199 protein-coding genes (1 of these 199 only partly in view) are annotated in these 199,811 nt (G+C 61.7%); 104 read left to right on the plus strand and 95 right to left on the minus strand.

Annotated elements, in window-relative coordinates:
- The 6 genes in view from ugpA to AMK00_RS21735 are tightly spaced (at most 59 nt apart) and all read left to right on the plus strand, a layout consistent with a single transcriptional unit that may run on beyond the window.
- Positions 1 to 747: the 3' portion of a sn-glycerol-3-phosphate ABC transporter permease UgpA gene (gene ugpA, locus AMK00_RS21710; protein ID WP_064811850.1), read on the plus strand. Its footprint begins 138 nt before the window's first position; 747 of the gene's 885 nt are visible here — the last part of the coding sequence; its start codon lies off the left edge, out of view; it ends in the stop codon at positions 745 to 747.
- Positions 748 to 759: 12 nt separating this feature from the next.
- On the plus strand, positions 760 to 1,608 hold the full coding sequence (ugpE, locus tag AMK00_RS21715; RefSeq protein ID WP_064811851.1) for a sn-glycerol-3-phosphate ABC transporter permease UgpE: 849 nt from the start codon (positions 760 to 762) through the stop codon (positions 1,606 to 1,608).
- A gap of 1 nt (position 1,609) precedes the next feature.
- The gene (locus tag AMK00_RS21720) at positions 1,610 to 2,656 is read left to right on the plus strand and encodes a sn-glycerol-3-phosphate import ATP-binding protein UgpC (RefSeq protein ID WP_064811852.1); all 1,047 of its coding nucleotides are present in this window, start codon (positions 1,610 to 1,612) and stop codon (positions 2,654 to 2,656) included.
- 59 nt (positions 2,657 to 2,715) lie between these two features.
- On the plus strand, positions 2,716 to 3,465 hold the full coding sequence (locus AMK00_RS21725) for a glycerophosphoryl diester phosphodiesterase (protein ID WP_064811853.1): 750 nt from the start codon (positions 2,716 to 2,718) through the stop codon (positions 3,463 to 3,465).
- A 9-nt stretch (positions 3,466 to 3,474) separates the two neighbouring features.
- The gene (locus AMK00_RS21730; protein WP_064811854.1) at positions 3,475 to 4,257 is read left to right on the plus strand and encodes a DeoR/GlpR family DNA-binding transcription regulator; all 783 of its coding nucleotides are present in this window, start codon (positions 3,475 to 3,477) and stop codon (positions 4,255 to 4,257) included.
- Entirely contained in the window at positions 4,254 to 5,054 is an 801-nt protein-coding gene (locus AMK00_RS21735; protein WP_064811855.1) for an HAD family hydrolase, read from the plus strand. Before AMK00_RS21730 ends, AMK00_RS21735 begins: the two co-directional genes overlap by 4 nt.
- Before the next feature lie 194 nt (positions 5,055 to 5,248).
- Here the strand turns inward: AMK00_RS21735 and AMK00_RS21740 are convergent, their stop codons facing one another.
- Both AMK00_RS21740 and AMK00_RS21745 read right to left on the minus strand, forming a co-directional pair.
- Complete coding sequence (locus AMK00_RS21740; RefSeq protein WP_064810414.1) at positions 5,249 to 6,622, minus strand: ISNCY-like element ISRel26 family transposase; 1,374 nt, start codon at positions 6,620 to 6,622, stop codon at positions 5,249 to 5,251.
- Positions 6,623 to 6,809: 187 nt separating this feature from the next.
- Positions 6,810 to 7,373 (minus strand): hypothetical protein, encoded by a 564-nt coding sequence (locus AMK00_RS21745; protein WP_064811945.1) that lies wholly within the window; start codon positions 7,371 to 7,373, stop codon positions 6,810 to 6,812.
- A 129-nt stretch (positions 7,374 to 7,502) separates the two neighbouring features.
- On the opposite strand from AMK00_RS21745, the gene AMK00_RS21750 reads away from it, so the two are divergent.
- A complete protein-coding gene (locus AMK00_RS21750) occupies positions 7,503 to 7,706 on the plus strand; it encodes a hypothetical protein (RefSeq protein WP_064807181.1) in 204 nt (67 codons plus the stop codon).
- A gap of 45 nt (positions 7,707 to 7,751) precedes the next feature.
- Here AMK00_RS21750 and AMK00_RS21755 read toward each other — a convergent pair whose 3' ends face one another.
- The 16 genes from AMK00_RS21755 to ccoN all read right to left on the minus strand — a co-directional run bounded on the left by AMK00_RS21755 (position 7,752) and on the right by ccoN (position 24,405).
- Positions 7,752 to 9,614, minus strand: coding sequence for an ABC transporter transmembrane domain-containing protein (locus tag AMK00_RS21755; RefSeq protein ID WP_064811856.1), 1,863 nt, complete (start codon positions 9,612 to 9,614; stop codon positions 7,752 to 7,754).
- A gap of 96 nt (positions 9,615 to 9,710) precedes the next feature.
- Positions 9,711 to 10,925 carry a 5-aminolevulinate synthase gene (hemA, locus tag AMK00_RS21760; protein WP_064811857.1) on the minus strand — a complete coding sequence of 405 codons (1,215 nt, stop codon included), beginning with the start codon at positions 10,923 to 10,925 and terminating at the stop codon, positions 9,711 to 9,713.
- 275 nt (positions 10,926 to 11,200) lie between these two features.
- Positions 11,201 to 11,878, minus strand: a complete 678-nt coding sequence (locus AMK00_RS21765; RefSeq protein ID WP_064806868.1) for a CBS domain-containing protein — start codon at positions 11,876 to 11,878, stop codon at positions 11,201 to 11,203.
- 132 nt (positions 11,879 to 12,010) lie between these two features.
- Positions 12,011 to 14,005, minus strand: coding sequence for a heme lyase CcmF/NrfE family subunit (locus tag AMK00_RS21770; protein ID WP_064811858.1), 1,995 nt, complete (start codon positions 14,003 to 14,005; stop codon positions 12,011 to 12,013).
- Positions 14,002 to 14,502 (minus strand): cytochrome c maturation protein CcmE, encoded by a 501-nt coding sequence (gene ccmE, locus AMK00_RS21775; RefSeq protein ID WP_064811859.1) that lies wholly within the window; start codon positions 14,500 to 14,502, stop codon positions 14,002 to 14,004. Before ccmE ends, AMK00_RS21770 begins: the two co-directional genes overlap by 4 nt.
- Positions 14,499 to 15,371, minus strand: a complete 873-nt coding sequence (gene ccmI / locus AMK00_RS21780) for a c-type cytochrome biogenesis protein CcmI (protein WP_064811860.1) — start codon at positions 15,369 to 15,371, stop codon at positions 14,499 to 14,501. The genes ccmE and ccmI overlap by 4 nt, the downstream gene beginning before the upstream one ends.
- Positions 15,372 to 15,468: 97 nt before the next feature.
- Positions 15,469 to 16,134 (minus strand): Crp/Fnr family transcriptional regulator, encoded by a 666-nt coding sequence (locus tag AMK00_RS21785; protein ID WP_064806874.1) that lies wholly within the window; start codon positions 16,132 to 16,134, stop codon positions 15,469 to 15,471.
- A 32-nt stretch (positions 16,135 to 16,166) separates the two neighbouring features.
- Positions 16,167 to 16,325 carry a cbb3-type cytochrome oxidase assembly protein CcoS gene (ccoS, locus tag AMK00_RS21790; RefSeq protein WP_064806876.1) on the minus strand — a complete coding sequence of 53 codons (159 nt, stop codon included), beginning with the start codon at positions 16,323 to 16,325 and terminating at the stop codon, positions 16,167 to 16,169.
- Positions 16,322 to 18,604: a cation-translocating P-type ATPase gene (locus AMK00_RS21795; protein ID WP_064811861.1), complete on the minus strand. Its 2,283-nt coding sequence runs from the start codon at positions 18,602 to 18,604 to the stop codon at positions 16,322 to 16,324. The genes ccoS and AMK00_RS21795 overlap by 4 nt, the downstream gene beginning before the upstream one ends.
- Complete coding sequence (locus tag AMK00_RS21800) at positions 18,601 to 19,083, minus strand: FixH family protein (RefSeq protein ID WP_064811862.1); 483 nt, start codon at positions 19,081 to 19,083, stop codon at positions 18,601 to 18,603. The genes AMK00_RS21795 and AMK00_RS21800 overlap by 4 nt, the downstream gene beginning before the upstream one ends.
- Positions 19,080 to 20,648 carry a cytochrome c oxidase accessory protein CcoG gene (gene ccoG, locus AMK00_RS21805; protein WP_064811863.1) on the minus strand — a complete coding sequence of 523 codons (1,569 nt, stop codon included), beginning with the start codon at positions 20,646 to 20,648 and terminating at the stop codon, positions 19,080 to 19,082. The genes AMK00_RS21800 and ccoG overlap by 4 nt, the downstream gene beginning before the upstream one ends.
- Before the next feature lie 170 nt (positions 20,649 to 20,818).
- Complete coding sequence (locus AMK00_RS21810; RefSeq protein WP_016737114.1) at positions 20,819 to 21,004, minus strand: hypothetical protein; 186 nt, start codon at positions 21,002 to 21,004, stop codon at positions 20,819 to 20,821.
- A gap of 10 nt (positions 21,005 to 21,014) precedes the next feature.
- The gene (gene ccoP, locus AMK00_RS21815; protein WP_064811864.1) at positions 21,015 to 21,878 is read right to left on the minus strand and encodes a cytochrome-c oxidase, cbb3-type subunit III; all 864 of its coding nucleotides are present in this window, start codon (positions 21,876 to 21,878) and stop codon (positions 21,015 to 21,017) included.
- A gap of 1 nt (position 21,879) precedes the next feature.
- Entirely contained in the window at positions 21,880 to 22,032 is a 153-nt protein-coding gene (locus AMK00_RS21820) for a CcoQ/FixQ family Cbb3-type cytochrome c oxidase assembly chaperone (protein ID WP_003568501.1), read from the minus strand.
- Positions 22,033 to 22,039: 7 nt separating this feature from the next.
- Positions 22,040 to 22,774, minus strand: a complete 735-nt coding sequence (ccoO, locus tag AMK00_RS21825) for a cytochrome-c oxidase, cbb3-type subunit II (protein ID WP_064811865.1) — start codon at positions 22,772 to 22,774, stop codon at positions 22,040 to 22,042.
- Between the two features lie 8 nt (positions 22,775 to 22,782).
- Positions 22,783 to 24,405 (minus strand): cytochrome-c oxidase, cbb3-type subunit I, encoded by a 1,623-nt coding sequence (ccoN, locus tag AMK00_RS21830; RefSeq protein WP_064811866.1) that lies wholly within the window; start codon positions 24,403 to 24,405, stop codon positions 22,783 to 22,785.
- Positions 24,406 to 24,641: 236 nt separating this feature from the next.
- On the opposite strand from ccoN, the gene AMK00_RS21835 reads away from it, so the two are divergent.
- From AMK00_RS21835 to AMK00_RS21860, 6 genes are all read left to right on the plus strand, one after another.
- Positions 24,642 to 25,367, plus strand: a complete 726-nt coding sequence (locus AMK00_RS21835; RefSeq protein ID WP_064811946.1) for a Crp/Fnr family transcriptional regulator — start codon at positions 24,642 to 24,644, stop codon at positions 25,365 to 25,367.
- A gap of 26 nt (positions 25,368 to 25,393) precedes the next feature.
- Entirely contained in the window at positions 25,394 to 27,319 is a 1,926-nt protein-coding gene (locus tag AMK00_RS21840) for a hybrid sensor histidine kinase/response regulator (protein WP_064811867.1), read from the plus strand.
- Between the two features lie 330 nt (positions 27,320 to 27,649).
- Complete coding sequence (locus tag AMK00_RS21845; RefSeq protein ID WP_064806892.1) at positions 27,650 to 28,093, plus strand: pseudoazurin; 444 nt, start codon at positions 27,650 to 27,652, stop codon at positions 28,091 to 28,093.
- A 58-nt stretch (positions 28,094 to 28,151) separates the two neighbouring features.
- Complete coding sequence (locus AMK00_RS21850; protein WP_064811868.1) at positions 28,152 to 28,679, plus strand: YcnI family protein; 528 nt, start codon at positions 28,152 to 28,154, stop codon at positions 28,677 to 28,679.
- Between the two features lie 218 nt (positions 28,680 to 28,897).
- Positions 28,898 to 30,427 carry a copper resistance CopC/CopD family protein gene (locus AMK00_RS21855; protein ID WP_237350491.1) on the plus strand — a complete coding sequence of 510 codons (1,530 nt, stop codon included), beginning with the start codon at positions 28,898 to 28,900 and terminating at the stop codon, positions 30,425 to 30,427.
- Between the two features lie 66 nt (positions 30,428 to 30,493).
- Positions 30,494 to 30,976, plus strand: coding sequence for an NUDIX hydrolase (locus AMK00_RS21860; protein WP_064811869.1), 483 nt, complete (start codon positions 30,494 to 30,496; stop codon positions 30,974 to 30,976).
- A 29-nt stretch (positions 30,977 to 31,005) separates the two neighbouring features.
- On the opposite strand, the gene AMK00_RS21865 is transcribed toward AMK00_RS21860, so the two are convergent.
- Positions 31,006 to 31,494 carry a hypothetical protein gene (locus AMK00_RS21865; protein ID WP_064811870.1) on the minus strand — a complete coding sequence of 163 codons (489 nt, stop codon included), beginning with the start codon at positions 31,492 to 31,494 and terminating at the stop codon, positions 31,006 to 31,008.
- Position 31,495: 1 nt separating this feature from the next.
- Entirely contained in the window at positions 31,496 to 31,651 is a 156-nt protein-coding gene (locus tag AMK00_RS32675) for a hypothetical protein (RefSeq protein WP_167377210.1), read from the minus strand.
- 96 nt (positions 31,652 to 31,747) lie between these two features.
- Between AMK00_RS32675 and AMK00_RS21870 the strand changes: the two genes are divergently transcribed.
- The 6 genes from AMK00_RS21870 (at position 31,748) to AMK00_RS21895 (ending at position 37,241) form a co-directional block, all read left to right on the plus strand.
- The gene (locus tag AMK00_RS21870; protein WP_064811871.1) at positions 31,748 to 32,296 is read left to right on the plus strand and encodes a cytochrome c oxidase subunit 3; all 549 of its coding nucleotides are present in this window, start codon (positions 31,748 to 31,750) and stop codon (positions 32,294 to 32,296) included.
- Positions 32,293 to 32,586 (plus strand): hypothetical protein, encoded by a 294-nt coding sequence (locus AMK00_RS21875; RefSeq protein ID WP_064811872.1) that lies wholly within the window; start codon positions 32,293 to 32,295, stop codon positions 32,584 to 32,586. Before AMK00_RS21870 ends, AMK00_RS21875 begins: the two co-directional genes overlap by 4 nt.
- Positions 32,587 to 32,687: 101 nt before the next feature.
- Positions 32,688 to 33,140, plus strand: a complete 453-nt coding sequence (locus AMK00_RS21880) for a c-type cytochrome (protein WP_064806903.1) — start codon at positions 32,688 to 32,690, stop codon at positions 33,138 to 33,140.
- A gap of 19 nt (positions 33,141 to 33,159) precedes the next feature.
- Positions 33,160 to 34,500, plus strand: a complete 1,341-nt coding sequence (locus AMK00_RS21885; RefSeq protein ID WP_064811873.1) for a cbb3-type cytochrome c oxidase subunit I — start codon at positions 33,160 to 33,162, stop codon at positions 34,498 to 34,500.
- Positions 34,501 to 34,535: 35 nt separating this feature from the next.
- The gene (locus AMK00_RS21890) at positions 34,536 to 35,351 is read left to right on the plus strand and encodes a CbbQ/NirQ/NorQ/GpvN family protein (RefSeq protein ID WP_064811874.1); all 816 of its coding nucleotides are present in this window, start codon (positions 34,536 to 34,538) and stop codon (positions 35,349 to 35,351) included.
- Positions 35,352 to 35,354: 3 nt separating this feature from the next.
- Positions 35,355 to 37,241 carry a nitric oxide reductase activation protein NorD gene (locus tag AMK00_RS21895; RefSeq protein ID WP_064811875.1) on the plus strand — a complete coding sequence of 629 codons (1,887 nt, stop codon included), beginning with the start codon at positions 35,355 to 35,357 and terminating at the stop codon, positions 37,239 to 37,241.
- A gap of 59 nt (positions 37,242 to 37,300) precedes the next feature.
- On the opposite strand, the gene hemN is transcribed toward AMK00_RS21895, so the two are convergent.
- Positions 37,301 to 38,653 carry an oxygen-independent coproporphyrinogen III oxidase gene (hemN, locus tag AMK00_RS21900; RefSeq protein ID WP_064811876.1) on the minus strand — a complete coding sequence of 451 codons (1,353 nt, stop codon included), beginning with the start codon at positions 38,651 to 38,653 and terminating at the stop codon, positions 37,301 to 37,303.
- Between the two features lie 217 nt (positions 38,654 to 38,870).
- On the opposite strand from hemN, the gene AMK00_RS21905 reads away from it, so the two are divergent.
- The 4 genes from AMK00_RS21905 to AMK00_RS21920 are packed head-to-tail and all read left to right on the plus strand — an operon-like array spanning position 38,871 to position 41,345.
- A complete protein-coding gene (locus AMK00_RS21905; protein ID WP_064806912.1) occupies positions 38,871 to 39,155 on the plus strand; it encodes a DUF2249 domain-containing protein in 285 nt (94 codons plus the stop codon).
- 15 nt (positions 39,156 to 39,170) lie between these two features.
- On the plus strand, positions 39,171 to 40,523 hold the full coding sequence (locus AMK00_RS21910) for a hypothetical protein (protein WP_064811877.1): 1,353 nt from the start codon (positions 39,171 to 39,173) through the stop codon (positions 40,521 to 40,523).
- 5 nt (positions 40,524 to 40,528) lie between these two features.
- Entirely contained in the window at positions 40,529 to 41,059 is a 531-nt protein-coding gene (locus AMK00_RS21915; RefSeq protein WP_064806917.1) for a DUF2249 domain-containing protein, read from the plus strand.
- The gene (locus AMK00_RS21920; protein ID WP_167377211.1) at positions 41,046 to 41,345 is read left to right on the plus strand and encodes a metal-sulfur cluster assembly factor; all 300 of its coding nucleotides are present in this window, start codon (positions 41,046 to 41,048) and stop codon (positions 41,343 to 41,345) included. Before AMK00_RS21915 ends, AMK00_RS21920 begins: the two co-directional genes overlap by 14 nt.
- A 37-nt stretch (positions 41,346 to 41,382) precedes the next feature.
- On the opposite strand, the gene AMK00_RS21925 is transcribed toward AMK00_RS21920, so the two are convergent.
- Positions 41,383 to 42,597 (minus strand): NnrS family protein, encoded by a 1,215-nt coding sequence (locus AMK00_RS21925; RefSeq protein WP_082240372.1) that lies wholly within the window; start codon positions 42,595 to 42,597, stop codon positions 41,383 to 41,385.
- Between the two features lie 200 nt (positions 42,598 to 42,797).
- On the opposite strand from AMK00_RS21925, the gene nirK reads away from it, so the two are divergent.
- The 6 genes from nirK to AMK00_RS21955 all read left to right on the plus strand — a co-directional run bounded on the left by nirK (position 42,798) and on the right by AMK00_RS21955 (position 47,751).
- On the plus strand, positions 42,798 to 43,952 hold the full coding sequence (gene nirK, locus AMK00_RS21930; RefSeq protein ID WP_064811878.1) for a copper-containing nitrite reductase: 1,155 nt from the start codon (positions 42,798 to 42,800) through the stop codon (positions 43,950 to 43,952).
- Between the two features lie 132 nt (positions 43,953 to 44,084).
- Complete coding sequence (locus AMK00_RS21935) at positions 44,085 to 45,035, plus strand: SUMF1/EgtB/PvdO family nonheme iron enzyme (protein WP_064811879.1); 951 nt, start codon at positions 44,085 to 44,087, stop codon at positions 45,033 to 45,035.
- Positions 45,036 to 45,040: 5 nt separating this feature from the next.
- Entirely contained in the window at positions 45,041 to 45,736 is a 696-nt protein-coding gene (locus tag AMK00_RS21940; protein ID WP_064807186.1) for a Crp/Fnr family transcriptional regulator, read from the plus strand.
- Positions 45,737 to 45,792: 56 nt separating this feature from the next.
- Complete coding sequence (locus AMK00_RS21945; RefSeq protein WP_064811880.1) at positions 45,793 to 46,473, plus strand: NnrU family protein; 681 nt, start codon at positions 45,793 to 45,795, stop codon at positions 46,471 to 46,473.
- Positions 46,474 to 46,560: 87 nt separating this feature from the next.
- Positions 46,561 to 46,893 (plus strand): hypothetical protein, encoded by a 333-nt coding sequence (locus AMK00_RS21950; RefSeq protein ID WP_064807189.1) that lies wholly within the window; start codon positions 46,561 to 46,563, stop codon positions 46,891 to 46,893.
- Between the two features lie 132 nt (positions 46,894 to 47,025).
- The gene (locus tag AMK00_RS21955) at positions 47,026 to 47,751 is read left to right on the plus strand and encodes a response regulator (RefSeq protein ID WP_064806926.1); all 726 of its coding nucleotides are present in this window, start codon (positions 47,026 to 47,028) and stop codon (positions 47,749 to 47,751) included.
- Between the two features lie 54 nt (positions 47,752 to 47,805).
- On the opposite strand, the gene AMK00_RS21960 is transcribed toward AMK00_RS21955, so the two are convergent.
- The 6 genes from AMK00_RS21960 to AMK00_RS21985 form a co-directional block, all read right to left on the minus strand.
- Positions 47,806 to 48,732, minus strand: coding sequence for a ribokinase (locus AMK00_RS21960; RefSeq protein WP_064806931.1), 927 nt, complete (start codon positions 48,730 to 48,732; stop codon positions 47,806 to 47,808).
- On the minus strand, positions 48,729 to 49,190 hold the full coding sequence (locus AMK00_RS21965; RefSeq protein WP_011427726.1) for an RbsD/FucU family protein: 462 nt from the start codon (positions 49,188 to 49,190) through the stop codon (positions 48,729 to 48,731). Before AMK00_RS21965 ends, AMK00_RS21960 begins: the two co-directional genes overlap by 4 nt.
- 124 nt (positions 49,191 to 49,314) lie before the next feature.
- On the minus strand, positions 49,315 to 50,364 hold the full coding sequence (locus AMK00_RS21970) for a LacI family DNA-binding transcriptional regulator (protein ID WP_064806937.1): 1,050 nt from the start codon (positions 50,362 to 50,364) through the stop codon (positions 49,315 to 49,317).
- 17 nt (positions 50,365 to 50,381) lie between these two features.
- Positions 50,382 to 51,293 carry a carbohydrate ABC transporter permease gene (locus AMK00_RS21975; RefSeq protein WP_064806938.1) on the minus strand — a complete coding sequence of 304 codons (912 nt, stop codon included), beginning with the start codon at positions 51,291 to 51,293 and terminating at the stop codon, positions 50,382 to 50,384.
- Entirely contained in the window at positions 51,293 to 52,411 is a 1,119-nt protein-coding gene (locus AMK00_RS21980) for a carbohydrate ABC transporter permease (RefSeq protein ID WP_064811881.1), read from the minus strand. Before AMK00_RS21980 ends, AMK00_RS21975 begins: the two co-directional genes overlap by 1 nt.
- A gap of 72 nt (positions 52,412 to 52,483) precedes the next feature.
- Positions 52,484 to 54,124 (minus strand): extracellular solute-binding protein, encoded by a 1,641-nt coding sequence (locus AMK00_RS21985; protein WP_064806944.1) that lies wholly within the window; start codon positions 54,122 to 54,124, stop codon positions 52,484 to 52,486.
- Between the two features lie 339 nt (positions 54,125 to 54,463).
- Between AMK00_RS21985 and AMK00_RS21990 the strand changes: the two genes are divergently transcribed.
- On the plus strand, positions 54,464 to 55,531 hold the full coding sequence (locus tag AMK00_RS21990; protein WP_064806946.1) for an ABC transporter ATP-binding protein: 1,068 nt from the start codon (positions 54,464 to 54,466) through the stop codon (positions 55,529 to 55,531).
- 101 nt (positions 55,532 to 55,632) lie between these two features.
- On the opposite strand, the gene AMK00_RS21995 is transcribed toward AMK00_RS21990, so the two are convergent.
- On the minus strand, positions 55,633 to 55,890 hold the full coding sequence (locus AMK00_RS21995) for a universal stress protein (protein WP_237350486.1): 258 nt from the start codon (positions 55,888 to 55,890) through the stop codon (positions 55,633 to 55,635).
- Positions 55,891 to 56,071: 181 nt separating this feature from the next.
- Here AMK00_RS21995 and AMK00_RS22000 point away from each other — a divergent pair, with 181 nt between their 5' ends.
- Together AMK00_RS22000 and AMK00_RS22005 are read left to right on the plus strand one after the other, a co-directional pair.
- Positions 56,072 to 56,410, plus strand: coding sequence for a TraR/DksA family transcriptional regulator (locus tag AMK00_RS22000; protein WP_064806949.1), 339 nt, complete (start codon positions 56,072 to 56,074; stop codon positions 56,408 to 56,410).
- Positions 56,411 to 56,664: 254 nt separating this feature from the next.
- Positions 56,665 to 57,120, plus strand: a complete 456-nt coding sequence (locus AMK00_RS22005; protein ID WP_064806951.1) for a pyridoxamine 5'-phosphate oxidase family protein — start codon at positions 56,665 to 56,667, stop codon at positions 57,118 to 57,120.
- Positions 57,121 to 57,204: 84 nt separating this feature from the next.
- Here AMK00_RS22005 and AMK00_RS22010 read toward each other — a convergent pair whose 3' ends face one another.
- Entirely contained in the window at positions 57,205 to 58,038 is an 834-nt protein-coding gene (locus tag AMK00_RS22010) for a universal stress protein (RefSeq protein ID WP_064806953.1), read from the minus strand.
- A 186-nt stretch (positions 58,039 to 58,224) separates the two neighbouring features.
- Here AMK00_RS22010 and AMK00_RS22015 point away from each other — a divergent pair, with 186 nt between their 5' ends.
- Complete coding sequence (locus AMK00_RS22015; protein ID WP_064807191.1) at positions 58,225 to 58,524, plus strand: hypothetical protein; 300 nt, start codon at positions 58,225 to 58,227, stop codon at positions 58,522 to 58,524.
- 12 nt (positions 58,525 to 58,536) lie between these two features.
- Here AMK00_RS22015 and AMK00_RS22020 read toward each other — a convergent pair whose 3' ends face one another.
- Positions 58,537 to 58,908, minus strand: a complete 372-nt coding sequence (locus AMK00_RS22020; RefSeq protein ID WP_064806955.1) for a hypothetical protein — start codon at positions 58,906 to 58,908, stop codon at positions 58,537 to 58,539.
- Between the two features lie 240 nt (positions 58,909 to 59,148).
- Here AMK00_RS22020 and AMK00_RS22025 point away from each other — a divergent pair, with 240 nt between their 5' ends.
- Entirely contained in the window at positions 59,149 to 60,405 is a 1,257-nt protein-coding gene (locus tag AMK00_RS22025) for an MgtC/SapB family protein (protein WP_064811882.1), read from the plus strand.
- Positions 60,406 to 60,509: 104 nt separating this feature from the next.
- On the opposite strand, the gene AMK00_RS22030 is transcribed toward AMK00_RS22025, so the two are convergent.
- The 3 genes from AMK00_RS22030 to AMK00_RS22040 all read right to left on the minus strand — a co-directional run bounded on the left by AMK00_RS22030 (position 60,510) and on the right by AMK00_RS22040 (position 63,988).
- On the minus strand, positions 60,510 to 60,770 hold the full coding sequence (locus AMK00_RS22030) for a hypothetical protein (protein ID WP_064806959.1): 261 nt from the start codon (positions 60,768 to 60,770) through the stop codon (positions 60,510 to 60,512).
- 143 nt (positions 60,771 to 60,913) lie between these two features.
- Complete coding sequence (locus AMK00_RS22035) at positions 60,914 to 61,498, minus strand: cysteine hydrolase family protein (protein WP_064806961.1); 585 nt, start codon at positions 61,496 to 61,498, stop codon at positions 60,914 to 60,916.
- Between the two features lie 123 nt (positions 61,499 to 61,621).
- On the minus strand, positions 61,622 to 63,988 hold the full coding sequence (locus AMK00_RS22040; RefSeq protein WP_064806963.1) for a putative bifunctional diguanylate cyclase/phosphodiesterase: 2,367 nt from the start codon (positions 63,986 to 63,988) through the stop codon (positions 61,622 to 61,624).
- A 117-nt stretch (positions 63,989 to 64,105) separates the two neighbouring features.
- Here AMK00_RS22040 and AMK00_RS22045 point away from each other — a divergent pair, with 117 nt between their 5' ends.
- Positions 64,106 to 64,912: a transporter substrate-binding domain-containing protein gene (locus tag AMK00_RS22045; protein WP_064806964.1), complete on the plus strand. Its 807-nt coding sequence runs from the start codon at positions 64,106 to 64,108 to the stop codon at positions 64,910 to 64,912.
- A gap of 101 nt (positions 64,913 to 65,013) precedes the next feature.
- On the opposite strand, the gene fdhA is transcribed toward AMK00_RS22045, so the two are convergent.
- The gene (gene fdhA / locus AMK00_RS22050) at positions 65,014 to 66,204 is read right to left on the minus strand and encodes a formaldehyde dehydrogenase, glutathione-independent (protein ID WP_064807192.1); all 1,191 of its coding nucleotides are present in this window, start codon (positions 66,202 to 66,204) and stop codon (positions 65,014 to 65,016) included.
- A gap of 724 nt (positions 66,205 to 66,928) precedes the next feature.
- On the opposite strand from fdhA, the gene AMK00_RS22055 reads away from it, so the two are divergent.
- The gene (locus AMK00_RS22055) at positions 66,929 to 67,363 is read left to right on the plus strand and encodes a hypothetical protein (RefSeq protein ID WP_064806965.1); all 435 of its coding nucleotides are present in this window, start codon (positions 66,929 to 66,931) and stop codon (positions 67,361 to 67,363) included.
- 151 nt (positions 67,364 to 67,514) lie between these two features.
- Here AMK00_RS22055 and AMK00_RS22060 read toward each other — a convergent pair whose 3' ends face one another.
- The gene (locus tag AMK00_RS22060) at positions 67,515 to 68,411 is read right to left on the minus strand and encodes a DMT family transporter (RefSeq protein ID WP_064806967.1); all 897 of its coding nucleotides are present in this window, start codon (positions 68,409 to 68,411) and stop codon (positions 67,515 to 67,517) included.
- A 110-nt stretch (positions 68,412 to 68,521) separates the two neighbouring features.
- On the opposite strand from AMK00_RS22060, the gene AMK00_RS22065 reads away from it, so the two are divergent.
- Entirely contained in the window at positions 68,522 to 69,394 is an 873-nt protein-coding gene (locus tag AMK00_RS22065; RefSeq protein ID WP_064807194.1) for a LysR substrate-binding domain-containing protein, read from the plus strand.
- Here the strand turns inward: AMK00_RS22065 and AMK00_RS22070 are convergent.
- Positions 69,372 to 70,361, minus strand: a complete 990-nt coding sequence (locus AMK00_RS22070; RefSeq protein ID WP_064806970.1) for a GlxA family transcriptional regulator — start codon at positions 70,359 to 70,361, stop codon at positions 69,372 to 69,374. The two genes, AMK00_RS22065 and AMK00_RS22070, sit on opposite strands and share 23 nt — an antisense overlap.
- A gap of 106 nt (positions 70,362 to 70,467) precedes the next feature.
- Between AMK00_RS22070 and AMK00_RS22075 the strand changes: the two genes are divergently transcribed.
- The 9 genes from AMK00_RS22075 to AMK00_RS22115 all read left to right on the plus strand — a co-directional run bounded on the left by AMK00_RS22075 (position 70,468) and on the right by AMK00_RS22115 (position 82,147).
- Positions 70,468 to 71,370: a 3-keto-5-aminohexanoate cleavage protein gene (locus tag AMK00_RS22075; protein WP_064806972.1), complete on the plus strand. Its 903-nt coding sequence runs from the start codon at positions 70,468 to 70,470 to the stop codon at positions 71,368 to 71,370.
- A gap of 7 nt (positions 71,371 to 71,377) precedes the next feature.
- Positions 71,378 to 72,868, plus strand: a complete 1,491-nt coding sequence (locus AMK00_RS22080; protein WP_064811883.1) for a carnitine 3-dehydrogenase — start codon at positions 71,378 to 71,380, stop codon at positions 72,866 to 72,868.
- 10 nt (positions 72,869 to 72,878) lie between these two features.
- Positions 72,879 to 74,039, plus strand: coding sequence for an acyl-CoA dehydrogenase family protein (locus AMK00_RS22085; protein ID WP_064806975.1), 1,161 nt, complete (start codon positions 72,879 to 72,881; stop codon positions 74,037 to 74,039).
- 4 nt (positions 74,040 to 74,043) lie between these two features.
- Positions 74,044 to 76,098 (plus strand): acetate--CoA ligase family protein, encoded by a 2,055-nt coding sequence (locus AMK00_RS22090; RefSeq protein ID WP_064806977.1) that lies wholly within the window; start codon positions 74,044 to 74,046, stop codon positions 76,096 to 76,098.
- Between the two features lie 7 nt (positions 76,099 to 76,105).
- Positions 76,106 to 76,888: a carnitinyl-CoA dehydratase gene (locus AMK00_RS22095; RefSeq protein ID WP_064806978.1), complete on the plus strand. Its 783-nt coding sequence runs from the start codon at positions 76,106 to 76,108 to the stop codon at positions 76,886 to 76,888.
- Between the two features lie 116 nt (positions 76,889 to 77,004).
- Positions 77,005 to 78,594 (plus strand): ABC transporter substrate-binding protein, encoded by a 1,590-nt coding sequence (locus AMK00_RS22100; protein ID WP_064806979.1) that lies wholly within the window; start codon positions 77,005 to 77,007, stop codon positions 78,592 to 78,594.
- A 97-nt stretch (positions 78,595 to 78,691) separates the two neighbouring features.
- Positions 78,692 to 79,699 carry an ABC transporter permease gene (locus AMK00_RS22105; protein WP_064806986.1) on the plus strand — a complete coding sequence of 336 codons (1,008 nt, stop codon included), beginning with the start codon at positions 78,692 to 78,694 and terminating at the stop codon, positions 79,697 to 79,699.
- The gene (locus tag AMK00_RS22110) at positions 79,696 to 80,523 is read left to right on the plus strand and encodes an ABC transporter permease (protein WP_064806988.1); all 828 of its coding nucleotides are present in this window, start codon (positions 79,696 to 79,698) and stop codon (positions 80,521 to 80,523) included. The genes AMK00_RS22105 and AMK00_RS22110 overlap by 4 nt, the downstream gene beginning before the upstream one ends.
- Entirely contained in the window at positions 80,516 to 82,147 is a 1,632-nt protein-coding gene (locus AMK00_RS22115) for an ABC transporter ATP-binding protein (RefSeq protein ID WP_064811884.1), read from the plus strand. The genes AMK00_RS22110 and AMK00_RS22115 overlap by 8 nt, the downstream gene beginning before the upstream one ends.
- 60 nt (positions 82,148 to 82,207) lie before the next feature.
- Here the strand turns inward: AMK00_RS22115 and AMK00_RS22120 are convergent, their stop codons facing one another.
- Positions 82,208 to 82,993, minus strand: coding sequence for a helix-turn-helix domain-containing protein (locus AMK00_RS22120; RefSeq protein WP_064806992.1), 786 nt, complete (start codon positions 82,991 to 82,993; stop codon positions 82,208 to 82,210).
- Between the two features lie 121 nt (positions 82,994 to 83,114).
- On the opposite strand from AMK00_RS22120, the gene AMK00_RS22125 reads away from it, so the two are divergent.
- Positions 83,115 to 84,695, plus strand: a complete 1,581-nt coding sequence (locus AMK00_RS22125) for an ABC transporter substrate-binding protein (protein ID WP_064811885.1) — start codon at positions 83,115 to 83,117, stop codon at positions 84,693 to 84,695.
- Between the two features lie 21 nt (positions 84,696 to 84,716).
- Positions 84,717 to 86,720, plus strand: a complete 2,004-nt coding sequence (locus AMK00_RS22130) for a CocE/NonD family hydrolase (RefSeq protein ID WP_064806996.1) — start codon at positions 84,717 to 84,719, stop codon at positions 86,718 to 86,720.
- Positions 86,721 to 86,723: 3 nt separating this feature from the next.
- Here AMK00_RS22130 and AMK00_RS22135 read toward each other — a convergent pair whose 3' ends face one another.
- Positions 86,724 to 87,635 carry an alpha/beta hydrolase gene (locus AMK00_RS22135; RefSeq protein ID WP_064806997.1) on the minus strand — a complete coding sequence of 304 codons (912 nt, stop codon included), beginning with the start codon at positions 87,633 to 87,635 and terminating at the stop codon, positions 86,724 to 86,726.
- A gap of 265 nt (positions 87,636 to 87,900) precedes the next feature.
- Between AMK00_RS22135 and AMK00_RS22140 the strand changes: the two genes are divergently transcribed.
- Positions 87,901 to 88,425 carry an RNA polymerase sigma factor gene (locus tag AMK00_RS22140; RefSeq protein WP_064806999.1) on the plus strand — a complete coding sequence of 175 codons (525 nt, stop codon included), beginning with the start codon at positions 87,901 to 87,903 and terminating at the stop codon, positions 88,423 to 88,425.
- On the plus strand, positions 88,422 to 90,518 hold the full coding sequence (locus AMK00_RS22145; protein ID WP_064807000.1) for a vWA domain-containing protein: 2,097 nt from the start codon (positions 88,422 to 88,424) through the stop codon (positions 90,516 to 90,518). The genes AMK00_RS22140 and AMK00_RS22145 overlap by 4 nt, the downstream gene beginning before the upstream one ends.
- Before the next feature lie 384 nt (positions 90,519 to 90,902).
- Here the strand turns inward: AMK00_RS22145 and AMK00_RS22150 are convergent, their stop codons facing one another.
- Positions 90,903 to 91,829, minus strand: coding sequence for an SMP-30/gluconolactonase/LRE family protein (locus tag AMK00_RS22150; protein ID WP_064811886.1), 927 nt, complete (start codon positions 91,827 to 91,829; stop codon positions 90,903 to 90,905).
- Between the two features lie 180 nt (positions 91,830 to 92,009).
- Between AMK00_RS22150 and AMK00_RS22155 the strand changes: the two genes are divergently transcribed.
- On the plus strand, positions 92,010 to 93,080 hold the full coding sequence (locus tag AMK00_RS22155; protein WP_064811887.1) for a LacI family DNA-binding transcriptional regulator: 1,071 nt from the start codon (positions 92,010 to 92,012) through the stop codon (positions 93,078 to 93,080).
- An 11-nt stretch (positions 93,081 to 93,091) separates the two neighbouring features.
- Here AMK00_RS22155 and AMK00_RS22160 read toward each other — a convergent pair whose 3' ends face one another.
- Both AMK00_RS22160 and AMK00_RS22165 read right to left on the minus strand, forming a co-directional pair.
- Positions 93,092 to 94,123, minus strand: coding sequence for an L-idonate 5-dehydrogenase (locus tag AMK00_RS22160; protein ID WP_064811888.1), 1,032 nt, complete (start codon positions 94,121 to 94,123; stop codon positions 93,092 to 93,094).
- Positions 94,124 to 94,133: 10 nt separating this feature from the next.
- Positions 94,134 to 95,075 (minus strand): 2-hydroxyacid dehydrogenase, encoded by a 942-nt coding sequence (locus AMK00_RS22165; protein WP_064811889.1) that lies wholly within the window; start codon positions 95,073 to 95,075, stop codon positions 94,134 to 94,136.
- A gap of 135 nt (positions 95,076 to 95,210) precedes the next feature.
- Here AMK00_RS22165 and AMK00_RS22170 point away from each other — a divergent pair, with 135 nt between their 5' ends.
- The 9 genes from AMK00_RS22170 to AMK00_RS22210 all read left to right on the plus strand — a co-directional run bounded on the left by AMK00_RS22170 (position 95,211) and on the right by AMK00_RS22210 (position 105,396).
- A complete protein-coding gene (locus AMK00_RS22170) occupies positions 95,211 to 95,975 on the plus strand; it encodes an SDR family oxidoreductase (RefSeq protein WP_064811890.1) in 765 nt (254 codons plus the stop codon).
- Positions 95,976 to 95,988: 13 nt separating this feature from the next.
- Positions 95,989 to 96,543: a gluconokinase gene (locus tag AMK00_RS22175; RefSeq protein ID WP_064807010.1), complete on the plus strand. Its 555-nt coding sequence runs from the start codon at positions 95,989 to 95,991 to the stop codon at positions 96,541 to 96,543.
- Complete coding sequence (locus AMK00_RS22180) at positions 96,533 to 97,426, plus strand: NAD(P)-dependent oxidoreductase (protein ID WP_064811891.1); 894 nt, start codon at positions 96,533 to 96,535, stop codon at positions 97,424 to 97,426. Before AMK00_RS22175 ends, AMK00_RS22180 begins: the two co-directional genes overlap by 11 nt.
- Positions 97,427 to 97,532: 106 nt before the next feature.
- Entirely contained in the window at positions 97,533 to 99,029 is a 1,497-nt protein-coding gene (locus AMK00_RS22185; protein ID WP_064811892.1) for a sugar ABC transporter ATP-binding protein, read from the plus strand.
- 18 nt (positions 99,030 to 99,047) lie between these two features.
- Positions 99,048 to 100,088, plus strand: a complete 1,041-nt coding sequence (locus AMK00_RS22190; protein WP_064807015.1) for an ABC transporter permease — start codon at positions 99,048 to 99,050, stop codon at positions 100,086 to 100,088.
- 49 nt (positions 100,089 to 100,137) lie between these two features.
- Positions 100,138 to 101,235, plus strand: coding sequence for an ABC transporter substrate-binding protein (locus tag AMK00_RS22195; RefSeq protein ID WP_064807016.1), 1,098 nt, complete (start codon positions 100,138 to 100,140; stop codon positions 101,233 to 101,235).
- Positions 101,236 to 101,327: 92 nt separating this feature from the next.
- Positions 101,328 to 101,666: a hypothetical protein gene (locus tag AMK00_RS22200; protein ID WP_064811893.1), complete on the plus strand. Its 339-nt coding sequence runs from the start codon at positions 101,328 to 101,330 to the stop codon at positions 101,664 to 101,666.
- Positions 101,667 to 101,911: 245 nt separating this feature from the next.
- Positions 101,912 to 102,982 (plus strand): LLM class flavin-dependent oxidoreductase, encoded by a 1,071-nt coding sequence (locus tag AMK00_RS22205; RefSeq protein WP_064811894.1) that lies wholly within the window; start codon positions 101,912 to 101,914, stop codon positions 102,980 to 102,982.
- Between the two features lie 443 nt (positions 102,983 to 103,425).
- Positions 103,426 to 105,396 carry a HAMP domain-containing methyl-accepting chemotaxis protein gene (locus tag AMK00_RS22210; protein WP_064811895.1) on the plus strand — a complete coding sequence of 657 codons (1,971 nt, stop codon included), beginning with the start codon at positions 103,426 to 103,428 and terminating at the stop codon, positions 105,394 to 105,396.
- 68 nt (positions 105,397 to 105,464) lie between these two features.
- On the opposite strand, the gene mctP is transcribed toward AMK00_RS22210, so the two are convergent.
- The 5 genes from mctP to AMK00_RS22235 form a co-directional block, all read right to left on the minus strand.
- Positions 105,465 to 106,940 carry a sodium:solute symporter family monocarboxylate transporter gene (mctP, locus tag AMK00_RS22215; RefSeq protein WP_064811896.1) on the minus strand — a complete coding sequence of 492 codons (1,476 nt, stop codon included), beginning with the start codon at positions 106,938 to 106,940 and terminating at the stop codon, positions 105,465 to 105,467.
- Positions 106,930 to 107,127 (minus strand): DUF3311 domain-containing protein, encoded by a 198-nt coding sequence (locus AMK00_RS22220; RefSeq protein ID WP_007539443.1) that lies wholly within the window; start codon positions 107,125 to 107,127, stop codon positions 106,930 to 106,932. Before AMK00_RS22220 ends, mctP begins: the two co-directional genes overlap by 11 nt.
- Before the next feature lie 247 nt (positions 107,128 to 107,374).
- On the minus strand, positions 107,375 to 108,046 hold the full coding sequence (locus tag AMK00_RS22225) for a response regulator transcription factor (RefSeq protein ID WP_064807022.1): 672 nt from the start codon (positions 108,044 to 108,046) through the stop codon (positions 107,375 to 107,377).
- Entirely contained in the window at positions 108,043 to 109,428 is a 1,386-nt protein-coding gene (locus AMK00_RS22230) for a cache domain-containing protein (RefSeq protein ID WP_064811897.1), read from the minus strand. The genes AMK00_RS22225 and AMK00_RS22230 overlap by 4 nt, the downstream gene beginning before the upstream one ends.
- An 85-nt stretch (positions 109,429 to 109,513) precedes the next feature.
- Positions 109,514 to 109,978, minus strand: a complete 465-nt coding sequence (locus AMK00_RS22235; RefSeq protein WP_064811948.1) for an Lrp/AsnC family transcriptional regulator — start codon at positions 109,976 to 109,978, stop codon at positions 109,514 to 109,516.
- Between the two features lie 162 nt (positions 109,979 to 110,140).
- Between AMK00_RS22235 and AMK00_RS22240 the strand changes: the two genes are divergently transcribed.
- The 5 genes from AMK00_RS22240 to AMK00_RS22260 all read left to right on the plus strand — a co-directional run bounded on the left by AMK00_RS22240 (position 110,141) and on the right by AMK00_RS22260 (position 114,169).
- Positions 110,141 to 110,920 carry an ABC transporter ATP-binding protein gene (locus AMK00_RS22240; protein WP_064807025.1) on the plus strand — a complete coding sequence of 260 codons (780 nt, stop codon included), beginning with the start codon at positions 110,141 to 110,143 and terminating at the stop codon, positions 110,918 to 110,920.
- Positions 110,921 to 110,968: 48 nt separating this feature from the next.
- On the plus strand, positions 110,969 to 111,742 hold the full coding sequence (locus AMK00_RS22245; protein ID WP_064811898.1) for a transporter substrate-binding domain-containing protein: 774 nt from the start codon (positions 110,969 to 110,971) through the stop codon (positions 111,740 to 111,742).
- Positions 111,743 to 111,754: 12 nt separating this feature from the next.
- Positions 111,755 to 112,480, plus strand: a complete 726-nt coding sequence (locus tag AMK00_RS22250) for an ABC transporter permease (protein ID WP_064807027.1) — start codon at positions 111,755 to 111,757, stop codon at positions 112,478 to 112,480.
- 13 nt (positions 112,481 to 112,493) lie between these two features.
- Positions 112,494 to 113,183 carry an ABC transporter permease gene (locus AMK00_RS22255; RefSeq protein WP_064811899.1) on the plus strand — a complete coding sequence of 230 codons (690 nt, stop codon included), beginning with the start codon at positions 112,494 to 112,496 and terminating at the stop codon, positions 113,181 to 113,183.
- A 77-nt stretch (positions 113,184 to 113,260) separates the two neighbouring features.
- On the plus strand, positions 113,261 to 114,169 hold the full coding sequence (locus tag AMK00_RS22260) for a homocysteine S-methyltransferase family protein (protein WP_064811900.1): 909 nt from the start codon (positions 113,261 to 113,263) through the stop codon (positions 114,167 to 114,169).
- A gap of 57 nt (positions 114,170 to 114,226) precedes the next feature.
- Here AMK00_RS22260 and AMK00_RS22265 read toward each other — a convergent pair whose 3' ends face one another.
- Positions 114,227 to 114,661, minus strand: a complete 435-nt coding sequence (locus AMK00_RS22265; RefSeq protein ID WP_064811901.1) for a MarR family winged helix-turn-helix transcriptional regulator — start codon at positions 114,659 to 114,661, stop codon at positions 114,227 to 114,229.
- A gap of 206 nt (positions 114,662 to 114,867) precedes the next feature.
- Between AMK00_RS22265 and AMK00_RS22270 the strand changes: the two genes are divergently transcribed.
- From AMK00_RS22270 to AMK00_RS22280, 3 genes are all read left to right on the plus strand, one after another.
- Positions 114,868 to 116,682: a chloride channel protein gene (locus AMK00_RS22270; protein ID WP_064807033.1), complete on the plus strand. Its 1,815-nt coding sequence runs from the start codon at positions 114,868 to 114,870 to the stop codon at positions 116,680 to 116,682.
- 136 nt (positions 116,683 to 116,818) lie between these two features.
- The gene (locus tag AMK00_RS22275; protein ID WP_064811902.1) at positions 116,819 to 117,085 is read left to right on the plus strand and encodes a type II toxin-antitoxin system Phd/YefM family antitoxin; all 267 of its coding nucleotides are present in this window, start codon (positions 116,819 to 116,821) and stop codon (positions 117,083 to 117,085) included.
- Positions 117,082 to 117,504 carry a type II toxin-antitoxin system VapC family toxin gene (locus AMK00_RS22280; protein ID WP_064807035.1) on the plus strand — a complete coding sequence of 141 codons (423 nt, stop codon included), beginning with the start codon at positions 117,082 to 117,084 and terminating at the stop codon, positions 117,502 to 117,504. The genes AMK00_RS22275 and AMK00_RS22280 overlap by 4 nt, the downstream gene beginning before the upstream one ends.
- Positions 117,505 to 117,543: 39 nt before the next feature.
- Here AMK00_RS22280 and AMK00_RS22285 read toward each other — a convergent pair whose 3' ends face one another.
- The 5 genes from AMK00_RS22285 to AMK00_RS22305 all read right to left on the minus strand — a co-directional run bounded on the left by AMK00_RS22285 (position 117,544) and on the right by AMK00_RS22305 (position 122,644).
- Entirely contained in the window at positions 117,544 to 118,314 is a 771-nt protein-coding gene (locus AMK00_RS22285) for an ABC transporter ATP-binding protein (protein WP_064807036.1), read from the minus strand.
- A 9-nt stretch (positions 118,315 to 118,323) separates the two neighbouring features.
- The gene (locus AMK00_RS22290) at positions 118,324 to 119,304 is read right to left on the minus strand and encodes an ABC transporter substrate-binding protein (RefSeq protein WP_064807038.1); all 981 of its coding nucleotides are present in this window, start codon (positions 119,302 to 119,304) and stop codon (positions 118,324 to 118,326) included.
- Between the two features lie 38 nt (positions 119,305 to 119,342).
- A complete protein-coding gene (locus AMK00_RS22295) occupies positions 119,343 to 120,194 on the minus strand; it encodes an ABC transporter permease (RefSeq protein ID WP_064807039.1) in 852 nt (283 codons plus the stop codon).
- A 10-nt stretch (positions 120,195 to 120,204) separates the two neighbouring features.
- Positions 120,205 to 121,557, minus strand: a complete 1,353-nt coding sequence (locus AMK00_RS22300; protein WP_064807041.1) for an LLM class flavin-dependent oxidoreductase — start codon at positions 121,555 to 121,557, stop codon at positions 120,205 to 120,207.
- A gap of 301 nt (positions 121,558 to 121,858) precedes the next feature.
- A complete protein-coding gene (locus AMK00_RS22305; RefSeq protein WP_064807043.1) occupies positions 121,859 to 122,644 on the minus strand; it encodes an IclR family transcriptional regulator in 786 nt (261 codons plus the stop codon).
- Positions 122,645 to 122,865: 221 nt separating this feature from the next.
- Here AMK00_RS22305 and AMK00_RS22310 point away from each other — a divergent pair, with 221 nt between their 5' ends.
- Genes AMK00_RS22310 through AMK00_RS22345 form a run of 8 tightly spaced genes read left to right on the plus strand, consistent with a single transcriptional unit; the run spans position 122,866 to position 131,053 of the window.
- On the plus strand, positions 122,866 to 123,936 hold the full coding sequence (locus AMK00_RS22310) for an ABC transporter substrate-binding protein (protein ID WP_064811903.1): 1,071 nt from the start codon (positions 122,866 to 122,868) through the stop codon (positions 123,934 to 123,936).
- Positions 123,937 to 123,958: 22 nt separating this feature from the next.
- Positions 123,959 to 125,473 (plus strand): sugar ABC transporter ATP-binding protein, encoded by a 1,515-nt coding sequence (locus AMK00_RS22315; protein WP_064807047.1) that lies wholly within the window; start codon positions 123,959 to 123,961, stop codon positions 125,471 to 125,473.
- Positions 125,470 to 126,432: an ABC transporter permease gene (locus AMK00_RS22320; protein ID WP_064807048.1), complete on the plus strand. Its 963-nt coding sequence runs from the start codon at positions 125,470 to 125,472 to the stop codon at positions 126,430 to 126,432. The genes AMK00_RS22315 and AMK00_RS22320 overlap by 4 nt, the downstream gene beginning before the upstream one ends.
- Positions 126,429 to 127,370 (plus strand): ABC transporter permease, encoded by a 942-nt coding sequence (locus AMK00_RS22325; protein ID WP_064811904.1) that lies wholly within the window; start codon positions 126,429 to 126,431, stop codon positions 127,368 to 127,370. Before AMK00_RS22320 ends, AMK00_RS22325 begins: the two co-directional genes overlap by 4 nt.
- Complete coding sequence (locus AMK00_RS22330; RefSeq protein ID WP_064811905.1) at positions 127,367 to 128,323, plus strand: amidohydrolase family protein; 957 nt, start codon at positions 127,367 to 127,369, stop codon at positions 128,321 to 128,323. The genes AMK00_RS22325 and AMK00_RS22330 overlap by 4 nt, the downstream gene beginning before the upstream one ends.
- The gene (locus tag AMK00_RS22335) at positions 128,316 to 129,626 is read left to right on the plus strand and encodes an alanine racemase (RefSeq protein ID WP_064807054.1); all 1,311 of its coding nucleotides are present in this window, start codon (positions 128,316 to 128,318) and stop codon (positions 129,624 to 129,626) included. The genes AMK00_RS22330 and AMK00_RS22335 overlap by 8 nt, the downstream gene beginning before the upstream one ends.
- Before the next feature lie 37 nt (positions 129,627 to 129,663).
- On the plus strand, positions 129,664 to 130,008 hold the full coding sequence (locus tag AMK00_RS22340) for a RidA family protein (protein ID WP_064807056.1): 345 nt from the start codon (positions 129,664 to 129,666) through the stop codon (positions 130,006 to 130,008).
- Positions 130,009 to 130,039: 31 nt separating this feature from the next.
- A complete protein-coding gene (locus AMK00_RS22345) occupies positions 130,040 to 131,053 on the plus strand; it encodes a succinylglutamate desuccinylase/aspartoacylase family protein (protein WP_064807057.1) in 1,014 nt (337 codons plus the stop codon).
- Between the two features lie 24 nt (positions 131,054 to 131,077).
- Here AMK00_RS22345 and AMK00_RS22350 read toward each other — a convergent pair whose 3' ends face one another.
- The 9 genes from AMK00_RS22350 to AMK00_RS22390 form a co-directional block, all read right to left on the minus strand.
- Entirely contained in the window at positions 131,078 to 132,262 is a 1,185-nt protein-coding gene (locus tag AMK00_RS22350) for a hypothetical protein (RefSeq protein WP_064807059.1), read from the minus strand.
- 110 nt (positions 132,263 to 132,372) lie between these two features.
- Positions 132,373 to 133,314 carry a sugar phosphate isomerase/epimerase family protein gene (locus AMK00_RS22355; RefSeq protein ID WP_064807061.1) on the minus strand — a complete coding sequence of 314 codons (942 nt, stop codon included), beginning with the start codon at positions 133,312 to 133,314 and terminating at the stop codon, positions 132,373 to 132,375.
- Positions 133,315 to 133,395: 81 nt separating this feature from the next.
- Entirely contained in the window at positions 133,396 to 134,568 is a 1,173-nt protein-coding gene (locus tag AMK00_RS22360; protein ID WP_064807063.1) for a Gfo/Idh/MocA family protein, read from the minus strand.
- A 31-nt stretch (positions 134,569 to 134,599) separates the two neighbouring features.
- Positions 134,600 to 135,625, minus strand: a complete 1,026-nt coding sequence (locus tag AMK00_RS22365; protein WP_064811906.1) for a Gfo/Idh/MocA family oxidoreductase — start codon at positions 135,623 to 135,625, stop codon at positions 134,600 to 134,602.
- On the minus strand, positions 135,622 to 136,527 hold the full coding sequence (locus AMK00_RS22370; protein WP_064807066.1) for a sugar phosphate isomerase/epimerase family protein: 906 nt from the start codon (positions 136,525 to 136,527) through the stop codon (positions 135,622 to 135,624). Before AMK00_RS22370 ends, AMK00_RS22365 begins: the two co-directional genes overlap by 4 nt.
- Before the next feature lie 107 nt (positions 136,528 to 136,634).
- On the minus strand, positions 136,635 to 137,456 hold the full coding sequence (locus AMK00_RS22375; protein WP_064807197.1) for an ATP-binding cassette domain-containing protein: 822 nt from the start codon (positions 137,454 to 137,456) through the stop codon (positions 136,635 to 136,637).
- A gap of 8 nt (positions 137,457 to 137,464) precedes the next feature.
- Positions 137,465 to 138,463 carry an ABC transporter permease gene (locus AMK00_RS22380; RefSeq protein WP_064811907.1) on the minus strand — a complete coding sequence of 333 codons (999 nt, stop codon included), beginning with the start codon at positions 138,461 to 138,463 and terminating at the stop codon, positions 137,465 to 137,467.
- Positions 138,464 to 138,473: 10 nt separating this feature from the next.
- A complete protein-coding gene (locus AMK00_RS22385; protein ID WP_064807069.1) occupies positions 138,474 to 139,520 on the minus strand; it encodes an ABC transporter permease in 1,047 nt (348 codons plus the stop codon).
- A gap of 101 nt (positions 139,521 to 139,621) precedes the next feature.
- Positions 139,622 to 140,596, minus strand: a complete 975-nt coding sequence (locus AMK00_RS22390) for a sugar ABC transporter substrate-binding protein (protein WP_064807071.1) — start codon at positions 140,594 to 140,596, stop codon at positions 139,622 to 139,624.
- 159 nt (positions 140,597 to 140,755) lie between these two features.
- On the opposite strand from AMK00_RS22390, the gene AMK00_RS22395 reads away from it, so the two are divergent.
- The gene (locus AMK00_RS22395; protein ID WP_064807072.1) at positions 140,756 to 141,790 is read left to right on the plus strand and encodes a LacI family DNA-binding transcriptional regulator; all 1,035 of its coding nucleotides are present in this window, start codon (positions 140,756 to 140,758) and stop codon (positions 141,788 to 141,790) included.
- Positions 141,791 to 141,836: 46 nt separating this feature from the next.
- On the opposite strand, the gene AMK00_RS22400 is transcribed toward AMK00_RS22395, so the two are convergent.
- The 6 genes from AMK00_RS22400 to AMK00_RS22425 all read right to left on the minus strand — a co-directional run bounded on the left by AMK00_RS22400 (position 141,837) and on the right by AMK00_RS22425 (position 146,460).
- The gene (locus AMK00_RS22400; protein WP_064807074.1) at positions 141,837 to 142,511 is read right to left on the minus strand and encodes a 4-carboxy-4-hydroxy-2-oxoadipate aldolase/oxaloacetate decarboxylase; all 675 of its coding nucleotides are present in this window, start codon (positions 142,509 to 142,511) and stop codon (positions 141,837 to 141,839) included.
- Between the two features lie 87 nt (positions 142,512 to 142,598).
- Positions 142,599 to 143,435 carry an ABC transporter substrate-binding protein gene (locus tag AMK00_RS22405; RefSeq protein ID WP_064807076.1) on the minus strand — a complete coding sequence of 279 codons (837 nt, stop codon included), beginning with the start codon at positions 143,433 to 143,435 and terminating at the stop codon, positions 142,599 to 142,601.
- Between the two features lie 31 nt (positions 143,436 to 143,466).
- Positions 143,467 to 144,231 (minus strand): amino acid ABC transporter ATP-binding protein, encoded by a 765-nt coding sequence (locus tag AMK00_RS22410; RefSeq protein WP_064807077.1) that lies wholly within the window; start codon positions 144,229 to 144,231, stop codon positions 143,467 to 143,469.
- Positions 144,228 to 144,986 carry an amino acid ABC transporter permease gene (locus AMK00_RS22415; protein WP_064807079.1) on the minus strand — a complete coding sequence of 253 codons (759 nt, stop codon included), beginning with the start codon at positions 144,984 to 144,986 and terminating at the stop codon, positions 144,228 to 144,230. The genes AMK00_RS22410 and AMK00_RS22415 overlap by 4 nt, the downstream gene beginning before the upstream one ends.
- Entirely contained in the window at positions 144,983 to 145,690 is a 708-nt protein-coding gene (locus tag AMK00_RS22420; RefSeq protein WP_064811908.1) for an amino acid ABC transporter permease, read from the minus strand. Before AMK00_RS22420 ends, AMK00_RS22415 begins: the two co-directional genes overlap by 4 nt.
- Positions 145,687 to 146,460 (minus strand): SDR family oxidoreductase, encoded by a 774-nt coding sequence (locus tag AMK00_RS22425; RefSeq protein ID WP_064807082.1) that lies wholly within the window; start codon positions 146,458 to 146,460, stop codon positions 145,687 to 145,689. Before AMK00_RS22425 ends, AMK00_RS22420 begins: the two co-directional genes overlap by 4 nt.
- A gap of 256 nt (positions 146,461 to 146,716) precedes the next feature.
- On the opposite strand from AMK00_RS22425, the gene nac reads away from it, so the two are divergent.
- Complete coding sequence (gene nac / locus AMK00_RS22430; protein WP_064807084.1) at positions 146,717 to 147,622, plus strand: nitrogen assimilation transcriptional regulator NAC; 906 nt, start codon at positions 146,717 to 146,719, stop codon at positions 147,620 to 147,622.
- Positions 147,623 to 147,632: 10 nt separating this feature from the next.
- Here nac and AMK00_RS22435 read toward each other — a convergent pair whose 3' ends face one another.
- From AMK00_RS22435 to AMK00_RS22480, 10 genes are all read right to left on the minus strand, one after another.
- The gene (locus AMK00_RS22435) at positions 147,633 to 148,835 is read right to left on the minus strand and encodes a pyridoxal phosphate-dependent aminotransferase (RefSeq protein ID WP_064811909.1); all 1,203 of its coding nucleotides are present in this window, start codon (positions 148,833 to 148,835) and stop codon (positions 147,633 to 147,635) included.
- 61 nt (positions 148,836 to 148,896) lie between these two features.
- Entirely contained in the window at positions 148,897 to 149,664 is a 768-nt protein-coding gene (locus tag AMK00_RS22440; protein ID WP_064807087.1) for a 5-oxoprolinase subunit PxpA, read from the minus strand.
- A gap of 21 nt (positions 149,665 to 149,685) precedes the next feature.
- Positions 149,686 to 150,681, minus strand: a complete 996-nt coding sequence (locus AMK00_RS22445; protein ID WP_064807089.1) for a biotin-dependent carboxyltransferase family protein — start codon at positions 150,679 to 150,681, stop codon at positions 149,686 to 149,688.
- A complete protein-coding gene (pxpB, locus tag AMK00_RS22450) occupies positions 150,678 to 151,385 on the minus strand; it encodes a 5-oxoprolinase subunit PxpB (protein WP_064807091.1) in 708 nt (235 codons plus the stop codon). The genes AMK00_RS22445 and pxpB overlap by 4 nt, the downstream gene beginning before the upstream one ends.
- Positions 151,382 to 151,807, minus strand: a complete 426-nt coding sequence (locus AMK00_RS22455; RefSeq protein ID WP_064807198.1) for a hypothetical protein — start codon at positions 151,805 to 151,807, stop codon at positions 151,382 to 151,384. The genes pxpB and AMK00_RS22455 overlap by 4 nt, the downstream gene beginning before the upstream one ends.
- Positions 151,804 to 153,198, minus strand: coding sequence for an acetyl-CoA carboxylase biotin carboxylase subunit (locus AMK00_RS22460; protein ID WP_064807093.1), 1,395 nt, complete (start codon positions 153,196 to 153,198; stop codon positions 151,804 to 151,806). Before AMK00_RS22460 ends, AMK00_RS22455 begins: the two co-directional genes overlap by 4 nt.
- Positions 153,198 to 153,617, minus strand: coding sequence for an acetyl-CoA carboxylase biotin carboxyl carrier protein (locus tag AMK00_RS22465; protein ID WP_064807094.1), 420 nt, complete (start codon positions 153,615 to 153,617; stop codon positions 153,198 to 153,200). The genes AMK00_RS22460 and AMK00_RS22465 overlap by 1 nt, the downstream gene beginning before the upstream one ends.
- A gap of 198 nt (positions 153,618 to 153,815) precedes the next feature.
- Positions 153,816 to 154,106 carry a type II toxin-antitoxin system RelE/ParE family toxin gene (locus AMK00_RS22470; RefSeq protein ID WP_064807096.1) on the minus strand — a complete coding sequence of 97 codons (291 nt, stop codon included), beginning with the start codon at positions 154,104 to 154,106 and terminating at the stop codon, positions 153,816 to 153,818.
- The gene (locus AMK00_RS22475; protein WP_064807097.1) at positions 154,094 to 154,372 is read right to left on the minus strand and encodes a CopG family ribbon-helix-helix protein; all 279 of its coding nucleotides are present in this window, start codon (positions 154,370 to 154,372) and stop codon (positions 154,094 to 154,096) included. The genes AMK00_RS22470 and AMK00_RS22475 overlap by 13 nt, the downstream gene beginning before the upstream one ends.
- 122 nt (positions 154,373 to 154,494) lie before the next feature.
- Positions 154,495 to 155,565 (minus strand): LacI family DNA-binding transcriptional regulator, encoded by a 1,071-nt coding sequence (locus tag AMK00_RS22480; RefSeq protein WP_064811910.1) that lies wholly within the window; start codon positions 155,563 to 155,565, stop codon positions 154,495 to 154,497.
- Positions 155,566 to 155,785: 220 nt separating this feature from the next.
- Between AMK00_RS22480 and AMK00_RS22485 the strand changes: the two genes are divergently transcribed.
- The 8 genes from AMK00_RS22485 to AMK00_RS22520 all read left to right on the plus strand — a co-directional run bounded on the left by AMK00_RS22485 (position 155,786) and on the right by AMK00_RS22520 (position 164,147).
- Positions 155,786 to 156,736, plus strand: a complete 951-nt coding sequence (locus AMK00_RS22485; RefSeq protein WP_064811911.1) for a sugar phosphate isomerase/epimerase family protein — start codon at positions 155,786 to 155,788, stop codon at positions 156,734 to 156,736.
- Between the two features lie 58 nt (positions 156,737 to 156,794).
- Entirely contained in the window at positions 156,795 to 158,027 is a 1,233-nt protein-coding gene (locus tag AMK00_RS22490) for an ABC transporter substrate-binding protein (protein ID WP_064811912.1), read from the plus strand.
- Positions 158,028 to 158,129: 102 nt separating this feature from the next.
- A complete protein-coding gene (locus tag AMK00_RS22495) occupies positions 158,130 to 159,017 on the plus strand; it encodes a carbohydrate ABC transporter permease (protein ID WP_064811913.1) in 888 nt (295 codons plus the stop codon).
- Positions 159,017 to 159,901 (plus strand): carbohydrate ABC transporter permease, encoded by an 885-nt coding sequence (locus AMK00_RS22500; RefSeq protein ID WP_064811914.1) that lies wholly within the window; start codon positions 159,017 to 159,019, stop codon positions 159,899 to 159,901. Before AMK00_RS22495 ends, AMK00_RS22500 begins: the two co-directional genes overlap by 1 nt.
- Positions 159,902 to 159,908: 7 nt before the next feature.
- Positions 159,909 to 160,991, plus strand: coding sequence for an ABC transporter ATP-binding protein (locus tag AMK00_RS22505; protein WP_064811915.1), 1,083 nt, complete (start codon positions 159,909 to 159,911; stop codon positions 160,989 to 160,991).
- A gap of 84 nt (positions 160,992 to 161,075) precedes the next feature.
- Complete coding sequence (locus tag AMK00_RS22510; protein WP_064811916.1) at positions 161,076 to 162,728, plus strand: GMC oxidoreductase; 1,653 nt, start codon at positions 161,076 to 161,078, stop codon at positions 162,726 to 162,728.
- A 154-nt stretch (positions 162,729 to 162,882) separates the two neighbouring features.
- Positions 162,883 to 163,797, plus strand: coding sequence for a polyphosphate kinase 2 (gene ppk2 / locus AMK00_RS22515; RefSeq protein WP_064811917.1), 915 nt, complete (start codon positions 162,883 to 162,885; stop codon positions 163,795 to 163,797).
- 152 nt (positions 163,798 to 163,949) lie between these two features.
- Positions 163,950 to 164,147, plus strand: a complete 198-nt coding sequence (locus AMK00_RS22520) for a hypothetical protein (RefSeq protein WP_064811918.1) — start codon at positions 163,950 to 163,952, stop codon at positions 164,145 to 164,147.
- Positions 164,148 to 164,275: 128 nt separating this feature from the next.
- Here the strand turns inward: AMK00_RS22520 and AMK00_RS22525 are convergent, their stop codons facing one another.
- Positions 164,276 to 165,151: an aldo/keto reductase family oxidoreductase gene (locus AMK00_RS22525; RefSeq protein WP_064807112.1), complete on the minus strand. Its 876-nt coding sequence runs from the start codon at positions 165,149 to 165,151 to the stop codon at positions 164,276 to 164,278.
- A 97-nt stretch (positions 165,152 to 165,248) separates the two neighbouring features.
- On the opposite strand from AMK00_RS22525, the gene AMK00_RS22530 reads away from it, so the two are divergent.
- Complete coding sequence (locus AMK00_RS22530) at positions 165,249 to 166,160, plus strand: LysR family transcriptional regulator (protein WP_064811919.1); 912 nt, start codon at positions 165,249 to 165,251, stop codon at positions 166,158 to 166,160.
- Between the two features lie 44 nt (positions 166,161 to 166,204).
- Here AMK00_RS22530 and AMK00_RS22535 read toward each other — a convergent pair whose 3' ends face one another.
- The 4 genes from AMK00_RS22535 to rpsU are packed head-to-tail and all read right to left on the minus strand — an operon-like array spanning position 166,205 to position 167,808.
- Positions 166,205 to 166,684 carry a pyridoxamine 5'-phosphate oxidase family protein gene (locus AMK00_RS22535; protein WP_064811920.1) on the minus strand — a complete coding sequence of 160 codons (480 nt, stop codon included), beginning with the start codon at positions 166,682 to 166,684 and terminating at the stop codon, positions 166,205 to 166,207.
- 60 nt (positions 166,685 to 166,744) lie between these two features.
- A complete protein-coding gene (locus AMK00_RS22540) occupies positions 166,745 to 167,314 on the minus strand; it encodes an alpha-ketoglutarate-dependent dioxygenase AlkB (RefSeq protein ID WP_189637644.1) in 570 nt (189 codons plus the stop codon).
- Positions 167,315 to 167,333: 19 nt separating this feature from the next.
- A complete protein-coding gene (locus AMK00_RS22545; protein ID WP_064807118.1) occupies positions 167,334 to 167,528 on the minus strand; it encodes a hypothetical protein in 195 nt (64 codons plus the stop codon).
- A 46-nt stretch (positions 167,529 to 167,574) separates the two neighbouring features.
- Positions 167,575 to 167,808 carry a 30S ribosomal protein S21 gene (gene rpsU, locus AMK00_RS22550; RefSeq protein ID WP_064807120.1) on the minus strand — a complete coding sequence of 78 codons (234 nt, stop codon included), beginning with the start codon at positions 167,806 to 167,808 and terminating at the stop codon, positions 167,575 to 167,577.
- Between the two features lie 643 nt (positions 167,809 to 168,451).
- On the opposite strand from rpsU, the gene AMK00_RS22555 reads away from it, so the two are divergent.
- From AMK00_RS22555 to AMK00_RS22575, 6 genes are all read left to right on the plus strand, one after another.
- Positions 168,452 to 169,168: an Ig-like domain-containing protein gene (locus tag AMK00_RS22555; RefSeq protein WP_064807121.1), complete on the plus strand. Its 717-nt coding sequence runs from the start codon at positions 168,452 to 168,454 to the stop codon at positions 169,166 to 169,168.
- A gap of 161 nt (positions 169,169 to 169,329) precedes the next feature.
- Positions 169,330 to 169,518, plus strand: a complete 189-nt coding sequence (locus AMK00_RS22560; RefSeq protein WP_064811922.1) for a hypothetical protein — start codon at positions 169,330 to 169,332, stop codon at positions 169,516 to 169,518.
- 255 nt (positions 169,519 to 169,773) lie between these two features.
- Positions 169,774 to 169,950: a hypothetical protein gene (locus AMK00_RS32680; protein ID WP_167377212.1), complete on the plus strand. Its 177-nt coding sequence runs from the start codon at positions 169,774 to 169,776 to the stop codon at positions 169,948 to 169,950.
- The gene (locus tag AMK00_RS22565) at positions 169,929 to 171,470 is read left to right on the plus strand and encodes a DUF4153 domain-containing protein (RefSeq protein WP_064811923.1); all 1,542 of its coding nucleotides are present in this window, start codon (positions 169,929 to 169,931) and stop codon (positions 171,468 to 171,470) included. Before AMK00_RS32680 ends, AMK00_RS22565 begins: the two co-directional genes overlap by 22 nt.
- 2 nt (positions 171,471 to 171,472) lie before the next feature.
- Entirely contained in the window at positions 171,473 to 172,177 is a 705-nt protein-coding gene (locus tag AMK00_RS22570) for a response regulator transcription factor (RefSeq protein WP_064811924.1), read from the plus strand.
- Positions 172,177 to 173,199 (plus strand): sensor histidine kinase, encoded by a 1,023-nt coding sequence (locus AMK00_RS22575; protein WP_064811925.1) that lies wholly within the window; start codon positions 172,177 to 172,179, stop codon positions 173,197 to 173,199. Before AMK00_RS22570 ends, AMK00_RS22575 begins: the two co-directional genes overlap by 1 nt.
- A 13-nt stretch (positions 173,200 to 173,212) precedes the next feature.
- On the opposite strand, the gene AMK00_RS22580 is transcribed toward AMK00_RS22575, so the two are convergent.
- Positions 173,213 to 173,851: a TetR/AcrR family transcriptional regulator gene (locus AMK00_RS22580; RefSeq protein ID WP_064807132.1), complete on the minus strand. Its 639-nt coding sequence runs from the start codon at positions 173,849 to 173,851 to the stop codon at positions 173,213 to 173,215.
- 280 nt (positions 173,852 to 174,131) lie between these two features.
- Here AMK00_RS22580 and AMK00_RS22585 point away from each other — a divergent pair, with 280 nt between their 5' ends.
- The 5 genes from AMK00_RS22585 (at position 174,132) to AMK00_RS22605 (ending at position 179,908) form a co-directional block, all read left to right on the plus strand.
- Positions 174,132 to 174,695: a TRAP transporter small permease gene (locus AMK00_RS22585; protein WP_064807134.1), complete on the plus strand. Its 564-nt coding sequence runs from the start codon at positions 174,132 to 174,134 to the stop codon at positions 174,693 to 174,695.
- A 10-nt stretch (positions 174,696 to 174,705) separates the two neighbouring features.
- Positions 174,706 to 175,986, plus strand: coding sequence for a TRAP transporter large permease subunit (locus AMK00_RS22590; RefSeq protein ID WP_064811926.1), 1,281 nt, complete (start codon positions 174,706 to 174,708; stop codon positions 175,984 to 175,986).
- A gap of 68 nt (positions 175,987 to 176,054) precedes the next feature.
- Positions 176,055 to 177,071 carry a TRAP transporter substrate-binding protein gene (locus AMK00_RS22595; protein ID WP_064811949.1) on the plus strand — a complete coding sequence of 339 codons (1,017 nt, stop codon included), beginning with the start codon at positions 176,055 to 176,057 and terminating at the stop codon, positions 177,069 to 177,071.
- A gap of 64 nt (positions 177,072 to 177,135) precedes the next feature.
- Positions 177,136 to 177,996 carry a shikimate dehydrogenase gene (locus AMK00_RS22600; protein WP_064811927.1) on the plus strand — a complete coding sequence of 287 codons (861 nt, stop codon included), beginning with the start codon at positions 177,136 to 177,138 and terminating at the stop codon, positions 177,994 to 177,996.
- A 22-nt stretch (positions 177,997 to 178,018) separates the two neighbouring features.
- A complete protein-coding gene (locus tag AMK00_RS22605; RefSeq protein ID WP_064811928.1) occupies positions 178,019 to 179,908 on the plus strand; it encodes a bifunctional sugar phosphate isomerase/epimerase/4-hydroxyphenylpyruvate dioxygenase family protein in 1,890 nt (629 codons plus the stop codon).
- Between the two features lie 9 nt (positions 179,909 to 179,917).
- On the opposite strand, the gene AMK00_RS22610 is transcribed toward AMK00_RS22605, so the two are convergent.
- The 4 genes from AMK00_RS22610 to AMK00_RS22625 all read right to left on the minus strand — a co-directional run bounded on the left by AMK00_RS22610 (position 179,918) and on the right by AMK00_RS22625 (position 184,297).
- Positions 179,918 to 180,931, minus strand: coding sequence for a LacI family DNA-binding transcriptional regulator (locus AMK00_RS22610; protein WP_064811950.1), 1,014 nt, complete (start codon positions 180,929 to 180,931; stop codon positions 179,918 to 179,920).
- A gap of 105 nt (positions 180,932 to 181,036) precedes the next feature.
- On the minus strand, positions 181,037 to 182,044 hold the full coding sequence (locus AMK00_RS22615; RefSeq protein ID WP_064811929.1) for a zinc-dependent alcohol dehydrogenase family protein: 1,008 nt from the start codon (positions 182,042 to 182,044) through the stop codon (positions 181,037 to 181,039).
- A gap of 33 nt (positions 182,045 to 182,077) precedes the next feature.
- Positions 182,078 to 182,848 carry an L-iditol 2-dehydrogenase gene (locus tag AMK00_RS22620; protein ID WP_064811930.1) on the minus strand — a complete coding sequence of 257 codons (771 nt, stop codon included), beginning with the start codon at positions 182,846 to 182,848 and terminating at the stop codon, positions 182,078 to 182,080.
- A gap of 135 nt (positions 182,849 to 182,983) precedes the next feature.
- Positions 182,984 to 184,297: an ABC transporter substrate-binding protein gene (locus AMK00_RS22625; RefSeq protein ID WP_064811931.1), complete on the minus strand. Its 1,314-nt coding sequence runs from the start codon at positions 184,295 to 184,297 to the stop codon at positions 182,984 to 182,986.
- Positions 184,298 to 184,620: 323 nt separating this feature from the next.
- Between AMK00_RS22625 and AMK00_RS22630 the strand changes: the two genes are divergently transcribed.
- Positions 184,621 to 185,601, plus strand: a complete 981-nt coding sequence (locus AMK00_RS22630; protein ID WP_064811932.1) for a tagatose kinase — start codon at positions 184,621 to 184,623, stop codon at positions 185,599 to 185,601.
- Positions 185,602 to 185,604: 3 nt separating this feature from the next.
- Complete coding sequence (locus tag AMK00_RS22635; RefSeq protein ID WP_064811933.1) at positions 185,605 to 186,873, plus strand: D-tagatose-bisphosphate aldolase, class II, non-catalytic subunit; 1,269 nt, start codon at positions 185,605 to 185,607, stop codon at positions 186,871 to 186,873.
- A gap of 66 nt (positions 186,874 to 186,939) precedes the next feature.
- Here AMK00_RS22635 and AMK00_RS22640 read toward each other — a convergent pair whose 3' ends face one another.
- The 7 genes from AMK00_RS22640 to otsB form a co-directional block, all read right to left on the minus strand.
- Complete coding sequence (locus AMK00_RS22640; RefSeq protein WP_064811934.1) at positions 186,940 to 187,704, minus strand: SDR family NAD(P)-dependent oxidoreductase; 765 nt, start codon at positions 187,702 to 187,704, stop codon at positions 186,940 to 186,942.
- Between the two features lie 40 nt (positions 187,705 to 187,744).
- A complete protein-coding gene (locus AMK00_RS22645) occupies positions 187,745 to 188,473 on the minus strand; it encodes an SDR family oxidoreductase (protein WP_064811935.1) in 729 nt (242 codons plus the stop codon).
- Between the two features lie 25 nt (positions 188,474 to 188,498).
- Positions 188,499 to 189,758: a sugar ABC transporter permease gene (locus AMK00_RS22650; protein ID WP_064811936.1), complete on the minus strand. Its 1,260-nt coding sequence runs from the start codon at positions 189,756 to 189,758 to the stop codon at positions 188,499 to 188,501.
- Positions 189,755 to 190,573, minus strand: a complete 819-nt coding sequence (locus AMK00_RS22655) for an ATP-binding cassette domain-containing protein (protein ID WP_064811937.1) — start codon at positions 190,571 to 190,573, stop codon at positions 189,755 to 189,757. The genes AMK00_RS22650 and AMK00_RS22655 overlap by 4 nt, the downstream gene beginning before the upstream one ends.
- 64 nt (positions 190,574 to 190,637) lie before the next feature.
- Positions 190,638 to 191,711 carry an ABC transporter substrate-binding protein gene (locus AMK00_RS22660; RefSeq protein ID WP_189637641.1) on the minus strand — a complete coding sequence of 358 codons (1,074 nt, stop codon included), beginning with the start codon at positions 191,709 to 191,711 and terminating at the stop codon, positions 190,638 to 190,640.
- 211 nt (positions 191,712 to 191,922) lie between these two features.
- Positions 191,923 to 192,807 carry an AraC family transcriptional regulator gene (locus AMK00_RS22665; protein WP_064807153.1) on the minus strand — a complete coding sequence of 295 codons (885 nt, stop codon included), beginning with the start codon at positions 192,805 to 192,807 and terminating at the stop codon, positions 191,923 to 191,925.
- 182 nt (positions 192,808 to 192,989) lie between these two features.
- The gene (otsB, locus tag AMK00_RS22670) at positions 192,990 to 193,769 is read right to left on the minus strand and encodes a trehalose-phosphatase (RefSeq protein WP_170965873.1); all 780 of its coding nucleotides are present in this window, start codon (positions 193,767 to 193,769) and stop codon (positions 192,990 to 192,992) included.
- Positions 193,770 to 193,893: 124 nt separating this feature from the next.
- On the opposite strand from otsB, the gene AMK00_RS22675 reads away from it, so the two are divergent.
- From AMK00_RS22675 to repC, 4 genes are all read left to right on the plus strand, one after another.
- Positions 193,894 to 194,979: an ROK family protein gene (locus AMK00_RS22675; protein ID WP_064811939.1), complete on the plus strand. Its 1,086-nt coding sequence runs from the start codon at positions 193,894 to 193,896 to the stop codon at positions 194,977 to 194,979.
- A 1,025-nt stretch (positions 194,980 to 196,004) separates the two neighbouring features.
- Positions 196,005 to 197,222, plus strand: coding sequence for a plasmid partitioning protein RepA (gene repA / locus AMK00_RS22680; protein ID WP_064811940.1), 1,218 nt, complete (start codon positions 196,005 to 196,007; stop codon positions 197,220 to 197,222).
- Positions 197,219 to 198,208: a plasmid partitioning protein RepB gene (gene repB, locus AMK00_RS22685; protein ID WP_064807159.1), complete on the plus strand. Its 990-nt coding sequence runs from the start codon at positions 197,219 to 197,221 to the stop codon at positions 198,206 to 198,208. The genes repA and repB overlap by 4 nt, the downstream gene beginning before the upstream one ends.
- A gap of 199 nt (positions 198,209 to 198,407) precedes the next feature.
- Complete coding sequence (gene repC / locus AMK00_RS22690; protein ID WP_064811941.1) at positions 198,408 to 199,712, plus strand: plasmid replication protein RepC; 1,305 nt, start codon at positions 198,408 to 198,410, stop codon at positions 199,710 to 199,712.
- The last annotated feature ends 99 nt before the right edge of the window (positions 199,713 to 199,811 follow it).

The following is a 199,811-nucleotide window of genomic DNA, read 5'->3' on the forward strand; positions in this document are numbered from 1 at the left end:
TTCGGTTTCAAAACGAACTTCGTCTGGTTTCAGAATTATCGCCGGCTGTTTGCCGACCCGCTCTATATGGACGCCTTTGGTCACACGCTGGTCTTCGCCGTCTCGGTGACGATCTTGTCGACGACGATTGCACTCACTCTGGCCGCCGCGGCCATGCGTGTGCTGCGGACGTCCCGCATCTATTCGACCTTGCTGATCTGGCCTTACGCCGTCGCGCCTGCGATCGCCGGCATACTCTGGTGGTTCATGTTCAATCCCTCGATCGGCATCGTTGCCTATATGCTTCGCAGCATGGGGATCAGCTGGAACCATCTGATCAACCCGGATAATGCGATGGTCCTGATCGTGATCGCCGCCACCTGGAAACAAATTTCCTATAACTTTCTGTTTTTCCTGGCCGCGCTGCAATCCGTGCCGCGCTCGCTCCAGGAAGCCGGCGCCATCGATGGCGCCGGGCCGGTGAAGCGCTTCTGGACGATCGTCTTCCCGTTGATCTCGCCGACAACCTTCTATCTGGTCGTCATCAACATCGTTTACGCCATGTTCGATACTTTCGGCATCGTTCATGCGACGACGCAAGGCGGACCGGCGCGCGCCACGGAAATCCTCGTCTACAAGGTTTATTTCGACGGTTTCATCGGCCTCAACCTGGGCTCCTCGGCGGCGCAGTCGGTCATACTCATGATCATCGTTGTTGCCCTGACCGCGATCCAGTTCCGCTTCATCGAACGCCGCGTGCAATATTGAGGAGCGTCAAAGGTGGTCGAAAATCGTCCTTTCCTGAATTTCCTGGCTCACATCGTCCTTATCCTCGGCGTCACGATCGTGATCTTCCCGGTCTATATCGCCTTTATCGCCTCGAGCCATGGCCCCAACGACTTTCTGTCCGGTGTCGTGCCGCTGGTGCCGGGACCGCACATCCTCGAGAATTATTCGACCATGCTATCATCGGGGATGACGAGTTCCGGCGCGCCGCCGATCGGGCCGATGCTCATCAATTCATTGATCATGGCCGTTGGTGTTGCGGTTGGAAAGATTGCCATTTCCATCGTTTCTGCCTTCGCCATCGTCTATTTCCGATTTCCCTTTCGCACGCTCGCCTTCTGGATGATCTTCATCACCCTGATGCTGCCGGTCGAGGTGCGCATCGTGCCGACCTACAAGGTGGTCGCAGACCTCGGAATGCTGAACAATTATGGCGGGCTCATCATTCCGCTGATCGCATCGGCGACGGCCACCTTCCTGTTTCGACAGTTTTTCCTCACCGTGCCCGACGAGCTGATGGAGGCTGCGCGCGTCGACGGGGCGGGGCCGATGAAATTCTTCCGCGATATCCTGCTGCCGTTGTCGGTGACCAATATCGCAGCCTTGTTCATCATCCTGTTCGTGCTCGGCTGGAATCAGTACCTGTGGCCGCTCATCGTCACAACCGACCAGAGCCTCTACACTGTCGTCATGGGTATCCAGCGCATGGCCGCGGTCGCGGATGCCGAGCCGCGCTGGAATCTCGTCATGGCAGCGGTCATCCTTGCCGCCTTGCCGCCCGTCCTTGTCATCGTCGCCATGCAACGCCTTTTCGTCAAAGGCCTGGTCGAAACGGAGAAATGAAATGGCACCGATCAATATTGTCGACGTCAAGAAAAACTATGGTTCGGTTCCTGCTGTCAAAGGCATCAACCTGGCTGTCGAAGACGGCGAATTCATTGTGCTCGTCGGCCCTTCCGGTTGCGGCAAGTCAACCTTGCTGCGCATGATCGCCGGATTGGAGTCGATCACCGACGGCCGGGTCGAGATTGGTGGCCGCAACGTCAACAAGGCGGAGCCGGCCGAACGCGATATCGCCATGGTCTTCCAGAATTATGCGCTTTATCCGCATATGACGGTGCGCGGAAACCTTGAATATGGATTGAAGAATCGGGGTACGGCGCGAGCGGAAATCGATCGCCGCGTCAAAGAAGCGGCCGACATCCTCGAAATCGGGCCAATGCTGGCGCGCAAGCCGCGTGAATTGTCGGGAGGACAGCGCCAGCGCGTCGCGATGGGACGGGCCATCGTGCGCGAACCGGCGGCGTTTCTTTTCGACGAGCCCCTGTCCAATCTCGATGCCAAGCTGCGCGTGCAGATGCGGGTGGAAATACGCCGGCTGCAACGCCGGCTGAAGACCACCAGCATCTACGTCACCCATGACCAGCTCGAAGCGATGACGCTTGCCGACAGGCTCGTCGTCATGAATGGCGGACTGGTCGAACAAGTGGGAACGCCGGTCGAAGTCTACGACCGCCCGGCAAGTTTGTTCGTTGCCGGCTTCATCGGCTCTCCCCCGATGAACCTCGTGCCGATCGAGGTTCTGGCTGCTGCCGATGCCAGGAACGTCCTGGCCTTGCCTGACGGGACGGACATTGTCGGTCTCAGGCCGGATGCTCTTCTCATAACAAAGCCCGCCGAGCCTTCCGTTCATCTGAACGCTATCGTCGAATTGCTCGAGCCGATCGGCGGCGAAAGCCACCTGCATGTCAGACTGGGGGAGGGCCAGCAGACGGTCGTCCTGACGGTTCAGGGCCGGCCGGATTTCGCCGAGACTGCCACGATCGAGATCTTCGCGCGGATTGATCAGATGCATCCCTTCAACAGCAAGACTGGACGACGCACGGACTGAAACGGCCGGATAGAGCTGTCCGACATCTGCAGCGTCGAAAAGTGAGGAAAGAGAAAGACATGCCACAGTCAGAGCCGCGATCCGGACCCGGCCGCAGTGAGGTTCAAGCACATCGAGGCGCATCCGCTGTCGCGCCCGAAAACACGATCGCCGCGTTTCGGGCGGCTGCCGACCAGGGCGCCCAATGGGTCGAACTGGACGTCGCGCTCCTTGGCGATGGGACCGCAGTCGTCATCCACGACGTATCCGTCGACCGTTGCTCCTCGTCGACCGGCAGGCTCAGCGATCTCACCGTAACCGACCTGCAGAAGATCGACGCCGGCGCGTGGTTCGATCCCCGCTTCAAGGGGGAACCCTTGCCGACTCTTGCCGAGGTCCTGTCCGCATTGGGTGAGCTGGGATTGAACGCCAATGTCGAGATCAAGCAGCATTCGCATCACAAATCTCTCGACCAGTTGGTGAAGACCGTTGACGAACATCTGAGGGCGCGCGCGCCGCAGACCAAGATCATGATATCGAGCTTCGACGCGGCGGCGCTCAGGCGCATGCACGAAATCGATCCGGATTACGAGCTTGCCATGTTGTGGAGTCAACTGCCGGATGACTGGAGCGATGTTCTTAAATCAATTCCCGCGGGAACGGTCCATCTTGGTTACAAGTCTCTCAGCATCGGTTTCCTTGAGGAGGCGGCGCACCAGGGGATCAAGGTGCGGGCATGGACCTGCAACGACCCGACGCTGCTCGCATCTTTTTGGCCTGTCGGCTTGACCGGTGTGATAACAGACGACCCGAGTGTCTATCTCTCATAGGAAATAGCGATGGGGCAGCGGGTCATATCGAGCCGACAACGCGAAATACTTGCGCTGATCGAAACCGAGGGCGTCCAGTATATCGATGATCTGGCGCGCCGGTACGATCTGACGACCCAGACGATTCGCCGTGATATCAATGCCCTGTGTGATCTCGGGCACGCCCGCCGCTTTCACGGCGGTGTCGATGTGCCCGTCGAAGGCAGCAATATTTCGCTGAACGCCCGTGCCCAACTGAACCGTCGGGCCAAGCGGCTGATCGCAAAGCGGGTCGCCGCCGACATAGGGCCGGATGCGACGGTATTCCTGGGGATCGGCAGTACGGTTCAATTCGTGGCAGAGGCGTTGCGCGATCACCAGGGGCTGACCGTTATCACCAATAATATCCATGTCGCTCTCACTCTTTGCGAATCGCCGAGTGTCGAGGTCCATCTCACCGGCGGTCTGCTGCGCCATGACGACCGCGACGTGGTGGGTAGCGATGTGATCAAGTTCGTGGAAAAATTCTATGCGACCTATGCAGTCGTCGGTGCCGGTGCCCTGAGCCCGGTGAACGGCCTGATGGACTTCAGCTATAGCGAGGCGCAGATCACCAATGCGCTTCTGGAGAATTCGCAAACACGTCTCTTGGCCGCAGACGTCAGCAAATGGACCCGCCACGCGGCGGTGCGCGTAGCGCCTTTCAATAAAATCACCCGCTTTTACACGGACCGGCTGCCGCGTGATCCGTCGGTCGCTTCTGTGCTGGCCGAGAGCAGCATGGAGGTGGTCACCTGCGAGGACATGACGTGACGTTCGTAGATCTGGCACCCTCTGCGCAGGAACTGCGGCACGTGCGTTATCTCTTCACCGATATCGACGATACGCTGACGACGGAAGGCAAGCTTCTGCCGTCTACCTATGAGGCCCTTTGGGAGCTCAGCCGGGCCGGCATCGCCGTCGTGCCGGTCACGGGTGGTTCTGCCGGCTGGTGCGAACACATCGTCCGTGCCTGGCCGGTTGCCGCGGTCATCGGCGAAAGCGGCGCTTATGCCGTTATGCGCCGCAACGGTGAGGTTGTTTTCGAATACTGGGAGAACGGCGCACTGCAGGGCGAGCGTCAACGCCAGCATCTTGGTGCCATCGAAAAGCTGATCTCGGAAAAAGGCGGCACCTTCAAGATCGCTCACGACCAGGTGTTCCGCCTGGCTGACGTGGCAATCGACATTCAGGGTCATAATACCCGGGACGTCGAAGATCTGGCATCCGATATCAGGGCAATGGGCGGCACCGTCGCCATCAGCTCCATCCACATCAACACCTGGATAGGCGTTTATGACAAACGCGCCATGAGCGAACGCCTCCTGACCGGCATGTTCGAGGTCGACCCCGCTGAATTGCCCTCCGTCACGGCGTTCGTCGGCGATTCTCGAAACGATGCGCCAATGTTCGGTTTCATCCGAAATTCTTTCGGCGTGGGAAATATCCTTCCTGTTCTTCCGTATTTGCAGCATGTGCCGAGGTGGATTTCCTCCCAGCCTGCAGGGCTTGGTTTTGCCGATATTGCCTCGACCATTCTGAATGCCAGGACAGAATGTACCGATAGCTAGCTATTCAATCTCGAATTGTAAATGTGGCGGGGAAGTTGGAATGTCCGCCGTTGTGCAAAGTAGAAATGTCCGCGAGGTTGCTACGCGGCACACCGATCAGCCCCGATCTGAGCGGCTGATACCGGTTGCAAGAGCAGATCGGGGCGGGTGAGACACCCCTTCGGCTTTAGCTTTGAGACTATCCGATCGACGGTTCACTCGGCAGCCTGCTGCCTCAACAGCGCTTTCTCTCGCCGCGCAATCACCGCCGGATCATTCATGTAGTCCGTGCGCCTTCCGGGCTTGCGACCTCTCGGCTTATAGCCATTTTTGTCGCTGTTGCTCTTCACGACCGGCTTTTCCTGCTGGTCCTGACGCTCCTTGATATAGGCCAGAACATCACCGAGCCGCTTGTTCTCGGTAATTGCCGCATGCGTCACCCGCTGGTCCTTGTCGAACACCGTGTAGGGCAGGGAATGTCCCTTCCAGCGCACATCCAGGCGGCCGTCAGCATAGGCATAGGTCTCGACATAGCGGCCCACCAGACCGCGCGTCACCTCGGTCTCCTCCAGCATGATCCGCTTGCGTTCAAACGAAAACGTCAACTGCGCCCCGACGTAACGCTGCTCGCGCTTGCAAAGGATCTCAGTTAACCGACCCGGGGCCAGATTCAGCGGCCGGTGCAAATCCTCGGACCGGGCAGGGATGATCGCAAACCGCGCATTGTAGTGCTCCATGAAGCCAGGCAAAAACGCATTGCCAGTCTCCATGTCGCAGATCCCCGCCAGCCGTAATTCCTTGACCAGCCGATCCTGCAGCGTCCGGTTCATGCGCTCGACGCGACCTTTGGCCTGGCTCGAATTTGCGCAAAGAATCTCGATGTTTAGCTCGCAAAGCGCCCGCCCGAACTGGGTCATCCCCTGGCCACCCTTGGCGTCCTTCTTCGCCACCCGGAATACCGAATGCTTGTCGGAGTAGAAGGCCACAGGCGCGCCGTGACGCCTGAGGTATAGCGCCAGTGCCTCGAAATAGCTGAAGGCGCTTTCCGAGCGCACAAACCGCAACTGCATCAATCTGCCAGTCGCATCGTCGACAAACACCAGCAGCGAGCACGGCGGCCCGCGATCCTCGAACCAGCGGTGTTCCGACCCGTCGATCTGCACCAGCTCGCCATAGGCCTCGCGCCGCAGCCGCGGCTGATGAAACGTCCGCCGCTGCTTGGCAGATAGCCACAGGCCAGCCTCCACCATCCAGCTGCGCAACGTCTCGCGCGACACACGCAATCCATCGCGTTCGGCCAGCTTCTCGGCCGCCAGCGTCGGACCGAAATCCGCATAGCGTTCGCCAACCAACGTCATCGCATAATCGCGAACGCCGTCGCTGATCCGGTTGTTCGATGGCCGACCGATCGCCTTGTGCCTTATCGATGCCGCGCCGTCAGTGCGGATCCGATCCAGCAGCCGACGCACCTGGCGCTCGCTCAGATCAAGCACATGTGCCGCCGACACCAACGTCATGCGGCCGTCGACCACCTTCGACAAAATCTCGATCCGCTGCAGATCGCGCTCGCTCATCGCTATCAATCCCATCCGCAATCTCCACCGTCATCAAAAACGGGAAGAGAGTGACATTCTAACTTTGCAGAAACAGGACACTTTAACTTTGCGGCTACAGTAAAATGTGGCGTAAGACGCATTATGGAACAACAGTCTTTTCCAGCCGCACGACGGCTTGTGTAGGTGTTCGCTAGGCCGCGCGCAGCGCGTAGCCGGAGGTTCATCCGCCAAGGGCGCTGAGCGTCAGCACGGCGGAGAATGCCACGAGGGTTGCGGATCCGCACCGCCGGGCAAATGACGGTATCCGTTTTTCACGTCCGAGGATGAGCCTGCCGATCGACAGCCAGATCGAGGACACCGCTAGGACCACGGATGCGAGAATGGCGATGGAGGCCGTCACAGGCACCTCTCGCGCTGCAGGCATCATCGTCAATCCGATGATCAGCGCTTTGGGATTTAACAGCGTCGTCACGGCCAGCTGCCGCACGCGCACGGCCTCGACGGGACTCGATCCGATGCCCCAGAGCCGCAGCGCCAGGTACAAAACCCAGATCGCCGAGACAAGTTTGACGCCTTGCGAAACCAGAGGGTGGTCGCGGAGAAAAGAGCCGGCCAGACCGGACGCCGGAAGGACGATCGCAAGATAGGCGGACAGGACGGTGGCGAGCAGCACGATGGCGCGTCCGAAAGTCAGGCCCTGAGATGCCATCGCCAATATGGCGTTGGTCGGTCCGGGCAGGATGAGAAGCGTGAAAACGCCCGCTGCGAAAGGCAGAAGATGCACTGTTACGATCTCCGGTTTCTTCCGCTTCTTGCACCGCCGCGCCTGGCGGTCGTTGACAGAGATCATTTCCGGGGCGGAACATTCCGGGCACCCCGGACGTTTATTGCGGTTATGTCAGAGGTAAGCGCCATGCCCGGCATGATCAGGTTCATGCTCACTCGATTGGCCACGGGCTTTGCAATCGGATGCGCCGTGGGGTTCTTCATCTGGCAAAACGGTTTTGCTGCGGCGGGCGCGCCTCAGAATTATCTCGCTCAGGGCCTGTTCATCTACCTCTTTGCGAGCACAATCGGCATGGGTTATCTCGCGACGGCTCTCCTCCTGGAAGAATAGCGCCGGAAGATCAAAGTGCCGCTGCGCGGACGCCGGATGATATCATCACGCTGCGTCCTGTTCCGGTTCGAGACCGGCCGGAATCTTGAACTGCAGCTCCGCCAGGCGCGTGTAAAGGCCGCCCTGGCGCAAGAGCGAGGCGTGAGTCCCCTCCTCCACGATCCTGCCTTTGTTCATCACCAGAATCCTGTCCGCTTTGAGCACGGTGGCGAGCCTGTGCGCGATCACGATCGTGGTCCGCGCCTCCATCAATTCCTCCAGGCCGCGCTGGACGAGCGCCTCGTTTTCGGCGTCGAGCGATGCGGTGGCTTCATCCAGGAGCAGGATCGGAGCGTTCTTGAGCATGGCCCGTGCGATGGCCAGCCTCTGTCTCTGTCCGCCAGACAGCGTCAGCCCACGCTCGCCGAGAACCGAGTCGTAGCCGTTCGGCAGCTTCGCGACGAAACCGTGCGCCTGTGCCTTGATCGACGCGGCGATCACGTCTTCGCGCAGTGCATCCGGCCTTCCGAAGGCGATGTTGTCGTAAACGGAGGCCGCAAACATCGTCACCTCCTGCGGAACAATGGCGATTTCCTTGCGCAGGGTCTGCGGCGGGATCAGGCCGAGTTCCCTGCCATCGATGGAAATGCTGCCCGTCTGGTTTTTGTAGAAGCCGAGGAGCAGGGAGAAAACGGTGCTCTTTCCGGATCCGGAAGGGCCGACCAGGGCGACGGTTTCGCCTGGCGAAACGCGAAAGGAAAGGCCGTTCAGAACCTCCTTTTCCGGTGCGCCCGGATAGGAAAAGCGCACGTCATGCAGTTCCATGCCTCCCTGGATGGGGGTGGGGAGCGACATGCAGGCTTGCGGTTCGCGCTCGTCGGTCTGTTCGTTCAGAAGTTCGAACAGCCGTCCGGCGGCGCCGGCTGTCTGCGAAAGTTCCCCCCAGACTTCCGACAGTGAGCCGAGAGAACCGGCTGCGATCACCGCGTAGATGAGAAATTGGCTCAGGCTGCCAGCCGAGAGCGTTCCCGCCAGCACCTTATGGGCGCCCAGCCACAGCACGCCGACGACGCTGACGAAGACCAGCGTGATGGCAATGGCAGTCAGCAGGGCTCTTGCCCGGGAGGCCGCGACTGTCCGGTCGAAGGAAAGTTCGACATCGCGCCCATATCTCTGCCCTGCAGCATCTTCGCCGTTGAAGGCCTGCACGGTGCGGCTTGCCGCGATGATCTCGCTCGCATAGGCCGAAGCCTCGGCAAGTGCATCCTGTGCTATGCGGGACTTCTTTCGCACCGAGCGACCGAACAGGACCAGAGGGGCCACCACCAGGGGAATGGCCCCGAGAGCGATGGCCGATAGGCCGGCACTGGTCACGAACATCATGGCCAGGGCGCCGAGGCAGAGGATTGAATTTCTCAAAGCCACCGATGCCGTGAGACTGATGGCGGACTTGATCTGGGTCGCATCCGCTACGAGGCGCGACGCAATTTCGCCCGAGCGGTTTCGGTCGAAGAATGCCGCCGGAAGCCGGATGATATGGTGGAAGACCTCGAGGCGAAGATCGGTGACCAGCCGCTCTCCTAATGTCGTGACGAAGTAATAGCGCGCCGCACTTGCTATCGCCAGCGCGACGGCGAGAGCGATCAGCATGAGAAAATAGCGATTGATGAAGGCTCCGTCCGCCTGGTTGAAGCCGTGATCGACCATGCGCCGCACAGCCATCGGTAGGGCGAGCGAGATGAGCGCTGCCGATGTGAGCGCCAGAAGAGCGCAAACCGAGAGCGACCTATGTCGGCGAAGACGCGGAAGCAGGCTGAAGAGCGGAGTGAATGTGCGGTTCCGCGAAGGGGATTCTTTCTCGCCCTCCTCGCCGATAGCGGAGGCTGTTTCTGATGAGATGGCGGCTTGCCGGTCATGTGGGGCTATCATCAACGCGTTGTCTCCTCGGTGCTTGCTTCGCGCCTTGTCCCGCGAGCGGCGAGCTAAATCCTTGATCGCGGTCAATATTGGGCATCTTCCCGTGTGTCAGGCTACCATCCGGGCCAGCGCGCAACGCGACCAGAGCGAATGCAGGGCTTCGACGAGATGGGCGATATCGGCGTCGGAATGCAGCGGTGTCGGGGTGATGCGCAGTCGCTCGGTCTTCTTCGGCACGGTGGGATAGTTGATCGGCTGGACATAGACACCGCAATTGTCGAGCAAGAGGTCGGAGATCCACTTGCACTTGGCTGCATCGCCGACCATCACCGGCACGATATGGCTGGGATTGTGCATATGCGGAATGCCGCGCTGATCGAGCAGCGAGCGCAATTTGCGCACCCGGTCCTGATGGCGGGCGCGCTCGAACTGGCTGACCTTCAGATGCTGGATCGAGGCGACGGCGCCGGCTGCCAATGCGGGCGGCAGCGCCGTGGTGAAGATGAAGCCGGAGGCAAACGATCGGATGAAGTCGCACAGCGCCGTCGACGCGGCGATATAGCCGCCCATCACGCCGAAGGCCTTGCCGAGCGTGCCCTCGATGACCGTCAGCCGCTCCATCAGCCCCTCGCGCTCGGCAATGCCGCCGCCGCGCGGGCCGTACATGCCAACCGCATGCACCTCATCGAGATAGGTCATCGCGCCGTATTGGTCGGCCAGGTCGCAGATCTCCTTGATCGGGGCGATGTCGCCGTCCATCGAATAGACGCTCTCGAAGGCGATCAGCTTCGGCGCCTTCGGATCGGCGGCGGCAAGCTTGGCTTGGAGATCGGCGACGTCATTGTGTTTCCAGATCACCTTGTCGCATTTGGCATGTCGGATGCCCTCGATCATCGAGGCATGGTTGAGCGCATCGGAGAAGATGATCAGGCCCGGGATTTTGGCGCCGAGCGTGCCGAGTGCGGCCCAGTTGGAGACATAGCCTGAGGTGAAGATCAATGCCGATTCCTTGCCGTGCAGATCGGCAAGCTCACGCTCGAGCAGGACGTGGTAATGGTTGGTGCCAGAAATATTCCGGGTGCCTCCCGCACCCGCGCCACAGTGGTCGATGGCGGTCTTCATCGCCTCGATCACTTTCGGGTTCTGGCCCATGCCGAGATAGTCGTTGGAGCACCAGACCGTGACCTCCTTCTCGCCATCGGCCGTATGGCGCGTCGCCCGCGGGAAGTTGCCGCGGTGACGTTCGAGATCGGCAAAAACGCGGTAGCGGCCCTCGGCATGAAGCCCGTCCAGCTCGTTTTTGAAAAATGCTTCGAAATCCATCATATGCTCCCTTTTGCACGGTCAACCGATACATCGGGGCAGCCGGTCGGTATTTGATCTCCGTCAAGTTCGGCGCAAGTCGCGTGCTTTCGTCGATCTCGGCGCGATTGACTTTCATCAAAGAGGAAGTCCGGCGGTTGGGCTAAAATCCTAGGGCGAGTCGGGAGTTTCCGTGTCAAGCAGGGAAGTTGACAGATGGCTTGCTCGATCTTGACAGATCGAGCAAGCCTCCTCGTCATTTGGCGCGATGACGGCGCGCCAAAGCAAGCGAGCTTTCAATCCTGGGTTTGAACAGGCGATACGAGCAGGCAATCCTTATAGCCGGCGATCCCGCCAAGGCCCTCGATGAGAACCTTGATCGCCCTGCGCTTGAGTTCGGATTCCACCTGACCGTCGACCGTCACCTGCCCGTTCCGGACGGATACCTGGACCTTTTGCGGCGTGAGACCGAGGTCCGATCTCAGCCGGGTTCGCACCGCCAGCCTGATGGCCTCGTCTCCCCGCGGCAATACGGTCGTCGGCGCCTCGGCAATGACACGCAGGATATCCCGTCGGCTCACGATCCCGACCAGACGTTCATCTTCGACGATCGGTAGCCGTTTGATGCGGTGCACCTGCAAGCTTTCTGCGATATCGGAGATTTCGCTGTCCGGCCGGGCGACGATGACGTCCTGGGACATGATGTCCGCCACACACCATCCGTTGCTGCCGATGTAACGCTCGAGGTCGATCTCGGAAATCAGCTCCGGCGCCCGCGCCGGACGGGGAGAAAAGCGGACCTCCCGGCGTAAAAGCAGATCGCCTTCCGTGATCATGCCGCAGACGCGGCCGTGGTCGTCAACGACGGGAAGGCCGCTGACGTGATTTTGCAGCATCGTCGCGACCGCATGGCGCACGCTGACCACCGGGCTGATCGAAACCGCATTCGTGGTCATTATATCCCTTGCTTGCATGGTCTCTGCCTCACCGATCATTATTATTCTAGAGATATGCTAGAGAGCGGGCGGTCATACCGCTTTGATCTTCATCAAACTGTTCATGATCGCCGTCACATTCGCTCCGGGCGCGGGCGGGGATTTGCCGCATCATTCCGCCGCCTCCATCACAGGCGCGGCCGGTTTTGCCTTCGCCTTCCGGCGCGGGGCGCCGACGCGCAGGCGCCGGTCGGAGAGCGAGACGCAGCCGCCGGCGGCCATGATCAGGGCGCCGCCCCAGATGCAGAGGATGAACGGCTTCCACCAGATGCGCACGACGATGCCGCCGTCCTTGGTGGCGTCGCCGAGCGAGACATAGAGCTGGCTGAGGCCGAATATCAGGATGCCCGCCTCCGTCGTCGGCATCTGCCGGGCGGTATAGAGCCGCTTGGCCGACCAGGTGTCGGCAATGGTGACACCGGCGCGCCGGATGGTGAAGTGGCCGCGCTCCTCGGTGTAGTTCGGCCCCCTGCCCGCCCGCATGCCGTCGAACGCAAGGCTGTAGCCGCCGGCTTCGACCGTCTGACCCGGCTTCATCTCGACGACATGTTCGCTCTGGAAGGTGGTGACGGCGACGATGCCGAGCACACTGACGCCGAGCCCGGCATGGGCAAGCGCCGTGCCGAAAGCCGAGCGCGGCAGGCCCGACAGGCGGCGCCAGGCGACAGAGCCCGCCAGCTTGCCGATGCCGGCCCGATACCAGAGATCGGCAATGGCGCCGAGGATCAGGAACAGCCCGGCCGCCAGCCCGAGCACGGAGAGCACCGGCCCGCCATGTTGGAGATAGAAGAAGACCAGAGCGGTGGCGAAGGCGAGAGCCGCGACAAGGTAGAGCCGCTGCAGGGCGCCGAGCAGATCGCCGCGCTTCCAGGCCAGCAGCGGCCCGAACGGCACGATGACGAGCAGCGGCGCCATCAGCAGGCCGAAGGTCAGGTTGAAGAAGGGCGGCCCGACCGAGATCTTGTCACCGGTGATCGTCTCCAGAAGCAGCGGATAGAGCGTGCCGGTCAGCACCGTGCCGCAGGCGACCGTCAGGATCAGATTGTTGAGGACGAGCGCGCCCTCGCGCGAGATCGGCGCAAACAGCCCGCCGGCCGCAAGCTTCGGCGCCCGCAGGGCAAACAGCGACAGCGCCCCGCCGATGAAGATCAAGAGGATCGAGAGGATGAAGACGCCGCGGGTGGGATCGCTGGCAAAGGCATGCACCGAGGTCAGCACGCCGGAGCGCACCAGGAAGGTCCCCATCAGCGACAGCGAGAAGGTCAGGATGGCGAGCAGCACCGTCCAGATCTTCAGCGCCTCGCGCTTTTCCATGACGAGGGCCGAATGCAGCAGCGCGGTGCCGGCCAGCCACGGCATGAACGAGGCGTTCTCCACCGGATCCCAGAACCACCAGCCGCCCCAGCCGAGCTCGTAATAGGCCCAGTAGGAGCCCATGGCGATGCCGAGCGTCAGGCAGGTCCAGGCAGCCAGCGTCCAGGGTCTCACCCAGCGGGCCCAGGCGGCGTCGATCCTGCCTTCGAGGAGAGCCGCCACGGCAAAGGAGAAGCAGACGGAAAAGCCGACATAACCGAGATAGAGCAGCGGGGGGTGGATGGCGAGCCCGATATCCTGCAGCACCGGATTGAGGTCGCGGCCTTCGGCCGGGGCCGGATCGAGCCGCAGGAAGGGATTGGAGGTCAAGAGAATGAACAGGGTGAAGGCGAGCGAGATCCAGGCCTGGACGGCAAGCACATTGGCCTTCAGCGTCTCCGGCAGGTTGGCGCCGAAGATCGCGACCAGGGCGCTGAACAGCGCCAGGATCAGCAGCCAGAGCATCATCGAGCCCTCGTGATTGCCCCAGACGCCGGAATATTTGTAGATCAGCGGCACCAGCGAATGCGAATTCTCCCAGACGTTCTCGACCGAGAAGTCGGAGACGACATGGGCATAGGTCAAAACGGCGAAGGCGAAGGCGACGAGCGCAAACATGACAAGCGAACCGACGCTCGCCACATCCATCATCGCCCGGTCATGGCGGCGGGCGCCGATGACAGGCACGATCGAGACGATCAGCGCCGTCGCCAGCGCCAGCACCAAAGCGTAATGGCCGATCTCGATGATCATGGCGTCGCTTTCGCCTCCTGCCCTTGGCCCGGATTTTGTTGGCTCTGGCCCTGCCCTTGGCCATCCTGCCACAGGCCCTGCGCCTTCAGCTTGTCGGCCACCTCCTTCGGCATATAGGTCTCGTCATGCTTGGCCAGCACGGTGTCGGCAGTAAAGACGTTGCTGCCCGCGGCAAACATGCCTTCGGTGACGACGCCCTGCCCTTCGCGGAACAGATCGGGCAGGATGCCGGTATATTGAACCTTCACCGCATTGGCGCTGCCGTCGGTGACGGAAAACTCCACCGTCGAACCGGCGCCGCGCACGACGCTGCCGGCCCCGACCAGGCCGCCGAGCCGGATGCGGGTCTCCGGCGCCACCGGCGTCTTTGCCAGATCGGCCGGCATGTAGAAATAGGCCACCGACTGGCTGAAGGCGAACATCACCAACAACACCGCCGCAAGGATGAAACTCATCCCGCCAGCAATCACCGCAAGGCGCTTCTGCTTGCGCGTCATCTCGAACCTCCTGCAGCTGTCATGTCAGGCTTCTGCCCCGAAGCGGTCAGCGGAACGCCGCCATTGGCGGAAATATGTTGGTTGACGAGCGGCAACCACGCCGCGCCGGCAGGCGACAATTTCGCCAGCGCTTCGAAATCTGCCAGCGCCTCGGTGGTCCGCCCCGCCTGCTCCATGCCGACAGCGATGTAGAACAGCGCGCGCGGGTTTTTCGGTTCGAGCCGAAGTATCTGCCGCAGGATGTCGAGCGTGTCCGCGTTCACCGAACCTTCCGCTTCGATCATCAGGGCCTCGGCAAGGCCGCCCAGGCGATCGACGTCGGGGCCGAGGATCCGCAGCGCATTCCGATAAGCCAACTGTGCCTCGGCGATCCGGCCGGTCCTGAGATAGACCGGAGCGATGACGTTCCATCCCCGCCCGTCATCGGGCTGGCTTGCGAGATGGCGTTCCGTCCTGGCAATGAGCATTGCGATATTCCGGCCGGGATCTTCCAGCCGCGCCTGCAGCGGCTGCGACGGCACGTCGGGCGAACCCAGCCGGCCATAAAGGCCGATGCTTGCGAGCGGCAGAAAGAAGACGATGGCCGGCTTCAGCCATCGATGGGTATGCGGCGGTCTCCGGCGCTCTTCACGCTGCTGCTCGCTTGCCTTCAAAAGCCGCCGCGCGATTTCGGCACGGGCATATTCGTACTCGTTGCGAGGGAGTTGGTTCGTCTCCATGTCCCTGTCGAGCTCGACAAGCTGGCCCCGGTAGACCTGGCATGCATCAGCCGCGCCACTGTCGATCCGGGCAAGGCCCGAAGCAAGCGGATGAAGAAGGAAAGCGATGACGGCAGTCGCGATGACCGCGAAAACAATCCAGATAAGCATGACGTCGAGGTGCCTTTTGCCCTGACCTTAGTGGAACGAGTGCTGGCCACATTGACGCCGGTCAAATTACGGCGTGCTTTCCGGCTTGTTCCCGATGTCAGCACGCCTTCCGCAACAGGTCGACACTGTCGACCAGCACGATCTTGCCTCTGACTTCGACACCTGCGGGAACGAGCGCGGCGAACGCTCGGGACAGGGCTTCGGGGGCAAGCCCCAGTTTGCCGGCCAGAATTCTCTTCCGGTAAGGCAGGCGAAACGTGGCCTGCGAGGCCGAGGCCGGGCATCGGCTTACGAGGTAGTTCGCGACACGCTGCGCGGCCGTGTGCAGCCGGTCTCCTGCTATGCAATCCATCGCGCCGAGCAGATGCCGGGTCATGATCCGCATGACGTTGCGATGAATGATGGGGTACCGCTCGGCGAGCGCCCGCAAGTCCGGAAGTTCGAACAAGGCCACCTCCGCCCCGTCGGCGGACCACGCACTGTAGGCGTAGGCGCCGCCGCCCGACAGAAGATATTCGCCGAAGGTTTCGCCGGGCTCGCAGATGCAGATATCCGCCTCGCGTCCGGCGGATTCGGATTTGGAAAGTCGGACGAACCCGCTCATCACGCAATAGACGAATGACGCCGGCTGGCCTTCGGCGATGATCCGCTCATCCGGCGCGAAGGTTTGAAACTGAGCCGCAGCGGCGAGCTCCTCTACCGTCGCCTCGTCGAGGCCGTCGAACAGGTCAGACCGCAAAAGTACGGGATTTTTCGCAAGCATCGATCTTCCTCTCGTCTTGATCTGTATGCGGCTCAAGATTTTTCGCGGTCGGTTTCGTCGTCGACGAGAATTCGCCAGGCGGCGCCTTCAAGGTCGTCATACTGGCCGCTCTTCAGCGACCAGAGGAATGCCAGGAGGCCTATCCCCCCCATCAGCAGCGCGATCGGGATCAGATAGATCAGCATGTTCATGCGGTTTTCACCTCCCCGCCGGCTCGCGCTTTGGTCCGGATGGGGGAATGTTTGCCGAAGGCATTCAACCGCAGCGCATTGGTTACGACGATGATCGATGATGTCGACATGGCCACCGCTGCGATCAGCGGCGTCGCCAGGCCGGCAATCGCGATCGGGACCGCCAGCACGTTGTAACCGATGGCCAGAACAAAGTTCTGCCGGATGAGGCTTGCGGATCTTCGCGCGACGGCGATCGCTTGCGGGACGGCATCGAGCCGTTCGTTGAAAAAGACGAGGTCGGCGGCCTGCCTGCCGATGTCGGATGCCGTGGCGGGCGCCATCGAGACATGCGCGGCGGCAAGCGCCGGAGCGTCGTTGATCCCGTCGCCGACCATGAGCACGCGGCGGCCCTCGCCGCTCAGCCTCTGGCATTCCTCGACCTTCTGCTTCGGCGCCAGAACGCCCAGAGCCTTCTGAATGCGGAGAGCCTGCGCCGTGTTGTCGACGACAGTTTGCCTGTCGCCCGATACGATCAGCGTTTCAAGGCCGGCGGCAGTGAGATCGCGGACGGCCTCGGCAGCGCCCGGGCGAAGCGTGTCGTCAAAGAGGAAACATGCCAGATCGGCGCCGTTCTTCGACAGGACCACTTCCGAAAACGGACCGTCGCCCGCGCCGGGCGTAAGGCCGGTTCCGCAGGCAAAGGCCCGGTTGCCCAGCCGATAGACATCCGATCCGTTGCTGGCCTCCAGCCCGCCGCCGGGGATTTCCGTGACCCTGTCGAACGAGAATGACGAAGCCTGCTCCATGTCCCGCAGCAGCGCCTGAGAAAGAGGATGCCGTGAATGCGCGGCTAATGCGCAGGCGATGGCAGTGTTGCTTGCCTCGGTCGCTTCGACCCCGACGAGGCGGGGCCGCCCCATTGTCAGCGTTCCGGTCTTGTCGAAGGCGACGATATCCGCCTCGGCCAGTCTTTCGAGCGCCGAACCGTCCTTGACCATGATGCCTTTGCGGAAAAGCTCACCCGCCGCGACCACCTGGACCACGGGAACGGCAAGGCCGAGCGCGCACGGGCATGTAATGATCAGCACCGCGACCGCCACCAGCATCGCCTGTTTCCAGTCGCCGCCGAAAAATCCCCAGGCGAGAAAGGAGACCAGCGCCAACAGGTGCACGGCCGGGGAATAGAGCGCTGCGGCCCGATCGGCGATCCGGCGATAGCGGGCCCTGCCGCCTTCGGCGGCTTCCATAAGGCTGATGATTTCCGATAGGAGGGAATCCCTCGCCACTTTCGTCGCCCGCAGGATGAGCGAGCCGGTCAAGTTCATCGCACCCGAATTCACCGCGCTGCCTTTCGCGACGGCCACCGGACTGCTTTCACCGGTGACGATGGAGAGGTCCACGTCGCTCTCGCCGCTGACGATCGTGCCGTCGACGGGGATGCGCTCGCCCGCCGCGATCGCGATGTCATCACCCACCGTGATCTCTTCCACCGGAACGTAGCGGCGCGATCCGTCCGGCATCATCAGCAGCGCCCCGCGCGGGGCCAGTCTTGCCAGCCCGTTGATCGCCGCGCGTGCCTTTTCGCGCATCACGTGATCGAGGGTTCTGCCGATCAGCAGGAAGAACAGCAGCGAAACCGAGGCGTCGAACCATGCATGTTCGCCGTGATGCACGGTCTCCCACAGGGAGACGGCATAGGAGAGCGTCACCGCAAGCGAGATCGGAACATCCATGTTGGTGCGCCCGCGCTTCAGCGCGTTCCAGGCCGATTTGAAGAAGAAGCGCCCGGCATAGACCAGCGCAGGGGCTGCGATCATCGCCGAGATCCAGTGAAACATGTCACGCGTCGCCGCATCGGCGCCCGACCAGACCGACACCGAGAGCAGCATGATGTTGGCCGCTGCAAAACCCGAAACGCCGATCGCCAGCAGCAGCTGGTTCCTGGTCCTGTCGTTTTCAGGTGCCGTGGGCGTGAAGAGATGCGCGCGGTATCCGACCGCGTTGATGGCGGTGAGAATTGCCGACGGATCGGTCGGCCGCGTCTCGATTTCCTCCTGGTAGACGCAGCTCACCCTGCGGGCAGTGAGATTGACCCGGGCTCTCCTGACGAAAGGAAGCGCCGACAGCGCCTTTTCGATGGTGACTATGCAGCCGCCGCAGTGGATGTCGGGTACGCTGAGGTCGAGCTGGTGTAATCCGGCCCCGAGCGGGTGGCTGGCAAGCCGGACTTCTTCGGCGCTGGCGGATGTCGCGCTGAGGGCGAGCACGCTTTCCGTATCCATTGAGCAGCAGGTCATTGGCCGAACTCCGCGGTATCGAAGCGCTTGGCCTCATGCATGATGACCACGCCGTTCCGTCTCGATATGGCTTCGACGATCCAGTCGCCGCCGGCGACTTCGTGATCGGCTTCGAATCGCCCTTCGCCCGTCTTGCGAAGCGCCAGGCTGAAATCCTCATGATCGCCGACGGGCCGTTTGAAATTCAGCGTGACATCGTCGATGATCGCAGGCGCACCCCCCTGTTCGTGGATGTCGTAGCGGATCTCGCTGTCCTTGAGGGAGAGCGCGCCTTCGATGCCGGAGGCGGCCATCGCCTTCATCGCTGCCGCCTTGCCGTTGAATTCCTGGCTGGCCACATAGGTATTTTCCACGACCAGGCCGCTCCAGCTGGACGAGGCATAGACGGCCATGGTGACGTTGACGGCGATCACCACGGCGAAGAATGCGGAGGTGGCAAGCAGCATGTGCCAGCCGGTAAAACCTCTGGAAGCCTTCATTTCACGTCTCCCAGTGCATTGAACGCGGCGCGATAGGTCGCCCGGTCGGCATGGTCGGTATCCTCGATGACGAAGAGGAATTCATTGATGGCGGCTCCGTCGGGCTTGCGCGTGACGAAGACCTTAAGCGTCGTCGCCGCGTCGGGTTCGGCATGGACGGTAAAGCTGCGGCCATCCTGCCGGCCGAACTCGGGAATGCGCATCGTGCCTCCCTCCAGCCCGACCAGGGTGATGGTGACGTCCCGCGGCTTCGGCACCATGTTGAGGACGCGAAGCGTGTAGCCGTTGCGGATGGAACCGTCGCTTTCCAGAACATATTGGGGGTTGCGGTCGTGGACGACGTTGAGCTCGAGCCGTTCGCGGAAGGCCAGATGGACGACCATGGCGAGGCCGATCGATGCCCAGACGACGGCATAGAAGACGATCCTCGGACGGAAGATGATGCGCCAGTCGAAATGCCGGACCGCCGGGATGAAGCTGCCGTCGTCGTTTCGCACATTGGAGGGGCGGATGGCTGTTTGCCCTCCGTCCGTCGCAAGCGACATGTTGCTCGAATATTCGCTGAGCGTCGCATAGGCGATCAGGCCGCGCGGTTTTCCGAGCTTGTCCATGACGCCGTCACAGGCGTCGATGCAGAGCGCGCAGGTGATGCACTCCATCTGCTGGCCGTCTCGAATGTCGATCCCCATCGGGCAGACCGCGACGCAGGCATTGCAATCGACACAATCGCCGACCGGCAGACCCTGGGCCTGGGCCTTCTTGGCGTGGCGCGACCGCTGCTCGCCCCGCCAGTCGTTGTAGGTGACGACAAGCGAATTCTCGTCGAGCATGGCGCCCTGGATGCGCGGCCATGGACACATATAGGTGCACACCTGCTCGCGCATCAGGCCGCCGAGCACATAGGTCGTGGCGGTCAGGATGGCAATCGTGGCATAGGCGGCGGCAGGAGCGCTTCCGCCAAACAGCGACGCCGCCAGGCTCGGCGCGTCGGCAAAATAGAAGATCCATGCTCCGCCGGTGGCGACGCCGATCAGCAGCCAGATGGCATGCTTGGTCACCCGCTTCCTGATTTTGTCGAAGGTGAAGGGACCGGCGTCGAGTTTCATCCGCGCGTTGCGGTCGCCTTCGATGGCGCGTTCGACGACGAGAAAAAGATCGACCCAGACGGTCTGCGGACAGGCGTAGCCGCACCAGGCGCGGCCGACCGCGGCGGTGACGAGAAACAGACCGAACCCCGCCATGACCAGCAGGCCCGCCACATAATAAAATTCCTGCGGCCAGATCTCGATGAAGAAAAAGAAGAAACGCCGCGAGGAGAGGTCGACGAGGATGGCCTGGTCGGGCGCATAGGGACCACGATCCCAACGGATCCACGGCGCGAGGTAGTAGATGCCGAGCGTGATCAGCATCACGAACCATTTGAACCGGCGGAATCGCCCCTCGGCGCGCTTCGGAAAAATCTTCTTGCGCGGCGCATAGAGAGGCTGGCGGTTGCGCCGGGCATTGACCGGCTCGACGCTGACGCGCTCAATGTCATTTGGATCGGGGGCGGTATAGAGATTCATGGGACCTGTCCGGTTTTCACCCGCTCTTGTCCCATCCGCGGCGCATCCGTTCCTTGATGCAGATCAAGAATGACCTTTCCGGAAGCGAAAAGGCCACGCCCGGGGTAAGGGCGTGGCCGGAGGACAGCGGGGGAGAAACGCCGCTGGGACGTCCTCGACAGGCGCCGATACTATCGGCTCGTCTGCTTGTGATCTTTGAGGCTGGTCAAACTCACGATCGAATTGCCGATCTTTGCCGGGTCGTCCTGCTCCGAAGATGCAGGCATCGGTTGGGCGCGCGCCGAGACACGCGATCGGATAACAGCACGCGGCGTGCCGTAGAGACCGAGGATCGGATTGTGGTCGTGGGCTGTCATGGCTTTCTCCTTACGTGCCGCCGCCGAGCGAATGGACGAAGATGGTCAGCTCCTTGACTGTCGTATCGCCGAGACGTCCCGCCCAGGCCGGCATGACGCCATGCTTGGGAGAGGCCACCTGGCGAAGGATGGCGTCTTCGCCGCGCGCCTTGAGCCAGATCGCATCGGCGAGATCCGGCGCGCCCATTTCGGCCTTGCCCTTGGCGTCCTCGCCGTGACATGCGGCGCAATTGTCGAGGAAGACCTGTTTTCCCGCCTCCGCGAGCGCGGGATCGGGCGGCGTATTGGTCAGCCCCCAGACGTAGGCGGCGACCTGCTTCATCTGGATGGGTTGCAGAACGTCGGTAAAGGGCGGCATCTCGGAAGCATGGGTCTCCGTATCGCCGTCGAAGCGGATCCCATGAGCGATCGTGGTCTGAATCGCATCGAGGTCCCCGCCCCACAGCCAGTCATCGTCGTTGAGATTCGGGAACCCTGGGCCGCCACTCGCGCCCGAGCCGTGACAGGGCGCGCAGTTGACCTTGAAAGCGGACGCGCCGCCGGCAATGGCGAATTCACGCAAAGCCGGATCCGCGTCGATTTCCTGCACGGTCTTGGCGGCGATCAGATCATGGAACTTCGTCTGGGATGCCTTGGCGAGATCGAGGTCCTGCTGCAGCTCGGCGCGCGTCGAGTAGCCGAAATAGCCTTTCGTGGCGGATGTGATCATCGGGATGGCCGGATAGGCGATGGCATAGCCGATCGCCCACAGGATCGTCACGTAGAACGTCCAGACCCACCAGCGCGGCATCGGATTGTTGAGTTCGCGGATGCCGTCCCATTCATGTCCGGTCGTTTCGACGCCGCTCAATTCATCGATATGGTTTTCCGACATCTCAATCGTCCTTCAAGGGAATATCGGCGGCTTCTTTCGCCGTCTGCTTGCTGCCTGGGCGAAGGGTGAACACGACCGCGCCGACGAAGAATGCCGCCATCGCCAGGAGGCCCCAGCTGTCGGCGAAGTGTCTCATTGCAGTATAGGTTTCCATGGATCCCTCACCGGTAGCCGGTCGCGTCGTCATAGGTCGAGAAATCGACCAGTGTTCCGAGCATTTGCAGGTAGGACACCAGGGCGTCCATTTCGGTCAGCCTGGCCGGGTCGCCGTCGAAATCGCCGATCTTCGCCTTCGGATAGCGCTGAAGCAGCGCCGTCGTGTCGGCATTCGGATCGGCCTGAGCCCTCATGTCGGCCTCGGCATTCGCCAGCATGTCGTCGCTGTAAGGCACGCCCACGTCCTCGTTGGCCTTGAGGTCCATTCCGACATCCTTGACCGTCACCTCCTGCTCCTTGAGGAAGGCGTAGCTCGGCATGATGGATTCCGGCACGACGGCGCGCGGATTTGCGAGATGCTGGACGTGCCATTCGTTCGAGTAGCGTCCGCCGACGCGGGCCAGATCCGGCCCGGTTCGCTTGGAGCCCCACTGGAACGGATGGTCGTACATCGATTCCGCGGCCAGCGAGTAATGGCCGTAACGTTCGACTTCATCGCGGAACGGCCTGATCATCTGGCTGTGGCAGAGATAGCAGCCTTCACGGATGTAGATGTTCCGTCCGGCGAGCTCCAGCGGCGTGTAAGGCCGCATGCCTTCCACTTTCTCGATCGTGTTCTGCAAGTAGAACAGCGGTGCGATTTCGACGATGCCGCCGATGCTGACGACGAGCAGCGAGCCGACCAGAAGAAGCGTCGCGTTCTTCTCGAGGATCTTATGTTTATCAAGTATCGATGCCATGTCTCACCTCATTCGGCAGGCTGTGCCTGGGGCACGAAAGTGGTCGGGATTGCAGCTTCGTCGCGCAGGTGGCCGCGGATCGTCATGAACACGTTCCAGGCCATGACCAGGCCGCCCGCCAGGTAAAGCGCTCCGCCGACCGCGCGCAGCACGTAGTAGGGGATCATCGCCGCGACCGTTTCCGCGAAGGAATAGACGAGGAAACCCTGGGAATTGTATTCGCGCCACATCAGCCCCTGCTGGATGCCGGCAACCCAGAGGACCGCGGCGTAGATCACGATGCCGAGGGTCGCGAGCCAGAAGTGCCAGTTGACCATCCGCAGGCTATAGAGACGCTCGCGCCCCCACAGCTTCGGCGTCAGGTAATAGATCGCCCCGAAGGTGATCATCCCGACCCAGCCGAGCGCGCCGGAATGCACGTGGCCGATCGTCCATTCGGTATAGTGGCTGAGCGAATTGACTGTTTTGACCGACATCATCGGGCCTTCGAAGGTCGACATGCCGTAAAAGGCGATGGCGACGATCATCATGCGGATGATCGGGTCCGTGCGGATCTTGTCCCAGGCGCCCGACAGGGTCATCAGGCCGTTGATCATGCCGCCCCAGGAGGGCATCCAGAGCATGACCGAGAACACCATGCCGAGCGTCTGCGCCCAGTCGGGCAACGCCGTGTAATGCAGGTGGTGCGGACCTGCCCAGATATACATGAAGATCAGAGCCCAGAAGTGGATGATCGACAGCCGGTAGGAATAGACGGGTCGATTGGCCTGCTTCGGCACGAAATAGTACATCATGCCGAGGAAGCCGGCGGTGAGGAAGAAGCCGACGGCGTTATGGCCGTACCACCATTGCGTCAGCGCATCCTGAACGCCGGAGAAGAGCGAATAGCTCTTGGAACCCAGGAACGAGGCCGGAACCGCAAGATTGTTGACCACGTGCAGCATCGCAATGGTGACGATGAAGCCGAGATAGAACCAGTTCGCCACATAGATATGCGGTTCCTTGCGCTTCAGGATCGTTCCGAGATAGACGGCGAGATAGGCGACCCAGACGATGGTCAGCCAGAGGTCGACATACCATTCGGGCTCGGCATATTCACGGGCCTGGTTGATGCCGAGCACGTAACCGGTCGCCGCCATGACGATGAAAAGCTGGTAGCCCCAGAAGACGAACCAGGCGAGGCTGCCGCCGAAGAGGCGCGCGCGACAGGTCCGCTGCACCACGTAAAAGGACGTCATGATCAGCGCATTGCCGCCGAAAGCGAAGATGACCGCCGATGTGTGAACCGGCCGCAGCCTGCCGAAATTGAGATAGGGCGCAATATTGAGATCGGGAAAGGCCAGCTGCAGCGCAATTATGACGCCGACCAGGAAGCCGACCACGCCCCAGAATACGGTGGCGATCAGGCCGTAGCGGATCACGTCGTCGAAATAGCCGGACAGGTCGACCTTCCGCCGTTGGTCCGCCGGTGCGAAGTCGATCCTCCTGACAAGGAGCAGGGTTCCCGCAACCAGGCAGAAGCTGAGTATGCCCATATGGACCGCAAAGAGATGATCGTGCGCGAATGCGGCTCCCAGCAGTGCTAGAAATGCCGCGACCGCGAGCATCATTGTTTCCATCGTATAATTCATGATGTCGTCCCCGGTGCAAAGACGACCGCCCCGCGGCCGGCTTTTCTCGTAGTTCGGGGCAGGACTGTCACGAAGCCGGCGACGGCTCCTTGATCTACATCAACAAGGAGACTCCAAGCCGCAGTGGGCCGCCGCTGTTACACATTGTTACACTCTTTCACCCTTTGGCACCGTCCGCTCATTCGCGTGTGACGCAGCGGCTTTCTACTGCACCCACTGCCACGAGGGACATGACGATGCTGATGCAGAACAACCACGCGTTCGAAAATGCCGAGAAAACGGGCGAAGCCATTAATGCCGGCCAATCGCTTTCGTCGCTTTTCCTGAGCTCGGCGGCGGAACCCGTCGCCGCCGGCAAGGCGATTTGCTGGGAGGGCGACCAGGCGAAACATCTCTTTCAGGTGGAAGAAGGCGTCGTTCGCCTGCATCGCATCATCGGCGAAGGCCGCCGGGTGATCACCGCCTTTCATTTTGCCGGCGATCTCATCGGCGCCTCGTTGCAAAATGACTTCATTTTCACGGCGGAGGCCGTCACCGAATGCAAGATCCGGCGCATGTCGCGCAAGAGCTTTCATGACGAAGTCGCCCGCTCCGACGCACTCGGCCCGGCCTATATCTCCCTGCTTTGCCAGGAGGCGGCCGCCGCGCATGAGCAGATGGTGCTGTTGTCGAAAAAGAATGCCGAGGAGCGTCTCTGCAGCTTCATCGTCAAACTTGCATCCCGCCGCAACCCGCGCCAAGGTCTGGTGCGCATTCCCATGAACCGCCAGGACATTGCGGATCATCTCGGCCTCACCATCGAGACCGTGTCTCGCACGATCACGAAACTGGCGTCGCGCAACATCGTCATTCCCGAGGGCAGGCACGACCTGAGGATCGTCAATCTCGCCCGGCTGAAACAGTTGTCCGGCGACGCTGATGATTTTTCTGACGATTCCTGTCATAGGGTCAACCTGCACTGATGCAACAAGCCGCAGGATCGACCGTCATGCCTCACCGCCTCGTGTCACCGAGAACCGCATCGCCGCAGGAGCTGGACGCTATGGTGCACGTGCTCGACGGAGCGGATATCGTGGTCCATCGTTTCGACGGAACGATCACGCACTGGTCGATCGGCTGCGAGAACATGTATGGCTGGGCAAGAGAGGAGGCCGTCGGCGAGAAGGTCCACGAACTTCTGGCGACGAAGTTTTCCGAACCGGCGGAAAATATCCGCGATCAGCTGAAATCCCGCGGCTTCTGGCAGGGCGAAATCATTCATCGCCATAAGGGCGGGCACGACATTCATGTCGCATCCCGCTGCGTGCTGGTCAATCTGCCGGACGGGGAGCTTACCGTGATCCAGACAAACAGCGATGTCAGCGCCCTGAGGCAGGCTCAGGAGGCGGTCAAGTCGCGTGAGGCGCATCTCAGCTCGATCCTCGATACCGTCCCCGATGCAATGGTGGTGATCGACCATAAGGGAACGGTGCTGTCGTTCAGCAAGGCCGCCGAAAAGCTGTTCGGAATGCCCGCGGACCAGATTTGCGGCCGCAACGTCAGCAACCTGATGCCGACCCCCTACCGTGAGGCTCATGACGGCTATATCGACCACTATATCGAAACCGGCGAGAAGCGCATCATCGGCTACGGGCGCGTGGTAACCGGACAGCGGGCCGACGGCTCACAATTCCCCATGGAGCTGCATGTCGGCGAGGCGACCGCCAACGGCGAGCGGATTTTCACCGGTTTCGTCCGGGACCTGACAAGCCGCTTCAAGATCGAGGAGGATCTGCGCCAGGCGCAGAAGATGGAGGCGATCGGGCAGCTGACCGGCGGCCTCGCGCATGACTTCAACAATCTCCTGACCGTCATCAGCGGCAATCTCGAAATGATCGAGGACAAGCTGCCGCCCGGCAGCCTTCGTGACATTCTCAACGAGGCCCAGGCCGCCGCGCAGGACGGAGCGATCTTGACCGGCCAGCTGCTGGCCTTCGGCCGCCGGCAGCCGCTGAACCCCAAGCATGCCGATCTCGGTCAGCTCCTGAGCGGCTTTTCGGATCTGCTGCGGCGAACGCTCGGCGAAGATATCAGGCTGTCGACCGTCATTGACGGGTCGGGCCTCAACGTTCTCGTCGACAGTTCACAGCTTCAGAACGCCATTCTGAACATCGCCCTGAACGCAAGGGACGCCATGCCGAAGGGCGGCAGCCTGACGACAACGATTTCGCGCGTTCACCTCGATGCCGATTATGCGAAAATGTATCCGGAGGTGCGCAGCGGCAACTTCGTCCTCATTACCATGACGGATACCGGCACGGGCATGACCGAGGAGGTCAGGAAGCGCGCGATCGAACCTTTTTTCACGACGAAGGAAGTCGGCTCGGGCACGGGTCTCGGGCTCAGCATGGTCTATGGTTTCGTCAAACAGTCGGGCGGGCATCTCCAGCTTTACAGTGAGGTGGGACGCGGCACGACGGTTCGGATATATCTGCCGGCCGTCGCCGGCGCCAAGCCCCGCGAGCCGGCGCTGGACCAGGGCGCCGGCGAGAGCCAGCTGCCGTGCGGCGATGAAACGGTGCTGGTCGTCGAGGATGACGCCCGCGTCCGCCGCGTGGCCGTCGCCAGGCTCGCGTCAATGGGCTACACGGTGCGTGAAGCCGAAAACGGCCGCCGCGCACTCGAAGTCCTGCAGGAAAACGACGACATTGCGCTCCTGTTCACCGACATCGTCATGCCGGGCGGAATCACCGGTGACGAACTCGCCCGGGAGGTGCGCGTTTTGCGCCCCGACATCGCGGTTCTGTTCACGTCGGGATATTCCGAGCCGGGCCTTGCGGGCAAAGGCATCGTTCCCGGCGCACAGTGGCTGCGCAAGCCCTATACCGCCAAAGAGCTGGCGTTGAAGATCCGCGAGCTTCTCGACGCAAAGTGATCTCAGGCCTGCGCCATCTCGAATAGCCGTCTGGAACTGACGCTCGCCAAGCGAAGGTCCTGCCCGTCATCCGCGTCGCCCGACGGCTTCGTCGGAGCGTTCCGGCAAGTTGCGATCGCCATTGAAAAACTGGATCGCCGGCCCGGCAACTGGCGCAAGGCCGCATGGCCGCGCAAGGCAATGGCATTCTTGGCACGGCATCGGGCAAACAGCCAAAACCTGGTTCCCGGCTTTTTTCGCGAATTTGACGGGCGTCAAAGAACCCGGTTCCGGTATCTCTTAAAACATGTTCATGAGGCTGATCGAGCCTCGCAGAACAGGAGATTGCAAATGCGTTTGAAATTCGGTCTGATCGCTGCAGCGGCAGCCTTGATTGCCTCGGCAGCGCCATTGCTGGCCGCCGACCACCAGGTTCAGATGCTTAACAAGGGCGCCGACGGCGCAATGGTGTTCGAGCCCGGCTTCTTGAAGATCGCCCCCGGCGACACCATCACCTTCATTCCCACCGACAAGAGCCACAACGTCGAGACCTTCAAGGGCCTCATTCCGGACGGCGTCGCCGAATTCAAATCCAAGCCGAACGAACAGTATCAGGCGAAATTCGATGTCCCCGGTGCCTACGTCGTAAAATGCACGCCGCATGCCGGCATGGGCATGGTTGCCTTGATCCAGGTCGGCGACAGCCCCGCCAATCTCGACGCGATCAAGACGGCAAAGGTGCCGAACATGGTACGCAAGCGGCTCGATGCCGATCTTGTCCATATCACCCAGTGATCAGCGACCGGTGCGGATGGCAGCGCTCGCGCGCCATCCCGCACGATGGAGAACCATCATGTTCAAGCCCATGATGCTTGCTTTCGCGGCAGTTGTCTGCGCGGCCGGGGTGGCCGATGCTCACATTACCCTCGAGCAGAACCAGGCGCTGTCGGGCAAAGCGTACAAGGCAGTGCTTCGCGTCGGACATGGGTGCGAGGGCAAGGCAACGGTCAAGATCCGCGTGAAGATCCCGGAGGGTCTGCTATCGGCAAAGCCGATGCCGAAACCCGGCTGGACCGTCGAGAAGGCGAATGCGGCCTATCAGCAGAGCTACGATCTGTACGGCAAACCTGTGAAGGAAGGCGTCAGTGAGATCACATGGTCAGGCGGCAACCTCGCCGACGATGAATATGACGAGTTCGTTTTCCGTGCGACGGTCGCAAAGGAGATCCCGGCCAAAACCCGCATTTACGTTCCTGTCGTCCAGGAATGCACTGAAGGTGCGGTCGAACGCTGGATTGAAATTCCTGCGGCAGGCAAGTCTTCCGACGACTATGACGCCCCTGCTCCCTATTTCGACGTGATCGAACAACCGCGTTCGTGAACGGGTGAGAGCCGTCGATCATGTGGCCCTTGAGAATGGGAAACCTCGCGACACGGCTCCTTAGAGCGGTTCAGCTTTTCATGGAAGCGCGGAACCGCTCCAACCTTTTGGATTTACGCAATTCCCGGCAAAAGCGCTTCGCGCTTTGCCTGGGAAAACCCGCTTCGCACTTTTCCTGGAATTGCTCCAGGCCGGCTTGCGCTGCCGCTGTCATAGTTATGGGCACGTGTCTGCCGACAGGCGCGCTTGCCCACGCCACCTTGAAAAATTCGACGCCGGCCGCCAACGAGACACTGGACCGGCCGCCGACCGCAGTCGAACTGCATTTCAATGAACCGGTCCGGCTTATCCGGGCGACAGCAAACGACGGCAGCGGCCCGAGCCAGGAGCTGGCCGCCGAGACTTCGGGTGCCGACGTTCGATTGCGATTTGCAAATTCCAATGTCCGCGGCACCGTGATTGTGAGCTACCGCGTCGAGTCCGAGGACGGCCATCCCGTCGGCGGCGCCCTCGCGTTCAATATCGGCGCGCCCTCCACGGGATTGCCCGTTGCCCTTGGCGAACGGACGGACCCTTCTTTGCCGATCGCCATCTGGCTCGTGCATACCGCCACGGTTCTGTTCATGGCATTCATCGTCGGCGGCGCGCTCTTCGATCGCTGGCTGGGCGCGGGCCGCGGCCGGGCAGCAGGCGTCGCAGCGGTCCTGCTGCCGGGAGCCGCTTTGCTGGCGGCGGGCCTCTACCTGCAGGGGCTGGACGAAGCAGGACGTGGCCTTGTCTTGGCCGGCGGCGAACCGTTCGAGATCGCACTGCAAGGCAATGCGGCGATCTGCGCCGGCCTGTTCTTTCTGTCGCTCATGGTCACCACGCTTCCCTTTGGCGACCGCAAAATCGCCGGCCGCATCCTTGCCGCCGTTGCCCTGGCGCTGGCCGCGGGCGCCTTCGCATTCAGCGGGCATTGCAGTATCGTAGAGCCGCGCTGGATAGGAAGGACCGCCATTTTTCTCCACAGCGCAACGCTGCTGTTCTGGATAGGAAGCCTTCCACCGCTCTGGCGGCTCTGCCGAATGCCGCTGGAGCTGCGTCCGCTGGAGAGCTTCTCGCGCAGCATTCCCCTTGCGTTCGCCGCGACGATCGTTGCCGGAACCGTGCTGGCGGTCGCGGAGCTTCCGGCGCTCGCGCAAATCCTGTCGTCGCTCTACGGCCGGATTCTCGTCGTCAAGATCATGCTTGTCGCCGTTCTTTGTATGCTGGCCGCCTACAACCGCTTCTGGTTGACCGGCGCGACTTTGGCGGGAGACGCGGTTGCGAGAAGACGTCTGCGCCGAAGCATTGCCTTTGAAATTGTCCTGGCCGTCGCAATCATCGGCGCGGCCGGCCTCTGGCGGTTTGCCGGCCCCGGGCAAGCGGATGCCGCCGATGTTACGCCGATAGCATCCGTTCATCTGCATGCCGACAGCGCAATGGCTCAACTGGAGCTGGAAGCCGAGCCAAACGGAACCGGGAAGATCCACGTGGCGGTCATGGCTCCCGATTTCGGCGCGCTCGATCCCCGACAGGTCGTTCTTCGCCTGAAGAAGCCGGACTCCGAAATCGAGCCGATGAAATTCGAACTCGCCCGGGCGGCGCAGGGCGGGTGGGAGACGAGCGGCCTTCCGGTGCGCGATCCGAAGAGCTGGCTGGCGGATCTCGAGGTGCTGATCGACGATTTCCATTCGGTGCATCTCGAAGGCAGCCTGTCGGAATGACGGTCACTCCGGAATTCAACCATGGCGTCTACTTGCCAAGATAAACAGCCGACACATCCTTGATCGATGAACAAGGCGCCGACACTCCTGTCCCAGCTTGCCGGCCATGCCGAGACGATTCTCCTCGGCAAGGCCCTGGAGCAATTCGGCGCGCTTTGCCTGCGGGAGGAGCCTGGCGGCGGTTTTGAGGTCCTGCTCATCACGACGCGCGAAACCGGCAGGTGGACGATTCCCAAGGGCTGGCCGATCAAGGGTCTCGCGCCGCATGAGGTGGTCGAGCGCGAGGCCTGGGAAGAGGCGGGTGTGAAGGGGCGGGCGAAGAAACGTGCTTTCGGCTGCTTCTCCTATCTCAAGACGCTTCCGGACGGAAAACAGGTGCCGTCATTCGTGACGGTGCACGTCATGACGGTTCGCCGCACCAAGGCCCATTTCCCGGAACACAAGGAGCGCAAGCTCGCCTGGATGCCGCCTCTCGAAGCGGCCTCATTGGTGAACGAGCCGGAATTGAAAAGCCTGTTGCGGCGCGTGGAACGGCAAGCGCTTCCCTGAGGCGTGTCGGGACGGTGATCCGCCTTTGCTCAGGCCGCTTCGGTCTGATCGGTCGCCTCTTGTAACCGTGCGGCAGTTTCCATCGCCCGCTGCACTAACCTCATGATCTCGCGTTCGGACCTGATATGACCGCGCGTCGAGCAGAAGAACGAACGCAGCTGGTATCCGACGGCTTCCCAGGAGAGCCGGCAGCGCCCCTCGCCCAGCGTTTCCAGCGTGACGACGACGTCTCGCGCGGCACCACGATCGATCAGGCGGCCTGCCCGCCGCCGTTGTTCCGCGCCGGCCTTTTCTGCGGCGTCCATGATCAATCCGAGCCCGGAGGAGATCAGCCGCTCTTCGAGCTCGTGTGTCGTCTGCAGCAGCGGAAGCAGGCCGTCTGAGATACGGTCGCAAATGTCTTCGTCGATGTGGCAAGGCAGGAAATCGGCGATTGCCTGGAGCACGTCGCACCACGACATCAGTTGATCGTAGCAGCGTTCGAGTTCTGTGAAATCGGTCGGGATCGGCTTCATCATATTACCTCTGCAGGAACAGGCTGGCGGCGATCGCAACCGCCGCGAGAACCGCGGAGACCGTGCCCGTCCGCTGCAGGACGCCCATCCGATAGAGGGCGATCGCGAATATGATGATCACGGGCGTTGCTATCGACAGTCCTATCTGGGCATCGGTCATCGGGTTCTCCTTTCGGCAAAACCTAGGTCTTCTGATCTGCCCACTCTTTGCGATCGGTCAAAGAGCGCGCGCGAAATCATCTCTATCGTCACAGCCATGACAGCGATGATTTCCCCCGAGCTCCGCAGCCAGTCCACAGCCCAAAGCGACGACCTGATGGTGTGGATATTGGCGTGGAGCGAACTCGCGGCTTTTGCGGCAATGATGATGGGCTTCGTCATCGCGTCGTGGTTCCAGCCGGAATTATTTGCGGCCGGAAAGGCCAGGCTCCATCATGAAATTGCACTCGCAAATACAGTGGTCCTGCTGGTGAGCGGCTGGTGTGCGGCGCTCGCCGCGCGGTCCGTCAATTTGCGGCAGCAACGGCAAGCCCTGTTTGCTTCGGCCGCCAGCGGGATTCTGTTCGTCGCCCTCAAACTCTACGAATACCAGGTGGAAGGCGCATCGCTGCTTGCCGAGGACAGCTTCTGGCAGCTCTACGTCCTGATAACAGGATTTCACCTTGTTCATGTCCTGTTCGGATCTCTGGTCCTGGCGCTGATGGCCCGGTTTCCATCGCCTCAGAATATCCATCTCGTGACGACCCTCTGGCATGTCATCGACATCGTCTGGCTGGTCATGTTCCCGGTGGTCTATCTCTTATGACTGTACAAAACAGGGTGAATGCCCCCTCGCGGGCGCTGATCTTTCTGCTGATGCTGACAGCCTGCGTCTTCGCAACCTCGACGCTTCTGTCGGGCGCTGCGGCAAGGCCCGCACTGGCGCTGGCCGCCGGGCTGATTGCGCTGGCGAAAGTGCGTCTGGTCGTCTCCGGTTTCCTCGGCCTGCGCTTCAAGGGTTCGCCGCTCGGCCTCGCATTGATCCTGTGGGCGGCAGCCGTGCTGCTCCCGGCCTTGGCCAGTGCGCTCGCATTCTCGGCGGTCTTTGCGAATTAACAAAGACCCGCCGCCGCCCTTCCGTCATCCAGGAAGCGTGAGCCCTAGGCTCCGTTTTCGACGTCACGGCGGGCTCCGCCACGGACATGAAAGGATCATCGATGGCTGAGCGCCTGACAAAAACCGCGGCCCGAAACGTGTTCTACGGCGGATCGGCCTTTTTCTTCGCCATATTCATCGGGCTTACCGCCCACAGCCACTATTACATCCGGACCGTCTCGACCAACGAGGCGACACTTACCGAGAGCGTCGCCAGAGGCAAACACATCTGGGAAAAGAACGCCTGCATCAACTGCCACACGCTGGACGGCGAAGGCGCCTATTTCGCTCCCGAGCTCTCCAATGTCTGGATCCGCTGGGGCGGCGACAAGGACCCGGCTAGCGCGCGCGAGGCGCTCCACGCCTGGATGGCGGCACAACCCTCCGGCATCGAGGGCCGCAGGCAGATGCCGCAATTCAATCTAACGGAAGAAGAAGTGAACGATCTCGCGGACTTCCTCGAATGGGTCAGCAAGATGAACACGCAGGGGTGGCCGCCGAACCAGGCGGGCTGACGGGCGAGAGGATCAAGCAATGAAATACAAGACACAAAGCGTCGCCATGCTCTATTTCTACGGAGCTCTCGGCCTTTTCATGGCACAGCTGCTGTTCGGCGTCCTGGCGGGAACGATCTATGTCCTGCCGAACACGCTGTCGGTCGAGCTGCCGTTCAATATCGTCCGCATGATCCACACGAACGCGCTGATCGTGTGGCTGCTGATGGGCTTCATGGGCACCACCTATTTTCTTCTTCCGGAGGAATGCGAGACGGAGCTCTACAGCCCGAAACTCGCCATCGCGCAGTTCTGGATATTCCTGGTGGCCGCGGCGGTCGCCGTCATAGGCTACCTGTTCCACATTCACGAGGGCCGCGAGTTTCTCGAGCAGCCCTTCGCGATCAAGGTCGGCATCGTTATCGTCGCCCTGATGTTCCTGTTCAACGTCACCATGACAGCCTTGAAAGGACGCAAGACGACGATCACCAACATCCTGCTGTTCGGACTCTGGGGCGTGGCGATCTTTTTTCTCTTTGCCTTCTATAACCCGGTCAATCTCGCGCTGGACAAGATGTACTGGTGGTATGTCGTCCACCTGTGGGTCGAGGGCGTCTGGGAGCTGATCATGGCGTCGGTTCTGGCCTTCCTGATGATCAGGCTGAACGGCATCGACAGGGAAGTCATCGAAAAATGGCTCTATGTGATCATCGGCCTGGCGCTCTTCTCGGGCATTCTCGGCACCGGCCATCACTATTACTGGATCGGCGCGCCCGGATACTGGCAGTGGATCGGCTCGCTCTTTTCGACGCTGGAGGTTGCCCCGTTCTTCACCATGGTGGTTTTCACCTTCGTGATGACCTGGAAGGCCGGCCGCAAGCACGAGAACAAGGCGGCGCTGCTGTGGTCGATCGGCTGCTCGGTCATGGCCTTCTTCGGCGCCGGCGTCTGGGGTTTCCTCCATACGCTGTCTTCGGTGAACTATTATACGCATGGCACACAGGTTACCGCGGCGCACGGGCACCTGGCCTTCTTCGGCGCCTACGTCATGCTCAATCTCGCGGCAATGGCCTATGCCATTCCTCAGATCCGCGGCCGCGCGCCCTATAATCAGTGGCTCTCGATCACGAGCTTCTGGGTCATGTGCTCGGCGATGTCGGTCATGACCTTCGCCCTCACATTTGCAGGCATCATCCAGGTTCACCTGCAGAGGGTGCTCGGCGAGTCCTACATGGACGTGCAGGATCAGCTCAGCGTCTTCTACTGGGTCAGGCTCGGCTCCGGCATCTTCGTCTTCATCAGCGCGCTGATGTTCATCTGGTCGGTTCTCGTCCCCGGCCGCGCCCGCCTGCCCGACGCAATTGCACAGCCCGCCGAATAGGCGGGCTCCCCTCCCCTTTTTGGAGAACAGAAGAAATGACGATCGCGTTTAATCTGCCGCTCGATGCGAATGCGGGAATCCCGCACTACACTGCCCATGGAAACGAATGCGCGCTGTTCGAGAGCGCCTGGAGCCGGCAATTGCCGATTTTGCTCAAGGGGCCGACGGGCTGCGGCAAGACCCGGTTCGTGCATCACATGGCCGCGCGCCTGGGGCTGCCGGTCTCGACCGTCTCCTGCCATGACGATCTCACCGCTGCGGATCTGACCGGCCGGTATCTCTTGAAAGGCGGCGAAACCGTCTGGGTCGACGGTCCGCTGACGAAAGCCGTGCGCGAGGGCGGCATCTGCTACCTCGACGAGATCGTCGAAGCGCGCAAAGACGTCGCCGTCGTTCTTCATCCGCTGACCGACGACCGCCGGCTCCTGCCGCTCGAGCGCACCGGTGAACTCATCGAGGCGCAATCGTCTTTCATGGTGGTGGTATCCTACAATCCCGGCTACCAGAATCTGATGAAATCCCTGAAGCCCAGCACCCGCCAGCGCTTCGTCTCGATCGAGTTCGACTTCCTACCGCGAGACCGCGAGATTGCGACCGTATCGATCGAAAGCGGCCTGGCGGAGAGCCGGGTGGCGCCGCTGGTGGACCTTGCTCGCCGGCTTCGCGCTCTTAAGGGGAAGGATCTGGAGGAGGGCGTCTCAACGCGCCTCATCATCTATTGCGCCACCCTCGTCGATGCCGGAATCTCGGTTGCCGAAGCGGTCAGGGCCGCGATCATCGAACCGCTGACGGATGAAGCCGACGTGAAGGCCGCCCTTGTCGAGGTGGCCGCAGCGACGCTCGGCAGGTGAGAGATGCTCGAATTCCTGGAACTCGAGGAAACGGTCGGACGCGCCTGGCACCGCCTTGTCGGCGACACGCGCTCCTGGCCCAGCCATCCGCAGCACGCGGTCAGATTGGCCGACATCAAATCGCAGCTGGCCGTCTGCTTCCGGGCCTTTGGCGGCGAACCGACATTGCAGATCCAGAAATCACGCCAGCAGATCTCGTCACATCGGCTGCGTTTCCGGCAAGTTGTCGGCCTCGGCGAGGAAAGAAGCGATCATCCGAGCTGGGACGGCAGCGCCGTCCACCTGCCCGCCTCGATCGATATCTTCGATGACGAGCGGCTGAACCGGGATCTCTATTTCTGGCTCGCCGCCTATATCGCGGTGGCTGTCATTCCGAGCTGCCAAGCGGCCGACGCCATGCTTTCCGACATTGCCCGGATCGAAACAGGTCGTGAGAACGCCGCGCGAGTGGTCGAAATCTTTCCTGGCATGCATGCACGATACCTGCGCCTGAGCGAGGCCATTCTCGCATGCCGGACGCGCGGCAGGCTGCCCAAGGCCGAAAGGCAGGTCGAGGATTATCTGCGCTTTGCTCTGGCTTTTCCCTTGGGGGACCGGTTGCCCGATCTTGTCCGGCCGAGCGGCGCCAAGGCGCCGCCGGGATATCTGCCGATGCTGCCGGTCCCGATCTGGCCCGATTTCACCGGCCGCACGGAAGCCGAAAGATCCGAGCGAGAAGACCTGCCTTCCGAGGGTGGCGAGGCAGGCCCTGCCCGCTCTTCGCATCAAGCGGTCCGCAAGAGGGATGCCGACGACCGCAAGCGAGATCCCTTCATCCTCAACCGGTTCGAAAAGATCCTCGCAATGGCCGAGATGGTCAATGTCGACCGGCCGACGGACGATCGCGAGGAGGACGATGCCGGTGCGGCCGACGAACTCGACGAGATCACCTTGAGCGAAACACGGGAGCGGCCGAAGTCGAAATTCCGTTTCGATCTGGATCTCTCCCCGGAGGCCTCGGACGTTTCCCAGATCCATGGCGTATTGACCTATCCCGAATGGCATTTCCGCAGAGAGGAATATTTGGAGAATCACTGCCGCGTCCTGCTCGGCAGCGTCCCGGCCGCGCAACAGGCTCCCGTCGTTGCCGATCAGGCGATCGTGCGCAAGGTCAGACGGCAATTCGAGACGCTCAGGCCGAAGAGGGAGATCAGGAAGGCGCAGCTCGACGGTGACGACCTCGACCTCGAGGCCGTGATACGGTCGCGCGCAGACCTGCTCGCGACCGGACAGCCGGACGACCGGATCTACGAATGCGCCCGTCCTGCCTCACACGAGCTTGCAACATCGATCCTCGTCGACGTCTCGCTGTCGACTGACTCCTGGGTGGACAATCGCAGGGTTCTCGACGTCGAGAAACAGGCGCTCGATGTCTTCGCGCGCGGCCTGGATGCCTGCGGCGACAGTTTCGCCATTCACACCTTCACATCGAGACGCCGCAGCTGGGTGCGCATCGACAGCATCAAGGAGTTCGACGAAACGTTCTCGCAGACGACTGCGCAGCGGATCGCCGATCTCAAACCGGGTTACTACACGCGAATGGGGGCAGCCCTCAGACATGTTTCGGGACAGCTGCACAAACACGCCGCAAGGAAAAAGCTGCTCCTCATCCTGACGGACGGCAAACCGAACGACGTCGATCATTACGAAGGACGGTTTGCCCTGGAAGACAGCAGGAAGGCGGTCGCCGAAGCCCGCGCGCTCGGCCAGGCCGTGTTCGCCGTCACCGTGGACCAGAATGCCGGTGACTACTTGCCGGCAATTTTCGGAAGGGCGGGCTTTGCCGTAATTTCGGATATTGCAAGCCTACCTGGCGCGCTGCCGGCGATCTACAGAAACCTCACCGCCTGAACGGCATGAACAAAAGGCCGGAGGTCCCGAGTGGCACCTCCGGCCTGGGCTTGATGCTGTCAGGCGGCCTTGCTGTGCGTGCGGCCGAGCGAGCCGAAATAGGCGTCGAATGCCGCCGCGACGGCACGGACCATGAAGCGTGCATCCCGGGATACGACGATCCGCTCACCGCTGATCGTCACGACGCCGTCGGCGACCAGCTCGCCGAGACGGTCGTTGCGTTCGACAAGGAAGCCGGTGTCGAAACCTGACCCGCTGCTTAACCTACCGAGATCGACCTCGAAATCGCACATCAGCCTTTCGATGATCCTGGCCCGAAGCTTGTCCTCTTCGCTGAGAAGATATCCCTTGGCCGTCGGCAGCACGCCGGAGGCAACGCGCTCGGCATAAAGACCGAGAGGCACGTGGTTCTGCATATAGCCACTCGGCAGCCGCCCGATCGCGGAAGCGCCAAGACCGATGAGGCTATCGCAATCATCCGTGGTATAGCCCTGGAAGTTTCGTCTCATCGTGCCGTTGCGCGCGGCGAGCGCCAGCTGATCCTCCGGCAGTGCAAAATGATCGAGCCCGATGCGCACATATCCGGCTTGTTGAAGCTCCTCGGCGATGGCTTCCGCCTGCTCGTTCCGCTGTTTTGCGTCCGGCAGTGATGCTTCGTCGATAAGGCGTTGGTGTTTTTTGAAGGCAGGTATGTGGGCATAACCGAAAACGGCGAAACGTTCGGGACGCAGCTCTACGGCGAGGCGGACCGTTTCCACGCAGGATTGGATCGTCTGCTTCGGAAGGCCGTAGATCAGGTCGAAATTGATGCTCGTCACGCCTGTCGAGCGCAGCCCGGCGACCGCCGTTTCGGTCTGCTCGAAGGACTGCAGCCGGTTGATTGCCGCCTGCACGACCGGATCGAAGCTCTGGACGCCGAGGCTCGCGCGATCGACGCCGTTTTCGCCGAGCGCATCGATCATGGGAGCGGCCAATGTGCGCGGATCGATCTCGACCGCGACGCTGGCATCCGCCTCGAAAGCGAAGGCGCTTCTGAGCTTTGCCATCAGGGCGGAAAATTCCTGCGGCTTCATGATTGTCGGCGTGCCGCCGCCGAAATGCACGTTCCTGACGGGCACGTCGTTTCCAGCGGCAAAGGAGACGAGCTCGATCTCCTGGCTCATCACATCCAGATAGTCGACGACCGGAGCGTCCTGCCGGGTGATGGTCGTGTGGCAGCCGCAGTACCAGCACATCGAACGGCAGAACGGTACGTGGAGATAAATCGAGACAGGCCCGGCCTTTCCGATATTGGCGAGGCCGGCGGCATATTCATCCGGCCCGACGGTGGCCGAAAAAGCCGGCGCCGTCGGGTAACTCGTGTAACGCGGAAGCCGCGCATCGCCGTATTTGGCGACCAGATCGTCGGACATGTCACATCCCTTTTCAAAAGCAGGATGCTTTATGACCTCTAGCGGCACGCTCTTCCTTGTCCCAAATCAATGATGATGCCGTCGCCGCGGAAATCATCCGGATATTTGTCCGCTGTCAAAGTCAGCTCTTCCGAAGCCGCCTAGGGTCTCGTTCCGACAACGGGACGAGCCGCGGTCCCGTCCGTTCGAAGGACGCGGCACAAGGAAACAAGCAAGAATGACTGATGCGCAAAACCTCCAGGGTGAAACTCCTCATATCGATGTCCGCACACTGCCACCTGCCGAGCGGCATCCCCGGATCTTCGGCACGCTAAGCGCGCTGACCCCCGGCGGCAGTTTGCTGATCACGAGCGATCACGAACCTAGGCCGCTGCATTATCAGCTTGAAACCGGATTTCCCGGAAAGTTCTCCTGGGACTATCTGGAACAGGGCCCTGAAATCTGGCGCGTGCAGATCACCCGGCAGGATGCCGGTTGCGACTGCTGCTGCGGCAGCCACTGAGGTCGGATCGGCGCGATGATGCCTCTCGGCACAAGCCTGTCGCGTTGGACAATGTCCTATTTCGGCGCGGCGCTCTTCTTCCTGCTTCTGGCCGAAAGCCTGCTTTCGGCCGGGATTTGGGCACCCTCCTCGGCTGTCGCCGAACCCGATGCGCTCATCATCGTGCATTCGATGACGATCGGCTGGCTCGGCCTGCTGATGATTGGCGCGCTGCTGCAGTTCACGCCGGTGCTGACGGGTCTCGGCCTGCCGACCGGGCGGTTCGACCTGCCCTGCCTCGTGGGCTCGATGGCCGGGCTCGGACTTCTCCTCTGCGGCTTTCAGCTCATCGACGCGGGATCCGCTGCGGCAGGCCCGGTCATGATCGCGGCATCGGCGATACTGCTTGCCTCGCTCCTGTCGATCGCATGGGTGCTGTTATCAGGCCTGTGGCGCGGCAGGGCGGCGCATCCGGCTTCGCCGCTCGTCATGCTCGGCCTGACATGCCTTGCGGTGACGGTCGCGCTGGGATCGTTGTTTGCCGTCACGGTTTCGGGGCCGGCGGCCACCCCAAGCATCAGCGAATTCGTCGCCAATGCCGTCCCGTTCCATGCGAGCTTCGGTCTCGCCGGATGGATGACCTTTGCCGCGATCGGCGTCAGCTACAAACTGCTGCCGATGTTCCTGCTTTCCGACGAGATGAAGAAATCGCCGTTCATCCGCAACACGGGATCGTTTGCGGCAACGACGCTTGGCTTTGCCGCGGTCGCGACGATATTCGAGCCATCCTTGGGGCAACGGGTCTTTCTTGTGGGATCGCTGTTCTTCCAGCTGCCGATCGCGGCCTATCTGGCCGAGCTGTTCCTGGCCTATCGCGCAAGACGCCGAAAAGACCTCGAATTGAACATGTCGGGATCCCTGCCCGCCTTCGTTCTGCTCGGCCTTTCGGTTCCGATGTTTGCCGTTGCCCTGGCCAGCGATGCCGGCCCTCAGAGTTTTACCGCCATAGCCTATCTGTTCGTCTTCGGCTGGCTGACCGGCCTCGGCTTGTCACAGCTCTTGAAGATCATTCCTTTCCTGACCTGGATCGAGGCGTTCGGACCACTTCTTGGACGCAGGCCCACGCCCCGGCTGGCCGACCTGCTCAATGGACGACGGGCCGCAGCCTGGCTCTGCATCTTCTATCTCGCCGTCGTCGCATCAGCGGCGGCGATCGCGGCCGGATCGGATGCCGGTTTTCGTCTTGCCGTCACGGCTCAGACTTTCGCCACGGCTGCTCTTGTCACGGAGTTTGTCCTTGTACGTCGCCTGGCGAATATCGACTCCGCCGCCAAGGGAGCACCCTTTCAACAGCCGGCGCTTTTCGTCGCCGCCAAACCACAGAGGTAACGACAATGGTTCAGCTCCGTGAACTCGACGTAAGACAGATCCTGCGCGACGGCGGCATGCCGTTTCAGCTCATCATGGACACGTTCGCAAGTCTCGACCCCGATGAAGGCCTGCGGCTTCACGCCATATTCGAGCCAGTCCCTTTGATCCGCCAGCTGGAACGTCGCGGCTATTCGCACCTCAGCCGGCGCCTTGCCGAGGACGACTGGGAAATCGATTTCGTCCCTCATCAAAAAACCAACGGCGATCCCGTAACGGCAACCGCAACCGCGGAGGCGATCTGGCCGGAACCGAGCTGGAACCTCGATCTGACGGACCTCGCGCCGCCGGAGCCGATGGAGCGCATCCTCTCCCGCCTGGAATCGATGGAAAGCGGCGAAGTGCTGTTTGCGCTTCTGAACCGCGAGCCGCTGTTTCTGTTCAATGAGCTCAAGGCCCGCGGCCATGAATGGATCGGAGATTTCGACGCCAGCGGCAGGATTTACAGAATCATGATCAGGGCAACCCCGGCGAATGTTTCCGATGTCCGCGCATGAGATCTCCAGATCGGCAATTCTGGCAGCGTTACGTGCTATCGAGGATCCGGAGCTCGGAACTGATATCGTCGAGCTCGGGCTTGTTTACGCCGTCGGAATTTCAGATGACGGTACCGTCAGGATAGAGATGACGACGACGACCCGCTTCTGTCCGGCCTCCGCCTTCATCGCGGAGGCGGTGAAGGCGCGGACGGAAGAGATCGCCGGCGTTTCAGCCGCCACCGTCGACATGGTCTACGAACCGGCCTGGACGCCTGAGATGATGGGGCGGTTGCCGGGGGAGTGAATGCGAATGCCGCCTGAGAACCAGGCGGTATTCATGGTCACGGCCGCCGCGCCGCCAGCGGTTTCCGGTCACGGCACAGGAACGGAGCATGTTCGAGCGCAAACAGGCCGAAAGCGACCGACCAGCCGAGCGCCGATAGCGTCAACACCTGCATCGTGAAAGCGGGAACCAGTTCTGCCGCGGGCCTGAGGAGCGCGACCACGGCAAGCACGACATAGGATGCGTTCGTCATCGGGCTGGACTTCAATTTTCGCCCGGTATGGCCTCGGCTTGCCCGCGTCATGACGGCCAGCATCATCATCGACATGGCGCCGATCGCAAAAACATGCAGTACGGCGACCTGCGACAGACCGATCGAACCGAAGGCGACGGCGGCAAATCCCAGGGGGATGAAACCATAGGCGGCGTGCAGCACGAACAGGATCGGCTCCGGCCAGGTCGTCCAGCCGCGCCAGCGGATCAGCCTAATACCGTTCATGGCCGCGGCGGCGGCCGCAGACAGACCGGTTGCGATGGAGCCGGGCGAGATCGCCCACGCGGCGAGCGAGACGGCGCCGACGATGATCGTTGCCGCGTCGAAGCCGCTGTAGGGCACCGGAAAATCGGTGCGGCCGCGTTGATTGATCCAGTTCCGGGTAAAGCTCGGCAGGATCCGCCCTCCGACGATGGTGACGAGCAGGACGTAAGCGCCAAGGCCGAGACGCATGCCAAGTTCGGGACTGCCGCCCGCGAGCACCTCGAAATGGAAGAAGACGTTGGCGAAAGACAGGACGGCTAGCCCGCCAACGACCTTCAGATCCTTCCATTTCCTTCCCGCAATCACTTCGCGGCCGGACAAGACGAGCATGAGCGGAAGGAAAAGGCTGTCGACAAAGACGGCGGCCGTCACCCAGACGCCGCTGCTCGTCAGCATGGCGATACGGCCGATGCTCCATACCGCAAAGAGCCCGACGAGCGGAGGCCCTGCAATGGGAAGGCGGCCGGTCCAGTTCGGGATTGCGGTGAGGAGAAAACCGGCGAGAACAGCGGGCGCGAAACCGAAGAGCATCTCGTGCGCGTGCCAATACAGCGTCCCGTAATCGCCTGCCACCGCGACGCCGTAATTGAGGAATGCTGCCCAAAGGCCGATGCTCACGATCGCCCACAATGCCGCGGCCAGAAAGAAGGGACGAAAGCCGTAAGAGAAGAGGACCATTCCGGAGCGGCTCATTCCCCGGGGCGTTCTGGTCTCCGCGTCCTTGGTAATCTGCATGATCAATGTCTCCATTTTGATCATGCAGAAATGCCGGGACGCAAGACAGCAGTCGTTGAGATTACGCAAAGAACATCTGTCGAACTTTGTGCCGGCACAAACAGTGAGTTTGCGCCACGTCAAAGATTTCCATCCGGTTTCTTCTACTCTCCCCTTCGACAGGGCGGCGTCCGCTCGGTCTTCGACTACAGGAGATTAGAATGACAAATACTCTGCAAATGACCCGGCGCACGATGCTGACGGGTGCTGCTGTTGCCGGAGCGCTGACGCCAATCATCGTATCCAGCACGGTGCAGGCCAACGAAGAGGTTGCGGCGGCCGACGCCCTCAAGACCGCCAAACAGACGAAGGTCGACCTGGCGAAGCTTCCCCGCGAGAAGGTCGCGCTCGTCAAGCCGCCCTTCGTTCACACGCACCAGCAGAAGGCTGACGGCGGACCGAAGATCAAGGAGTTCACGCTGACCATCCAGGAAAAGAAGATGATCCTGGACAAGGACGGCACCGAAATCAACGCCATGACCTTTGACGGATCGGTTCCCGGGCCTCTTATGGTGGTGCATCAGGACGACTACGTCGAGCTGACGCTGGTCAATCCCGAAACCAATACACTTCAGCACAATATCGACTTCCATGCCGCGACGGGCGCTCTGGGCGGCGGGGCGCTGACGGTGGTCAACCCGGGCGAGAGCACGGTCTTTCGTTTCAAGGCGACCAAGGCGGGCGTATTCGTCTATCACTGCGCCCCTCCCGGCATGGTTCCGTGGCACGTCACATCAGGCATGAATGGCGCGATCATGGTCCTGCCGCGCGAGGGTCTCAAAGACGGCAAGGGTAGGCCGCTGGTCTACGACAAGATCTATTATGTCGGGGAGCAGGACTTCTACGTCCCGCGCGACGAGACCGGCAAGTTCAAGAAATATGACAGCCCCGGCGAAGCCTATGATGAGACGGTCGCAGTGATGAAAACCCTGACGCCGACCCACATCGTCTTCAACGGCGCGGTCGGCGCTCTGACCGGAGAAAATGCGATGACTGCCAAGGTCGGCGAAACCGTCCTGATCGTTCATTCGCAGGCCAACCGCGATACAAGGCCGCATCTGATCGGTGGGCACGGCGAATATGTCTGGGCGACCGGCAAATTCCTCAACCCGCCCGACACGGATCAGGAAACCTGGTTCATCCCCGGCGGCACGGCGGGTGCTGCCATCTACACTTTCGCTCAGCCAGGCATTTATGCCTACGTGAACCACAACCTTATCGAGGCCTTCGAGCTGGGGGCGGCGGCCCACTTTAAGGTGACCGGCGAATGGGACGACGATCTCATGACCTCGGTCAGGGCGCCGTCGGCAAGCTGACCTGGCGGAGGGGGCGGTGCGCGGGCCAGGGGCGGCCCGCGCACCATTCTCATTTCTGGAACAGGAGCATGATATCGCCGGACATACAGGTTTCGGCATCATGCTCCAGGGGACGCGACTTGCGAAAAAAACATGGCCCGGAACGCAACGATTGAGCCGGTTTCAGGCATATCCATCGCAATTCCTCTCGCGCTGCTCGTGGTCCTGTCGGCCGCGCTTGCGATGCAATCCGGCTTCGTGGTGACGAAAGGGCCCGAGGCGACCGTTGCGGCGCCGCAGACAATCACGGTTACGCCGCATCGTTTCGCCTATCGCGACGCCGCCGAGTATTTCCGTGACGGTCTGGCCATCGACGCACCCAAACGCGACGTGAGCGTGATTTCATCGCTCGAAATCATGAAATACCAGACCACGCTTCGCGATTATAATCGCTGCGTGGCCGAGGCCATTTGTGCGCCGGCCGAGACCGGAGACGATGCGCCGCCGCGGGAGGAGACGCCGGTGACCGGCGTAAGCTACGACGACGCGCTCCGATATGCGGCCTGGCTGTCGGAACGCACGGGGATCGAATGGCGGCTGCCGACCGATTTCGAGCTGGCCTATGCCGCCGCCGACCGTTTTCCCGACGATGCTCTCGGCATAGATCCCGACGACAGGAACCCTGCTAACCGCTGGCTCGCCGACTACGAGCGTGAAGCACGCAGGGCAAAGGCGATCGACCCCCGACCGCAGCCGCAGGGCTCGTTCGGAATCAGTCAAACCGGTCTGGTGGATTTCGCCGGAAACGTCTGGGAGTGGACATCGACCTGTAACAAGCGGGTCGATCTCGGCCAGAACCGCCGCGTCGAGGAGCCTGACCCCAGGAGCTGTGGGATCATGATAGCCGCCGGCAAGCATCGCGCTCCGATGAGCAGTTTCGTCCGGATTCCCAAGGGCGGCGGATGTTCCGTCGGAAGTCCGCCCGACAATCTCGGCTTTCGCCTCGTTCGCCAGCACGGGCTGCTCGAAGGCCTGAAAGACTGGGCGCGCAGAGCAATGACCGATGTGTTCGAACAGGCGGCGAGCGACAAGGCCAGAACATGATGACGATGAAAGTTGACCGCACGGTTTTGAAGGCGCTGCCGCTCTTCGAGCGAATGACGGATACGGATCTCGACGCGATGCTGCAGCATGCCGCGCCGCGCCGCGTCGCCCAGGGTGATGCGGTGTTCGAGCAAGGCGCCCAGGCGAAATCGTTTTTCCTGCTCCTGCACGGCCGTCTGAAGGTGACGCAGGTGACGCAGGACGGACAGCAGATCATCGTGCGGATGGTCCATCCGGGCGATTTGTTCGGCTTTGCGATGGCGCTGCGCCGGGAGGATTATCCCGGGACAGCCGTGGCGGCAGCCGAAAGCCTCGTCATCAGCTGGCCAACGGATATGTGGCCGCGCTTCGTCGAACAGAATCCCCGCCTGGCTGTGACGGCCATGCAGACGATCGGCCAGCGACTGGAAGAAGCGCATACGCGCATTCGCGAGATGTCGACCGAGGAAGTGGAAAAGAGGGTTGCGCACGCCGTCCTGCGGTTGTCCAAACAGGCCGGGCGGCCGGTGGCAAGCGGTATCCGCATCGATTTCCCGATATCTCGTCAGGACATTGCCGAAATGACGGGAACGACGCTGCATACCGTGTCGAGAATTCTGAGCGCCTGGGAGGCGAAGGGAATGGTCGAAGGCGGCCGGCAGAAGCTGACGGTGACCGATCCTCAAAAACTTCTCAATCTCGCAAATGGCGAGCGGGATTGACCTCTGTCCATCCCGGCGCGGTCCTTCGCAGTTGGCTGCGAAACAGGAGAATGAATTTGACCGAGTTCCTTGCCGCCTTCGCGCTGTTTGTCGCGCTCCATTCCATCCCGGCGGTTCCGACCATCCGGTCGGGAATAATCCGCCGCGTCGGCCATCCGGTCTATTTCGCCGGTTATTCCGCCATCTCCACCGCCGCCCTGATCTGGGTTTTTTCCTCCGCACTCGCATTGGACTATATACCCTTATGGGAACTCGGGCCGGCAAATGCCGCGGTCGCTTTCGTGCTTGCCCCTTTCGGCATATTTCTTGTCGTCGCCGGGCTTTTGAGCGCCAATCCTCTGTCCATTACCTTGAACCCGTCGCCGACGCTCGGCTCCGTCACGAAAATCACCAGACATCCGGTGCTTTGGGGTTTTGCCGCCTGGGCGAGCGGCCATATCGCCGCAAACGGCGACCTGCGTTCGCTTCTGCTGTTCGGAGGATTTGCCGCATTTGCTCTGGGCGCGATCCCGATGACCGAAAAGAGATCGAAACGACGTCTCGGCGGCTCTTGGGCGAAGCTCGCGGGGCATAGCTCGATCCTGCCGTTCGCCGCCTGTTTGAAAGGCGAGCAGTCCACCTTCGATATGCCGATGCTTGTCGCAGGCCTTGCGACTGCGGTCTTGACCCTGTGGCTACTGTTCGCGGGCGGTCACAGCGCGATGTTCGGCGCCGACCCCCTCGCCCTGTTCATTTGACCGAAGTCAAAGCGTCTTGCGACCGGCGCCGTAACTTGAAGAAAATTTTGAAGCCGCAGCGACGAACCAATGATCCGGAGCGATGGAATGCCATATGAAATCGTCACAGCAAGTCTCGATGCGAAAGACAAGTCGGGGCATATCGATGTGCGGTTCGGGCCCGACATGAAGACCGTCATTGTGTCGCGGCGGGCATTGCTGTCGGTGGCGTCGCCGCCGCGGGCAACCGAATTCCGCCTTCTTCAATATGTCGACACTTTCTGCCAAATAGCTGCGCGCCGCCTTGCCTCAACGAGCGGCAACACGGTTCTGATCACGGCGAACGATGTCCGCGGATGGCTCTGCGCGTGGCAATCCGCGCCGGCCCCCGTCCCGATGCAGACGAAACGCCATCGGCTGCACGACGCCAGACCCGCGTAATTCTGACCGGAGTGGATTTGCGCTTTGCGATGAGGACAACGACCGCTTGGTGGTGACACCAGCTTGACGGGCATGTTAAAGACGATGCCATTGAATACGATCTGTAACGAGCAACGGCTTGGCGGATGGACGATGGCAGCACTTCAACATGACGCGCATCTTCTCGTCGTCGACGATGACCCGCGCATTCGCCAGATGTTGACGCGATACTTCGAGGACGAGGGTTACACGGTCTCTTCCGCCGCCGACGGGATCGAGATGCGCGTGCGCCTGCGCCAGCAGAATTTCGACGCGGTCCTGCTCGACCTCGTTCTTCCCGGCGGCACGGATGGCCTTGACCTCGCCCGCGAAATCCGCGCCCAGTCCGACGTGCCGATCATGATGCTGACGGGCCGCGACGACGTCGTCGATCGAATCGTCGGTCTGGAGGTCGGCGCCGACGATTATATCGCCAAGCCCTTCCATCTCCGGGAGGTCCATGCGCGCCTGAAATCGATCCTGCGCCGCCGGCAAGCTCCTGCGCGCAGCGCCGAGGCGGCTGGCGAGGAGATTATCGGCTTCGAAGACTGGAGGCTCAATCTCAGCCGCAGGCAGCTTTTCGATCCGGAAGGCGCGGAAATCGAGTTGACGACCGGCGAGTTCGATATGTTGACGACCTTCGTCCGGCACGCCGGACGGGTTCTGACCCGCGACGTGCTGATGGACCTGACCCGGGGCCGAAGCCTCGAAGCTTTCGACCGGACGATCGACGCCCAGATCGTCCGGCTGCGGCGCAAGATCGAGACGGACCCGAAGAAGCCGCAATTCATCAAGGCCGTGCGCGGCGTCGGCTACGTCTTTACCGCAAGGCTGGATTGACCGGTTCTGGCGAGACTGACGCGTCTGGCCCAATTCCTCTGCGGTATTCAATCATCAGGAGCCCAGCAAGGCGCTGATCTCGGCGCGAGAAGGCATGGCGGGAGCCGTGCCCGGCCGTGTTACCGCGATCGCGGCGGTCGCGCAGCCGAAACGGACGGCCTCGATTGGCGCCCGGCCTTCCGAAATCGCCGTCGCGAACCCGCCGAGGAAGGCGTCGCCGGCCCCGGTTGTGTCAATGACATTTCCGGCCGAAAATGCGGGCACGAATTCGCTCTGCCCGGCTGTGTGATAGAACGCACCGCGGGCGCCGAGCGTGATGACCGCTGCTTTCGCGCCCCGATCGACCAGCGTGTGTGCCGCTGCACGTGCCTGCTCATCGGTTTCGATCGCATGGCCCACCAATTCCGCTGCTTCGACTTCGTTGGGAACGATGAAATCGCACAGGCCATAGATGCTGTCCGGGATGGCGCTGGCCGGCGCCGGATTGAAGATTGTCGTTGCCCCTGCCCTCTTGGCGATCGACAGGCCATGCAAGGCCGCTTCCAGCGGTTGTTCGAGTTGTGTCATGAAGATAGCGGCGCTTTCGATCGCCGCCCGATTTACTTCGACATCTTCGATGCCGATCAGCCCTGCGGCGCCCGGCACCACGATGATGGCATTGTCGCCGCTCGCTTCGTCGACGAAGATGAAGGCAGCGCCCGTCGAAACGCCTTCCATCTGCATCACATTGGCTTTGACGCCCGCCTCCGCATAGGCCGCAAGGGCCATCGCGCCGAACGCGTCGTTGCCGACCCGTGAAATGAAAGTCACCTTGCCGCCTGCCTTTGCCGCGGCGATCGCCTGGTTGGAGCCCTTGCCTCCCGGCCCGAGCGTGAAACCCGACCCCATCAGCGTCTCGGCAATATGGGGCAGGCGCTTTGCCTTATAGGCGGTGTCGGCGGCAAAAATGCCTAAAATGACGATCCCGCTTTTTTCGCTCATCTCACGGCCTCTTCCGCTGGAATGACGCCCTTGGTCAAAAGGAAGCATCCATAGAACCGCAGTTCCCCGGTTGCGATCACGCAATAGGCCTTTTTGGCGATGTCATAGAACGCCATGCGTTCGACGGGATACATCGGCGACGGCTTGCCTTCGGCCCGGTCGACAATCGCCTGCACTTCCTGTTGAATCGGCGGGATTTCATCCGGCTTGCCAATCACTTCCATGCGGCCAACCGAAGGCTGGATCGGCGTGTCCAGAGGCAGGACCGAAAGGACCGCGTCGATCGCCTGCGGCGCGGGAATGTTTTCCATGGTCAGCAGTCTACCCAGACGCGTCTGGCGGGCTATCGAATCCGACGGAAAATTCATGTCGGAGATGACGAGATAATCGCCATGTCCCATGTTGCAAAGCGCCTGAAGAATGTCGCCGTTGAGTTCGGCCCGAATTCCCTTGAGCATTGATCTTCCACCCTTTCTCTAGCCGGTACGCCCGGCCGTGCTTCAATTTTTGTGTCCGTCGACATCCGCCCTGGAGTGCCGCGCGTCCTTTCGGACGCAGAAAGGACGCTTTCACGCTTTGGATCTACGCATCGGGCTTTCCGAGAATCGATTCCGATTTTCGGGCCGGTGCGCCAGGTTGCGGGCACGGGCCGCTCGAACCACGCACGATCAGCGATCCGTCCACCATTTCGTCCCCCTTGCCCGGCGGTTCCTCCAGGAGAAGGCTGACCGCGCGCCGCGCCAGCATGTCGGCTGGCTGGCGGATGGTTGTCAGCCGCGGCACCACGAGATTGGCAAGCGAAATGTCGTCGAAACCTGTCACGGACAGTTTTCGCGGCACGTCGATCTTGAGGTCGCGGGCGGCACGTAATGCGCCGATCGCCTGCTGGTCGCTGGCGGCAGCGATCGCGGTCGGCCGGCTTTGTGGCGGGCGCGAAAGCAGCTCACGGGCAATTCTTTCGCCGGACTCGTAGTCGAATCTGCCATGGGCGATTTCCAGTTCGACAGGCTCGCCGGTCTTGCCGAAGCCGTCCATGCGGCTGACGAAGGCCTCTTTGCGGATGCGCCCTGCTTCGGTGTCGGTCGGCCCGGCAATATAGGCGATGCGCCGGTGCCCCAGCCCATAGAGATGATCGGCAATCAGTGTGGCCGCTTGCGCATGGTTGGTCGACACCAGGGGAAAGGCGCCGAAACGCCGGTCCAGCGATATGACCGGCACCGAGGCTGGCAGATCGAGACCAGAACCGTCGCTCGAAGCCACCACGATGATGCCGCGCACCGATCGGTCGAGAAAAGCCGAAACATGGCTCTGCTCCGCCTCGCTGTCGTTGTGCGAGCTTGCCAGCATCAGGCTGTGACCGCATTCGAGCGCCGCGCGCTCGATGCTTGCCGCAAGCTGCGCAAAAAAAGGGTTGGTGATGTCGGGAACGACGAGGCCGATGACGTCGGTTCTGCTGGTGCGCAAGGCTCGTGCAGTCACGTTCGGTCGGTAACCGAGCGCCGAAATGGCGTCGTTGACCCTTCCACGCAGCATGGGTTTGACCGCGGCTTCGCCCGACAGAACACGCGAAACGGTGCCCACGGAGACGCCCGCATATTCGGCGACATCCTTGACTGTGGGCATCTTTGCCATATTCAAACGTCCCGCGGCTATTTTACCGCTCCTGCGGTCATCCCGGCGATGATGTGCTTTTCCAACACGACGCCGACGATGACCAGCGGAAGAATACCGGCGGTGGAAAGGGCGGCCATCGACCACCAGTTGATGCCCTGACTGCCTGTCTGGCTGGCAATCATCACCGGCAGCGTGTTGGTATTGGTGGAAGTCAGCAATGCGGCGAAGAAATATTCATTCCAGCACAGGATCAGCGCCAAAAGAAAGGCGGCAACCATGCCCGGCAGAACGAGCGGCACGATGATGCGGGCAAACGCGCCCCAGATCGACAGGCCGTCGACCAGCGCGGCTTCCTCGAGCTCGACTGGTATGGTGGCGAACTGATCGCGCATGATCCAGACGACGATCGGCAGGACCATCAGCGTATAAACGGCGATCATGCCGGCATAGGTGTCGAGCAGCGCCAGTTCCTTGTAGAGAACCAGGAATGGCAGGGCGAGGACGACGGGCGGCATAATCAGCTGCGACAGGAAGAAGAAGGAAATATCGGAATTGCGCATATGGCCGAACTTGTATGAGAAGCGGCTGAGGCCGTAGGCGGCGAGCGATCCGAGCACAACCGCAAGAGCGGATGCGGTGACGGAGATGATGACGCTGTTCCAGAGCCTGCGCATGAACTCGTCACGCACCGTCGAGATCTGGGAAATCGTATCGGGAGAGATCCCGAGCGAACGCCAGCCGAGCCAGTTGGGTGCGAAATTGAACCACGGGATCAGATTGCCGCGCATGACATCTGCGGCTGTTTTGAACGAGGTCGAAACCGTCCAGAACAGCGGGAAGATGCAGACACAGGCCCAGATGACGAGTAGGCCGTAGATGGCCAAACGCATGGCCCACCAGCGAATGCGCTGGCCGCGTCCGTATTTTTCGAAATCGATCCGAACCATCAGAGCCTTCCTGTTATCCGCTTCACGATACGGTCGGAGATCTTCATCAGCACTGTCATGCCGAAGACGATCATCACCAAATAGACGAGCGCGAGCAGGGTCCCGTATCCGACGTTCGACCGGTCGCGGTATTCGCGATAGATGAAACTGGTGACGGAGTCGGTCGCCCCGCCGGGGCCCCCGGATGTCACCGTGATGATGATGTCGGCGAGCTTCAGCTTGAAGATGATGCGGATCATTACCGCCGTGACCGAGACCGGCAGCATGAGCGGAAAGATGACCTGCCAGAAGCGCTGCCATTTTGTGGCGCCGTCGACTTCGGCCGCCTCCAGCACCTCCCGAGACAAGGCCTGCAATCCGGCGAGCAGCATGATCATCATGAAGGGAATGAAGGTCCAGGCATCCATGATCATGATCCAAAGGCGCGCCGTCAGTGGATTTCCGAAAAAGGAGGGATTTTCCCAGCCGAGCCAGCGCGCCAGGCGCGCGATCGGACCGAAACGGGTCTCCAGCATTGACTTGCCGACCATCCAGCTCACCGCGACCGGCGACAGCATCAGGGGCATGAGGAACGTTACCCGCCAGAACTTTCGGGCAATAATTTCCTGGTTGAGGAGCAGCGCCAGGCCGAAGGCGATCGCATATTCCACGACGATCGCGAGGCAATATAGGATCATGTTGAGCAGGGCATTGGCATAAAACGGATCGGCGATCATCCGGCGTACATTGTCGAGCCCGTTGAAGCGACGCCCGGCGGAAGAGGCGAGGTTCCAGTCGGAAAAGCCGATCCAGAGCGCAAAAAGCAGTGGGAAGACCACCATCGATACGACGAAAAGCGCCGCCGGCAGAACAAAGAGCGCCTTCTTGCCGGCCTCGCCGTAGATGACGACGCGGGTGACGCAAAGAACAGCGGCCCAGATGAAATAGGCGTAGAGAACCGGCCGCCAGTTGGCAAAGCCCCAATCGGTCCAGCCAAGTTCATGGACAGCCTGCAATACAAAGGATGCCACGAACCATAGGGCGCTCAGCCACAGAGCCGCGCGGCCCCAGAAACGGCGGCTCGCGGAAATGGAGCCGGCTTCGACCGTGTGGAGCAGGTCGCCTTCGACTGTCGACATTGATATTCCTCGCCCGGACAGGATGGGCGCCGGCGGAGCCTTTCAGTCCGCCAGCGCGTTTATGTCAATCGATCAGAGCCCGAGGCTCGCCCGATAGAGTTTCAGCTGGCTATCGCGGCCAATCTGGTCTGTGATCTTTTCCCAGGCGGCGGCAATCGCATCCGCGGTTTCCTGTGCCGACTTGTATTGTCCGGCAAAGCCCTTCGCCAATTCGTCCTCCGCAACGGAGTAATATTGGAAGATGCCGGGGATGCGCGGCTCGATCGCTGCGTTCGGGTGATTATAGCTGTCGGCGTTCGAACCCAGATAGTCTTCAATGTAGGCGCGGTCGTAACCTGCCTTTTCCCATTCGTCGTAGTTGAAGTGCGACTGACGATAGGGCTGGAAACCGGACGGATAAGCCGACGTCCAAAGGGAAAGATCCTTGCCGCCGAGATGGGCTGCAGCAGACCAGGCCGCCTTGCGCTTCTTCTCGTCGCTGGAGACCCGCTTGGTGACGTAGATGCCCCAGCCGAGATAGGCCATGTTGGGCGCTTCGTTATACTTGTCTTCCCATTGCCCGGTCTTGCGGTTGTAGACACGATTGGAGCCGCGGTTGATGCCGAATCCGACGACATCGCCGACAACCGAAGAGTCTGAAGTGCGCGCGCTGGAGCCGACGTCGCCCCACCACATCAGCATTGCGCCGGTGCCTGCCAGGAACTGCGAAAAGGCCGTTGTGTTAGGATCCGCATTGATCTGATCGGCCGGATAGGCCTTGGCTGCGATCAGATCCAGCACGTCCTGGATCGCCTGGACCCAGGCAGGGTTGTTGACCAGCGGCTTCATGTTTTCGGGGTCGAACAGCCAAGCCGGATCGCCGGGGTATTTGGCATAGGCCGTCGCGCGGTTCTCGATGAAATAGAAGCCGAACCCGCCCCAGCCCTTGAGCGGGTCGAGATAGCCGTAGGCCGGCTGGCCGGTCAGCGGATCGGTTTTGCCGATCAGCGCCTTGGACGCTGCGTTGATGTCCTGCCAGGTCTTCGGCGGCTCGGCCATGCCGCTGATCGAGCCTTCGCCGAAGTAATCCTTGCGATAGGCGAAGGTATGGCAATCGCCATCGATCGTGACGCGGTAGGTCTTGCCATCCCAGGTGCCGACCGGTGGCTTCAGGTAGTTCACCAGGTCGTCGGCTTCGATCTGCTTTGCAGCCCAGTCGGGCATCTCGTCCAGAAGGCCGCGTCCGGCGGTGTCGCCTTCGAAGGGTGCGCCCATTTCCAGAATGTCGTAATCAACCGTGCCGGTTGCGATCGACTGCTGAAGGCGGGCGTTGTAATCGGCCTGAGCAAGGTCGATCCAGTTAATCTTGGCGCCGGTATAGGCTTCCCAAGGCTTCAGGAAGCCGCGAAACAGGAAGTTGTGGAGGTTCTGGTTGTTGAGCCCCATGAAGGTCAGCTCGACGCCGGCGAATTCGCCCTGCTTGACATTGGCCTTTGTCGGGCCGAGGCAGAGCTCGCCCACCTTCTGCCAGTCTGTGTCCGTCGGCGAACCCTTGCCGACGCCCGGGATCTGCAGGATCTGCGCACGCAGATCATCGGCGGCGAATGCGGTGCCGGCAATTCCGCCCATCGCGCCGGACAGGCCGAGCAGAGCCGCCGCACTTGCCGTTCCGCGCAAAACGTCGCGGCGACTTGCCTGACGGCGCATCAATGCATCGTAAATTTCGACTTTCATGTCTTCCTCCTCCACGTTTGGTGCGCTGCCGCCAGCCAGTATCCCGGATAGGCTCCGGCCCGAATTTGGGACTGGTCTCGTGCAGAACTATCTGGTAAACAAGAAAATGAAACGTTTCATAATTCTTGTTCGAAACCGCTCCTCTCGGTCTCATCATTGAGCATTAGACGGGAAGCGGAAAAAGTCAATAAAAAATGAAACGTTTCATGGAGGAGGTTTTGAAGGTATTTCGGGTCGTGGCAGAGCGCGCTTTCGCTGTGCCTCATACTCTGGATACTGTCGAGAGATTCATCCCCTGGAATGTGTGCCGGGGATGACCGGAAAGCGAGTGGGAGGCATATGGCTGAGGTCAATATTTCAGAGGCGCGGAAGGCATACGGCGCCTTAAATATCCTGCATGGGGTCGATATAGACATTCGCGACGGCGAGTTCGTGGTGCTCGTCGGTCCGTCCGGTTGCGGCAAGTCGACCTTGCTGCGCATGGTCGCAGGGCTCGAAAGCATTACCGGCGGCACCATCTCGATCGGCGGAAAGATCGTCAACAACCTGCCGCCGAAGGATCGCGATATCGCAATGGTCTTCCAGAGCTATGCGCTCTATCCCCACAAGACCGTTGCCGAGAACATGGTCTTCGCGCTGCGCCTGCAGAAGCAGCCGGCCGATGTCATCAAGCAACGCCTGCAGGCGGCGGCCGAAACACTCGACCTCGTGCCCTATCTTGACCGCTATCCGCGCCAGCTTTCGGGTGGCCAGCGGCAGCGCGTGGCGATGGGACGAGCCATTGTCCGATCGCCGCAAGTCTTCCTGTTCGACGAGCCCCTGTCGAACCTCGACGCCAAGCTGCGCGTGCAGATGCGCAAGGAGATCAAGGAACTCCACCAAAGACTGAGAACCACGACGATCTACGTCACCCATGACCAGGTCGAAGCGATGACCATGGCCGACAAGATCGTCGTCATGCAGGGCGGCAGGATCGAACAGACCGGAACGCCCCTGGAGCTATACGATCGTCCGCGCAATACGTTCGTGGCCACCTTCATCGGCTCGCCGTCGATGAATCTGCTGAAAGGTCACTACAAGGCCGAAGGTGCGGTCTTCGTCACGGAGACAGGCGATGAGATTGCGCTCGGCTTCACGCCTGAGGCATCCGACGGCCAGGCTGTGCGCCTGGGCGTGCGGCCCGAACATCTGTCACTCGCTCCGAGCGGCTTGAAGACGACCGTCAACGTCACCGAACCCACCGGCCACGAGACGATGGTATTTCTGCGCTACGGATCTGGCGAGCTTGTCGCGGTGCTGTCCGAACGTCACGATTTCGAGCCGAGGCAGGCCGTAACGATCGCTGCCCGGCCGGGCAAGCTTCATCTGTTCGATGCGGAGTCCGGTAAAACGCTGCGACGACATTGACGAGCCGCCTGTTGCCCGCCGACATACCGCGGCTGATGAGGCACGCGGCCTTCGTGGCGTTGACAATGAGTTCGAGAGCCGGTCCTTGATCGCATGCTCTCTCAATGCGACAGCAGGACAGGCAGAGTGACGCTGGTCAGCACCGCCTGCGTCGCACCGCCGAGCACGAATTCGCGCAAACGCGAATGGCCGAAGCCGCCCATGACGAGAAGGTCGGCCCGCAATTCGAACGCCTGGCTCTGCAGTACCTCGCCGACCGGATCGCCGTGTGCGCGCAGGTGCGTCGCCTCCGCCGTCACGCCGCTCTTCAGCAGGTTTTCGATGAGATAATCGCCAGTTTCGTGGCGGTCTGTGTTCACCACTCCGGCACTTGAGCGGGAATTGCGCGTTGACATGTCTCAAACTGTCCACCCTGCCCATTGATGCCGATCAATGCAGCCTTCCCAGGCAGTTGTAAGGTGATGAGCGTTGCATTCGGCCGGCCGAATGGGCGAATAGAGCGCGGCATGTGCCGCCGTTTCACGCAGCGGGAAAGCTTCGATGAAGAACGAAGAGATAGAAAACAAACTGAAGACCATGAAAGCGGACCTGCAGCGCCGGCGGTCGGCGATCGATGCCGATCTCGGTGCCGCACTGGATCCGGATAGCGAAGATCGTATCACCCAGGTCGAGAACGATCAGGTGCTGACCGAAATGCGAAGGGAAGCCGCTGCGCAAATCACAGCGATCGATGCCGCCCTTGAACGCCTGAAGCGCGGAAGCTTCGGTCACTGCGTCAGATGCCTCGCCCCGATCGAACCCAACCGGTTGGAGGCCATCCCCTACACGCCATATTGCATGAGCTGTGCCCGTCTGGCGGACGAGGGGCTCTCCCCGTAAGACCGAGCGTCTGTGGCGGCGAGAAAGGGAGGGGTTTCTGCCTTTCTCAGCGTCTGGATAATCGCTCCTCTGGTCATCCGGCATCGGCCTACGGCACTCTTGGCCGTTAGCCAACTGACCTCTTCTGTGATGAGCGATCTGTTGCCCGAGCGGTCAGTCGGCCCTGCCGCACCCAATACGACATTGCTCTTTATCAATGCGCGAAGCCGTGGTCGGCCTAGAATGACTCCTCGACCATTCGAGAGGAGCATCTCATGTCATTGGGTTTACGGGAGCTTACGCCGGCTGGATGCCACGCTGTTCTGGAAGAGGCAAGATTTGGGCACCTGGCCTGCTGCAAGGACGGCCAGCCCTATGTCGTGCCCATTTATTTCTCCTATAAAGACGGCGTCGCATACTGTTTTTCGATGCCCGGCCGCAAAGTGGAATGGATGCGGGAAAACGACAGAGTGTGCCTGCAGGTGGACCGGCGGGTGGGCAAAGGCTGGACGAGCGTTATCGCCGAAGGAAAGTTCGAGGAGTTTCCCGACACCGAACTCTGGCGGAGCGAGCGTCTGCACGCCTGGGAAATATTGCAGAAGCACCCGGACTGGTGGGAAGTCGGTTCGCTCAGCCCGAAGGAGGTTCCGATCTTTGCCGAATCTCCGCACATCTTCTTCGGCATCCTTGTCCGGACATTATCGGGCCGCGCGGCTTTCGCCATCGATTAATACCTATCGCCCGGGCACGTGCAGCAACCGGGCAACAGTGCACAACAAGATATGAGGCGCCGGGCCGACTGAGCGCCCGGCCGGTTAATGGGCCATGAAGATAGGCATCGTGCTTTCTTCGATCATGCCGCGCGTCACGCCGCCAAAGATCGTCTGCTGCCAGCGGGGATGGTTATAGGCGCCCATCACGATCAGGTCGGCGGACACGTCGACGGCGTGCTGCCGCAGGACCTCGTCTGCGCGTTGTCCGCCGCTTGCAATGCGATCCACCTGCACCTTCACGCCGTGTCGGGCAAGATAGGCGGCAATGTCGGCGCCCGGTTCCTCGCCGTTCGCGCGCATCCGCGCCACCGGATCCACCATCGTGACGTAAACGGTGTCGGCTTGCTTAAGCAGATCAAGCGATTGCCGAGCGGCGCGCGACGCTTCGTCGCTGGAATCCCATGCCAGCAAAACCGATCTCGACGAGGCATTCATCGCCCGTGTTCCGCGGTTGATGAGGATCGGGGTCGGCGTCTGGAAGAGTGCACCATCGATGATGCGTTTGCGGAGACCGTCGTCTCGGGCCGCCTGCCGCCCGATCAGGACGACGTCGGCGTAGAGTGCCCTTTCGGCAATATCTTCGTCGGCCCATGCGAATTCCGTGTAGACGTCCTGGACCTCGCAGGAAATCTCGCCTCGGTCGAGAGTAGTCTTGATCTCGTCTGTTCTCCGGGACAGAACGTCGATTTCGCGTTGGCGTTCGTCAAGCCAGACAGAAGAGATGGTGTTATAATTGCCGATCGTTGGTGCAGTTCCCAAAGAGATCACCAGCGCATTCAAATGCGCGCCATGGACACCGCAGAAGTCGATTGCGGTTTTGAGATCTTCCTCGAACTGATGAACGCTAAGGATGCTGAGTACCGTCCTGATGGTCATGTCGATATACCTCTCTGGTAGGATAGGAAAAGGATAGTCGCCATCGCCCCGGGTTCCTTGACCTTCATCAAAGCGCTATCGATTTCTGCCCTGTAGGCTGCTTCTCGAATGACAGGCGTGGCCGTGGACGTCTCGATCGCGGAATTCGGAGAGGTGCAGGGCCTGTCATCGGTTAGGAGGCCGCAAATGCTGTCGACGGAACGAGACTTCAAACGGGGCGGCGAGCGGTCGCCCATTCCTTCGCAAGGTGAAGTCGAAGGCAAGCTTCTCATGTTCGAAGCGGTTGCCGTCACCTGTTTGCAGGAGCTTCTCGCCAAAACGCAATCGCGCCTGGTCCCCAGGCTTCGCCGGAGACTTATCAGTAATCTGAAGGAGCGATGCGCCCCATTGAAGCTTTGCGCGGATGACGAAAAGGCTGCAGAGGAGTTCGCGCTCCAACTGTTGAACGCAGCCCTGGAAAAAGCAGAAGACGAGAGAGCGGGCTGAATGCCGGACGCCTCAAGCGCAGGTTCGAGCGCCCAGGTCTTTGACCGTCTCATCCGCCAGCTTGCGCACCACCTTTGCGGAGACCACCCCCATTTTCGAGGCGATTCCAGCCAGTCGCGCAGTCTCTCGGGGCGCCTCGGCCAAAGCATTCTGCGCAAAGTCGGCCACGACCTCGAACGTATCGTTCAGTACGGCACTTTCGGTGAGGTCGTCCAGGAAGATTTGATAGAGTTGAAGCCGGCGCCGGAATGACGTCAGTAACTCGATCTGACAACACAGCATCATCCGCGACGCCTCGATGTTCAGTCTGTAGGCGGCGAGGAAAAGATTTCTTGCAGAAGCAGGCAGCGCCTGCTCCGGCATCAAAAGCGCGTTGTCGACCATGGCGGAATCCTCTCGTCTTCTTCAAGATTATCGTCGCGGCGAAAGATCTTGTTGATCTGCATCAAGCGGACTCTGCTCACTGCAACGGCACGATCAGATGGGGGTGATTGAGCAATCGCAATGACCGGACCGCATGGGGGGGATGGCTTCCAGGAACAGGGAGATCGAAATGCATGCTTCTCATGACATATCGGGCGGAAGACCTCCGGGAGGCGGCGCCGACAAAAACTGGGCCTTCGGATGATGACTTCATTGGTGATGGCGGATGCATTCCAGCGCCTCAGTCTTGCACTTGCGATCGGCATACTCGTCGGCATCGAACGTGGATGGCAAGAACGCGAGGCCCTGCCGGGCAAGAGAGTGGCGGGTATCCGCACCTATGGCCTCTCGAGTTTCCTCGGCGGCTTTTGCGGCTTCCTGCAACCTATTGCGGGGCCGATCCTGCCGACGGCCATCTTCGTATTCTTTTGCATCACGATCCTTGTCTTCAGCCGCATGCAGGCGCTGCGGGAGGGTGACTACAGCGCAACCGGCACCATTGCCGCGATCACGGTGTTTGCGCTCGGTTTCGGAGCCGTCGTTGCAGATATGACGACGACCGCGGCGAGCGCGGTCGCCATGACGGCACTTCTGGCGGCGCGGGAGCCACTGCACGGATTTCTGCGGAAATTGACCTGGCTCGAGTTGAGAGCCGCCCTGATCTTGTTGACGATGACCGTCGTCATTCTTCCAATTCTTCCCAATGAGGCGGTCGACCCCTGGCAAATGATCAACCCCTTCGAGCTGTGGATGCTGACCATATTCGTGGGAGCGGTTTCATTTGTGGGCTATGTGATGATCCGGCTCACCGACGCCAGAGCCGGACTGCTCCTGACGGGCGCCTGTGGGGGTATCGTTTCCTCGACGGCCCTGACCCTTTCCTTTGCCCGACAGTCCAAGCAGACGCCCGCGCTCTCGCCGCTGCTTTCAGCCGGAGCGATGATGGCGGGGGCGGTATCCCTGAGCCGGGTGCTTTTGATTTGCGGTGTCATCGCACCGGCGGTGCTGGAGGAGCTTGCGGCATTGCTCGGCCCGGGTGCGGCGGCGCTTGCCGTCGGCGGTAGCTTGGCCGGCTTGTCGCCGCGCGCCGGTGACAGTCCCGACTTTTCACCGAAAAATCCGCTGGAGGTCATCGTCGTCTTCCGCTTTGCTCTTATTCTTGCCGCTGTCACCATCGTGACGCGGGCGGCTTTGGAATTCTTCGGAACGCAGTCACTGGCGGTGGTCGCCTTCATCACAGGGCTGGGCGATCTCGATGCGATAACGCTTTCGATCGCGAAGCTCCCTAACGTGCCGGCGGATGCGGCTGCACAAGCCATAGCGGTCGCTGCGTTCGCCAATCTTCTTGCGAAAACAGGGCTTGCAGCAAGCGCGGGAAGCTTTAGCTATGCGGTTCGGCTCGCCATCGTGAGCGGCATCGCGGTGCTCGCCGGCGCCGCCGGCTTGTTCCTGACGTGAGCGGCTGATCTCGTCGTTGGCGCCGGTGCTTGGCTCTCGATCGTGCCGGATACGACGCGCCACTTTCTATGCGAGCCTCACCACGTCAGGGAGGTGAGCGGCACTCATGCGACAAGGTCGGCTGCATGAATTCTGATGCGCCCATCGCGCTCGATATCGCCGCGATCGAATTTCGCGCAGGCAATTCGGCTGAAAAGGCCGATATTTTCCTGAAGCCGGCTTTCGTCGCAACGCGGCGGCTGGGCAACCTCAAGAAGGGCTTCCCTGTCGATAACGACCATCTGGTTCGTGCCGCCGGCATCCATGACCAGCAAGGCTTCCTCGCCGGACGACTTCATCATTCCACTGATCAGCTTCAAAGACATTGCTTACCTCCGGACCGGTTGATTTCGCAAACCTGTCGCAAGAAGCGCTGCCGGGCTCCTCTGGCAGGCTGCCCGGCGACCTTATGCCGGCGCGGGGAGCCCAGCCTTGATACATATCAAGAAAAGATCGCCGGAAAGGCTTCTCAGCCAAGGCCGCTCAAGAATTCAACGGTCTCCATGAGCTCCAGCTGCACGGAAAAGCGGTCGTGCAGAAGTTCCAGCGATGCGTCATAGGTGTCGTCGGCGCTGCTGAAGACGGCGTCCTTCAGCATGATGACACGATAGCCGAGATCGATGGCGCCGAGCGTCGCGGCGAGCACGCAGACGTCCGTTTCCCCACCGGTAATTACAAGGGTGTCGACCCGTTCCGATTGAAGGATCGTATGAAGGCGGCCGTCGATCCAGGGGGAATAGGTGCGTTTGTCGAAATATCTTGCCGGCGGAACATGCGAGGCGAGCGAGGAAGTCAGCTGGACGAGGCCATGCGGAAGATGCTCACCTGTCATCATCCACCATTTCCGGTAATAATCGCGCCATTTTCCCGGCATCGCATCCGCATGCTGAGGCGGCACGAAACGGGTGAAGATCGTTCGGGACGGATAGCGGCCGGCGAGTTCCTCGATCTGAGGGGAGATCCGGGCCATCCACGGAACGTGCCATGGCGTGTCTTCGGCAAACATCCGCTGCATGTCGACGCAAAGGTGCCGCCACTCGCCGATCTCACCCATCACGTCCTCCGTTCGTCCTAGAGCCTTTCCTGGTCAGAATGCTTCAATCTGACGAGGAAGGCTCTGGGGCGTCAACCGCTGCCCGGGACGAAAGTTCCTGATCGCCAAAAGATCAAACGGTGCTCAGGCAATGGCTCCTGGAGCGATCGTCCGTGCGGCGCCGCTTTCGGATTTGCCGAAGCACTCGAGTTCGCGAAGCGGAACCGGTTTGGAGAAGAAGTAGCCCTGAAGGTCGGTGCAGCCGAGGGCGGCCAGAAAGTCCCTTTGATATTCGGTTTCGACCCCTTCGGCCGTCGTCGAAATCCCGAGGTTGCGGCTGAGAGTGACGATGGCGCCGATGATGGCAGCGCCGTTGGCTTTTGCGCCCAGCTGGGAGACGAAGGAACGATCGATCTTGATGCGGTCTATGTCGAAGCGGACCAGGTGGCTGAGGCACGAAAAGCCGGTTCCAAAATCGTCCAGCGAAATCTGAACTCCGTGGCCACGCAGCGATTTCAGTACCGTGTAGACATCCGAGCTATCCTCGATCAGCGAGGACTCGGTGAGTTCGAGCTCCAATCGAGACGGCGGCAAGCCGGTCTCTTCAAGCACTGCGAAGACCTCCTCGGCGAAGTTGGGCCTTCTCAGCTGGGAGGGAGACACGTTCACGGCCACAAAGGTGTCTTTAGGCCACTTGCAGGCAGCTCTGCAGGCTTCGCGCAGCACCCAGAGACCGAGGGCGTCGATGAGGCCACCTTCCTCGGCCGCAGGGATGAAGCTGGCAGGCAACAACAGTCCGCGCTGACTATGACGCCAGCGCACGAGAGCCTCCGCGCCCGACGCCGAGTATCCGCCCTCGGCGCGATGCACTGTCTGATAGTAGACCTCAAGCGACCCGAAGTCCGGTCTGTGGCCGATCGGACCGGGTTGTGGAACGCCGGCCGACAAGGCCGTGCTCTTCGCCAGAACATCTCGCAATTCGTTCTTGAGGACGTCACGCGCATTCCTGCCACCGTCCATGGATGGCGAATAGACGCGCCACTGGCCTCTTCCGCCCATCTTAGCCTCGTAGAGCGCGACGTCGGCATAACGCATGAGATCGTCGGCATTGCGTCCGGCGTCAGGCACCACGGTCACACCGATCGAGCCGCCGACCCGGGCGACCGCTTCGCCTCTCAAAAGCGGGAAGGGCCTGCCAAGTTCGGCAACGATCGCTTCGCAGATGGAGGGCAAGATTTGATCATCTTTGACATTCCGGAGAAGCAGGGCAAATTCGTCCCCGCCGAGCCGGGCAAGCGTGTCGTCCGGACGAAGCAACGCGTGGATCCGCTCCGCAGCCATTCTGATCAGTTCGTCGCCGGCAGCATGCCCGAAGGTGTCGTTCACCGCCTTGAAGCGGTCGAGGTCAAGAAGCGCCACCGCCGACCGCTCGGCAGAATTGCGCGTATCGGCCAGGCACGCCTCGAACCGCATCGCGAACAAGGCGCGGTTGGGAAGGCCGGTCAGCACATCATGCAAGGCAAGCTGCCTGGCGTGCAGCTCGCTTTTCTTCAGTTCGCCGAGACTGCTTCGCAGGCGCACCAGCAGAACCGAAAACAGGACCGCGATCACCAGGGCGGCAATCGAAAGCGCCGGCATCAAGCGGCCGATCACCCTCGAACCAGGAAGATCAGGCCGCCATACGATAAAGCCGATCGGTTCGCCGTTTGCCGTTGCGTCGATCTGGAACGCAACCTCGTTTTCGTCAGCGTCGGCCGTTCGCGCGAAGCGCGCGCCGTTGAGGCCTTGCTGCCGGCTCAACTCGTCGAGCGCTGCGCCGTCGAGAAACCGCACGACGATCAGGAATTGCCGCATGGGCTGTGGTTGCCCCTCGGCGGCTTCGTTGACGGCGACGACGCCCACGATCGTCGGCCGGCCTTCGAGCCGCATCAGATTGGCCAGTGCATGGTTCGACCGGGCGGTGTTGGCCGCTCGGCTTTCCAATGATGATGGGGTCCGTTCGCTGGAAACGGTGCCCTGGTTCGCCGTCAGCCGGGCGTCTTTCAGGAGAGGCAGAAAGAGCGGTCTCATCCAGCGATAGCGCTTTTCGGTTTCGGCATCGGTCAGCATGATCAGCTGCGCCTTGTCATCGACAACGAAGGCCTGGTCATAGCCGAAGGCCGACATCGCAGTGTGGCTGATCGCACTCCCGGCCGCCGCCGTGAGAACGGTATCGAGGCTGGAGGAAACTCCGGCAGCCCGGGAGGCGGGATAAACGCCGGAGAGGTAGCCATTACCGAATTGGCCGATGACATGCGCGACTTGATCGACCTGTTCCCTGAGGCGCGCATTGACAAGCTGACGCTGTCTATCGAGGGCTGCCGCATCGCTCTCGGTTCCCGCCCAGAGTGCGGAAAGCACGACCAGTCCGATCGCTCCGAGCCCGCTGACAGCGATCAGGAACAGAATTCTCCCCGAAGCGATCCAGGATTGCTGAAACGTATTGGAGCTGGAAGGGACAACGATATGCAAGCCTAAACCCCTGAACCCACCACGGGCGCATTCGTGGACGTTAACAAAGAAGCGTTCACGTAGAATTAAAGGCTGGGGCGCACTATGGCGGGACTACGCTACAAGGAGTTTCCGACGATGTTGCGCCTATCCATTCAGACTATACTGCGCGGAGCGCTGATGGCGGGCGGATTGGGCCTCCTTCTCGCCGCCGCCTCGCCGCTGCAGCTGGCTGCGCAAGATCGCACGCCTCTGAGAGTTGCCGTCGAAGGTGCATTTCCGCCCTTCAATTACCTTGATGCAAATAACCAGCTGCAAGGCTTTGACATCGATATCGCCAATGCCCTTTGCGAAGCCGGCAAATTCGAATGCCAGTTCATCATCGAAAAGTGGGACGACATGATCCCCGATCTCGTCGCCGGCAAATACGACGCGATCATCTCGTCCATGTCGATGAGCCTGGAACGCCGCCAGAAAGTCGCTTTTACCGAGCAATATTACACTAGCCCGTCGGTGTTCATCGCCCGCAAGGACTCGCCGATCAACGACGTCAGCCCTGCCGCCCTCAGTGGCAAAAAGCTCGGGGTGACATCGTCCACGGCGCAGGAATCCTATGCCAACCACTTCTATCCGGAGATGAAGAAGACGGTTTTCCGATCTTCACCGGAATTATACAAGGGTCTATCGGACGGGCGCGTCGACATTATCCTCGAGGATAAGCTTGCCATTTATGACTGGATCGCCAACACGAAGGCGGGAACCTGCTGCGAGTTCAAGGGACCGGATCTGGTCGACGTCACCTATTTCGGCGAAGGTGCCGGGATCGCCTTGCGCCTGGACGACAAGGAGCGTCTTGCGCGCCTGAACGAGGCCTTGAAGGCCATCAAGGCCGACGGGACCTACGACATGATCAACGCCAAGTATTTCCCGTTCAGCATCCAGTAGTTTTGCCGTAAAGCACTGGTGATCGATCGATTCAGACTGTTACGCCGCCGCGCCTGCGAAAACAGGCGCGGCGGCGTAAATCTTGTCGTCAGTCCCTGGCGTCAGGCGGCTTTCGCCACCTCTCCGTGCGGATCGAGGACATACTTCGTTGCCGCGCCATGGTCGAAACTTTCATATCCAGCGGCGGCATCGTCGAGCGGGATGACCTTCGCGTTGACGATATCGGCGATCGGCAACCGGTCGTGAAGGATCGCCTGCATGAGCTGGCGATTATATTTCAGCACCGGCGTCTGGCCGGTGTGGAAGGATTGTGCTTTTGCCCAGCCGAGACCGAAGCGGAGTGACAGATTGCCGTGCTTGGCGGCATTGTCGACGGCGCCCGGATCCTCGGTCACATAGAGGCCGGGAATACCAATCGAACCTGCGGCGCGGGTGATCTCCATCATCTGATTGAGCACGATCGCCGGCTGTTCTCCGCCGGAATGGCCACGCGCCTCGAAGCCGACCGCATCGATGGCGCTGTCCACCTCATTCGTGCCGACCACCTCGGCGATCATGTCGCCGAGACGGTCGCTCTTCGAGAGATCGATCGGCTCGAAGCCGACTTTCGCCGCATGCGCCAGGCGATCCTTGTTGAAGTCACCGATCATGACGACGGCGGCGCCGAGGATGCGAGCCGAAGCCGCAGCCGCAAGCCCGACCGGGCCGGCGCCGGCGACGTAGACGGTCGATCCGACCCCGACGCCTGCGCGCACTGCACCGTGAAAGCCGGTGGGCAGAATGTCGGAAAGCATGGTGAGATCGCGGATCTTCGCCATTGCCTTGTCGCGATCCGGGATTTTTAGCAGGTTGAAATCGGCATAGGGAATAGTGACGTAGCGTGCCTGCCCGCCGATCCAGCCGCCCATGTCGACATAACCGTAAGCGCCGCCGGCGCGGGCCGGGTTTACCGTCAGGCAGACGCCCGTATCCTGAGATTTGCAGCAGCGGCAGCGGCCGCAGGCAACGTTGAACGGCACCGAGACGATATCGCCGATGTCGAGCATCTCGACGTCGACGCCTTTCTCGATGATTTCGCCGGTGATTTCATGGCCGAGGATCAGGCCCGGCATTGCCGTCGTGCGGCCGCGGACCATGTGCTGGTCGGAGCCGCAGATGTTGGTGGAGATAACCTTCAGGATCACGCCGTGCTCGATGCGGCGGCCATCGGGCGCTTCCAGCTTCGGGTCGTCGATGTCGCGAACTTCGACCTTGCCCGGCCTCAAATAAACGACGCCTCTATTCTTGCTCATGGATTCCTCCCATGTGTTGAATGCCTCGAGCTGCAACCGATGCAGTCGACGACAACTATTCCTCCGGCCTGCCTCCTCTGCAGTCCGGCATTCAGATCGCCGCACGGGGCGATATTTCGAAATTTCGCAGATAGGCGGGGGCAGCTGAATCGAGGAGAGAGTGAACACGAAAGGTCTGGCCTGTCGTTCCGCTCGTCATCGCCCGCCGCAATCCGGAGATCTGCTGCGCACAGAGCTGGTTTCGGGCTCCAGAACCTCCTTTCGATCCATCTCGAGATCTCCGGATGTCAATCCGAAGACCGCTTTCAGGACTTCAGTTCTTCTACCGCTACGGGGCAGCGCGCCGGCGGCTGGCCAGCCTCGCATGTTCATGTCGCCAGCTTGCGAGGCAGCGCCGTGAACATGACCAGAAAACCATGCCTGGCCGAAAACGGCGCCCGAAAAAACGACATAGGTGCACCTCCAGGCGACAGGGCGGCAAAGCTGTCATCACTTTCGGTAGGGGACGACAGATTGATCTCGCGAATGCGGCAGTTTTCCGGATCGCTCCGGATGATGTTATCGCAGCTGTCGGGCTTTCCCCCGTTAAACTCGTGGCACTTGCGATCACATCTATTGGCCAGCGGCAGATGTCGTTTTCAATCGTGATTGGACTTCGGCTGTGACCTGAGCGAGGCTGTTCTTGGGAGCGGACCATCTATTTTTCCGGGGATAGGAGGCCGAAATGGAACAGCATGCACTTGAGCAGTTGAAAACGATCGCGAAGGTCAGCACGACCTATAATCGCCTTGAAATGACGAGGCGCGAACGGCTTGAACGGTGGGCCGACAGTCTGGAACACAGTCCCAGGCCGTTTCTCAAGACGCTTCACGAAACCGAATATCAGCCGATTGCCGATCGGCTTGCCTTGCGGGACGACGACACTCCGATCTCTGTTGCGTTCGCTGATCCCATTCTGCGGGCGGCAGGAATGGAAAACGACAGCTATGGAGAAGCCAGGCGGTTCTTCGAACTCAGCGATGAGCAGTTGCACGACCTGGTCTGCTTTTGTCATTTCGGAGAACGCGTCAGCGCTGCAACACTAGCTCGCCGCGTACGAAAGATGGCGGCTCACAAACCAGGCGGGTTTTTCGCTCAGCTTCGTGCGTTCTTTGGCTGATCGAGGCTGAGGCCACCTGGAGCTACAAAGGGCTGGCCCCTGCCGGCTGGAGCGGTCGCCACGGCAATCGCTTGGTCGCTCATCGGCGCATGAGCGAACACGGCCAAACCCGTCGCGTCAGTGGACCGGAGGATAGGCGGCAGCTAGCCGCCTACGGCCGGCGGTTCCGGTTGAAATCGACCGCCGTGTGCCAGAACACGGCGCCGATGATGATCGCGCCGCCGAAATAGGTGGCGATCGGCGGCTGCTCGGAAAACAACAGCCAAACCCAGAAGGGCGTCAGCACGATTTCCATTGTGCCGATCAGCGCCGCCTCGGCCGGCGGCATCCGCTTTGCCCCGGCAAGGAAGAGCACCAGCGCGAGAGAAAAATTGGTGGCGCCGAAGGCGGCAAGGACGATCCAGTTGTGCAGGTCGAGAGAGCCGACCGAGCCGAAAGGCGCGAAGATGACGAGAGTGAGGAAGGCGCTGACCACGGTCGGCGGCAGGCTCGGCACGCCGGGGTCGATGCGCGGAATGATGATGACGAGCGCGAAGGAGGCGGTCATGCCGAGCGCCAGAAGATCGCCCCAGCCGGTGCCGCCGCCGATCGACGACGCGACGATGATGCCGACGCCGAAGAGGGAGACGGCGCCGGCAATCATCGTTCGCCTGGCCACTCTCTCCTTGAGGATGAGCCAGCCGAACAGCGCCGCGATGAAGGGCGTGGTCGCATAGATCATCGTCACATTGGCGACGGTGGTCATGTAGAGCGCCCCGATGAAGCATCCCTGACTGAAGGTCTGGCATGCGATCATCGCCAGACCCGACGGATGGAGGACGGAACGCCATTGCCGCCGCGAGATGCCCCCTTCGAGGAAAAGGCAGGGGATCAGCAGGAACAGGCCTCCGAACAGCGACCGCCAGGCGATTGCCGTCCATACGTCGGTGGTGAGGAGTCGCGAGTAAACGCCGCTCGCACTCCAGGCAAGTGTCGCGGCAACGATGAGAAGCACACCCTTCTCATGCTCGCTGCCTGCGAGTTGTCTAGCCGGATTTTCAATGGTCACGCAGAGATTCTCAAAGAAGGAAGTCGAACGCCGCTCATTTCTGCGCCACGAATTGACATTAGACAAACGAATAGTAGTGATAGCTATCATCGATTTTTTCTATGGCTGCCATGCAAGAACCGATCGAAAGCGATCTTCTCAGAACCTTCCTTGTTGTCGCCGAGACGTCGAACTTTTCGGCGGCCGCCCAGCGCATCGGGCGGACGCAATCTGCCGTCAGCACCCAGATCAAGCGGCTTGAGGCGGCAATCGGCGAAAACCTTTTCGAGCGCGGCGCCCGCGGTGTGCTGCTGACGCGCCAAGGCATTCAGCTGGTGCCCTATGCCCGCAGGGTCATCGATCTTCTGAACGAGGCGGCCGCGACAATCCGCAGCAAGCCTCTTGACGGCCCGGTGCGCATCGGAATTCCCGAGGAATACAGCCAGACGGTACTGCCGGCAGCCCTTGCGGCTTTCGCGGTTCGCCATCCGGCGGTCGAAGTGACCGTCTCCTGCGACTACACGGTCCGCAACCTCGCCGCCCTGGAACGGGACGAACTCGATCTCGCCGTCGTTTTCGACTGGAGCGATCAGAACAAGGGCGAGGTCCTCTGCGTCGATCCGACCGTCTGGGTTACGTCCATGGTGCATCGGCTGCACGACATCGATCCCCTGCCGGTTGCGACCTATCGCAACTCCACCTGGTCACGCGATTTTGCGCTCCGTTCGCTGGAGCAGATCGGCCGCAGCTACCGGATCGCCTTCATCGCCGATACCGGTTCGGGGCTGAAGAATGCCGTGACAGCGGGCCTTGCCATTACGACGCTTTCCCGCAGCAGCATTCCGCCCGGATGCCGGGAACTGACCGCCGAGGACGGTTTTCCGCCGGTCGATTCCTCCAAGGTCGTATTGCGCCGCAATAGTTTCCGCTCCAGCGAGGCGGTGCGGGAATTGGCCGAAATGTTGCGGGACGCATTCCAGCCTATGTCGGCGCCGATGATATGATGCGGCGGCGCAAGCGGCGGCGCGTCTCCGACGGGCTCTCGAAAAAACTCGCCCGGTAGCTTCTGGCGAAGGCCGAGGCCGAATTGAAGCCGGTCGCCGCCGCGATGTCGGCGAAGGAGGCCGTCGTTTCGATGACCTTGCGGCGCGCCGTGTTCAGGCGCAGCGCGAGATAATGCACGTGCGGCGGCGCGCCGATGCTCTGCTGGAAGAGATCCTGCAGATGCCGGGCGCTGACACCGACCCTGCGGGCGAGCCGGGCCAACACCAGAGGCTGCTCGATATGCTCCTCCATCAGATGCACCGCCTGCGTCACGCGGGGATCGTGCGCGCGCAGCCCCGCCGAAGCGGCGGAAAGCGTTTCGTCGGCATGGAAGGAAGGCTGCTCATAGCGGAACAGCCGGCTGACTTCGAGCGCCAGCGAATAACCCTGCCGTTGCCGGATCACTTCCAGCATCAGGTCAACGGTCGGAAGCGAACCCGATGTCGTCAGCCGTTTGCCGTCGATGACGAAGCGATCCTTGACGGCCCCGACCTCGGGATAGGCGAGTGCAAAGTCCTCGTAATCCTCCCAATGGACCGTCGCCCGCAGCCCATCGAGCAGGCTTGCTTCGGCGAGCAGCCACGTGCCGGACTCGATGCCGGCAATGATCCTACGGTAGCGGGCGGCCTGGGAAAGCTGCATCTTCAATGCCGGCGTTGCGCTGCGATGCCAGTTATAACTCGCCAGCACGAAGAGCGGCCTGTCCTCGGCCGTCGCCTGGAAGGTGCCTTCGGCCGGGACGGCGATATGGCTGGTGGTCGGCACCGGCGCGCCGTCCGGCGTCAGCAGCCGCCAGCGATAGAGCTCGCTGCCGGCGATGCGGTTGGCGCCGCGCAGCGGCTCGATGACCGACGCGATCAGGATCAGGTTCGTATCCGGCAGGACGAGAAGGTCGATATCGAGCCGTTCCGTCGATCGCTGCAGCATGACCGCCTCCCCAGGTTTCCGATAATGTATCGATAGCTTCCGAAAATGCAAAGCATTGCTGCCGATCCTGTCGCGTAATGCCTGACAAGACGGGAGAACTTAAAACATGCCTCTAGCGATGAACCGCGATGTCTTCATCACCTGTGCCGTCACCGGTGCCGGCGATACGGTCTCCAAATCCAGCTACGTTCCCATCACTCCCAAGCAGATCGCGGATTCCGCGATCGACGCCGCCAAGGCTGGGGCGGCCGTTGTTCACTGCCATGTCCGCGATCCGGAAACGGGGGCCGCAAGCCGCCGCAACGATCTCTACAGGGAGGTCACAGAGCGCATCCGCTCGGCGGAAGTCGACGTCGTCCTCAATCTCACGGCCGGCATGGGCGGGGATCTGATCTTCGGCGATGTCGAAAGCCCCCTGCCCCTCAATCAGAACGGCACTGATATGGCGGGCGCCAGCGAGCGCGTCAGCCATGTCGCCGAATGCCTTCCGGAGATCTGCACGCTCGACTGCGGCACGATGAACTTCAATCTCGGCGACTATGTCATGACCAATACGCCGGCCATGCTGCGGGCCATGGCCAAGAAGATGACGGATCTCGGCGTACGCCCTGAGATCGAGGCTTTCGATACCGGCCATCTCTGGTTTGCCAAGCAGCTCGCTGAGGAAGGCCTGATCGAGGACCCGGTGCTGATCCAGCTCTGCATGGGCATTCCCTGGGGCGCACCCGACGATCTCAACACCTTCATGGCGATGGTCAACAACGTGCCTCAGAGTTGGACCTTCTCGGCCTTTTCGATCGGCCGCAACGCGATGGCCTATCCGGCAGCGGCGGTTCTGGCCGGCGGCAATGTGCGAGTCGGCCTGGAAGACAACCTCTTCGTCGGCAAGGGCCAGCTCGCCACCAATGCGCAGCTCGTCGAAAAGGCCGTGCAGGTGGTCGAGGGCATGGGCGCGCGGATCATCGGACCGGAAGATGTGCGCAACAAGCTGAAGCTGACGAAGCGCTGAGGATATCATGACCAAGATCAGCAAGGCGGCCTGTATTGGCGGCGGTGTCATCGGCGGCGGATGGATCGCCCGTTTCCTGCTGGCTGGCATCAACGTCGATGTCTTCGACCCGCATCCGGAGGCAAGCCGCATCGTCGGCGAGGTTATCGCCAATGCCGAAAAGGCCTATGCGATGCTGACCGGCGCGCCCTTGCCGCCGCGCGGCAGGCTGACCTTCTGCGAGACGCTGGTGGAAGCCGTTGCCGATGCCGACTGGATTCAGGAGAGCGTGCCGGAAAGGCTCGGTCTCAAGCGCGGCGTCCTGGCCGAGATCGATGCCGCCGCGCGCCCGGACGCGCTGATCGGCTCTTCCACCTCGGGCCTGCTGCCCACCGATCTGCAGCGCGACATGAGACATCCCGAACGCTTCTTCGTCTCCCATCCCTATAATCCCGTCTATCTGCTGCCGCTCGTCGAACTCGTCGGTGGTGAGAAGACCTCGGCGGCGACCATCCAGGCGGCGATCGCAAGACTGGCGCCGATCGGCATGAAGGGCGTCCACATCGCCAAGGAGATCGAGGCCTTCGTCGGCGACCGGCTGCTCGAAGCGCTCTGGCGCGAGGCGCTGTGGCTCATCCACGACGACATCTGTACTGTCGAGACCCTCGACGATGTTATCCGCTATTCCTTCGGCTTGCGCTGGGCGCAGATGGGCCTGTTCCAGACCTACCGTATCGCCGGCGGCGAGTCCGGGATGCGCCATTTCCTCGCCCAGTTCGGCCCCTGCCTTGCCTGGCCCTGGACCAAGCTTACCGATGTCGTCGATCTCGACGATGCGCTGATCGAAAAGATCGGCGGGCAGTCCGACGAGCAGGCCGGCGGTCTTTCGATCCGCGAACTCGAGCGTATCCGCGACGAGAATCTCGTCGGTATCCTCCAGGCGCTGAAGGGCGGCGACGGCGGCAAAGGCTGGGGCGCCGGCAAGCTGCTCAAGGAGTTCGAGCAATCGCTCTGGGCGAACGGCGGCGGCGAGACCATGCCCGCCGATCCTTCGAAGCCGCTGCGGCTTGTCGAAACCAAAGTGAGCCCGGCCTGGGTCGACTATAACGGCCACATGACCGAACACCGCTATCTGCAGGTCTTCGGCGATACGTCCGATGCGCTGCTGCGCCTCGTCGGCGTCGACCTTGCCTATGTCGAGGCGGGGCACAGCTATTACACGGTGGAAAGCCATATCCGCCATCTCGGCGAGGCGAAGCTCGGGCAGGCGATCCATTCGGCCTGCCAGATCCTGAGCGCCGACGAGAAGCGGCTGCATGTCTTCCACACCCTGCACGACACGGCGACGGCCGAGGTCATCGCAACCGCCGAGCACATGCTGCTGCATGTCGACAGCAAGGCGGGCAAGGCGGTCCCGGCGCCGGCAGCGGTACTGGGCAGGGTGAAGGCAATTGCTGCGGCCCATGCGGAACTGGTGCTGCCGGAGGGCGCCGGCCGTCATGTCGGCCAGAGGCGGTAGGAGGATGGGCATGGATTTCGGTCTAAGCGAAGAACAGGAAATGATCGTCGAGACGGTCCGCGCTTTCGTCGAGACCGAGATCTATCCGCATGAGAACGAGGTCGAGCGGACCGGCATCGTCCCGCCGGACCTCGGCCGCGAGATCCAGCGCAAATGCATCGATCTCGGCTTCTACGCCTGCAATTTCCCGGAAGAGGTCGGCGGTGCCGGTCTCGACCATGTCACCTTCACGCTGGTCGAGCGCGAGCTCGGGCGCGGCTCGCTGGGGCTGACGGTTTTCTTCGGCCGGCCTTCCGGCATCCTGATGGCCTGCGAGGGCGAGCAGCGCGAACGCTATCTCCTGCCGGCGGTGCGCGGCGAGAAGATCGATGCGCTTGCCATTACCGAGCCGGATGCCGGTTCCGATATGCGCGGCATGAAATGCGCCGCCCGCCGCGACGGTGCCGATTTCGTCCTCAACGGCACGAAACATTTCATCTCGCACGCCGATGTCGCCGATTTCGTGATCGTCTTTGCCGCCACCGGCGAGGAGGAAACGCCGAAAGGCGTCAAGAAGAAGATCACCGCCTTTCTAGTCGATCGCGGCACGCCGGGATTCGAGATCTTGAAGGGCTATGATTCCGTTTCACATAGGGGCTACCACAACTGCACCCTCACCTTTACCGACTGCCGGATCCCCGAAGCCCAGGTGTTGGGCGAGGTGCATCGCGGCTTCGATATCGCCAATCAATGGCTCTACGGCACGCGGCTGACCGTTGCTGCCACCTGCGTCGGCCGGGCGCGGCGCGTCTTCGAGATGGCGCTGCCCTATGCCGCCGAGCGCAGGCAGTTCGGCAAGCCGATCGGCGCCAATCAGGGCGTGTCGTTCAAGCTCGCCGATATGATCACCGAGATCGACGCGGCCGACTGGCTGACGCTTGCAGCCGCCTGGCGGCTCGACGCTGGCCTTGCCGCCGACCGGCAGATCGCTTCGGCCAAGCTCTATGCCTCCGAAATGCTGGCCCGCGTGACGGATGAAGCGATCCAGATCTTCGGCGGCATGGGTCTGATGGATGACCTGCCGCTTGCCCGCTTCTGGCGCGATGCGCGCGTCGAGCGCATCTGGGATGGCACCTCGGAAATCCAGCGGCATATCATCAGCCGCGACCTGCTCCGGCCGCTGGGAGCATGAGCCGATGACATCCAACCCACTCGACCGCCTGCTCAGACCGCAAACGATCGCCGTCTTCGGCGGCCGCGAAGCGCGCCGGGTGATCGAGCAGTGCGACCGAATGGGTTTTGCCGGCGAAATCTGGCCCGTTCATCCCAAATTGGACGAAGTGCTCGGGCGGTCCTGCTACCGCGCCCTTTCCGATCTGCCTGCCGCACCGGACGCCGCCTTTGTCGGCGTCAATAGAGCGCTTACCGTCGACATCGTGCGCGGCCTTTCGCGCGCCGGCGCCGGCGGGGCGGTCTGTTATGCATCGGGCTTCAGCGAGGCGACGGCGGAACTCGCCGATGGCGCGGAGCTGCAGCGGGCTCTTGTCGAGGCGGCCGGCGACATGCCGATCCTCGGGCCGAACTGCTACGGGCTCATCAACGGCCTCGATGGCGCGCTTCTTTGGCCCGACCAGCACGGCATGGAGCGCGTCGAACACGGCGTCGCCATCCTCACGCAGTCGTCCAATATCGCCATCAACCTGACCATGCAGACCCGTGGGCTGCCGATCGCCTATGTGGTCACCGCAGGCAACCAGGCGCAGACATCACTTGCCGATGTCGCCTGCGCGCTCATCGAAGATCCGCGCATCACGGCAGTCGGCCTGCACGTCGAAGGGTTCGGCGATCTCTCCGCCCTTGAACGTCTTGCCGCCATTGCCCGCCGGTCGAAGAAGCCGGTCGTTGTGCTGAAGGTGGGCAGGTCCGAGCAGGCAAGACACGCGGCGGTGTCGCATACCGCCTCGCTTGCCGGCAGTAATGCGGTAGCGGATGCCGTGCTCGCCCGCCTGGGCATCGGCCGTGTCCAAAGCCTGCCGGCGCTGCTCGAAACCCTGAAGCTTCTGCATATCGCCGGGCCTCTCCCGAACCGATCGATTTCATCCATGAGCTGTTCGGGCGGCGAGGCTTCGCTGATGGCGGATGCCGCCGTCGGCCGCAAGGTGGAATTCCCGGCCCTGCAGCCGCAGCAATTGCCGCGTCTGCGGCAGGTGCTGGGCGAGATGGTGGCGCTTTCCAACCCGCTCGACTACCACACCTTCGTTTGGGGCGATGCGGCGCGCCAGACGGAAGCCTTTACCGCCATGTTCGCGGGTGGCTTTGCCCTCAACCTTGTCGTCCTCGATTTTCCGCGCGGCGACCGCTGCGATGCAGCCGAATGGATGACGACGGCAGACGCCGTCATCGCTGCCGCCTCTGCGACCGGTGCGCTCGCCGGTCTTCTCGCAACCCTTCCCGAGAACATGCCGGAGCCAGTCGCCGATCGTCTGATGGCAAACGGTATCGTCGCTTTCTCCGGCATCGATGAAGCCATCACCGCCGCAGAAGTCGCCGCCGCCATCGGCCGGGCCTGGGATCGCCCGCCGCCCGCGCCGCTGCTTGATGTGCGGCAGATGGATGGCGAGATCGAAACGCTGACCGAAGCGGATGCAAAGATCGAACTTTCTGCCTGCGGCCTTCCCGTTCCCCGAGGGCTGCAGGCCTTTTCTTCTCGCGAAGCCGCAGAGCAGGCCGAACGGCTCGGCTTCCCCGTCGTTCTGAAGGGCCTCGGCATAGCGCACAAGACAGAGGCAGGAGCTGTCGTGCTCAATCTTAGGAATGCGCAGGCCGTATCGGATGCGGCAGCGGCCATGGCCTGCGATGCCGGTTATCTCGTCGAGAAGATGATCGATCCTCCGGTCGCGGAGCTCATCGTCGGCGCCACCCGCGATCCCGTCTTCGGATTGTCGCTGACATTGGGAGCTGGCGGAATTTTCGTGGAATTGCTCGAGGATTCGGTCATCCTGCCGCTTCCGGCGACGAAAGCCGAGATCCACGCAGCGATTTCGCGTCTCAAGATTGCGAAATTGATTCATGGCTATCGCGGCCGGCCAAGAGGCGATCTTGAAGCCGCCGTCGACGCTGTCGCAGCTACGGCAGAATATGTCGTAACGAATGCGGTGCGACTGGAGGAACTGGACCTTAATCCGTTGATGGTTCTTCCCGAAGGGCGCGGTGTGGCCGCAGTTGATGCTCTCATACGGCGAAGGAGGTAACGCAGGTTTGAGCGATCCTATTCGCACACGACGTGACGGCGGCGTATTGGAAGTCGTCATCGACCGGCCGAAGGCGAACGCCATCGACCTTGCGACCAGCCGTACCATGGGACTGCTCTTCCGGGATTTCCGCGACGATCCGGAATTGCGCGTCGCCATCGTGACGGGTGGGGGCGAAAAGTTCTTCTGCGCCGGATGGGACCTGAAGGCGGCCGCATCAGGCGATGCGGTCGACGGCGATTACGGTGTCGGCGGCTTTGGCGGACTGCAGGAACTGCGCGACCTGAACAAGCCAGTCATTTGTGCGGTCAATGGCATCTGTTGTGGCGGCGGATTGGAGATCGCGCTTTCGGCCGATCTGATCCTCGCCGCCGAGCATGCGACGTTCGCCCTGCCGGAAATCTGCTCGGGCACGGTTGCCGATGCGGCGTCGATCAAGCTGCCGAAGCGTATTCCCTATCACATCGCCATGGACATGCTTTTAACAGGGCGCTGGCTCGACGTGCACGAGGCGCATCGCTGGGGCTTCGTCAACGAGGTTCTGCCGGCCGACCGGCTGATGGAGAGAGCCTGGGAGCTCGCCCGCCTGCTCGCAAGCGGGCCGCCGCTTGTCTATGCGGCCATCAAGGAAATCGTGCGAGAAGCGGAGGGTTCGACGTTCCAGACTGCCATGAACAAGATCACCAAACGGCAATTTGCAACCGTCGACCGCCTCTATTCGAGCGAAGACCAATTGGAAGGCGCCCGCGCCTTCGCCGAGAAGCGCACCCCCATTTGGAAAGGAGAATAGTCAGGCGGCAGCAACCGCTATGTTTCCCGCATGATGCGGGCACCGGAGGTGGAGAGGAAACCACCTGCGATCCTGCCCGGAAGTTCTGTCAACGCACACAAAGAAGGAACTGGGGAATGAACGACTATACGAAATATCTCACAAGTCGCGTCACTGCAGGCGGATTGAGCCGCCGCGAATTCATGGGACGCGCCATGGCGGCCGGCATCACGCTTGCCGTCGCCGACAAGCTTTTCACCGAAAGCGCCGAAGCCGCCGAACCAAAGCGCGGCGGCCATCTGAAGCTCGGTCTCGAAGGCGGTGCCGCCACCGATTCCAAGGACCCGGCAAAATTCCTGTCACAGTTCATGTTCTGCGTCGGCCGCTGCTGGGGCGACATGCTGGTCGAATCCGATCCACTGACGGGTGCCGCCGTGCCGGCGCTCGCTGAATCCTGGGAACCCTCGAAGGATGCCGTCACCTGGACCTTCAAGATCCGCAAGGGAGTCAAGTTCCACGATGGCAAGGAACTGACGATTGACGACGTCGTCGCGACGCTGAAGCGTCATACCGACAAAAAGTCGGAATCAGGCGCGCTCGGTGTCCTCGGTTCGATCAAGGAGATCAAGGCCGACGGCGGCAACCTCGTGCTGACGCTCAGCGAAGGCAATGCCGACATGCCGCTGCTGCTGTCCGACTACCATCTGGTCATCCAGCCCAACGGCGGCGTCGACGATCCGCTGGCCTCGATCGGCACCGGCCCGTACAAGCTGACGAGCTTCGAGCCTGGCGTGCGCGCCACCTTCGAGAAGAACAAGGACGACTGGCGCAGCGACCGGGGTTATGTCGACTCGATCGAAATCATCGGCATGAACGACGCAACCGCCCGCATCGCCGCACTCTCGTCCGGCCAGGTGCATTACATCAACCGCGTCGATCCGAAGACCGTCAACCTGTTGAAACGCGCCCCCAATGTCGAGATCCTCTCGACTGCCGGCCGCGGCCATTACGTGTTCATCATGCATTGCGACAAGGCGCCGTTCGACAACAACGACCTGCGGCTCGCGCTCAAATACGCCATGGACCGCGAAACCATGGTGCAGAAGATCCTCGGCGGTTACGGAAAGGTCGGCAACGACTTCCCGATCAACGCCACCTATGCGCTGTTTCCAGAGGGCATCGAACAGCGCACTTACGACCCCGACAAGGCTGCCTTCCACTACAAAAAGTCGGGCCATAGCGGCTCGGTCCTCTTGCGCACCTCCGAAGTCGCCTTCCCCGGCGCTGTCGATGCGGCCGTGCTCTACCAGGAAAGCTGCAAAAAGGCCGGGATCGAGATCGAGGTTAAGCGCGAGCCCGGCGACGGCTACTGGACCAATGTCTGGAACGTCCAGCCCTTCTCGACTTCCTATTGGGGCGGCCGTCCGACGCAGGATCAGATGTATTCCACCGCCTATCTCTCGACGGCGGACTGGAACGACACCAAGTTCAAGCGTCCTGACTTCGACAAGCTGCTGCTGCAGGCCCGCTCCGAGCTTGATGAAGCCAAGCGCAAGGACATGTACCGCACCATGGCGATGATGGTGCGCGACGAAGGCGGCGTGATCCTGCCGATGTTCAACGACTTCGTGAATGCCTCCACCAAGCAGGTGAAGGGCTATGTCCACGATATCGGCAACGACATGTCGAACGGTTACGTCGCAACCCGCGTCTGGCTGGACGCCTGATGGCAAGGGGCGCATCGCCCCTCCGATCTCCGACGAAGCTGGGACCGTGGGAAGAAAACCCGCGGTCCTCCCGACGTTTTAGCCAAAGGCATTTGCCATGACCAACCCTGCCCCAAGCAATATCTTGCCCGGCCTGAGGCTCCGGCAGCGTTTTCCGTTGCTTACCCTCATCCTCGAGCGCTTCGTGCTCAGCATCGTCCTGCTTTTTGCGGTTTCCATCCTGATCTTCGGTGGGCTCGAAGCCCTGCCTGGCGATTTTGCCACCACCTATCTCGGCCAGTCGGCAACGCCGCAGGCTGTTGCCAATATCCGCCAGGATCTCGGACTGGACCGGCCGGTGACGACACGTTACGTCGAGTGGCTCGGCAATGCCGTCCGGGGTGACTTCGGCACTTCCTGGGCCAGCAAGAATTCGGTGAGCGAACAGATCGGCAAGCGCCTCGGCAATTCGCTCTTTCTGGCAGGTTTCGCGGCGGTGATTTCGGTGCCGCTCGCTGTCGGCCTCGGCATGTTCTCGGTGCATTTCCGCAACCGCATGCCGGATAAGATCATCAACGTGATCTCGCTTGCGGCGATCTCCCTGCCGGAATTCTTCATCGGCTACCTGCTGATCCTCTTCTTCGCCGTGAAGTTGGGCATGGCCACCTTTCCGGCGACCGTCTATGACAGCATGGGCTTCCTCGAACGCCTGAAGGCGATCGCCCTGCCGACGGCGACCTTGGTGCTTGTCGTGCTGGCGCATATGATGCGCATGACCCGGGCTGCCATTCTCTCCGTCATGTCGTCAGCCTATATGGAGACCGCGGAGCTTAAAGGTCTCAGCGCCTTCCGCGCGATCGTCAAGCACGCCGCCCCCAATGCGTTGGCGCCGATCATCAATGTCGTCGCATTGAACCTCGCTTATCTCGTGGTCGGCGTCGTCGTCGTGGAGGTGGTCTTCGTGTATCCCGGCATGGGGCAATATATGGTCGACGCGGTCACCGTGCGCGATATGCCGGTCGTGCAGGCCTGCGGCCTGATCTTCGCGGCCGTCTATATCTTCCTCAACATGATTGCCGATATCCTGGCGATTGTCGCCAATCCAAGGCTGAGGCATCCGCGATGAGAGCAAGAGACATTCCCATCACCGCCTGGATCGGCATGGCGGGCATCGCCATCGCCTTCATCTTCGCGCTCTTCGCGCCCTGGATCGCGCCCTACGGGGAGACCCAGGTCGTCGGCGACGTCTGGCAGCTGCCGGACGACAAATATATCTTCGGGCTCGATAATCTCGGCCGCGACATCCTCTCGCGGCTGATCTATGGCGCGCGCACGACGCTCTTGGTCGCCTCCGCCGCCACCATCATCTCCTTCTCGCTCGGCGTGATCCTGAGCTTCACCGCCGCCGTCTCACGTGGCCTCATCGACACGGTCTTTTCGCGCTTCAACGATCTGATGATGTCGATCCCGACGCTGATCTTCGCGCTGGTCGTGCTGGCGGTGCTGCCGCAAAACCTGGTCGTCCTGATCCTGGTCATGGCGATCCTCGATTCCACCCGCGTCTACCGTCTCGGCCGTGCCGTGGCGCTCGATGTCGCGGTGATGGAATTCGTCGAGGCGGCCAAGCTGCGCGGCGAAGGCAAGCTCTGGATCATCTTCCGCGAGATCCTGCCGAACACGCTGTCGCCGCTGCTGGCCGAGTTCGGACTGCGCTTCGCCTTCTCGATCCTCTTCCTCTCGACGCTGTCCTTCCTCGGCCTCGGCATTCAACCGCCGGCGGCCGATTGGGGCGGCATGGTCAAGGACAACAAGGACGGCATCATCTTCGGCATCTCGGCAGCACTGGTGCCGGGCACGGCGATTGCCGTGCTCGCCATCTGCGTCAACCTCGTCGTCGACTGGCTGCTGAAACGCACATCCAGCCTCAAGGGAGGGCGTGGCGATGCCTGAGCTTCTTTCCGTTCGCAATCTCAAGATCGAAGCGACCAGCTATCCGCCGGGCGAACCGCCCAAGCGGGTAACGATCGTCGACGGCGTGTCCTTCGACCTCAAGAAGGGCAAGGTTCTCGGCCTGATCGGAGAATCGGGCGCCGGCAAGTCGACGATCGGGCTCTCGGCGCTTGCCTATGGCCGCGGCGGGGCCGAAATCACCGGCGGCGAGGTGCGGCTCGACGGCACCGATATTCTGGCGCTGGGCAAGAACGGCATCCGCAAAATCCGCGGCGCCCGCGTCTGCTATGTCGCGCAATCGGCGGCGGCCGCCTTCAATCCGGCGCACAGGCTCGGCGATCAGGTGATCGAAGCCTCGGTCAAACATGGGCTGATGACGAGGGAGGAGGCGCGCAAACGGGCGCTTTATCTGTTCCGGGTCCTCGGCCTGCCCAATCCCGAAACCTTCGGCGAGCGCTTTGCCCATCAGGTCTCCGGTGGCCAGCTGCAGCGCGCGATGACGGCGATGGCGCTCTGCTCCAACCCCGAGCTCATCGTCTTCGACGAGCCGACCACGGCACTCGACGTCACCACGCAGATCGACGTGCTGGCGGCGATCAAGCATGCGATCGAGGAGACCCATACGGCCGCCCTCTACATCACCCACGATCTTGCCGTCGTCGCGCAGATTTCCGACGACATCATGGTCCTGCGCCATGGCAAGCAGGTGGAATATGGCAGTGTTCAGCAGATCATCGAGGCGCCGCGCGAGGACTATACCCGCGCCCTCGTCAATGTCAGGCAGGCCTATCGCGAGGAAGCCGCCGATCAGTCCACAGCCCTTCTCAAAGTGGAGAATGTCAGCGCCGAATATTCCGACGGCTTCAAGGTACTGCACGATGTCTCGCTGCATGTGCCAAAGGGGCAGACGCTTGCCGTCGTCGGCGAATCCGGCTCCGGAAAATCAAGCCTGGCACGCGCCATTACCGGCCTCTTGCCGCCGAAGAGCGGACGCATCGTCTTCGGCGGCAAGCCACTGGTGCCCGATCTGAAGAACCGGCAAAACGACGACCTCAGGCGTATCCAGCTGATCTATCAGATGGCCGACACGGCGATGAACCCGAGGCAGACGGTCCGCGACATCATCGGCCGTCCGTTGACCTTCTATTATGGTCTCAGAGGTGCGGAGAAGACGGCCAGAGTGAAGGAACTGCTCGATCAGATCGAGATGGGCAACGGCTTCATCGACCGCTACCCGGCCGAACTCTCCGGCGGCCAGAAGCAGCGGGTGGCGATCGCAAGAGCCCTTGCCGCCAAGCCCGAGCTCATTCTTTGCGACGAGCCGACCTCGGCGCTCGACCCGCTGGTGGCCGAGGGTATCCTCAAGCTGCTGCTGCGACTACAACAGGAGGAACAGCTGTCCTACATCTTCATCACCCATGACATCGCGATCGTCCGGGCGATTGCCGACAGCGTGGCGGTGATGCATCGCGGCAAGCTGGTGCGCTTCGGCCCGAAATCGACGGCGCTGTCGCCGCCCTTCGACGACTACACCGACCTGTTGCTGAAATCCGTACCCGAGATGGAGATCGGCTGGCTGGAGCGGGTGCTGACGACGCGGAAGATGGCAAGCGCCGGGAATTGAAGGCTCGAAATCTTCCGGCACTCATCCGGATATGACGGCTTCGTTGGAAAATCGGTGTCTTCAATACTCTGCCGGCACCGCATACACTTCCGCCGATGGATCTGCGAGGAACGAGCGCACCGTCGGTGGCAGCTGGCGTGAAGACAGCGGCAGTGGTCCGCAACGCGACAGAAGCTCGCGCAGGTTGGGCTCGGCGCCGACATGCCGCCAGATCATCCGCGACGCATACGGGAGATTTTCCCGTCGCCACGAAACTCCCATTGTCGTCCCGCGCAGATAGACGCGCTGGTACTCATCGAACGGCAGGAGGATCGTCTGTGAAAGTACCGGATTCGGGCCGACGACTCGCTCCGTAATGAAGATCCGGTTTCGATAGAAGGCCGCAAGGCCGACATATTTCGAAAATTGCTGGATGCCGTTTCCAGCGTCCCGCAGACGCTCCATTGATTTGACATGCACAAGCCCACCCTTCTCCACAAAGCGGCTGCACGAACAGACAACCATTCCCGGCCAGGACGGGGAGCGATGATAGGTCTGGAAATAGCCGATATGGCGCCGGAGCGCGGCCAGATCGCCCGGGAACGCCTTTAATAGTTCCGAACTTTGATTGAGATCTAGAGTCGGTTTGCGAAGCCGCTCGCGAAAGAGCCTGGGAGCGAGACCAAAGTCGGCTGCGTCGAGATCGAAATACTTGGCTATGCGCGCAAGATTATGGGCAGACGGCCTCGTCTGGCCGTTGATATATCGATTGAATTGCTGCCGGTTGATATCGATCGCGCGGCAAAGATGCGAAATGGAACGCTGCGTGGCACAGGCGATCTTGAGGTTGTCGACTAGGTGAGGCATCGGCGGTTCCGTCTGAATGATAGCAGCGTAAACTCGCTCAAAGATGCGTCAAGTCGCGAAATTGCGTGAAGCAGCCTGATCTCTACGTTCCCTTCTAATAACGTTGAAAAAGGGAACTGAAATGACACGTGAAAAGAATCAATCTTCGCCTCTGAGTATCGGCCGCCGTCACTTCGTTGGCGGTGCCGTCGCGCTGGGAGCTTTGCCAGTCCTCACCTCCGGCCTCCTGATGCCGCGCGATGCCCGCGCGCAGGAAGCGAAGCGCGGTGGTCATCTGAAACTCGGTCTCAAGGGCGGCGCCACCAGTGATGCGCTCGACCCCGCGACCTATAGCGCCTCCGTGTTGTTCGTGATTGGCCGTCTCTGGGGCGACACACTTGTCGAATCCGACCCTAAGACCGGTACGCCCTTGCCGTCGCTGGCGACTTCCTGGACGCCATCGGCGGACGCATCCGTCTGGACTTTCAAAATCAGGAACGACGTGCAGTTTCACGACGGCAGCAAGATGACCGTCGCGGACATCGTCGCGACACTGAAGCGACACGCGGACAAGAATTCGCAGTCGGGCGCTCTGGGGCTCATGGCCTCGATCACCGGCATCGACGAAAAAGCGGGCGACCTTGTCCTCACACTTTCGGAAGGCAATGCGGACCTGCCTTTGCTGTTGACCGACTATCACCTGATCATCCAGCCGAAGGGCGGCCTCGACAAGCCTGCGGCGGCCATCGGTACAGGTCCTTACATTCTGAAAAGCTTCGAACCGGGCGTTCACGCAACCTTCGAGAAAAACCCGAAGGATTGGCGCTCCGACCGCGGCTTTGTCGACAGTGTCGAGATCCTCGTCATCAACGACAACACCGCCCGCGTTGCCGCACTTGCCTCCGGCCAAGTCCATTTCGTCAACAATGTCGACCCAAAGACAGTCCCGATGCTGCAGCGAGCACCGACCGTCGAAATCCTCCGGAATGCAGGCAAGGGCTTCTATTGTTTCCTGATGCATTGCGACACGGCTCCCTTCGACAACACCGATCTTCGGCTTGCGCTGAAATATGCCATCGATCGTCAGGCGATCCTCGACAAGGTTCTGGGCGGCTACGGAGTCATCGGCAACGACTATCCGGTCAATTCTAACTACGCTCTCGCCCCGACCGATATCGAGCAGCGCCCTTATGATCCAGACAAGGCCGCCTTCCACTTCAAGAAAGCGGGTCTCGACCGCTCCATTCAGCTGCTCACGTCAGACGCAGCCTTTCCGGGCGCTGTGGATGCGGCGATCCTGTTCCAGCAAAGCGCGCGCAAGGCCGGCATCACGATCGACGTCAAGCGCGAACCGGAAGACGGCTACTGGACCAATGTCTGGAACAAGCAGCCCTTCTGCGCCTCGTTCTGGGGCGGTCGTCCGACCCAGGATTCGCGCTATTCCACCTCTTACCTGTCGACCGCAGAATGGAACGACACGCGTTTCAAGCGCCCTGACTTCGACAAATTGGTTCTGCAAGCAAGGTCAGAACTCGATGAGGCCAAGCGCAAGGTGCTTTATCGGCAATTGGCCCTGATGGTACGAGACGATGGCGGTCTGATCCTGCCCGTCTTCAACGACTACATCATGGCCTCTTCGAAAATGCTGAAGGGATATGTCGACGATATCGGCAACGATATGTCCAACGGCTACATCGGCAGCCGCGTGTGGCTTAATGCCTAAAGCTCTTCTGGATATATGACAATGTCAGACCGCAGCTTCACAACCATCGAAAATCAGTGGATCACCTTGAAGGATCGGACGCGGCTGGCGGCACGCATCTGGATGCCCGACGGCGCGGAGAAGGATCCCGTGCCGTCGGTCTTCGAGTTCCTGCCCTATCGCAAGCGCGACGGGACCAGCCTCAGGGACGAGTCGACCTATCCGGTGTTCGCCGCCGCCGGCATTGCCGGCGTGCGCGTCGATATCCGCGGATCGGGCGAATCCGACGGCGTCATCGACGGCGAATATACCGAGCGGGAGCTTGCCGATGCCTGCGAGCTGATCGCCTGGATCGCAGCGCAGCCATGGTCGAACGGCTCGGTCGGCATGATGGGCATCTCCTGGGGCGGCTTCAACAGCCTGCAGGTCGCCGCATTGCGGCCGCCGGCGCTCAAAGCCGTCATCTCGATCGCCTCGACCGTCGACCGCTATAATGACGATATCCACTATAAGAACGGCTGCCATCTTTCCGCCCAGCTCTCATGGGCGGCGACGATGCTTGGCTACCAGTCACGCCCGCCCGATCCGGCACTTGTCGGCGAGCGCTGGAAGGAGATGTGGCTGGAGCGCCTGGCAGGCGAACCCTTTTTCATGGAGGAGTGGCTGACCCATCAGCGGCGCGATGATTTCTGGCGTCACGGCTCGATCTCGGAGGACTTTTCGAGCGTCGAGATCCCGACGCTCGTGATTGCCGGTTGGGCGGATGGCTACCGCAATACGCCGTTGATGGCGGTCGAGGGTCTGGGCGAGAAGGCGAAGGCACTGATCGGTCCCTGGGTGCACAAATATCCGCACTTTGCCTGGCCGAAACCGCGCGCCGATTTCCATGGCGAAGCGATCGCCTGGTGGAACAAATGGCTGCGTGGCGAGGACAATGGCATCGACAGACTGCCGCAGGCCCGCGCCTATATTCTCGATGCCGTCCGCCCGGCGCCGCGGCGCGACAGCGATCCCGGATTCTGGATCGCGCGGGATGTCTGGACGCCGCCGCACATGCAATGTTTCTACGTCGAGCAATTCGGCAGGCTGACCGAAGGCATGCCGATCCCGCATGCTCCCGAGCATCCCGTCTATGTCAGGTCTCCTCTCGATACCGGCACGGCATCGGGTGAATATTTCACGCTGAAGCCCGACGCGGAAATGGCGATCGATCAACGCTTGGACGATGCCGGTTCGCTGGTCTTCGATACCATGCCGCTTGCCGATGATTGCGACTATCTCGGTCGGCCGGTGCTGACACTGCGGCTGCGGCCCCGGGCGGCGCATGCGAACCTCTGCGCCCGGCTCGTCGATGTTCATCCTGATGGCACGGCGACGCGGGTCGCCTTCGGCGTCGTCAATCTCACCCATCGCGACGGCAATGCCGATCCGAAGCCGCTGATCCCGGGCGAGACGGTGTCGATCCGATTGGTGCTCGATGCCTGCGGCTATCGTTTCCGCAAGGGGCATCGCATCCGCCTTTCGCTGTCCACCGCCTATTGGCCGATGATCCTGCCGCCGCCTGAGAACGAAGGGATCGACATCGATATCGCCTCGCTCGGTCTGGGGCTGCCGATACTCGGCGATTATCGCAGGATTGAAATCGCCGAACCGGCCAACCCCGATCCCCTGCCGAAATATATCGAGCATGCGGCTGCCGCGACGAAACGGCAGATCGTCCGGGATCTCTCGGCCAATCGGACGGACTATCGCATCCACGAGGAGACCGGGCTTTACGAACATCCCAACACGGGCCTGTCGACCCGGCATTTGCGCGAGGAAGTCTGGTCGATTTCGCCGGATGAACCGCTGTCGATGACCGGTGTGTCGACCTGGACCTGCGACATGCACCGTCCCGGCTGGTTCGTGCGGACCGTGGCAACGGCGCGGATTGCCTGTACTGCATCCGATTGGATCATCAGCGCCGTCGTCACGGCGTTCGAGGACGACGTGCAGATCTTCGAAAAGATCTTCGCGGAAAAGAAGGTTGCGCGCGATCTGATGTGATCGTCAAAGCATCGCGAAATGCTTGACAGCCTCGCAGACAGCTCGGAAGCCATCGCGCGCGCCATCGCTCATATGGCGGGCGCGCAGCCAGGCATGCACCATCTGCGGCTCCTCCCGGAACCAGACTTCGATGCCGTTCGCGGTCAGCCGGGCGGCATAGTGCCGGCCGTCATCGCGAAGCGGATCGAAATGCGCGACGGTGATGAAGGCCGGCGGCAGTCCGACGAGCGAAGCTGCCTGCAGCGGCTCGGCGATTTCATTTCCTTCAGGTGCCCGCAGGATCTCGCGATAATAGGCGACATCGGCCGTCGTCAGGCTGGGTGCGGCGGCCATATCTATATAGGATCCCGCGTCGAGGTCGCCGCCGAGGCTGGGGTAGATCAGCACCTGGCCGACAACGCCCGATAGCTCCTCATTGCGCGCCCGCAAGGCAAGGCCTGCCGCAAGATTGCCGCCGGCGCTGTCGCCGATCAGCACGACTTTGTTGCTGGCGGCAAGCAGATGTTTGAGCACGGCGAAGCCGTCATCCGTCTGCGCCGGCCAGCGATATTCAGGGGCCAGCCGGTAATCGACGGAAACGAGTTCGGCGCCGGCAAAATCAGCGATCTCGGCGCAGATGGCGTGATGGCTCTCAAGCGAACCGACAACGAAGCCGCCGCCATGGATATAAAGCAGAATAGTCCGGGTGATGATTTTCCGCGGACGGTAGCGCCGGATCGGTATGCGCTGAACCATGCCGTCCGCAAAGATCATATCCGGGGGCAGCGGGCGGTCGAAGCGCGCACAAAGAGCATCGTACCAATGCCGCTGCTGCTCGACCGGCGCTTCGACGGCGTCTGCGGGATAGAAGCTATCGCAAATCTGGAGAAACTGCAGAATGCCCTTTTCGGTGGGGACAGGCGACGGAGCGGACATTGAGGGTCCTTTCGATTTTGGACATGCGGATCATGCCCTTGGCCGACTCTGCATCCATCATGCCTCTTTGCGGCGGAGGCAATCTGTCTGGCCGCGACCCATGGATGTCGCGATGCTTTCTTATTTTGATCTCGCATTTCCAGGGCTTTGCCGCTTTTTCCAAAAAGATCCGATAAAATTTCGGCGACGACCCAAGGAAAGCCCTCGGAGAAACGTCTCAATCCTGAAATAGCATCTTGCTTGATAGCTTGGGGGTAGGTGCGCATTGGATGCGGAGCTCATAGAACGAGCACAGAGCGGCGACCGGGAGGCCTTCGGGCAACTGGTCTCGCGCCATTATGATTTCGTCCGCGCGACGGCGTGGCGATGGTCGGGCAATTCCACCGATGCGGACGATATCGCCCAGGAGGTCTGCGTCAAAATCGGCGCCGCCATCCGCGACTTTCGCGGCGCCAGCCGCTTCCGGACATGGCTTTATACGCTGACGCTGAACGCCGCTCGCGATCACAGACGCAAACGCGCACGAGAGCAGCAGACGTTCCGCGCCTATGCGGCCGAACCGCAGGCGGATGCGCCGGGCGGAGACGACAACGAGATATCGAGCGCATTATGGGCGGCCGTGCGCGCTTTGCCGGAACGGCAATGCGACGCCGTGCTGCTCGTCTATGGCGAAGGCCTCAGCCATTCGGCCGCCGCCGATGTCATGGGCTGCTCGGAGGCGACCGTCTCCTGGCAGGTCCACGAGGCGCGCAAGCGGCTGAAGGCCATGTTCGGCAAGGAAGAGGTATGATGGACAAGGAACTCGAAAAACTCTCCCGCCTCACCCCGCCCGCCATCGATCCGCAGGCGCGGACGCGCGCCCTTGCGGCGGCGATGCAGGCCTTCGACAGCGCAGAAAATAATGCAGCGGCAGCCCAAGGAAATGCCCAAGGCTGGCGTCCAAGCTCCATCATCAACTGGATATGGAGCCCTGCTGTGAATAAGAAATTCCTCGCCGGTTCAGCCCTTGCGACGCTGCTCGTCATTCCCGCCGCCGGTTATCTCACCCTCGAGCTGACCCGCAATCCGCCGATTATCGACCAGGAGAAGATCGCCGGCACTGTTTCGAAAAATGGGGTGGCGAAACCGGCCGAACCTCGGCTTTCCGAAGCGGCCGAAGAGAATCGGCCGGCTCAATCGTCTGCGGCTGATAGCGCTCAAATCTTGCAGGACAAGGAGCCTCAGGCGGCAAAGTCCGCCGCGGAGTTGCGCGCTGAATTCGATGCAGGCGAAATCGCCGCTCTCAAGAGCAAGTCGGAGGATTCCGCGGCGGCTCTTGGCATGGCCAAACGTGCTGCGCCGGCCGCTCCTGGTGTGGTTGCTCAGGGTCAGCGGTTGGCTGAACCGATGGCCGTTGCCCCCTCGCCTGTTCCGCCAGCAGATGGGCGTATGCAGATTCAGCTCGATCCCAGCCGCGAACGCTTTGCCAATGCCGCGGCTAATCCGATCAAGAGTGTCGCGACGGATCCGGTTTCCACCTTCTCCGCCGATGTCGACAGCGCTTCCTATTCCTTTGTCCGCCGGTCGCTCACCGACGGGGCGATGCCGGATCCGCAATCGGTTCGCGTCGAAGAGATGATCAATTATTTCCCCTATGACTGGCCGGGTCCCGAGAAGGCCGATCAGCCTTTCAAGGCGACCGTGACGGTGATGCCGACCCCGTGGAACCACGACACGGAACTGATGCACGTGGCGATCAAGGGTTATGACATCGCGCCGGCGACCGCGCCGCACGCCAATCTCGTCTTTCTGATCGACGTGTCGGGCTCGATGGACGAACCGGACAAGCTGCCGCTGCTGAAGAGCGCCTTCCGGCTGCTGGTCAACAAGCTGAAGGCGGACGACACCGTGTCGATCGTCACCTATGCCGGCAATGCCGGCACTGTACTAGAGCCGACGCGGGTGGCGGAGAAATCGAAGATCCTCTCGGCGATCGACAGGCTGGAGGCCGGAGGCTCGACCGGCGGCGCCGAGGGTATCGAGGCGGCCTACGATCTTGCCAAAAAGGCCTTCGTCAAGGACGGCGTCAACCGGGTGATGCTGGCGACGGACGGCGACTTCAATGTCGGCCCGTCGAGTGACGAGGATCTGAAGCGAATCATCGAGGAGAAGCGCAAGGACGGCATATTCCTCACCGTTCTCGGCTTCGGACGCGGTAATCTCAACGATTCCCTGATGCAGACGCTCGCCCAGAACGGCAATGGCAGCGCCGCCTATATCGACACCCTGGCGGAGGCGCAGAAGACCTTGGTCGAAGAAGCCGGATCGACGCTGTTTCCGATTGCCAAGGACGTCAAGTTCCAGGTCGAGTTCAACCCGGAACGGATCGCCGAATACCGGCTGATCGGTTATGAGACGCGCGCCCTCAAACGCGAGGACTTCAACAATGACCGCGTCGATGCCGGCGATATCGGCTCCGGCCACAGCGTCACCGCGATCTACGAGATCACGCCCCAGGGAAGCCCCGCGGTGATGAACGACGACCTGCGTTATGGCGCCGCCGATAAGGCATCGGCCGAGACATCGGGCAGCGCGCATCAGGGCGAGCTCGCCTTCGTCAAGATGCGCTACAAGTGGCCGGGCGAAGACAAGAGCGCCCTGATCACCACGCCGGTCGGTGACGGCAACGCGGTCGCCACCATCGACGCCGCGCCGCAGGACGTCCGCTTCTCGGTGGCCGTCGCCGCCTTCGGCCAAAAACTGAGCCGCATCGCCGCCGTCGATGCCTATTCCTACCAGGCGATTGCCGACCTCGCTGCGGCATCGCGGGGGACGGATCCCTTCGGCTACAGATCGGATTTCCTCGGTCTCGTCAGGCTGGCTGACAGCCTCAGCCAACGATAGGCCAAGAAGTCCCGAAAGGCGAAGCCGCCTAGAAAGACGGCCTCGCCTCAGTTTGTTGACAAAGTCTCCTCCGTCATGCTCGGCCTTGTGCCGAGCATCTGAGCACTGCAATTGCTTGGCAGGAAAATGTTTGTTTTCTGATGATTAATTGAGACGGGCGCAGATCCTCGGCACAAGGCCGAGGATGACGTTGGGGCAGTAGTTTGTAAGCAGCCGGCAGCGGAGGCCGCCCGGGAAGGCGGCCTCTGGATCGGCCTATAGTATGAATGACGGACATGGTGATCCAGGTCAGGGGCTGATTTTTGTTGCGGGCAGGACTAAGCCGTCGTCGGGAGGCCATGTCGACTACACACAACCCAACCGAGCCCGAAACGATAGCGTCCTCTATCCCGGTCTCGACCCGTTGGCCGTGAGATAGACAGCGTAGAGAGAGGTTGTTGCGGTGATGAAGAGGCGGTTCAGTTTCGCGCCGCCGAAAGCGACATTGGAGACGATCTCGGGAATATGGATCTTGCCGATCAGTGTGCCATCTGGATCATAGCAGTGCACACCGTCGCCGGCGCTCGTCCAGATCCTTCCCTTCCGATCGACGCGAAAACCATCGAAAAAGCCCGCGGTGCATTCGGCAAAAATGCCGAGATCGCTCAGCTTGCCGGCATCGGACACGGCGAGCTTTCTGATATGGCGCGGACCGCCGGACAGGTGCGATGCCCCGGTATCGGCGACATAAAGCACCGTTTCGTCGGGGGAGAACGCCAACCCGTTCGGCTTGACGAAATCCGAAGTCATCTGGTGGGTTGCGCCTGTTGCCGGGTCGTGCCGATAGACGTGGCAACCGCCGATTTCCTCCTCGCCGTAGTCGCCCTCGTAGTCGTGGAGAATGCCGTAGCTCGGGTCGGTGAACCAGACGGTGCCGTCGGACTTCACGGTGACGTCGTTGGGTGAATTGAGCCGTTTGCCCGCGATCCGATCCGCCAGCACGCTGATCCCGCCGTCGAAATCGGTGCGCGTGACACGGCGCGCCAGATGCTCGCAAGTGATCAGCCGTCCTTGATTGTCGACCGTGTTACCGTTGGAGTTGTTGCTGGGTGAGCGGAAGACCGACGTCTGCCCGCTGGTATCATCATAGCGCATCATGCGATTGTTGGGGATATCCGAGAAGACCAGGTAGCGCCCGGCGGCAAACCAGGCCGGTCCCTCCAGCCAGCGGCCGCCCGTCCAAAGCCGCTCGACGCGGGCATGGCCGACGAAGCAGCTTTCAAAGCGCGGGTCGAGAACCTCGAACCCCGTACCGTCGATTTCCCCGAACATGATGCCTCCTCGTCTCAAACTGTTATCGATACCATTCTGCCCTGCTTCACGACCTTCGTATAGAGATCGATGAACTGTGGAACGCAACTTTCTAGTAATAATATTGATTGTGCGATGATAGCGATAACTTTATCGTATTCCCAGTTGCCAACTCGGAAGCTGTTTTAAGGGCGGAGACCAGTGAAAAACGAGGATGAGCCAAAAGACAAGCGCCTCAAGGGAGGAGACGCCCAAAAGCTGACGATGGCTGAGGTCGCCAAATATGTCGGCGTATCGGCCATGACCGTTTCGCGCGCCTTTCGCCAGGATGCGAGCGTTTCCGAAGAGACGCGCAAGCGCATCATGGAAGCGGTCGATGCGCTCGGCTACGTGCTCGACCTATCCGCCGGCAGCCTTTCCTCGCGGCGCAGCGGCTTCATCGCGGCGCTGGTGCCCTCTATCAACAATTCGAATTTCTCCGACACCGCGCGCGGCATCACCGACGCGCTGGAGAATACCGGCCTTCAGCTTCTGCTCGGTTATACCGACTATGCCGCTGAGAAAGAGGAAAAGCTGATCGAGGCGATGCTGCGCCGGCGTCCCGAGGGCATCATCCTGACGGGCGGCTCGCATACCGACCGGGCGCGGCGCATGCTTGATAAGGCCGGCATTCCGGTGGTGGAAACCTGGGAGCTTCCGGAAGAGCCGATCAATCATGTCGTCGGCTTTTCCAACAGCGAGGCGATGTCGCTGCTGGTGCGGACACTTGCCAGTCAGGGCTATCGCAGGTTCGGTTATATCGGCGGAACGACGGCGCGCGATACACGCGGCAGCCAGCGGCGCAGCGGTTTCCTGAAGACTGTCGAAGAACTGGGCCTGGGACCGGGCCGGGCGATTTCCTTCGGCGTGCCGCCGATCACCATGGAACAGGGCGGCCAGGCAATCGTCAGTCTGTTGGAGCGCTGGCCGGACACGGAAGTCGTTCTCTGCGTTTCCGACCTGTCCGCCTTCGGCGCGATCATGGAGTGCAAGCGCAGGGGGATGCGTGTGCCTGAAGATATCGCCATTGCCGGTTTCGGCGATTACGAGATCTCGTCGATCTGTCATCCCAGCATCACCACGATCAATGTCGACTGTTACGGCATCGGCCGCCAGGCCGCCGTCCGCCTGCTGGACGCCCTGCAGGCGGGCAGCGAGACAACCGGCGACGAGATCACATTGACCAGCTACAGGGTCGTCCTGCGCGAAAGCACGGATCGCGGCATCCGATAGTCGGCGCCTTGTCAGAAGGCGATCTGCACTTTCATCGACTTGCTGCGGTCGCTCGCCAGTTCGAAGGCGGCGACGGCCTCATCGATCTTGAAGACGCCTGTGAGCAGCGGCTTCAGGTCGACGCGGCGCGCGTTGATCAGTTCGACAGCGAGCGCAAATTCCTCGTGAAAGCGGAATGTTCCGCGCATCTCGATTTCCTTGGCGACGATCATGTTCTGCGGGATGGAGACATCGCCGCCAAGGCCGAGCTGCACGAGGACGGCACGGGGCTTCAGCGCCTCCAGACCGGCGCGCACTGCCCGCTCATTGCCCGACGCTTCGAACATGACGTCGAAATATCCCTTGTCGGCGCCGTAGGCGGCAAGGTCGGCGGCATGCGTGGCAACATTGATCGTTCGATCCGCGCCGCTGGTGCGGGCAATCGCCAGAACGCTGTCGGTCACATCGGTCGCGACGATTTCGCGGGCGCCGAGAACCCGCGCCGCAACGATCGCCAGCATGCCGATCGGGCCGCAGCCGGTGACGAGCACGCGTTTACCCAGCAGCGACCCAGCGCGGCTGGCCGCATGCAGCGTCACGGCAAAGGGTTCGGCGAAGGCCGCCTCGTGAATGGAGATGCCGTCGGCAACCTTGTGGCATTGCCAGCGCTCCGCCACCAGCCGCTGGCGAAAGCCGCCTTGAATGTGCGGCATGGGCATGGCGCTGCCATAAAACCGCATGTTGAGGCAGTGGTTCTGCTGTCCCTTCAGGCAATATTGGCAATGGCTGCACGGCCGGCTCGGGGAAACCGCAACGCGGTCTCCAACGGCAAGGTCGCTCACGCCGGCACCCAGCGCCTTGACCGTGCCGGCGATCTCGTGGCCGAGGATCATCGGCTCGCGCAGACGCACGGTGCCGAAGCCGCCATGATTGTAATAATGCAGGTCGGAGCCGCAAATGCCGCCGGCTTCGATGGCGATCTCCACCTGCCCCTCGCCCGCAACCTCCGGTTCGCGCTCCTCGATCCTGAGATCCTTGGCGGCATGAATGACGATGGCTTTCATAGCGAAACCCTCACACGACGGGAGTTGGAAGCGGGTTGCCGGCAAAATGCGCGGCGAGATTGTCTCTGACCAGCTGGCCCATGGCCTTGCGGGTCTCGACGGTACCGGAGCCATGATGGGGCTGCAACACCACGTTTTGCAGCGTCAGGAAACGCGCATCGATCTTCGGTTCGTTGAGGAACACGTCGAGGCCGGCGGCCTGGATGGTGCCGTTCTGAAGGGCCGCGATCAGCGCCTCTTCATCGACGGTCGTCCCGCGCGAAACATTGATCAACATGCCGTTGGGACCGAGCGCTTTGAGTACCTCGGCATTGATGATCTTCATCGTCGCCTGCCCGCCGGGGACGATGACGATCAGGAAATCGGCCCAATCGGCAAGCGCCACCAGGTTCGGCTGGTAGGCATAAGGAACATCCGTGTGCTCGTTGCGGGCGAAGTAGGTGATATCGCAGCCGAAAGCGGCAGCCCGCCTGGCGATCGCCTTGCCGATCCGCCCCATGCCGGCGAGTCCGACTTTCTTGCCGGCGACGCGCGTTACCAGCGGCATGGCGACATTGCCCCACTGGCCGGCGCGGACGAAAACGTCGGCCTGCGGAATCTGCCGCGCCGTGGCAAGCAGCAGTCCGATGGCGATATCGGCGACGTCTTCGGTCAGTACGTCAGGCGTATTCGTCACGCGAATGCCGTTGGCGCGGGCATAGGTGAGGTCGATGGCATCGGTGCCGACGCCATAACAGGAGACGATCTCCAGCTTCGGCAATTGCTTCATCAGCTCGGCGGAGGCGCCGAGTTCGCCGCGCGTCGCAATGGCGCGAATATCCTTGCCGACGTTCGCAATCAGTTCCTGCTTGTCGGCCGCTTCCCACAGGCGGTGAACGCGATACTTCGCCTCCAGATCGACCATATCCCATTCCGGATAGGCTCCAGTCATCAAGATCTCTAGCTCAGGCATTCCGTCTCCGTCCCGCATTTTGATAGTTGATTATGTTATCGATAACATATAATCCGGAAAAGCGATGTCAAGTGAGTTTCACCTGAAGTGGCGGTATAAGCCGTCATTCGCAGCGACACCGGAGGAGTTATTTGCATGAAGAACCTGTTTGATCTGACCGGGCAGCTTGCCCTGATTACCGGCTCGAGCCAGGGGATCGGTTATGCGCTGGCCGAGGGCCTGGCGCAGCACGGCGCCGCGGTGGTCATCAACGGCCGGACGCCCGAAAGCGTCAAACGCGCGGTCGAGAGCCTCAAGGCGCAGGGACTGTCTGCCCATGCGGCCATCTTCGACGTAACCAGCAAGGACGCCGCCAAAGCGGGCATCGATGCGATCGAGGCCGATATCGGCCCGCTCGACATCCTGATCAACAATGCCGGCATGCAGTTTCGCACGCCGCTGGAAGATTTCCCGGCGGACAAATGGGAACTGCTGCTGACCACCAATATTTCGAGCGTATTTTACGTCGGCCAGGCGGCCGCCAAAGCCATGATCGCCCGCGGCCAGGGCAAGATCATCAACATCGCCTCGGTGCAGAGCGAACTGGCCCGCGCGGGCATCGCCCCCTATACCGCGACTAAGGGCGCGGTGCGCAACCTGACGCGCGGCATGTGCGCCGACTGGGCCAAACATGGCCTGCAGATCAATGCGATCGCGCCCGGTTATTTCAAGACGCCGCTCAACCAGGCGCTCGTCGACAATCCCGAATTCTCGTCCTGGCTGGAGAAGCGGACGCCGGCCGGACGCTGGGGCAATGTCGAGGAACTGGTGGGGGCCGCCGTTTTCCTCTCGGGCCGCGGCTCGTCTTTCATCAACGGCCACACGCTTTATGTCGATGGCGGCATCACCACCTGCCTCTGACAGGGACGCGACGATGGAGCTCGGGAAAGAAGTGCTGCCTCTGGCCGTCGTGGTCATGGGCGTCAGCGGTTGCGGCAAATCCTCGGTTGGAGCGGGCGTCGCCGCGCGAAATGGCATGCGGTTTGTGGAAGGCGACCAACTCCACCCCGCCGCAAATGTCGAGAAGATGGCGCAAGGCATACCGCTCACCGACGCCGACCGCCTGCCCTGGCTCGACCGGATCGGCGAGGAAATAAAGACCGCAAAAGAGGCGTCGCAAGGGTTGGCAATTTCGTGCTCGGCGCTGAAGCGCAGCTATCGGGACCGGTTGAGACAGGCGGCGGGCGGGCACTTGGCCTTTGTTTTCCTGGAGGGGTCGCGCGACCTGCTGTTGTCGCGGATGCAGGCCCGTCAGGGCCACTTCATGCCGGCGTCGCTGCTTGATAGCCAGCTGCAGACGCTGGAGCCGCCGACCGGTGAAGCCGGTGTGGTCACGGTGGCGATCGATATGGCTTTGGATGATGTGGTGGCGCTGGCTTGTGAGGGGCTGAAAAGCGCGGCCGTCAAGGGAGGGTTTCATGCAGGATGATTATAGAGCAGATGTCGCCGTCATCGGCGCCGGCATCATGGGAACGGCGATCGTCACGCGATTGATCGAGACCGGCCACAAAGTCTCGGTCTTCGATCTCGATGCCGAAAAGATCGCGGCTTTGACGGCAAAGGGCGCGCACGCGGCGAGCTCCGTGGCGAGTGCCGTCTCGGCGTCGGAATTCTGCATTCTCAGCCTCAACCACGCCAGCATCGTGCGCGCCGTCATCTTCGGCGAGAACGGGGTTGCGGCGGCGGCCAGCGCCGACAAGCTGCTGATCGACATGTCTTCCATCGACCCTGCCGAGACCGCCGACATGGCGACGCGGCTGCGTGCGGAAACGGGCATGGCATGGGTGGATTGCCCGCTTTCCGGCGGCGTGCCCGGCGCGCTCGGTGGAAAGCTGACGATCATGGCCGGCGGCAGCGCTGAGGATTTCGAGCGTGCGCGTGTGGTGATGCGGCATCTTGCCGCCAATTATACGCTGATGGGCGCCTCCGGCGCCGGGCAGACCACCAAGCTGATCAATCAGCTGTTCTGCGCCGTGCTGTTCCAGGCGGTCGCGGAAGCCGTCAAGCTCGCCGAGGCCGGCGGCGTCGATCCCTCCGCCATTCCGGCCGCTCTTGCCGGCGGCAGGGCGGATAGCCGGATATTGCAGGAATTCATGGCAAAATTCGCCGCCCGGGATTTCTCACCGACAGGTCGGATCGACAATATGCTGAAGGATCTGGACTCGCTTCAGGCCTTTGCGTTGAAGACCAAGACGCCGCTGCCGATGACGGGTGCGGTGGTGGAGATTCACCGCCTGCTTTGCGCCGCCGGTCTTGGGCCGAGGGACTCGGCCGAGATGATGCGCCTTCTCGATGGATTGCAGGCCGACTAACATCATCTTCGACGGCGTTGGAGATTGTCACTTTCCGCTTGACTACCGGGGAATGTTATCGATAACATATTTCGTAAGGACAGCTGCAGCTTTGGGAGGAGCCACAGTGGAAGCCAAGAGACTGCTGGAGTTCCAATCGATCACTAAAAGCTTCGGCGGCACGCAGGCGCTGCGTGACGTCTCGATCGACCTGCGCGAGGGCGAGATCCTGGCGCTGCTCGGCGAAAACGGCGCCGGCAAATCGACGCTGATCAAGACGCTGGCCGGCATCTACAAACCCGATAACGGCGACATCCTGTTCCGCGGCCAAAGTTATCATCATCGCCCGCCGAAACCGAACGAGCGGCAGCCGGTCGCCTTCATCCATCAGGATCTTGGTCTGATCGAGTGGATGACGGTCGGCGAGAATATGGGCTTGTCGCAGGGCTTCTCGATGCGCAGCGGCCTGATCGACTGGGGAAAGACGCAGGCGCGGGCCAAGGAAGCCTTGAAATTGGTCGGCTGCGACTTCGATCCCACGACGCGGGTCTCGGCCCTGTCGCGCACCGAAAAATCGCTCGTCGCCATCGCCCGCGCGCTTGCCGTCGAAGCCGATGTTCTGGTGCTCGACGAACCCACAGCGAGCCTGCCCGCCGATGAAGTCGATCGGCTGTTCAACGCCATCCGTCCCCTGAAGGAGCGCGGCGTCGGCATGATCTATGTCTCCCACCGGCTCGACGAGATTTTCCGCATCGCCGATCGCGTCGCCGTGCTGCGCGACGGATGCATGGTCGGGCAGAAGCCGGTCAGCGAGACCACCCCCGACGAACTGGTGACGATGATCATCGGCCGCAGCAGTGACAGCCTCTTTTCCAAAGCCGAGATCAAACCCGGCAAGGCGATCGTCGAGGTTCGCGACCTCGTTTGCACCGGCACGAGCCCGATCTCCTTCGATATAAGAGAGGGTGAGCTGCTCGGGCTGGTTGGATTGCGCGGCGCCGGCCAGGAAAGGATCGGCCGGGCGCTGTTCGGCTGCGAGCCCTTCAACGGCTCGGTGCTGCTGCATGGCGAGGCGCCGGATCTTTCCAGCCCGCGGCAGGCGATGGCCTCGGGCATCGGTCTGATTGCCCGTGACCGGACGGAGGAATCCGTCGCACTGTCGCTGTCCATTCGGGAAAATACCTATCTCAATCCGGGCGCTGTCGGCCGCGGGATTTTCTCCTTCCTGTCGCCGCGTGGGGAAGCCGACCTTGCTCATGCGATCGGCCATTCCGTCGGCCTCAGGCCGAACGATCCGGATCTGCCTGTCGAGGCGCTGTCAGGCGGCAACCAGCAGAAGGTTGTCGTCGGTCGCTGGCTGGCGACCGGCCGCAAGCTGCTGGTCGCGGAAGACCCGACCGCCGGCGTCGACATCGGCGCGCGTGCGGAAATCTACCGCCTGATCACCCAGGCGCTCGAAGCCGGTCTCGCAGTCGTCGTGGTGTCGACCGACTTCGAGGAAATCGCTCATATCTGCCACCGCGCGCTGGTTTTCTCGCGCGGCAAAATCGTCAGCGAACTGACTGGAAGTGCGCTCACGACGGAGGCGGTCATCACGGCCGCGTCCGCATCGGAAGCCGCTTGAGCCATCGGGAGAACAGCCATGCAATCCATTGAATCCACGGCGCTGGAGCCGACCAAGAGCGAAATGGCCGGCTTGTCCACAGGACAGAAGATCGGGCGCCTGATCCCCGTTTACGGGCTGGTGATCCTGACCGTCGGCCTGATCCTGCTCTTCTCGATCATGCTGCCCGATACCTTTCCGACCGTCTTGAACGTCCGCTCGATCGTCTCCGACAAGGCGATCATCGCGCTTCTGTCGCTCGCCGCGATGATCCCGATGGCGTCGGGCCGCATCGACCTGACTGTCGGTTACGGCATCGTGCTCTGGCACATTCTCGCCATCAGCCTGCAGACGGTCTACGGCCTGCCCTGGCCGGTCGCCGTCCTCATCGTTCTCGCGCTCGGCATCCTCACCGGCTTCATCAATGGCCTTTTGGTCGAGGTCGCCAAGATCGACAGTTTCATTGCGACGCTCGGCACCGGCACGGTCCTCTACGCGCTTGCCCTCTGGCATACCGGCGGCCGGCAGGTGGTCGGTGTCCTGCCTGAGGGATTCTATGCGCTGAACGGCACCATGCTGTTCGGCCTGCCGATCACCGGCTTCTACGTGCTGCTGATCGCCATCTGCATGTGGATCGTGCTCGAATACCTGCCGATCGGCCGTTATCTCTATGCCATCGGCGCCAATCCCAAGGCCGCCGCGCTCAACGGTATTCCGGTGCGGAAATTCGTGATCGGCGCATTCGTCACATCAGGCCTGCTGGCGGCCCTGACCGGTGTCCTGCTCGCCTCGAAGCTGCGCATCGGCCAGGCGAGCGTCGGCCTCGAATATCTGCTGCCGGCGCTTGTCGGCGCATTTCTCGGATCGACGACGATCAAGCCGGGCCGGGTGAACGTCTGGGGCACCTTGATCGGTGTCATCATCCTGGCGGTCGGCATTTCTGGAATTCAGCAATTCGGCGGGTCGTTCTTCGTTGAACCGCTGTTCAACGGCGTGACTCTGCTGATTGCCATCGGCATTGCAGGCTACGCCCAGCGCAAGCGCGGAGCTGTGAGGAGGATCACACCCGCATCCAAATGAGGATGCCGGCTCACCGGCATTTCATAACAAACAAAATGGAGGAGTGAACATGAAGCGCAGAACTTTAATGCGGGCAACGGTTGCAACCGTCGCTCTTATGCTCAGTGTGCCGGCAATGGCGGATTCGATGGCTGACGCCAAGGCCGTGGTCGACAAATATGCGTCCAAGGTGAGCGCATGGGATGGCCCGACCAGCGGCCCCAAGGGTGCGAGCGGCAAGAACATCGTCATCCTTGCCGCCGATATGAAGAACGGCGGCATCCTCGGTGTGGCCAATGGCGTTCAGGAGGCGGCAGGCGCATTGGGCTGGACGGTGAAGGTGCTCGACGGCGCCGGTTCGATCGGCGGGCGCACGGCGGCTTTCGGCCAGGCCATGGCACTGAAGCCCGATGGTATTATCATCAACGGTTTCGACGCGGTCGAACAGAAGCCGGCGATGGAAGCGGCCAAGGCGGCCGGCATTCCGATGGTTTCCTGGCACGCCGCCTCGGCGGTCGGCCCGGTTCCTGAGGTCGGCGTCTTTGCCAATGTCACCACCGATGCGATGGAAGTGTCGAAATCGGCGGCAGACTGGGCCTTCGCCGACGCCGGCGGCAAGCCGGGCGTCATCATCTTCACCGACTCCACCTATGCGATCGCGATCGCCAAGGCCGACCGGATGAAGAAGGAGATCGAGGATCTCGGCGGCACCGTCCTCGAATATGTCGACACGCCAATCGCCGAAACCTCCCAGCGCATGCCGCAGCTCACCACGTCGCTCTTGCAGAAGTACGGCGCCAAGTGGACGCACTCGCTGGCGATCAACGACCTCTATTATGACTTCATGGGACCCTCGCTCGCTTCTGCCGGCATTGCCGGCGACGGAAAGCCGGTGAATGTCGCAGCCGGTGACGGCTCGGAGAGCGCCTATCAGCGCATTCGCGCCAAGCAATACCAGGCCGTCACGGTCGCTGAGCCGCTCAATCTCCAGGGCTGGCAGCTGGTCGATGAACTCAACCGAGCCTTCGCCGGCGCGCCATGGTCGGGCTACGTGTCGCCGCTTCACGTGGTCACCAGCGCGAACGTCGAATTCGACGGCGGACCGAAGAACAGCTTCGATCCCGATAACGGCTACCGCGATCAATATAAGAAAATCTGGGGAAAATAAGCGTTCCCGAGGGCGCATCGACCGATACGCCCTCCCCTCATTTCATCACCTCGACATCGATCCGGCTCCCCGAGTTTTGGAAAAGAGAACCTATGATCATTCGCTACGCTTTGTTTGAAGGCGAAATCCATCCCGGCCGGGAAGAGGAATTTCGCGACTTTGTGAGACAGCGCCTTGTCCCGCTGTGGACGAAATTTCCGGGCGCGGAGGAAATCCGGGTGCTGGATGGAATGGAGCGCGACGAAGGCGCGCCGATTTATGCCATGGCGCTCGCCATTCGCTATCCTCACATGGAGGCTGTGAACGCGGCGCTTCTCTCCGACGTGCGTTCTGAGAGCCGCGAGGTCACCGGCGAGCTTCTGGAGCTCTTCACCGGCAAGGTGCATCATCACATATTCCAGGCCAATGAATACCCGCCGGCCACTGCCTGACATCGAGGATGCTGGCGATCAAGCTTGCCGAGAAGCGCCTGCGGACAAGGATCTCAGGCGCTTTTTCCGTGTCCCGTGCATCGACAATCCGCTGATGTCCGATGCGGCTGCGCGCTCTGGCAAAATTTTTTATTAGTGACGCCATTATCAAATTAAATAGTCTACGTATTTCGTGGATAATATTCCATCCTGCCACGCATCGTTTCTGCAGCCAGCCTTTCCGATCACCAGACCCGCGGCGTAGCATGAGTAATCATTCCGAATTTCTGTGGTATATTCCGAACGACGTCAGGCCCGGCCATCGCGGCGATACCACCGTCGAAAGTCACAATAGCCTGGAGACGCTGACCAGCCATGCGAAGGCGCTGGAGGAGCATGGCTGGAAGGGCGCGCTCCTCGGCACCGGCTGGGGCCGTCCCGATACCTTCACCGTCGCGGCCTCGCTGGCCGTGCGGACCACCACCTTCGAACCGCTCATTGCCATCCGACCGGGTTATTGGCGGCCGGCAAACTTCGCTTCCGCGGCGGCGACGCTCGACCACCTGACTGGAGGCCGGGTGCGAATCAATATCGTCTCGGGCAAGGACAACCTGGCGGCTTATGGCGATAGCGAGGGCGATCAGGCGCATCGCTATAGCAGAACAAAGGAGTTCATGCGGCTGGTCCGCAGACTATGGACTGAAGAAAATGTCACCTGGGCAGGCGATCATTTCCGGGTTGCCGAATCCACTGTGGTGCCGCCCATCGAGGAGCGCGGCGACCGCCGGCACCCGAAACTCTATTTTGGCGGCGCCTCCGAAGCGGCCGAACGGGTGGCTGCCACAGAGGCCGATGTCCAGCTTTTCTGGGGCGAGCCGCTCGAGGGCGTCCAGGAACGGATCGGGCGACTTAAAAAACTGAGCCGAGAGCTCGACCGCGACCTCCCGCCGCTGGAATTCGGGCTGCGAATAACGACGCTGGTCCGCGACACGACGGACGAGGCCTGGGCCGAGGCTGAGGCGAAGGTTGCCGAGATGGCAAGGAGCAACCGCACCGGCTGGCACGATCACCAACGCGCGCTTGCCGTCGGTCAGCAGCGGCTGCTCGCTCTTTACGAGCGCGGCGACGTGCTCGACGATAATCTCTATACCGCTCCGGGAAAATTCGGCGGCGGTGGTGCAGGCACCACTTGGCTGGTCGGTTCAGCGGACGACGTCGCCCGCTCGCTGCGCAAATATCAGGATCTGGGGATCACGCATTTCGTGTTGTCCGATACGCCCTATCTCTCCGAGATCAAGCGGCAAGGCAATCAGCTTTTGCCGCTGCTGCGTAAATAAGCCGAAGGCGCCGGTACCTGGCGCCGGGCAAGAAGATCAGAACCCAGTGTATCTGAAACATAGGATGGATGGCGACTGCATCGGGCAACCAAGCATGCCGCCATTTATCCATTCTCCGCAGAAAAACGCCGCAAAATATACGAACGGCGCAGCATACTGGCGCTCCGCTCGCCCCGTTTACATTCCCTAAAGGATATCCTCTTACCTTTTAACTTATCGGAGCGACGTCCCAGAGATGGTCACCTACGCCATGAGGGCGATCGGGCATCCGGATCGCGCATGAAATCGGCTTTGGCAGCTTGATAGAGGCCCGCACATTGGATGTGCTGCCGCCTATTGTGCGCGCGCTCCGGCCAAAGAGCTCCCGCATTTGCGCGAGATGCGCCGACGATCCTGGCAGCAATGACACCTGTGACAAACCTCCCATGCGACGGAGAGTGGTAATGAACAGCATTAAGAATTCCGGGATTGCGGTGCGTCTCGCTCTTGGCTTCAGCTTCCTGATCTTGCTGATGGCCGGCCTGAGCATCTACGCAACGGTGAAGGTCGCCGAGATCAACAGCAATCTTCAAACAATCAACGACGTCAACAGTGTCAAGCAGCGGTTCGCCATCAACTATCGCGGCAGCGTGCATGATCGGGCGATCGCCGTTCGCGACGTGACCCTGGTGACGTCTGTCGATGAACGCAGGGCGGCCGAGGCACTGATCGAAAAGCTGGCGGCATCCTACGCCGAAAACGAAAAACGCATGGCTGATATGGTCGCCTCCCCGGCTGGCGCGACCGACCAGGAAAGGTCCATTCTGAAGGAGATCGCCGACATACAGGCGAGAACCAATCCCCTGGTCGCCCAGATCATCGCGCTGCAGGAGAAGGGTGACGGTGAGGCTGCTCGCAAAATTCTGCTTGAACAGGCGCGGCCGGATTTCGTTGCCTGGCTCGGCGCCATCAACAAGTTCATCGACTACCAGGAAGCACTGAACAAATCGATCGGCGGAGACGTCCGCAGCACGGCGAGCGGCTTCAAGCCGATCGTTCTGACGGCGCTGGGCATCGCGGCTGTTCTTTCCGTCCTCGCCGCGATTATTACCGCACGCACGATCGTCGGTCCGCTGGCAAAACTGCAGCTGTCGCTGAAAGCGATGGCAGAAGGCAATCTCGATGGTGATCGTCGCCTCGAAGCACGTGGCGACGAGATCGGCAAGCTTGCCCGCGCCGTGGCGGGATTGCGCGACGCCATTTCGGCAAAGGCGGAGCGGGAAGCCGATGCGGAAGCCAGACGGGCTGTGGCGGAACGGCACCGGCTCGAACAGGATGCCGACGAACGCCGCACCCTTGCCGAGCAGACGGACCGGGCTGTCGGCCAGCTTGGCAGTGCATTGCAGGCGCTGGCCGATGGCGATCTCACGCAGCAGATCGGCACGCCGTTCATCCCGTCTCTGGAAAAACTCAGAGCCGACTTCAATTCAGCGGTCGAAAAGCTCCGCGCCGCCATGCAGAAGGTTGCCGAGAACGCCAGCGCCATCGCAGCTGGCGCACAGGAAATCCGCTCGGCTTCGGATGACCTCGCCAAGCGGACCGAGCAGCAGGCCGCCTCCGTCGAGGAGACCGCCGCGGCCCTGGAAGAGATCACGACCACCGTCGCCGACTCCAGCAACAGGGCTCAGGAGGCAGGTCAGCTCGTCCGCAAGACGAAAGACAATGCGGAGCGCTCGGGCAGTGTCGTCCGCGACGCGGTCGATGCGATGGGCAAGATCGAATCCTCCGCCACCGAAATTGGCAGCATCATCGGCGTCATCGACGAGATCGCCTTCCAGACCAACCTGCTGGCGCTGAACGCCGGCGTCGAGGCGGCCCGTGCCGGTGAAGCCGGCAAGGGTTTTGCCGTTGTCGCCCAGGAAGTGCGCGAACTGGCACAGCGTTCCGCCAAGGCGGCAAAGGAAATCAAGGAGCTGATCAACGCGTCGAATGGCCATGTGAAAAACGGCGTCGCGCTGGTTGGCGAAACGGGGAAGGCCCTGCAGGAGATTGCGGTACAGGTGCAGCAGGTCGACGGCAATGTCGGCGCCATCGTCGGCGCCTCGCAGGAGCAGGCGACCGGGCTGAAGGAAATCAATACTGCCGTCAACAGGATGGATCAGGGCACCCAGCAGAACGCCGCCATGGTGGAAGAGGCCACGGCCGCCGCTCACAAACTCGCCAAGGAAGCCGACGCATTGTTCCAGCTCCTGGGTCAGTTCAACATTGGCGGAGCAGTGGGATCGAGGCGCATTTCGCAGCCGGTCGCCGCGGCACAGCATGCTCAGCCCGTGGCTTCGCCGGCGCGCCAGATGATTGCCAAGGTCGGCAGGTCGTTCCAGGGGAATGCAACCCAGGGGAACGCGGCGTTGGCCGGCGATTGGGAAGAGTTCTGAACCACACGGCAATCTGCCAAAAATGAAGTAACGAAGGGCAGCGATTGCTGCCCTTCGTATTTTTTGGTTTACGCCCGGGCCGGGACCTTGGCCGGTAGCAAGGCGTTGACGATGACGGCGACGCCGATATTTGCCGCGAGCGCCAGCAGTCCGGTGTAGACGGTGAAGGGTTCGCCGCCGAGGCTGATCAGGTGCAGCGGCTTCCAGCCGGCGTCCCAGACGAGGAAGGTGCCGCCGCAGAACCCGACGAACCAGCCGGCAAGCAGCCCGGGCGCACGGAACCAGTTGGTGTAGAGGCCGAAGACCAGGGCCGGAAGCGTCTGCAGGATCCAGATGCCGCCGAGCAGCTGCAGGTCGAGGGCGAACTGAGTCGGCAGGAAGATGATGACGAGAAGTGCGCCGACCTTCACCACCAGCGACGTCACCTTCGCGACCTTGGCTTCGCCCGCATCGCTGACCTTGGGATCGACATAGGCCTTCCAGAAATTGCGGGTGAAGAGGTTGGCGGCGCCGATGCTCATCACCGCTGCCGGCACCAGTGCGCCGATGGCGATCGCCGCAAAGGCGAAGCCGGAGAACCAGCCCGAAAACAGCGTCTTGAACAGGGTGGGAACGACGTCATTGGCGCTGTCGAGCTTCAGATTGGCGGCATGGCCCATATAGCCGAGCAGCGCCAGCAGGCCGAGCAGCAACGTATAGGCGGGCAGCATGATCGCGTTCTTGCGGATCGTCTTGCCGCTGTTGGAGGCAAAGATGCCGGTCAGCGTATGCGGATACATGAAGGCCGCGAGCGCCGAACCGAGAGCGAGCGTGGCATAGGCGACATACTGGTTGCCGCCGAGCAGCAGGTTGCCGGCGCCCTTGGCCTGGAAGGCCGCATCGGCCGAGGCAAAGACATTGGCATAGCCGCCGAGCTTCGACGGGATCAGCGCGACCGCGGCGATCACCACAATATAGATCATGATGTCCTTGACGAAGGCGATCAGAGCCGGGGCGCGCAGACCCGCCGAATAGGTGTAGAGCGCCAGCACGATGAAGGCGATCGCCAGCGGCAGCTCGCCGTGCAGCCCGAGCGCCTTCAATACCGCCGTCATGCCGACGAGCTGGAGGGCAATGTAAGGCATGGTGGCGATGACGCCCGTCGCCGCGACGGCGAGCTCGAGGCCGCGTGATCCATATTGGCCGTGAACGACGTCGGCGGCCGTGACATAGCCGAAATCCTTGGCGCGTTTCCACAGGACCGGCATGACCATGAAGACGAAGGGATAGACGACGATCGTATAGGGCAGCGCGAAGAAGCCGTAGGCGCCGACCGTATAGACCAGCGCCGGGACGGCGATGACCGTATAGGCGGTATAGAAATCGCCGCCGACGAGGAACCAGGTGATCCAGGTGCCGAAGTTGCGCCCGCCGAGGCCCCATTCATCGATATGGGCGAGCGTCTCGGGCTTGCGCCAGCGGCTGGCAACGAACCCCATGACGGTGACGAGAGCGAAGAAGAAGATGAAGACGGCGAGCGCCGTGCCGTTGATGTCAGTCGTCATGGCGAACGCTCCGATAAGCGATCCAGGTCAGCGTCGCGGTGATCGGCACCCAGAGAAGCTGATACCAGTAGAAGAAGGGGAAGCCGAAAAGCGACGGCTCTCGCAGATTGTAAAATGGCGGCCAGAGCAGCCCTATGTACGGAATGATCAGCAGCCATAGCGCTGCCTTGCTACGTGGTTTTTCCATGTCGGAGTACCTTTCAGGCGCCGCAGTCGGCGGTCGCCATGTTCCAGTTGTCGGCGTGGAAGGCAGGTCTGTCAGCCGGCGGCGGCGGCAGGCCCTGTTCGGGTCGCTCGAGCTTTTCCGGCGGATCGGAAGCGGATGTAACGCATGTGAATTCCTCCCAACGGCTGACACTTGGCCAGCCGCGGATGGAGTCCTATGGCGTCGGTTTTGTCCTCACAAGATGGGCACGGGGCTGAAATGCCGGGGCCTACCCAGAAGTGGGTAGGCGCGGGTTTCCACTGATTTTCGAGACGATACCGTGATCGAGCGCATAGCGGATGAGGCCGGCCGTGGTGGCGATGCCGAGCTTCTTCTTGAGGTTCTTGCGGTGCGTTTCCGCCGTGGCGGCGGTTATACCGAGCGCTTCGGCGATCTCCCTGTTGCTCCTGCCGGCAACGATCAGCCCGAGAATGTCGCGCTCGCGAGGCGTCAGGGGATCACTGCCCTCGTCTGCGCGTTCGCCCATCAGCGCGTCGAAGACGCCCGAGGAGAAATAGGTGCCTCCGGCCGCCACGGTGTCGATGGCCGAGACGATCTCGTCGGTCGAAACATCTTTGAGTACGTATCCGGCAGCGCCATGCATGACCGAGGAGGAGATATATTCGCGGCTGTCATGCATGGAGAGCATTACGACACGGGCCTGGGGAAGCTCGCTCCTGAACAGTTCGATCGCATCGATGCCGCTGAGTTTCGGCATGTTGATGTCCATCAGCACCACCTGCGGCTGGACCTGTCGGGCGATATCGAGGCCAGTTTGCGCAAGCCCGGCGGTGCCGGCGACTTCGATATGGTCGAATGTCTCGAGCACGGCTTTCAATCCGTCCAGCACCAGCGGATGGTTGTCGATCAGGAGAACCCTGATTTTCGGCCGTTCGGTCATGCGGCTTCCGCCTGCTTGCCGGCCGGCAGATTGGCCGACCTCGGCATCATTGCCGTGAGCGTCGTGCCGGACTCGCTGCTGTTGATGAGCAGCAGGCCCCGGAAGTGGGCCATCCGCTCCTGCATGTTGCGCAGCCCTAGGCCTGATCCGCCGGCTGCGCCGTCCTTGCTGCCGTCGAAGCCGGTGCCGTTGTCTGAAATCGTCATGCGGGCGCGGCCGCCGTCGCACCAGAGCTTCACCGAAAGCGTCGAGGCGCCCGAGTGCCGCTCGACATTGTTGAAGGCTTCTTGGGCGACGCGATAGAGGGCGGTGTTGGCCTCGGCTTTCAGCGTGCCGGTAAAGCCTGAAGCGTCGATATCAGTCTCGATCCCCGTCCGCTCTGCGAAATGATGACAGAGCGCCTCCAGTGCGGCCGTCAGGCCGAGATCGTCGAGCACGCGGGGGCGCAGATCGTGCGAGAGCCGCCGTATTTCCTTGATGGCGCCGTTCAGCGCCTCGACGCCCCGATCGATGGTGAGCGCTGCATCGTCGACATTGGTCCTGACCTTGCGGCCGGCGAGATCCATCGCATAGCGCACTCCGAGAAGGTTCTGGGAAATGCCGTCGTGCAGCTCGCGGGCGAGCCGCGCGCGTTCTTCCTCCTGGGTATCGATGACCCGCTGCGTCAACTCCTTCAGGCGGCTGTCGGCCATGCGGCGCTCATGGAAGGTCAGCAGCATGCAGGTGGTAAAGACGACAAGCACCGACGGCACGGCGATCAGCGCGACGATCACGAAGGTTCGCTTGATATTGGCGCGCATCACCTTGTTGGCGGCGGCACTCTGGGCGAAGACGTCGTCCAGATAAACGCCGGTCCCCACCACCCAGTGCCATTTGTCGAGGCTGACGACGAAGGAGAGCTTGTCGGCGATCTGACCGGTCGAAGGTTTCTGCCATTTGTACTGGTGCAGGCCGCCGCCAGCTTTTGCCGTGGCGATCAGCTCGGCAATGACTTTGTCGCCGTCGGGATCGGTCAGATTCAACCAATTTTGCCCATGCCGGAAGCTCTGGCGCGGATGGACGATATTGTTGCCGTCATAGTCATAGACGAAGAAATAGCCATCCCTGCCGTAATCGAGCGAGGTCAGAATTTCAGCCACCCGCTGCTTGGCGGCTTCGTCGTCGGGACCGGCCTTGTCGTAGATCGCCTGGATGGCGGACAAGGCAAGGTTGGTCAGGTTGAGGATTTCGGTTTCCTTGGTCTTCAGCATGTTCTGCTCGAACGCATCGATGCTGTTCTTGGCGAGATTTGCCGATTGCCAGGTGATGAACGTGGTGATCGCAAGGATCGAAATGACGAGCGGGACGATCGCCAATGCGATGATCTGGTGTCGTAGGGTCAAGGCTCGTTCCTCCCGAAATTGCGTCCGGAATTATGCCCTTTGTCCGACATGAGTCCAGCAGCTTGCCGGCGGCAGGAGCTGGTGGCTATTCCAGCGGCACGAATAAGCCGAGCTTGACGTCCCGCAGCACGACATTGGTGTGCATGCGGCGGATCTGCGGATTGTCAGCCATGATGAGGGCGGCGATGTCATCATAATGCTCGACGTCGCGGGCGGTAGCGATCGCGATCAGATCGACCGCGCCGGTGACGTAATAGACCTGCTGGATATGATCCTGTTTTTCCGCCCAGACGCGGAACTTCGCCAAGGCGTCATAATTGTCCCGCTCGATCTCCATCCCGACGATGAACACCATCGATGTCCCCGTCGCCTTCCGGTCGAGGACTGCGACCTCCGCTTTGATGATCCCTTCCTCGCGCAGGCGTTTCAACCGCCGCTGCACGGCCGAGACCGACAAGCCCACTCGCTCGGCGATCGTTTCGGCCTTCAGCTGGCAGTCGCGCTGAACGATATCGAGGATGTCACGGTCAAAACGATCCAGTTGTTCCATTATCCAGTCCAAATCTTGCCGCAGCATTTTACGCGTTCTGCTGCATTCGCCGCGTGAAGAAGATTATTTTGCACAAAATACGCAGAAGAGACAAAAATTGCGCGAAAAAACCGCGCAGCTTTATCATTATCCTTCGCAAATTCAGTTCAGCCGGACCCATGCATGTCGGATCAGTCCATTCCTGCTCTTCGCGTCGAAGATCTTCATAAAAGCTTCGGCTTGCAACAGGTTCTCAAGGGTATTTCGGCCGAGGCCCATAAGTCTGACGTCATCTCCATTATCGGGTCGTCCGGTTCTGGCAAGAGCACCTTCCTCAGATGCATCAATTTTCTAGAAACGCCGGATCGCGGCCGCATCGCCGTGAACGGCGAGGCGGTCGCTCTGAAAACCGGCCGCGGCGGGCGGCTGCAGCCGCAGAGCTGGCGGCAAATCGAGCGGCTGCGAACCGGGCTTGGCATGGTCTTTCAGAGCTTCAATCTCTGGGCTCATCGGACCGTGCTGGAAAACGTCATCGAGGCGCCGGTGCATGTCATGGGCGTTTCCAGGCGCGAAGCGATCGAAAAGGCAGAAGCCCTGCTGCACAAGGTCGGGCTCTTCGACAAGCGTGATGCCTATCCCGCCTTTCTTTCCGGCGGCCAGCAGCAGCGCGCGGCGATCGCAAGAGCGCTTTGCGTCGATCCCGCCGTCATGCTGTTCGATGAGCCGACATCGGCGCTCGATCCCGAGCTCGTTGGCGAGGTGCTGAAAGTCATCCGCGATCTGGCGGAAGAGGGCCGGACGATGCTGATCGTCACGCATGAAATGCGCTTCGCCCGCGACGTCTCGAGCCGTGTCCTCTTCCTGCACCAGGGACGGATCGAGGAGGAAGGCCCGCCGGAGCAAGTCTTCGGGGCGCCCGTCAGCGCCCGCTGCCGGGAATTCACTCGTCTCACCGCCCACTGACCCCGCTTCCAGTCACCACCCATCACACGAACCAGGAGAATCCTGCGAATGAAACTGCTCCCCACGCTTTTCGCCGGCGTCGCATTTGCACTTTCCGCCGTCGCGGCACAGGCCGAAGTCCGCTTCGGCGTCATGAACGAATCTTATCCGCCCTTCTTCGCCAAGGACGCTTCGGGCGAATGGCAGGGATGGGAAATCGACCTGATGAATGCCGTCTGCGAAGAGATGAAGGAGAAGTGCTCGATCGTCGAGATCTCTTGGGACGGCCTCATTCCGGCTCTTGAGAGCAAGAAGTTCGACGTGATCTGGTCGTCGATGTCGAATACCGAGGAACGCTCGAAGGTGATCGACTTCACCGACAAATATTACAACACGCCGAGCACCCTGATCGGCCCCAAGGACCAGAAGCCGGGCGCCACGGCCGAGGACGTGAAGGCCAAGACCATCGGCATCCAGGTGTCGACGATCCAGTCTGAATATTACAAGAAGTACTTTGCCGCTGCCGCCGAGGAAAAGACCTACCAGACGCTCGACGAGGCTTTCCAAGACCTCGCTGCCGGCCGCATCGACTATGTCTTCGGCGATTCTCTGGCGCTCGACGCCTTCCTGAAAAGCGATGCCGGCAAGGATTGCTGCGCTAACATGGGCGATGTCGCCGACGATAAGGAGATCCTCGGAGCTGGCGTTTCAGGCGGCCTGCGCAAGGAAGATACCGAATTGAAAGCCAAGCTGAACAAGGCAATTGCCGCGGTGCGCGCCAGCGGCCAGTACGACACGATCACCAAGAAATACTTCGATTTCGATATTTACGGCGCGAAGTAAGCACTTCTAGAGATGGCGACTGCGCAACAAGGCATTCTGGACCTGCTGTCCCCCTATCCTCCGGGATGGGGCGGCGTTCTCTTGGCAGGTGCAGTCTCCACGGTCGCCATCTCGGCCTGCGCCTTTGCTGTCGGTCTGCTGCTTGGCACGGGCGGTGCGCTGGGGAAGCTCTCGGGCAATCCAGTGCTCCGCCTAGTGCTCGATCTCTATACGACGGTCATTCGCGCTGTTCCCGAGCTGATCCTGATCGTCGGGCTTTATTATGCCGGTACCGATGGCCTCAACCGGCTGCTGGCGGTATTCAACCTGCCGCCGGTCGAGGTGAACGGTTTCGTTGCCGCCGTCGCCGTGCTCGGTTTCGTGCAGGGCGCCTATATGACCGAGGTGCTGCGCGGCGCGATCCTTGCCATTCCCGTCGGCCAGATCGAGGCCGCCAAGGCTTTCGGCATGGGACCGGTGCTGCGCTTCCGCCGCATCCTGCTGCCGGCGCTGTTGCCGAACGCGCTGCCGGGTCTTGCCAATCTGTGGATGTCGGTCACCAAGGACAGCGCGCTGGTCGCGGTCGTCGGCTATCAGGAACTGGCGCTCGCCACACGTCTCGCCGGGGCAAGCACCAAGCACTACTTCGTTTTTTTCCTCGCCTCGGCTCTTCTCTATCTCGCCATCACACTCGCTTCCAACGCCGTCTTCAAACTGATCGAAGGGCGGGTGCGGCGGGGACAGCCGCGCCTTGCCTGAAGAAAGCGGCCCCATGAGTTTCACCTGGATCTCCTCCTATTGGCCGCTGCTTCTGACCGGCGCCTGGCAGACCGTAGCGCTGCTGGTCATTTCCGTGGTGTTCGGTTTCGTGACCGCCATCGGTCTCGCTTTCGCGCAGGTCAGCGGCGGCAGGCTGACGCGGCTTGCCGCCCGCGGCTACTGCACCTTCTTCCGCGGCACGCCGCTGCTCATCCAGCTTTGGCTCCTCTATTACGGGATCGGCTCGCTGCTGCCCATGATCCCCGGCATCCGCCAGAGCCTGTTCTGGCCGATCCTGCGCGAGGGCTTTTTCTTCGCTTCGGTCAGCTTCACGCTGAATTATGCGGCCTATGAGGCTGAAGTGCTGCGCGGCGCGCTGCTTGCCGTTCCCAAGGGTGAGCTCGAAGCCGGTCGGGCCTTCGGCCTGCCGCCCTGGAAACTCACCCGCCGCATCTGGCTGCCGCGCGCCATTCGCATCGCCCTGCCGACCATCGCCGGGGAAATCGTCATGCAGCTCAAAGCGACGCCGCTCGCCTTTACGGTGACGGTGATGGATCTCTACGCCGTCGCCAACAAGGTTCGCCAGGACACGCTGCTCGTCTACGAGCCGCTCATCGTCGTCACCCTCTTTTATCTCGCCCTGACCGCGGTGATCGCCCACGTCTTTCGAGGTCTCGAAGCGCAGGTGCCGGTTCGCCGCTAGGCCACGAAAAGCTCGCCACTTTGTTTTGAAAAGCCCGCTGCCGGTAACGGCGCGACAGCCTGAATGGAGACTACCTCATGAGCACAACGCGAATTCTCGATGGCGGCATGAGCCGCGAGCTTCTGCGGCTGGGCGCCGAACTGAAGCAGCCGGAATGGTCGGCGCTGGCGCTGATGAATTCGCCCGACATCGTGCGGGAGGTACACAGGGAATTCATCGCCGCCGGCTCTGAGATCGTCACGACGAACAGCTATGCGCTTGTGCCCTTCCATATCGGCGAAGGCCGCTTTCAGCAGGAGGGGCCCGCCCTGATCCGACTTGCAGGTCGTCTGGCGCGCGAGGCCGCCGATGGCGCGACCGACCGGAAGGTGCTGGTCGCCGGCTCGCTGCCGCCGATCTTCGGCTCCTACGAGCCTGAGAATTTTCAGCCTTCCCGGGTGCAGGACTATCTCGAGGTGCTGGTCGAAAACCTCGCTCCCTTCGTCGACCTATGGCTCGGTGAGACTTTGAGCCTGATTGCCGAGGGCGAGGCCGTCCGCAAGGCGGTGGGGGCATCGGGCAAGCCGTTCTGGATTTCCTTCACCTTGGCAGATGACGAGGCGGCGATCAGGGACGGCGCGCCGAAACTCCGCTCCGGCGAAAGCGTCGCGGAGGCGGCGTCCTGGGCGGTGTCGTCGGGCGCGGCGGCTTTCCTGTTCAATTGCAGCAAGCCCGAGGTCATGCAGGGCGCGGTCGAGACGGCGGCACGGGTGTTCCGGGAGAGGAATGCTCCCATCGAAATCGGCGTCTATGCCAATGCCTTCGAAGGGGAAACAGGCGAGGCAGCCGCCAATGAAGGCCTGCACGATACCCGCGACGACCTGAACGACGATGCCTATTCGCGCTTTGCCTGTTCCTGGGCCGAGGCCGGAGCGACGATCATCGGCGGCTGCTGCGGCATCGGCGCAGTGCATATCCATCGCCTCAGGAACACGCTCTTCGGTTGAAGGGACGGCCGACGAGATGCAGGCTGGGACGATGGCTACATCTGCCGGCTCTGTCACTCACTCGGCCTTCGGCGCCGTCTTTTGAAGCTCGAGAAGGAGCTCGATCAGTTTCGGGGCCATCACCCTGATTTCTGAGAGATGCACGGCGCTCAGTCTGGTCAGAAGCTCGTCGGCCTTGTCGGTCAGGGCGAGCGTCTGGCGGCGCCGATCGGCCGGGTCGGCATGGCGTTCGACGAGCCCGGCATCCGACAGCCGCCCGACAAGCTCGGTCGCCGTATGGGGGGCGATGATCAGCCTATCGGCCAGCATGCCGATGGTCATCGCTTCGCCGCGTTGGCCCTTGATCGCCAGCAGAGCCTGGTGCTGCTGCGGAGGCAGCCCTTCCGACTGTGCGGCGGAGGCGCTGAAATCCATGAATTGACGAAGTGCGAATCTGAGGTCGGCAAGAGCCTCGTAATCCTCCCGTCTCAGCGGCGGCGCGGCTTTCTTCAAACTCGTTCTCCTCTGCCGCTCGTCGGCAGTTGGTGATCCGTGCGGGAGTTATTTCCGGTCTCGAATAGATGGGCAGGCGTCAGCCGGTCAAGGGAAGCATGTTCAAAAGACATGTTCGTCTTCACGCTTTCATCCGTTGATTTATATCGTATTACGATATATTCAAGCCGCTCAAGCATACCTATTTCCGCGTAGCAGAGGCTTCCATGTCGCAGCATCAAACCAGCAACCGGCCGCACGACTTTACGGGCGGTCTTTCCCGGCGCGAGGCCGGAGATTTCACCACCGACAGGCGGGTTCTCGTCCTGATCAGCATGGCCATCATCATCGGCTCCGCCGGCGCCTTTGCAGCATGGTGCCTCGTCAGCCTTATCGCGCTGGTGACCAATGTCATCTGGTTCGGGAAGATCGGCATCGAGCCCGCCTCGTTGGCAGGCGTGACGCGTTCGCTGTGGGTGGTGCTGGTGCCGCCGCTCGGAGGGCTCGTCATCGGGCTGATGGCCCGCTTCGGATCCGAGAAGATCCGCGGCCACGGCATCCCGGAAGCGATCGAGGCCATCCTGATCGGCGGCAGCCGGATGTCGCCGAAGGTCGCTGTCCTGAAGCCGCTGTCTTCGGCGATCTCGATCGGAACGGGCGGTCCGTTCGGCGCCGAGGGACCGATCATCATGACCGGTGGCGCGATCGGCTCGCTTTTTGCCCAATTCTTTCACATGAGCGCGGCCGAGCGGAAGACGCTGCTCGTCGCGGGTGCCGCCGCAGGCATGACGGCGATCTTCGGCTCGCCGATCGCCGCGGTCATGCTGGCGGTTGAACTGCTGTTGTTCGAATGGAAGCCGCGCAGCTTCATTCCCGTCGCCGTTGCCGCCTGCGTATCGATCTGCTGGCGCCCCCTGCTGTTCGGCGCGGGGCCGCTGTTCCCGACCCATTTCCAGGTGACCCTGCCCTGGTGGGGAATTTTCGCCTGTGCGGCAATGGGCATCATTTCAGGTCTGCAATCCGGCTTGCTGACGACGCTGCTCTACAAGATCGAGGACCTGTTCGAAGCATTGCCGATCCACTGGATGTGGTGGCCGGCGCTTGGCGGTCTCGTCATCGGTCTCGGTGGTCTGATCGAACCGCGGGCCATGGGCGTCGGATACGACATCATCGACGGGCTGCTCAACAACCGGTTGCTCGCACCGGCCGTACTGTCGATCCTGCTGGTGAAGACGATCATCTGGCTGTTTGCCCTGTCGTCCGGCACTTCGGGCGGCGTGCTCGCGCCGCTCCTGATTTTCGGCGGCGCACTCGGATGGCTAGTCGGCATTGCCATGCCGGGCAACGATCCCGGCTTCTGGGCACTGCTCGGAATGGCCGCGATGATGGGTGGAACCATGCGCGCACCGCTGACGGGGACCTTCTTCGCAATGGAAATCACCGGCGACGTCAGCACCCTCGTTCCCCTGCTCGCGGCAACGGTGGTGGCCTATGCCGTCACGGTCCTGCTGCTGCGCCGCTCGATCCTCACCGAGAAGATCGCGCGCCGCGGCCAGCACATTACCCGCGAATATGGCGTCGATCCGTTCGAGCTGTCCCGAGCCAGGGAGATCATGATCAGCGATGTCGACACGCTTCCTGTCAGCATGACGGTCGGTCAGGTATGCGACTTGTTCGTCTCTCAAGAAAAAACGCACCGGATCTATCCGGTGGTCGATGCTGCGGGCAGGCTGGCCGGCATCGTATCACGGGCCGAGGCCCTTCTCTGGCAGGGGAAGCCTGATCTCGCCGCCCAGACGCTTGCGGAAAATGTAACCGATGACTCCGTGCCAGTCGGGCATCCCGATGATACGGTCGCCTTCATCGCCGACCTGATGCTGTCGACGGACAGCGGCCGCATTCCGATCGTCGATCCAGCATCGGGCAAGCTGTGCGGTCTGATCGCCCGCAAGGATCTGCTGCGGCTGCGCAGCTCCTATCGGTCGGCGGAACTGGACCGGCGGCCTTATCTGACGGCCGGAGCGAGGAGCAGGCCTTCATAACAGTCTGCGGTCTTTTCCTGGCAATGTGTGAGCCGAGCGTCTTCGGCCCACACAAGCGAACCAATGACGGCTGCTTGCCACTCACCCAGTTTCGGCTTATATAGTCACTATAGTCATTCTGGTCAGGAGATGCGCTATGCAGCCGCCACCGCAAGCCGATGAAAGCTGGACCGTTGCCAGCGCAAAGGCGAAGCTTTCCGAGGTCATCGAACGCGCGCAATCCACGCCGCAGACAATCACACGCAACGGCAAGCCCAGTGTCGTCGTCGTCTCTGCCGAGGAATGGCAGCGGAAGACCACCCGCAAGGGAACGCTTGCCGAATTTCTGATGCAATCGCCCTTACGCGGCGCCGATCTGGACCTTGAACGTCAACGCGATGAACCGCGTGATCCGGCGCTGTGAAGCTTTTGCTGGATACCAATGTCCTGTCCGAGGTGACCAAGCCGAACCCCGACGTGCGCGTCCTTGAATGGCTGGGCAAGCTCGACGAGGATCGTTCCTTCATCAGCATCGTGTCGGTAGCGGAGATCCGGCGCGGCGTTGCGCTGATGGACAAGGGACGCAAACGCGACGCGCTGGCCGAATGGCTCGCCCACGACCTGACGCAACGCTTCGAGCATCGCATCATTCCGGTGGATGAACCGGTTGCCCTGGCCTGGGGAGACCTTATGGGCCATGCAAAACGGAGTGGCCGCGGCCTGTCGTCGATGGACGGCCTGATCGCGGCGACAGCGATTGCTCATGATTTCAGCCTCGCGACGCGCAACATTAGGGATTTCGAGGGTTTTGGGATCGAACTGATCGATCCCTGGGCCGGGTGAAATATCTCCAGCCTGCAGAACCCATGGAGGCCGCAGTTTTCAGTGCAATCCGAACAGGTTCAGCAGTTCCTCGCGGTGCCGGACGAATTCCGGTGCGCTGCGGTCGCGCGGACGCGGCAGATCGATGTCGATCAGGCGCGGCGCTGCTCCCTTTTCCCGCGGCAGGATCAGGATCCGGTCGGCAAGATAGATTGCCTCTTCGAGATCGTGTGTGACGAGAATGGTCGTCACATCCTCGTCGCGCCAGATCCGGGCGAGCTCCTGCTGCATGCCGATCTTGGTCATCGCATCGAGCGCGCCGAGCGGTTCGTCGAGCAGCAGGATTTCCGGCTGCACGGCAAGCGCCCGGGCGATGCCGACGCGCTGCGCCATGCCGCCGGACAGTTGCCGGGGATAGGCCGCCTCGAACTGCTGCAGGCCAACGAGCTTGACGTAGTGACGCGCACGCGCCCTCGCCTGCTCGCGGGTCAGACCTCTCGTTTCCAGCCCGAAGGCGACGTTGCCGAGGACGTCAAGCCAGGGAAGAAGGCGCGGCTCCTGGAAGATGACAGCGCGTTCCGCGCCGACGCCGCGGATCGCCTTGCCGTCAACGAGCACCTCGCCGGTATCGGACTCCTCCAGGCCGGCCAGAACCCTGAGCAGGGTCGTCTTGCCCGAACCGCTGGCGCCGACGATCGCGAGGCTTTCGCCGGAGCGGATGTGGAGGTTGATATCTTTCAGAACCTGCAGATGGCTGCCGTTCAGCTTGTAGGATTTGGAGAGGTGACGGATCGTCACCTCTCCGCGGCGCATGTCCTGGGCGAGGCTCATTGCAGTTCCTCAGTTGCTTGCCGGCTTGGTATCGGCCGTATAGATGATGTCCTTGGCCGCCAGCTGCCCCTGCTTGAGCTTGCCTTCGCGAACCAAAACGTCGATCCAGAACTGGATGTCGCGCTCGACAGGCAGACCGCCGGCGCGCACGCCGTAGCCGCGGAAATACTGTGCGATGTCAGGGTTCTCGCCGCGCTCGCTGAGCGCCTTGGCCAGGATCTTCTTGGTTTCCTCGGGATGTTCGCGGGCATAGTCGAGGGCGCGGGCCGACTGCTCGACGAAGATCTTCGCAGCCTCGGGATGCTGCTGAATGAAATCGCGGCGCAGGACCACGAAGCCGCCGGCGATGTCGCCAAGCACGTCGGTATCGTCGAAGACCGCACGCAGGCCGCCGTTCTTCAGCGCCGCGCCCTCGAAGGTCGTCTGCCAGTAGCCGAAGGCGGCGATATCGACCTGCTTCGAGCGCAGCACCTGCTCGAGCTGCGGCCCGGGAACGACGACCTGGTTGGCAGAGTCGCTCGGCAGTCCGACGGAATGCAGGGCTTCGCGGATGGTGTAATCGAGATGGGCACCGAGCGTGTTGACGGCGATGCTCTTGCCGGCAATGTCCTTGATGCTTTTGATCGGGCTGTCTTCCAGTACGTAGAAGGTCGACTGCACATCGTCATTGATGCCGTTCGATGGATAGGCGGCGACGAAGTCGTTGCCGCCGATGATCGAATTCAGGACGGCGGAGGTGGCGGCGCTGCCGATCTCCACGTCGCCGGATGCAAGGGCAATGAGAGAGGCCGGGCCGCCCTGGGCATAGCCGACATTCTCGAACGTGATGCCGGTGTCCTTGAAATAGCCGAGCGCGTCGGCGAGTTCATGGGCGGCGAGGCCGCCCTGGCTTGCGAGATAGCGCAGCTTCACCGTGTCGGCGGCGGCCGGTGTGGCAAGACCGAGAGCGATCACGGCCGGCAGGAGAAAATTGCGGGGATGGAAGGTCATGGAAAGTCCTTTCGGAAGAGGGAAATCGAAGGAAGAGGTCAGGCGTTCGGCTGCGACCAGCGGCAGAGGCGGCGCTGCAGCAGAACGAGCAGGGCATTGGCGGCAAGCCCGAGGAAGGCGAGCAGCAGGATCGCCGCAAACATCAGCGGGATCTGGAAATTGTACTGGGCGTTCATCACCTGGAAGCCGATGCCCTTGTTGGCGCCGATCATCTCGGCGGCGATCAGCAGCAGAAGCGCAGTCGTCGCCGAAAGACGCAGGCCGACGAAGATCGCGGGAACGGAGGCCGGCAGGATGACGCGGCGGAAAACGGTCAGCGATCCGGCGCCGTAGGTCCGCGCCATCTCGATGAGCTTCTGGTCCACCTCCTTGACGCCGCCGATCGTGGCGAGCAGCACCGGAAACAGCGTCGCCCAGAAGATCACGAAGATCTTCGATGTTTCGCCGAGGCCGAGCAGCAGGATGAAAACCGGATAGAGCGCCAGCGCCGAGGTCTGCCGGAAGAGCTGCAGGATTGGGTCGAGCGCCTGTTCGACCAAGCGAAACTGGCCCATGAACAGGCCGAGCGGAATACCGACAACGACGGCGAAGGCGAAGGCGGTTCCGGAGCGCTGCAGGCTGATGGCGATGTCATCGAGCAAGGCGCCATTGGCAAGATTGGTCCACAGCGCCGACAGGATCACGTTCAAGGGCGGGAAGACGGCGGGATTGATCCAGCCCCGGGTGCTCGACACCTGCCAGAGCACGAGGAAGCTGATGAGCAGACCGTAGCGCGGCAGAAATGCCGCGAGCACTCCGCGGACATGGGAGACCAGAGGGGAACTACTGCTTTTGCTGCTTTTCAGCCGGCCGAAGCTTCTCGGAAGAGCCTGATTGATTTCGTAGGCCATGGGTTTCTCCTCACTCCGCTGCCTCAAGGACGGTGCGTCCGGCAGCCCAGCGGTTTGTCGGGAAAGGCAAGCCGAGATTTTCCCGGAGCGTCTTGCCTTCATAGGCAGTGCGGAACAGGCCGCGGCGCTGGAGTTCCGGAATAACGAGATCGACAAAGTCGTCGAGCGCCGTCGGCAGCCAGGGCGGCAAAATGTTGAAGCCGTCGGCGGCTTCGTTCTCGAACCATGTCTGCAGCGTATCGGCGATCTGCTCGGCCGTGCCGACGATCGTGTAGTGGCCGCGGGCTGAGGCGATCCACTGATAGAGCTGGCGGATGGTGAAGTTGTTTTCGTCCGCGATCTGGCGGATGAGGGCCTGGCGGCTCTTCATGCCTTCGGTCGGCGGTGCGGGCGGAAGAGGCCCGTCGAGATCGTAACCGTGCAAGTCGAGCGTGCCGCCGGTCAGGCCGTTGAGGAGGCCGATCCCGTCTTCTTCGACGATCAGCGAGGTCAGACGTTCGTATTTTTCGCGTGCCTCGGCTTCGGTCCTGCCGACGAAAGCGGAGACGCCGGGCATAACCAGGATGTGATCGGGATTTCGACCGAGACCACGGGCGCGTGCCTTGATGTCCCGATAAAACTCCTGGGCGGTTTCGATATGCTGGTGGGCGGTGAAGATGACTTCGGCGGTTGCTGCGGCGAGCCCGCGCCCGTCTTCCGACTGTCCTGCCTGCACGATGACCGGGTGCCCCTGCGGCGAGCGCGAGACGTTGAGCGGACCGCGCACGCTGAAATGCTCGCCGCGGTGGTCGGTGTCGTGCAGCTTCGCCGGATCGAAGAAGACGCCGGTCTCCTTGTCGCGGATGAATGCGTCGTCCTCGAAGCTCTCCCAGAGTTTGCGGACGACATCGACATGCTCGGCGGCGCGGCGATATCGTTCGGCATGCGGAAGCTGGGTTTCACGGTTGAAGTTCTGCGCCGTGAGGTCGCCCGTCGTTGTCACCACGTTCCAGCCGGCGCGGCCATCCGAAATCAGGTCCAGCGAAGCGAACTTGCGGGCGGTCGTATAAGGCTCCTCATAGGTGGTCGAGGAGGTCGCGATGAAGCCGAGATGGGTGGTGAGAGGCGCAAGAGCGGAGAACAAGGTGACGGGCTCGAAGCCGGCCACGCGGGCGTTGCCGCCTTCACGCGCTCCACCGAAACCGACGGCCAATCCATCGGCCAGGAAGTAGGCATCGAAGAGGCCGCGTTCCGCCGTCAGGGCGAGCTGCTTGTGAAACTCGAAACTGGTCGCGCCGTCGACCGGCTGGTCGGGATGCCGCCACGACGCAACATGCTGTCCGCCGCCGGGAAGAAATGCCCCAAGCCTGATTTTCCGTGTCATTTCGCGTCCTCTCCGTTTTCCGTCTGTCGTCGGAATGTTAAAATACGCACTCTATAAATTTTATAGAGAAACTTCATTCCGTAGTTTCGGGAGAAGAGTGAATAGATTTGCGGGATTGGACTGAAACTGGAAATCAACATCGAAGCGCGCAACGAGACATGGCTCGTCCTGCGGCGGCTCTTCGATATGCACGCGGCAGAGAACGAGCGCGAGCGCGCTATGATTTAAGGAAGCACGCGGCTCGGTGCGGCTTCCCGCAGGAAGTGTCGCCGGCGATCAATGCGTGTTCGTGTGCCGGGTATCAGCCCCGCTTCGGGCGGGCCGGGGCATGCTCCAGGCCGGCGGCGGCCTTCTTCAGGCAATCGAGGTAGCGGTCGCGGTTCGCGATGCCGTCGTCGCGCGGCGTGACCAGGCAGAGCGTCGCGGCCGCATGGCCCTCCTCGCCCCGCACCGGCACGGCAAAACAATGGGTAAAGCTGTCGACGATGCTGTTGAACGTAAAGAAACCTTCTCGCTCGGCCTGGCGTACCTCGACGATGAAGCTTTGCGGATCGAGCCATTCGCCGTTCGGCAGACGAAAATCCTGCGATGGAATGAAGTTCAGAATTTCCTGATCCGACAGATGCGCGACGAGCAGACGCCCGGAGGCCGTCCACGGGATCGGCACCGACTGGCCGATATCCGTCGAAATGCGGAATGGCCGCGCGCCTTCGCGCATGCGCACGACCGTATATTTGTTTCCGTCCAGCATGCAGAACTGCGCCGTCTCCCGCGTTTCGTCGGCGAGCTGTTCCAATGCGGCCTCGCATTCGCGGGTGAAATCGAAATGGTTTTCATAGGCGGCGCCGAGGAAATAGAGCTTACGGCCGAGGTAGACGCGCCCCTCGCCGCCCGTGAATTCGAGAATGCCATTGCTCAGCAGCAGGTTGACGAGCTCGTAAACCGATGAGCGCGGTGCGCCGATCTGCGCTGCGATTTCATTCGGCTTCAAAGCCTGCCGCTTCTGGCGCAGGAAATCGAGGATTTCGAAGGCGCGGTCGAGCCCTCGGGCACGCTTGCCGATCGCTTCGTCCTGAATTGCGTCCATTGCTGTCGATCCCAATTTCTGTCCGGCCAAGCTTTTCAAACCCTCTGCCGCATCTGTCAACCGATCCTGTTGTTCCCGGTCGACGAAAATCTTTTTCATCCCTCTTGCGAGGCGGAAAAATCGGCATAAGATCGGCGCGTCCGGTATTTAGATCACATGTACATTATATTGGACAAAAACAGATGGCAAGCGTTAACGCTGCCACACAAAAGGGGATCGACATGAAAAATTTTGAAAACAGCATTTCTGCCTCGCGTCGCCGCCGCCTTCTCGCCGGCGCTGCCGCTGCTGCCGCCCTTCTCGTTCTTTCCACCGGCTCGGCCTCGGCTGCCGCCAATTGCATCAAGGGTGATAGGAAGGCGCCTTTCACGATCGGCTGGGCGAATATCTATTCGGTGCCGACCTGGATGAAGCAGACCGAAGGCACGATTACGGCCGAAGTGGAGGAGCTGAAGAAAGCCGGTCTGGTGAAGGATCTGATGATCACGGATGCGCAGGGCAACGCCCAGACGCAGATCCAGCATATTCAGTCGATGATCGACGCCAATGTCGACGCCATCGTCGTGATCGCCGGTTCCTCCACCGCGCTTGACCGCGTCATCTCCGACGCCTGCGACAAAGGTATTGCGGTGGTGAATTTCGACAGCCTGGTCAATACCGACAAGGTGACCGCGAAGATCAACACCGATTCCAACGAATGGGGCGCGACGGCTGCCAAGTGGATGGTCGGCCAGCTCGGCGGCAAGGGCAAGATCATCGTCATGAACGGCCCTGCCGGCATTTCGGTGAGCGACGACCGCCGCAAGGGCGCCCAGCCGGTGCTCGATGCCAATCCGGGCATTCAGGTGATCACCGAGACCAACACGGAATATAATGTCGCGCCGGCACAGGAAGCGATGACAAGCCTGCTTTTCGCCAATCCGGAAATCGATGGCGTGCTGTCGCTCGGCGGCGCCTTGTCGGCCGGTTCCGTTCTCGCCTTCGAGCGTCAGGGCCGCGATCAGGTGCCGACGACAGGGGAAAATGCCCGCCAATTCCTCGAACTCTGGAAAGAGAAGGGGCTGAAGGGCTGGGCGACGATGCAGCCCAACTGGCTCGGTGCGCTTTCCGTCTATACCGCCGTCCAGGCGCTGCAAGGCAAGGATGTCCCTGCCTTCGTCAAGGTGCCACTGCCTGTTATCGACGACAGCTCGATCGGCAGCTATCTCGCGCGCGCCGACAAGTTCCCGGCCGACGGCTATATCTATTCGGACTACGACAAGGCGCTCTTCGACAAGCTGCTGACCAAGTGATCCGCGTCTGGGGAACGTCGTCATGACGGAAGAAAACCCCCTGCTGGAAGCCCGGCAGCTGTTCAAGGGATTTTTCGGTAATCCGGTTTTGAAGGGCGTCGACATCGCCCTTCTGCCGGGCAGGGTTCACGCCCTGCTCGGCGAAAACGGCGCCGGCAAGTCCACTCTGATCAACCTCCTGTCCGGCGCCCTCCAGCCCGACGGCGGGTCTATCCTTGTCGACGGGAAACCCGTCGGGCGTTTCAGCCCGGCGGCGGCCCGCAAAGCCGGTATCGCTGTGGTTCAGCAGGAGCTGAGCCTGACGGCCAGTCTCTCGATTGCCGAAAATATCGGGCTCGGCGCCTTTCCGCGCCGCTTCGGTCTCATCGATTACCGAGCGCTTCAACGCCGGGTGCAGGAGGTGTGCGGCATGGTGGGGCTCACCGAACCGCTCGACATGCCGGTCGCCGACCTCGCGCTCGGCCGCCGCCAGATGGTGGAGATCGCCAAGGCGCTGTTCCGCAAACCGCGCGTGCTGATCCTCGACGAGCCGACCTCGTCACTCTCGGCCCATGAAGCCGGCATCCTTGCTCGGCTGATCGAGACGCTCAAGCGTCGCGGCATGGCACTCCTCTATATTTCCCACCGTCTGAACGAGGTGCAGGCGCTCTGCTCGCATGTCACGGTGCTGAAAGACGGCGGGGTCACTGCGGATCAGTCGCTCTCCGGCATCGACGGCGAAGGGTTGGTGCGTCTCATGGTCGGCCGCGAGACCGGCGACCTGTTCCCGCCGCGCGGCGCCACGACACCCGGTGTCATGCGCATCAGCGTCGAAGGCTTTTCCGCCGGCATGGTTCGCGACATCGCTTTCTCCGCCCGCTCCGGCGAGATCGTCGGCATCGGCGGGCTCGTGGGGCAAGGGCAGGAAGACCTGCTGCTTGGCCTCTACGGCGCCATTCCGGCCGCAGCCGCCCGAGCGGAAATATCCGGCAACCCTGGCCTGCCCGCTAATGTCGCCGAGGCGAATGCGGCAGGGATCGTCTATGTCCCGGCCGACCGCAAGCATGAGGGGCTGGTGCTGCCGCATTCCATCGCCTCCAATCTCATCCTGCCCTCGCTCGGGCGGCTCGCCGTCAAGGGCCTGCGCGACCGGCCGGCGGAAACCGGCCTGATCACCGATCTCGCGCACCGCCTGACGATCAAAGGTGATACAGCCCGCCCGGTACAGGCGCTTTCCGGCGGCAATCAGCAGAAGGTGGCGCTTGCCAAATGGCTGCCGCTCGATCCGTCCGTTCTGCTGCTCAACGATCCCACCCGCGGCGTTGACATCGAGACCAAGCGGGAAATCTATCTCATGCTTCGCGCCTTCGCCGCCGAGGGGCGGCTCGTCATCCTTGCCAGTTCCGATACGCCGGAACTCGTGCATCTCTGCGATCGTGTCGTGGTTCTGCGCGAAGGGCGCGTCGCGGCGATGCTGTCGCAGGATGAGATCAGCGAAGGATCGATCGTCGGTGCGGCCATGGGCGTCAACACCACGGCGCGGGGAGAGGCGGCATGAACACCAATTCCTCATCCCGGCTCTATCCCTCGATCCAGATGCGCCGCAATCGCGGCCTCTCCGGCCTCTATCTTGTCGTCGCAGCCTTTCTTATCCTCTATGCGATGCTCTTCCCGGGCATCCTTTCGATCGGCGGCTTCTCGAAGTTCACGCAGAACTGGTTCCCGCTCGCACTCGTCACCATGGCGCAGGCGCTGCTCATGCTGAATGGCGGCATCACGCTGGCGATCGGTCCGCTCGTCAGCCTCGGCGCGGTCATCGCCGCGACGACGATGGAAGGGGCGCTCGGCGCGCCGGGCGGCATTCTCGCGGTCGCCGCCGCCGGCCTTGCGGTCGGCGCCGTCACCGGCGCCATCGTCACCTATCTGAGGCTTCCTGCGATCATCGTCACGCTCGCCGGCTCCTTCATCATCAGCGGCGTCGCACTCATTCTGCTGCCGCGGCCGGGTGGCACCGTTCCCGACTGGCTGTCGATGGTGCTGGCCGGCCATACGCCCGTCGCCTTTCTGATGCTCGCGGTGATCCTGGCGCTCTGGAAAGCCTTCCTGGCGACGCCGCTCGGTCTCGGCATCTATGCGGCCGGCGACAACCCGGTCGGGGCGTTCCGTTCCGGCGTTCCCGTCGAACGGGTGAAGGTCACGGCTTTCGCGCTCTCCGGTCTGCTGGCTGCGCTGACCGGCCTCTTCGTCGCCGCGCAGACCGGCTCCGGCGATCCTGTCATCGGCACGCCCTTCACGCTAAACTCGATCGCTGCCGCCGTGCTCGGCGGCGTCGGCTTCCTCGGCGGCAAGGGCACGATGCGCGGTGCGATCTGCGGCAGCCTGCTGCTCTCGGTCATGATCAACGTCATGTTCTTCCTCGGCTTCCCGCCGGTGGCGCAATATGTCGCTCAAGGCTTGATCATCGTCGGCGCGGTTGCCGTTCCGGAACTTCTCGGCGCGTGGAGGGCAAGACGTTGAACATCGTCAGATCAGCATTCCGCAACCCGCCGCTGCTGACCTTCCTTCTGGTGGCGCTCGTGTGGATCGTCTCAAGCTTCACGCTGCGGGGCTTCGGCGCCTACGGCCATTTGCGCTACCTTCTCGAGCTCGCCGCCGTGATCGGCATCGTTGCCGCCGGGCAGACGCTGGTTATTCTGATGGGCGGCATCGATCTTTCCGTCGGCGCCGTTATCACCGTCACGGCGATCCTGTTGCCCCTGATCTCGCCGGCTTGGGATCCGACCGGCCTTGCCGGCATCGCGGCGGCGCTTGCCATCGCCACCGGCATCGGTTTGATGAACGGCGCGGGTTCCACCTATCTCCGCGTGCCGCCGATCATCATGACACTTGCCATGGCGACCTTCCTGCAGGGCTTGCTCGTCATCGTCGCCGGCGGCAGCGCCGTCACCGTCAGCAATCCCGCAGTCATCCTGCTCGGGCAGGCGCGGCCGCTCGGCATTCCCTCGGGCATCATTCTGTGGCTCGTCGTTGCGGTTGTCGTCCTGCTGCTCGTCCACCGCATGCCGATCGGCGCCCGTTTCCTCGCGGTTGGGGCGAACCCGCTGGCCGCCCGGCTTTCCGGCGTCAGCGTCACGCGCAGCACGCTGATCGCCCATACCCTGTCGGGCTTTTTCGCCGGCCTTGCCGGCATTCTGGTTCTCGGCATGAATCGGCAGGGTTATGTCGGCATCGGCGATCCCTATCTGCTGACCTCGATCGCCGCCGTCGTGCTCGGCGGCACCTCAATTCTCGGTGGCCGCGGCACCTATGCCGGGACCGTTCCGGGAGCGATCCTGCTTGTGACGGCGACGGCGCTGATCACCGTCGTCAACGCCTCGCCTGGCTGGCGGTCGATCATGTTCGGCACGCTGATCCTCACCCTCCTGCTCGTTTCCGGCCGCGAGGCGCGCCGATGACGGGACGCTACGATGGGCCGGTAATCGATCCGCACCATCATCTCTGGGACCTCGGCCTGCAGCGTCATCCCTGGCTTGAGAAGGCGCGGGCATCCGGTGAAGGGATGGTGTTCGGGAGCTTGGCGCCGATCCTGCGCGACTATGGCATCGACGATTATCGCGCCGACGCCGCGGGCCAGAATGTGGTTGCGACCGTTCATGTCGAGGCCGGCTGGTCCGCTGCCTATCCGCTGGAGGAGAGCCGCTGGCTGGATGGGCTCGACAGCCGCTCCGGCGTGGCGCACCGTTATATCGCCGGCATTGCCCTCGATCGGCCGGACGCCGCGCGCTTGCTCGAGGCGGAAGCGGAAAACTCCAACGTCGTCGGCATCCGCGATATTCTGAGCTGGCATCCCGATGTGGCCAAGAGTTTTGCGTCGCGTCCGGATCGCATGAGGGATCCCGTCTGGCGGGCGGGGCTTGCCCATGCCACGCGGCTCGGGCTGGTCTTCGACCTGATGCTTTATCCCTGGCAGATGGATGACGCGCTTGAGCTCGTCCGGGCTTTTCCGGAAACGCTTTTCGTGCTCAATCACGGCGGAAGCCCCGCTGACCGGACGCAGGAGGGCATGGCGCTCTGGCGCCGCGGCCTGCGGGCGCTCGGCAGAGAGGCCAACGTGCGGCTCAAGATCTCCGATCTCGTCGCCTACGACAATGACTGGACACTCGAAAGCCTGCGGCCGGTGATCGAGCATTGCCTCGATTGTTTCGGGCCGGAACGTTCGATGTTTGCGAGCGATTTTCCGGTAGCAGGTCTGCACGCCTCTTTCGACGAGATCTGTGAGGTTTTCCGTACGGTCGCCTCGCAGCTCTCTCCGGGCGAGCAGCGCGCTCTGTTCTTTGCCACCGCCAACGACACCTACCGTCTCGGTATCGCCGAACCGGCCGACGCCCGGAGGGGCTGCCATGTCTGACCTTCATGCTGCCTGGGAAAACCTGCTGATCGATGAGCGGGTGCGAGGCTTTCCGCCGGGCCATCCGCCGCTTTCGCTCTCGGAAATCGGCAAGCAGGGATGGAAGCCCTATGACGGCAGGATGGCTCTGCCGCTGATCTCGCTCGATCGGCAGGCCTTCTCCGCCAATGTCGAACTGATGATGGCTTATGTGAAAAGCCACGGCGCCGAAATTGCGCCGCATGCCAAGACGCCGATGTCGACGGTGCTGGCAAAGGCGCTTGTGACGGCGGGTGCCTGGGGCACGACAGTCGCCGATATCCGCCAGGCCGCCGTCCTGCTCGAGGCGGGACAACGCCGCCTGATCCTCGCCAACGAGATCGGCGGCGTGGCCGCCGCCCGACGGCTTGCGGCTTTGCTCGGCCAGTATCCCGATGCGGAACTCCACGTCTTCGTGGATTCGGCAGCGCTGGTCGAAGCGCTCCGATCCGCGTGGCGAGAGCGCATGGACCTGCCGCCTCTTGGCCTGCTGGTGGAGCTCGGCGCCGGCCGGGCCGGCATCCGCAGCGCCGCTGCCGCTGAGGCAGTTCTCGATGCGATCCTTGCCGCCGAGACGTCGACCTTCCGGTTGAGCGGCATCGCCGCCTATGAAGGTGCTGCCGCGACCGCCGATGCGGCAGAGACGATGCTTCGCATCGAGACTCTGATGGCGATGACGGCAGATTTTCTGCCGAAGGTGCGCGCCCGCACCGGCCCTGACCGGCCGCTTCTTGTGACGGCCGGCGGCTCGGTGTTTTTCGATGTCGTGATCGCCGGGCTTTCGGCCGCGGTTGCGGCCGATCCGGTCTGCCGGCTGATCCTGCGTAGCGGCGCCATCTTCTTCCATGATCACGGCGTCTACGAGCGCGGCCTTGCCGGTCTCGATGCGCGCGGCGGTTTCCGTGTGGCTGGCGAGACGCTTTCGGCGGCGGCAGGGTTTCGTCCGGCGCTGCGAGTCTGGGCCGAAGTCCTGTCGCGGCCGGAGCCGCGGCTTGCGATCTCAGGCATGGGCATGCGCGACGTGGCGATGGACCAGGGCCTGCCACGGCCGCTGGCGCTCTATCGCGATGGGGCATGCCTCGGCGACCTCAAAGGCGCCGAGGTTTTCCGACTCAACGATCAACACGCCTTCGTCGCCCTTGCCGAGGCGAGTGACGTCCGCGTCGGCGACGTAATCGAGTTCGGCATCTCGCATCCATGCACCTGCCTTGACCGGCATGCCATTCTCTATGGTCTCGACCCCGAGCATTCGGTGACGGCGGCCTATCTCACAAGCTTCGGCTGACCTCTCCTTCAAAAAGCAAGAAAAGGAAAACCTGCCCATGATCCAGCGTTATCAGAAAGGTTCGCGAATGAGCCAAGCCGTCAGCTATGGCGGTCTCGTCTATATTGCCGGCCAGGTCGCGGAAAATCGCAAGGCAGGGATCGAAGAGCAGACTCGCGATGTGCTCGGCAAAATCGACGCTCTTTTGAAGGAAGCCGGTACGGACCGCTCTCGTCTGATCGCCGTCAATGTTTTCCTGCCGGCAATCGTCGATTTCGAGGCGATGAACGGCGTCTATGACGGTTGGATCGATATAGAAAACCCGCCTGCGCGCGCCTGCACCGAAGCACGCCTCGCCGATCCAGATCTGCGCGTCGAAATGACCGCGGTCGCAGCCCTCTGAGGGCGCAGTAACCGCCTGGACTGGAGACATCATGCACAGCGGCCTCGTCAACCCGATCGACTTCTCGCGTGAGGGCCGGCAAGCCGGCCACCTCGCAATTCCCTATTCGGTGGACCGTTCGCCCTATTATCAGATCCGCATCCCCGTCTTTCATTTCAGGAACGGCGAGGGCCTGTCTCTGCTGCTGATGGCGGGCAATCACGGTGACGAGTATGAGGGTGAACTGCAGCTCGGCCGGCTGATGCGGCTGTTGGATGTTGCGGAAATCCGCGGCGCCGTCACCATCTTGCCGATGGCGAACTTGCCGGCGGTGATGGCGGCCAAGCGCTGTTCGCCGTTCGACGGCGGCAACCTCAACCGTGCGTTTCCCGGTGACCCCATGGGCTCGCCGACAGCGCGAATGGCGCATTTCCTCGAGCATGACCTCTTTCCCCGGCACGACGTCCTGCTCGACCTGCACTCCGGCGGCACGTCGATGGCGCACCTGCCCTGCACGCTGATCGAGCGGCAGGCCGATGCCGTCCGCTTCGAGCGCTCCGTGTCGCTGATGCGGGCACTCGGCGCGTCCTATGCCTTCATCGCCGATAACGGGCCGGCAGCGCCGACATCGATGGGGGCCGCGGCACGGGCGGGGATTATCGGTCTTTCCGGCGAATTCGGCGGCGGCGGAACCGTGACGCCCCAGACAATGGCCTTCACGGCGGCGGCGATCGACCGGTTGCTCGTGACGCTCGGCATTGTCGAGCGCCCGGTCCTGTCGCGCGGAACGCTCCCTCAGCCCGGGCCGCTGCATCTGCTTTCGCTATCTCGGCACAGCCAGGGCATCTATGCGAGCCGCAGAGGCTGGTTCGAGCCGGCTGTCGGGCTCGGCACCGTCGTTGCCGCCGGCGATTTGGCGGGATGGTATCATGATCTGGAACGCCTGGAGCAGACGGAGGAAGAGCTGCGCTTTGCCGAGAGCGGCATGGTGATTTCCCACAGGCTGCATTGCGACAGCCAGGCCGGCGACTGCCTGATCCAGATCGCCGAATCTATCGCATCCTGAGCCAATCCCCGCGCGCGATTCCACTTAACTGATTGCGTCCACCGCGGCCTTGACCCAGTCGAGGCGCTTTGCCGGAATGAGGCCGTAGTTGTAGAAATTGACGCCGTCGGCGCCGGCATCGACGGCGGCCTTGGCGCGTGCGGCGAGCACCATGGGTCCGCTGACCTCGGGATAGAAGATGCGCAGGCCGACTCCAAGGAACTTTTCCCGCCCGATTGCCGCTCGGCCGGCTCGGATGACATCGCCGACCGCCTCCGGCGTCATGTCGTAACAGCAAAGAATTGCCCCGTCGCAGAGCTTGCCGACGGCTGCGAGATCGACGCCGCCGAGCCAGCCGTCCTTCAAATCGATAAGCACGATACGCGTCGCCGGATCGGCCGCGGCCTTGATCTCGCCGATCAGGCTGGTCACCGGTTCGCTGCGCCACGCTAGATAGGCGTGGAGATCGGGATGGTCCCGGAAGGCATCGATGCCAGCCGCCGGGAAATCGGGGAACTGCCGCTCCGGCACCGCTCGTTCGCAGAGTTCGACGATGAAGCGCGCTACAGTTCTGCGCGCGCCTTCCACGGGCACGCCGGCCCTGGCGGCGCGCGCGATACAATGATCGCAGAAGCAGAGCGACAGCAGGAAATCGTCTTCGGCATTCAGGCCGACCCCATCTTTTTCGTGATGATATTCATGCGCGAAGCCCATGAAGTTCGGGCTCTCGAGCTCGACCATGTCAGGCCGGTAGTTCGTCGTGATGTCCTGCACGAGAGTGACGACATAATCCCGCGCGGCTGGGCTGGAGGGGCAGAGGTTGTAATAATTGAGATTGCCGAAGGCGTTTCGCGTCACGTGATCGGGATGCAGCACGCCGAGACGGGTATTGTGCAGGCAGACCGTCCAGCAGGAGAATTTAAGACCTGTCGCCTCGCGCTCCCTGACGAGCGCTGCCAGCATATCGCCGCGCTCGGTCACATTGCTCGCCATCAGCGGTTGGATCAGCTTGTCCTGCCACAGGCTTTCGTCCGGCCGGAAGTAGACCGTCCCGTCCTCGGGGAAGTAGGCCTTCTGCTGCGGGCTGCGCGGCTGAAGGAAGCGGCCGGCATGATAGGAGGTCGCCAGGCTGACCCTTGTCAGGCCTGCCCGGCCGGTAAGCTCGGCGGCAAAGACGCCGAGCCCCTGGTCCTGGATATCCCAGGGATAAGTCCACATGGAAAGATGCATGGCGCGCTCCCGTCGAATCTGTCCATTTTATAGAACATGCGTCCATAATAGTGTCCAGATCGATCTTGGAGCGCCGGCACCGATTGCTCATCGTCGCCGGCGCCGCTCCATCATCGGCTGATCGTCGCCTGCAGCGCGTCGATGGAGGACTGGATCCCGGCATCGGTCGACATGGTGAAGTCTTCCATTTCGAGGCTGACCCAGCCGTTGTAGCCGACCATGCGGACGACCGAGAAGAACTCCTTCCACCACTGCAGGTCATGGCCGGCGCCGACGGCGACATAATTCCAGCTGCGGTTGGCGACGTCGGTGACGTCCTTGAGTTCGAGCAGGCCGTTGACATCAGCGAGACCGCGCTCGATGCGCGTATCCTTGCCGTGGCAGTGATGGATCGCGCTTCCCAGCGCGCGGGCCGAAGCGATCGGATCGGCGCCCTTCCAGAACAGATGGCTGGGATCGAGATTCATGCCGACGGACGGGCCGACCTCCTTGCGCAGGCGGAACAGGGTCTCCGGATTCCAGACCAGCATGGCCGAGAAATTTTCGAGCGCATATCTCTCGACCCCGACTTCTCTCGCGAGCTTCACCAGGTCATGCCAGAGCGGGAAGGCACGGTCTTCCCACTGGTAGCGGTCGCGCTCGGGCATCTCTTCGGGCCAGCTCTTGGTGTAGACGAGCCAGTTCGGCACGGTGTCGCCGGGGGCCGCTTCCGGCAGGCCGGACATCGTCACGATCGTCTTGACGCCGATTTCGCCGGCAAGACGGATCGTCTGCTCCATTTCCTTGCGGTGGCGCTTGCCCATCTCGCCGGGATCGAGCGGGTTTGCCGAGCAGTTTAGAGCCGCGATTTCAAGGCCGCGGGCTTCGATTTCCTTAAGCTTGGTTTTCAAAAGCCCCTTGTCTTCAAGCAGTTCGTCGGCGTGGAAATGTGGGGCACGCGACCAGCCGCCGCCGGTCATTTCGATGCCCTCGACGCCGAGTTCAACACATTTGTCGAGCATGTCGGTAAATGACAGGTTGCCCATCACGTCGGTGCAAATGGAGAGTTTCATCGTCTCGATCTTTCCTTATCAAAAATGAGGGCGCGCCTTGTGAGAGGGGTGGAGGAGTTCCCGGCGCGCCCCCGGAGGGAGCTATTTGAAATCGATCCAGGCGGCACCCGCATCCGCCGAGCGGACGCAGTTTTCCAGCCAGCGCACGCCGTCGGTGCCGGCCTCGATGCTGGGATAATGATGGCCGTTGAGGAAGGCTTCGTCGCCGCGGCGCTTTGCGTCGATCGCCTGGGCGATCCAGAGGTAGATGTTCGCCCAGCTGTCGCCGAGGCCCTCGGTGTGCAGGGCGCCCATGCGATCGGCTGCAAGGCTTTCCTCTTCGAGATAGGGCATGCCGTGGTGCAGGGTGCGGTTCGGCTCGCCCTGGACTTCGTAAATCAGCTGGTCGGGCTGGGCATCCGACCATTCGATCGAAGCCTTGGAGCCGACGAAACGGTAGCGCTGCGAACCCATGTTGCCGGCATTGACCGACGACACCCAGAGACGGCCGCGGGCGCCGTTATCGTAATGCATGAGAACGGTGGCGTGGTCTTCGAGCGGCGCGCGGGTCGGAATAAAGGCCTTGCGGTCGCAGAGCAGTTTTTCGATCTTCAGATGCGGCAGCACCACTTCGGAGAGATAATAGAGGTGGGTGCCGATATCGCCGAGAACGAAGGTCGGGCCCGCCGTCTTCGGATTGGTGCGCCATTTCACTGCCTCGCCGGCGCCGACATCATCGCCCGAATTGAAGCCGTGGGTATATTGCATGTCGACGATGCGGATCTCGCCGAGCATGCCCTTTTTGACCATCGCCGCCATCTGATGGACCAGCGGATGGCCGGTGAAACCATAGGTCACGCCGACGATCAGGCATTTCTCTTCGGCGAGCTTGGCGATCTCATCGCATTCGGCGACGGTGAAGAACAGCGGCTTTTCGCAGATCACGTGCAGCCCGGCTTCCAGGCACGTCTTGGTGATCTCGTAATGGGTGAAGTTCGGCGTGGCGATCGAGACCACCTCGATGCCGTCCTCGCGCCCGGCCTCCCCTGCGATCAGCTCCTTGTAGTCGCCGTAGCATCGGTCGGCGGCGACGCCGATCTTCGTGCCGAAATCGCGCCCGCGCTCGGCGTCGAGGTCGAAGGCTCCGCAGACAAGCCGATAGGTGCCGTCCCGCTGGGCGCCGGTTCTATGCTTGTAGCCCACCTGCCCGGTGCGGCCGCCGCCGACCATGCCCCAGCGCAAGGGGCGCTCGATCAATCTTTCTCCGTTGATCATCCGATCATCGCTCCTGAAATAACCTGCCGGATCACTCCGCCGCCATGGCGGCCGGACGTCCGTAGAGATTGGGTTTCGCTATCATGTTGACTGGTTCGAAGCCGCCGCCGACCACGGCCCGTAGGGCGGCGTCGGCCACGAGCGTCGCCGCATATCCATCCCAGGTGGAAGGGCCGGAGGCCGTGCCATTCGAGGCGGCGACGATCCATTCGCGGAATTCCTGGTCGTAAGCATCGATGAAGCGTTCGCGCCAGTCCTCGGGGATCGCCTGACGAATGCCGTTCGTGTCTGAAATCACGGTCGCCGGGCGGTTCGGAAGCGCGGCCACACCCGCCTCGCAGCTGACCTCGCCGCGGATGTCGTAGCCATAGGCGATGTTCACCGAAATCTCGACATCGACGAGCGCGCCGGAGGCCATGTGCAGGAGCACGAAAACCGGATCGCGCAACGCGCCGCCGCGCGTGGAGCGGCGCGGCACACGCACCTCTACCCCGGTGACTTCGTCGGACAGGAGCCAGCGGGAAATATCGGCGTCATGTACCAGCGTGTCGTTGAGCGGCATTTCGGAGGTGTAGAGCCCCTCGGGAACCGAGGCATTGCGATGCACGGAATGGAACATCAGCGGGGCGCCGAGCTTGCCTCCGTCGATAACCGCTTTCAATCGGCGATAATCGGCATCGAAGCGGCGCATGAAGCCCACCTGTATAAGCCGCCGGCCGCCGGCGGCTTCGGCCTCCATCACGCGAAGCGCGGCCGACTCGGATGTCACCAGAGGTTTTTCGCAGAAGACGGGTTTGCCGGAGGCAATGCAGGCGAGCAACTGCTCCTCATGCGCCGGCCCCCACGAGCAGATGATCACAGCCTCGACTTTTTCCGAAGAGATCAGTGCCGAAGGGGTGGCGAATACCTCCGCCCCTGCGGGGGCGGCAGCGGCAGCGCGGGCCTGATCGATATCGGTCACCCCGACGATTTTAACGCCAGAAACGACGTTCGTCAGGCGGCGGATATGATCTTGACCGATCATACCCGTACCGATGACACCAACCTGGAGGGTCATTTCGCCCCCCAGTACTTGTCGATGTAACGCTGCATTTCCGAGCGCATGAAGGTGCCGCTGTGGTCTGCCTTGTCTTCCCAGGCGAAGACGCAGGCGGTCATGATGCCGTCGAAGCCGATCTCGGCGAGCGTGCCGAAGAACTCGTCCCAGGGAACTTCGCCCTGGCCGATATTGAGATGCTGGTGCACCCGTGCGTTGGTGCCGGGCGGGTTGAGGATATATCTGAGGCCCGACGAAGCCTTGTGGTTGAAGGTGTCGCCGACATGGACATGCGCCAGCACATCCCTAGCTTCGCGCAGCATCGCCTTGGTGTCGTCGCCGAAATAGAAGGTGTGCGGGGCGCAATAGAGGAATTTGACGCTCTTCGAATTGACCGTGCGGATGATGTCGAGCGCCGGCTGCAGCGTCTCGCACCAGTCTTCGGGATGGGGCTCGACATGGAGTGTGATGCCCTCGCGCTCGAAGACCGGCACCAGCTCTTCCATCGAGCGCCACCAGGCGTCCTCGCAGGCCTCGATCATCGATCCCGTGTGGCAGCAGTAGCACGATCCTTTGTCCGGATGCGGACCGCGGCCGAACTCGGAATTCATCACGCCGACTTCCAGCTCGACGGCGATCTCGATCGCCCGCTTCCAGTGCTTGACGGCGGCCTTGCGTTCGATCTCGTCGTTGGAGGCCCAGCGGTACATCGGCAGCAGCGAGGCGATACCGACATCGGCCTCGTTCAGCGCGCGCTTGAATGATTTGATCCGCTCGGGAAAGACGCGCGGCGCTTTGAACCATTCGAGGAAATCGCCGCGCGGGGAGAGTTCGATCCAGTCGTAGCCGAGCTCCTTGACCTTCTTCGGCAACTCCTCAAGCGAGAGATGCCGATGCATGAACGGGTCGATTGCGATCTTCATTTTGACCTCCGGATTCCAGACATGATTTTCCTTTCCCGGCGGCGGTCTTTTCTGACGCTGCCGGACGTTACGTGTTTTGCTCTGTGTGTTTGTGGTGCCGTCAGCGGTTAGCCGGCCGGCGGCGAATGGCTCTCATGACTTGCAACGTAAGTATCGATTTGGGCCTCGAGATCCGCCATGGTTTCCCCGCCGGCCATCAGGTCTGTGATCTCTTCGCGGGTCTTCTCGCCCCTGCGGAAGTCGGCGGCGATCGCCCCACGGATGAGAACGGCGAAGTGATCGCCCACCGCCATCGCATGCATGACCTGATGGGTGATGAAGATCACCGCCAGGCCCCGCCGCTTCGCCTCGTTGACGATCCGCAGCACATGCGCCGCCTGCTTGACGCCGAGAGCAGCCGTCGGCTCGTCAAGGATCAGCACGCGCGCGCCGAAATGCACGGCTCGGGCAATCGCAAGCGACTGGCGTTCGCCGCCGGAAAGCCCGCCGACAAGACGATCGCCATCGTCGATCCGGGTGATGCCGAAATCCTGCACGGCCTTGACGGCAATCTCATTGGCCTTCGTGCGGTCATAGACCTTGAACGGCCCCCAGCCCTTGGTCGGCTCGACGCCGACGAAGAAGGATCGGCCGATCGACATCAGCGGAAATGTTCCGCCGAATTGATGCACCGCCGAGATGCCCTTTTCCTGCGCATCGCGCGGCCCGCTGAATTCTACCGGGTTGCCATCCATCAGGATTGTGCCGCGCGTCGGCTTGTGAACGCCGGCAAGCGTCTTGATGAGCGTCGATTTGCCGGCGCCGTTGTCGCCGAGCAGGCAGAGCACCTCGCCCGCACGGACCTTGAGCGAGATATCGTGCAGCACGTCGATCGGGCCGAAGCTCTTGTCGACATTCTGGAGTTCAAGGATTGGAATAGTGTCGGACATGGTGACGCTCACTTGTTTTTCTTCGGCGCGAAGCTCAGCGCCATCTGCCGAAAGGTGTTGTTCATCAGAACGGCGGCCATCAGCATCACGCCGATAATCAGGTTGGACCAGTTGCGGTCGATGTCGGTGAAGTAGATGCCCTGGCTGACGACGGCGAAGGTCAAAGTACCGAGAAAGATCCCGGCGACCGAACCGAAGCCGCCTGTGAGCAGCACGCCGCCCACCACGATCGAGACGATCGTATTGAAGATATAGTTCATGCCGCCCGAGACCTGCGCGGAATTGAACAAGATGGCGCCGCACATTCCGACGAAGGAGGCGGCCGTGCTCGAGAGAACGAACAGGACGATCCTGAGCCCGTCGGTCGGGATGCCGGCATTGCGCGCGCTGACCTCGTCTCCGCCCATCGCGACGATCCAGTTGCCATAGCGCGTCGCATGCAGCACGAAACCAAAAACCACCGTCAGCGCCAGCCACCACAGGATGATCACCTGGAATTTGCCGTGGATGAGGTCGCCGAAGACCGTCTTGGCCCAGGCCGGGGCATTGAGGGGCACCGACGCGGCTCCGGTCAGGATGACGGATCCGGCAAGAACGAGGCCCTGCACAGCGACCAGCGTGCCGAGTGTGATGATCAGCGAGGGCACGCTGGTGCGCACCGCCAACACACCGTTGACCAGCCCGACGGCAACGCCGATGGCGAGCACGCCAAGCATGCCGACGACGATCGGCAACTCGTAATAGCCCGAGAGGATGGCGATCGTCATCGAGCCCGCCGGGATCATCGCGCCGATCGAGATATCGAGCTCGCCTGATATCATCAGAAGGCCGACCGGCAAGGCGACGATACCGAGATTGGCGGCGAAGTTGACCCAGCTTGCCGCGCCGAAGAGCGCGGCAAGGCTGACGCCCCCGAAGGCGACATAGAAAGCGATCACCGCGATGAAGCTCAACAGGGCGCCGAATTCCGGGCGGCGTACAAAGTGTCCTATGGAAAAGCCGTTCATCTCCCTGCCCTCACTTCTTCTTTTTCGCAGCGTAGGACATCGCCATCAGCCGGAACTTGTCATTCATCATCACGGCGAGCAGCAGGAGCGCCCCGATGATGACGCTGCCGAGGTTCGGGTCTATGCCGGTGAAATAGATGCCCTGGTTGACGATCGCGAAGGTGAGCGTGCCGAAGACGATGCCCACCACCGATCCTGCGCCTCCGGTCAAAAGCACGCCGCCGATGACCACGCACATGATCGAATTGAAGATGAAGGATTGTCCGCCGAGCACCTGCGCACTTTGGTAGACAAGCACCTGGCTCACGCCGACGAAGGCGGCGGAAAAGCCCGACATCATGTAAAGCGCGATGGTCAACCTTTGCGTCGGAATGCCGGCGTTACGGGCCGAGACCTTATCGCCACCAAGAGCGAAGATCCAGTTGCCGACGGGCGAGATGTGCAGCAGCCAGAAAAATGCCGCCACGAACAGGATCCACCAGAAGACCGTCACCTGGAACATGCCGCCAATGAAATCGCCGAGGATCGCCTTGACGCTCGGGCTCGGCACGAGCGACACGCCGGTGCTGCCGGCAATGAGCACGGTGAAGCCCAGCGTCAATCCCATGACGCCGAACATGGAACCGATGGTGATGATCAAAGACGGCACGCGGGTGCGATTGACCAGATAGCCATTGAAGAGCCCGACGATCAGCCCGACGCCCAGGCCGGCGGAAATTCCCACGATCTCGGGAAGGCCGTAATGGCCCGATATGATCGCGACCGTCAGGGATGATGCCGGAATGACCGCGCCGATCGAGAGGTCCATTTCACCTGCGATCATCAGGAGCCCGATCGGCAGCGCGACGATGCCGATCTCCGCGGCGACGTTAAGCCAGCTTGCATAGCCTGCAGCGGACAGGAAGACCTTGCCGCCCAGCAAGGCGAAGAAGACGAACACCGCAATCAAGCCTAGTAACGAACCGGCTTCAGGGCGCCGGGAAAGCTGACCGATGGTCGCTTTGGCGTGGCCGCTCGAAGGAACCGAAGAGGCGAGGACATCGTTTCTCGCGTTCATTTGACACCACCATAAAGCCGCGCGACCGATCGGCCGGGCTTTTGAAAGAATGGAAGCCGCCTGCGTGAGGGACAGGCAGCTTCCGACGTTCGGCCGATCCCTTACCGGGCGCCGGCCTTCACACCTGCCAGGGTGGCGTCGACGTTGGAGGCGTCGATCACGCCGGGGCCGGTCAGGATCTCACGCGTCGGTACGGTGAGGCCGTAGTTGACGTTGCCGTTCAGGATCGAGACTGCGAGGTAGCCCTGTAGGTAACCCTGCTGGTCGATCGCGCAAAGCTGGCTGCCGCTCTTGATGTTGTTCAGAACGGTTTCATCCATATTCATGCCGCAGACCTTCACCTGTCCCTGCTTGCCGGCCTGCGTCACGCCGTTGACCGCCGAGTTGGTGTCGACGTTGCCGATTGCGAAGACGGCCTTGATTTCCGGATGCTGCAGGAGATGCGCCTTCAGGGCCTGCGCCACGGCGGTCGCCGAACCGAACGAGGTTGCCGGCAGCGGCAGTGACGAGCCGACGCCGCCCCCTTCGGTCACGCCATCGGTCATGCCTTTGCAGAAGGCTTCGATGTTTGCCGCACCGGGCAGCGTATTGAGGCAGACGGCGTTCTTGAGGTCATGCTTGGCGAAGTAGGTGCCCGCTGCCTTGCCGGACAGATAGTCGTTGGAGCCGACATAGTTCATCGCGCCGAGACGATCGGCAGCTTCGATGCCGCCGGCATTATAGATGACAAGCGGAATTTTCTTGTCGACGACCGCTTTGAAGGCAGGGTCCATCGCTTCCGGCACCCAGTCCGGACCGACGATCGCGTCGGCGCCCTGGTCGATGGCCTGGCGGATCAGCTCGGCCGCGTCGACCCCGAGATTGTCGTAGTTCTGCGGCCCGAGCCAGACGACCTTGCCACCTTGGGCTTCTGCGACCTTGCCGGCATCCTCGGCGCCACGCTTGACGATCGACCAGAACGGGTCGTCCGGCTTGCCGCCCACGACGAAGATGTTTGCGGCCATAACGGCCGTGGCAGTGCAGGTCATGATGGCGGCGGCCGATACGGTTGCCGCAAGGCGGCGAAATTTAGGCATCTCAATCTCCTCCCTTGGTCCGCCTCCCTGGCGTGACCGTGAGGAGAAACATATCACTGCTTGAAATTCCAGAAATGTGAAATCATACTAAACATGCATAAAGTATCACAGAGTATCAATCATAATGATACGAACGCTTTGACGATGGAGGGAACAATCATGCGGCGGCCGACGATCTCCGACCTTGCCAAGGAGGCCGATGTCTCCATTGCGACCGTCAATCGGATTCTGGGGGGCACCGCCTCCGTCAAAGGAACGACCGTGCAACGCGTCCAGGCCGCCGCGGAGCGCATCGGCTTTTACGGCGCGGGGGCAATCGAGGACCGGCTGCGCAAGTCGGTGCCGAAATACCGGCTTGGCTTTCTGCTGCAGCAATCCAGCCGCGAACTCTACCAGCTCTTCGGCAAGAAGATCGTCGAGGCATGCCGCGCCAGGCGTGACGAGGTCATCGACCCGGTGGTCGATTTTGTGGATCTCCTGACGCCGGAGAATATTGCCGGCCGGCTCAAGGCGCTCGGCGCAAACTGTGACGCCGTCGCGGTGGTCGCCGCCGATCACCCGGTGATCGCCCAGGCCATCCGCGAGCTGCACGAGAAGGGCAAGCCGGTCATTGCCTATATTACCGACCAATCCGCCCGCGAGCGGGCCGCTTATGTCGGGGCCGACAATTGGAAAATGGGGCGGACGGCGGCATGGCTGATCTCGAACATGACGCACGGACCGGGGCGGATTGCCGTCTTCATCGGCAATCACCGTTACCAGTGTCAGGACGTCTCCGACGCGAGCTTCCGCTCCTATGTGCGCGAACATGCGCCGCATCTGACCATCGAGGACAGCCGCCCCACGCATGAGGAGCCGAACGAGGCCTATCGGATGGTCAAGGAACTCTTGGCGACGACGGACGACCTCACCGGCATCCTGATCGTCGGCGGTGGCATTTCCGGGGTCTTGCGGGCGCTGAGGGAAGTGCCGCAGGAGCGGCGCCGAAGCATCCGCCTCGTCTGCCGGGATATTGGCCCGGAGACGCGAAAAGGCCTGTCAGAAGGGATGATTACCGCGGCCCTCTGTCATCCGCTGGAACAGACGTCCACGGCGCTGGTGGAGACGATGATCGAAACGATCACGCAGGGCGCGTCGGGCAGCACGATTCAGCGGACCATTACCTTTGAAATCGTGACGCCTGAGAATATCTGAGCCCGCGACCGGAAGGCCGGCGCGGGCTGGGAGTGAGGCGATCGTCTCAGACGTCGACGACAAGGCCCTTGGCTTTCAGCACCGGTGCCAGATTGCTGACCTCGATGACCGATTTGCCCGCCTTGTAGGCGGCGATATAACCGGCTTCGGCATCTTCGCGAGCCTGCGACAGCCGGGCGGCTTCCTGGGCTTCCTGCCTGCGCACGACCACCAGCCCGTCGGCATCGCCGACGACGATGTCGCCGGGATTAATGATTTCGCCGCCGACGATGATCGGATCGTTCACCGCGGCAATGGTTTCCTTCACCGTGCCCTTGATGCAGACGCTGAGCGAGAAGACCGGGAAGCCGAGTTCGCGCAGCTGCAGCGTGTCGCGTACGCCGGTATCGGTCACGAGACCGCCGATGCCCTTGGCAAGGCAGGCATTGGCAAGCACGTCGCCGAAGGAGCCGGCCTCTTCATATTCGCCGGCGGAGACGACGATGATGTCGCCGGGCTTTGCATAGTTGATGGCGAGCTGCAGCATGATGTTGTCGCGCGGCGCGCATCTGACCGTGAATGCCGGGCCGCACAGTTTCATGCGGTAGTCGACGGGCTTGAGACGGGAGGAAAGTGCGCCGCGGCGCCCCTGGGCTTCGTGGATGGTCGCCGGCGAAAATTTCGAAACGGCCTCGATGTCGGCTTTGCTGGGCCGTTCAGCGATGTCTTTTATATGAATCATGGGTGCCTCGCATCGTTGGTAGACGGCGGGCAAATCCCGCCGTCTTGTCTCGGTTGAATGTCTTCGGGAGGTTCCGAGACCGGTGGTCTACGGGATCGGGTCGAATTTCAGCTGCGCGAGCGGCACGACTTTGTCGGTGCGGGTCATCTTGTACTCGGTGTTCGGACCGAGCCACTTGTCCCAGATCTTGTTGATTTCACCGGACTCGTCGAGCTTGTGCAGGATTTCGTTGATCTTGGCCGTCAGCTTCGGCTGATCCTTGGCCATGCCGATGCCGATCGGCTGGTAGAGCATCGGCTCCTCGATCATCCGCATTTCCTTGCCCTTGCTCTTCGATTCATTGACGAACTTGGTCGTCGTCATGGTGTTGGCCACCATGCCGCGCGCCTTGCCCTGCTGAACGGCGAGATAGGCCGAGGCGGTATCCTGGAAGGTCAGCGGTTCCGATTTGTTGAGCTTGATCGACATTTCTGACGTCGAGCCCTTGGTCGAGGCGATGCGCTGGCCGGCATAATCGGCCTTCGTCTTGCCGGCATCGTCCGCCGGCACGATCAGCATTTCCTTGGCGAGGTAATAGGGATCACTGAACTGGATCTGCTCGGCGCGGCTCAGCGTATAGGCAAGGTTGGCAACGGTGATGTCGACGCGGCCGAGCTTGACCTCGGGCACGCGGGCTTCGACCGAAACCGGCTTGATTTCAGCTTTGACGCCGAGTTCCTTGGCGATGGCGCCGCACAGATCGACGTCGAAACCGGCCATTTCGCGGGTCTTCGGATCGGGAGAGGCGAAAGGGGGAACGTCGGCAAATGTCGCGCAGCGCAGGGTCTTTGCCGACATGATGTTGTCGAGCTGATCGGCTTTCGCGGGCATCGCCGCCGCCAGGCCGGCCAATGCGACGGTGAGGCTCAGGTATTTCCAGTTCATTGCTGTTCTCCTTTGTTTTTGATGGTTGGTCTCAATGCCTGAGGTCAGCGAGGAAACGCTGAGCCCGAGGATGGGTCGGATTGCTGAAGAAATTTTTAGGCGTCGCCATTTCGATGATCTGGCCGGCATCGATGAACCAGATCCGATCCGCGACCTCGCGCGCGAAGCCCATTTCATGAGTGACGCAGAGCATGGTCATGCCTTCCGATGCCAGGCTCTTCATCACGGCCAGAACTTCGCCGACCATTTCAGGGTCGAGCGCGCTCGTCGGCTCGTCGAACAACATCACCGGGGGCTCCATCGCAAGGGCACGGGCGATCGCCACACGCTGCTGCTGGCCGCCCGAGAGTTGGCCGGGATAGGCTCGGGCCTTGTCGGCGAGGCCGACGCGGTCGAGAAGTTTGAGCGCCTTCTCGTGCGCGACATCGGGCGCCACGCCCTTCACCCGGATCGGCGACATCGAGACGTTTTCAGCCACGGAAAGATGCGGAAAGAGGTTGAAGTTCTGGAAGACGAAGCCGATCCGGCTGCGCATTGTGTTGAGCTCCTTCGCCCGCATCGACGCATGGATGTTCTGTCCGTCGAGCGTGATCGATCCGCTGTTGATCTCCTCGAGGCGATTGATCGTGCGGATCAGCGTGGATTTTCCCGAACCGGATGGACCGCAGATGACGACCACCTCGCCGCGCGCGACCTCAGCATCGATGTTCTTCAGGACCGGATAGTCGCCGTAGCTCTTGCAGACCTGCGAAAGCCGGATCGTCTGCGATTCCTGCGCGGAAACCGACATGGTCATAGCTGCTCCGATATGATTTTCGATGGCGTGACGAGAGAGGCCGTGGGAACGTTGAGAAGTCCCGCACGTCGCCGCGTGATGCGCCGCTCGAGGCGATTTGCGAAGTAGGTGAGCGTCCAGCAGATGATGAAGTAGACGATCGCCAGGATGAGGAAGACCTGGAAGGGCTGCGTCAGGAGCTGGTTGTTGACCTGGCTCGCCGCAAAGGTCAGATCCGGCACGTTGATCACATAGCCGAGCGTCGTATCCTTGATCGTCGAGACGAAAGTGGAGAGGATGCTCGGGATCATGTTGTAGAGCGCCTGCGGCAGAATGATGTAGCGCATCGCGCCCATATAGCCGTGGCCAAGCGCACGCGCCGCGTCCATCTGGCCGGGTCCGAGCGCGACGATGCCGGCGCGGACGACTTCGCTGAGAAACGCGCTCTGATAGACCACGAGCGTCGTCAGCATGGTGACGAAGCTTGGCACATCGGCGCCGGTCAAGAGCGGCACCAGGAAATAGCTCCACAGGATGAGCATCAGAAGCGGCACGCCGCGGGTGAAATAGACGAGCGCGGTGACGGGCCAGCGCAGCAGCCGCGACTTGGAGAGCCGCGCCATTGCAAACAGAATGCTGGCCGGAAAGGCGAGAGTGATGCTGAGCGCCGAGAGGATCAGCGTGTTGGCAAGCCCGCCGAGCGGTCCGTTCGGATATTGGCCGATCAAGAGCAGCAGCCAATAGTCTTTGATGATGGCGATCATGTCCTGGATCATGCGCGTGCACTCCGGGCAGGATCGGCGCGCATCGAGAGGTAGGCGCCGATGCTCATGATCACGAGCGAGAAGAAGAGGTAGAGAACCGTGCCGATCAGGTAGATCTCGAAGGTGCGAAAACTGAGGTTCTCGATTTCCTTGACGGCATGCGTCAGTTCCGACGCGCCGATGATGACGGCGAGGCTGCTGTTCTTGAACAGGGAGACGCTGTGATTGATGAGCGGCGGTAGAGCGTTGCGCACGCCTTGTGGCATGATGACGAAACGCATCGCCGAGACGTAGCCATGGCCCAGTGCACGGGCTGCCTGCATCTGGCCGTCACCGACCGAGCGTACGCCTGAACGAAGATCTTCGCTGAAATAGGCCGCCTGGCAGAGCCCCAGCCCGATCACCGCGAAGATGGATTCCGCATTGTGGCTTGCAAGCCAATTCGCGATGCCGCTCGGCATCAGCGTGAAGATCCCGAAATACCAGAGCATGAGCTGCACCAGCGTCGGGACGTTGCGGTGATAGGAAACGTAAGCGGCGACCAACGGATCGCCGAAGCGAAAGGGCGACAGGCGCAGACCCAGCAGCAGCAATGCCAGCGCCATCGCCAGCGACCAGGACCCGGCATAGATGATGAAGGTCATCTCGATGCCATGCAGCAGCATGGCGGAATATTCGGGATTTCCGAGGATCGCCGAAAGGTCGAAACCGCTCACGGACTTGGCTCCCCGGATGGATCCGTCTTCGGCTGCGGCCTTGCGGTCTGCAGGCCGCCCATGACCTGCAGCGTCGGCGTGATCTCCATATGCCCGATATTGACGGCGACCGGAGCTGATATGGCGAAGGCGATCGCGTCGGCGATATCGGTGGCCTGCGGCAGTTCGAAACCGTCGATGAACCGCTCCCGGATGCTGGGATCATTGCCGTGGACGTGGTTGAAAATATCCGTGGCGACCCGGCCGGGGCAGATTTCCGTGACCCGCACCCGTTTGCCGAAGGCGTCGATGCGCAGCTGGTTGGACAGCATGCTCACCCCCGCCTTGGTGGCATGATAGGACGAGTTGCCGCCGAAATTGTAGGTGCCGGCGATCGAGGAAATATTGATAACGTGGCCGCGATCGCGCGCCACCATGCCCGGCACCACCAGGCGGCAGAGGTGCAGCACCGCCCGCAGATTGACGTCGACGATAAGATCGATGTCGCCCTCGTCGGCTTCGAGGAACTTCTTCGGCCGGTCGACGCCGGCATTATTGACGAGAATGTCGAATTCCACCCGAGCCGCGAGCTCGGCCATTGCCTTTCGGTCGGTCACATCGATGACATGAGGGATGCAGCCGGTCCGCGTGGCCAGCTGCTGCAGCGCCTCAGTGCTGCGGGCAGCGGCATGGACCTCGATGTTCTCCCGGCGGAGCCGCTCGACAACGGCTGCGCCGATTCCGGAGGATGCGCCGGTTACCAGTGCGGTCTTGTAGTCGGAGAATGGCATTGTCGTTCCCTTGTTGTTGATGGAGAGAGTAGCGAAGCTTTAACTCCTTGCCTAAGACCGATTATCTCTGGAGCAATAAGCAACGGTTATGGAGCCTTGCGCGGCTGCCGAAGAACAGAAAGACGCGATGTCGGCGCTATTGGCGGTGTTCGTGCTCAGCAAGGCCCGGCCCGGTTGGCGATCGCGTCGCGTTGCAAAAGCTATACGCGTCTGCAAACATGCCATCCCAGCAGATCAGAATGGTTCCCCGATCCTCATGGACATCAGACGCCTCAAATCCTTCATCGTGATCGTCGACAGCGGCAGCATCACGCGCGCGGCGGATCTTTTGCATATCGCCCAGCCGGCGCTCAGTCAGCAGCTGGCGGCGCTGGAGGAGCATTTCGGCCAGAAGCTTTTGATCCGCAGCCAGCAGGGCGTCAGCATGACCGATGCGGGCCATGCGGTGTATCGCCACGCGCAGATTATCCTCCGGCAGATGGAGCAGGCGCAAGCGGATGCTTCGGCGGCCGGCAATTCCCTTGCAGGGCGCGTGTCCGTCGGTCTGGTCCCTTTCAGCAGCGCTGCCACGTTGTCGGTCGATCTGCTGGCGGAGACCCGGAAGCGGCATCCCGGCATCCTGTTGCATCTGACCGAAAGCGTGGGTCAGACCTATAGCCAGATGATCATGAACGGCCGGCTGGAGATGGCCCTTCTGCATGGAACCGGGCCAATCAAAGGCGTGCGGTTCGAACCGATCCTCAGCGAGGAATTTTTCCTGGTCGCGCATCGCGATTTTGCGATCGACGCGGATGCCAAACCTGTCGCCGTCAACGCTCTCGACGGGATACCGATGCTGCTGCCGCCGGCCTATAATTTTGTTCGCCGCGCAGTCGATACCGCCTTCACGCGCACCCGCACCAATTTGAAGGTCGTGGCGGAAGTCGAGATCGTCCGCACCCTGGGACGCGCGGTCGGCGACGGTCTCGGCGCGACGATTATGCCGAAGGCCATCGCCGATCGTATCGTATCGGAATCGAGCGAGCCGTTGATCTGCCGGCTCGTCTCTCCGCGGATCGAGGAAACCCTGTCGCTTTGCGTTTCCGACCAGAATCCCCTGTCGGAGCCGGCGCTTGCCGTCCGGGACATCCTCCTCGAGCTGACGGCGCGGCTGAAGGATTAACGGCTGCCGGTCAGCGCATATCCCTACAGAACTCAGCGATGCGGGCGCAGCCTTCGCCGAGTTTTTCCATGCTTGTCGCATAGGAGATACGGAAGAAGGGGCTCATTCCGTAAGCGGCGCCTTGCACGGTCGCGACATGATGCTCCTCGACGAGCGCCATAACGAAATCGACATCCGTTTCGATCTTTCGTCCGCCCTTGCTGGTCTTGCCGATCAGCCCTGAAATGTTGGGATAGATGTAGAAGGCGCCTTCGGGCCTGTGGCAGCGCAGCCCTTCCACCTCCGACAATCTCTCGAGGACAAAGTCGCGTCTCTTCTTGTAGATCGCCGCCCGCTCCTTCAGGAGATCCTGAGGTCCGTCGAGTGCTGCGGTCGCGGCCGCCTGGGTGAGCGTCGCAATGCCGCCGCCGTTCTGACCGTTGACGTTGCTGATAGCTGCCATCAACTCTTTCGAGCCGGCGCAGAAACCGAGCCGCCAGCCCGTCATCGCGTAAGCCTTGGAGACGCCGTTCATCGTCAGGACGCGCTCATAGAGCCTGGGTTCGACTTCCGCCATGGTGCAGAACTGGAAGTCGTCATAGACCAGGTGCTCGTAAATGTCGTCGGTCATGATCCAGACGTGGGGATGGCGCAGCATGACCTCGGCAATGGCGGCCATCTCGGCCCGGGAGCAGGCCGCGCCGGTCGGATTATTCGGGAAATTCAGGAAGAGCCATTTGGTGCGTGGTGTGATCGCCGCCTCCAGATCCTCCGGGCGCAGCTTGAAGCCGGTCTGTTCGTGGCAGGGGACGGCGACCGGGACGCCGCCGGCGAATTTGACGATATCGGCATAGCTGACCCAGGAGGGTGTCGGAATGACGACCTCGTCGCCCGGATTGCAGGTTGCGAGCATCGCATTGAAGATCACCTGCTTGCCGCCGCCCGAGACGACGATCTGGCTGGCGTCATAGTCGAGATTATTGTCGCGCTTGAACTTCCTGATGATCGCGGCCTTGAGGGCCGGCGTCCCGTCCATCGGCGGATATTTCGTGTCACCCGCGAGAGCCGCCGCATGCGCCGCTTCGACGGCGTGCGCCGGCGTGGGGAAATCCGGCTCGCCGGAGGAGAGGCTGACGACCTGGATCCCTTTGGCGGCGAGCTCTCTGGCCCGCTGGGTCATGGCGGCGGATGCTGATATGGAGACGTTTTTCAGGCGGTCGGCATTGATGGACATCGGAATGGTCCTTCGGTGAGGGATTGGAGTTATGGACCGCCCGCGGGCGATCGGGATCGTGTCATTCGGCGAGTTCGGCGGCGGGAGCGAGCGCCGCGCCGGTGGCTTCGATCTCGCCGCGCACGACGCCGGCGAGTTCGAGGGCACCGGGTGTGTCGCTGTGAACGAGAATGGAGCGCGCCGGCATGGCGATCACGGCGCCGTCGATCGTCCGGACGGTCCCGCCGAGCAGGAATTGCCGCACGCGGGCGCGCACCGAGGCTTCATCCTTGATGACAGCGCCCGGGAGCCCACGCGCGACGAGTTTGCCGTCGGCATCATAGGCACGGTCGGCGAGGAAAAGCGCCAGCGTCTTCAGCCGCGCACGTCTGGCCGCCAATTCGATCTCGCTGCCCGACGTGACGAAGACGACGAGACCGGGGTCCACAGTAGCGATCGCATCCATCATCAGGTCGGAGAGGACGGGATCGCGGTTGACCATATTGCCCATCGCCGCATGGAAGCTGATATGGGAGACGGCGACCCGTTCGCTCCTGGCGATCGCCATTAGGGCGCCGAGCTGATAGAGCATCTGCTGGCGAAGCTCGTCCGCCGAAAACGGTATTTCGCGCCGGCCGAATCCGAGCCGGTCGGGCAGACCGGGATGAGCGCCGATGCCGACGCCGTTCAGCTTTGCGAGCCGGACCATGCGCCCCATCGTATCGGGATCGCCGCCGTGGAAACCGCAGGCGATGTTGGCCGAGGAGACGATTTTCATCATCGCTTCGTCGTCGCACAGCCGGTAGGGACCAAATCCTTCGCCCATATCGGAATTCAGATCGATCTTCATGAGTTCCTCCTCGTGAGGGTCCTAGGCCATCGCCTTCAACGCGCGCTTGACCATCCGGGACGTCCGTCTGACGTCGTCGACATAGCGGGTGACGGCCTGTTCGACAGCGCGCGCTTCGGCGTGTGTCGAGCGAACAAAGCTCAGGCGGGTGCCGATGCGGGCCTGTCCCAGCCGCCAGAGATCGCATTCGATCACACCGGCGATTTTCGGATATCCGCCGGCGGTGTTCGCATCGCTCATCTGCACGATCGGTTCGCCGCCGGGCGGTACCTGGATAACGCCGGGCACGACACCGTGGGAGCGCATCTCGATCGATGCCACCGGCTTGATGGGTTCGCCTGACAAGCGGTAGCCGGTCCGGTCGCTTCGGGAGGAAATCCTCCACATCTGGCTCCAGAAGGCTTCGCCGTCTCCGGCGAAAAGCTCATGCTCGCCAGCCGGCAGGGCGCGGATCGGCAATACGCCGTCGACCGGGGCGGGGAAGACATCGCTGAGCGCTGTCGCCGGTTCGACGACGGCGAGGCCCGTGGCCGGCAGCATGGCAATCTCCGCGTCCTCGCCGACCGCGATCCGATCGCCTTTCGCCAGTGGCCGGCCTGCATTGCCTCCGAAGCCGCCGCGTAGCGACGTGCTGCGCGAGCCCATGATAACAGGAACGTCCAGCCCGCCGCCGAGTGCAATGTAAGAGCGTGCCAGCCGCGGCGGCTGCCTCAGCTCGAGAACCTGTCCGGGTTCGGCGATATGGGCGCACCAGGCAAGCCGTTCCGATCCGTCGAGATGAGCATTGCCGTCGGCGCCGGTTACGGCAAACACGGTGCGTCGCTGGAAACGCAGGCTGAACGGGAAGGTCTGCACCTCGATTGCGGCCGCATTCTCGTCATTACCGAGGAGAATATTGCCGATCCGGACGGCAAGCGGATCCATCGCGCCGCTCGCCGATACGCCGATATCGCGATAGCCGGAACGGCCGAGATCCTGCACCGTATTGAAAGGGCCGCTTTCCAAGATCTCGATCATAGCTCGATCCTCGCCGGCAGGAACCGGACCGTATCTCCCGGCGCCATCATGGCCGGGATCGGCGAGGTGGGGTCGAACATTTCAAGTGTGGCAAAACCGATGGAATTCCAGCCGTTCGGTCCTGTCAGCATGGCGACGCCGGTCTGCATGCCGCCGATGGTCACGCAGCCCTTCGCCATCTTCAGCGAGGGGACGGTCTTCCGTGGCATGTAGATACGTGGGTCGAGACCATGCAGATAGCCGAAGCCGGGAGCGCTTCCCAAAGCGAAAACACGATAGATCGCTTGATGATGGATGCGCACCACTTCGCGGTCGCTTAAGCCCGAGAGATCGCAAAGGGCCGGAAGGTCCGTCGCGTGTTCGCCGCCGTAATGGACGGGGATCTCGATGGTCTTGCCATCGAGATCGATGCTCTCAGCATTCGCCCATGCCTCCAGCAGCCGTGCGACCACCGCATCGGGGTCCTCGGGCGTCTCCTTGAAAATTACCAGCAGATTGGTCATCCCCGGAATGTCTTCCGCGAGGTCCGCCCAGCCTCTCACGGTCTGGGAGAGAGCCCAGATCCGCCGCTGCGCGGCAACGTCGAATTCACCCGGCGCCTCGAGCAGGAAGGCTCTAGCGCCGATCGAGGAAACCCGTGCCCGGCTTTTGGTGGCCGGAACGATCTCGCGTTGCGAAGCGTGCCTGTTTGTCGTGACGATCATGATGGAAACTCGATTTCGAAAAGAGGATCGCCGTAGCCCACCAGCGCGCCGGGCGCGGCGAGCAGCCTGGTCATAACGCCGGAACCGCCGGCGCGAAGGGGAAGCAGCACATCCCCGACCCTGATGAAGCCGAGGATATCGGTGTCGGACAGGGACCGCGGCAAATTTTGCGGCACGGCGGAGGCGGCCGGATGTTCGACGCAGAAGCGGCCCGCCATCGGCGCCGTCACGACCGTCCGTGCAGAGCCCGGCGCGCGCGGCGCTGCTTCCGTCGCGCTGATCCGCGCCTCTCCCTCGCCTGAAATGATGATGCGAAGCTGTGCGCCCGGACGGGAGATCTCCAGCCCGTCCACTCCGGCGGCCGTCAGTGCTTGGGTCAGCAGCGCGATGGTGGCCGGATCGCTGAAATCGATCGCGCTCATGCCGCCGCCCTCCGCAGCTTCAGCCATTGTTCGAGATAGTGAATGTCCGTCTCGCCACGGGCGAAAGCATGATCCTCGAACAGGGCGCGCAGGAAGGGGATATTGGTGGCGATGCCCTCGATTTCGGTGCCGGCAAGCGCCTCGCACATTCTGGCCATCGCTTTTGCCCGCGTCGGCGCATGCACGATCAGTTTGGCGATCAGCGAGTCGTAATAGGGCGAGACCTTATAGCCGGCATGGATATGCGTATCGACGCGGATGCCCGGCCCCTGCGGCAAAGTCAGATGGGTGACGACACCGGCCGACGGCAGGAAGGTGTCGGGATCTTCGGCGTTGATGCGGCATTCGAAAGAGTGGCCTTCGCAGATCACCTGACTTTGGATGAGGTTCAGAACCTCACCCCGGGCCGCCTTTATCTGCGCCTGGACGATATCGACCCCGCTCGTCAGTTCGGTGACGGGATGCTCGACCTGAAGCCGTGTGTTCATTTCGATGAAATAGAAAGCACCGTCCTCATAGAGGAATTCGAAGGTTCCGACGCCGCGGTAGCTGATCTGCCGACAGGCCTCGACGCAGGCCATGCCGACCGGCCGGATGATCTCGGGCGCAATCCCTGGCGCCGGTGCCTCCTCCACTACCTTCTGATGGCGGCGCTGCATCGAGCAGTCCCGGTGACCCAGCCACACGGCATTGCCGTGGTCGTCGCAAAGAACCTGTATCTCGATATGGCGCGGATGCTGGAGGAACTTCTCCATATAGAGCGAGGGTGAGCCGAAAGCCTTGCGGGCTTCTTCCCGGGTCAGCGCGATCGCTTCATGCAACTCACCGGCCTTCGGAACGACGCGCATGCCGCGCCCGCCGCCGCCGCCTGATGCCTTGATGATGACGGGATAGCCGATCTCCAGCGCGAGCCGCTCCACCGATGCGGGATCGTCGGGCAGTGCTGTGTCCGGCCCGGGAACGCAGGGCACGCCCGCCGCCATCATCGCCCGCTTCGCCGCGATCTTGTCGCCCATGGTCGCGATCGACGAAGCCGTCGGACCGATGAAGACCAGCCCTGCCTTTTCGACGGCGTCGGCGAATGCCGCATGTTCCGATAGAAATCCGTAACCGGGATGGATGGCGCCCGCACCGGTCAGGCGCGCCGCGAGAAGAATGGCATCCTGATTGAGGTAGCTTTTCGCCGTGCTCGACGGGCCGATGCAGAGAAAGCCGTCAGCGGTGCTGCCGTAGGGCGCTTCCCTGTCCGCCTCGGAGCAGATGGCGACCGTCCTAAGGCCGAGCTCGCGACAGGCACGCTGGATCCGTGCTGCGATCTCGCCGCGATTGGCGATGAGGACGGTATCGAAGCGACGCCCTGAGACAGCGGATTGTTCAAATGTTTCCGGCATCAGACAATCTCCGCCAGCAGATCGCCGGTCTCGACCTCTCCGCCGTCTATTTCGGTCAGGCGCATGATGCGCCCGGCCCGCGGTGCGGTGATCGTGTTGAAGACCTTCATCGCCTCGATGATGAAGAGCGTCTGCCCCTCCTCCACCGCATCTCCGATCGCGACAAATGGCGGTTCCCCGGGCGCCGGGGCCTTGTGTAGAACGCCGAAAACAGGCGCCGTCACCGCATGGAAGGTTTGCTCGACGCCCGAGGGCGCATCGGCGATCGGTCTCGGCTTTTGCTCGGGTTCGGCGACAGCCTCCTGGCCCGCCGCCGTTCGGAAAATCCGAACCGTCACGTCCTTTTCCGTCACGGTCAGCTCGGTAATATTAGATCGTCCGACAAAGTCGATCAGCGTCTTGATCTTCGAGAGGTCCATGTGCGTGCTCGGAATTTCAAAATCCCACCGCGCATAGCCGAAGTTTCAGATCGCCCGGTGTTGTGATTTCGTAGCACGACGGGCGGATTGATGGGGTCAGACGAAGTTTTGATGGAGCGCAGTCTGTACCCTATGGGGCATCTCGCCTGTCGGTTGCGAATTCCCCAACCGACAGGTGCGGGACCCTCGAAATCCTGGTCAGAACCCGGCTTCCTTCTGATGCCGCACGGCGAGGATCGTCAAAATGTCGCCATCCATACGATAACGAGCGACGTACCCGCTATCTCTGAAATCGATGAGCCATTCCCGGTATTGCTCGGGCATATCCTCGATGAGGCGTCCTATATGGGGATGCGCACCGAGGACGCTCACGCCTTTGAGAATAGTTTCGCCTGCCCGCTTGGCGACTGACGGGTTTTTCGGTCGCAAGAATTCCCGAAGCCGCTCAAGATCGCGGATTGCGGCCGGGGAGAAGATCACTTGTGGCATTCGGGTGCGGACAACTCGTCGTCAGTTCCCCAGGTCGAAAGCCATTTTTCGACCTCGGCGCCGGTGACATGCAGTCCCGTCGCTTCAAATTCATTCCAGGCCTCAAGCGTCTCCTGCCGCAGCGCCTCGCGCTTCTCCTCGCGCTCGACATATTGCGCAATGGCTTCACGCATGATCCAGTGGGACGATCGGCGGCGCGCCTCGGCCAGTTGTTGGACGCGGCCCTTCAGCTCGTCATCGAGCTTGAGCGAGGTTGGCGATGCCATAAGGCTTTCCTTAGCTACAGGTAATACCTGGCGCTAACTTAGGCTTCCCTGCGGTATATGTCTATGAATGAATTTACCCATCGCGCAGCGCTTATATTCTGGTGTGGTTGGTTCCGCCACCGTCAATCCCTCGCAGGGGCAATGCTCTCCCGCAGGATAAGCTGGCTGCGGATGACGGTGCGCGTCGTTGCCGCATCCTGCGTCTGGCTGATGGCGCCGAGCAGAAGTTCCACAGCCGCGCGTCCCATCTCTTCCACGGGCTGTTTGATCGTCGAGAGCGGCGGCGAACAGAATTCGCAGACCGGGGAGCCGTCGAAGGAAACGACGGACACGTGCTCTGGAATAACAAGGCCTGCGCGTTGAATGATGCTCATGAACGAGATTGCCATGTCATCGCTCGTTGCGATGACAGCCGTCGGCCTGACGGCGAGCTTCATGAAATCCTCGGCGGCGCGAATGCCGATCTCGAAGCCATGCTGGTATTCGAGGTCGCCGCCAGATCTCGACACGGCTTCCTCGGAAAGTCCCTCTGCGCGTAGAGCCTCAAGGACCCCGGCGTAGCGCTCGACGTCGTGGTAGTTTCCCTCGGGGCCGGCTATATAGAGGAAGCGCCGATGACCCGAACGGATCAATTCCATCGTCGCGTCACGGATCGCCTCCCGGTCGTTGGTGACGACGCTCGGCAAACCGGCATCACTCATGTCGAACAACATCGAGACGATCGGCAGGCCTGCCCCCGCAGGCGAACGCCCTTCGATCTCCGGAAGTTTCGACGAGAAGATAATGGCTCCCCGAACCGTGCCGCTGAAGGCAAGATCAAGTATGTGCCGTTCGGAAGCTTCCTCGCGATCGAGATTGGCGATCATCAAGTTATACCCCCTCTGGATCAGGGATTTATTGATGCTTTGCAGGACCTGCGGGATGATCTGCGAGGCGCCATAATAAGGCGAACCCGGCAAAATGATCATAATGGTATTGGATTTTCCGACCCTGAGGCCGCGCGCCATTGCGTTCGGCGTGTAGCCGAGTTGCCTGGCGGCCGCATTGATCTTGGCGCGGGTCTTCTCGTTGACCCGTCCGGGATTGGCAAGCGCCCGGCTGACGGTTGATATCGCGACGCCGGCGAGCCGCGCAACGTCAGCCATCAACGCGCCAGACGGCTCTTCTCCCGCCACGCCCTTGTTTTTATTCACCTTTAATTTCCGCTCCCGGATGCTTCGATTTGCAACTCTAAGGCAGGTGGCGGTTTATAGCAAACGTTTGCCAAAAATCGCTTGCTTAAAAAACCAGCTTGGCTATCATCTGGCAATGGCAAACGATTGCCATTCCTTAATGCATTGAAATCCATGGCTTCTTGGATGTGGAACTCTCGTTCCGCACGCGGTAGGTCATGCCTTGAGAAATGGATAGGTTATGGCTGGCGACAGGCTGCGTTTCGGCGTCGATCTCGTGACATTCTTCCATCCCGGCTTCTGGGGCGTCGGCAGCCATGATGCGATCGTCGACCACGCACGCGCCGCGCCGCGCGCCTTCTGGGACATGATCCTCGACAGCGTCCAGGCTTCCGGCGTCACCGGCGTCGAGTTGACCTTTTCTCCCTTCAACTGGCAGGACGCGATCAAGACCTACGGTTCGATCGATGGCTTTGCCGCCGAACTGGCAAGGCGCGGGCTGACGCTTTGCAGCGGCTTCTTCGCAGAGCTCGAGGCAGCGGGAGACTTTACCGACGCTGAAGCCCAGCGCGCGCTGATCGACAAGGCGGAACGATATGCCGATTTCCTGAAAGCCTGCGGCAGCGACATTATGGTGATCGGCGCCCCCCTGCGCCAGACGCTCGGCGCCCAGCCGGTGCAGTTCCACGATTTCGATCGCGCCAAGACGATTGCCGATTTCCTCAACCGGCTCGGCGCGACCCTCCATGCCGCAGGCGTCCGGCTCGCGCTGCACACGGAGGCTCACTCGATCTTTGCCGCCGCGCGCGACGTCGATCTGATGATGCTGCTGACCGATCCGGCCTATGTGCATATGTGCCCGGACACGGCCCACATCATCGTTGCCGGCTCCGACCCCATCCAGCTCGTCGACCGCCATCACGAGCGCATGATCATCGCTCACTGGAAGGATGCGATCGGTCCGATGCCTGCCGATACTCCGATCGACAAGCACATCCACGACCGCCACCAGCCCTATTTCTGCGGCTTCGGCCTCGGGCGGGTGGACTGGCCGGCCTGGATCCGGTTGCTGCGTGACCGGGCCTATGAAGGCTGGGCGATCCTCGAACTCGATGCCGCGCCCGATCCCGTCCGCGACATCGCCAACGGGCTCACGCTCGTCCGGCAGGCGCTCCTGCCGATCTACCGCTGATATCAATTCCGAAGACGATAAACGCCCCGCCAAGAGGGCATTTTCAAGAGGTGGAACAATGAAGACCATGATGAAGCTTTTTCTTGCCGGCGTGGCTGTCGCCGGTCTCTTCGCCGCGGCGCATGCCGAGGACAAACCGACGATCGAGATCATGTCGTCCTGGACGTCGGGCGGCGAAGCCGCGGCCCTCAACGTCATCAGAAGCGAATTCGAAAAGCGCGGCGGCGTCTGGAAGGATGCCTCGATCGCCGGTTTCGGCGCGGCCGATGCGGCTTTTCAGAACCGTATCGTTGCCGGTGATGCGCCCGGCGCCAAGCAGGGCGTCATCGGTCTCGCAGCCGCCGATTTCGTCAGCCAGGGCCTGTTCAATCCGATCGACGACGTCGCTGCCGCCGGCAAATGGGCCGACGCCCTGCCGAAATCGATCCATGATCTCATCTCCTATGACGGCAAGGTCTATCTCGCGCCGACCGGCGCCCATGGCGAAAGCTGGGTCTTCTATTCCAAGGACGCCTTCGGCAAGGCCGGCATTGCGCAGGAGCCGAAGAGCTGGGACGAATTCTTCGCCGATCTCGACAAGCTGAAGGCCGCCGGCCTCGTTCCCGTCGCCTGGGGCGGGCAGCCCTGGCAGCAAACCAAGGTCTTCAATATGATCCTGCTGTCGCAGGTCGGGATCGATGGCTTTCTGAAGATCTATGTCGACAAGGACAAGAGCGAAGCGTCTGTCGCGGGCGTCAAGAAGACGCTTGAAATCCTCGGCAAGCTGCGCGGCTATGTCGATGCGGGTGCCGCCGGCCGCAACTGGAATGATGCGACCGCCATGCTGATCACTGCCAGGGCCGGTGTGCAGTTCATGGGCGACTGGGCCAAGGGGGAATTCACCGTCGCCGGCAAGGAGCCGGGCAAGGACTATGGCTGCATGATCGCTCCCGAATCCAAGGGTATGGTCTATATCGCCGACTCCCTCTGGTTCCCCAAGACCGGCAATGCCCAGACCGACAAGGCGCAGAAACTTCTCGCCGAGATCGTCATGGACCCGACCGTCCAGGTCGAATTCGCCCGTAAGAAGGGCTCTATCCCGGTGCGCGCCGACGTCGACAAGTCGAAACTCGATGTCTGCGCCCAGAAGGGCGTCGAGCTGATGAGCGCCGGCGCGATTGTGCCCGATCAGGCGATCGTGCTCACACCACAGCAGGTCGGCGCGCTCGATGATTTCGTCGACGAATACTGGAGCGGCGGCTCGAACGACGCGGCGGCTGCGGCCGAGAATTTCTTCGCCATCTTCGAGTAGGATCGTGTCCGTGGCGTCGGACTGCCTCCGACGCCACGGCTTCCGCGCTGCGTGCTCCGCGGCGGCGCGTGTTCCGCTTTCCATCCGTCAACGAGCTGGCCGATGTCCGTCAAACGCAAGCGCAATCTTTCCGCGACCATCGCCCTCTTGCCGACATGGTTTGCCGCGGTCGTGGTCTTCATCGGCACCATGGCTTGGTCGATAAGGCTGTCCTTCACCAATTCCACGCTCTTTCCGTCTTCGACCTATGTCGGCTTCGCGCAATATTCGAAGCTCTTCGCCTCGGCCAAATGGCTGGCCTCACTGCAAAACGTCTTGATCTTCGGCGTCCTCTACGTCGCGGGCTGTCTGGTGCTCGGCTTTCTGCTGGCCGCCGCACTCGACCGCAAGATCCGCTTCGAAAGCGCCTTCAGGACGATCTTCCTCTATCCCTACGCCATGTCCTTCGTGGTGACGGGGCTGATCTGGCAATGGATGCTCAATCCGACGCTCGGCATCCAGGCGAGCGTGCGTTCGCTCGGCTGGGACAGCTTCGTCCTCGACTGGGTGGTCAATCGCGACATGGCGATCTATGCGCTGGTGCTCGCCGGCGTATGGCAGGGCGCGGGGCTGGTCATGGTCATTGCGCTCGCCGGCATACGCGGCATCGAGGCCGAGCAGTGGAAAGCGGCGCGCATCGACGGCATCCCCGTCTGGCGCATCTATGTCTCGATCATCCTGCCCCAGCTCGGGCCAGCGCTCGCCGCTGCCGGCATGCTGCTCGCCATGGGCGTGATCAAGACCTACGACATCGTCGTCGCCATGACCAATGGCGGCCCCGGCAATGCCACCGAAGTGCCGGCGAAATTCATCATGGACAATTTGTTCGGGCGCCAGAATCTCGGCCTTGCCACAGCAGGCGCGACGGTGCTCGTCCTCGGCGTCATCATCGCGGTCGCGCCGTTCCGCTATGCGATGCACATGCGCAACCGGGCAAAGGGAGCGGCGTGATGAACCAGCCTCACCCGAACGGGCCGAAGCCGGCGCAGATCACGGCGGGACGTATCGGCCTTTATACCTTCCTGGTCGTCGCCGCACTTTTCTTCCTTCTGCCACTCTATACGATGGTCGTCACCTCGCTGAAGAGCATGGACGAAATCCGGCTCGGGCAGATCTTCGCCCTGCCGGCAAGGTTCGATTTCTCCGCCTGGGTGACCGCCTGGTCGGGCGCCTGCATGGGAACCGTCTGTGTCGGCATTCGCAGCGGCTTCTGGAATTCGGTGGCGATCACCGTTCCCGCGGTCGCGATTTCGGTCTTCATCGGCGCCGTCAACGGCTATGCGCTGTCGCTCTGGCGGCCGCGCGGGGCGAATGCGCTCTTTGGCTTGTTAATGGCCGGCGGTCTCATTCCCTACCAGATCTTCCTCTATCCGATGGTTCGCGCCATGGCGAATATCGGCCTCTACAATTCGCTCGCCGGCATCATTCTCGTCCATGTCATCTTCGGCCTGCCGCTGGTGACGCTGCTCTTCCGCAACTATTTCGTCAGCGTGCCGGAGGAGCTCTGCAAGGCGGGGCGCGTCGACGGCGCCGGCTTCTGGCGCATCTTCTTCGAAATCATGCTGCCGATCGCCGTGCCGATGGTCGTCGTCGTCTCCATGCTGCAGTTCACCGGCATCTGGAACGACTTCCTGCTCGGTCTCGTCTTCGCCGGGCGCGACAACCTGCCGATGACCGTGCAGCTCAACAATATCGTCAACACCACGATGGGCGAGCGCACCTACAATGTGAACATGGCGGCGACGATCCTCACCGCCATCGTCCCGCTCGCCATCTATTTCCTGTCCGGCCGCTGGTTCGTGCGCGGCATCGCCGCCGGTGCAGTCAAGGGGTAAGGCTTCGATGCAATCCGCCGTCTCCGTCAAGGACCTGAAGATCGCCTATGGCCACCATACGGTGATCGAGAAGATGTCGATCGACGTCGCGCCCCGCGAGTTCCTGGTGCTGCTCGGCCCTTCCGGCTGCGGCAAGTCCACGCTTTTGAACGCTATTGCCGGCCTGCAGGACATTACGGCGGGCGAGGTGTGGATCTCCGGCAGGAACGTCAGCTGGGAGGAGCCGAAGGATCGCGGCATCGGCATGGTCTTCCAGTCCTACGCGCTCTATCCGCGCATGTCGGTGCGCAAGAACCTCTCCTTCGGGCTCCGTGTCGCCGGCCTGCCCAAGGCCGAGATCGAAGCGCGCGTCGCGCGCACCGCCGCCCTCCTCCACCTCGAGACGCTGCTCGATCGGCGCCCTGCCGCACTATCAGGCGGTCAGCGCCAGCGCGTCGCCATCGGCCGGGCGCTGGTGCGGGAGGTGGATGTGTTCCTCTTCGACGAACCGCTGTCGAATCTCGACGCCAAGCTGCGCAACGAATTGCGCGTCGAGATCAAAAAGCTGCATCAGAGCCTCGGCAATACCATGATCTATGTGACTCATGATCAGGTCGAAGCGCTGACGCTCGCCGATCGAATCGCCATCATGCGCGACGGCGTGATCCAGCAGCTTTCCTCGCCGGCGGAGATCTACCGCCGTCCGGCCAACCTCTTCGTCGCCGGCTTCATCGGTGCTCCGGCGATGAATTTCATCGAGGGCCGGATCGAACGCGACGGCGCCTCGCCGGTCTTCCGGAGCAACGGGCTGGTCGTCGATCTCTCGGGATATGCTTTCCGGGCCGCGACGGCGGAAGGGCCTGTTACGTTAGGAGTTCGCCCTGAGCACCTTGTGCTCAAGGGGGCGGTAAGCGGGCTGCCCACCATTCCTGGCCGCGTTTCCGTCGTCGAGCCGATGGGATCGGATACCGTCGTCTGGTTCGACTGGGCGGAGCAAAGCCTTTCGCTTCGTTTCATGGGCGACGTCGACCTCAAGCCCGGCGATGCCGTGGCTCCAGGTCTCGATATCACCAAGGCGTCGCTCTTCGCTGCCGATGGGTCGCGGCTTTGACGCGCCATCCCTTTGCTTTCCCGCAATTTCGCATGCGCTTTGCGCTGCTTTGAGGAATTGCCCAGGACAGGATTTGAAAAAGACATGTCTGAGATCGTTTATGATGCGCTGGTGATCGGCTCCGGCGCGGCGGGTTCCTTCGCCGTCAAAGAACTCACGGCTCAGGGGCTGTCGGTGCTGCTGCTCGAGGCCGGCCCCGCCGTCGAGCCGAAGGATTTCGACCCGGCGCGCAAGAAGGCGCCGGCAAGTAGTATCAATATCTGGGAGCGCGCACGTGCCACCCTGAAGGGCCAGCCGATCCAGGCGCGGGCGGCCTTCTTTACCGAACGCTTCAGCCACTTCTTCGTCAACGACCGCAAGAACCCTTATACGACGCCGAAAGGTGAGCCCTTTCTCTGGATTCGCGGCCGCCAGGGCGGCGGGCGTCTGCACAGTTTCGGCCGCGTGCTGCTGCGCTGGACCGACGATGATTTCAAAATCCGATCGCGCACCGGAAAGGGCGTGGACTGGCCGGTTTCCTATGACGAGCTCACGCCGTTCTACGAAGAGGTGGAGGCCTATCTCGGGCTCTACGGCAACAAGGATGATGTGCCGACCTTGCCGGACGGCCTCTATGCGAAGCCGGCCAACCTGACGCCGGCAGAACAGATCTTCAAGCAGGCAGTGGAAAGCCGATGGCCGGAGAGGCGCGTCGTCTCCTGGCGCTATATCGCGCCGGACGCCGAACGCATGCCGCGACCGCTGCGGGAGGCAAAGGCGACCGGCCGGCTGACGGTCCGCTACGACGCCGTCGTCCGTCGCATCACCACCGACGGAGAAACCGGCCGCGCCACCGGCGCGGAATTCATCGATCGCAATACGGGGAAGGTTTCGACGGCGCATGCCGCGACGGTAGTGCTCTCCGCCTCGCCGATCGAGAGCGTGCGGCTGCTGCTGAATTCGGCATCGGCAAGACATCCTGACGGGCTCGGAAACAGCTCGGGCGCGTTAGGACGCTATTTCATGGATCAGCTTCCATGCCTCGCTTTCGGCTCCTTTTCCAAGGCGAAGGGTTGGGCCGCTGACGATTCCGCTCCCGTCGATCCCTTCTACAATCCGTCCGGTGGGATCTTCATCCCGCGTTTCGGCGAGGGTGACGCCGCCCGCGGCGATTTCGACTATCAGGGCAGCGTCGGCAGGGCACCGGTGTCAGAGGAGGCCGATGCGCGTCTCGCCTTCTTCGGCTTCGGCCGCATGCTGCCCTATGCCGACAATCGCATTACCCTGGATGCCAAGCGAAAGGATGCCTGGAACATTCCGGTGCCGCACATTCGCTGTGTCATGCAGGAAGAGGAGCAGGCGCTGCTTCGCCGGCAGGAGGAAACGTTGATCGCCATGATCAGGGAGGTCGGCGGCGATCTTGAATTCATCGGCTCTCCCCGCGGCCTCAAGGAGATGGGCAGGGGCGCCTTTCCCGACGCCGATGTCTTCAGCCGCTTCATGTTCCGCAAATGGTTCCGCAAGACCATGTGCATGGGCGCGGCAATCCATGAAACCGGCGGCGCGCGCATGGGCGAAAGCCCGGAAGCTTCCGTGCTCAATTCCTACAACCAGCTCTGGGATGCCGCGAACGTCATTGTTACCGACGCCAGCGCCTTCCCGGGCAGCGGCATCGCCGGCACGACGCTCACCGTCATGGCGCTGACGATCCGCGCCTGCCGCAACCTTGTCGAGCGCTACAGGACGGGACTGCTCTAGACACGCCTTCGCCTCGGTGCGACCGGCGTCGAAACGATCTCCGGCATACGGAATGACGAAAGAAGCGAACAAGTGAACGAGCTTGGGGTTATCCAACCGTCACACAAAGTTTGCAGTGGCATGCTCCTGTCAGATGAGCAGGAAGGAAAAGCCCATGTCTAAAATACATCAGGACCAGCTCAGCCGGATAAAGGCCGAAATCGCCGACAGCTTCGATGAGGAGCTGGAAATGCAGATGGAGGAAGACCGGCTGGACGATCTGGTCGTCGAAGGAATGACCGAACCGGCGGAGCAGACGCTCGATCGAAGGATCTATTTCCGCGAGCTGTTCCGGCTGCAGCATGAGCTGGTGCGGCTGCAGGATTGGGTCCAGTACAAGCAATTGAAAGTGGTCGTGCTCTTCGAAGGCCGGGATTCGGCCGGCAAGGGCGGCGCGATCAAGCGCGTGACCCAAAGGCTCAACCCGCGCGTCTGCCGGACGGTGGCCCTGCCTGCGCCGACCGAACGGGAGCGCCATCAATGGTATTTCCAGCGTTATGTCCCGCATCTTCCCACCGCCGGCGAGATCGTGCTCTTCGACCGCAGCTGGTACAACCGCGCCGGCGTCGAGCGCGTGATGGGGTTCTGCACCCCTGACGAACTCGAGGAGTTCTTCCGCTCGGTGCCCGAATTCGAACGGATGCTCGTCCGTTCCGGCATCGTCCTGATCAAATACTGGTTCTCGATCACCGACGAGGAACAGGAATTCCGCTTCAAGATGCGCATCCACGATCCGCTGAAGCAGTGGAAGCTTTCGCCGATGGACATGGAAAGCCGCATCCACTGGGAGGAATATACCAAGGCCAAGGAAGAAATGCTGGCGCGCACACACACCAAGGAGGCGCCGTGGTGGGTGGTGCAGGCCGTCGACAAGAAGCGGGCGCGGCTGAACTGCATCGCCCATCTTCTCGACCAGATTCCCTATGAGGATGTCCCGAAGCCTGAGATTCAGCTGCCGGATCGTATCCGCCATGCCGACTACATCAGGGCGCCGGTTCCGCCTGAAATGCACGTACCGGAGCGCTATTGAAAGCATAGCCGCAACAAGTCGGCTGCCGAAGCGTTGAAACCGAGACCGCATGGTCACTGGACCGTGCGGTCAATGCGTGTTTCCCAACGGCTGCATCGTGAAGTATAAAGACTGGGCGTCCCATCGGCCGATAATACGGAGATGACAGGAGGTTGGTCACGACGGGTTTTTGGAGATTAATCGTTCAGGAGATTGTGCTCTCGGCGATTCTGGCGGCCGGCGCTGTCCTCGGCCTTCCCAAGCTTACCGATCCGAACACCAGTGCCAATTATCCGTTGGCAATCGTGGTTTTTCTGGCGATGTCAGGAGCCTTGGTGGCTTATGAGCTTCTGACACGGAAGCCTTCCTGATGCTCTCGTTTACCGGCCCGTTGGCGCAGCCAACAAGGTGCGGCCGACCTGCAGATTGCGCTACCACGTCCGGCAAGATCGCCACGCCGCGCGAGAACACGGCGTAACGATCGCACCACCGGCAGGCGTCAGGCCGCGATGTCAGCCATATGGTTCAGTTCCTCGACGGCATCATCCGGCAGCGCCAATCCGGCGGCGGCGAGATTCTCCCTGAGATGGCCGAGCGAGGCCGTGCCTGGGATCAACAGGATATTGGGTGCGCGGCGCAACAGCCATGCGAGCGCCACCTGCATCGGCGTGGCACTCAGGCGTGCGGCGACATTGGAGAGCGTGGACGATTGTAGCGGCGTAAATCCGCCGAGCGGAAAGAACGGTACATAGGCGGTGCCCCGACGGGCAAGATCGTCGATCAATCGGTCGTCGTTCCGATGCGCCAGATTGTACTGGTTTTGCACACAGACGATCTCGGTGATCCCGCGGCCTTCGGCGACCTGGCGCGACGTGGCGTTGCTCAAGCCGACGTGGCGGACGAGACCCCGGCGCTGGAGATCGGCAAGCACCGTCAGGGGTGCTTCTATAGAGCCTTCGGCAGGGCCATGCACGTCGAACATAATCCTGAGGTTGACGACGTCAAGCACGTCAAGGCCGAGATTACGGAGGTTGTCTTGTACTGCCTCGGTCAGCTCATCGCGCGAGAAAGCCGGAATCCAGGACCCGTCCGTGCCGCGCCTTGCGCCGACCTTGGTGACGATGACGAGATCATCGCGATAGGGATGGAGGGCTTCGCGGATGATCTGGTTGGTGATGTGCGGACCGTAGAAATCGCTGGTGTCGATGTGATTGACACCGCTTGCGACCGCCTCGCGCAGCACCGCAAGCGCGGCGTCATGATCCCTGGGCGGGCCGAACACGCCGGGCCCGGCGAGCTGCATGGCCCCATAGCCAAGTCGCCTCACCTTGTGGTCGCCGAGATTGAATGTGCCAGACTGATCTATGATGGACATGATTTCACTCCTTTCAAGAGATGAGGTCGAGCTTACGCCGTAGCGGCGCGTATGATAATTGGGTACAATGTGCACAGGCTGTGCGGAGTGACGAACAGTGAAAGCAGACCTGAGTGATCTCAACGCCTTCGTCGCAGTGGCGCGGGCGGGTGGTTTTCGCGAGGCAGCGCGTGCCAGTGGCAGCAGCGCCTCCTTCTTGAGCGAAGCGGTGCGTCGCCTGGAGGCCGATCTCGACGTCAGGCTCTTCAATCGCACGACGCGTAGCGTCGTTACGACCGAAGCGGGCAAGGGACTGCTAGAGCGGCTCGGCCCTGCTTTGACGGAGGTGGAGGCCGCGCTCGACGTGGTCAACCGTTTTCGCGACAGGCCGGCTGGTTCGCTGCGGCTCAATGTTCCGGTCAGCGCTGCGAGGCTGGTGCTGCCCGCTATCGTGCCGCCATTCCTCGCCGCCTATCCCGACATTCGCGTGGAGATCGTCGCCGAGGAGAGCTTTGTCGATGTGCTCGCTGCCGGGTGTGATGCCGGCATCCGTTATGACGAGCGGCTGGAGCAGGATATGATCGCGATTCCGATTGGTCCGCGCCACCAGCGCTTTGCCACTGCAGCATCGCCTGCTTATCTTGACCGCCACGGGCGGCCGCAACATCCGAGTGAACTCCTCGATCATGCCTGCTTGTTGGGCCGTTTTGCCAGCGGTGCGCTGACGACCCCATGGGAATATGAGCGGGGCGGCGAGGTGGTGCGGATCGAACCGGCCGGCCCATTGATCGTCAGGGTCGGCGGGGCGACCGATCTTTCCGTCGACGCGGCGATAGCGGGCACAGGAATCGTCTGCATTTTCGAAGATTGGCTGCGCCCGCATTTCGACAGCGGCGCACTTGAGCCTATCCTCGAGTCGTGGTGGCAACGCTTTTCCGGGCCGTTCCTCTATTATCCCGGCCGGCGTCTGGTGCCTGCGCCGCTCAGAGCATTCATCGATTTCGTCAAGGCGTCGGCCAACCGGGCTTGACGTCGGTTGGCGAGCGGCATGCCTTCGGCCTCCGCGCCTGTGTCTCAGAGCGTGACCTCGGCATTGTCGCCCATATGCGGTTTGCTGTTTGTGACCGCTGCGGCCGCCATTTTGATATAGCTGATGATGATGCCGGGGCTGTCCCAATATTCGGCCGAAGACGGGGTGACCTTGAGGATGCGGATGGAGGGATCGTCGGGATTGTCCCACCAGGCCTTTGCCGGAGTGGCCCACAATTCACGGATCTTCTCGCGATCGTTCTGCACCTCGGCCATCCCCGATACGGAAAGATATTTCTGTGCCTTGGTGTCGGCAAAGGCCAGGCAGACGTTCGGCCAACGGGCGACCTCGTCGTCCTTGTGACTAGCGAGATCAGTCAGAAAATAGACCGCGTTTTCAAGTTGCGCGCTATAGGCGGACATCGGTCGAGCGCGCAGATTGTCGCCGTTGCGGGTCGTCAACATGCAGAACCCTATTCTGTCGATCAACTCCCATACCCGTGTCGCGTCATCCTGGTCGGCCATCGTCATCTCCATTCGTGTGAAGACGGAGTAACCATCTGCTGGAGCCGATGTTCCCGCGGTCTATTCGGCTAATTCCCGGAAGGTGATTGAATAACGCAGTCGATCGACAGGCGGGATGGAATGCTCCCAGAGCGTTCTTGAGGCGCCGGCCAACAAATAGACGGAGCCGGGTTCAAGCACGAGCGATTGCCGCTGCCACTTGTCGCCATTCCGGCGCCTCAGCCTGAAGGTGCAGGACGAAAGCAGGGAGATGCCGACGACCCGTCCGAACACGGATTTATCCTTGTGCCAGCCGATCGGCGCGCCGGGTGCGTATTCCGTCACGAGAGCATGTTCCAGCGCCTCCGGCACAATATTCGCGAAGTGTGCGGCGACCTCTCGAATGGGGAGCAGCCATGACGGTATTTCCTCTGTTTTTCTCATGCGCTGGCTCTCGAAGTCGTATCTCCAGCCGAAGGAGACGGTTCTGCGTTTGCCTTCGAACCCATGGAAGTCGAAGGCTTTGAACGGCAGGACAGGTATTGCTTTGAGAATCGAGCGCTGCAGATCGGCGGGCACAATATCCCGCGAATATTGGAAACCCTCGGGAAAGCCGTCGTCAGCCCCGCCAAAGAGATCCTTCTGTGCCATCATGGCCACCGCTCGTTCCTCAATGCACGCTCGGGGTTTCCATGACCATCGCGAAATCTTCTGCGACCAATTCGCTGACTGCTATGAGGATTTCCTCTCGTGAAAAGCCCGATGTCAGTGCGCGCTGGATCAGCTCCTGCAAATCCGGCTCCACGACATCGCGGCAATCCTCGAGACGTTCCTCCGAAATGGTGAGGCTATTCAATTCGTCCATTGTCTATCCTTTCGGGAAATGTAACCGCTGAGACCGGGGCATGATTCTAACGTGCGGCCGTCCGCTTGCGCCCGACCAGCAGCCCTTCGCGCTGCATCTTCTTGCGTGTAGCCTTTCGCTGCCGGCTGATCGCCTGCGCCTTTTCCCGGACGCGGCGTTCGGACGGTTTCTCATAGGCGCGCCGTTCCTTCATTTCGCGGAACAGCCCTTCGCGCTGCATCTTCTTCTTCAAGGCCCTGAGGGCCTGATCGACATTGTTGTCTCTGACGAGTACCTGCATGTCGAATTCTCCTTGTTGAATGATGTGTCGATCGTCTTTCAGCCAAACTGCGCGACGATCGGCGTCTGTATTCGCGCGGCTAAAGAGGTTGAAATGCCTTTGAGGCTCCGGCAAGTTCGGGAACATGTCGTCCTTTTGCGCTTGCCGGCCTACGACCGCAATCGCAGTCGCTGTGTTTCGTCGCTCAAAAAGAAATCCTCTGCCGGCCGCGGCCGGATTTATCGTTTGTTGCTGGGATTGCCCATAGCGGGCGGATGACGCCCACCGCCGATCCTTTACGTTCTTTGACGAGTCGGCACTGCTTGAGTGACCGATGGGATCGGGTTCGGCTCTAAAAATAGGTGGCGGCGACGGGGATTGCAATGGTGTGCGGGCACCATAAAGCAGCACCAGAAAAACGCCGCCGTAACTCAGTCGCCACAGAAGTTCCTTCAAGTTTACCGCGTGTAAATTGTTCTAAATTGCTTCAAATTTGATTGAAGCGGCGTACGTAATGGTCGTTTTAAGAAGCGGCGACACACGTTATAGGTGAATTTTAACCTTTCGTTAAATAACCCGTTGACTTGAAGTATTAATAAGTTGTTAAAGAAGCCGCTCTCGAAGGTCAAATTGGCCCGATAATATACAATTTTAGGAGAAACTAATGGCTTCCCCAATTCACGCAACTGATGATAGTGCAACATTTCAAGAAACTGACGTAATTTCCGGAAATCTGCTTTCCAACGATTCGTCCGACAACGGTCACCTGTTCCTGCGCGCCTTTGACGGTGCCAGCGTTGGTGCTAAGAGCGGCATGAGCCAGGTCACCGAAATTCAGGGTGAGTACGGCACGTTCTTCGTCAAGCCGGACGGCAGCTATACCTATGTTCTGAGCGATGCTGCCAAGATTGGCTTCACCAACGGCGAACTGCTCCAGGAGAAGGTATCGTACAAGATCTCCGACGGCAGCGGTCACACCGATGTTGGCCTTTTCACGCTGAACATACAGGGCGTTACCCAAAAGCCGATCGCGGTCGACGATACCTACAGCTTCACCGAAGGCAGCCCCATTGCCGGCAACGTTCTCGACAACGACATTGCCGGCGACAACGGCAAGCTGTTTCTCCGTCAGTTTCTGAGCACGAAGGTGGACTCCAAGGCTGATGCCGTAACCGATGTTCAGGGCACCTACGGCATGTTCCACGTCAAGGCCGACGGCTCGTTCACCTATGATCTGACGAGCGATCTGAACGATGGTCAGACCTACACGGAAGTTCTTCGCTACTATAAGATCTCCGACGGCGAAGGCCACACGGACACTGCCCTGGTGACGCTCAACATCACCGGCACGGACGCTCATCCCGACAGCGTCGGTGTTTGATCCGCAGCAATAGATCGGTGAGACAAGACGCCCGCCGCGCAATCGGCGGGCTTTTCTGTATATGTGCCGCCCTTGGAGCAAGGGTTGGTAGACATAACCCTTTTTAGCTAGTTCTTATAAAAGAGAGGCGGGCGTAGTCTCGATGTTCGGAGGACACGCCCTTGACCGAACACATCGAATCCAAGCAAATAGAGACGGACGATCTGACGAAAGTCTGGTCCGTAACCGAGTTTTGCGCTCGCCATCGGATAGATGTCGAGGAGCAAGCGTTGTTGCTCAAACTCTTCGGACCATTCGCGACAGCCTGCGAGTTGCTTCATAATGCCAGGCGTGCGCCTCGATACCGATGAGGTCCTCGCTCGCCGACCGGCGATATTCCCCGCTTCCTTAGTTCATTTCGACTTGCCATCCCCGTGAACCGGCAGAAGCATCACCTGATCGGGTGACGTTCGTTGTCGCGCTCCGGAGGGATCGGGGAATTCCCACCCGCCGTCACGGCCGCTGCGAGCTGGAGCGACCCTCCATAACCTCCCGATCGGACAATCTCCTGAATTGCTCCTCGCTCTCTGCACAAAATCTGCAATCCGGCGGGGCATCTTCCCGTCATGAGCAAAAACGACACCCCGCCGCGCCTCACATCGCCAACCTTGCCGGATCGCCTGCGCAAGGACGGGTGGTGGCTGACCGAGGTTCCTATCGAGGCAAGGTTGGGAAATACGCTCATCATGATTGAAAATCGGCATCCGCAAGAGGAGCAGCAATGGACACAGCCGACATCCTGACACAACCGATGCCCATCAGGCGCGGCAGCGGCCGGGTCGCCGCGCTGCTTGCGCTGGTGGCGCTTGCCGACTTTCTGATCTTTGGTCACGCGCCCGGGATCAATCTTTTTCTCTTTGCTGTTGCGGTCTGCATCGGCATTCTGTTCTCGGCGCGCAAGCCGCCATCGCCTTCGACAGCGGCTCTTCTCGTGGGCTTTCTGGTCCTGGCTTCGGCGCCCCTGCTGGAAGCGCCCTCACTCACGGGCCTTGCCTTTTGCGTCGGTGGGCTGATGTCGGTCGCTCTCGTCAGCGCCGACCTGATGCCTCGTCGGCTAGCAGCCCTGCCCCCGGTATTTCTTCGGTTCGCGTTCGTCATTCCTTTGCGACTTGTCGAGAGCATCAATAAATATCTTGCGACGCCGGGCAGACGCCTCTCCCTTGTCAGCGTTCGACGGGGCATCGGTCTTTGGATCATGCCTGTTGTTCTCGCAGCGGTTTTCGTGTCTCTCTTTGCGGCTGCGAACCCGCTTCTCGAGATTGCGCTGCGGAGCATCGATTTCGGCGTTCTGCTGCAGTTCCTCGATCCTTGGCGGATCGGCTTCTGGCTGATGACCGCCATCGTGGTTTGGGCGATGCTGCGGCCGCGCTTGAAGCGGCGTGCTGCGCGGTCGCAGGCCGGCAGGACGTTCATGATCGTGCCCGCCAGGAATGCACCGCTCGGCCACGCCTCGCTGCTGCGGTCGCTCGCCTTGTTCAATGCCGTCTTTGCGGTGCAGACGCTCCTCGATCTCGTCTATCTCTGGGGTGGCGCGGATCTGCCGGATCACATGAGTCATGCTGAATATGCACATCGCGGCGCCTATCCCCTGATTGCGACGGCGCTTCTGGCCGCCGGCTTTGTACTCGTTGCCATGCGGCGCGGCGGGCCCGGCGATTATAGTCCGCTCATCCGCGGCCTTGTCCACGCCTGGATTGCCCAGAATGTCCTTCTCTGCCTGTCGTCGATGCTGCGCCTTGGACTTTACGTCGAAGCTTATTCGCTGACGGAACTGCGTGTCGCCGCCGGTCTCTGGATGGGGCTCGTCGCCATCGGTCTGGTGCTCATCCTGCTGCGCATTCTGCTCAACCTATCCAACCAGTGGCTGATCGCCGCCAACCTCGCCTCCCTCGTGACGGTTCTCTACATCAGTGCCTTCATCGATTTCCCGGCATTCATCGCCCGCTTCAATGTCATCCATAGCCAGGAAATCAACCAGGAAGGCCTGCCGCTCGACTTTGCCTATCTCTCCTCGCTCGGCCCTTCCGTCATTCCGGCGCTCGATCTTTACCTCAGCATGCTGCCGGACCACCTGGTCGACAAGAGGAACGAAGCGCTATCAATCCGATACGACCTCGTCAGGGATTTTGAACAGCACCCGCGCGGCTGGCGAAGCTGGACTTTCCGGACAGCGCGGCTGGAGACCCATCTTCTGGCTCCTGCGACCATTGCAAGATCGAACGAGAACGATAACAACAGGCACGACAAACCAACGCAGGACTAGTGATGGCGCCCCGTATTCTCGTCGTCGATGACGAACCTCACATCCGCGATGTGATCTGTTTCGCCCTTGAACGCGCGGACTTGGCGTCGATGGCGGCCCGCAACGGTGCGGAGGCGATGGCGGCCTTCCGCCGCGGCAATATCGATCTGATCATTCTCGATGTCGGCATGCCCGGTATGGACGGTCTGGAAGTCTGCCGTCAGATCCGCACGACGTCAGGACTGCCGATCCTGTTTCTTTCGGCGCGGGACGAGGAAATTGACAGGATATTGGGCTTCGAAATCGGCGGGGACGACTATGTGACGAAGCCTTTCAGCCCGCGTGAACTCGTGGCGCGGGTGAAGGCGATCCTGAAGCGCAGTGGCAATGAAGCGGGGCCTGACAGGCGCCACGCCACGCTCGTCGCCGGCGAGCTCAGCCTGGATCGCGCCGGCAGGACCGTTATGTTCGACAAGAGCGCTGTTGCGATGACGGCGCTCGAATTCGCCATCCTCGACGCATTGCTGTCACGGCCCGGTATGGTCTTCAGCCGCGAGCAATTGATGGAGGCGGCCTACGGCGCCGGCACCTATGTCGCCGATCGCACGATCGACAGCCATATTCGCAATATCAGGGCCAAATTGGCCGCCGCCGGCGGCTCCGGGGTCATCGCAACCGTTCACGGCATCGGCTTCAAGCTCGGCGGTGAAATCGGGAGGAAGGCGTGATGCCGGCGCCGAAAGTCCGGGTGAAATGGCGGCCGCCGCTGGCGCTGATCGTCTACGCGGTGCTTCTCACGGTGATGGCGCTGCCTGTCCTGATCGTCATCTGGTTTCGCGCCACGGAGGCGAGCGCGAAGCGGATGGAGCCGGTGGAAATCATCGCCCTCGTCGTCGTCCTCGTGCTGACGCTCGCCGTCGCCTACGTGCTGACGCGCACCATCACCGGTCCCATCGACGCCCTGATCGCCCGGACGGATGAGATCGCCCGCGGCGGCAAGGCAGCGATCCGTCCGCTTGAAAGCTATGGGACGCGGGAGATCGCCGTGTTGTCGCAGAGTTTCCTCGATCTCGCGGGAAAACTGGTCGACCGCACCGAATATGTCCGCTCCTTTGCCGCCCATGTGTCCCACGAATTGAAATCGCCGCTGACGGCCATTCGGGGCGCGGCGGAGCTTCTGCGCGATGATGATGCCGACAGAGCGATGACGAAGGCGCAACGCCTGCACTTTCTGGACAACATCGCCGCCGACGCTGTCCGTCTCGACGCGCTGCTGCAGCGGCTGAGGGAACTTGCACAGGCGGAAATGCCGATGACCGGGGGCGGAAGCAGCATTGCAAGCGTCATGGCCCTACTGCGCCAGCGATTTCCCGCTCTTGATATCTCAGGGACAGGCGATACGGAGACATTGATTGCGCTTCCCGACGAGGCTGCCATCATCGTTTTCGCCAACCTTGCCGACAACGCCCTTCAGCACGGCGCCACGCTGCTTGAATTCAGGGTGTCGGCCGACGCCCGAACAGCACTCATTCTCGTCCGTGACGATGGCAGCGGTATTTCCGAGGCAAACCGCGACCGCATCTTTCAGCCGTTCTTCTCGACCCGCCGCGAAGAGGGCGGCACCGGCATGGGGCTCGGCATCGTCCATGCCATGCTCAGCTCCCACGGCGGCACGATCCACCTTCGGCAGACGACCGGCGCCGGCGCCGAATTCGAGATTGCGATACCCTTGCTTTCCCAGCGCGGCTGAGGAGACCGCGCCGTCAGCTTTTCAGATAGCTGACGACGGCATCGGCGATCATTCCGCGATGGCGTTCGATGGTGTCGCTGTCCGATAGGTTGCGCCGGAAGATCGTGCCGAACGTATAGCGGTTCGAGACGCGGAAGAAGCAGAAGGCGCTGATCATCATATGGATGTCGATCGGGTCGGCGTTCCGCCGGAAGACGCCCTGGTCGAAGCCGCGCTGCAAAATGCCGGCGATGGTTTCGATGACCGAGACGTTGAGATCGCGGATCGCCTCGGAGCGAAGCATATGGGCGGCATGATGAATGTTCTCGATGCTGACGAGACGGACGAAATCAGGATTGGCCTCGTCGTGATCGAAAGTCGTTGAGATCAGCGTCCTCAACGCCTCTTCCGGCTCGAGATTGGACAGATGCAGATCGGATTCCAGCGAGCGTATCTTGCGGTAGGACTGCTCGAGGACGGCAAGATAGAGCCCTTCCTTGCTGCCGAAATAGTAATAGATCATCCGCTTCGAGGTGCGCGTCTTCTCGGCGATCGCGTCGACGCGGGCGCCGGCAAGCCCATGGGTGGAGAATTCCTCCGTTGCGACGAGGAGGATATCTTCCTTCGTCTGCTGTGGATCGTTCTTCCGGCCGTTTTCGCCCCGTTCCGCCATGAGCCTGATTGCCGATCCTCTAACCTATTGTCGTGCATAAGGAATTCAGACCGTGGCCGGCGTTCGACGCGAACGTCTCCATATGTCTTTTCGTCAGTCTTATTCACCTTGGCCGCATGTTTCAATAGATGACGCTTGACATACGAACTAGTTAGTACATTTTGGAAGTGCGACAATGGAGGAATTGATCGCGACGGCAATTGTTCGGTCACGGCACGCTTTCGCATGTCTGACGGATGGTCGGCGGACGGCCTAAACAAGGCCGCGCTTGGAGGAGCGAATGACCCGTATTATCGACTTTTATTTCTTCGCGCTGAAAGCAACGATCGCTCTATTACTGGCGGGCATGGTCGTCCTCGTCTTCGGGAACGTCGTGTTGCGTTATGCCTTCAACCAAGGCATCACCTCGTCGGAAGAGCTGTCGCGTATCTTCTTCATATGGCTGACTTTCCTCGGCGCGGTGGTGGCAATGCGCGAGCATGCCCATCTCGGCGTCGACTCCCTCATCGTCCGCCTCCCGAAACCCCTCGCGAAGCTCGCCGTGCTCCTCGGCTATGGAATGATGCTGGTCGCCACCTGGCTGATGATCAGCGGCAGCTGGGCCCAAACGCTGATCAACCTTCACGTCTCGGCCCCGGCGACCGGCATTTCGATGGGCGTCTTCTACGGCGCGGGGCTCGCCTTTGGCGTGCCGGCCTTCTTCATCCTTCTCTGGGACGCTTTTGCCATCGTGACCGACCGCATCGACGTGACGACCGCCGAGCTTGTGCGCGACAGCGAGGAACAGGCGGCACTCGAAGATCCCGCGCAGACGGCCTTCCCCGTTCTCAAGCCGAAGCACTGAGGAGCGCGTCATGACTGTCACGATCTTCCTCGGCGCCCTTCTCGGTCCGATGGCGCTCGGCGTTCCGATCGCCTTTGCCCTCATCATTACAGGCGTGGCGCTGATGATCTATCTCGGCATGTTCGATGCGCAGATCGTCGCGCAGAACGTGCTGAACGGCGCCGACAGCTTTCCGCTGATGGCCGTGCCTTTCTTCCTTCTCGCCGGCGAGGTGATGAACACAGGCGGCCTTTCGCGCCGCATCGTCAATCTCGCCATGGCCATGGTCGGCCATATCAGGGGCGGCCTCGGCTTCGTCGCCATCTTCGCGGCTTGTGTGCTGTCGAGTCTTTCCGGATCGGCCGTCGCCGATGCGGCCGCGCTTGGCGCCCTGCTCTTCCCGATGATGCTGAAATCGGGCCATGATCCGGCTCGCGCCGGCGGCCTGCTCGCTTCCGCCTCGATCATCGGCCCGATCATCCCGCCCTCGATCGGCTTCATCCTTTATGGCGTCATCGGCGGGGTCTCGATCACCAAGCTGTTCCTGGCCGGCATTTTTCCAGGCCTGATGATCGGCGCGGCCCTTTGTGTCACCTGGCTGATCGTGGCGCGCAAGGAGCAGTTCGCCCTTCCGCCGAAGCAAAGCAGCGCGGTGCGGATGAAGGCATTCGCCGAGAGCATCTGGGCGCTGATGCTTCCCCTGATCATCATCTTCGGCCTGAAATTCGGCGTGTTCACGCCGACTGAAGCCGGTGTCGTCGCGGCTGTCTATTCGCTCTTCGTATCGATGGTCGTCTATCGGGAACTGCCGCCGTCGCGGCTGTTCGAGGTCTTCGTCGCGGCCGCGAAAATCACCTCAGTGGTGATGTTCCTGGTGGCCTGCGCCGCCGTTTCGGCCTGGCTGATCACCGTCGCCGACGTGCCCGGCGAACTCGCCGCTCTCGTCGAACCGCTGATGGACAAGCAGACACTGCTGCTGCTTGCCATCATGGTGCTGATCGTCGTCGTCGGTACCGCCATGGACATGACGCCGACGATCCTCGTCATGACGCCGGTGTTGATGCCCATCATCAAGCAGGCGGGGATCGATCCGGTCTATTTCGGCGTGCTGTTCATCATCAATAATTCGATCGGGCTGATCACGCCGCCGGTCGGTACGGTTCTCAACGTCATCTGCGGTGTGTCGAAGCTTTCGATGGAGGATCTGATGAAGGGCGTCATTCCCTTCATGATCGCCGAACTGATCGTTCTCTTTCTGCTCGTCTTTTTTCCCACACTGGTGACCGCGCCGGTCGCCTGGTTCGGGCACTGACTTCGCCTGCGGCGATTGAATTTCAACATGGCCGGAGGGAGATGCCGGCCTCATCCTGGGAGGAAAACATGCTGACTAGATTGACGAAACTGGCTCTGGGGCTGGCCCTGCCGATTGCCCTCCTGGCAAGCGGCCCTGCAATGGCCGAAATCCGCGAACACAGCCTCAAATTCGCCGCTGCCAACAACAAGGGCCATCCCCAGGTCATGGGCATGGAGAAGTTTGCCGAGCTGATGAAGGAAAAGAGCGGCGGCAAGATCGAGGTCAAGCTGTTTCCGGGCGGCGTGCTCGGCGGCGACGTCCAGACCGTGTCGGCGCTGCAGGGCGGCGTGATCGAGATGACGGTGCTCAACGCCGGTATTCTCGCCAGCAACGTCAAGCAGTTCGGCGCTGTCGACCTGCCCTTCCTCTTCAACAGCGGCGAAGAGGCCGACAAGGTGATGGACGGCGCCTTCGGCACCGACCTGATGAAGCTCCTGCCCGATAATGGCCTCGTCGGTCTCGGCTATTGGGAGCTCGGTTTCCGCAACCTCACCAACAACCGTCATCCCGTCACCAAGCTCGAGGATATCAAGGGCCTGAAGATCCGCACCATCCAGTCGCCGATTCCGATCGAACTCTTCAACAGCCTCGGGGCCAATGCCGTGCCGCTGCCCTATACGGAGCTCTATACAGCGCTTGAGACCGGCACCGTCGACGGCCAGGAGAACCCGGCCGCCAACATCATCAATGCCAAATTCTTCGAAGTGCAGAAGTACATGACGATCACCCGTCACCAGTACAATCCGCAGATCGTGCTCATCAGCAAGAAGTTCTGGGATGGTCTGAACGATGAGGAAAAGGCGGTCTTCCAGTCCGCCGCAACGGAAGCCCGCGACTATCAGCGCAAGGTGTCCAGGGAAAAGGATGCCAACGCGATCGCGGAAATCAAGAAGACCGGCATGGAAGTCGCCGAACTCAGCCCCGAAGAGACGCAGAAGCTGCGCGACGCCGTCAAGCCGCTGATCGACAAGTTCACGGCTGAGATCGGCGCGGAGACCGTCACGCAGCTCTTCAAGGAGCTCGACACGGTTCGCGGCAAGTAAGCGGATCAGGGCCCGCAGCGATCCTGCGGGCCTTTCCCATCACAAGAGAAACGGGAACTGGCGCATGGCCGAGACACTGCTGAAACCGTTGAAGGCCGGGCTGATCGGCTCCGGCATCCAGGCTTCGCTGACGCCTGCCATGCATATGGAGGAAGGTGCGGCGCAGGGGCTGGATTACGATTATGAACTGATCGATCTCGTCAAGCTGAATGCCTCGCCTGCCGATCTTTCGCGGCTGGTCGCGGATGCCGAAGAGCGTGGTCTTGCCGGCCTCAACATCACCCATCCCTGCAAGCAGCTCGTCATTGCCCTGCTCGACGAGCTGTCGCCGGAAGCCCGGGCGCTCGGCGCCGTCAATACGGTCGTGCTGAAGGACAACAAGCGCTTCGGGCATAATACCGACTGGTGGGGCTTCGCCGAGAGCTTCCGGCGCGGGCTGCCGCAGGCCGATCTTTTCTCGGCCGTGCAGCTCGGAGCGGGTGGAGCGGGTGTCGCAACCGCCTATGCGATCCTGACCCTCGGCCTGAAGAGACTGACGGTCTTCGATCGTGAGCATGAGCGCGCCGTCGATCTGGCGCAAACGATGTCCGCGCTCTTTCCCGATGCGTCGATCACTGCCGGCGGCGACCTCGAGGCCGCGATGAAGGCGGCATCCGGGCTGATCCACGCTACGCCGACCGGCATGGCCAAATATCCCGGCACGCCGCTTCTGCCCGAACTTCTGGAAAGGCGGCATTGGGTCGCCGAGATCGTCTACTTCCCCCTGGAGACCGAGCTATTGCGGCAGGCGAGGCAGCGCGGTTGCCGGACGCTCAATGGCGGCGGCATGGCTGTCTTTCAGGCGGTCAGCGCCTTTCGCCTGATTACCGGCAGGGAGCCGGATGCCGGTCGCATGCTTGCGCATTTCAAGACCATGACGACTTAACGCTCTCGCAAGGACCACTGCGATGAAGACATCGATTGCGACTGTTTCGCTGAGCGGCGACCTCCGCGACAAGCTGGAGGCGATCGCCAAGGCCGGCTTCGACGGGGTTGAGATCTTCGAGAACGACTTCCTGATCTTCGACGAAAGCCCGAAGGAGGTCGGCCGGATGGTGCGCGATCTCGGCATGGAGATCACGCTCTTTCAGCCGTTCCGCGATTTCGAAGGCATGCCGGAGCCGCTGCGCAGCCGCACCTTCGACCGGGCGGAGCGCAAATTCGACCTCATGCAGGAAATGGGCACCGATCTCGTGCTGGTCTGCTCCAACGTCTCGCCGGCATCACTCGGCGGTCTCGACCGGGCGGCGGCGGATTTTCGTGAACTCGGTGAGCGCGCCGCCAAACGCGGCCTGCGCGTTGGCTATGAGGCGCTCGCCTGGGGCCGCCACATACACGACCATCGCGATGCCTGGGAGATCGTCCGGCGGGCCGATCATCCGAATATCGGCCTGATCCTCGACAGCTTTCACACGCTGTCGCGCAAGATCGACGTCAACTCGATCCGGTCGATCCCGAAGGAAAAGATCTTCATCATTCAGCTTGCCGATGCGCCGGTGATCGATATGGATCTGCTCTATTGGAGCCGGCACTTCCGCAACATGCCGGGTGAAGGCGACCTGCCGGTGCTCGATTTCATGAAGGCCGTTGCCGCAACCGGCTATGACGGCTATCTCTCGCTGGAGATTTTCAATGACCAGTTCCGCGGCGGTTCGCCAAGCGCGATTGCCGTCGACGGCCGCCGTTCGCTGATCTATCTCGGCGATCAGGTGAAGCGTGAGCAGCCGGAGAGCGCTCTGCCGGTGCCTTCAATGCCGCCGCGCGTTGCCGTCGAGGGCATCGCCTTCGTCGAGTTCACCGCCGATGAAGACGAGGCGCCGGAGCTCGAGGCGCTGTTTGCGAGCCTCGGTTTTCGCAAGGCGGCCAAACACAAGACCAAGCGGGTGACGGTCTTTCGCCAGGGCGCCATCAATCTCGTGATCAATACCGAGCGGAAAGGCTTTGCCAGCGCCTCCTACGCCGTCCATGGCACTTCCGCCTACGCCGCCGGCCTGATGGTCGACAATGCCAAGGCGGCCTTACAGCGCGCGATGGCGCTGGGCGCCGAACGGTTCTCCCAATCGCTGGATACCGGTGAGATAGAGATGCCGGCGGTCCGCGGCGTCGGTGGCGGCGTCCTCTATTTCCTCGACCGCAAGACCGCGCTCGGCCGCATCTGGGAAATTGAGTTCGATGCGATCGAGGATGAGGCCGCTCCGCAGCCGGTGGGGCTGCAATCGATCGATCATATGGCGCAGACGATGAAATATGAGGAGCTGCTGACCTGGCTCTTGTTCTACACCTCGCTCGTCGAGGCCGAGAAGACGCCGATGGTCGATATCGTCGATCCCTCGGGTATCGTCCGCAGCCAGGTCGTGGAGAACAGCGTCGGGTCTTTGCGCATCACCATGAACGGTGCGGAAAATCGCAATACGCTCGCCGGTCGCTTCATCGCCGACACCTTCGGCTCGGGCATTCAGCATCTCGCCTTCAGGACCGACGACATTTTTGCGGCCGCCGCCGCTCTTGCTGCAAACGGTTTCGTGGCGCTTACGATTTCGCCGAACTATTATGACGATCTCGAAGCGCGCTTCGGCCTCGACGCCGACTTCGCCGATCGCCTCAAAGCCAACAACATCCTCTACGACCGCGATGACTCCGGCGAATATTTCCAGCTTTACAGCCCGACTTATGGCGAGGGCCTGTTTTTCGAGATCGTCGAGCGGCGCGGTTATCGAGGTTATGGCGCCGCGAACGCCATTTTCAGGATTGCGGCACTGAGGAAACATTTGCGGCCGCCGGGACTGCCCCGCGCCTGAGATGCGATGTCAGGCCGAGGTCCGCAGCATGAGCTCGGCATTGAGAAGAATGCGGGCCGCCGGCGCGCTAGCAGGACCCTCGCCCTCGCCGAGCCTGCCGAGCAGCATTTCGATCGCGAGCCGGCCGATCTCGTTATAATTCTGTGCCACCGTCGTGATCGGGGGGCAGGCGTAGCGCGACAGCGGGTGATCGTCATGTCCCGCGACCCGCAAGTCGAAATTGGCGCCGTGGCCGACCTTGAGGCCGAGCTGGAATGCGGCGGCTATGACGCCGAAGGCGACGCGGTCGTTGGCGCAGAGCACAGTGCGCGTCGGAAAGCCCTGCCCCGACGTCAAGATGCGGGTCGCTTCCTCGAAGCCGAAGCGCTCGAAGTCCCAGCTCTTGCTGTCTGTCAGCTCGACAATGCTGGGCGCCATCTTGAACTGGTCCATCGCTTCCAGATAGGCCGTCTGGCGGGTCAAGGCATTGGTATTGACATGCGGCATGCCGAAATAGCATGGCGGCTCGCCCGAGCGGCAGAGATAATCAACCATCAGGTTGAAACTCTGGCGGTTGTTCGTGCCCACGAAGGAGGATGTCTCGTCGAGCGGCGAATCGACATAGATGAGCGGTACGCTGCGGCCAAGCTCGTCGAGCGTGGCGTGATGAGATTCGACGCCGAGCGGCGCGATGATCGCGCCGGCGACGTTCATCGATTTCAGCGTCTTGATCGCCCGGTCCTCCATTTCGGCCTTGCCGTCCGACGACAGCACGAAGGCGAGGAACCCAGACTCATTGGCGATCATCTCGATACGGCGGGTGAGCGCCATGTAGAAGGGATCGGTGGAATTGGGGATGATGACGCCGAGGATGTTGCTGCGCCGCCGGTTGAGGTTGACGGCGAAGATATTCGGCCGGAAACCCGATTTCTTCAGCGCCTGCTCGATTGTTTCCCGTGTCTTCTGGCGCACCGACATCGGATCGCTGAAATATTTCGAGACGGTGGGACGCGACAAGCCGACGAACTCCGAAAAGTCCTCCATGGTTTTGATCGTCTTTCCCACCATCTGATCTCCTGACGCCGCGTGTCTGACGGTTTCTAGATGACTCATCGCCGGACGAAAAGCGGCGCTGTCGATAACCCGAACCTAGTCTATGGAGAACTGCACCTTCATCGTTGCCGGATCGGCGGACTTTTTGGTGATGAAGGGAAGCACTTCGCTAAGCGGCAGTCGGTGGGACACCAGCTGCGCCATGGCGCCGGTATCCCTTCTTAGAACGTCGAGCGCCTGGGGAACGTTGCGGTTCAGCGAATGAGAGCCGGCGAAGCGGATCTGGCGGCGGAAGATCTCGAAGGGCGCGATGGAAATGCGCTGATCGGGGGCGCAGACGCCGAAGACGAGAACCGTGCCGCCATCGGCGGCGAAGTCGATCATGCCTTCGACGACACGGGCGATGCCCGTTGCATCGGCAACGAAATCGAAAGAGCGGTGGCGGCTGGCAAGCGCTTCGGTGCCGGAGACGGCCGTCTCCAGTCCCAGCCGTTCGGCAAAGGCCAGCCGTGCCTCGTTGATATCGGCGACCGTCACCGAAACGCCTTCGGCCTTCAGGGAAAGCGCGAGCAGCAATCCGATCGGTCCGGCGCCGAAGACCAGCGCCGTTTCGGTTCCCGCCGGACCGGCCCGCAGTCCGGCGCTGCCAAGGCCGTTCAAAACGCAGGCGAGCGGCTCGGCGAGCGCGGCGAGATTGAAGTCGAGATCGCCGATCTCATGCAGGTGATCGGTCCTGACCAGGCTGTATTCGGCAAAACCGCCGTCCTCCGTCACGCCATAGGCCTTCAGATCGCGGCAGAGATTGGTCAGTCCCTTGCGGCAGGCCCGGCACTGCCCGCAGGGAAGGTTGGGATCGACGACGACGCGGGCGCCGACGGCGAGGCCGGAGACATCGCCGGCCACGGCCTCGATCACACCGGCAAATTCATGGCAGGGGACGAGCGGGAAGCGGCCCTCGCCGTAACGGCCATGGAGGACGTCGATATCGGTGTGGCAAAGACCGGCGGCGCGCACGCGCACCAGCGCATGGCCGGGCCGCAGCTCCGGCAGCGGCAGCGCTTTGGTGACCGCGACGCCCTTCTCGGTATAGCAGATGGCTTCCATCTTCCTGGCTCCAGACTTCTTGCGGAAGGGCGATCAGCTCATCCAGTTGCCGCCGTCGACATTGTAGGTCTGGGCAAGGATATAGTCGCTGTCCGATGAGGCAAGGAAGACGGCAAGGCCCTTGATGTCGTCGGGTGTGGCGAAGCGGCCGATCGGAACGGATTTGGCGACGGCGGCCTTCTTCTCCCCGGGCTTCAGCCCCTCCCATTTGGCAAAATGCGCATCGACAATATCCCAATGCTCGCCGTCGACGACGCCCGGCGCGATGGCATTGACGTTGATGCCGTATTTGACGAGGGCCAGCGCTGCCGACTGCGTCGCCGAGATGATCGCCGCCTTGGAAGCGCAGTATAAAAGCACCAGCGCCTCGCCGCGACGCCCGGCCTGGCTGGCCATATTGATGATCTTGCCGCCCCTGCCCCGGTTGATCATGACGTTCGAGACGGCTTTCATCATGAAGAGCGGGCCCTTCAGGTTGATCGAGAAAACCTTGTCGTAGCTGGCCTCGGTGATCTCGTTGACCGGGGCCATGTCGAAAATGGCAGCATTGTTGACGAGGATGTCGATCCCGCCGAACTCCTTGTCGAACTCCGCAACGAGCGTGTCGATCGCTGTGAGATCCGTGACGTCGAGCTTCATCGCTTTGGCCGCAGGGCCGATCGCGGCGGCGGATTTCGTTGCCCGTTCGATATCGATATCGGCGATGACGACCTTGGCGCCTTCCTTGACGAAGGCCTCGGCAAAGCCGAGGCCGATGCCGCGCGCGCCGCCGGTAATCAGGGCAACCTTGTCTTTCAGTCTCATGTCGTTCTCCAGTTCAGTCGGCGCAGACGCCGTAGTGCAAAATGATGGCTAACCGCCTGACCAGAAGGTCCCGGCAGTCGTGCTGCCGGGACCTTTCCGGGAGGAACTCGCGGGCAGACCGCGAGAATGAAAGGCTCACTTCGGGTAGCCGGCCTTCTTCATGTCGCGTTCGACCTGTTTCTGGGCACTGTCGAGAGCGGCATCGACCGATTGCTGTCCGGACAGAGCGGCGGCGATCTGCTGGCCGACGAGCGTGCCGATGCCCTGGAACTCGGGAATGGCGACAAACTGAACACCGGTATAGGGAACGGGGTCCTTGGTCGGCTTGGACGGGTCGGCCGAGAGGATGGCCTTCAGCACGGTATCGGCAAAGGGAGCCGCCTTTTGATATTCCGGCAGGGCGTAGGTCGATTTTCTGGTGCCGGGCGGCACCGCGACCCAGCCCTCCGTCTCGCCAACCTTCTTGACGTAGTCCTTGGAGGTCGCCCATTTCAGGAAGGATTTGGCCGCATCGAGCTTGGTCGAGGTAGCCGGGATCGCCAGGTTCCAGGACCATGACCAGCTCGAGCCGTTCGCGGTGACGGCGACAGGCGCACGCGTGAAGGCGATCTTGTCGGCGACCTTGCTCTGCTTCGGGTCGTAGACGCGGCCGGCAGCGGACGTGGCATCGATCCACATTGCGCAATGACCGGTCGAAAACAGCGCCTGGTTTTCGTTGAAGCCGTTCGCAGTCACGCCGGGAGGACCATATTTGGTCATCAGCTCGACATAATCTGTAATTGCCTTCTTCCAGGGCTCGGAATTGATCTGCGGCTTCCAGTCCATGTCGAACCAGCGGCCGCCATAGGCGTTGATCATGGTTCCGAGGAACGCCATGTTCTCGCCCCAGCCGGGCTTGCCGCGCAGGCATAGGCCGTACTGTTCCTTTGATTTGTCCGTCAGCTTCGCTGCATATTCCTTGATCTGGTCGTAGGTCGGTTCATCAGACATCTTGATGCCGGCGGCATCGAAGAGATCCTTGCGGTAAAGCGTGAACGAGCTTTCCGTATAGAAAGGCACGGCATAGAGCTTGCCGTCGACGGTCAGGCCCGTCTTGATCGGAGCGAGCAGGTCGTCATAGTCGTAATCGGCGCCGAGATCGTCAACGGGCGCCAGCCAGCCCTGCTTGCCCCAGATCGGCGCCTCATAGCCGCCGATGGTGATGATGTCGTACTGGCCACTCTTCGTTGCGATGTCAGTCGTCACCTTCTGGCGCAGGACGTTTTCTTCGAGCACCACCCAGTTCACCTTGTTGCCGGTCTCCTTCTCCCATTCCGGCGACAGTTTCTGCATGATGATCATGTCGCCATTGTTGACAGTGGCGATCGTCAGTTCCTCGGCGCCTGCCAGTCCGGCGGTCAGTGCGAGGTAGGCGACGGATGCAGATAGAATGCAAATGATCTTGCTCATGTTCTCCGCTCCTCCTTTACGGATGTTCACGCATAAAATTACATGCGTAAACTTTTATCCGCCAACTTGATCGATCTTGTCAAGCGGGTTTGGGGAGGCAAATCCATCTCATCTTATGTCGCTCATGCAAATGTAGGCCGATTCTTCAGCACGGGCGACGTTCTGCGGCGCAAGATGAAGCAGTCTCCACTCGCTGCATTGCAACATTAAAATTGTCACGCGTCAAATTAGTCTTGACTGCCTTCCGCAAGCAAGTTACGGCGGATCGAGATTTGATGAATGCGGAGAGTGCAGATGCCGATACCCGCATGAGGAGATTGTAGATGCCGTCACAAAGGGCGATTGCGCCGGAAGCGCTCGGACCGACGATCACCGTCGGCGAGATCCTGGTGGAGATCATGGCGACCACAGTCGGCACCGGCTTTCTCGAGCCGCAATCCCTGGCAGGTCCCTATCCGAGCGGCGCGCCGGCCATTTTCATCGATCAGGTCGCGCGCATGGGCGGTGCGGCCGCCATCATCGCCGGTGTCGGCGATGACGATTTCGGCCGGCTGAACGTCGACCGCCTGCGGCAGGACGGCGTCGACGTGTCGGCCATCGCAATCCATGAAGACTGGCCGACAGGCAGTGCTTTCGTTCGCTACCGGCCGGATGGCGCCCGGGATTTCGTCTTCAACATCGCCAGATCAGCGGCCGGCCAGATCGGCTTGACCTCTGCCGCTGAGGCTCTCGTCCGGCGTGCCGGCCACGTGCATGTCATGGGAACGGCTCTCACCATTCCCGGTGCCCGCGAGGTGATCCTCTATGCCGTCGAGACGGTGCAGGCCCGCGGCGGTTCGGTGTCGCTAGACCCCAACCTTCGTAAGGAATTGCTGACCGATGACGGCGCGCTGGACAGCTTCAATCAGGTGCTTGCAACAGCCGACCTGCTGCTGCCCTCCGGCGAGGAGCTTTTCACCGCCGCCGGCCGCGCAGACGAAGCTGCGGCTGTCGCCAAGCTTTTGGAGAGCGGCATGGGCGAGATCGTCCTGAAGCGCGGCGAACAGGGCGCTTCCTTCTTTGGCCGCGGCCTCCCGCGCATCGATTGCGCAGCCTTCACCGTTGACGAGGTCGATCCGACCGGCGCCGGCGACTGCTTCGGCGCGGCCTATCTCACCTGCCGCCGCAAGGGCATGGCGCCGGATGCCGCCCTGCTCCACGCCAATGCGGCTGGCGCTCGCAACGTGACCCGGCTCGGTCCCATGGAAGGCGTCTCCACCCTTGCCGAACTCACGACCTTTATTGTCGAAACCCCGAGGAGATAGACGATGGACTGGATATTGACCCGTCTTGCCGCCGCGCGGCGCGAAGGCAAAGCCTTCGGCATCACCTCGGTCTGTTCCGCCCATTCCCTCGTCCTCAGGGCTGCCATCCGGCGGGCGGTGCACGACGGCGGGCCAGTTCTGATCGAGGCGACCTGCAACCAGGTCAACCATCTCGGCGGCTATACCGGCATGACACCGGAAGACTTCATCCGCTTTGCCGAGCGCATTGCCGCCGAGGAAGGGCTCGACCGGTCGCAGATGATCTTCGGCGGCGATCACCTCGGTCCCAATCCATGGCGCAAGGAAAAGCCGGAGGCCGCACTCGAGAAGGCTGAGGCCATGGTCGAAGCTTACGTCCGAGCCGGGTTCAGCAAGATCCATCTTGATGCCTCGATGGGCTGCGCCGGCGAGCCGGCCGCACTCGACGACCGGACGATCGCCGAGCGCGCCGCAAGACTTGCGCAGATCAGCGAAAGGGCGGCAAAGGCGAGCGGCGTGCCGCTGCCGCTTTATATCCTCGGCACCGAGGTTCCGGTGCCGGGCGGCGCCGACCATGCGCTCGAAGAACTCCGGCCGACCGCGGCGGATGCAGCCCGCTCGACGATCGCCATTCATCGCGAGATCTTTTCGCGGGCAGGATTGGAAGACGCCTTTTCCCGCGTCATCGCTTTCGTCGTCCAGCCGGGTGTCGAATTCGGCAGCGAGAACGTCATCGGCTACAGGCCCGAACTTGCGACTGAATTGACCGCACTGCTCGACGAGGAACCGCAATTCGTCTTCGAGGCTCATTCCACTGATTATCAGACGCGCGATGCGCTGACGCGGCTGGTGCAGGACGGCTTCCCGATCCTGAAGGTCGGCCCCGGCCTGACCTTTGCGCTGCGTGAGGCCGCCTATGCGCTCGATATGATCGCATCGGAGATGGTTGCCGGTTACGGCGATAGACCCCTTGCGGCCGCGATGGAGGCCCTGATGCTGGCAGCACCGGGCGACTGGCAGGCCCATTATCACGGCGACGAGACGGCTTTGCGTCTGCAGCGGCGCTACAGCTACAGCGATCGTATCCGCTATTACTGGAACAGGCCCGAGGCCGACAAGGCGTTCGAGAGACTGCTCGGCGCGCTGCGCGGAAAGACGATCCCGGAGACGCTACTGCATCAGTATCTGCCGCAGCTTTCGGCGGCTGAAGTCGGCGATCCCGAGACTATATTGATTGCCGCAGTCGACCGCGTGCTGGCCGATTACCAGAGCGCCTGCGGCACGGCGACCTGAATTTTCCGAGCAAAAAGAGAGGCGCTTGGCTGCCGGGCGGGGGACCCGCCCTCCCCTCTCCGATGCTTACCGCGTCGTATAGCCGCCGTCGATAACAAGCACCTCGCCGGTGATATAACTTGCCGCCGCCGAGCAGAGGAACAAGGCGGCCCCGGCCACCTCTTCCGGCTGTCCGACACGTCCCATCGGTGTCATGCTGCGCCAGGTCGGGAACCAGTCGGGATTGGCGATGCCGCCGCGCGATATATCGGTCTCGATATAGCCTGGCGCAATGGCATTGACGCGGATGTTCTCGGCGGCGACTTCGCTTGCCAGGCTCTTCGTCATCATATGGACCGCCGCTTTGGAGGCGTTATAGGCGACCTGGTTCTGCGGAATGTTAGATACGATGCCGGAGATCGAGCCGAGATTGAGGATGACGCCGCCGCCCTGGCGCCGCATCGGTGCGAGTGCTGCGCGGCAGGTGCGGAAGACGGCGTCGACATTGACGGTCATGATCTCGCGCCAGATGGCATCGGAGAATTCGCCGCTGTCGCCATGAATGGCGATGCCGGCATTGTTGACGAGGATATCGAGCCGACCCGCCCGTGAGAGGGTCTCAGTGACGAGCGCATCGGCGGCATTATCTTTCGTCATGTCGGCGGCGATGAAATCGCAATCGACGCCGGTCTTGGCCAGCCGCTCGTCCGCCGCCGCGCTGCGGGTTCTTCCGCTGATGAAGATTTTGGCGCCCGCCTCTCCGAGCGCTTCGGCGATCGCCAGACCGATGCCGCGCGTGCCGCCGGTCACAAGCGCCACCTGTCCGTTCAAGCGAAATCTATCGAAGATCATGGCCGATTCCTTTCTGCGGTCGTGGGGCGGCACATCCCCCTCAGATATCGGTGCTCTGCGGCAGAATGACGAGGTCGCGGATGGTGACGTTGCGTGGACGCGTCAGCATGAAGAGCACCGCTTCGGCCACTTCTTTCGGCTCCATCAGACCACCGGCGGCGAGCGCCTCGTCGAGCTTTTCCTGCGGCCAATCGCTGAGAAGAGCGGTCACGACAGGCCCTGGCGCGACGGCGCCGACCCGCAAGCCATGCTTGGCGACCTGTCGCCTAAGGGTGTGGACAAAGGCCTGGACCGCGTGTTTGGAAGCCGTATAGATCGGCTCCCAGACCACCGGGATCATCCCGGCGACCGAACTCGTCAGGATAATATCGCCGGTCTTGCGTCCGACCATATGCGGCAGCACGGCGTGCACCGAGCGAAATGCGGCGTTGATGTTGAGGTTGAGCATGCGATCCCAGGCGTCGGGATCGCCGTCAAGCACTTCACCGCCGATATAGGAGCCGGCATTGGCGTGGAAAATGTCCAACTGGCCCGCTTTCTCCAGAACAGCAGGCATCACCTGCGCCACGCTTTTTGGATCCAAGAGATCGACGACCAGGGGAATGGCCTTTTCGCCGAGTTTCGAGCAGACATCCCTCAACGCCTCTTCGTTGCGGTCGATCAGCACGACGCGGGCGCCTGCTGCAAGCATGGTCCTGGCGCACTCCAGGCCGATACCCGACGCCGCCCCAGTGACGGCCGCGACTTTTCCAGACAGATCCTGTCCCATTTTCTTCCTCTGCTTTCCTGTTGATTTAGGCCCGGCCGTGCGAAATGCGCGATCGGCGTGCCAGCGAGTCGACGATGACGGCGACGGCAAGAACGGCCCCCGTGATCATGTAACGAAGCGACGACGACAGATCGAGGAGCGTCAGACCGCTCGCGATCGACTGAATGACGATGATGCCGAGAAGGGCCGAATAGGCGCTGCCGCGCCCGCCGAACAGGCTGGTGCCGCCGATGACCGCCGCAGCGATGGCGTTGAGATTGACGTCGCCGGTGCCGGCCTGCTGACTGGCCGTCGCCAATCGCGCCGCCGAGAGCACGCCGCCGGTCGCGGCCAGCAGGGCGCACATGACGAAGGCGCTCGCATAGATGCGCGAGACGTTGATGCCCGAGCGGCGGGCCGCCTCCCTGTTGCCGCCGACGGCATGCATGGAGCGTCCCCACTTCGTGCGGGTCAGCGCATAGTTCATCGCTGCGACGAGGCCGACGAAAAGTCCGAACATCCAGGGAATGCCGCGTGACTGGTTGAGATAGAAGGCGACCGCCTCCAGGGCGAGGGTAATGATGACGGCGCGCAGGAGCAGCCCGCCAACGGATTTCGAGGACAAGCCCGCCGCCCGTCGGCGCGCCGCCGTTCGGTAGCTCGCGAAGAAGAAGGCAAAGCCGGCAACCGCCACCAGCAGATAGGCGACCGGGTCGGGCATCACCATGATCTGGCCGAAATTCACCAGCCAGGACCCATAGGGAAGATTGATCGAACCGGTTGCTCCGAGAATATAGAGCTGGAGGCCGAGAACCGCGAGCAGTCCGGACAGCGTGGAGACGAAGCTCGGCATACCGAAGCGGTTGAACAGGAACGCGTAGAGCGAACCGATCAGGACGCCGACGATCATTGCAGCGAGCACCGCCAGGACCACCGGCCAGCCCTGGTTGACCCAGAAGACGCCGGTGAGCGCCGAGGCGAAGCCGCTGACCGAACCGACGGAGAGATCAATCTCGCCAACGATCAGGATGCAGACAATGCCGAGGGAGATGACGCCGACCGTCGAGCAATCGAACAGCATGTTGACGAGGTTGGCGCTGGAGAGAAACACCGGATTGAGGGCCTGGAAAACCGTCCAGATGATCGCCAGGCCGACGATGACAGGCAGCGAGCCGAGGTCGCCCGAGCGGATGCGGTCCCAGAAGGCGCGGACCGATCCGGCAAAGCTGTCGTCATGGCGGACTCTTTCATCGCGCCGGTCGAGAAGGGCGGGTGTTGCCGGCTCGTTCTGAATGGTCTTCATCATGGTCTTCCCTCCTCATTCTCTCGGCTTTGCGCCTTGCGGCGCATCGCGCGGCGGGAGACGGAATTGTTGGATGCGCCGGTAATCGCGCTGACGAGCTCTTCATTGGATGCGTCGGGCATGAAGGTGCCGTTGTTGCGACCGAGCCGAAGGACGACGATACGGTCGGCGACGGCCCGCACATCCTCCATGTTATGACTGATCATGATAACGCCGAGGCCGCGCTCGCGCACGCGCTCGATCAGATCCAGCACCTCGGCCGTCTGGGCAACGCCGAGGGCGGCCGTGGGTTCGTCGAGCATGATCAGTTTCGGTTCGAGCAACAGCGACCGGGCGATCGCCACGGTCTGACGCTGGCCACCGGAAAGCGAGGCGACGGGCTCGCGCACGCTTGGGATTCGCGCGGAAAGTTCGTTTAGCAGCTTCCAGGCGCGGATCTCCATCGCGACCTCGTCGAGCTGGAAGGGATTGAGCTCCTTTCCGAGAAAGATATTGGCGACGACGTCGAGATTTTCACAAAGCGCCAAATCCTGGAACACGGTCGCTATGCCCAGATTGAGCGCAGCGCTGGGGCTCGATAAATCTGCCTGTTGGCCCTCGAACAGGATGGTGCCCGAGGTCGGCTGGTGGACGCCGGCCAGAATCTTGACCAGTGTCGATTTGCCGGCGCCGTTGTCGCCCACCAGCGCCACGACCTCGCCGGCATGCACGTCGAGTTCGATGTCGGTCAGCGCCGACACCGCTCCGAAATTCTTCGAAACTCCGCGCAGGCTGAGGACGGGCTGGCGCGAGTCAAAAGTGTGAGAGGTGTCAGACATCGCCTGGCCTTTCCGAAAAGCGAAGCGGAAGCGCGACCGATGGCGGCCGCGCTTCCCTGGCGGATTACTTGATAATGCCGAGCTTCTTGCAGCCGTCGGCGTAACGGCCGGTGCACAGCTCCTCGGCGGTGTTGATCTTCTTGTCGATGATCTCGGCCTTCAGGTTCTCGGCGGTCACGACGGCCGGCACGAAGAGCTGCGCCGGTGTGTCGTAGAGCGTCATCTCGGCCTTGATCGTCTCGCCTGCCAAGAGCTTCACGGCGACGTCGGCGGCGGCAGCAGCGACGATTTCGCTCGGCTTGGAAATCGTGTTGTACTGATCCCCCGATATGATGAGCTGCAGCGCCGCGATCGTCGCGTCATTGCCGGTCACCGGCGGCACGGGATCGACGCCGGCCGCCTTGAAGGCGGCGATGGCGCCGCCGCCAGTGCCGTCATTGGCGGCGACGACGCCGACGATCTGCTTGCCGAAACGGGTGATCTGTCCGGCCGCCCATTGCTGGGCATTCGCCGGCTGCCAGTTCGGCGTATCGAATTCGGCAAGCGTCTTGTATCCGCCGCTCGCCAGACCCTCGTGAATGCCGTCCTTGATCAGCCCGGCGGCGGCATCGGTCGGCGAACCATTGATCTGCAGAATGCCGCCGCCGTCGGTCGGCACGTTCTTGGCCTTCAGATGCTTGACGAGCGATTCCGCAATCGCCTTGCCGATCGCTTTGTTGTCGAAGGAAACATAGAAATCGGCCTTGCCCTTCGGGATTGGACGGTCATAGGCGATGACCTTGACGCCCTGGCTCTGAGCGAGCTGAACGAGCGATGCGGCCGCCGCCGAATCCACCGGATCCAGCACGATGACCTTGGCGCCCTGGGTGATGGCCGAATTGAACTGCTGCTGCTGTTTGGCGATGTCGGCATCGGCATTCTGATAGATGACTTTGCAGGACGCACAAAGCTTCTTCATTTCGGCGACGAAGCCGGGGTGGTCGTGCTCTTCATATCGGGTCGAGCCCTGGTCTGGCATGAGGAACGCGACGGTCGCATCCGCAACAGCGCCTTGTGCAAAGGCGGAAGTCCCGCCGAGCAAGGACAGCATAAGTGCCGCGGCGCCTGCCGCTTTTGTCGAAAATTTCATCATTTCCATCTCCTACCATTGGAAAAAATCGTGTAGTGCGTGATTGCAGTGTTCTGCTGTGCCGTTCGGCGGAATGAGCGGCTGTGCCTGTCCCGACGGTTTGCTGTTTCTGAGGACAAGCGTCTCCTCTCGCGAGCCGCTCCTCGCGCGCTCACGTTCAAGCCTGCGTCAGTTTTCGTTCCTCCTCCTTGTCCTCCCCTATTGCCGTCTTCGGCGGACCTTATGCCGCCTTTGCCACGTTGATATTGTCACCCAACAATCGCCGGAAGCGGGATGGCGTCATGCCTTTTTCCGCGAGGAACTGGCGGTTGAAATTGGACAGATTATTAAAGCCGACCTCGAAGCAGATGTCGGTGATCGACGCATGGTCGTCGCTCATCAGGATTTGGCAGGCGAGATTGATGCGCAGGCGTTTCACATATTGCACGAGCGACATGCCGGTATGGCGGCGGAAAGCGCGTGAGAAGGCGCCTGTGGACTGTCCGGCAATCGCAGCGAGATCGGTTTCGTCGAAGGATTTCGTCAGATTTTCTCTGATATAGGCGAGCGCCTGGTTGATGCCGGCCGACATATAGCCCGAGGGATCGGGCAGATAGCTGGGGCTTGCGAGAAGCTGGGCATCCTGCGCCCGGCTGAGCAGCCCGACGATCATCATGAAGAGCTCGATACGGCGTACGCCCTGGGCCTGCTGCACCTCGTTCATTAGAGGCGCCACCTGCCGGCTGGTCTCAGTGCCGAAGAGCACGCCCCGGCGGGACGCTTCGAGGACCGGCTCGAAGGGATTGAGCTCGGGCAGCACCTTCATCGTGTCGCTGATAAAATTCTCACTGAACTGGATGAGCTGGCATCGAAGCGGAATACTCGATCCCTTCGGGACGTCGCTGATCCAGTTGTGAGGCAGATTGGGGCCGGCCAGCACCAGATTGCCGGGTTCGAACTCCCCGATGAAATCGCCGACGAAATAGCGTCCCGTGGTCGCCACGACGAGATGCAGTTCATATTCCGGATGAAAGTGCCAGCGAACGGTGTGATAGGGATAACCATGCGCCTTCGTTGCGAAGGATTCGCCCGGTCTGATCTGAACGACTTCCAAGTCGGGTTCCATCGTTTCCTCCTCCGAGGGGCGATTCTACGTCCGCCTGCCAAATTCCCTTCGGCTTTATTATTATGACGAGTGTAGTGGGCTCGCTTCATGCCCGCCACCACGATTCCCGGCCAAAACCGATACTTTTTTGATGATTGACGCTACGCCGGCGGCGCAAAGACGACGGCAATCTGAAAGTCATCTCAGGCGGCCAGGGCGGCAATGACATTCCTGACCAGTGCAGCCGAAGACAGCCGGCTCGTGGCGCAGCTCGGGGCACCGATGGCCCCGACACGCACGGAGACGCCGCCGCGCGCATTGGCGATCGCAAACATCGACTCGTCGGTCAAATCATCCCCGATGGTAATCGGGCAGCGGTTCTTGAAAGGATCTGACTGAAAAAAGCGCTCCAGCGCATCGCCCTTGCTCGACCGTGCCGGTCGGAGCTCGAACACCCTTTTACCGAGCTGCAGCGCCCAGTTCGGTCCTGCAAGCTCCGCATAGTAGTGCATGCGCTCTTCAATGACTTTTTCATATTCCGGCGCCAGCCGGTAATGCGCGGCAACGGCTGCACCCTTATCCTCTATCAGAACACCCGGGTAATGTTCGGCTTCGGCGGTCAATGCATGTTTCAGCGCCTGGAATTCGGGGGTCGCCTCGACCGTATGCATTCCGGCGGCGCTCCTGATCTCGGCGCCATGCAGGCCTGCGGTTGGAAATGCAAAGGGCTTGAACAGCTCGTCTGCATAGGCAAGCGAGCGCCCGGTGACCAGCGCCAAGGCGCCGCCGAGCTTGTTCGAAAGACGATGAAGGTGTCCGGGCAGGTCTTCTGGGACCTCAATCGCATCCGGCGTAGGCGCAAGGTTAAGCAGCGTTCCGTCGATGTCGAGAAACATCGCCCAGTGCTCCGGTTCCCCCAGCACCAATGAAAGCATTTCCTGCGTAGTGGTGTCGTCCTGCACGGCATTCTCCAAATTCTGCAATCATTGAAGCTAGGTCGCCGGCGGACGAGGGCAAGATGAGTTAATAAGCTCCGGAACATCCAGAGGCTGGTCGGCGTTTTATTTTGCCGCCTGTTCGACCCCTCGCGGCCGGAAAGGGACATCGATGGCCAAACGCAATCCGGAGCCCCGTGACGGGGCGAGTGCCCCATTAGCGCATGGCGCGATGGTCCTGCCGTTGGTAACGATCGACGACTACAACAACGAACTGCGTGACAAGAACGGCTTCGTTGGCGACAACGCCAACAAGAAGACCTTTCAGCAGAAGCTTGAGGATTGGAGAAACCATGTCCGCAAGTTCGGAGACGATCCGCTCGGCAGGGTCGAGACGACGAAGCTTTCCAAGAAAAAGATCGAGTCTCTGCTGAAGGGAGACGACATGGAGGCCGCCGCACTGATCATGGGCGCGGTGGAGGACTTCGCACAGGATTTCGCCGAGGTCATCAAAAAATTCCTCAAGGACGAGCGCTGGTCCAAGACCGAGCGCATCGTCGTCGGCGGCGGCTTCAGGCAAAGCCGCTTCGGGGAGCTGACGATCGCCAGGACCATGGTTCTGCTCAAGGCGGCCGGTATCGATATCGAGGTCATCCCGATCGTCCACCATCCCGACGAGGCTGGACTGATCGGTTCCGTGCACCTCATGCCGTCCTGGATGTTCAAAGGCTATGAGGCGATGCTGGCCGTCGATATCGGCGGCACGAACGTCCGTGCCGGAGTCGTCGAGTTCGGAAAGGAAAAAAAACCGCACTTTGCCGATGCGAGTGTCTGGGAATCGACCATCTGGCGTCACGCCGACGACGAGCCGAGCCGCAGTGCGACGATAGAAAGGCTGGCGGCGATGTTGCAGGAGCTGATCGATAAGGCAGAAAAGGCCAATCTGAAGCCGGCCCCGATCATCGGGATCGGCTGTCCCGGTATCATCAAAGCAGACGGTTCGATCGAACGCGGCGGACAGAACCTGCCAGGCGGCAATTGGGAAAGCGACAGCTTCAACCTTCCCGCCGCACTGATGAAGGCCATTCCCGCAATCGGCGATCACAGCACATTCGTGATGATGCACAATGACGCCGTCGTGCAGGGCTTGTCGCAGATCCCATTCATCGACGACGTATCGACATGGGCGGTGCTGACCATCGGAACAGGGTTGGGCAATGCCCATTTTACCAATCGTGAGGGAATGAAAGCGCGGTAGCCCCGACCAAGAGCGGGAAAGCGGCCGGCAAAGCAATGATCATGTCGCCCCTCCTGCGCGCGTGGACCGCAAATGGAGTCGGCCGGCGCTGTGTCACCTTATGGTAAACAACAGGTAAACAACGAGGAATTCCGTAGACGGAAGCAAATTCCCCCGTAGGTTCCGTTAGGCAGGAGATGAGAGGAGCAGGTCGGCATGGGACCGTTCAACGATTTCCATCATATCTCTCGAGACATGATTCGCATAGCGCGAGCGTCTGCAATCCTTACAGTCGATGGTCACATGCGACTGTTCCCGTCTGCGCGCAGCTCAGCTGCGGCCGCTGTTCGCGACTCCTGCAATACGCATGGTCCGAACAGAACACGGCCGTCGTATTCGCGGGCATGCCGTCGCATTGTCGCTGTCGCAAGCGCCATCTCGGGACCGATGCTTGATTGAGCCCCTCTCCTTTTTCGCCGCACATGGAAAAGATGGTGATAAAGTCGCCGGGCGGTTCTCCGCCGGTTCAAATTGCGCTTATCTCTCCTTCACGCAAGCTCACATGCAGACGAAAGATGGAAGATGAACTTCAAGGGAATAAGCGCTCCGCTCAATGCCGGCCGTCTCGAACAAATGCTCGGCCTTGCCCCGTCACGCCGCGATCCCGAATCCCAAGATGGAAATGTCAAGGCTTCTGGCGTCGAGCCCGTCCGCGGCTTGGAGGCCGAAAGCCTCTGCCGTTCCTCTGCCTATAAATAAGAAGCGGCATTTGTCTGGTCGATCTGTGCCAAGCGCAGTTACCCTGCGATGAGTCGGCGGTGGCTTTCACGTCCGTCGAGAATCTGCGGCGATACGTCGGGCCGGCGCCGGCGATGCGGGTTCGCCGCCGTTGTCAGCTGACAATTGCGCTAAGATTCCGGAATTCCACGCAATTTTTTTGACGAATTCAGTTTGTTATATATTGGCTAACCAAGAAATCGCTTGACGGAATCGCCAGACTCACGATCATTTGCGCAAAATTGCCCGATTTATCAGGATTTGCGTGAATGCCGACCAAGGCCGCGATTGTTGAGAAAACCAGAAGAGCGAGTCAAGTCTCGATCGACGAGACGATTGCGCAGGACTCGACGATGCTCAGCAGCCAGCTCCAGGTGCTGTTCGAGCGGTTATTTTCGCCCGACGCCCGCAAATCGCTGAGGCGATTCAGCAGCACCGAGGCCGCCAAGCTGCTCGGCGTCACCGACAGCTATGTTCGCCACCTCACCGCTCAGGTGGAAAGCATCAATCCCGAGAAGACGGCGGCCGGCCGCCGTGTCTTCTCGCTCGAAGAAATCCATGCGATGCGCCAGCATCTGGGGCGCACCAAACCCTCCTATCTGCCGACGCGCCGGCCGGGCGACCATCTCCAGGTGATCGCCGTCACCAACTTCAAGGGCGGATCCGGCAAGACGACAACGTCGATCCATCTGGCGCAGTTCCTGGCGCTACGCGGCTATCGTGTGCTCGCCGTCGACCTCGACCCGCAGGCGTCGATGTCGGCGATGCTCGGATATCAGCCGGAGTTCGATGTCGGTGAAAACGAGACGCTCTACGGCGCCATCAAATATGACGAGACGCGCCGCGACGTTGCCGACATCGTCCGCCAGACCTATTTCCCCGGTCTCGATCTCATTCCGGGCAATCTCGAACTGCATGAGTTCGAGCACGATACCCCGAAGGCGCTGGCCGACAGCAATCGCGACGACAAAGACATGTTCTTCATGCGGGTCGGCAATGCGCTGCATTCGCTGGAACAGAGCTACGACGTCGTCATCATCGATTGCCCCCCTACCCTCGGCTTTCTGACGCTGTCTGCTCTCTGCGCTGCGACTGCCGTGCTGATCACCGTCCATCCACAGATGCTCGACGTGGCGTCGATGAACCAGTTCCTGACGATGACCTCCGACCTTCTGGCCGTCGTCAAGCAGGCAGGCGGCAATCTCGAATATGACTGGATGCGCTATCTGATCACCCGTTATGAGTCCAATGACGGTCCGCAGGCGCAGATTGTCGCCTTCCTGCGCAGCCTGTTCGGCGAGCGTGTGCTGACCTCGATGATGGTGAAGTCAACGGCGGTTTCGGACGCTGGCCTGTCCAAGCAGACGATCTACGAGGCGGGCCGCGAGACGATGCATCGCCAGACCTATGACCGCGGCGTCGAATCCGTCGACAATGTCAATGCCGAGGTCGAGCAACTCATCCGCAGTGCATGGAGCAGGACATGAGCCCAAAAGGTCGCGATATCCTGAAGAGCATGGTTGGCGCTGTCGAACCGGCACGGCCGGAGACGCCAAGCGCGCCGCCGCCGCATCGACCATCGGGTGCGGTCAAGGCGATGAACTTGTCGCTGGGACGGTTGGGAGAGGAAGCAGCCGCCGCCAAGGCCCTGCGTGAGTCCCTCGCCTCTGGCGACAAAGTGCTGGAGATCGATGCGGCTGCCGTCGAAATGTCCTTTATCCGCGACCGCATCCCGGTCGACAAGGATCCTGAGTTCGAGCGATTGAAGCAGTCGATCCAGGAAAGCGGACAGCAGGTTCCAATCCTTGTGCGTCCGGACCCGGTAAAGGCTGGGTATTACCAGGCCGCCTATGGCCACCGGCGCTTGCGTGCGGCCGCGGAGATCGGTGTTCCCGTCAAGGCCGTGGTCCGCAAGCTCACGGATGAAGAGCTGATTCTCGCGCAGGGTCAGGAGAACGGCCCGCGTGTCGACTTGAGCTTCATCGAACGGGCGCTGTTTGCGCGACGGATGGATGAACATGGCTTCAGTCGCGACATGATTGCTCAGGCGCTGGCGACGGATAAACCGGAAACGTCACGGCTGCTGCAGGTAGCGCAGACGATCGATCCCGAGATCATTCTTGCCATCGGACCGGCGCCGAAGGTGGGGCGTCCCCGCTGGTTGGCCTTTGCCGAGAAATTCAGGGAGACAGGCGGGCGAAAGAAGGTGCAGGCCGCAATCGCTGGCGCCGCTTTCCAGACGCTGGAGAGCAATAGCCGCTTCGATGTCATCTGGAAGGCACTGGAGGAGAAGAGCGCGCCGCAGCGGGTCGAGCAGACGCTTCGCACGCAAAGCGGCGGGACGCTTGCTTCGGTGAGCCGCTCGGGCAAGAGCTTTCGCATCGCCGCCAAATCGGCGGCGTTTTCGGAATTCCTGGCCCGGCGGTTGATAGGCCTCGCCGCTGAGTTCGAAGAGGAAAATGAGGGAAAATGAGGCAGTTAGACCGATTGTCAGCTGACAATTCGGACAGGAGATAACGCGCAAAAGAAAAAAGCCCCCGAACGTCACCGTCACGGAAGCTTTCCTCGTAGTCTTGAACACCTCCGAGAATCGCACTTCCGAGAATCGCTGTCAAGAGTTTTTGGCGCCGTTTTGGCGAGCGGATTTCTTTTGCCTCGTCGAGGTGGAAGAGATGGAAACCGGAAGTATAACGACGCCTTTCGGGCGGCGGCCGATGACGCTTGGCATGCTCGCAAGCCAGGTGATGGCGGGTGAGATCAAGCCTGATCAATCGGTTGACAAATGGAAGCTGTTTCGTGCGCTGTGCGAAGCAAAGCCGCTGCTTGGCATCAGCGACCGGGCGCTAGCGGTGCTCAATGCGCTCTTGAGCTTCTATCCCAAGAACGAGCTGGCCGAGGAAAACGGGTTGATCGTATTCCCGTCCAACGTCCAGCTTTCGTTGAGAACGCACGGGATGGCCGAGCAGACCGTGCGGCGCCATCTTGCCGCGCTCGTCGAGGCGGGGCTTCTGCTGCGCAAGGATAGTCCCAACGGCAAGCGTTATGTCCGCAGGGACAGGGCAGGGGAGGTCAACGACGCCTTCGGCTTTTCGCTGGCGCCGCTGCTTGCGCGCGCCGAAGAGATCGAACAACTGGCCGCCGAGGTGATGGCCGAGCGGCTGCATGTCCAGCGCCTGCGCGAACGCATCACGCTTTGCCGTCGTGATATCGCCAAGCTGATCGAAGCGGCCATCGAAGAGGACGTTGAAGGGGATTGGCAGAGCCTTCACCTGGAGTTCCGGGAACTGATCGAAGGCCTGCCACGGTCGCCGACGACGGCACAGCTCGAACAATTGCTGGACGAATTGACGGCGCTTCGGACGGATATCCTTAACCGGCTGGAAATTCGTGTTAAATCGACAAAACAGCGCGGCAATGCCTCTCATATCGAGCGTCACATACAGAATTCAAACCCCGACTCCACCTTTGAACTTGAACCAAGCTTCGACACGAAGCAGGGCGCGAGGCCGGAGCAAGACAACGGGCGAGGCGTCGTGACGCCGGAAGAGGGGAGGAGCGAGGCGATCCGTTCGGACAATCAGCCGGGACGGCAGGCTGGACGACCCGGCGGCCGTGATGATGCTGGCGGATTGAAATCCTTCCCGCTCGGCCTGGTTCTGCAGGCCTGCCCCGAGATCCTTGCCTACGGGCCGGATGGCGTGATCCGAAACTGGCGCGACCTGATGACGGCAGCCGTCACAGTTCGATCGATGCTGGGCGTCAGCCCGTCCGCCTATGAGGAGGCGGCAAGTGTGATGGGTGCGGAAAATGCCGCGACTGTGATGGCGTGCATCCTGGAGCGCGGGGGCCACATCAATTCCGCCGGCGGCTATCTTCGCGACCTGACGCGGCGAAGCGAAAAGGGAGAATTCGCGATCGGCCCGATGTTGATGGCGCTCTTGCGGGCAAATGCGCCGGCCGGCCGAAAGGCGGGATAAGTTTTCGGCGCTCGTCCGGGTCATCCATGCTCGGATGATCGCCGGCGACGATGCCGAAGGAGAGGGGGATGCCGAATGTTACAGCATGTCGCGCAAAAG

This window comes from Rhizobium sp. N621, assembly GCF_001664325.1.
Lineage (GTDB): Bacteria > Pseudomonadota > Alphaproteobacteria > Rhizobiales > Rhizobiaceae > Rhizobium > Rhizobium esperanzae.

Bases quoted from the DNA above. Each gene is read 5' to 3' on its own strand.
- rpsU (WP_064807120.1), bottom strand. From the start codon at position 167,808: ATGCAGGTACTCGTCAGAGACAACAATGTCGATCAGGCCCTCAGGGCC.
- AMK00_RS21765 (WP_064806868.1), bottom strand. From the start codon at position 11,878: ATGCAAGCAAGGGATATAATGACCACGAATGCGGTTTCGATCAGCCCG.
- AMK00_RS22610 (WP_064811950.1), bottom strand. From the start codon at position 180,931: ATGGAGGACTTTTCGGAGTTCGTCGGCTTGTCGCGTCCCACCGTCTCG.
- AMK00_RS22170 (WP_064811890.1), top strand. From the start codon at position 95,211: ATGAAGAACCTGTTTGATCTGACCGGGCAGCTTGCCCTGATTACCGGC.
- AMK00_RS22655 (WP_064811937.1), bottom strand. From the start codon at position 190,573: ATGTCTGACACCTCTCACACTTTTGACTCGCGCCAGCCCGTCCTCAGC.
- AMK00_RS22030 (WP_064806959.1), bottom strand. From the start codon at position 60,770: ATGTCTTTGAAGCTGATCAGTGGAATGATGAAGTCGTCCGGCGAGGAA.
- AMK00_RS22400 (WP_064807074.1), bottom strand. From the start codon at position 142,511: ATGATTCATATAAAAGACATCGCTGAACGGCCCAGCAAAGCCGACATC.
- AMK00_RS22020 (WP_064806955.1), bottom strand. From the start codon at position 58,908: ATGGTCGACAACGCGCTTTTGATGCCGGAGCAGGCGCTGCCTGCTTCT.
- AMK00_RS22340 (WP_064807056.1), top strand. From the start codon at position 129,664: ATGATCCAGCGTTATCAGAAAGGTTCGCGAATGAGCCAAGCCGTCAGC.
- AMK00_RS22510 (WP_064811916.1), top strand. From the start codon at position 161,076: ATGTCTGAGATCGTTTATGATGCGCTGGTGATCGGCTCCGGCGCGGCG.
- AMK00_RS22115 (WP_064811884.1), top strand. From the start codon at position 80,516: ATGCCTGAGCTTCTTTCCGTTCGCAATCTCAAGATCGAAGCGACCAGC.
- AMK00_RS22205 (WP_064811894.1), top strand. From the start codon at position 101,912: ATGAGTAATCATTCCGAATTTCTGTGGTATATTCCGAACGACGTCAGG.
- AMK00_RS22380 (WP_064811907.1), bottom strand. From the start codon at position 138,463: ATGAACGGCTTTTCCATAGGACACTTTGTACGCCGCCCGGAATTCGGC.
- AMK00_RS22410 (WP_064807077.1), bottom strand. From the start codon at position 144,231: ATGACCATGTCGGTTTCCGCGCAGGAATCGCAGACGATCCGGCTTTCG.
- AMK00_RS22000 (WP_064806949.1), top strand. From the start codon at position 56,072: ATGAAGAACGAAGAGATAGAAAACAAACTGAAGACCATGAAAGCGGAC.
- AMK00_RS22305 (WP_064807043.1), bottom strand. From the start codon at position 122,644: ATGGACGCAATTCAGGACGAAGCGATCGGCAAGCGTGCCCGAGGGCTC.
- AMK00_RS22590 (WP_064811926.1), top strand. From the start codon at position 174,706: ATGACTGTCACGATCTTCCTCGGCGCCCTTCTCGGTCCGATGGCGCTC.
- AMK00_RS21840 (WP_064811867.1), top strand. From the start codon at position 25,394: ATGCCTCACCGCCTCGTGTCACCGAGAACCGCATCGCCGCAGGAGCTG.
- ccmI (WP_064811860.1), bottom strand. From the start codon at position 15,371: ATGCTTATCTGGATTGTTTTCGCGGTCATCGCGACTGCCGTCATCGCT.
- AMK00_RS22390 (WP_064807071.1), bottom strand. From the start codon at position 140,596: ATGCCTAAATTTCGCCGCCTTGCGGCAACCGTATCGGCCGCCGCCATC.
- AMK00_RS21985 (WP_064806944.1), bottom strand. From the start codon at position 54,124: ATGAAAGTCGAAATTTACGATGCATTGATGCGCCGTCAGGCAAGTCGC.
- AMK00_RS21750 (WP_064807181.1), top strand. From the start codon at position 7,503: ATGCCCGGCATGATCAGGTTCATGCTCACTCGATTGGCCACGGGCTTT.
- ccoP (WP_064811864.1), bottom strand. From the start codon at position 21,878: ATGTCGGAAAACCATATCGATGAATTGAGCGGCGTCGAAACGACCGGA.
- AMK00_RS22345 (WP_064807057.1), top strand. From the start codon at position 130,040: ATGCACAGCGGCCTCGTCAACCCGATCGACTTCTCGCGTGAGGGCCGG.
- AMK00_RS22260 (WP_064811900.1), top strand. From the start codon at position 113,261: ATGAGCACAACGCGAATTCTCGATGGCGGCATGAGCCGCGAGCTTCTG.
- AMK00_RS21725 (WP_064811853.1), top strand. From the start codon at position 2,716: ATGCCACAGTCAGAGCCGCGATCCGGACCCGGCCGCAGTGAGGTTCAA.
- AMK00_RS22470 (WP_064807096.1), bottom strand. From the start codon at position 154,106: ATGCCACAAGTGATCTTCTCCCCGGCCGCAATCCGCGATCTTGAGCGG.
- AMK00_RS22490 (WP_064811912.1), top strand. From the start codon at position 156,795: ATGAAGACCATGATGAAGCTTTTTCTTGCCGGCGTGGCTGTCGCCGGT.
- AMK00_RS22175 (WP_064807010.1), top strand. From the start codon at position 95,989: ATGGAGCTCGGGAAAGAAGTGCTGCCTCTGGCCGTCGTGGTCATGGGC.
- AMK00_RS21860 (WP_064811869.1), top strand. From the start codon at position 30,494: ATGAACAAGGCGCCGACACTCCTGTCCCAGCTTGCCGGCCATGCCGAG.
- AMK00_RS22275 (WP_064811902.1), top strand. From the start codon at position 116,819: ATGCAGCCGCCACCGCAAGCCGATGAAAGCTGGACCGTTGCCAGCGCA.
- AMK00_RS22500 (WP_064811914.1), top strand. From the start codon at position 159,017: ATGAACCAGCCTCACCCGAACGGGCCGAAGCCGGCGCAGATCACGGCG.
- hemA (WP_064811857.1), bottom strand. From the start codon at position 10,925: ATGGATTTCGAAGCATTTTTCAAAAACGAGCTGGACGGGCTTCATGCC.
- AMK00_RS22210 (WP_064811895.1), top strand. From the start codon at position 103,426: ATGAACAGCATTAAGAATTCCGGGATTGCGGTGCGTCTCGCTCTTGGC.
- AMK00_RS22460 (WP_064807093.1), bottom strand. From the start codon at position 153,198: ATGCCGGAAACATTTGAACAATCCGCTGTCTCAGGGCGTCGCTTCGAT.
- ppk2 (WP_064811917.1), top strand. From the start codon at position 162,883: ATGTCTAAAATACATCAGGACCAGCTCAGCCGGATAAAGGCCGAAATC.
- AMK00_RS22005 (WP_064806951.1), top strand. From the start codon at position 56,665: ATGTCATTGGGTTTACGGGAGCTTACGCCGGCTGGATGCCACGCTGTT.
- AMK00_RS22595 (WP_064811949.1), top strand. From the start codon at position 176,055: ATGCTGACTAGATTGACGAAACTGGCTCTGGGGCTGGCCCTGCCGATT.
- AMK00_RS22220 (WP_007539443.1), bottom strand. From the start codon at position 107,127: ATGGAAAAACCACGTAGCAAGGCAGCGCTATGGCTGCTGATCATTCCG.
- AMK00_RS22615 (WP_064811929.1), bottom strand. From the start codon at position 182,044: ATGGAAGCCATCTGCTATACCGAGAAGGGCGTCGCGGTCACCAAAGCG.
- AMK00_RS22580 (WP_064807132.1), bottom strand. From the start codon at position 173,851: ATGGCGGAACGGGGCGAAAACGGCCGGAAGAACGATCCACAGCAGACG.
- ccmE (WP_064811859.1), bottom strand. From the start codon at position 14,502: ATGACGCGCAAGCAGAAGCGCCTTGCGGTGATTGCTGGCGGGATGAGT.
- AMK00_RS22270 (WP_064807033.1), top strand. From the start codon at position 114,868: ATGTCGCAGCATCAAACCAGCAACCGGCCGCACGACTTTACGGGCGGT.
- AMK00_RS22585 (WP_064807134.1), top strand. From the start codon at position 174,132: ATGACCCGTATTATCGACTTTTATTTCTTCGCGCTGAAAGCAACGATC.
- AMK00_RS21820 (WP_003568501.1), bottom strand. From the start codon at position 22,032: ATGGAAACCTATACTGCAATGAGACACTTCGCCGACAGCTGGGGCCTC.
- AMK00_RS22100 (WP_064806979.1), top strand. From the start codon at position 77,005: ATGAACGACTATACGAAATATCTCACAAGTCGCGTCACTGCAGGCGGA.
- AMK00_RS22195 (WP_064807016.1), top strand. From the start codon at position 100,138: ATGAAGCGCAGAACTTTAATGCGGGCAACGGTTGCAACCGTCGCTCTT.
- AMK00_RS21895 (WP_064811875.1), top strand. From the start codon at position 35,355: ATGCTCGAATTCCTGGAACTCGAGGAAACGGTCGGACGCGCCTGGCAC.
- AMK00_RS22415 (WP_064807079.1), bottom strand. From the start codon at position 144,986: ATGATCCAGGACATGATCGCCATCATCAAAGACTATTGGCTGCTGCTC.
- AMK00_RS22150 (WP_064811886.1), bottom strand. From the start codon at position 91,829: ATGTTCGGGGAAATCGACGGTACGGGGTTCGAGGTTCTCGACCCGCGC.
- AMK00_RS22025 (WP_064811882.1), top strand. From the start codon at position 59,149: ATGATGACTTCATTGGTGATGGCGGATGCATTCCAGCGCCTCAGTCTT.
- AMK00_RS22360 (WP_064807063.1), bottom strand. From the start codon at position 134,568: ATGATCAACGGAGAAAGATTGATCGAGCGCCCCTTGCGCTGGGGCATG.
- AMK00_RS21950 (WP_064807189.1), top strand. From the start codon at position 46,561: ATGCCATATGAAATCGTCACAGCAAGTCTCGATGCGAAAGACAAGTCG.
- AMK00_RS22180 (WP_064811891.1), top strand. From the start codon at position 96,533: ATGCAGGATGATTATAGAGCAGATGTCGCCGTCATCGGCGCCGGCATC.
- AMK00_RS22120 (WP_064806992.1), bottom strand. From the start codon at position 82,993: ATGCCTCACCTAGTCGACAACCTCAAGATCGCCTGTGCCACGCAGCGT.
- AMK00_RS22350 (WP_064807059.1), bottom strand. From the start codon at position 132,262: ATGCATCTTTCCATGTGGACTTATCCCTGGGATATCCAGGACCAGGGG.
- AMK00_RS22125 (WP_064811885.1), top strand. From the start codon at position 83,115: ATGACACGTGAAAAGAATCAATCTTCGCCTCTGAGTATCGGCCGCCGT.
- AMK00_RS21835 (WP_064811946.1), top strand. From the start codon at position 24,642: ATGCTGATGCAGAACAACCACGCGTTCGAAAATGCCGAGAAAACGGGC.
- AMK00_RS22225 (WP_064807022.1), bottom strand. From the start codon at position 108,046: ATGACCGAACGGCCGAAAATCAGGGTTCTCCTGATCGACAACCATCCG.
- nirK (WP_064811878.1), top strand. From the start codon at position 42,798: ATGACAAATACTCTGCAAATGACCCGGCGCACGATGCTGACGGGTGCT.
- AMK00_RS22435 (WP_064811909.1), bottom strand. From the start codon at position 148,835: ATGTCCATCAATGCCGACCGCCTGAAAAACGTCTCCATATCAGCATCC.
- AMK00_RS22370 (WP_064807066.1), bottom strand. From the start codon at position 136,527: ATGAAGATCGCAATCGACCCGTTCATGCATCGGCATCTCTCGCTTGAG.
- AMK00_RS22665 (WP_064807153.1), bottom strand. From the start codon at position 192,807: ATGGAACCCGACTTGGAAGTCGTTCAGATCAGACCGGGCGAATCCTTC.
- AMK00_RS22055 (WP_064806965.1), top strand. From the start codon at position 66,929: ATGGAACAGCATGCACTTGAGCAGTTGAAAACGATCGCGAAGGTCAGC.
- mctP (WP_064811896.1), bottom strand. From the start codon at position 106,940: ATGACGACTGACATCAACGGCACGGCGCTCGCCGTCTTCATCTTCTTC.
- AMK00_RS22045 (WP_064806964.1), top strand. From the start codon at position 64,106: ATGTTGCGCCTATCCATTCAGACTATACTGCGCGGAGCGCTGATGGCG.
- ccoN (WP_064811866.1), bottom strand. From the start codon at position 24,405: ATGAATTATACGATGGAAACAATGATGCTCGCGGTCGCGGCATTTCTA.
- AMK00_RS22035 (WP_064806961.1), bottom strand. From the start codon at position 61,498: ATGGGTGAGATCGGCGAGTGGCGGCACCTTTGCGTCGACATGCAGCGG.
- AMK00_RS22375 (WP_064807197.1), bottom strand. From the start codon at position 137,456: ATGTCCGACACTATTCCAATCCTTGAACTCCAGAATGTCGACAAGAGC.
- AMK00_RS22475 (WP_064807097.1), bottom strand. From the start codon at position 154,372: ATGGCATCGCCAACCTCGCTCAAGCTCGATGACGAGCTGAAGGGCCGC.
- AMK00_RS22485 (WP_064811911.1), top strand. From the start codon at position 155,786: ATGGCTGGCGACAGGCTGCGTTTCGGCGTCGATCTCGTGACATTCTTC.
- AMK00_RS22300 (WP_064807041.1), bottom strand. From the start codon at position 121,557: ATGACACGGAAAATCAGGCTTGGGGCATTTCTTCCCGGCGGCGGACAG.
- AMK00_RS21875 (WP_064811872.1), top strand. From the start codon at position 32,293: ATGACTGTACAAAACAGGGTGAATGCCCCCTCGCGGGCGCTGATCTTT.
- AMK00_RS22235 (WP_064811948.1), bottom strand. From the start codon at position 109,978: ATGGAACAACTGGATCGTTTTGACCGTGACATCCTCGATATCGTTCAG.
- AMK00_RS21905 (WP_064806912.1), top strand. From the start codon at position 38,871: ATGACTGATGCGCAAAACCTCCAGGGTGAAACTCCTCATATCGATGTC.
- AMK00_RS22250 (WP_064807027.1), top strand. From the start codon at position 111,755: ATGGCGACTGCGCAACAAGGCATTCTGGACCTGCTGTCCCCCTATCCT.
- AMK00_RS22320 (WP_064807048.1), top strand. From the start codon at position 125,470: ATGAACACCAATTCCTCATCCCGGCTCTATCCCTCGATCCAGATGCGC.
- AMK00_RS21845 (WP_064806892.1), top strand. From the start codon at position 27,650: ATGCGTTTGAAATTCGGTCTGATCGCTGCAGCGGCAGCCTTGATTGCC.
- hemN (WP_064811876.1), bottom strand. From the start codon at position 38,653: ATGTCCGACGATCTGGTCGCCAAATACGGCGATGCGCGGCTTCCGCGT.
- AMK00_RS22290 (WP_064807038.1), bottom strand. From the start codon at position 119,304: ATGACCTTCCATCCCCGCAATTTTCTCCTGCCGGCCGTGATCGCTCTC.
- AMK00_RS22160 (WP_064811888.1), bottom strand. From the start codon at position 94,123: ATGAAAGCCATCGTCATTCATGCCGCCAAGGATCTCAGGATCGAGGAG.
- AMK00_RS22445 (WP_064807089.1), bottom strand. From the start codon at position 150,681: ATGATCGAGATCTTGGAAAGCGGCCCTTTCAATACGGTGCAGGATCTC.
- AMK00_RS22440 (WP_064807087.1), bottom strand. From the start codon at position 149,664: ATGAAGATCGATCTGAATTCCGATATGGGCGAAGGATTTGGTCCCTAC.
- AMK00_RS22565 (WP_064811923.1), top strand. From the start codon at position 169,929: ATGGACACAGCCGACATCCTGACACAACCGATGCCCATCAGGCGCGGC.
- AMK00_RS21885 (WP_064811873.1), top strand. From the start codon at position 33,160: ATGAAATACAAGACACAAAGCGTCGCCATGCTCTATTTCTACGGAGCT.
- AMK00_RS22110 (WP_064806988.1), top strand. From the start codon at position 79,696: ATGAGAGCAAGAGACATTCCCATCACCGCCTGGATCGGCATGGCGGGC.
- AMK00_RS22495 (WP_064811913.1), top strand. From the start codon at position 158,130: ATGTCCGTCAAACGCAAGCGCAATCTTTCCGCGACCATCGCCCTCTTG.
- AMK00_RS21965 (WP_011427726.1), bottom strand. From the start codon at position 49,190: ATGCTCAAGGGAATTCGGGCCGAACTCAACGGCGACATTCTTCAGGCG.
- AMK00_RS22245 (WP_064811898.1), top strand. From the start codon at position 110,969: ATGAAACTGCTCCCCACGCTTTTCGCCGGCGTCGCATTTGCACTTTCC.
- AMK00_RS21955 (WP_064806926.1), top strand. From the start codon at position 47,026: ATGGCAGCACTTCAACATGACGCGCATCTTCTCGTCGTCGACGATGAC.
- AMK00_RS22620 (WP_064811930.1), bottom strand. From the start codon at position 182,848: ATGAGACTGAAAGACAAGGTTGCCCTGATTACCGGCGGCGCGCGCGGC.
- fdhA (WP_064807192.1), bottom strand. From the start codon at position 66,204: ATGAGCAAGAATAGAGGCGTCGTTTATTTGAGGCCGGGCAAGGTCGAA.
- AMK00_RS21795 (WP_064811861.1), bottom strand. From the start codon at position 18,604: ATGACCTGCTGCTCAATGGATACGGAAAGCGTGCTCGCCCTCAGCGCG.
- AMK00_RS21855 (WP_237350491.1), top strand. From the start codon at position 28,898: ATGGGCACGTGTCTGCCGACAGGCGCGCTTGCCCACGCCACCTTGAAA.
- AMK00_RS22080 (WP_064811883.1), top strand. From the start codon at position 71,378: ATGACCAAGATCAGCAAGGCGGCCTGTATTGGCGGCGGTGTCATCGGC.
- AMK00_RS22425 (WP_064807082.1), bottom strand. From the start codon at position 146,460: ATGCCATTCTCCGACTACAAGACCGCACTGGTAACCGGCGCATCCTCC.
- AMK00_RS22660 (WP_189637641.1), bottom strand. From the start codon at position 191,711: ATGGAAATGATGAAATTTTCGACAAAAGCGGCAGGCGCCGCGGCACTT.
- AMK00_RS21940 (WP_064807186.1), top strand. From the start codon at position 45,041: ATGAAAGTTGACCGCACGGTTTTGAAGGCGCTGCCGCTCTTCGAGCGA.
- AMK00_RS21740 (WP_064810414.1), bottom strand. From the start codon at position 6,622: ATGGGATTGATAGCGATGAGCGAGCGCGATCTGCAGCGGATCGAGATT.
- AMK00_RS22575 (WP_064811925.1), top strand. From the start codon at position 172,177: ATGCCGGCGCCGAAAGTCCGGGTGAAATGGCGGCCGCCGCTGGCGCTG.
- AMK00_RS22605 (WP_064811928.1), top strand. From the start codon at position 178,019: ATGAAGACATCGATTGCGACTGTTTCGCTGAGCGGCGACCTCCGCGAC.
- AMK00_RS22600 (WP_064811927.1), top strand. From the start codon at position 177,136: ATGGCCGAGACACTGCTGAAACCGTTGAAGGCCGGGCTGATCGGCTCC.
- AMK00_RS21880 (WP_064806903.1), top strand. From the start codon at position 32,688: ATGGCTGAGCGCCTGACAAAAACCGCGGCCCGAAACGTGTTCTACGGC.
- AMK00_RS21920 (WP_167377211.1), top strand. From the start codon at position 41,046: ATGTCCGCGCATGAGATCTCCAGATCGGCAATTCTGGCAGCGTTACGT.
- AMK00_RS22070 (WP_064806970.1), bottom strand. From the start codon at position 70,361: ATGCTGCAGCGATCGACGGAACGGCTCGATATCGACCTTCTCGTCCTG.
- AMK00_RS22075 (WP_064806972.1), top strand. From the start codon at position 70,468: ATGCCTCTAGCGATGAACCGCGATGTCTTCATCACCTGTGCCGTCACC.
- AMK00_RS22315 (WP_064807047.1), top strand. From the start codon at position 123,959: ATGACGGAAGAAAACCCCCTGCTGGAAGCCCGGCAGCTGTTCAAGGGA.
- AMK00_RS22285 (WP_064807036.1), bottom strand. From the start codon at position 118,314: ATGAGCCTCGCCCAGGACATGCGCCGCGGAGAGGTGACGATCCGTCAC.
- AMK00_RS22675 (WP_064811939.1), top strand. From the start codon at position 193,894: ATGGCCAAACGCAATCCGGAGCCCCGTGACGGGGCGAGTGCCCCATTA.
- AMK00_RS22310 (WP_064811903.1), top strand. From the start codon at position 122,866: ATGAAAAATTTTGAAAACAGCATTTCTGCCTCGCGTCGCCGCCGCCTT.
- AMK00_RS21935 (WP_064811879.1), top strand. From the start codon at position 44,085: ATGGCCCGGAACGCAACGATTGAGCCGGTTTCAGGCATATCCATCGCA.
- repB (WP_064807159.1), top strand. From the start codon at position 197,219: ATGAGCCCAAAAGGTCGCGATATCCTGAAGAGCATGGTTGGCGCTGTC.
- AMK00_RS22200 (WP_064811893.1), top strand. From the start codon at position 101,328: ATGATCATTCGCTACGCTTTGTTTGAAGGCGAAATCCATCCCGGCCGG.
- AMK00_RS21785 (WP_064806874.1), bottom strand. From the start codon at position 16,134: ATGCTTGCGAAAAATCCCGTACTTTTGCGGTCTGACCTGTTCGACGGC.
- AMK00_RS32680 (WP_167377212.1), top strand. From the start codon at position 169,774: ATGAGCAAAAACGACACCCCGCCGCGCCTCACATCGCCAACCTTGCCG.
- AMK00_RS22145 (WP_064807000.1), top strand. From the start codon at position 88,422: ATGATGGACAAGGAACTCGAAAAACTCTCCCGCCTCACCCCGCCCGCC.
- AMK00_RS22395 (WP_064807072.1), top strand. From the start codon at position 140,756: ATGCGGCGGCCGACGATCTCCGACCTTGCCAAGGAGGCCGATGTCTCC.
- pxpB (WP_064807091.1), bottom strand. From the start codon at position 151,385: ATGATCGTCACGACAAACAGGCACGCTTCGCAACGCGAGATCGTTCCG.
- AMK00_RS21980 (WP_064811881.1), bottom strand. From the start codon at position 52,411: ATGTCGACAGTCGAAGGCGACCTGCTCCACACGGTCGAAGCCGGCTCC.
- ccoO (WP_064811865.1), bottom strand. From the start codon at position 22,774: ATGGCATCGATACTTGATAAACATAAGATCCTCGAGAAGAACGCGACG.
- AMK00_RS22545 (WP_064807118.1), bottom strand. From the start codon at position 167,528: ATGGACGAATTGAATAGCCTCACCATTTCGGAGGAACGTCTCGAGGAT.
- AMK00_RS22570 (WP_064811924.1), top strand. From the start codon at position 171,473: ATGGCGCCCCGTATTCTCGTCGTCGATGACGAACCTCACATCCGCGAT.
- AMK00_RS21990 (WP_064806946.1), top strand. From the start codon at position 54,464: ATGGCTGAGGTCAATATTTCAGAGGCGCGGAAGGCATACGGCGCCTTA.
- AMK00_RS22015 (WP_064807191.1), top strand. From the start codon at position 58,225: ATGCTGTCGACGGAACGAGACTTCAAACGGGGCGGCGAGCGGTCGCCC.
- AMK00_RS21870 (WP_064811871.1), top strand. From the start codon at position 31,748: ATGACAGCGATGATTTCCCCCGAGCTCCGCAGCCAGTCCACAGCCCAA.
- AMK00_RS21975 (WP_064806938.1), bottom strand. From the start codon at position 51,293: ATGGTTCGGATCGATTTCGAAAAATACGGACGCGGCCAGCGCATTCGC.
- AMK00_RS21925 (WP_082240372.1), bottom strand. From the start codon at position 42,597: ATGCAGATTACCAAGGACGCGGAGACCAGAACGCCCCGGGGAATGAGC.
- AMK00_RS22640 (WP_064811934.1), bottom strand. From the start codon at position 187,704: ATGATCTTCGATAGATTTCGCTTGAACGGACAGGTGGCGCTTGTGACC.
- repA (WP_064811940.1), top strand. From the start codon at position 196,005: ATGCCGACCAAGGCCGCGATTGTTGAGAAAACCAGAAGAGCGAGTCAA.
- AMK00_RS21755 (WP_064811856.1), bottom strand. From the start codon at position 9,614: ATGATAGCCCCACATGACCGGCAAGCCGCCATCTCATCAGAAACAGCC.
- AMK00_RS22535 (WP_064811920.1), bottom strand. From the start codon at position 166,684: ATGGCCGACCAGGATGACGCGACACGGGTATGGGAGTTGATCGACAGA.
- ccoG (WP_064811863.1), bottom strand. From the start codon at position 20,648: ATGAATCTCTATACCGCCCCCGATCCAAATGACATTGAGCGCGTCAGC.
- AMK00_RS22135 (WP_064806997.1), bottom strand. From the start codon at position 87,635: ATGTCCGCTCCGTCGCCTGTCCCCACCGAAAAGGGCATTCTGCAGTTT.
- AMK00_RS22650 (WP_064811936.1), bottom strand. From the start codon at position 189,758: ATGATGAAGACCATTCAGAACGAGCCGGCAACACCCGCCCTTCTCGAC.
- AMK00_RS21800 (WP_064811862.1), bottom strand. From the start codon at position 19,083: ATGAAGGCTTCCAGAGGTTTTACCGGCTGGCACATGCTGCTTGCCACC.
- AMK00_RS21770 (WP_064811858.1), bottom strand. From the start codon at position 14,005: ATGATCATCGAGATCGGCCATTACGCTTTGGTGCTGGCGCTGGCGACG.
- AMK00_RS22335 (WP_064807054.1), top strand. From the start codon at position 128,316: ATGTCTGACCTTCATGCTGCCTGGGAAAACCTGCTGATCGATGAGCGG.
- AMK00_RS22255 (WP_064811899.1), top strand. From the start codon at position 112,494: ATGAGTTTCACCTGGATCTCCTCCTATTGGCCGCTGCTTCTGACCGGC.
- AMK00_RS21970 (WP_064806937.1), bottom strand. From the start codon at position 50,364: ATGGCAAAGATGCCCACAGTCAAGGATGTCGCCGAATATGCGGGCGTC.
- ccoS (WP_064806876.1), bottom strand. From the start codon at position 16,325: ATGAACATGCTGATCTATCTGATCCCGATCGCGCTGCTGATGGGGGGG.
- AMK00_RS22010 (WP_064806953.1), bottom strand. From the start codon at position 58,038: ATGACCATCAGGACGGTACTCAGCATCCTTAGCGTTCATCAGTTCGAG.
- AMK00_RS22355 (WP_064807061.1), bottom strand. From the start codon at position 133,314: ATGAAACTCTCCATTTGCACCGACGTGATGGGCAACCTGTCATTTACC.
- AMK00_RS32675 (WP_167377210.1), bottom strand. From the start codon at position 31,651: ATGACCGATGCCCAGATAGGACTGTCGATAGCAACGCCCGTGATCATC.
- AMK00_RS22385 (WP_064807069.1), bottom strand. From the start codon at position 139,520: ATGAACGCGAGAAACGATGTCCTCGCCTCTTCGGTTCCTTCGAGCGGC.
- AMK00_RS22625 (WP_064811931.1), bottom strand. From the start codon at position 184,297: ATGAGCAAGATCATTTGCATTCTATCTGCATCCGTCGCCTACCTCGCA.
- AMK00_RS22090 (WP_064806977.1), top strand. From the start codon at position 74,044: ATGACATCCAACCCACTCGACCGCCTGCTCAGACCGCAAACGATCGCC.
- AMK00_RS22330 (WP_064811905.1), top strand. From the start codon at position 127,367: ATGACGGGACGCTACGATGGGCCGGTAATCGATCCGCACCATCATCTC.
- AMK00_RS21850 (WP_064811868.1), top strand. From the start codon at position 28,152: ATGTTCAAGCCCATGATGCTTGCTTTCGCGGCAGTTGTCTGCGCGGCC.
- AMK00_RS22165 (WP_064811889.1), bottom strand. From the start codon at position 95,075: ATGCCTGAGCTAGAGATCTTGATGACTGGAGCCTATCCGGAATGGGAT.
- AMK00_RS22645 (WP_064811935.1), bottom strand. From the start codon at position 188,473: ATGGGACAGGATCTGTCTGGAAAAGTCGCGGCCGTCACTGGGGCGGCG.
- AMK00_RS21865 (WP_064811870.1), bottom strand. From the start codon at position 31,494: ATGATGAAGCCGATCCCGACCGATTTCACAGAACTCGAACGCTGCTAC.
- AMK00_RS21890 (WP_064811874.1), top strand. From the start codon at position 34,536: ATGACGATCGCGTTTAATCTGCCGCTCGATGCGAATGCGGGAATCCCG.
- AMK00_RS22630 (WP_064811932.1), top strand. From the start codon at position 184,621: ATGCCGTCACAAAGGGCGATTGCGCCGGAAGCGCTCGGACCGACGATC.
- AMK00_RS22525 (WP_064807112.1), bottom strand. From the start codon at position 165,151: ATGTCCATCATAGATCAGTCTGGCACATTCAATCTCGGCGACCACAAG.
- AMK00_RS21910 (WP_064811877.1), top strand. From the start codon at position 39,171: ATGATGCCTCTCGGCACAAGCCTGTCGCGTTGGACAATGTCCTATTTC.
- AMK00_RS21720 (WP_064811852.1), top strand. From the start codon at position 1,610: ATGGCACCGATCAATATTGTCGACGTCAAGAAAAACTATGGTTCGGTT.
- AMK00_RS22505 (WP_064811915.1), top strand. From the start codon at position 159,909: ATGCAATCCGCCGTCTCCGTCAAGGACCTGAAGATCGCCTATGGCCAC.
- AMK00_RS21960 (WP_064806931.1), bottom strand. From the start codon at position 48,732: ATGAGCGAAAAAAGCGGGATCGTCATTTTAGGCATTTTTGCCGCCGAC.
- nac (WP_064807084.1), top strand. From the start codon at position 146,717: ATGGACATCAGACGCCTCAAATCCTTCATCGTGATCGTCGACAGCGGC.
- AMK00_RS21915 (WP_064806917.1), top strand. From the start codon at position 40,529: ATGGTTCAGCTCCGTGAACTCGACGTAAGACAGATCCTGCGCGACGGC.
- repC (WP_064811941.1), top strand. From the start codon at position 198,408: ATGGAAACCGGAAGTATAACGACGCCTTTCGGGCGGCGGCCGATGACG.
- AMK00_RS22105 (WP_064806986.1), top strand. From the start codon at position 78,692: ATGACCAACCCTGCCCCAAGCAATATCTTGCCCGGCCTGAGGCTCCGG.
- AMK00_RS22240 (WP_064807025.1), top strand. From the start codon at position 110,141: ATGTCGGATCAGTCCATTCCTGCTCTTCGCGTCGAAGATCTTCATAAA.
- AMK00_RS22085 (WP_064806975.1), top strand. From the start codon at position 72,879: ATGGATTTCGGTCTAAGCGAAGAACAGGAAATGATCGTCGAGACGGTC.
- AMK00_RS22555 (WP_064807121.1), top strand. From the start codon at position 168,452: ATGGCTTCCCCAATTCACGCAACTGATGATAGTGCAACATTTCAAGAA.
- AMK00_RS22130 (WP_064806996.1), top strand. From the start codon at position 84,717: ATGTCAGACCGCAGCTTCACAACCATCGAAAATCAGTGGATCACCTTG.
- AMK00_RS22365 (WP_064811906.1), bottom strand. From the start codon at position 135,625: ATGACCCTCCAGGTTGGTGTCATCGGTACGGGTATGATCGGTCAAGAT.
- AMK00_RS22540 (WP_189637644.1), bottom strand. From the start codon at position 167,314: ATGGCACAGAAGGATCTCTTTGGCGGGGCTGACGACGGCTTTCCCGAG.
- AMK00_RS22635 (WP_064811933.1), top strand. From the start codon at position 185,605: ATGGACTGGATATTGACCCGTCTTGCCGCCGCGCGGCGCGAAGGCAAA.
- AMK00_RS22455 (WP_064807198.1), bottom strand. From the start codon at position 151,807: ATGAGCGCGATCGATTTCAGCGATCCGGCCACCATCGCGCTGCTGACC.
- AMK00_RS21730 (WP_064811854.1), top strand. From the start codon at position 3,475: ATGGGGCAGCGGGTCATATCGAGCCGACAACGCGAAATACTTGCGCTG.
- AMK00_RS22065 (WP_064807194.1), top strand. From the start codon at position 68,522: ATGCAAGAACCGATCGAAAGCGATCTTCTCAGAACCTTCCTTGTTGTC.
- AMK00_RS22190 (WP_064807015.1), top strand. From the start codon at position 99,048: ATGCAATCCATTGAATCCACGGCGCTGGAGCCGACCAAGAGCGAAATG.
- AMK00_RS22295 (WP_064807039.1), bottom strand. From the start codon at position 120,194: ATGGCCTACGAAATCAATCAGGCTCTTCCGAGAAGCTTCGGCCGGCTG.
- AMK00_RS22405 (WP_064807076.1), bottom strand. From the start codon at position 143,435: ATGAACTGGAAATACCTGAGCCTCACCGTCGCATTGGCCGGCCTGGCG.
- AMK00_RS21810 (WP_016737114.1), bottom strand. From the start codon at position 21,004: ATGACAGCCCACGACCACAATCCGATCCTCGGTCTCTACGGCACGCCG.
- AMK00_RS22465 (WP_064807094.1), bottom strand. From the start codon at position 153,617: ATGGACCTCTCGAAGATCAAGACGCTGATCGACTTTGTCGGACGATCT.